Source organism: Porphyromonas crevioricanis (assembly GCF_900476255.1).
Taxonomy (GTDB): Bacteria; Bacteroidota; Bacteroidia; order Bacteroidales; family Porphyromonadaceae; genus Porphyromonas; species Porphyromonas crevioricanis.
Genome location: NZ_LS483447.1, coordinates 488,015 through 718,700 on the forward strand (window position 1 = coordinate 488,015; position 230,686 = coordinate 718,700).

A 230,686-nucleotide genomic window follows, 5' to 3' on the forward strand; every position below is an offset into this window, starting at 1 on the left:
ATGAGCCTACCAGAGAAATCGGTATCGTGAGAATAATGATAAAAGTGGCCCTCCAGCGTCCAAGAAAACACAAGACAACCAACAAGACCACGAAGAACGTGATATAGATTGTCTCCTTGAGACTGTTGATAGTATTGACAATGTTGCTCGAAGTGTCATAAATCACACCGATATGCACATCGGTAGGCAGTTTCTTGGATATTTCGGGTAAACGTCTGGATACTTCTTTGGAAATCTCCACCGAATTGGCACCACTCTGTTTGTTTATTACAATCACAGCACTTCGGCGTCCATTGGCGTAGCTCTCCTGCTGTCTCTCAGCTGTGCCGTCTATCACTTCTGCCAAGTCCCTCAAGTAGATGTTACGCCCTTGTACGCTGGCTACCACCAGGTCTCGTATTTCTTGTGGATCTCTGATTTCTCCCTGCACACGTAGCGCAGTTGTTTCGTGTCCAATATCCAAAAGTCCGGAAGACACAGCTCTGTTTTCTGCCAAGATTACACGGCTGATCTGTTCGATAGACACATGATAGGCTTCGAGTTTGGCTGGGTCGCAGTGGATAAGTATCTCTCTCTTCACGGTACCGGTCTTGGACACAGCCCCTACTCCATCAATACGTGCCAATTCGTTCACGACATTGTCTTCCAAGATCTTATCCAAAGCCTTGACACTCTTATCCGCTTCTACCGATAGGATCACAATGGGTATATCGTCCGCTCCGAAGCGGAAAATGACTGGCTTGCCGACATCCTCGGGCAAACGGTTGCCCATGGCATCAAGTTTGTCTCTCACATCGTTCGTTGCCTCTGTAATATCCACTCCTTCCATAAATTCGAGCGAAATGACAGATATGCCCTCGCGATTTTTGCTCGAGATATGCTTGAGGTTGCTCACCCCATTGAGGACGTTCTCCAGAGGCTTAGTTACATTGGTCTCCACATCCGAAGAGTTGGCTCCGAAATAGGTGGTGAGCACCATTATATTGTTGCTCTCAAACTCCGGATAGAGGTCTATCGGAAGTTTGACAAGGCTGAATACACCCAACACAACCAAAGCCACAAAGACCAGGATTGTGGTAACAGGTTTGCGGACAGCTGTTTCGTATAGATTCATGACCTAACCTCTCAAGAATTACTTATCCCTCTTGCTTATTCTCACTTCTTGACCCTCTTTGAGAGTCCCGGCTCCCTTGCTTACTACAATATCACCTGCGTTGAGGCCCTCGACAATCTCTACAAGTTCACCTTTGCTTCGACCCAATTTGACCTCTCTCGACTCGACTTTATTGTTCTTCAGCACATAGACGAATCGGCCTCCCGTACCGGCTTGCCGATTGATTGCCAACGAATTGACCGCAATCACTTCCTTTTCTCCGAAGTGCACATCAACGCGTGCATACATCCCCGGACGGATCTGCATCTTTGCATTGGGGATCTCCACCTCCACCCCAAAAGTGTGACTCATAGCATCGATAGTCGGGTATACCAGAGAGACGTAACCACGGAAACTCTCTCCAGGAATGGCTTCTAAGCTCACGTCTACCGGCATCTTGGGTTTAACCTGCCCATAGTACATCTCGGAGATATTCAGCTTGAGCCTGACCGGAGCAATCTGTTCCACCACATAGATAGGGAGCTGAGGAGAAGACATATCTCCGCTATCGTAATTGCGAGCAGTCACAATTCCGCTCACAGGACTGCGCAATACCGTATTATCAAGCATATTACGGTACTGGTTACGAGTGATCTCCAGAGAACTCTTGCTCTGCTCCCAACGAGCCTGTGCCAGCCCTCCGGCTTTGAATAGCTCGTCGGTCCGTTTGAAATCCAGCTCTGCATTGTCCAACTGCACCTTAAGCCTATCAAGAGAGCTATTATCCAGACGAGCTAATACCTGCCCTTTGGCAACCCTGTCTCCGACTTCTACCAGCATACGCTCTATGCGGAGTGGGGCCTGCGGACTGATATTATTACGCACCTTAGATTGTATGATCGCAGAAAACTGTTCGGAGGCTTCCACTCGGGTACGAATTGCAATGGTTGTATCGACCAATCGTACCGAATCCTCTTGGGCCAAAGTCTTGGCTTGTTTGCCTCCCCTGCTACAACCGGTGGCCATGCCCAAACCGAGCGACAAGCAAAGTGCAGCAAAAGCTGCGCCATATTTCATACCGAGGGTTATATGTTTTTCCATTGCTATTATAGTTTTATCTGTGTTATTCTGGTTTGTTATTTCTGTTCGGGTTCTTTGCCGGTGAGCTTCTCCAGGGTATAGAGAGCAGTCATAAAATCGAAAACAGCCTGATCTTCATTCAATCTGGCCTGCAAGAGTTGCATATCTGCATCATTGACCTCCAGAAGAGTCCCCACTCCACTTTCGTATCTCTTGCGAGCGATCTCGTAGCCCTTTTCGGCTGCAGTAGCTGCCTTGTGAGCGGCACCGTAGCTCTTCACAGCCTTGTCTATCTGATCACTCTGCTGCTCCACTGCCAAAGAGATTTGCCGGCGGAGGTCTTCTCGCTGCAATCGCAGCATAGTCAGATCCGTATTGGCCTGCTTAACCGCATAGTAACGCTTCCCACTGCTAAAAATAGGGATAGACAGGCGGAAAGACATTGCAGCATTAGGAGACCAAAGTTTGTCTTCGGACAGCTTGAGGACGTTATTCATATAGTTGTAAGTGTAGTTGGATGAAACGACCAGCGAGGGTAAATAATCCCACTGTTTGGTTCGCTTGCTTTTCTTGAGCAAGTCGCCCTGAATATCCATCTGACGAAGAGAAGAGTTGCCCTGCACGGCAGTATCTACCCCAAAATAGGAGCTATAGACTTCGCCGGCATAGTCTGATAGTTTTTCGGAAAGAACAATCGGAGTAGAAGGGTCTATGGCCAGCAACACACAGAGTCGCTTATGTGCCAATAAGCGACCTCGCTCTGCCTGCAATAGCATCGGCTCAAGATTTCCGACTTGCACCTCGGCTCTCAGGCGATCGAAATCGGCAATCAAACCCTGCTCAAACTGATCTTGTATCTGCTTGTAATTTGTTGTTGCATTACGGTAGCTAGCCAGAAAAACCTCATACGAACGCTCTGCCAATAAAGCAGACAGGTAGGCCTTGCGCACCTCGGCTATCATCTCTATCCTTGCCGAGCGTGCCTTTTCCAAACTAAGCTCCATCTGAGTATTGCCGATAGCTATACTTTCCCACAACTTAGGAACGATCAATGGCATAGAGGCAGTAGCTCCCAATTGTAAATTATGTGTCTGCCCCATTTCTATACCTCTGGGTTCAGGCATACCCGGCATTTGTAAATAAACAACCGGCTTCTTAAAGGTATAGCTGTACGATACTGTACCATCTATCTGTGGAAAAAGGGCTGCAATCATTTCCCGTTTCATGTAGCTCTGCTTTTTGACGGACAGATCCGCCACACGCACAGATACATTCTCGCTCAAAGCAATACGCAAGGCCTCAGATAGGCCTATGTGGAGAGTATCTTGAGGTTCGTTGACTGAGGGTGGTGTCGACTGCCCGGAAAGAGTAACAGGGGCAGACAAGACGATCGCTGCTACAATACATGTAAATATTTTATTCATCTTCCCTAATTGTATGTTTACGTACCATATGGATGAGAGAAACCAATATAAGTTTAATCGAACTTACTGAACAAATGTACTTTTTTTGAGCAAACCTCGGTAAGAGGTTCGCGATTGAAATATCGACAGTATTTATACATGAGAGTCATTGGTTTTTTGCACTGTCCTATCGAGGAGAAAAATAAGTACCGAGGGCCTCAAAATGTTTCTCAAAAGCCCTCCTTCCCCCCTCTGTGATGCGACATACCGTGCGTGTACGCTTGCCAGCAAAGCCTTTCTCTACATCGATATATCCGGCTGTCTGCAACTTGTCTATTTGTACACTCAAGTTCCCTGCCGTAGCCCCCGTTTCTTCTTTGATATAAAGGAAATCGGCTTCCTGCACATACATCAAAATGGACATCACGGCAAGGCGTAATTCGGACATCAAAAGCGGATCTAATGGCTCAAGCATGAGTGTTTCTTTTTATTTGGAATGCCATGATATGCCCGGGGATGCAATGCATCAAAAAGAACGTAATAGCAAATATCAGTACTTTCAGAGCTATTGGAAGGGACAATATCATTAACGCATAACCCATGGTCATGCCAAAGATGGAACTATACTTAAGTAACTCCACATCAGCACCAAAGGCCGTAATAGCAGTAGCTGCTCCTATCAGAATTAACACTATTGATAGAATCTCTCCTTGCATAGGTATGAACCCGAGCAGTATAACATTTGTCCCCATTACGCCCCAAACCACATCCAGTAACTTGTCCATCTGTGTTTTGGGTATATGCCGTCGGTTTCCCTTTTTCAGAAAGAACCAAGAAAGTAGTCCTCCCACCACTGGAATGGCCAGCCACAAAAAGTTGGCATCATTGCCCCAATGTGGGTAAAGAAAGAAGACAAGTAATGAAATCGCCGTTGCAGTATATCCCCAGATCAAACAGGGCCTACTCGACCGATGCTCTATATTGCGACGTGTCTGATCCATCATGTTCTGTATTACACGCAGACTTTCTTGCGGTGTGAGATCTCGTTCTTCCATTGTCTCTGTCTGTTTATTGGATGTAACATTAAGGTAAGCAACGACAGAGACTCCTTTCTCCGCCATTGATAGAGCAAAAATAAAACAGTTTGTATTATAAACCAAACTAACAGACAAAATGATTGTAATACAGAAGATTTACTACGTGTGTCTATTCTACAAAGTCTCTCAAGGGTACTTAGCACAGCAGACATACTATCAAAAAAGGGGAGGGATAGAACAAATTGGCCGAAACCTATTGAAAGACCATCTTTTTGTCTTTTTTCGGAACGATAGTAGCCTTCCATTGACATTTGCTCATAAATGAGGTGATTGCATGATCTCGGCTAAAAACTCCGACATAGTGCTCCAGACTGTGATTTCAGATTGTTTTCTTTTGTTTGTTTGTCTCTCTTTTGTGTTATCTTTTGAGTTGGATTTTATGCCCGAATTAGGAGATTTTTGACTGTGTTTTCCCTCTCTTTTTTGATGTCGATAGGAGACGTTTTTTGCTGACACGGGAGAAAACAAAAATTCTCTCCTGTGAAAAAAATAATTCTCTCCTGTGTTAGCAAAATTTTTCTCAGGAGAGAATTTTGACCCCTCCGAAACGCCCTATTCATCGGTGTTTGGGAAACCCCATATGAGGGGTATAAAAGGGAGACTATTCATCCCTGTATACAGTCTGTTTTTTCCTCTCTTTTCCCGGTTTTTATTACGATCTGAATTTTACAAAACGTGTCGACTTTGGAAGCAAGAGACAAGGGCTTCCTGACAGCCATTGAAGAACACGTGAGCCAAAAAACTCTCGCACGAGGCTCTTTTGAGCCATCGTGTCTTAGCGCATCGTATAATCGTAAGAGATATTGTTGTATAACATCGTACTCGTGCATTATTTCCGGCATTCGAGCTTGGTCATAGTGGCTGGCATACTCCCTGTACCCTCTGTCTGAATGTCTTCAAGGTTACCGCGCTCTATAAAGTCAATAAGATGGCAATTAAACTTGCCATTTTGGAACCCATGCAAAGGGCTCATAAATAGGCTCTTTGCAATAAAAAAGGAGGCGACCCAAAGCTTGTCTTCCCAAATATCGGGAGAGATACAAGCTTCGGATCGCCTCTTTCTTTTTTCAAATTTCTTACTTCAATCTCTTGGCTGGAAAGAGGGGAGAAGGATCTACCGCCCTGATCACACCATGCTTGTCTACCAGATAAGTATGAAAACTCTTCGATAAGGCATGGAGCTGTCCGGCATGAATCTTCTCGGCAAAGAGACCAATATGGCTCTGTCTTTCTTTGTCAAGCCCATCTATAGAGGCCGTGCGCCTATAGACGGCCGGGTCGGGATCGAGAGAAACAGCCCTGTAAGCAACAAGATTACGTACCTTTTCAGCGGAGGCAAAGAAGTTTTGCCAGCGGATATTTTCGGCACGACTCTCTCCATCATAGGAAGCCCAGAAATGCACCAGCATATACTCTGCAGGCATATCCGTAGCCCCATCCGATACCGAAGCCAAAGATTTGATTCCCGGCAATACATCTCCTACACCAAAGGCTTCGGAGCTTTCTCTTTCGTCCCGTACAGCTCCCGTCATCAGGAGAAGGGAAAAGAGAAATACGATGCCGAAAATTACGTGCTTTGAATTCATTGTTTTCCTTTTAAGTTTCACATCCCATATCCTCTCAGTTGCAGGCTTCAGCTCGCGTTGTAGGCCGGCTCCTTGTCACAAAAGCTCTTCTGCTCCTGCGACCGGATATGGTCCCTGACTTTCAGGTCATGTGCAGCAAGAGAATGGTCGCTACCATTCTTCGCAACGGAAAGCACACGGAGCAAAGGTATACAAAACAATAAATATGATGAGAAACGGTGATATACGAGCCTAATTGAATATCAAAAGCTTACAATATTCCGAGGTGAGAGCAAAGCCCGGAAACATCACAGTTAAGTAAAATTAAGAGAAGAGGACCTCGCTCAAACAAGGGTGCCACAGAGGTTGATTGCACGGTATCCGTAGATGTTAGGACACATAGATTTGTCAGACATTGGATGTGATAGAGGTTGCTATCCTTCTTTATACAATATCAAACAGCTCAATAGCAGGTGAAATATATCCCTCGTAATAGCAGTCTCATATTCTGTTGCATGTAGAATTGCAATCGGATAGATTTTGTATTGCCGAAAGTTTGTATACATTTGCACTGTACTACTTATGTGGTGATGTAGACCGCTCTAAAGAGCTCAAGGCTCATAGGGTAGGGGAGAGGGAAGGCGACAGAATAGCCAGAAGACTTCCGCAAAGAGCTGTCTAACAATGAGTTTAATTCATTATTTATCAAAAACAAACGAGTATGATAGACATCAAAAATCTCCATTTCCGTTACAGTCGGACTTCTCCTCTTCTTTTCGAGAATATGAGTCTGCAACTCCCCTCCGGTAGCATCTGTGGACTGCTCGGACGCAATGGAGAGGGCAAAACCACTATGTTGAAGCTCATCGCAGGTAGTTTGTTAGCCTCGGACGGAGAGCTTGAAGTTCTCGGGAAAAATCCGCAACAACGCGAACCAAAATTTCTACAACAAGTATTTCTTTTGCCCGAAATTGTGAATACGCCGGCCATCAGAGTGGGTAATTACTTAGACATGATGGCACGGTTCTACCCGGACTATGACAACGATATTGCTGATGAAGCTCTGCGAACTTTCGATATCAATAGAGATATGAAGCTCGGCAAAGTATCTCAAGGACAGAGAAAAAAAGCAGTCATTACATTGGCGATGGCTGTCCGTACTCCTCTGTTGCTCATGGACGAGCCAACCAACAGCCTCGACATCCCCTCGAAAGCTGCTTTCAGACAACTGATGGCCCGATACACGCAGGACGAACAGACGGTATTGATTAGCACTCATCAGGTGAGAGACCTGGAGTCCCTTATCGACCGCATCCTGATGCTGGAGAATAACCGAATTGTTTGTAATGAGACAATAATATCTCTGGGACAGAAATTCCGTTTTGCTCCTTGCAACAAAGAGCAGACACCACCTCTCTATACTGAACCTTCGCCCATGGGAACAATGGGAGTGTTTCCTAAGGGAGAACAAGCCACAGGGGACGAATTTTTCTCCATCGAACTGTTCTTTAATGGAATGATTAGCAACCCCCAAGGCTTTGCCAATATTATGAAGCGGAGCTGACAACAGACTTCTCCTCCGAGAGAGGGACAACTCGTCTATAAATACATATCACAGAAACATACAATGGAAAGAATACAACAAAACAAATTTGCAGACGGATTCTTCAATCGTATTGCCAAAATTCTCCATATGGAGATACAAAGCCATGGCAAAAACCTGCTGACTTTAGGGCTCATTATCATGGGGGCTATTTTTGTCGGAGAACACTTGCTGTTCTATGTAAATGGATCAAAGATGATTGCCTTTGATCATGCACTGTCTTTCACCGCATGCTCGATGGCTCTTTTTGTCTTCTACACCTATAGGATTAACAGGCGGGTAAACGGGGTCAACCCGATTGCCTATACAATTCTTCCGGCCTCCAATCTGGAAAAGTTCATTAGTATGTGGATTATCGGGCTGGTATTGTTTGTCTTCTCCTTTGTGATAAGTCAGCTTGCCTATACCCTTACTTGGATTTCAATCCCCAATGGTGTACTCTCATTGAACAGTCTGGTTATCAGTGGAGCCCCCAAAGTAGAAATGGGCTATACAACATTGGATTTCAAAGAATTGTATAATGGGGCTCTTTCTAATCCCGGCTTTTTCTTCCTATTGACTTCCTCTATTTGTTCGTCGATCTTTTTCCGGCGATACCTTGTGGCTGTATTTTCTTGCATAGCGATGTACATACTCTTGGCTTTTGGTTATTCCCTGCTCATATCCAACATTGGGGATATAATGGCTTATCAAAAAGAATTGCGTTGGTCGTATCTCCTTACGATAGGAGGTCTCGCCTTGTTGTTCTTTTTCCTATCTTACTATTCACTGAAACGGAAACAGATATGAATATAAATGACATACAACGCTTCAGCATCTTCACTCGCATTGCCGAATTGGTCAAGGATCGCATCATGTTGGGGGAGTATCAGGTCAATGAGCGCATTCCCTCTGTGCGGGAGCTGGCTTCGGAAATGCAGGTCAATCCCAATACGGTTGTGAGAGCTTTCGATCGCTTGGTGCTGGCCGGAATTATTTATCCCAAGCGAGGAATGGGGTTCTTTGTTTCCGAACAAGCAGCAGAACGCATTGCTGCCGACCGCAGAAAAGCGTTTGAGGAAGAAGTTTTGCCGGCTATTTTCGGGGAAATGGAGCAGCTGGGCGTATCAATGGAGGAAGTACTTGAGATCTTCCGCATATACAAAAACTCAAAGCACTAAAAAGGTAATAGGAAACTGTTGCATGTGGGGCTGTGGCAAAATTCGATTTTGCCACAGCCCCATTTGAGTGCGTTAGAATGCGCAAAATGCAAAGCACTGAGACTGAAGGGTATGCTCACTATACATACACAGCCCGTAAGGCTATTAAGACACTTAACACCATGCTGAGGCATCGTAAAGGACATTTCTCACTATACATACACAGTCCGTAAGGCTTATCAAGACTTTTGTTTGGTTAGTTTTTTATTTTACCTTTGTGATCGTCATATACATAGTCTGTAGGGCTATTAAGACTGCATGACGAATTCGGGCGATTCCTTATCCTGTAACTGCATGCACTCACCATACAAGAATAGTCTGTAGGGCTATTGAGACCTCAATTGCGCCACCTCCGGGGATCTGCTGGTACTGGCGCATTGGGGTTTTCTTGTCGAAAGTGCCACAATCCGATCAAGGATTGTGGCACTTTCTTTGTTTAGAGGAGGCAGGCCAAAGCCTCCCCTCCTGTGCACAATGTGTGGGCAGATCTAAGAGGCTGTTACAGCTGCTTTCCATGAAATCATCGTGTCCTCATGCAACAACCCTTCCCGTGAATCTCACAAAGAGCAGCTGAGCAATCAGAATGCAGTCAAGAAGCTCCTATTTTATCCTCTCGGAATAGACATGTTTTGTAAATTCTTCTCGAGGCAAAAATCGAGGAAAAAGGAGGAAAAAAGAGTTCCGTATAGGGGTGGATATATCTCCCTCTTATATGCTCCGAATTGCTCTCCCAAAACACCGATGAATAGGGCGTTCTGAGAGGGTCGAAATTCTCTCCTGAGAAAAATTTTGCTAACACAGGAGAGAATTATTTTTCCTCAGGAGAGAATTTTTGTTTTCTCCCGTGTCAGCAAAAAATGTCTCCCGTCAGCATCAAAAAGAGGAGGGAAAATCCTTGGAAAAAGTCCCCAATTCGGGCATAAAAAACACCTCAAAGCCAAAACAAAAAGACACAAAAGAAAACAAAAAGATACAAGGGCTAAGCCCGAGAATACTTTGAGAATTTAACTCGCCCAAGCAAAGGTCTCTATGACTACCTTTGTAGCATGAATCGACCCTCCAAATCTACTGGTTGGCTGATCGGGATCCTCTCTTCGGCCTCTTTCGGTCTTATACCTCTCTTTTCACTCCCTATCCTAAAATTGGGTGTGCCACACGAGACGGTTGTCTTTTACCGTTTTCTTTTCGCTTCGCTTATGCTCGGGGCTATTCACTTAGCTAATGGAGGGAGTTTCCGGATCAATAGGCGAGAGCTGCCTCCTTTGCTGATATTAGGCGGATTATACACCGCTTCGGCTATGCTGCTGTTCTGGGGGTATTCGCAGATGTCCTCGGGTATCGCCACGGTGATTCACTATATGTACCCGTTCTTTGTGAGCATTATACTCTTCTTGTTTTTCAGAGAGCGCATTGGGGTCGTTACCTTGTTGGCTATGTGTTTGGCTGTGCCGGGTGTCTCTTTCCTCATGGGGCTTTGGGAGAATACCGGGCGTATTAGCATGACCTTTTGGGCCTTTCTCGTGGTACTGGCTTCAGGACTGTCGTATGCTCTCTACATCGTTGTGGTGCACCACTCCGCTGTTCGTAGTATGTCCGGCAGGTTGCTCTCTTTTTGGGTTCTGCTGATCGCAGCCGGAGGGAGCCTGATCAACACACTTGTGGCACATGGGCAGGTGGCAGCTTTGCCGGATTATACCTCCTGGATCAATATCCTGCTGTTGGCCCTCGTGCCTACGGTCATTTCCAACATTGCGCTGGTGGTGGCAGTGCAGCAAATCGGGGCTACTCGCACGGCCGTGTTGGGAGCCATGGAGCCACTTACGGCTGTGTTGGTAGGCGTCAGCTTCTTCGATGAGAAAATCCCGGCCTCCGGCTATGTAGGTATTTTGTTTATCCTGGCAGCTGTGTTACTCACGGTCTTGTCCGGAGGGTTGGAGCAAAAAGTCCGTAATTACATCCGTCACCTCAAGCGGAAAATCACCCGACGATCCGTAGAAGGCTCTTAGCCCCAAGACAAGCCCTCTCTCAATCGCTTTTTGAGGGCTGAAATCGGCATCGGGAGTGGCTGTGGCAAAAGAACTTCGGAGTACGCCAAAAGTGACTACCTTTGGAGAGATAATCAGACAAAAGATACAAACCATGAAGTTTTGTCCCTGCATTAGAAGTCTTGCTGCTTTGTCGGCAATCTTTTGTTTTCTGCTATCGCATATCTCTTGTAATAACAGTGGCAGTAGCAGCTATCTGAAGGCTACCGGTATGCCGGGAGAAATTTTGCTGGTGATGGACAACGAGCAGTTGTCGGGGGCTGCCGGCCGGGCTGTCGAAGACCTGCTTGCGCAGTCGGTGCCCGCATTGCCACAAGACGAGCCGCTGTTTAAGGTCTCTCGCAGTACTATAGAGGGGTTTAGCGGTTTCTTGACTTATGTGCGCAACGTGATGTATGTAGAAGTCGATGAGTCGCGCTTTACAACCACCTCGGTCAAGTTCGACTACAACGTTTGGGCCAAGGGACAGATGCTTGTGAAGATGACCAGCCCAAACGCCGATTCGATTGTCTCCTATATAAAGGACAAAGGGGAGGCTTTGGTAAATCTGGTTTTGCGGCATGAGTTCTACCGCTTTGCGGATCTGCTGCACGATGAGTTCAGCCCCACAGCCATGCAAAAAGTAGACAGTATGTTCGGCTATCGGATCAATGTCCCTAAGGATATTCGCAGCTACAAAGTAGGGAAAGACTTCTTGTGGATGTCTAACAATGCAGCGTCCAAGCGACACGATTTGTTGGTCTATACATATCCCTACCGCAGCAAAAGGGATTTGGAAATGGATCGTATGATAGAAGTACGAGATTCCGTGCTAAGGCAGAATATAGAGGGAGGGGACGAAGGGTCGTACCCCTCTACCGAGACCGGCTTCAACCTCTATCATCGCTATGTCTTCGGTCCCGAAAAAGGGCAGATGCGCTCCGAACTTCGAGGGCTGTGGAAAATGACAGGCGGAGGCATGATGGGAGGCCCCTTTGTCTGTCAGGCTACATACGACAAGGAGAGCGGTTTGGTATACGTAGCAGAGGGCTTTGTCTATCACCCCAACGAACCCAAACGCAACCTGATACGAATGATGGAGGCTTCGCTCTATACTTTTAGGAAGAGAGCTCAAAAGGATTTCAATCCCGAAGGTCTCAAAAAGATGACTTATTCTCCGGTGTTCTAAAGGAATTGTTGCTCATGGGAGTCACCTCTTTCCCGAAGCAATACCAAACAGATCACTCTACAATAAAACAATGGAAAAGAACCTTCTACGCATAGCTATCACACACGGAGATATTAATGGCATTGGCTATGAAATTTTGCTCAAAGCCTTTGCGGAGCCGATGTTTGCAGAGCTGTTTTGCCCAATCGTGTATGGCTCAGCCGTGGTAGAGAAGTACTGGCGCGATGCGCTACAGATAGAGAGTGAGCCATGGCAATTGATCTCTCAGGCCTCGGAAGCACGTCCGGGGCAGGTCAATCTGATAGATGTATGTGGCGAACAAATACAGGTACAGCCCGGGGAAGCCAATCGCACGAGTGGTATGGCTGCTTTGGCAGCTCTCGAGAGGGCAATGTCCGACATCAAGAGTCGGCAGTGCGATGCCTTGGTGACAGCTCCGATCAACAAATCGGCTATGCCGGTCGATGTATTTCCATTCAAAGGGCATACCGACTACTTGGCACACAAATGCGGAGCAGAGGCCCGGGGCTTGATGATCCTCTTTAGCGATGAATGCCGGGTGGCTCTGGCCACAACCCACTGTGCATTGCAGGAGGTATCACAGCATCTCTCCGTGGATTTGATCGTAGACAAACTGCAACAGATGGAGCATAGCCTGATACAGGACTTCGGCATAGTCAAGCCTCGCATAGCTCTCCTCTCTGTCAATCCGCATGCTTCGGATCATGGGCTGATGGGGGATGAAGAGGAGCGTATTCTTCTCCCAGCCTTGGAGCAAGCCCAGCGGGAGCATATCCTGTGCTTCGGCCCCTATGCCGCAGATGGTTTTTGGGGTTCGGATTCGTCGATGCGTTTCGATGCCATATTGGCCATCTATCACGATCAGGGGTTGGCTCCATTCAAGGCCTTATATATGAATAGAGGGGTCAATTTCACCGCCAATCTACCTTTTGTACGCACATCTCCCGACCATGGCACCGGGTACGACATTGTGGGCAAAGGGGTTGCCAGTGAGGAATCTCTGCGCTCGGCCGTCTATGCGGCAATTGATATTTACCGGGCTCGCAGTCGCTATCAGGAGGCAACGAAGTCTCCCTTGAGAAAAACTTATTTCGAGAAAGGGAACGATAACGAAAAGCTCGAAACACCACCCGGAGGGGAGGAGTAACCAAAGAGCAGACAAAAGATAAAAATCAGCGATATGTTTAAGGACAAGACCATTGTGTACACTTCGGGAACATTCGATATGTTCCACTACAATCATCTTAGGATGATCAACTACGCCAGAGCATTGGCTGATATCCTTATTGTGGGGGTGAGTACGGACGAACTGGTATCCTCCTACAAAGCTCCTCCGATCATTCCTTTCAACGAGAGAATGCAGATCCTCGAAGCTCTCAAAACTCCGGATATTGTGATTCCCCAGCATACGCTCGACCACACCGAGATCGTAAAAAAGCTCAATATAGACGCTTTTGTGGTGGGAGATGACTGGAACGGCAAATACGACTATCTCAAGGATCTGGGGGTGCAGGTATTCTACTTCCCCTATGGCACAGGTGTTTCTTCCAGCAACATCAAGAAAGCTATCCACGAGAGTTATGAACACCAACTCCGAAACGAACAGCAGCAAAAACCGCATTCGGTGCTGCATTCGCATGGAGCCAGTCTGGAGAAGGTGAGCAAGGAATAAATATAGATCGATAGGGTAGGATGGAGAATCTGACCGACAAAACCGTACTGATAACCGGGGCGAGTAAGGGGATAGGCTTGGCTGTCGCCCGCCGATTGGCCAAAGAGGGCTATCGACTACTGCTCACCTATGGGCATGATCACGAAGCGGCGGAGAAAGCATGTACTCTTTGCTTGCAAGACGGAGCTTCCGATGTACAAATAATACAGGCCGATGGAACCGACCTGCGGACGATAGAGACGGTGAAGCAGGCTGTCCACCAACACACGGAGGGTTTGAGTGGCTTGATTCTCAATACCGGCATCACTTGCCGCTCTCCTTTCGAGGAGATTAGCTACGAGGACTGGTCTCAGGTGTTTGTAGCCAATGTTCACTACCCAACCTTCCTGCTGCAGCGTCTGTTGCCATTGCTGCAAAAGGGTAGTGCGGTGATTTTCACCGGCTCGATGATGGCCGTACAGCCACATGGCATGGCTCTACCTTATGGAGTGAGCAAATCGGCCGTACATGCTTTGGTGCACAATCTGGTCAAGCACCTTGAGCCCTATGGGGTCCGTGTCTGTGGTGTGGCCCCGGGTTTTGTAGACACCGATTGGCAAAAGGGGAAACCGGAAGCGATCCGGAAAAATATAGAACGGAAAGTGGCTGTACACCGCTTTGCCCTGCCCGAAGAAATTGCCGAAGCATATCTCTTTTTGCTCCAGAACAACTATTGCAATGGCGAGATATTACAGCTCAGCGGAGGGTATGCCTACGCCTGAGAGAAGCAGGCTCTGAATACACAAATCGTATATGGAGAATAATACAAAAGACAGCTATCTGTCTTCGCTCAAATCAATTGAAACAGAGAATTGGTTGGACCGCCAATTCTACCGCCCGATAGGTTATCGCCTGGCAATGGCACTCAAAGGCACAGGCATAACCCCCAATATGGTTACCATAGTCTCTATATTCGTAGGTCTGGGGGGCGGGTTGAGCTTCGTTCATTCCGAACCTTTGTGGTGGGCTTTTGTCGGTATCGCCTGTATGGTTGCAGCCAATATCATGGATTGTGTGGATGGTCAGCTTGCTCGGCTTACGGGTATCAAGAGCGAAGTCGGTCGTATTCTGGATGGTCTGGCTGGAGACATTTGGTTTGCCTGCATCTATATCTGCCTTGTGGTAAGGCTTTCGCATGAGCATGCCACTTGGCTCAATGGAAAGGGGTGGATCCTCTTCCTTGCCATGGCAATCCTCTCCGGCTTCAGTCATTTGGTGCAGGCTGCTGTTACGGATTACTACAAGACGATCCATTTGTTTTTTATCTCCCCGGAGAAAGGGCGAGATTTTGAATCCTCGGATGAGATCCGCAATCGTCTGTGTCGGATGAGGCCCGGTATCAATCGAGTACTGACCTCGGCTTACCTTGTTTATACTTCCGTGCAAGAATTCTTTTCCCCTCACCTGCAATCCTATTTGCGCAAACTCTTGGAGCAATATGGGGCAGCAGGCATACCACAGGAGCAGCGCAAAGCATTCCGGAGTGGCAGCCAAAAAGTGATGAAAGTATTGGATCTGCTTACTTTCAATGGTCGCTCGATACCTCTGTTTGTGTTCGTTCTGCTGGGGCAGGTGTGGCTCTATTTCATTTATGAGTTTGTGGTGCTCAATGTCGTGCTGGTGCTGAGTATCTCCAAGCACGAAGCAATGTGCAAGAAGCTGGCCACAGCAGCGTGACGGCAAAATGAAGAAAGATGTCCTTTCCGAACAAGATGTGTATGAGCTTTTCCCGGCTGTGGATAAGCCCGGCATCCGTCGCCTGATACGTACCATACTCAGGCGACTCAAGATTGTAGACATCAACGAAGTACACGCCAGGCATATCCATTTGCGGGGAGCCGAATTTGCTCGTGCGGCCCTCTCCGATCCGGCTATTGATGTGCGCTATGTGCTCCATGGGGCGGAGCGTCTGGAGCAAATGAAGCAAGATGGGGCCTTTGTGACAGTCTCCAACCATCCTTTTGGCTCGGTGGATGGTATTATGCTCATTGATATTGTCGGATCTGTTCGTCCTGACTATGGGGTTTTGGTAAATGGGTTTTTGAGTCAGATCGGCTGTCTCAAAGACAGTTTCATACCAGTTAAGCCTCCCAAGGGAATTAGTGGAGGCAGTAGCAGAGAAGACAATGCCTCGGGACTGAGAGAGCTGATAAATCGTCTTTCGGAAGGACATCCGGTAGGTTTTTTCCCGGCCGGAGGGATCTCGATATACAATGCACGTTTCAACAGTGTGATGGATGTTCCTTGGCAAGACAGTTGCTCCAAGATCATCCTGCATAAGCCGGTTCCCGTCTATCCCATTTATTTCCATGGGCGCAACAGCTTGTATTTCCATTTTCTCGGCTGGCTCAGTTGGGCCATACGCTCTCTACGCATACCGGCAGAGCTATTCAACAAGAGAGGACATACCTTCCATGTTTATATAGGAGAGCCAATCAGTGCCGAAACGATCCGTCAATTCAAGGGAAAGGCCCATGAGTTGTCTCTGTTTCTCTACGATCGAACCTATGCCCTGCGTCCCAAGCGAGACCGTCGCCAAGAATAAGCCACTCCGAGTCTTGTATGTCTGCCCCTACCAAGCCTTCTCTTTCTGTGTACAGTGCTTCTGCCGGATCTGGCAAGACACACACACTTACGGGTGAATTTCTTCGGCTGGCTTTGCAAAACAGCACTTCTTTCCGACAAATACAAGCCATTACTTTTACCAACAAGGCCACAGCGGAGATGAAGGAGCGTATCCTCTCCGAGCTGCACACCTTGCATACCAATCCCGAGGTTTCGCCTTTCCGGGAGGAATTGCTGTCTCTTTTTCATGGCAGCATGGAGCAACTGTCGCATAGGGCAGGGGAGGTCTTGTCGGAGATTTTGTCCGGTTACAGCTATTTGCGCGTTAAGACCATCGACTCGTTTTTTCAGGAAGTAATTAGGGGTTTTGCTCGAGAGTTAGGAATTAGAGGGAGTTTTCGTGTAGAGCTTGATCAGAATGATGTATTGGAGCGATCTGCCGTGCAGCTGATCACCCAACTTGACTTGGGCGAAAACCGAGACCTGAGCATTTGGCTCAGAAGGCTCGGGCGAGATATGATCAACCGAGGCAAGGGCCATAATGTGATAGGTGAAATCAAAAGACTTGGCCGGGAGCTTTTCAAAGAAGGTCTATTGGAGGCGGAGAACAGCAGACTTCCCGAACGGGAGTTGATAGAGGCCTATCGGAAAGACATGAGCGGCATCATCGAAAGTTTTGAATCCGAACTGAACGATCATGCCGAAGTACTGCAGGCGATATTCGACTCTGCCACATTTCACCCGAGTGACTTCAAATGGGGTTCGACCTCCGCTCCGGCCTCTCTGTACAACTCCCTTGTTGTAAAAAAAGAGATAAAGGAGCCGACAAGTAGGATGAAGAAGTTTGTCGATGGAGAGATTTTATCCAAAGACAGCTTGGGCAAAATTTCCGAAGAAGATCCCCTGGTATTGAAGTTGGTGGAGCTTATAGCCTCCTACATAGAGCTGTTCCGCAGCAAATATCCTCTCTATCTGTCGGCCAAAGCTGTACTTGAGAATCTTTTCCGTCTTGGTATCCTCCGAGACTTGCAGCTATCTATACAGCAACTCTCGGATGAGGAAAATACGATGCTAATATCGGATAGTACAAGTCTGATATCTCGCATTATAGACAATTGCGATACCCCTTTTATATACGAGCGACTTGGCAGTACGATCAAGCACCACATGATAGACGAGTTTCAAGATACCAGTCGTAAGCAGTACGACAACCTCAAGCCGTTGTTGGAAGAAGGGGTATCTCACAGCTGGTTCAATCTGATCGTTGGGGACGTAAAGCAAAGTATCTACCGTTTCAGGAATGCAGATCGCAGCATCCTGAGCGAACAACTTCCGAAAGACTTTGCAGACTGCTATCGCTTGTTCAATCTGCAACAAAACTGGCGCAGCTTGCCCCAAATCGTCTCTTTCAATAATGCTCTCTACGGAAAGGCTCCCTCTCTGGTGAGGGATTTTATGAGGGAAAGGCTTCGGACAGAAGAGGAAATTTTGCCGGAGCATAAGTTGGAGTGTATGTTGGAGCCGATAGTTGCTGCTTATGAAGGGCAGAAGCAGGTGGTTGCGCGCCAATCGGATGAAGAAGGGGCTGTCGTACTGCATCTATACGATTCGAGCCATCCCCAGTCCGAAGAGACCGAGCAACAAGAGGCAGAAGAGGCTGCTGATGATGTCCTTTGTTCTCTGCCCGAAACGCTCATAGACATACAAAAACGAGGAGTGCAGGCATCGGATATAGCCATATTGGTGCGAGACCGGAAAGACGCAGGCCGGATAGCGACCTATCTGATGTCCTGGCAGAAAGAGTATCCAGACTATAACCGCTCCTTTCCGCATATTACCCTCAATGTCCTGTCATCGGAGGCTTTATCTGTCAAGTCCTCTCCCAGTGTGCGATTTTTGACAGATGCAATGGCATTCTTGGCAGGCCCCTCGGATGAGAATTTGCGCAAGAGTGCTTACCAAAGTTTTATACGAATCGGAGACAGAGAGCGAGCAGAGGCCGCCCTGCACTATAATGAATACAAGCAGGCCGATTTTTCGCCACAAGAAACAGAGAGATTATTGCAGATAGCACGCACCGATCTGCCCAATATGGTAGAGATGTTGATTGCCATGATCGGAGAAAAAATGGAGAGCAGCGAACAGCCCTATGTGTTGGCTTTTCTCGATCTGGTTTCCGAGTACTTGGAGCATGGCCTTCCTGACCTACGCTCGTTTTTGAGCTGGTGGGAGAGCAAGAGTGCGAGCAGCTGTATCGAATCTCCGGCTAATGCCAATGCCATTCATATCCTCACTATCCACAAGTCCAAAGGGCTTGGATTTCCGGTAGTTCTCTTGCCCTATGCCGATTGGGGCATTGATATTGACTACAAAAAGGCTAATGGTCAAATCATCTGGTGCACGACGCAGCAAATAAAAGACGATCGCTTCCACCGGTTGAGCCACGTCCCCCTTTCGATGAACTCTGGCTTGAGCAGCACGCTCTTTGCCGAATATGATGCTCAGGAGCGAATCAACTGTGCTATCGACAACCTGAACCTCCTCTATGTACTGACGACCAGAGCAAAGGACGAACTTCATATTTGGATAAATACACACAAGGGCAAAGAGAGCAAAAGTGAAAAACCGCCACAACAAACTGTCCAGCAGATCATAATAGACAGCCTTGAGGTGGATGTAAATAGCAATAGCTCTCTATATACTTTGCACAGGCTTGGGGAGGAGTTGATTACAGACCTTGCTCTACCAGTCTATCGACCCGTACAGAAACAACAAGTAGAGCAAATAAATCTCCGTATCACAAATACTCGAGACAGTCTTGACCCCCATCTACTCAGCCGGAAATTGAAAATCAAGCGTGAAGCCGACCATTATACTTCCGGAGAGCAGGTCGATGCCATAGCAAGAGGTAGAGCCTTGCACTATGTACTGGAGCAGACAGAAACAACCAAAGACTTGGATTCGGCTATCGAGAAAGCGATTGTCGAGGGGCTTATCCCATATCAAGAAGTAGAAGAAACAAAGACGAAGCTCCACGAGATAATGGAGCATCCATTGGTGATAAGCTGGTTTGATGGCCATTTGAGGGTACTACGAGAGGTAGCTATTGTAGCGGGGAGAAGAGGGGAAACCTATCGTCCGGACAGAGTTATGCTATATCCCGATGGACATACAGCCATAATTGTGGATTATAAGTTCGGTAAGAAACGACAAGCCTACGCCAGACAGCTCAATCGCTACCGTGGTTTGGTCGAAGCCATGGGTTACCCATCGGTGAGTGCCTATATCCTCTATGTCGATGCCAACGAGATAGAGGAAGTCCGCCCTGCAGTCGAATAATAGTGATCTTAATAATGGATTGTAAACCCGGCTCGGAACAGAGGGTGGAAGCCGGATGCGTGTTTTGAGTGTAAATGTCTCTCCAGAGGTATCGCTTGTATGTCTGTGATTTTCAGGTGGAGAGGTTGGTGGTAGAAGCCTATCATCGCAAATGGCTCAAAAAGAGAGGACAAACGAACAAAAGACCCCAATTCGAGGCTGAAAGAAGGAGCTATCGAATGGCTCATGCGCAATGGGTGAGGCTCGGAAAGGTCTACTTGCCCTGGCATGGATAGCCCCAAAGAGGCGGAAACCCTCATGCCCCATAAAGAGTTGAAGAGATAATCATAGTCCCCCTGCAACACAAATGCTATGCGCTTGATCGGTATCGAAAGATTTTCCTTGGGGCGCAACTCTTCGGGCAAAGCCTGCTCTGTTACATATTCTACAGAGGGCGAAATACCAGTACCCAATCGCCATCGGGAGTTAAAACGATAGTGCAGTGTGGCACTTATCGGATTGCTATGGTGATGCAAACCGGCTACAAATCCCAAAAAGCCATCGACAATGTTGAGGGAAGATATATCCAGCTCCATCCCAGATTTGGGGACTTCGTCTCTTGGTGGAAACCACACGATCCGAGGTTTTTCGGGAGAGAAAATCAGGTCACTTACAATATAGCCCAGCTCGGCCGAAAAGATACCGGCACCGGCACCGAAAAGGACATCACCAGCCCAGTGTCTATTATTTAGCACCCGTCCCACACCTACCGTCAAAGCGGAGAAATATGCCACAGAGCCCAAGAGGGGATACCGAGCTCCATATTCACGCTGAAAAAGGTGGGCGGACATGAAAGCTGTAGCCGTATGTCCTGAGGGAAAACTATTATTGCTCGATCCGTCCGGCCGGGTACGTCCGATTGAGTATTTGAGGGAATTAACGATAATGGCGGTGGAAACGGCGGCTGTGAGGTCTGCTGTAAGAGTTTGCCATATATGCCGGCTATGCCCCTCTATGCCGGCTGTGCGCATACCGAGTTGAGCAACAAGAGGGATCAGTTGCACATAATCATCATAGTGATTGCGAAACTGCCGCAGGTGCAAATTACGAATACTGCGTACTGTGGAATCCGGAGCAATGAGGCTGGTCAGCATCATCGGAGCTGCGGGGATAAACAAGTGATGATAGTCGAGCCCACTCCCTACTAATGCTCCTGCCTGTACATCCTTGAGAAACTGTCTGTGAAGACTATCCGCACGCCCTTGTACAACCCAGCTTGGCTGCTGAGAAGATACAGTAAAGGGCAACAATAGGAGCCACGGTGCTATAAGGCGAAAAAGGAATCTCATTGGGAGAAGCAAGATTTTATACAAAAGCCGTCTACTGTCTACCCTCTTTCTCCGCCTGCCCCCAAAGAGCAAGCAAATGCAGGAGTGTATCGACAGCTCGCTGCATAGAGGTGAATGAGACATACTCATACCTGCCGTGAAAATTCATCCCTCCGGTAAAGAGATTGGGACAGGGTAGGCCCATGAAAGAGAGACGTGCCCCGTCTGTACCCCCCCGTATGGGCTTGAGTCGTGGAGATACACCACAATGTTTCATGGCTTCGAGAGCCTTGTCGATTAGTTGAGGGTAAGGCTCTACTTTTTCACGCATATTGTAGTATTGGTCCTCCAATTCCAGCTTTATGGAAGCTCCGCTATGTAGGGCTGATATCTTTTCCACAAGTTGGGTAAGGAGGGCTTTCTTTTCTTCAAAGGCGGACCTGTCGTGATCTCTCAGTATATAGCTCATTTGTGCCTGCTCCACACTACCCGAAAGTGCATGTAGATGATAGAATCCTTCGTATCCTTCGGTACACTCCGGCCTCATCTTTTCGGGTAGTTGGCTATGCAGATCGATGGCCAGCTGCAGAGCATTGATCATCTTTCCTTTTGCATAGCCGGGGTGGACATTGCGCCCACGAATATCTATTTTGGCTGAGGCGGCATTGAAATTCTCATACTCGATCTCTCCTTCGTAGCCACCATCTATAGTATAGGCGAAGTCGGCCCCGAAAGCCGGGACATCGAAATGATCGACTCCTCGCCCTATTTCTTCGTCCGGGGTAAATCCGATGCGCAAAGGACCGTGTTTTAGTTCAGGCTGAGTCTGCAACAGCTCTACCACAGTCATTATTTCGGCCACTCCGGCTTTGTCGTCTGCCCCGAGCAGGGTGGTCCCATCTGTAGTGATGAGAGTATGACCTTGCAAAGTTGCCAATTCAGGGAAGTCGGCTACACGCATGGTCAATTGGGGATTGAGAGCTATATCCTGCCCATCATAATTCTCGATGATCTGAGGTTTAACCTCACAGCCGATCATGTCGGGTGAAGTATCGACATGGGCAATCAAGCCTATCACGGGGGCATTCTCCATACCCGGAGAAGCCGGGACGCCGGCTGTCACATAGCCGTACTGATCCATTTTTACGTCTTGCAAGCCCAGATCTCTCAGTTCTTCGGCAAGCATATTCAGCAAATTCAGCTGTTTGGCTGTAGAAGGGAAATCGGTACTCCCCTCGTTACTCTGTGTATCTACTGCCACATAGCGAAGAAAACGCTCCAACAAACTCATACTCTTTGCTTCTATTGCCATACAACTACCAAACGATGGGTTCAAACCCATGATCTTGCAAATAGGCATTCGCCTGACTGAAATGTTTGCAACCGAAAAAGCCTCGATGGGCCGACAGAGGCGAAGGGTGAGGGGCCTCGAGTACTAAATGACGACTCCGATCTATCATGGCAGCTTTCCGACGAGCATAGCTCCCCCAAAGCATGAATACCACGTGTTCTCGCTGTTTGGCCAGAGCCTCGATTGCAGCATCGGTGAAAGTCTCCCAACCTTTGCCCTGATGAGATCCGGCACGGTGAGCTTCTACCGTAAGGGTGGCATTGAGCAACAATACACCTTGCTCGGCCCAGGGTCCCAAGTGGGCTGAGGCAAGCTGGGAAGGTTGCCCCAAATCATTTTGTATCTCGGTGAGAATATTTCGCAAACTCGGAGGGGTGCTGATACCGGATGGCACCGAAAAGGCCAAGCCCTCTGCCTGCCCCGGCTCATGATAGGGATCCTGCCCGAGGATTACCACACGAGTTTTCTCGAATGGGCAAACATCAAAAGCCCGGAAGATATGCCGGGCTGGAGGATAAATTGCTTGACCGCTACAGTAAGCCGAGCGAACAAAAGAGGTCAAAATCTCGAAGTACAACTTCCCAAACTCTTCATCGAGGGCTTTTTTCCAACCCTCTTCCATACGTACATCTACTCTCATGGTACTTACTTGTTCTTATTTCGACTTCTGTGATGTAAAGCCCGATAGGTTTGTCTCATCATCGGGGGATGAAAAGCGGCCTCAGTATGATTGAGAGTTAATGTGCCATCGGTATGAGCAATTACATCTACGATATCGTATCTCACTCTCAGTGAGGTTCCACTTGTCCGTATGTAATGATTGGCTGCGACTACGATGTTGTAGATCTTCTGCCGGTCTATGGCCTTATGAGCAGAGAAGGCCGTTCCCTCGGTGCGGGTTTTGACTTCCACAAATACGATATAAGAGTGGTCTTGGCAGATAATATCGATCTCTTTACTACTCCAGACCCAATTACACTCCAGAAGCCTGTAGCCTTTGGCTTGCAACAAATTCCGGGCAGCTTCTTCTCCTCTTTCTCCCAAAAGGTTATGCCTTGCCATTGGCTTTCTCCTTGCGATAGGACTCGATATGTCGCTTCTTCTTCTCGTCGAGTATCCGATCCACAGCGATGAAGATACCGGTCTCTTCGACCTGACCGAAATGTTCGTTGAAGACGGTGCCAAAGACTCTCATTTCCGGAGAGAGATTCATGTAAGAATTTACCAGTGGAGGTATGCTGATCCCCAGTGCACGTATGATCCGGTTGAGGACTTTGTAGTTCTCCGAATAATCATCGGAGGGGAAAAGACTCTCAGCCCTCGCCTCGTCTATCTCTATCTGCAGAGGGACGATAGGGGTGATGAGCTTCTCTGTGTCGGCAAAATGCTTGCGTAGGAAATAGAGCAACAAATTGCGTGCTTCTCTATTGTAATGGGTGTACATCGTCACTTTGCCATAGAAATACCTGATTTGTGGGTACTCCACGGTGAGGGCACCGATGCCGTCCCATAGATTATCCAATGCAAAAATCGCCTTACTACCTTTCTCGGTAGACTGGTAGCCTTTGGCCACAAACGAACGCCCCAGCTCCACTGTATAGGGGAGGTATTCTTCGATAAACTTCGGGCTGAACCGGAACAGCTCCGCTGTTGCCAGCTTGGGTACCCCATCGGTACCTACCTTTACTCGGTCTCCGAGCATAAAACGGTATCCTCCTATAATTGCTCGATCGACCGGATCCCAGACTATCAACTGCAAATAACCGTCCGCATCTAAATCATATTCGTCTATATCACAAGATTTTCCTGTCCCTCCTCCATGGTATCGAAAGGCCTCCTCGCGTAGACGTCCCAGCTCCTGCATTGTATAGGGAGCCTGAGAGGCATGGAAAACGTAAATCTCATTCCCTCCTCGGTTGGTGCGCCTGAGACGAAGCTCTGGATTGAGTTCGGCAATAAGAAAATCCGGCTCTATGGCCGGGATCAGTGGCTGAGGCTGACTGTCTGTGGTACTCATAAATGATGGGAGGAATTGGTAGGGTTTGAAACTTGCTGTGTCGGTCTTGTACGATCCAACATATACACACGACGGCGAATGTCCTGTGCTATCTCTATCGCCGGACGTTTGTCTCGGCTCAACTCTTCGGGAGTAATAGGCTTACCTACAAATATCTCGAAGGATTTGCCCCGAACACCGAACATCTCGTGTGGTAAGAGAGCAGTCCCGAGATTAAATCGAATTCCCAGGGCTTTACGCCAACGTTCTATGCGATAAAAGGATCGAGAATTGCGACCCGAAAAGAAAAGAGGAACAATAGGTCTGTTGTAACGGATACTCTGCTGCACGAAACTTTTGGCCCAGGGTAAATCTTGTATACGCCCGTCAATTAGGCGCGAACAAATGCCGGCAGGAAAAGTGACAACCGGCAAATCCGATTGCATTGCCTCATCCAGCATCTCTACCGACTCTCGTGCCTGTCTGCCAAACTTGTTCACAGGCAGGAAAATCGGTCTCAATGGCTCCAAATGATAGAGCAGATCATTCACGATATAGCGCACATTGCCATATCTATTATGGATAAGGTGGGAGATACAAATACCATCGAATGCCCCCAGCGGATGGTTGCAGACAAAAATGCAACGGCTGGATTGTGGCAAGTCGGCCGGATTATGCCAGGAGACGGAGACAGAGAAATAGTCCACCAAAGCCGCCATAAAGGCTGCTCCGCGCAGATGGCCGTATCGAGAGAGGATTGTATTGATTTCATTCTGGTGGATCAGACGCTCTATTGTCCACACGATGGGGCGGGGCCAAGGCCTACCGGACTTGGACGCTATCACGGTCCCGATATCTACCAATTGTGTATTCTGCATAGTTGTCGTCTGGTATCCGACACACTGGCTCTTCACCCCAAAAGGGAGACAGGGAGGCATCCCTGTAATTGGACTGTTGGGAAGCAAAGAACCACTGCGAGATCTCACACAAAGATAGCATTTTGCCATAGCCACCGAGTTGCTCGAGGCTATAGCTCAGCCTTTTTGCCAGATACCATGGACAACACAAATTCCTTTGGGCTCATAAAACAGGTGATTGAACATTGTTTCAATAACTTAAAATGACCTGATCCAGCCGTGGTAGTTCCGGTTGAGTGACATCTCCCGAAGAATGGTAACTTTGGGGAGAGGCATATCTTGGAGAGTAACTATACCCTGAGATGTAAGGTCTGGCTCTCCTTTCTGGTGTATTCTCGTGAGTTGCTATGCAGAAGAATGAAAAAACGATTGAACGAAAAACGGGCTTAGGCCCTGTTTCTCCGAAAGAGAAGAAAACAAAAAGGCTATTCTTTAGGGATCGGAAGTTTAGAGCTTACATTGGTATGACCCTCTCGACCATGATCGTAGGTCTCTCCTTCGTCTTTGTTAAGCTTGCTCTGCGGAATGCCCAGCCTATCGACCTTTTGGCCCATCGCTTCACTGCAGCTACTCTGGTGCTTGTGTTGCTCTACCTTTTTCGGTTGATAGAGTTGCCGCATTTTCATCGCAAAGATGTATTGCAACTGCTGGGATTATCTCTCTTTTATCCTCTTCTCTTTTTTGGTCTGCAGGCTCAAGGTTTGCTCTATACCACAGCTGCCGAAGCTGGTATATTGTCGGCTACTATACCAGTCGTAACTCTCCTTCTGGCTATGACTATTCTCAAGGAAAAAAGTTCATGGGTCCAGATGGTAGGAGTAGGGGCTTCTGTGGGAGGTGTTATCTATATTTTCCTTCGCAGTGGAGTGACGATACATACCGAGAATGTCAAAGGATATGTGCTGATACTGCTTTGTGTATTGGCTGTGTCTTGCTACTACATATTGGGCCGTAAGATCAATAAAAACTACAAGGCTATGGACATAACCGGCTTTATGATCATTATGGCTTGCCTTGTGTTTAATGTTACAGCAATAGTTTTTCATCTCTATTCCGAGGGGTCGTTGCGCTCATTCGTGTCTCCTCTCAGACACCCTGATTTCATCTATTCTGTGCTCTATCTCGGAGTTCTCTCTTCTCTTTTTACTTCCCTTTTCAGCAACTATGCCCTCTCCGTGGTACCGGCTTCGCGTGTAGCTGTATTCAATAACGTATCACCCGTCATTTCTGTCATGGGAGGGATTGTCTTGCTGGGCGAAGAGCTGCACCTCTACCACTACATCGGTGGGATATTTGTTTTGTTGGGTGTTGTCGCCACTAATCTACCAACTAAGCGTGTTCTTCCTTCAGATTCTTCTGCATAAAATCGGATTGAAGAGGGTTAATGGATTGATATTGAGTATATAATCATGTGTCTACTCGGCTAAGGGGAACGGATAAGAAACGAGCGAGGTGCTTCTTGCTTCTTGATTTTGCAACTTTACAAATATCCCTTACTTCTTACTCGCAAAGGTACTGATTATCCGATGAAAAACGACTGAAATCGAAGAAAATCGTTGCGTATGTTAAATAATTCCCTAAATATTTCATTTATAAGCCTATTTCTGTTGTACCTTTGTAGGTGAACTCCACAATTTTAGAAAGCAAATCAACAGATGAAGGCTATAAATAGGATTAAATCAGTATTAGCAGAAAAGCAAGTATCTGGTAAGTGGCTTGCAGAGAAGACAGGGCGTACAGAAAATACTGTATCTCGCTGGGTCTCTAATAAGGTGCAGCCTTCATTGGAAAGCCTCCTTGAGGTTGCCGATGCTTTGGATGTGGATGTGCGAGAACTCCTTAGACCTTCAAAGTAAATAGTCTGTGTTTATGCTTTGACTATGGTGCTAAACTTCTCATAATACAAACTTATAGGAAGCCTATGGACAACATGCTCAATATGTCAGAAGAAGATATTAAACTTAAATTCATAACCCCTCAGATAATGGCTAAGGGGTGGTCTTTTGATGATATATCAATGGAAGCGAAGGTCAAACTTACCGATGGTAAAATGAACCTTCAAGGTAATCTCGTAGTTCGGAGCAAGCCCAAGTATGCCGACTATATGCTTTACTACAACAAAGCAACACCAATAGCCGTAGTCGAGGCAAAAGATGCCAAGCATACGATTAGTTATGGCTTACAGCAAGCTAAGGCATATGCCGAGATGATGAAGATACCCTTTGCCTATAGTTCTAATGGACAAGGGTTTCAAGAGTATGACTTCCTAACAGGACAAGAGAGAAGCCTTTCAATGGACGAGTTCCCTACCAAAGAAGAATTATATCAACGGTTTATTCAAGAGAGCCACTCGGGGAAGGGACTTTCTGAGGATGAGCTTAAAGTTATTGAGCAACCTTATTGTACAGGGCAAGATATATTCCCTCCTCGCTACTATCAACGCAATGCAGTAAACTTGACTGTTAATGCTGTCGCACAAGGGGAAAAGCGACTTCTACTCGTAATGGCAACGGGTACAGGTAAAACCTATACGGCTTTTCAAATTGTGTATCGCTTGCTAAAAGCTGGGCTTGTAAAGAAGGTGCTTTATCTTGCCGACCGCAATGTTCTTGTGGACCAATCGATACAGCAAGATTTTAAGCCCTTGAATAAAACGATTCATAAGGTAAACTATCAGCAAGACCAAGGCTCTGGCATTACTGCTTATGAAGTTTATTTCGCCTTATACCAGCAACTCATAGGACAGGGTGGAAAGAAACAATACGAAGAACTCTTTAAGCCCGAGTTTTTCGATATGGTCATCGTGGACGAGTGTCATAGAGGTAGTGCCAAAGATGACAGTAACTGGAGAGAGATACTCGACTATTTTTCAGGAGCTGTGCAACTGGGTATGACTGCTACCCCAAAAGAGACGGCTTATCAGTCATCTATATCCTACTTTGGAGAACCGCTTTATACTTATAGTCTTAAAGAAGGCATTGAAGATGGCTTCTTAGCTCCGTTCAAGGTGGTAAATATCACTACGAACATAGGAGACGAATGGCGTCCTACTAAAGGACAGGTAGACATCAACGGCAATGAAATCCCCGATAGGATATATAACAACACCGACTACGACTACAACATCATTCTACAAGACCGTCATCGGGAAGTTGCCGAGCAGATCACCAAGTTTCTCAAGCACACAGACCGTATGGCTAAGACTATTGTGTTTTGTGCAGATGAACAACACGCTGAATATATGCGGACTGCTTTAGTGAATGCTAATGCTGATATGTGCAAGAAGAACCCTGACTATGTAGTACGTATCACAGGAAGCGATAACTACGGGCAGTCTAAGCTTGATTATTTCATCTCTGTGTCGTCTCCGTATCCAGTCATTGCCACTACAAGCAAGTTGCTATCTACAGGAGTTGATTGCAAGATGGTCAAACTTATTGTACTGGACCAACGTCTCAGTTCAATGACAGAGTTTAAGCAAATAGTAGGACGTGGTACTCGTATTAGAGAAAAAGACGGTAAGACGCATTTTACCATTATGGACTTCCGTAATGTTACACGCCTTTTTGCTGACCCAGATTGGGATGGACCAATAGAGGTGGACGATAACTATCCCCCCAAAGACACGCCTACTCCTCCTCAGCCTTGTGGCACTTGTGGACAGTCTCCGTGTGTTTGCCCCTGTGATATCTGCGGTCAGAACCCTTGTATATGCCCTCCTAAGCCTAAGGTCGAGAAATCGATAGTAAATAGGGACGGCTGTCAAGTCCGAGTATTACAAAGCATAGTTTCTGTCTACGACACAAACGGAAAGTTGCTCCGCACGGAAAGCATAACCGACTATACGAAAAGAAACATCAATGAGACCTATGCCAACTTAGATGATTTCATCCAACGATGGAATGAGGCAAAGAAGAAGGAGGAAATAACCAAGCTCTTAGAGGAAAGTGGTATTGACCTAAAAGCCTTAAAACAAGAGCAAGGGCTGAGTGACGTAGATGACTTTGATTTTATCTGTCATATCGCCTATGGGAAAAAGCCTCTGACACGGAGGGAGCGTGCAGAGCAGGTCAAGAAGCGTGATATTTTCAATAAGTACGGCAACGAAGCTCGCAAGGTATTGGAAGCACTTCTTGAGAAATATACTGTTGGTGGCATTAGACAATTAGAAGACCCAGTAATACTCCAGCTTGATCCGTTCCGCCAAATGGGGACACCCGCCCATATTGCGAAGCTCTTTGGTGGCAAGGCGCAGTATTACTCAGCGGTCAGAGAATTAGAAACCTTTATATACAGCATAGCATAAGATATGGCACTCAATAATTTTGTAAAAAGCATTCGCAACATTATGCGTAACGATGCAGGTATCAATGGTGATGCTCAGCGTATCGAACAGATTGCGTGGATGCTTTTCCTCAAGATATACGATGAGAAAGAGAATGACTGGGAATTTAACGAAGACAATTATCAGTCTTTTATCCCAGGGGAATGTCGTTGGCGTTCATGGGCTAAGGACGAAGGGGACGGCAATGCATTAACTGCTGATGCCTTGCTGGGCTTTGTCAATAATACCCTATTCCCTACGCTAAAGTCGCTGGAAGTTACACCAGAGACACCTGTACGAAGTCGTATCGTGCGTACCACCTTTGAGGATGCCAACCAATATATGAAAGATGGTGTTTTGCTTCGGCAAATCATCAATATCATAGACGACCTCAATCTCAGCGATTACAATGAAAGCCACGCATTTGGAGAAATTTACGAGACAATACTCAAAGAGATGCAGTCGGCAGGCTCTGCAGGAGAGTTTTATACACCTCGTGCTTTGACCGACTTTATGGCTGAAATAATAAATCCTCAGATTGGCGAAAAGATGGCAGACTTTGCCTGCGGTACAGGAGGATTTATTACCAGTTGGCTCAAAGCCCTTGACAAGAAAGTGCAGGAGACCAATACCGCAGATGCCCAAAAGGAATATGCCAACTCCATATACGGTATCGAGAAAAAGCAGTTTCCCTATATGCTCTGTGTGACAAACATGCTTCTGCACGGTATAGAGGCACCTCTTGTCTTACACGACAACTCACTGAACAAGGATGTACTTAACTATACTGAAGGAGATAAGTTTGATGTTGTGCTGATGAACCCACCTTACGGGGGCAGTGAGAAGAACGACATCAAGCAACACTTTCCCTCTGATCTCTCGTCCAGCGAAACAGCAGACTTGTTCATGGTACTAATTATGTATCGCCTCAAAAAGTCTGGCAGAGCTGCTGTAATCCTCCCTGATGGCTTCTTGTTTGGGGCAGATAATGCTAAGTTAGCCATTAAGGAGAAGCTCCTGAGAGAGTTTAATCTACACACGATAGTGCGCCTCCCAGGAAGCATCTTTGCTCCCTATACGAGCATTGCAACGAATATCCTCTTTTTTAACAATGAGCAAGCTGAAGGGGCGGAAGAAGGATTCTGTACCCAAAAGACTTGGTTTTATCGTTTAGATATGCCCGAGGGCTACAAACACTTCTCCAAAACCAAACCGATGCGTTCTGAACATTGTGAACCGCTCAGAACATGGTGGCACAATCGTACAGAAATAGTCAGCGAAGATGGAAAAGATGAAAAGGCTCGCGCCTTTTCTGCCCAAGACCTTTTGACCCTTAGTTGTAACTTCGACCAGTGTAAATTCCCCAAGGAAGAGGAAGAGATACTTGCTCCTGCCGAGCTGCTCGAAAGCTATTATAAGCGTCGTCTTGCCCTTGAGCATGAGATAGACAAAACATTAGCAGAGGTGCAGCGTATCTTAGGGATAGACATCAATACGACAGAACAATGAGCGAGCTAAGCAATACAGAACACAAAGGATTTGAAGCACTCGTTCATCGAGTTGTCTCTGTTATAGAAGAGGCTCGGGGGCGTGTACTCACTTCTATCAATCTGGCAGAGGTATATACAAAGTATCAGATAGGTCGGTATATTGTTGAAGAGGAGCAACAAGGAGCAGAGCGTGCTCAATATGGTAAACAGCTCTTACAATCGCTCTCCGAGCAACTTACTGAACGATTTGGGGCAGGTTGGTCGTATGCGAACCTTAAAAACATCCGGCAATTTTATAAAGTCTACTCAGAAAGGCTAACCACTGGTTATCCAATTGAAGGAGAAGAGGCATTTCGCCTTTCATGGTCACACTACCTCATCCTTATGAGAGTAGACGACCCTGCAGCTCGAAACTTCTATGAAATAGAATGTGTGCAACAACAATGGTCAAAGAGACAACTAAATAGACAGGTTGGTAGTAGCCTTTACGAGCGGTTAGCTCTAAGCCGAGACAAAAACGAAGTGATGCGACTCTCTACCGAGGGGCAAACAATAGAGAAACCGTCAGATATAATCAAAAACCCTATCACACTTGAGTTTCTTGGACTTAAGCCCGATGCTGTTTACACTGAGTCGAAACTGGAGCAAGCCATTATCAGTAAAATGCAATCCTTTTTACTGGAGATGGGTAAAGGCTTTTTGTTTGAAGCTCGCCAAAAGCGTTTCACATTCGATGAAAAGCATTTCTATGTAGACCTCGTATTTTATAACCGCCTGCTACAATGTTATGTGTTGGTAGACCTCAAGATAGGAGACCTTACACATCAAGACCTTGGGCAGATGCAGATGTATGTCAATTACTTCGACCGATACATCAAGCAAGACTTTGAGAAGCCTACGGTCGGCATACTGCTTTGTGAATATAAGAGCGATGCACTTGTAGAGCTTACCCTCCCTCAAGATGCAAACATTTACGCATCAGCTTATCAGCTCTACCTTCCAGACAAGAAGATGCTCCAAAGCAAAGTCAAAGAATGGGTAGCCGAATTTGAAGACAATCAATTATGACCGCAGACCAATTACGCAAATCCATACTTCAGCAAGCAATACAAGGAAAGCTTGTACCTCAAGACCCAAACGATGAGCCAGCATCTGTTCTTCTTGAACGTATTCGAGAAGAGAAAGCTCGCCTTGTCAAGGAAAAGAAGATAAAGAAGGAAAAGAACCCTTCTATCATCTTCCGAGGTGAGGACAATTCCCATTATGAGAAGTTCACCCTCACAGGCGAGATCAAGTGCATCGATGACGAGATACCTTTCGACCTGCCCAAGGGCTGGGAGTGGTGTAGAATAAAGGATATATGCCAGATGCAGGCTGGAAAAAACATTTCAGCTTCTGAAATCTTAGAAGAGAAGAATCTGGAATACCAGTATAGATGTATTGGAGGCAATGGATTGAGAGGATATGTAAAGCTTTACAATACGGAGGGGCATTTCTCTATAGTTGGGCGTCAAGGAGCCCTTTGTGGTTGCTTGAACATTGAAGAAGGTCGGTTTTATGCAACAGAACATGCTGTGATAGTTGATACTTGGGGAATCATAACTCCTCTTTTTATGTATTATATTTTAACGGCATTAAATCTGAATCAATACTCTACAGCAACGGCACAACCAGGGCTTTCTGTCGCTAAGATAATCGAAACACCCTTCCCTCTCCCTCCTCTATCCGAACAGCAGCGCATTGTGGCAAAGATTGAAGAGCTAATGCCACTCGTTGAGCATTACGGCAAGGCGCAAAGCGAACTTGAAGCACTCAATAGCAATATACGAGAGCAACTCAAGAAGTCCGTACTGCAATACGCCATAGAGGGGAAACTCGTGCCTCAATGCGAGGAAGATGGCACTGCCGAAGACCTCCTTCTGGAGATACAGGCAAAGAAGCAACGCCTCTATGCCGAGGGCAAGCTGAAAAAGAAAGACCTTGTCCACAGTACCATCTTCCGAGGTGAGGATAACAAGTACTTCGAGAAGAAAGGTGAGGAAATTATATGCATTGATGAAGAAATACCTTTTGATATACCAAACTCTTGGAAATGGGTAAGACTTGCTGATCTTTCCGTCTTTTTATCAAGAGGCAAGTCTCCTAAGTATTCAGACATTAAGCAAATCCCTGTTTTTGCTCAAAAATGCAACCTTAAATCTGGTGGCATATCACTTGATGAGGTTAAATTTTTAGATGCTTCGACATTACCTAAATGGAAAGATGAATACAAATTGAGGCATCAAGATATCCTTGTTAATTCTACGGGGACAGGAACTGTTGGTCGTGTTGGAGTCTTCTCTGAATCCCTATTAGGAGATTACCCTTTCATCGTTCCTGATTCACATATATCCGTTGTTCGACTTTCTTCAGCTTGTAATCCACTGTATATATTTGAAGTTCTCTCTTCGTATGCAGTCCAAAACTATATTGAGGACAATCTTGCAGGGAGCACAAATCAAAAAGAACTCTACATCGGGACACTTGGCAGAGTTCTGCTACCTCTTCCTCCTCTCGCTGAACAGAAAAAAATAGTTCATAAGATAGAGGAAGTAGCAAGTATTATGAGCAGATAGGGAAAAGTATTACCTGTATCGATGATGAAATCCCCTTTGAAATTCCTCTCTCATGGAGATGGGTGAGAGCCAAAGATATTGTAAAAATCAATCCGAAGAATGAATGCGCAGACGATACGATAGCCGCATTTATCCCTATGGAAAAGATAGAAGCTACATTTCTCTCACAGTTCTCATATACAAAGGCATACTGGTATGAGATTAAGTCTGCATTCACTCATTTTGCAGATGGAGACATTGCTTTTGCCAAGATTACTCCATGTTTTCAGAACAGAAAGTCTATGGTCTTGCAAAATCTTCCCAATGGCATCGGGGCAGGAACGACTGAGCTAAAGGTGCTCCGTCCTTATGGGGAAACGGTACAACCTTTTTTCTTGATGTATTTTCTCGAAACTCCATACTTTGTTGAGAATGCAAGCTTCAAAGGAACGGCAAATCAACAGCGTATCCTTGTTGGATACTTAGAAAATAAGTTGCTACCATTACCACCTTTGAGAGAGCAGAGGAAAATAAGCAACACAATAACAGATTTTCTGCGCTTACTTGAATGATAGAGGGCTATTATTCACCCTCTATCAACTCAAATATATTTTCAATTGCTTGTGTAATTCTCTGTTGTTCTCCTAAAGCTGGTATGGGGAGTAAAGCCAGCCCCAAACGTTCTTTCCCGATATTATAAAAAGCTTGCCCGGACTTATTGGAAATTGACCTCAAAAACTTAATGAGCAAAGGAGTGCTTAACAATGATTGTAGATATATGGACAGAACGTCCATATCCTTATATAGGCGGAGCGTGAATACAAAGCCTCCGACAGCCGTATCTTGAATATGAGAAGCGATTCGTACCATCTTGCCGATATTTTCTAAACTTGTAACTGCAGGTGTAACAATATCATTTTTTCTCAATAGGATGCTGTTAGGGATTTTATCCTTGGGAAGGAATATATCATCTGGTTTGTATAGCAACTTTCGAGGAAGTATGTTCCCACCTCGAAGAATTCGGACTCCAGATATTTCACCTATGGTTTCCTCCTTTCTAAATGTCGCTCCAGTAAAAATAAAGCAAATCTCCCTCAACCGACAGAAGCTCCAACTATTAGGTAAATCATAAGGGACTTCTTCCGTTATATCAAAGATTTCTTTCCCTATCTGCTCATAATACTTGTTATCCTCACCTCGGAAGATGGTGCTGTGGGCAAGGTCTTTCTTTTTCAGCTTACCCTCGGCATAGAGGCGTTGCTTCTCTGCCTGTATCTCCAAAAGGAGGTCTTCGGCAGTACCATCTTCCTCGCATTGTGGCACGAGTTTGCCCTCGATAGCGTATTGCAGTACGGATTTCTTGAGCTGTTCTCGGATATTGTTGTTGAGTGCATCGAGTTTGCTCTGTGCCTTGCCGTACTGCTCTACGAGTGGCATTAGCTCTTCAATCTTTGCCACAATGCGCCTTTGTTCTAATCTTGGAGGTATAGGAAGTAGCATACGACCAAGATTTTGCCCATTACAATTCGGCTGAGCTGTAGCTGTAGTACCATCTTTCAAGTGCTCCCAATATAATGAACATCCCATAAAAGACTTCAAGTATACGGGTGAAAGCTCTTTACTATATCTGGTTCGAATCAAATAGCCTGCGTAAATAGCCTGTTCAAGTACTCTCTGTACAAGAAAAGATTTACCAACAGTACCTCCAGTACGCGCGAAAAGAATATCATTAGGCTCAAGCTTGTACCCCTCTATGTCTTTTTCATCAATTTCGCAGTAAGGCACATTCTCCCATGCTATTTTCTCATTTTGAATATCACTAATTCGAACCATTTTAATTCGTCCATTAGGAGATGCTGGAGCATTAAATCCATACTGAATCGAATATGCGATATTTCCCCATCGCTCCCACTCCCAGCCTTTGGGCAGGTCAAAGGGGATCTCATCGTCGATACACTTGACCTCGCCTGTGAGGGTGAACTTCTCATAATGGGAATTAGGCAAAGCCCCCTACCATAATATATAACAGAGAATATTCTCTGAAATCAAAGATTATAATTATGGTAGAATCATTCAAAACCGCTCTCAGAGAGAGCAACATGGCGGAGAATACCATTTCAGCATATCTCTATGCTGTTAATGACTATTTCTCCAAGTACAGAACACTAAACAAGCGAAATTTGCTCTTATACAAGGCGAATGTTATAGAGCAATTCAAACCCAAAACTGTGAACCTTCGCACCCAAGCTCTAAATAAGTTCTTGGAGCATGTTGGCAAGCCCAAGTTTCGCCTAAAATCAGTAAAGGTTCAGCAACGCACCTACTTAGAAAATGTAATTAGCCAAGCTGATTATCTCTTTCTCAAGAGGAAACTCAAACAAGAAGAGAACCTGATGTGGTACTTCGTAGTACGCTTCCTCACGGCTACTGGAGCACGTGTGAGTGAACTCATTCAGATCAAAGTTGAACATGTTCGCATCGGATACTTTGATATCTACTCCAAAGGGGGAAAAGTTAGACGTTTATTTATACCGAAGCGTCTAAGGGAAGATGCTGAAAGATGGTTTGAAACGACTGGGCAAACCACAGGCTATATCTTCCGCAATCGCTTTGGAGAGCGTATTACGACTCGGGGCATAGCCCAGCAGCTCAAGAATTATGCTGAGCGTTATGGACTAAATACGAATGTCGTTTACCCACACTCCTTCCGTCATAGGTACGCCAAGAATTTCTTGGAGGCATTCAATGACATTGCTCTGTTGGCAGACCTAATGGGGCATGAAAGCATCGAGACCACTCGGATTTACTTGCGACGCACCGCCAGCGAACAGCAGGCGATTGTGGATAAGGTTATTACTTGGTAGTCTGTTTAGCTCGATTCTCAAAATCCATTGTCAGCTGTATCGTTTGTACTTGTAATTTGATGATAGCTGCGGAGCAAATTTCGAGCTGGTGTATCATTCTTTGAGCTGTGGCGACCGTGTGATATTTATTGAGTGTCTTGACGGCTTCGTTGTAACTCACACCGATGATTCTCAATTTAGTGATGATGTTGCGCAGCTCTCTTAGATACGGCTCTGCGGACTCGTCTTGTGTGATGACCTTAAAGGATTCATTTAATAGCCGAGCTCTGACGTAGTGGCTCTTGGTTTTCGCCCCTGACTTTCGGTATAGTTCGATGAGCTTCTGTTGGTCTTCGGGCTTGGGTATTTTGATGTGCCATCTGTCCCATCGTGGGCAGGTGGCACATCTGCCGTCTGGCTTGTCTGTCTTCTTTCTTTTCATTGGTTTCATTGTTTCTTAATCACGACTTTGGAGTGATTGATACCCCTTTCGGGGCAAGGGTCTTTGTCGGACAAATTGCCATTTGTCCGACAAAGACACACCTTGCTATGCACAAAAGAGGGGTAGGTTCAATCGCTGATGGCTCAGCATTCAGTTGGTCATATAGTTCTTGAGTTCATAGCTTGTTCTATAATTTCAAGATTGAGTTTAGAGGTTATTTCAGAGGTCATTATACGACTTCAAAGCTAAGTTTAGAGGTTACTTTGGTGGTTGGTCTAAATAGACTAACTGACCAACTGACCTAAGTCTATGCTGACTTGAGTCGGTCTCAACCTACTTTCTGACTCTTAGAATGGGGTTATAATGCCTTTCGAGCATCGCTTGGATGTCGCTCTGTTTGTATAGTATCTTACCTCCTATCTTGTAATAGGCTAATGTGCCGTTGCTACGGTACTCTTGGAGCGTTCGTGTGCTGAGCTTGAGTAGCTCGCAGACCTCCTCGCCAGTGAGGAAAACCTCACCGCCTAACATCGGGCGAGCCGAGGCACAATAACGCTCCAGCTTGGCTAATACGCCCTCCATCATCTGCGTAAATAGCTTCATTTGAGGGTTTTCACTTGTGATGATTTCATTCTCTGCCATAGTGCATTCATTCAGTTTGTGCCTTCAGTGCTTCCGTGATATCGCTCTCTTTGTAGTAGCACTTGTGTCCGACCATAGAGAAGGGGATTTTGCCCGTATCTCTGAGTGTCTGCAAGGTTCGCTTGCTGATGCTCAGCCTACGGCAGACGGCTTCATTGTCGAGCCACGATTCTGTTTCGGGGGGATTGCCGATGAGCTGCTCCGTGCGGTGGATGAAGTCGGTAAAGGAGGAGCGGAGCAGTTCCCACGCTTTGCCCTCTACGATGATAATTTTCATTGCTTCGGTTGGTTTTAATTTGCGTTTTTATATGGTGGCAAGTCGGGGCAGATGCTCTCGCTTGCCTTTTCTTTTGGAGGCAAAATTAGGGCTAAGAGTGCAACGCTCAAGGGATTGGTGAGGGACAAGGAAAACGAGGGAAAAGGCAGGCAAAGGAGCAGTCTAAGAAAGGGCTTACTTGCGGTAATGAGATGAGGAGTCGGCTCGTTCCTACTTGTCGAGAATGAGGTAATTGAGCCTATTAAGGCTCGCCTTATAAAAGAGCAAACAGATTATGCTCTGCTTTAAGCCTTGCTTGCGTCCAAAGAGCCTGAGTATGTCGTATTCGTTCGGGCTTTTCTCCACAAAGGGCGGTCTTGCCAAGCAAGGTGGGAGGGAAGGAATACGACCGCCAGAATACAAGAAGTCCTGCGGTGGAGATTCTTCCCTCCCTCTGCAGGACTTGACCTTGATGGGCAAACAGACCGCCCTTGTACCTTTGCCCGAAATGAAGACGACCTTAGGCGGTGGACGGCTCGGCTTCGCTGGCTGTGGCTCGCTTGCGTGGTGGGCAAACTCGCAGAGCCTTGCGAAGCGTTTGTGTCTGCTCGCTACCCATCAGTGGTAACATCTCCTTGGCTATTTTCTGCTTGCTGACCTTGGCATATAGCTCTGTGGTACTGATAAAGCGATGCCCTAACATCTTACTCACCGTTTCAATCGGCAAGCCGTTCTCCAAACAGATGATTGTGGCAAAGGTATGCCGTGCTGTGTGCGAACTCGCCTCTGTATGGGGCGAGCATCCAGCCTTGATGAGTAGCTCACGGATTTTGCGATTGAAGTGGCTGTTTACAGGGAACTCTCGGAAGTATAGCCCTTCTGAGCGTCCTTGCCCCACAAAGGCAAGAATCTCCTCGGCAATGGGTAGCAGTGGCACGATACAACAATTCTGTGTCTTGGTGCGGTAGAGCGAGATATATCTGCGTCCATCACTGAGGGTATAGATGTCCTCCATCCGCAATTTCTTGAGGTCAGAGAAAGCCAAGCCAGTGAAACAGCCCAAGAGGAATATCAGTCTGATATGATTATCCACAGAGCGATGCGGACGATAAGCCAACAGTTTTTGCAGTTCATCACCGCTGATCGAGTTGCGTTCGTAAGCAGGGGTATCTATGTCGATGAGGTCAAAAGGGTCTTCTCTCACGACGCCCTCCATCAAAGCTCTGCGAATAACTTGGTGCAGGTGTCTGAGGCGGTTGGCAACAGAGCTTACCTTATTGCCTAAGTCTCGGAGCATATAGAGCCGATAATCCTCAATCAACCCTTTGGTCACCTCGGGGGGCATACATCCGCTTTGCCCCCTCGAATCCAAAAAGCGAGCAAAGCTCTTGTAACTATCCCGAAAGGCTCTTATGGTGGCTTTACTGAGAGATTTATCCTCATAAGCCCTCTTTGCCTCGCAGACCGTTTGATATAGCTCTAAGATGGACAGCTGAGGCTTTTCCTTGCGAAGAAATTGCTCCTTGAGATACTCGGCTGTGATGTATTGCTCTTCTCGGAGAATGCGTTCATAGAGTGCATTCAGTCCTTGCTCTACGGCATTCAGTGCGTTGTTGATGCCTTGAGCCGTGGGGGAGCTTGCTTTTACTCTTGCTCTCTGAGCGTTCCAATCTTCGGGAGCTGTTTGTTGCTTGGTAGAGAACGAAGCAGTCTTGCCATTACAGGAAATGCGACAACGGATAAGACATAGCCCCTGCTCATTCGCCTTGCTACGGTCGATAAAGAATAAAACTGAGAATGTACTTTTCATTGTCTTGCTTTTAGTTGATTAAACGATAGTGAGCAATCTCGGGTAGGATACGCTCTACATCCCGAAACACACGTTCGGGCGAGGTCTCGGCATAGACTTGCGTAGTCTTGATTTGACTATGCCCCAGCATCTTCGACACGCTCTCGATAGATACCCCTTCGGAGAGGGTCATCTGAGAGGCAAAGGTGTGGCGAGCCATATGGAAAATATCATCCATTTGAGGATTTGGAAGAACATAGAGAATAAATCGGTAACATATTGTGAATTAGGCGTTTTTCTATATTTTGCAGCTACAGTGGAAAAGTAATTCGGCACGGAATACTGAATCCTTTCGGTTACCAAACCGTTATCCGTTGGTTTCCCTAGTGTGGTGAGGTAACGGAAAAAGGAAAGGTTTTTCTGACATGGGTTCTATCTCGCTGTTCCACAACGTTTTGCTTATCAAAGAACGCTTTAACAACGGGTAATTTTGCCCATAAAATTAAAGCGTATGAAAATAGAAAAATTCAAGGTGTTGCTCTACCTCAAAAAGAGCAGACCCGACAAGTCGGGCAAAGCGCCCATTATGGGACGTATCACCGTCAATCGTTCGATGGTGCAATTCAGTTGCAAAATCTCCTGCACATCCGACCTGTGGAATCCTCGTGAAAGCCGTCTGAAAGGTAAGAGCCATGAAGCCGTGGAGACCAATGCGAAGCTGGACAAGCTGATGCTCTCCATCCATACGGCATTCGACACGCTTGTGGAAAGAAAAGCAGACTTCGATGCGGAAGCCGTCAAGAACCTGCTTCAAGGAAGCCTTGAAACGCAGATGACCCTGTTGGGAATGACGGACATCGTCTGTGAAGATTTGAGGAAACGCATCGGGATAGACCGTGCAAAGGGAACTTACCCTGCCTATATCTATACCCGGAGAATCTTGGCGGAGTTCATCGACAAGACGTTTCGCACCAAAGACATCGCTTTCGGTCAGATAACGGAACAGTTCATTCATGACTATCAGAGCTTCATCTTGGACGAGAAAGGGCTTGCCATAGATACCTGCCGGCACTATTTGGCTATCGTCAAGAAAATATGCCGTAAAGCCTACAAGGACGGTTATGCCGACAGATGTTTTTTCGCTCATTTCAGTCTCCCCAAACAAAAGGAGAAGACACCAAAAGCCCTAAGCCGGGAATCCTTCGAGAAAATCCGTGACTTGGTAATCCCCGAACATCGCGCCTCCCACATTTTAGCAAGAGATCTCTTTCTCTTTGCCTGCTATACGGGAACAGCCTACGCCGATGCAGTTTCCGTTACGCGTGACAATCTGTTCACGGATGACAATGGCGAGCTGTGGCTTAAATACTGCCGCAAGAAAAACGAGCTTCGTGCCTGTGTCAAGCTGCTGCCCGAAGCCCTTGACCTGATAGAGAAATACAGGGATGACGACCGTCAGACTCTCTTCCCGATGTTGCACTATCCCAATATGCGCCGCCTCATGAAATGTCTGGCTATCCTTGCCGACATCAAGGAAGACCTGACCTACCATGCCGGCAGGCACTCGTTTGCATCGCTGATTACCTTGGAAGCCGGCGTTCCTATCGAGACCATCTGCAAGATGCTGGGGCATTCCAACCTGCAAACTACTCAGGTCTATGCGAAGGTTACGCCCAAGAAGCTTTTCGAGGATATGGACAAATACATCGAAGCGACAAAGGATTTGAAACTTGTATTATAACACCCCATAGATAATAAATGAATTTATGCGTAGCACATTTTCTTTACTACTCTATATCAATCGCAACAAGGTACGTGTGGATGGTACAACTTCCGTACTTTGCCGAATCTCCATCGACGGGAAAAGCACGACGATAACCACGGGTATTACTTGCAATCCCAAACAATGGAATGCAAAAAAAGCAGAGACTGCGGACGTGCGGACGAACAACCGCCTGAAAGAGTTTCGAAAGTATGCGGAGCGGCTCTATGATGAAATGCTCAAAGAGCAGGGTGTGGTCAGTGCCGAACTATTGAAAAACAGGATAGCAGGTCAGGCGGTCATTCCTACCCATCTGCTCCAAATGGGAGAAAGGGAACGGGAACGCCTTGCCGTCCGTTCCAAGGAAATCGACTCCACTTCGACCTACAGGAGTTCTCGGTATTACCAGAGCTATATCCGTGAGTTCTTGGACTCGAAAGGCAAGGCGGACATTGCCTTTTCGGACATCACCGAGGAATTCGGACGGGAATATAAGGTCTACCTGAAGCGGTACAAGAACTTCGGGGCATCGCAGAGCAACCATTGCCTTTGTTGGCTGAACAGACTGATATATCTTGCCGTAGACCATGGGATTATCCGTGCCAATCCTTTGGAAGAGTTGGAGTATGTGAAGAAACCGCCCTCCAAGCGGATGCATATCAGCAGGACTGAACTGAAACAACTGCTGGAACTGAAACTGCCCGCCAATGACCCTTTGAAGGAATTGGCTCGCAGGGCTTTTATCTTCTCCTGCTTTACGGGACTTGCCTATGTCGATACCCGGCTGCTTTATCCGCACCATATCGGGCGGACTGCCGACAACAGGAGATACATTCGCATCAATCGCAAGAAGACGAAAGTAGAGTCCTTCATTCCCCTGCATCCGATAGCGGAGCAGATACTTGATTTGTACAATACGACCGATGACACACAGCCGGTATTTCCGTTGCCGAGCAGGGACTCTATGTGGTTCGAAATACACGAGCTCGGTGTCATCATCGGGCGGAAGGAGAACCTCTCCTACCATCAAGCCCGGCACAGCTTCGGATCGTTTTTGATTTCCGAGGGAATTTGTACGGAGAGCATTGCCAAGATGATGGGACATGCCTCCATCACCAGCACGCAGACCTATGCGAAGATTTCCGAGAGGAAGATTGCAGAGGATATGGACAGGTCAATCGAAAGAAGAAAAAACAATGAATATTGAATTACTATGAAAAGAGAAAGGGAGAGGATGAAAAGCACCTAAGCTTTCCGACAATTACACCTAAGCTTTTGTTCAAAAGCTTAGGTGCTTCGGAGAGTAAATTAAAGACAATTCATTTGAACAAGAAAAAGCAGGCAGTAAAGAGTATTTTTCTTACTGCCTGTTCTTGTTATGAGCTTACTGCACCGACAGCAACTTGCAATACATTCCGCCTTTTGCTTCGAGTTCGGCGTGCGTACCCTTCTCCATAAGTTGTCCCTTGTCCATCACGATAATCTGGTGGGCATTGCGGATAGTTTGCAGGTGGTGGGCAATGACCAAGACTGTGCGGTTTCGGATAAGGGCGGACATCGCCTGCTGTATCTTGTACTCATTGACGGGATCGACATTGCTCGTTATCTCGTCCAACAGGAGGATGGGAGCGTCTTTGAGGAAGGCGCGAGCGATGGAGAGGCGTTGCTTCTGTCCGCCCGAAAGTCCCAAACCGTTCTCCCCAATTTTCGTTTCGTAACCATCAGGCAGACTGACAATGAAGTCGTGTATCATCGCCCGACGTGCGGCTTCCTCGATTTTCCCCTGTGTGGCATTGCGGTTGCCAACCTTGATATTGTTGGCAATGGTGTCGGAAAAGAGAATGACATTCTGCATCACCACACTGATTTTGCCGAGCAGATAATCGTAGTCTATTTCCCGTATGTCCACTCCACCGATACGGATACAGCCTGCCTGCGGTTCCCAAAAGCGGAGCAACAGATTGGTAATGGTGGTTTTCCCCGACCCTGACGAGCCGACAAGAGCCGTTACCGTCCGTTCGGGTACGTTGAACGTGAGGTCTTTCATCTCGAACCCCTCTTTTTCATAGTGGAAACCGACACCATCAAACGAGAGGTCGAAGCGTTCCGCCGTTTTCGGTTGGTCGGGATCGACGATCACGGGAGCATCCAACAGACGGGAAATGCGTTCGTAGCTGTCCTTTACCTTGATGTAGTTCAGCCAATGACTCTCCATATTGACAAAAGGTTTGTAGAACTCCTTCGAGACGATGACGAACATCAGGTAAGCGAAAAGGGAAAGTTCTCCACGCCAAGTCCACCAAAGACCAAGCGTTGCCATCAGAGCGAAAGCCAGTTCAATGAGAAAGGCATACCTGCCTACGCTTGCAGCTGCCTGCCGTGAGGTCTTCTTGCTGCTCTCTCCGAACTCGCTGACAGAACGGTCGAGCCTGTTACGGAACATTCCTTTTCCTCCGAAGACTTTCAGCACAGGTATGCCCTTGACGTATTCAACGAAGAGACTGACCATATCCGCCAGACCGTCCTGCGCCTCCTGCTGCGCTTTCGTTCCCGAACGGATGCCCCGATACAAGGAGAAGAGGGCAATAGGAAGGATGGCAATCATCGCCAACCCCATGTGCCAGTCCACCCAGAACAGCCCGATGCCGAGTATCAGCGCCACGATGAAATCAGCGGACATCCGTGTCCAAAGGTGCCCCACCACCATTTCCATATTGTCCACGTCTTTGTGAATGACAGTACTTATCTCGCCCAGCCGTTCATTGGTGTAGAAGCCAAGCGAGAACATTTTCAGTTTCAAGATGATCTTCTCACGGATGCGCTCCACGAGATCGAAGCCGGCAAAGTGCTTGCTCATATCGGCTACGGCATTGGATATGGTTTTCAAAATCAGCAGACCAACGAGTATCCACGCTGCCGAAATGAGCGAAACGCTTTCGCCCGATATATGGCGGTCGATAAGGAACAGGACAGTAAGCATTATTGCCGTTCCGCAAAGGGCATAAACCACGAAAAACAGTGCGGAGATTATCAGATGCCGCACTCCGCGAACGGTCAATTCATTCAATATATTGCGTATCATTGTTTATACCTCCTCCTCTTTCAGTTGCCATTTGCTTACTCGTTCCTGTGTTTCCGTCATATTGCGATATAGTGGGCAGTTGTCCATCAATTCTCCGTGCGTTCCCGTCGCCACGATCTGTCCCTTGTCCATCACGACAATACGTTTCATCTCCTGAATAGTGTTGAGACGGTGGGCGATGGTGATGACGGTCTTGTTACGCTGCAATTCATCCAAAGCCTCTTGAATAAGTTTTTCATTTTCTCCGTCCAAAGCAGCGGTGGCTTCGTCGAGAATGACAATCGGCGAGTCTTTGAGCAACATCCGGGCAATAGAAATACGCTGTTTTTCTCCGCCGGAGAATTTTACGCCCGCTTCGCCTGCCAAGGTATCGTAACCATTGGGGAGTTCCACGATAAAGTCGTGTATGCGCGCCCTTCGCGCCACCGTTTCCACCTCCTCTTGCGTGGCGGAGGGCTTGCCGATACGGATATTGTCCCGAATGCTCGTGTTGAAAAGGAATACCTCCTGTTGCACCATCGAGAAGAAATCGGCAATGTTTCGTTCGGAGAGTTCCGCAAGGTTCTCTCCGCCCAGACGGACGGTTCCTGACTGCGGTTGCCAGAAACCCATCATCAGACTTGCCAATGTGCTTTTGCCTGACCCCGATTCTCCCACAATAGCCGTATGGCTGCCCTTGGGGAATTGCAGACAGACATCACACAAAGCACTGTCCTGCTTGTTCGGATAGGCAAATGTCACGTGCTCGAAACTGACATCGGTCTGCATGGTATCCGTATCCCTGTCTGCCGTATCCTTTGCAGGTACTTCGGTAATAGACTGCACCTTTGCCAGCGATTGCCCATAGACGATTCGAAAATGTTGGAACGTAGCCAGTTTGGCAAAGGAAGACGAGAACAGTCCTCCCAATATCAAGGCAAGAATGAAACGTGCCACGGTCAGTTCGCCCGAACTCATCAGCCATAGGCCGACAAGAGTCATTACCACGATACCGCCCTCCAAGAACATCGTGATGAGCGTCATCGGTACGGTAACGCTGAACATACTCCGCTTCACCCAGCGGATATAATCGCGCATATTGCCAAGTACTCGTTCCGTGCGTGTTTCCTCGTGGCTGAATGCCTTGATAACCGGTATTGTAGCCACATATTCCAGGAGGTCTTCCGACATCTTCTGCGTACTTTCCATAAAGTGTTGGAAGCTCTTGCCCCAAAGCGTTTTGACTGCCATCTGCAAAAGAAACGCCAACGGTAGCAGCGATACGAGTGCCAGCCCCAGCCGCCAATCCAATACCATAACAATTCCCCATAGCAAGGTGGGGAAAAGCGTTGCCGATAGGATTTCGGGCAGTCCGTGTGCCAGATAAATCTCGATTTGCTCCACGTCGTGGTTGATGATATTCACCAAATCGCCCACCTTACGCTCCTGAAAGAAACCGAGTGGCAACCGTTGCAAGTGGTTTACGATGCGCAACCTCAACCGTGTGAGGGCATTGTAAGCCGAGCGGTGCGCCCGCCAAATCGAAGTTCCGTAAAACACACTGCGAAGCAGGGCAAGCAGCACCATCGCCACTCCAGCAATCCAAATCATAGCAGAAGTGAGCGTACCATCCATCAGCCTGTCTACCGCCCATACCACAAGCAGCAGAGGCAGTGTGCCGAAAACAAGATGCAGTATGACCACCGCATTGGAGAGCAGGCTACGACTCTCCCGTTCCTCATCGAGAGGCTTGATTTTTTGTTTATCCATATATGTATCGTTTTGATTTTCTAAGGTGCAAAAGTACGGAGACGCACAGGGGCAAAATAACCCGAATGAGCATTACACTACCCGAAAACGATAACCTGACACATATAAAACTCAATAGGGGTATAGGTCTGGATAGTAGGGATATTTCTTTATTCGATAGTCGGGTAATTTTGCACGAGTTTTCATAAACAGATAAGATATGTCAATCGACTCAATAGTTGATTTATACAAAAGAGTGCTCATCGTCAGCTCCCTATTGCTGTGGGCCTATCCGATGTTTGCACAACTGCATTCCATCGAAATAAAAGTTATTGATGCAGAGAATGGAAACAGTATAGAATTTGCCACGGTGCAATGGAAAGGTCTGAACGAACCTTCGTACAAGAACGGTACAACCACCAACAGAAAAGGGGTGGCGAAACTAAATATACCGAGACCTCTACAATACCAAGACGGGCGAATGCTCCCAAACACCCATCATCACTGCCGTGGGAGTACCTTCAAGTTTAGTCGCGTTTGAGTAACCAAATACGATATACGGAAGAACTCATAAGAAACTCATCAAAAGCACCTAAGCTTTCATCTGATTACACCTAAGCTTTTACTCAAAAGCTTAGGAGCTTTTTACAATAAATCAAGTACATTTGCGTTATCGAACAAGAAGCCTTTGTCGAAAGTCAATACCTCCGACTTCGGCAGGGGGAAGTAAAAGGAGGAAAAACTATTGAACTATGGCTAACAAACCATTACAGTTCGTTCTTGTAGAACGCAAATTGAACGTCGGCGCAAATGCCGGTAAAGTCGTGCAAATCGCCCAACCAACGGGTAGACATCGAGTGAGTTTCCGCAATTTTTGTGAGCGTGTGGCGAAATCGACCACATTCAACCGTCAGGAAGTGGAAGCCGTATTGAACTACGCCACCGAGATTGCCAGAGACATCGTAGCAAATGGCGACATCGTAGAGTTTGGAGATTTGGGTACGCTCAAACCTTCATTCAAGAGTAAATCCGTTCCTAAAGGCGAGGTTTTTAATGTGCAGAAGCATATCGAAAAACCGGTTGTACGTCTCAGCCCATCGAAGAAATACTTTACACTTACCGATGTGAGCTACGAACAAACGACGGCCAAACCCAAGAAAGGCACGAAGCCCTCTGTACCAAAACCTAATGAGGACGAGGACTCAGGTCTGGGAATTTAATCAATCCTGCGGAGCGATTGCCTCTATCGGCAGTCGCTCCGCATTAAATAACATCATTACAATATGAAGAAAATAATTGCACTTTACAGACGTGGCAATACTGGCAAGACACACACACTTAACCATCTAATAACTCTATTAGATAAGAGCAAAGAAGTATATAGTGTTGATTTTGCCAAAGACAGAAGAGTTTCCATCTCTTATGGTAATACGAAAATTGCTGTAACAACTTGGGGAGATAATCGCTCTGAGATTGAGAAAAATATCAATTTCTCAGAAGAAAAGGGATGCGACATTCTTGTTACAGCAACAAGAACTCGGGGAGGTTCATCAAGGACATTAAATGATTATGCCCAAAAGAATGGTATAGAAATAATCTGGATAGAGAAAAATCTTTCGGTATCATTGGTGGATTTGATAAATCAGACTCAAGCAAAAGATATTCAAGCAGTCATTGATTCTATAATCAATAATAACCATTAATGAAAATTCTTGCTAAGCAGGTAGAAGAATTAATAGACTTCATTGTTCTTCTACCTGCTGTCTAAATACAAATTTTCAGAGTATAGAAGAGTATAGAAAAACAAATGACCATAGAATTTTGTGCAATCAGTAATCCTGAAGATTGGATGGAGATGGTTGCCGAACAATTCGGCACATCGGTAACGGATAACGCTTTTACCGTTCCGCCCTCAGTGGGCAGTGGCTTTTTCAAGCAATACTACCCATTGTCATGGCTCACATTGACCTACATCAGTTTCATGTCATACGAACCGATGACAATGGTGCGTCGCTCGGTGGAAAACTCGAAATGGATTCCTGTGATGTTCTATATCAACGAGCATAAGCACGAGCAGATTATCGGCACAAGCACGAAAACGGTCGGGGTGGACACGCTTGACGGTATCTTTATGCCTTCGAGCAATATCCCTACAGAATGGACTTTCGCTCCCAAACGACAGTATGAAAATATCACATTGACTTTCAACAAGGATTGGATAGAGCAAATGGATACGGCTTGCGAAACCTATATTGCTCGGTTGCTCCAGTCGGACAAGTCTTTTTATCTCTTCGAGACTATCACACCTGCGATGCAACAAGTATTGGATGGCATCAAGGCGATAGCCAAAAGCGATGCGCCTTTCTCTCCCCTCCATCTGCACGGAAAGGCAATAGAACTGCTGACGATATTCCTTGAAAAACTCGAAAAGCGTTCGGAGGTAAAATCTCTTTCCAACTTGAATTTGAACGATGTGGAGGCTGTCTTCCGTGTCCGTCGTCAGATTTTACAAAGTTTGAACAACGTACCGAGCATTCCCGAACTGGCACGTGAAGCAGCAATGAGCAGTTCCAAACTACAAAAATGCTTCAAACAGGTTATCGGCAAGGCGATTGCCGATTATGCCCTATCCGAAAAGATGGAATGGGCAAAACGTTTGCTTTCCACTCGTCTTTACTCTGTATCCGAAGTAGGCTATAAAATCGGATATGCCAATCTCAGCCACTTCACAGAGGCTTTCCGCAAATATCACAGAATAAAACCCAAGCAATATCTCGACTCTTTGTAGAATTGAGAAAGTACACGGCTTTATCTGTGTTGCCATTTCTCTTGAAATTCACGAGTCAGTTGCACGATTTCACCTCCGATTATTGCTAATTCAAGTGTCAGTTTCTCCAACTTTGCGAGCATAGCAAAGGCTTTCTTTTCCGTGAAATTGCTCTTCATTGCGACTACAGTCTGGTTGTAATTCACCCCGACACTGCGAAATTGCCCGTACAAAGTCGTCAGTTTCTGGTAGTAATCAAGCAACGAACGGTCGACTTTTATCACTCGAAAGGTCTCATTAAATACCCTTGCTTTGATAAACAGGGACAGACTTCGTACACCACTTTCCTCTTTCATCGTGAGGAAATGAGCGTATTCCGTCGGCGTGAAATTGACCGAAACACGCTTTTCAGTCTTCTCTTTAGAGCGTGCGCTGCTAATTTTCTTCATTTTCATTTCTTACTTTGGATTTTAGTGTTTCACGGCATACCCGGCATTCGAAACATGAAATTTTCTCTTCCAAGAAAAAACGACTTCGGAGTTTTTCAGCTCTCTGCAAGAGCAAGGGTTTTATGCAGCAAAAACGGATTCGTGCTGCATAAAACATACCTTGCTATTTGCTCCGACGCAAATAAATCCGTCCGTGAAGGACGGAAAACGATTCACTCAAAAAAGAACGCTTTATGCCTCGAAGGCTTCGGTTTACCGCTTGGGGGCAAAGTTACTAAGCGTTGTGCCTAAACCACTTACCTTTCACAGAGCCACAAATACGCAAATCGAAGCCACAAGTACGCACTAAAGGAAATCACACTGATTACAGCATCACCGAGCCATATATTTGCACTGTCGAATATGTCGGTGAGGGTGTGCGTCTTCGATAACATCACGTTTCGATGAACGATATAGGCGAGGGGGAATAGCAAAGAACATATCCTTGATTCTTTCACTCGAACGTGGGAATGTGCGAAAGCAGATACAATCGTTCGATTGTATTGATAGATACTTATTAAACATCTCCACAGAAAGGGTATGCACGAAAGGATATAACCCTGCTGATACAAGCCGATTATCGGGCATATCTTCGATAGCGGAGTATTCATCTTTATCAATAAATATATCGATAACAAAACGGACAGTGAATTGTATAACAATAGAAATCAAGAAAGTATGACAGAGAATCAAAACGGCAAGGTAGATCCCGTTGCCATCCGAGAACTTATCTCACAGGGTATTCCCATGAAAAGAAAAGAGAGTGAGATAAAACGCTCTCAATCAGAAGAGCAGTTTGTTGAATCGGAACGTCCCAATGACGAACCAATATCAAAGGATTTTTCAAGAGTCTCAAGAAGAGAAAGGCGAAAGTCCGACAAGGGGGATTATGAGTCGCTTTTCATCTGTCGCAACACCTTGAAAAATCGCAAGACCATCTATATCGCCAAAGAGTTGCAAGACACGCTGGCGGAGATAGTCATGTCTATGAGAAACAGAGATATGACCATCGGTATCTATGTGGAGAACATCATCCTACATCATCTTGAGACCTACAAAGATGAAATCAACAGATTGGCTGAAATGAAATTCAAGAAACTATTGTGAGGCATTTAGGAATGGCTTTTTGTTACTTTTGAGCCGTATCAACTCACAGTCAAAAGTAACGAGATTTTTTCATTTTTTTTGGGGCTTTGTCCCCCCAAAGCTCACGAAAGAAAGGAGCAGTCGGCAGGTTTGCCGACTGCTTTACTCCATTTGTTCTTCTTGGATGGTTATCCGTCCCGTCCTTACATTGGAATAATCATCTTGTCTGTTTTTTTTGATTTTATGCGGATTTCAGAGGTGAGGGAGTTTGAGTTTCAACTTTTTTCCCTGCTTCTCGCATATCCGACATTTTTTTATGCGTCTTTCCGTCGGGTCGGTCATTTTCGTTTCAGTGGCGTAAAAAGGTAGGGCTTAGGACAAACAAGGTTTTACGGCGAAAATACTACCTGCAATGAAATGGAAGTGTGGAGATTGTCGTCTAAACGGCTTGTCGCAACGACCTTTTTTGTCCGTGAAAGCCCGGAACTACCTTTGCCGCTGATAACGAACAACCGATCCCGATATGATACACGGGCATAAGTGAAGGATGTGCAGGGAGAGAAGCGGGGCGAAAACAAAAAACGCAGTCTTCGGAGACTGCATTTATCATAAGAATAGAATACACAAAAACAAAAAGCTGCCCCAATGACGGCTTAAGGAAAAAATCAAGAGAGAAAATTCTTTTTTCTTACGATATACCCTTACCTTTGTAATAGGTTATATCGTAATGACATGTATTAAAACAATGAATAAAATAAACTTAAACTTAGAACACTGCTTTGGCATTACAAAACTTTCACAAGAATTGACTTTCGAAGGGGAGAGTGTGGTGCTTATTTATTCACCTAACGGTTTAATGAAGACTTCTTTTGCTAAAACACTACAATTATATGGGCAAGGGAAAGCTGACAAAGTCAAGGATGTAGTAGCAGATGTTGCTGGGAGTATAGAAATAAAGGATGAACATGATAATGCCATATTACCAGCCTCAATATATGTATCAAATTGCGAAGAGCCTGATTCAGAAACGCCAAAGAACATCACATCGTTTCTCGCTGACAGTTCGTTGAAGCAACAATATGATGATATCCTAAAAACCTTATCTGAAAAGCAAAAAGCATTGTTCAAGGACATTAGTGATCATGCAAGAAGCACTGACATTATATTAGAGTTTGTTCGAACATTCTGTGAAAGCAAGCTGAGCCTTTTCTATAACAAGTTTGAAGAAGTGATGGCAGAAGTTTCAGGTGACGAAATATGCTATGATTTTAAATACAACAGCATCTTTGATAAAAGTGGTAAAGTCAAAGCATTCATTGACGCCAATCATGATGCCCTAAAAGATTATTCCGATAAGTACCAAGCCATATTACAATCTTCGAAACTATTTAAGCAGCATAATGGTAAGACATTTGGCACTTACCAGGCCTCCGAATTATCTAAATCTGTTGCAGACAATGCATTTTTTGAAGTCAGCCATAAAATCATATTGGGTGATGGTAAAACCACTATTGATTCTGCAACATCCCTTGCAAATTTAATTAGCAACGAACTTTCTGGCATACTTAACGATGTCGCTGTCAAAAAATCATTTGAAAAGATTGACAAAAAGGCCAGCGCAAACGATTCTTTACGACTATTCAAAGAGATAATCGAAAACCATCCCGACTTGGTAGACAAACTACTTGACTACGACAACTTTCATAAAGAGGTATGGAAGGGCTATTTTACCAAATTTAAGGATAAGGCCGACGACTTGTTTGAAGCTTATCAAGAAGCCAAGCCGACACTAGACTCCGTACTTCGACAAGCAGCGAATCAAAGAGCTGTTTGGGAAAAAACGATACGCATTTTCAATCGAAGGTTTTCAGTCCCCTTTGAAGTAAGAATCAAAAATCAGACCGACCTTTTACTTAATGCTGAAGCTGCGGCATTATCTTTTGAATACAAAACGCAAACAGACCAAAAAGAAGTTGAGTCAAAAGTCCTGGAAGAAGTCGTTCTAAGTAAAGGAGAGCTTCGTGCGTTCTATACACTACAGTTGCTCTTTGCTATCGAAAAGATGAAACTTGATGGGGAGCAAGAGCACATTCTTGTATTCGATGACGTCTCAGATTCTTTTGACTACAAGAACAAATACGCGATAGTTGAATGCCTTTACGATTTGAAAGATGACCCTAAATTCAAGATGATAATCCTTACACACAATTTCGATTTCTATCGAACTGTATCCTCACGTCTACGGGTCAAAAGAAATAGCACATACATGGCCTATAAAGATGCTAATGATGAAATTAAATTTCATCAGGCTGAATATTTGAGAGAGCCATTCAAACTCATAAAGAGCAATGCGGATAAACCAGAATTCTTCATTGCCTTAATCCCTTTGGTGCGTAATCTTATTGAATATTCCAAAGACATCTCCACCGAGCCTTCGAAACTGGAATATATTAAATTAACCTCATGTCTTCATGTTAAAACTGAAACGGCAAGTTTGACAGTAAACGACATTGCTCAAATTGTGAGTAACAATATAGATGCACATAGGTTGCCAACAGCAAATACTGATTGCAATATAAAAAATTATATTTACAACACGGCAGAAGCTCTTTGTGGCCGGCCGACTCTTGATGAAATTCACATTGAGAACAAGATAGTTTTTGCTGCTGCCATAAGATTAAAAGCGGAAGATTATATGATATCCAAGCTAAAACAAGTAATGCTTATCGAGAATTTTAATATTTTTTATAACCGTATTACATCAAATCAAACATCTGCACTCACAAAGAAATTTGAAGAGCTATGTTCTCCTAATAACGACATACAGTTACTTATTAAAGAAGTCAATCTGATAACTCCCGAAAATATACACCTTAACAGTTTTATGTTTGAACCGCTTATCGACATGTCTGTATGGAGATTGAAAAAACTATATCAAGAGGCCAATACACAATTAGTGTAATAGGCTTGCAATCCCTATTACACTGAAGTGCTCGTAGAAAAGTCATCGTGTGTATTCATAGAAACTTTGTGGTATCAATTAGCGATTAATTCTGCTCTTTAATCTGTAATTATGTTTATTGTCGGTTCAAAGCGAAAATTGTCGCCGTAACGGCTTGTCGCCTCGACCTTTTTTGTCCGTAGAAGCCAGGAAGGACTTTTGCCGCTGACAACGAACAACTGATTCTGACATAATACACGGGCATAAGTGGTGGATGTGCAGGGTAAGGAGTAAGGTGAAAAACGCAGCCTTCGGAGATTACATTTCATCATAAGAATAGAATACACAGAAAACAAAAGGCTGCCCAACAGACAACTTTACGAAAATTTCAAGAGAGAAAATTCTTTTTTCTCACGATATACTCTTATCTTTGCAGCAGACAAAGTGGTTCTTTGAAATGGCAAAATGAGGTAAAGTGTAGAAGTTCACTGGTTTCCTTATCGTTACCATCCCTTATTGGCAATCAAACTAATCTATTGGTTAGTTGATATTTACGAAATTTTCTATGTTTTGCCATATGGAAGGTGAGGCATTTATTGATTTTGCACAGCTTCGCAATCTTCTTCAGATGGATATTGACCGTATCACAGCCAGGAATGGGCAGAAGATAGCCCTTGGGCGGTTCGTGGCGAAAGGCTCGGGTGTGGATACCTCGGTACTGCTCGATGATGGCAGCAGCCTCGGGCAAGAGGGGGATGTGGCACACATTGCCTGTCTTGATGCGAGGCTTGCGTATCCAAGTCATACCGCCCTCCTCGACAAGATGTTCAGCCGTAAGGTGGTAAATATCCGTGTACGATAAGCCTGTATAGCAAGCAAAGACAAACATATCCCTTGACACTAGCTCATAATCTCCTAATTGCGTTTCATCTAAGGCGATAATACGCAAGAGCTCCTCCTTGGTAATGTAGCGTGGCGAGCCGACATCCCAGCGGATAGAATAGCCCAAGAAGGGATAAGTGTCGATGATATGCCGTTTGTATAGGTCTTTCAGTAGCGAAGCCAACATAGAGAGATAGCCAGCCGTGGTATTGAGTTTGAAAGCTTTCTCTCTGGAGAGATAAACCTCAAAGTCTTCAACCAAGGCTCTACCAACTTTCTGAACAGGCAGGTCGCCTACTCGATAGCGGTGTTTGATGAAAGCCTCGAAATGCTTGCGAAATAGCAAGATGCACTTATACCTGCGTTCACTGCGGTCTATGCCCACACGCTCTCGAAAGCGTGCCAAATAGCCTTCCAAATGATAGAGCAAGCCTTGGCTATCGCTGTTTAAGCCGAAAAGCGTGTTTTTAACCTCCTCAGCTGTTACTATTTCCCCTTTTCTGCTCTGCAAGTGTTCAAAGACTCGATGTACAGCGAGTTGTAAGCGGTCGAGTTCTGCGTTTACAGATACAGCTTCGGCACTTTTGCCCACGAGTCTGCTCTTACGGCTATCCCATAGCTGGGGAGAGCAAGCAATTTTGCAACTGAATTGCACCATTGTTCGCCCCACACTGAGGCGAGCCATAATCGGACTTTTACCTTCCTTACTCTGTGTGCCTCGCTTGAGGTAAAAGAGTAGCTTCAATGTCTTTTCTTTCATTGTCGTTTTTGTTTACAAAGTTAGACCTCTAAGAGATAGTTTCCACTACGCAAAACATTGAAAACAAGAGAGAAAACACCGTTTTAGTTACCACTTTTTGCTTACCTCTTCCGAAGCCCCTAAAAGGGAACGATTTGGTAATTGAACTCGCTCTTTCAACTGCTCTTTTTTGCCTTTTTTCGTGGTGCAAGCCAATGCACCAAACCGAAAGAAATGCTGTTAATCAAGCAGATAACCTTTTCTCGCTTCCCCTTACTCCTAACTCCCATATTTCCGCATAGAATCTATACAATGTCCTCGTCTTTAGAATTCTCTTTGAAATTCTCACTCCAACACAAGTTCTGCTAACGACAACGTGTGAATACACACCTTTTATTAACGGTAAAGATGTAGGTCGATAAATATATATATCTTTGTCGGAGGGCCGTTCGGTATGTAATCATCCATAATTGAGTTACTTGTGTCCAAGTTACAAGCCGAAGGGGGGCTTGTCTATTGAATATGTCTTATTGGGAGTGAAAATATTATTAACAAATAAAATGAGAAGCTATGAAAAAGTTTTTGTCCGTGGCTATGGCTCTTTTCGTGATGTATTGGGGACTGCTGTTTGTCGGATGCAGTAAAGTAGAAAAGGGTAATATCGATCCCCAATCAACAACTCTTACCATCACTATCCCTGCCAAAGAAGTTCCTTTTACCATTGATCCTGCATCTTTTGCAGGGGCGAATGAATTGCGAGGAGGCTCGGAAAAAGTTCTTTACGAGGATATCATAGAGTGGGATTATGAGGAGGCTCTTGAGTCTCATGGTATAAATCCTCAAGCCCTGCAAAGAGTACGAATCAAAGGATTGGATATTCTTTTCATCGAACCTCAAGATTTGGATGTCGTTCCTTTCAGAACATTCAAAGCTTACATGGGGACTCCATATGATTTAGTTGCAGAGGGAGATTCTCAAACAGAGGGAACAGAGAAAAAAGTGGATTTTATCATACATAAACCGGACTTCTTGAAATTGTTGCAGAGCAAGAATATTCCCATTAAGCTCACTTGTGAAGGTCAGATACCTCCTGTACCAAACAAAATAGAGGCTGTCCTGACAATAAAAGTAGAAGTCACAGGGTTTCTTTCTGATATGTAATGGTACAAACTTTTTTGTCTACTGTCATGTACAACAGATATAAAACCTTATTTCTTTTTCTTCTTCTGTACTCTTTATGTAGTTTGTCCTTATCTGCGAATAGTAGAGACTTGTATTTGTCTTCTCCGGTGGGAGAATCGGATGAGATCCAAGGTGCGGACTTGTCTATGGATGGAACAGATAGAATGGACAAGATTCGTTATGCACTTGGAACCCACATTGCTGTTTGGGGAGGAGTCGGCATAGAGGGAGCTGTAGGGTTCACTCCCAAGTTGACGGCTCGTTTGGGTTATAATTTTTTCTCGTGGAGTGTTTCTAGAGACAAATCTCTCTCATCTTTTGGGCTGCCCAAAGATGTATCCAATTCCGTCCAAGAATCTTTGGGGTATGATCCCCAAGCTGCCTTGAAGGGATCTGTACTCTCTTCTATGGGATATGCTTTGGTGGACTATCACCCCTTTTCTTCCTTTCGGATGTTCCACGTTTCGGCCGGGGCATACTTTGGGAAAATATCTGTTTCTGCAAAGGCTTTGCTGAATAACCCAACAAGCGGAAAATCAATAGTATATGATTGGGATAGCCCGGATGACCTTCCGCAAAGTTCGTTCAAGGATACGGATGGAAATCAGTGTACTATCCGTCCGACTGACGAGGGAGAGCTACATTTGACATCCATATTTGGAAATGCCATAAAGCCTTATGTGGGAGTGGGATTGGGCTATTCTGCTCCCGACTCCGGCAGGGTTTCTTTCCGTTTGGGAGTAGGAGTACTTTATTCCGGGATGCTTCGTTTTGAAAGCCCCAATGTTGTAGAAGGGGATGTCAATAAATTGGTGCTGGTGGAGCAGGATTACGTCCCAACTGTTGTTCAGTGGACACAGTGGTTGCCTTCATTGAGTCTGGGGCTCTCTGTTCGTATTCTGTAGAAGTATTTTCCTCTGTTTTTCCGATGCAGGCACTCTCAATGATTGGGAAGCCTGCATTTTTTATGAGACTATTGCATAACACATATTCACTGTGTTATTTTCGACATTTAAGTTCGGTCATAACTATAGGTATACACCTTGCGCCTCAGACCTCAATACCTTCAAGATTACCGCATTCCGCAGAGTCGACAAAAAGTGCAAGTTCAATTGCCTTTTTGGGGTTTATACAAGGGTTTATCTATCTAATCCGAAGCAATCCAAGACCGTGGCAACGGGCTCCTTTTGCTAACTTTGCCACGAATAATAATTTATGTATCAATGATCACAATGGACCAACTGAACTCTCTGTTGGAGCGCCGGGATGCGCTGAGGGGGTATCTTTGACGTCGACAGGCGTCGTATACAATTAGAGGAGGAAGAGCTCAGAACACAAGATCCGGAATTTTGGCAAGACCAGCAGAGGGCCGAACAGCAAATGCGTAAAGTCAAAGACTTGAAGCGCTGGATCGGCTACTACGATGATATTGTTTCGGCCGTAGAGGAGGTGCAGCTGGCGTATGACTTCTGCAAAGAAGGCATAAGCGAAGAGAGCGAACTGGATGAGGCCTATCATCATGCTCTTTCGTTGATAGAGGATGTGGAGCTGAAAAATATGCTTCGTGCTGAAGAGGATAAACTCGGGGCCGTCCTGAAGGTTAATGCCGGAGCCGGTGGTACGGAAAGTCAGGACTGGGCGTCCATGCTCGTCCGTCTCTATCAACGCTGGGCCGACAAGCATGACTATAAAGTCACCATAACTAACTGGCAAGACGGAGATGAAGCCGGTATCAAGACCGTCACCTTGCAGATAGAGGGCGATTTGGCGTATGGTTTCCTCAAGTCTGAGAATGGCGTACATCGATTGGTGCGTGTCTCTCCCTACAATGCACAGGGCAAGCGAATGACCTCTTTTGCTTCTGTTTTCGTTGTGCCACTGGTAGACGATAGCATAGAGATAGAGATCAATCAGGGAAATTTGTCTTGGGATACCTTTCGCTCCAGTGGGGCCGGTGGGCAGAATGTCAATAAGGTAGAGACAGGTGTGCGTCTGCATTACCTCTACAAAGACCCCGATACAGGAGAGGAAGAAGAGATCGTAATCGAGAATACGGAAAGCCGCTCTCAGCTCAACAACAGAGAGAATGCTTTGCGTTTGCTGCGCTCTCAACTCTACGATAAGGCTCTGGAAAAGAAGCGTGCCGCCCAAGCTGAGGTGGAAGCCGGCAAAAAGAAAATCGAATGGGGCTCTCAAATACGCTCTTATGTCTTCGATGATCGTCGGGTAAAGGACCACCGTACAGGCTGGCAAACTTCCAATGTCAATGCCGTAATGGATGGCGATATAGACGACTTTATCAAGGCTTTCTTGATGGATATGGGAGGCAAGTCCGTAGGCGAAATCTGAGCCGGACATATATCTCACGCAACAGTAATAATTTACTGCTATGATAGCCCAAAGTCTCAGGTTGCACTGTTTCAAAAATATCTCGGCCACAGATTGTTTTTTCTCTCCCAAGCTCAATTGTTTTTTCGGGCTTAATGGGATGGGTAAGACCAACTTGCTCGATGCTCTGCATTACCTGAGCTTTACTCGCTCTCACTTGTCTATACCGGACAGCTTGGCCGTACAGGAAGGGGCGGATATGGCTATTCTGGAGGGTAAATACCTCAGCGACGAAGGGGCTGTAGAGGAGATAGTACTCTCTATAGCCCCTCCGAAGCGTAAAATTCTCAAGCGAAATGGGAAAGATTACCGACGCATAGCCGAGCATATAGGGCGTTTGCCTCTGGTGATCGTTTCTCCGCAGGATTACCTGCTTATACAGGGGACAAGTAGTGAGCGCAGACGTTTTATAGACCAATTCCTCTGCCAACAGTCGGCTGTGTACATGGACGGTCTGATGCGTTACAACAAAGCCTTGGCAGACCGTAATGCTCTCCTAAAGGCAGAGCGGCCAGACCCTTCCCTTTTGGATGTCTATGAATGGCAAATGGCCATGGAAGGCGCGAAGATCGTGGCAGCTCGGCAATCTTTTATCTCTTATTTCGTTCCGCTTTTTTCCCGTCACTACCGTCTTATCTCGGCTGATAGCGAACAAGTCTCTTTGGCCTATCGCCCTTCTTTGTCCGAGACCTCTGCAGAAAGCTTTGCCATGGCTCTTAGAGACAACCGCAGTAGAGATCTCTTGTTGGGCTATACCTCTGCGGGCATCCACCGAGATGAGCTTGAGATGAATCTCGGGTCCAGATTGATAGGCAAGGTCGGTTCGCAAGGTCAAGCCAAATCTTTCTTGATAAGCCTCAAGTTGGCGCAGTACGACCACATGCAATCGGTACTTACCGAGCGACCGATACTTTTGCTGGATGATATTTTCGACAAGCTTGATTCCGAGCGAGTAGAGCGTATCATGTCTGTTGTCAATCAAGACAGCTTTGGGCAGATATTCATCACCGATACCAATCGCAAACACTTAGACGAGATGATCGCCAAGCAATATGACGACTATCGTCTCTTTGTTATTCATAAGGGACAGGTCCGTACAGAGTAAGGGCTATGAAAAAGAAGCAGGCGAAAAGGATCGGAGAAGTAATTCGCGATTGGATGAGTCAGGAGCCGGAAGTGCATGAGAGACTCTTGTCAACCGAGGTCGAACGCATATTCCCCGAGCTTTTAGGCCCTTTGGCCAGACATATACGTAGCTGTGAGGTGTATAACCGAGTTCTTTTTGTCCGGCTTTCTTCTGCCAGTGTGCGCCATGCCCTCTCCTTGCAGAAAAGCGATTTGATCCGCCGAATCAACCAGCAGATCAACGCCAATCTGATTATGGATATATCTCTCAGATAGAGGAAAACCTCCCCTCTTAGTGGCAGCCCGGACAACCGCCTTTCTTGCAAAAAGAGTAGGCGATCGCAAGCCCTCCTTCGGAAGTTTCTTTGTACAGGCTCGGTAGGTCTTTGCCTGTCTGACGCATTACCTCTACAACCTGATCGAAACTTACACGGTGTCTGCCGTCACTGAAATTTGCATATACATTAGCGTCGAGGGCTCTGGCTGCGGCAAAAGCATTGCGCTCGATACAGGGAATTTGCACCAAGCCACCCATCGGGTCGCAGGTCAGCCCCAAGTGATGCTCAAGCCCTATCTCTGCTGCATACTCTATTTGAGCCAGTGTGCCTCCAAAAAGTTGTGCAGCTGCAGCCGCAGCCATGGAGCAGGCAACTCCTACTTCTCCTTGGCAACCCACTTCGGCTCCGGAGATGGAGGCGTTGGTACGAACCACATTGGCAAAAAGACCGGCTGTGGCCAGGGCGTGTAGTATGCGCTTGTCGGAAAACTCTCGTTGTTCTTGCAAAAAATAGAGTACACCGGGCACTACTCCGCAGCTGCCGCAGGTAGGGGCCGTAACGACCACTCCTCCGCTGGCATTTTGCTCTGCCACAGCCAAGGCATAAGCGAAGAGGTTGCCACGGCTACGCATCGTGGGGAGATAGCCGGCTGCTCTTGTGTGGTAGTTGGCTGCTTTTCTTCGCAGCCCCAATCCTCCGGGCAATACGCCCTCGGCTTCGAGCCCCTCTTTCACGGCACGACGCATTACAGCCCATATCTCCGAGAGGAAATCCCATATCTGAGGGCCTTCGTTTTCCTCCACATATTCCCAAAAACTCATTCCTCTGGCATCCAAATCATTGAGGATGTCGTATATCGTACTAAGCGGATAGACCTCGGCCGACTGCTGCTCGTTGAACTGCTCATTAGCCAATACCCCTCCTCCGATACTGAATATCGTAAGGCTGTCCAGTATGTTCCCTTTGCTGTCCAATCCTTCAAAGAGCATCCCGTTGGGGTGGAATGGAAGAACGATTTTAGGCTCCCAGATAATCTCCGTAGGGGCCGATTGCTGCAATATGTCAAGTATGGCCACATCGGTAAGGTGACCACGACCTGTGGCTGCCAAACTGCCATAGAGTGTTACTCTGTATGAAGCGGCTCCGGGGCATTGATCCAAAAAACGCATGGCTGCCCTGCTGGGGCCCATTGTATGGCTGCTACTTGGTCCGTGACCGATACGAAAAACCTGAGTGATACTATCCATGGGCATGGCTGCAGTGATTTAGAAGTCTGAATATGTTTTGTTTGTTAGGGAAGATCTGGTTCATTCGGCTTGACTGCTGTCGGTCTTTTCGTTCGGTACGGACAGCTGGCAACCATAGAGAGAGCTCAAACGGCTTTTCAGTTGCGAGCTATCATTGGCTCGAATACGGATCCTCAATCGGCAGGATTCTCTGCAATCTTGCTCTATGACTTCTGCCGATGAGTCTTTCACCAATCGCATAATCTCGCCCATCAGCTCATAGCCGAACTGAATATCCATCTCTTCCTTGCGGATGACAGGCAAACGATCCGCCTCTTCAATGGCCATAGCCATAGCTGTTCGATAGGCTTCGATGAGACCGGAGGTTCCGAGTTTGATACCTCCGAAGTAACGCACCACGATACCTACCACATCGCTAAGGTCAGCAGAGACGAGACGCCCCAGTATGGGTTTGCCGGCTGTGCCGGAGGGCTCGCCATCGTCGTTGCTACGCTCGATACCGTCCGCCCCTAAACGATAAGCCCAACACACGTGCCGAGCATCATAGTACTTCTTGCGGTAAGTCGCCACGATCTCCAAAGCCTGCTCGGCTGTACAGACCGGCTCCAGAAAGGCCAGAAAGCGACTACGCTTTTCTGTGAGAGAAGACTCGGATTTTGCAGCTATGGTATAGTAAGTATCGCCTGTCATCAGTACAAAAATAGCAAAAGAGCAGGGTCGATGCCTTTGGAGGCTTATCGACCTTGCTCTTTTCTGTATACAATAGCCTCGGGAGATCTCGCACGGAGAGAGCGAAGACTCTCGGGGCGTTTGATTTGTCAGAAGCGCATGGTTGCTCCTATTGTGGCATAGGATATTCCCGACCCAGCTTCAAAGAACGCCCCCCACGCAGGAGTAAAGAAGTATCGAATACCAAAGAATCCGCTGTTGGCAAAGTTCCATTCGGATTCGGTCTTGACATTGTATATGTTGGAAGATACTGTGGATAGTCCGTACCCGATCATCAAGCCCAGATAGGTATCCAGTCGCTCTATAAATTCGTAGTGCAACGTACCACGTACGCCGAATACAATATGGCTTTCATCGGCTTTGGCATTGCCATATTTTAGTCTGGAGGAAGTAAAGCCGGTGTATCCGCCCAGCCCCACAGAGCCATTCTGATTGAGAAACCCGCTCAATACACAATGGTCGTAAGCCAGAGAAACCGGGGGAATGAGCATGTTGTAACCTTTTGAGTAGAGAGAGCTACCCATGCCGATACCCAGATTGAGTGTACCGGTACCTTGATCGAAAGTGGTACTCTGTGCGTTTACCATGCCCACGGAGAGGGCAAAAAAAGAGATGATAGAGAGCAAAATCTTCTTCATTGTAGAGGTATTGTTTGCTGTTTTGATAATTATTGTCTGATTAAATGATCACTCTTCAGGCACATATTTGTATGGCCTTTCGGGGCAAATATAGCAAATGAATGGGATCGGGTAGTTCAGAGCCACACTAAAGCCATCGGGCTGTCTGCTGTCGCCGTGGTACAACAAACTTTATATCCAAAAAGGTGGACACTCAATCTATCAAAGCTCTGCGGAGGCAAACCACAGAAGGCGACAGCCGGGTAGGTTCAACAAGTCATCCACTCCATAGGTCTTATGTCCTTGCCAAGATGCACTGCGAGCTATCGTGTCGATAGAAGAGTTCAGCAGACAACGAGCCACAAATTCCGTGCAGTAGAGTGTTTCGTCGCTATCCGAATCGAAATTGTAGTCGAAAGGCTTTTTACAAGCCAAGTAATCTTTGGCTTGAGCCAAGATTCTTTCTCGATCCTTAGTACTGAGACTATCCAGCCGATAAATGCCGACATTGGCCGAAGCCATCATGAAGCTATCCAATGGCTCTCGGCATGCGCCATAGTGTCCGGCAGAGGCATAATCTTCGCAGTGATAAACAAAAGACCGCCCCGAAGAGTCAATACCGATCACTCCAACATGGCTGTACAGATGACTCTCGGAAGCCCAGTCCCGAAAGAGCTTGGAGTACCAGGCTCGCCCTAATCTAAACACCAAATCTCCGGTCCGAAGCTCCAACGAGTCGGGAATGGCTATTTCCATTCCTCCGGATTTGTCTTTGCAAGCTGGTAGCAGGCTACAAAGCAGCAATGTGCACAGGATGAATATATAGGAGGGGCGGGGGAGAGATATATTTGTATGATGAGAATTCTTGTCTTTTGTGTCTGTCATTATCCTCTCTTTTTTGAGGGAGTATCCCAAAGAGAAACAGTCCCATAAATCGATAGGATACGATCTATGGGACTGCTTATAATTACGATAAGGGCTTCTTCTTACCGATTACTTCTTGTTATCCACAAGCCATTTGCCGTCTTTCAGGATCACTTGAGAAACTGTAGTGTCTCCTTCGGCATTGATATACTTCACCCAGCCGGCTTCCTTGCCCACGCTGTCTTCCAAAGCCTGAAAGGTGTACTCCTCTTTATTTTCGTTCTTCATCAGGGAATCGATACCCGGCACTGAATTGAAAGACTGTGCAAGGTCTACCAATTTCTTGGCATCTTCGGAGCAATACTCTTTGGCCTTGTCGTACTCTCTCTTGTACATGCACTCTTCAAAATTCTTTACTGCCTCTCTGGCCTTGTCGGAATTGCTCTCCGAACTACAGCCGGCAAACAACAAGCTTACACACGCAACGGCTGTAAAAACAAATTTCTTCATCTTTCTACTGAGATAAATTTTAGTATCACTTCCCCGTCACGTTATAGCCAAGGAGAGGGAAGCATGTCTCCACTGGCACATCTCGGACTTTCGACAAAGGTATATATTCTTTATTAACAGCAAAACCGCAACTCTATAGCTCTCTTTACACAGATGTCGTACTCCTTTTTTCCGACCTTTTGAGCCCTTTGTACGAGCTTCAAATGGCAATTACAACTTGTCACTTGGTTGACTTTGCAGAATGCGACAATTTCAAGGCACCGTTCCTCATACTCTTAGAGCCTCATTTGCATATTTATTCGATTAGGTATACTTTCGCTGAAGTACAAACCGCAAAAACATTTCTGCCTATAGGATAGACATTACCTTCTGAGTAAAAACAACAAAGCAGAAAAGCTATGACTGAATATGCTAAGCTGACCGACGATCAGCTTGTACGTATGTACACAGAAGGAGATGCCAAGGCGTTCGATGCTTTGCTCGATCGCTACGATGCGGTAGTCCACACCTACATCCGATTCTCCATAAGCGATACCGATATAGCAGAGGATATCTTCCAGGATACCTTTGTGAAAGTGATCATGACGCTCAAACGTGGGTTATACACAGCTGAGGGCAAGTTCAAAGCCTGGTTGCTGCGTATCGCGCACAACCTGATCATGGATCATTACAGACGGGAAAAGACTGACCTCAAGTGGCAAGCCCCACGAGAGGAAAGCCGAGACCCGCTGGAGCTTATCGGCTGCGAAGAGCCCAATGCCGAGGAAAAAATAAGTCACCGGGAGCAACTCAGCGAACTGTATATGCTGCTCACCCAGCTGCCTATGGAGCAGCGAGAAGTGCTCATGCTGCGTTATTGGCAGGATATGAGTTTCAAAGAGATTGCCGATCATACCGGTGTAAGTATCAATACCGCTCTGGGGCGTATGCGCTATGCCCTGATCAATCTCAGACGAATGGCAGTGGGATGAGGAAAATCTGCGGCCGGTAGCAATAAATAGGCGTCACTTGTCGTTGTTGTGGCGAGAGGGAGGTTGTGCTGCCTGTCTCTTTGTGGATGTAGCTCCTTGCCTCCCTCTTGTCAAAGACATTCAAAGAAACGAGCCTATGAAAAAAAGTTACTCTTTTGCGGATGAGTCTCCACTCACCATCTTATTGAAATCCGAGAGCGAGCGATGCTCGGCGAGACACTTGGCTACACTCTCGACCTTGCGGCATCTGGCCAGGATATTGTAAATTTGCAGCAATAGATCACCAGCTCCACAAAGACAACTCCCTCGGGGTACAGTGGACTTTTGTGGGGTGGTCTTCTCTCTAAAATTATTGTTGCAACAATGAATACTATTGTATCTCCCTCTCTTCTCTCAGCTGATTTTCTGCATCTGGCGCAAGATGTGGAGATGGTCAATCGCAGTCGGGCGCAGTGGCTGCACATAGATGTGATGGATGGAGTCTTTGTCCCTAACCTTTCTTTTGGCTTCCCCATACTGGAGGCTATTGCGCCTATCGTAAAGAAGCCCTTGGATGTGCATCTGATGATTGTAGAGCCGATGAAATTTGTCGATCGATTGGCTGAATTGGGAGTACACATCATGAATGTCCACTACGAAGTCAGCCCCCATTTACATCGCTCTCTTACTGCTATTCGGAAGGCCGGGATGAAATCGGCCGTAACACTCAACCCTCATACTCCCGTGTCGGTGGTAGAGGATGTGTTGGAAGAATTGGATATGGTATTGCTGATGAGTGTAAATCCCGGTTATGGTGGACAGAAATTTATCGAACATAGTGTTGAGAAAGTACAACGCCTCCGAGAAATGATAGACAAACGCCAACTGTCTACACTTATCGAAGTGGATGGCGGAGTCAATCAACAGACAGGAGCCAGACTGGTGGCTGCTGGGGCCGATGCGCTTGTGGCTGGTAGCTATGTGTTTGGTCATGCCGACCCTTTGACAGCTATTTCCGGTCTTTGTGATCTGAAACGATAAAACATGAAGCCGACAGATCGGCAAATCGGGCTCTTGCCTTATGAACTTAGCCGGCGTCCAGCGGTGGGGATTGCCCTCCCTCTGGTCGCCGGCATTTTTATGTCCGGTCGGCTACAATCTTCGATACCACTTATCGCCCTCTTCCTCATCAGCCTATTGCTCATGGGGCTGGCATACAGCCCACTGCTCCGAGGTGGTAATCCCTTGGCCAGGCAGTTGGCACGGAGTTTCTCCGCTTTTTTCTTTTGTCTTTTCATTGGAGCTTTTCCGGCTTACACAAGACTGAGATCGGTAGATCCTTACACGCAAGAGCAGTCAATCAAGGCTCTTGTCCGGATAGAATCGCCAGCTTCCGACAGAGGGAGCAATTATCGCTATCGAGCACGGATCTATACTGTTGGATCTACCAAAAGAGATAGCCTTTGGCAGGGAGCCGATATTTTGCTCTACCAATCCAAATCCGTAGAGGATGCACAGGAATGGATCCCTGGTAGTCTGGTAAAGACAACATTGCAGCTTGTGCCGGTGTCGCAACTCCTTCTACAAGACGAAAGAAAAGGATTTGCACATTACCTCCTCTCTCACTCTTGTGTTGCTACCGGCTATAGCGGAAATGCGGCTGAGCTGGTTGGCCTCGATTCTTCTGCCCTCTCTCAAAAAATCTTTCATGTAAACAGAAAAATGCGTGCCACTCTGGCTACGCTCGGCTTGCCGACACAAGAAGAGGCAGCCCTATCGGCTATGCTACTTGGTCGGAATTTGAGTAGGGGAAAAGAATCGCAGAGACTGTACCAACAGTATGCAGAGGCCGGAGCTGCTCACCTATTGGCCGTGAGTGGATTTCATTTGGGGGTTGTGGTTGGATTGGTATTGCTGCTTACCTATCCGCTGAGGCGTATCTCTTATGGCCGTGTTTTCTCCGATCTGTTGCTTTTGGTCGTTGCCTGGGCCTTTGCCCTTGTAACCGGAGCTGCCTCTTCTACCTTGCGAGCAGCTCTGATGCTCTCTTTTGTCTTATTGGGACGATGGATGTACAGAGAGACAGACAGCATGAATATGCTTGCAGCTTCAGCTTTGGTATTACTCCTATACAATCCCTTCTATGTGTATGATGTGGGATTTTGTTTGAGCTATGTATCCGTATTTTCGATTTTGCTCTTTTTCCCTCTTTTGCAGAGACTTCTACCCGATCTGCGCAATCCTCTTCTGCGCTATCTGTGGTCATTCTTTGCGATCGCAGTAGCTGTGCAGCCACTGAGTTTGCCTCTCTGTCTTTACTACTTTGGTCATGGAGCAGCCATTTCAGTTTTGACCAATATCCCTCTGGGTATTTTGGCAAGTTTGCTTATTCCGTTAGCCTTGATTTATGTTCTTTGGAATTTGACAGGAATAGGGGGAGCTTCTCTTCTGACAGAACCGATACGCCTGCTATCTTCGGCCAATAGCTATCTGTTGGAAAGGATAGAATTGGCTACTCTCCCGAGCATTGACTATCGCCCACAGCTGTGGCTCCTTTTCCTGCTGTGGGGGCTTTTTATTGTTGCGGCTCTTTATTGGCGTAGATTCTTAGCTCTGCGGCAATCTGTGTGGCAAGACGGCGTTCATCGCTATCAGTCATAAGTGTATCGGCCGGAGCTACAAGTTTGGCTGTATCGTAGATAGGGGCGCGCACGGCCATTGCTTCGACCACGTGATGTAGCAAAACCTCTCCCTTCTTGCCTTTGACCGATGGGCGAGTCCCTCCGCATAATTCCAGCCGTTTAGCCAAGATCTCATTGGTCACTTTGAGGTAGACAGTAATACCGGTATCGTTCATCAGCTGCATATTGTTGTGAAAACAAGGCAGTCCTCCTCCGGTGGCAATCACAGCATTGGTCATCCCCGATAGCTCCTCGATCACGACCTTTTCTCTTCGCCTGAATACTTCTTCCCCTACCGAAGCAAACATATCCTGTACCCTTTGCCGAAAACGGTTCTCTATAAAAAAGTCTGTATCGATAAAGCGGAAGCCGAGTATATCGGCCAGATAGCGTCCGACGGTACTTTTGCCGGAGCCCATATACCCCACGAGATAGATCGGTTCGTTGCCCAACATGGAAACAGAGTTGTGATAATCGGTTTGTGCAGACTAAGCCCTTTTCTCCGGGTAGGCGATCCGGGTATGATAGATTGTTTTGAGCTTTTCGTAGAATACTTCTTTCGCTTTCTTGATGTCTCGGAATGTGATCGGAGCATCGCTCAAGAGTCCTTCCTCTACAATGCTGTCCACAATACGATCTATCAGGTTGCGTATGTTTTCTTCTGTGTACTCTTTGAGACTTCTGCTGGAGGCTTCTACCGCATCGGCCATCATCACAATGGCTGTTTCCTTGCTAAACGGATTTGGGCCAGGGTAGGTAAAAGGAGCCGGGTCTACCTCTATGCCGGGATGCTCATTGCAATAGCTGTTGTAGAAATACTTGGTCTTACCTTCTCCGTGGTGAGTCCGGATAAAATCGATAACCTGATCGGGCAATTTATATTTCTGGGCCATTGCTATACCATCCGTGACATGGCGGATAATGATACGGGCACTTTCGTCGTACGAAAGGCTTTCATGTGGATTGCTGCCCCCTTGGTTTTCGGTGAAGTATTGCGGATTGCGCATTTTACCAATGTCGTGGTAGAGAGCTCCGGTGCGGGTCAGAGCTGCATCGGCATCGATCTTGATAGCAGCTTCGGTAGCCAGGATAGATACCTGGAAGGAGTGTTGAAATGTGCCCGGAGCTCGCTCGGACAGCTCTTTGAGCAAGGGCGAATTCATATCGCCCAGCTCCACAAGGCTGATGATTGAGACATAGCCGAATAGACGTTCTATGATGTAGATGAGCAGATAGGAGAAGGTCAGGAAAATCAGGTTGATACCGAAGTAGATGATATGCGTCCAGTTGTCAGCTGTTAGACCTCCATGCTGCCAGAAAGCCAATGCAAAATAGGTGAGCAGATAGGTGACGAAGATCAGGAATGTGGCGCGGATGAGGTCTACACGAGAACGAAGCGAGCGTAGGGAGAAAATTCCCGTCATACCGGCTAACATCTGCAAGACAATAAATTCATATTGGAAGGGTACAAAGAGAGCTGCCGACAGCACGCAGACAATATGAGCAAAGAGGGCTGTGCGTGAGTCGAAGAAAGTACGCACCACTAAGGGCAGGATAGCGAAAGGAATGATGTAGAGGTTGAATAGATCCAGCCGGATATTGATCACAGTCACGACAACGAGGAAGAGCAGCAGAGAGACAAACAGTATCACGTTGCGCCTGTGTGCGAGGAAGTGGACCCGGAAGATCCACAGATAGAGCCAAAAAGCGATGAAGAACATCGCAATTAAGGCGAAAGTAGCCAGAGAAATGACAATCCGATCGCTTACCGCAGCTCTGGACTGGTACTCTATCTTGAACGAATTAAGCACATTGTATATCCTGGCATCTACAATCTCCCCCTTGTCCACAATACGTTCTCCGGTCTGAACAATTCCGGTCGATACGGAGATCTTCCGCAACTCCTCATCCATCACATTGCTGCTCATATCGGAGTTGAAGGCCACATTCACTCTCAACAAAGAAGACAGGTCGAAACTATTGATCACTTCTTTGCTCAATTGCTCGGGAGTCCCATCTATGATTTTGTAGTAAGCTTCCTTCAGGGTGTAGAAATAAGAAATGGGTGTACGCTCTGCCTCTTTTGTTTCCGAGTTGCTGAGCATGACTTCCAGCTTTCCGTTGGCTCTCAGATTTTCTTTTTCGGCCTCATCCATCATACCATTGTGGTACAACTCGTTCAGCTGTTTTTCCACATAAGAGTAGTAAGCCGGGGGCAACTGTTTGGCATACCGTTCCTTAAACTCATTCTTCCAATGCTCCAGGGCTGTATCAAGCAAATCCATACGCAGGTTGTAGTAGGGCAGTTGACGCTCACACAAGCTGTCTTGCTCTTCTTTGATTGCCTCTTTTGTTTTCAAAATAGGAATGTCGTATGGGGCTGTCAGCAAGTCGTATGCCCAAGGTTTTCCTTCAAAGAAAGTATACTTGAATTTCTGTTCGCTTGGAGCCAGCAGAGTAATCAGCAGGGCAGCCCCGAGAAGGATTAGCAGGGATTGTATATGCTTGTCCGGTCTTATGTTGAAGGGGTTCATTGCTTCTATATCGTGTATGGAGTGTGTATACCTGAGACCGACGTGTACTGAAAAAAGTAGACAGTCGGGGATTGATAATTCAACACAGGGTTTACACTGTTTTGGGTTGTTGCTAATTAGGATTGACACACATCTCCTTTGAGGAGACACGGGCTGTCATCTCCCAAAATTAGCTCTTTGTTTCGATGTGACCCATTGGTATAGCTCGGAGGAGGTTTCGGAGCGTCCTCCTTTAGGGGCCTTTCTATCACAGAGGACCAGGCTCGAATGTCGAAAATAATGCAGTTGTTTGCGTTATGCAGCAGTTCTCTTTGGGCAAAAGAAGAGGGGGAGAGGCTGCATCCTATATGTAGGTCTGCATCTCTCCCCCCCCCTCTCTTGTTTGTTTTAATCTCGTATTTGAGAGACTAAAAAGCTATAAATCGGTTTTCTTTCTGTTTGATTGCGCCCGATGAATCACAGTAGTTTGATGCTGTGTGTCCCTACTTGTAAGATTAGGACTGTTTCCTGTACATCGAATACCAGATCTCCCGAGGTAGGAGTAGCCCCTTTTTGGAGTAGGCTCCCCGAGAGGTTATACAGATAGTAGGGTATCCCTGCATTGAGGCCTGTGATCCTATATTGTGATCCTGTCTTTGTTATGGCAATCTGACTGCGATCCAGACTATCAATTCCGAGATAATCCGATGCTTTGACAATAGTCAGTTGGTTCCATTTCTCATCGGCCGTAAATGAGTCGAAAGCTGCATCAGGCACGACCAAGCTAATACCCTTCATCACCTTTGGGTCATCAATAAGACCTCTGAAAGTCTTGGGGTTGAACTTTGGAGCTGTTGTCCCTTTATATTCGGTCCAGTCGATTGTCTTGAGGGCAGTACAATCGCCAAACATGGACTCTCCCAAGAGAGGGATGGCTGGCAATTCAATCTTCTCAAGAGCTGTACACATATAGAAGGCATCATTCGTATTGGTGACGGAGACGCAGTCTTTCAGGTTATTCACCTGCTTGAGGGCAGTGGCGTTGGAGAAAGTATTCTCCAATGATGTGACGTTGCTACACCCAGCTAAGTCGATCGTCTCTAACGAGGTACAGAGCCAGAAGGCATCCTTCAGGTTCGAGAATTTCGCACACTCCTCCCGAGAGGGCATCTTGATTACTTTGAGAGCTTTGCAGCCCTTAAAGACTCCTGCATTAGAGATACCGACAGAGACATAGAGAGAGGTATTCTCTTTCAGAGTTATGGCACTCATATCAACCTCTTCGAGGGTATTGTTTCCCACAGGTGGGATACCGACATTATTACCCAAAGTGGTACTCAACTTGGAGAAGTCTGCTGTGCCCCAAGTGCCCGTAAGGATGATCTTTTTTGCTTTAGGCAGAGTTGACGGGATATTGTTTGCGTCGAAAGTCAGTTGCTCCTCTATATCATCATTCTTGACTCCTACGAGTATTGGTTTACTCTCGAAAGTCATGAATTCTTCCTCAACACAATTACCCAGCTCTCCTCCTCTATTTCTACCCCACGCATAGAGCTCGCCATTGTCAGCAAGAGCCATTGTGTAGGCCTGGCCAGACCCTATCATGGTGAAATTTAACCCTTGCTTGGGGAACAGTACTTCTACAGGCGTGTATTCCACAGGGATATCACTGGAGCTATTTGCTACGCCTTTGCCATCACCGAGTGCTCCATCTATATTCTTGCCCCAAGCGAAGATTTTGCTGGCCTTGTCTGCTTCTCCTACACCAACGATTTTGGCTTCGGCGCATCCTGAGATGAAGAGTACACGACCTTCTATAGCAGTAACTTGTCGAGGCGTTTTCACTGTATTGCCTTCTTGATCTAAGTTGAGGTTTAGCCCGAGGCTGTTGTTCTCGTTTTGTCCCCAAGTCCAGAGAGTGCCATCTTTTTTGACTGCATAAGAAGAGTTCTCTATGGCAAAGACTTTCTCCCAATTTGTCTCCATACCATACCTTGTGGGTACTTTGACATGCGTAGCCATATCGGCAAGAGAGTTGTGTTGATTCCATCCCCACATCCAAAGAGAACCATCATTTTTGATAGCCATGACATGCGATGCTCCGCAAGAGATCTGCGCCCAATCAGTGTCGTTCCCTATTTTCACAGGTTTGGATACATTCTTATACGCTCCGGTACCTAAGGCTCCGGTTTCTCCTTCACCCCAAGCCCAAAGAGTACCATTGGTCTTGATAGCAAAGGCGAAATAGCCGAAGAAATGAGAGGTAGCGACGACCTTCCAGTCGTTGTCGGTACCTATCTGTGTAGGCTTCTGGTGCGACTGTCCGTCTCCTACTCCCTGTGCTCCTTTGGAGTTGTCTCCCGTAGCCCAGAGAGTGCCATCGCTCTTAATGAAATAGGCTCGTGCCTGCCCGGCAGCAGCATAGACCCAGGTGCTACCGGGTTCTATTTGTGTGGGAGTGCTTACTTTTTCTTTTTCCTTGATGTTGATACCTAATTCACCACTCGAGTTCCAGCCCCAAGACCAGAGGGAACCCTCCTTGTCGATAGCATAGGTGCTACTTGCACCTGTTGTGACAAACTTCCACTGTCTTTCATCGGCATAGCTATTGATAGCAAGTAGTGTACCAGCTACAATCAGCGATAGTAGTTGAAATATTCTTCTCATAACATTATGAATTTGGTGTACTGATTATTGTTTGATGATTTTGATGCCAACGCCATTAGGACCCTTGACAAGGTATATTCCCATAGGCAAGGACAATAGGTCTATGAGAGTTTGCCCAGCCTCTATCTGCTGTGTAGCCACGATGGCTCCTCGGAGGTCGAAAATGCTCAGACTCCCTGCTTGTGCAGAGAACACTTGCAGCGCACCGCCTTCTTGCACATGTGCATCAAAAGAGTCGGCCGGTCTTACCTTTTCGACACCGTCGTCTATCGTCTCGGCGATACGCACAATGGGGCAAATAGCAAAGCTGCCGAACCCTCCCCCATAGTGGCTAATGGGGCGTAAGTAGTCTTCTTCACCCTTGAGCTTCCCAAAGGAATTGTGTGCCAATCTGTTGCTGGCTTGTACATCATCTAATTGCCTCCCTTTGACATCCATTAACAGGCAGAAATCCTCTGTCTTAGGATCATTGCTAAAGCCCTCGATAGAGATGAAGATAATTGGCTTGCCATTGAGGTCGAGCGGAGTCTCGAACTTGAATGAAGCCACAGCTCCTTCTGTAGTCAATGCCCATGCTCCATCCTCGCCATCAGCCTTGATATCCTCCATTTTCATAAAGGCGGCTTCTATGGGCAGGTAAGTGAAGGTAACATCATCGCTCGTGACTTTCGATAGCCATACGCGCATCAGGATTTTGGCTCCCTCTTTGAACTTCGTTGGCTTGTGATGTAGGTATACATTTACCCCATCCATATAGGCATCATCGGTACCGAACATAAAAAGGTTGCCAAAGCCTTCAATGTTCATGTTATTGGTGCCGCCTACATAGCCTCCCACATCGGCTCCGCCCTCGTAATGGAGTGTCCCAAGTAGGTAGGTATCCTCCCACTTCCTCATATCTATCGTTGTCACTTCCGAGGTACCACCTACCTTCAGTTTCAGATCAGCCTTGTAAGACTCCGTCCCCTGCGCTGTGCTCACTTCCAGAGTAGGATAGTCGTAAATTCCCGGGGTGCTGTATTCAAAGTTCGCTTTTGCTCCCTCCTGAGGGCTGTTCTTGGCTCCGGGTGCAGTCCAGTGCCATGCTGTCGGAGTCCCGGTGGAAGATCCGATGAAAATGACCGGTTTGTCCGAAGAGGCCAATATATGTGCCCCTTGGTTGATCTCTTTGTGTTTTGTCAGTAGATTGCACACGGCTCTATTCTCCATACTATTCGTGCCAAGATTGCTCAGCACAGCCGGGTGCGCATAGGTCACACCGGTAGTGTTCCCCTTAGCTTCTCGGAGGTAAGAGATACTATCGGACTGGGGCACAGCATTGTTGCTATAACCCGAAACAAAAGAGGCGGGAGAAGCCTCGACAAAAAATGGCAGCGATACTCCTATGACCATGTGCATAGCGATGCTGCTCCACCTACTCGGTAAAATGTGTAGCATACTGGATTTGTGATAATGATTATGTACGACAAAGCCACCACCGGTGATAGATGATGGCGGAGAGAACATCGGCATACGTCCGACTATGAGCTTGGCGAGCTCATCGGCATAGTAGGAGAGTAGAGAGTATATACCAGATAATAGGGATAATAGATTAAAAATCAGAGTAATGAGGCTGTATTCCCCTCTTCCTGAAGAGAGATGGTAAAAGAGCCCATCAGCCTTGGAACCCGGCTTGGCAAGCCGGTTCCCGGTAGTGTCGCGGTGCAGTGTAGTTTCTCTGTGTTGCATAGTCTGCAATAAGAATTACCCTATCTATACAAACTCTGATCGTCCGTGAAGATGGGGAAAATAAGTTGATTCGACAAGTAGTTGAGGTGGCCACTTTGCCGATAGTCTGTGGGGTATGGAGTTATTCTCTTATTAGTCACGAGGATAGCTCCTCGGGTACACTCTATTGGAGTTTTTCCGACGCAAAATCATAGAGAGCCGTATGTCAGGATTTGGTTTTGCCTCAGTCCTTTTTTGTTTGCCCATTGTGTTGCTTTTATGACCCAATAAGACAGCCAGCATTGATTAAGGTACGGGTCTTGCAAAATATAGAAATATGCTTACCTTTGCACGCACGCCGATCAAAAAGACTCATCGCCCGGATGGCGGAATTGGTAGACGCGTTGGTCTCAAACACCAATGATAGCAATATCGTGCCGGTTCGATCCCGGCTCCGGGCACGCTTGAAAAGGCTTCCTTTCCAACATAGGAAAGGGAGCCTTTTTGTTACCTTCTATCACATTCTTCGGCATACTCTGAAAGAATTCTTTTTTAGACCTCTTTGCACAGTCTCTTTTTTCAGTTCATCAGCCTCTCGCTTGAGTGGCTACTCTTTTGTTAATTCCTCAATTTTATTCTGGAGTTTTTGATCCCAAATAAATTCTACATTGAATTTCCCTTCCGGAGTAACTGTAAATATGGCTTTGTTCCATTTATTTTTGTCGTTCTCCGCTGTCATTATAGCATTTAGCTCCTTTATATCCCTCATATTCTTGAAGCTATCCTGCAAAACTGTATTTTCGACCTCTCCATTGTCTGTCTGGTATTCCAAAAAGGTCTTAACCCCTCCGATGTATTCAATGTGCAAAGTAGCAGTAAGCCATTTGCATCCAATTGAATCGACAATTCTTTGGCCAATCCTGCTATAAATTTCCGATACTGTACTCATAATCTTTTCTTTATTGTCCTGCTGTACTGACTGAATAATTTCGAGAATTAGTCAGGCTTGTATTACAGCATACTCAAACTCTTTTGCTCCCCTTAAGCATATCTATGTCCATAGTGATAGTATGATTTATCTGGATGGAAGAAGTCTGTTTTTTGCAGGGACTTAGCTATGCGACTCCTGATCTTCAACAGAGAATTTGCTCCAGTCGATTGTTGCAGGATAGATCTGGCTCTTGATAGCTGTAATGAACAGGTTTTCTTTTTTTCTCAGTACAAAGGCTTTAACAACGTGAAAAGGGGAAAATAAAACGTTGTTTGGAGCATGCCCTTGTATTACGGGGAATCCGTAATACAAGGAGTTGTCTTCCTTATCAAGATTACAAATCCATTTCCCTTGAAATTCTTTTCTGACCACTTCCCCCAGATATGCGGCACAATCGTTATACTCATCACTATCTACGGAAACATCATTTTGGACGATATATTTCTCGAGCTCGCATAGATTATCCAAACTCACATCCAAATAAATCCCTTTTCGTTTGGCTCTCAGTTGTAAGTTTTCCACATAATCGTCTACACAAGAAAGAAAGGTCTCAAATTTTTCCTCCAATATCTCCGAATTTAGATTTTGCATACCTATGACGCTTAATTAGTTCTCAAAACTAAGATATTTTGCCTCCAATAGTGCAGAGCCTGTACCATTTGCTTTTGGTGTATCCAAAAGATTGTTTCGGTAATCCCTTTGTTGGGTTTTGCAGAATGTGGTAATCTTGAGATATATCCAAGTCGATTGTTTTGTTTGTTTATGTGTTGTTTTGTTGCTTTTCCAAGGTACTTTTTTGTTCGGATTGGAGGGTTTTTAGCCAGATTTTTCCCTCCCTTTTTGATGTTGAGAGGAACTGTTTTTTGCTAACACGGGAGAGAACGAAAATTCTCTCCTGAGGAAAAAATTGCTCTCTCCTGTGTTAGCAAAAAATCTCTCAGGAGAGAATTTTGACCCTCCCAGAATGCCCTATTCATCGGCATTCTGGGAGGTCAGTAAAAGCCCATAAAAGAGAAGTACATCCACTTGTTTCTATGGCCTATTTTTCTTCCGTTTTTTCTGGTTTTTGTTGAGAATAGAATTTACAAAGTTTGTCAATCTAAGTCGCGGAAAATGACAGCTCTTTTCGAGATTGCTGCGGAATAAAATCCCTCATTATACAAAACCTTCATACCGATTCTGTTGGGGCTCTATGCAGTGAGGCATATTTTGAGGCTTATTTCAAACCTGTTGTCTCAATAGAGGATAAACCCTCCTCCAATCCAAGTAAATAGAAACGTTTACCTTTGCAGAACCGAATAAACTAAGCCATGAGAATAGTTGTGCAAAGAGTGTCCCATGCCCAAGTCTGTGTGGAGGGTAATGAGGTGGGGCGTATAGGTCACGGGTTGCTGGTACTGATAGGCATAGAAGATGCCGACAGACAGACCGATGCTGATGCTTTGGCCGAAAAATTGGTCAAGCTAAGGATATTCGATGACGAGCGAGGTGTTATGAATCTTTCCCTGCTTGATACGCACGGAGAAATGCTTGTCGTGAGCCAGTTTACGCTTATGGCCTCCACAAGGAAGGGAAATCGACCATCTTACATTCGAGCTTCCCGTCCGGAGTTTGCGATCCCTCTTTACGAATACTTTTGCCAACGCTGTACAGAACTTCTCGCCCGACCAGTGGCCACGGGGCAATTCGGAGCTGATATGCAGGTTAGCCTCTGCAATGATGGCCCGGTAACAATCCTTTTAGACACTCATACAGACTTATGAACAACCCCGATACACAGTCTTTGCCCCAAGGGCAAGAGCCGGAGATAGGCATCCGAGAGATGCAAGCTCTGGTGGATCAGTGGATCAAGACCTATGGGCAACGCTATTTTCATCAGCTGACAAACATGGCAATCCTGACTGAGGAGGTGGGTGAGGTGGCCAGGCTCATGGCTCGGATATATGGTGAACAGTCTCTGAAAGAAGGTGAAGATCCTCGGGCTTTGGCAGACGAGATGGCCGATGTGATGTGGGTCTTGCTTTGTCTGGCCAACCAGTGTGGTATAGATATGAGTGATGCCCTGCGAGCTAATATGCAGAAAAAGACCTCTCGAGACATTGAGCGGCACAAGAATAACCCGAAACTTAGATAACGAATAAATATTTCAAACTGAATTATGAGTAAATACGACGAGGCTTTTGCCAAATTTGAGTCAATGACAGACGAGGCTGTAAAGACCGCTGTAGACAAAATCGTATCCGAGAACTACGATAAGTACAATACGAAAGAAGTGATGAAATTCCTCATCGGAACGATAGACTTGACAAGTCTGAATGGAGCTGATACGGAGGAGCACATTGCACGTTTTGTACAACCGGTAAACGACAAAGATGGACAAGACCCCACGATCCCCTCTGTGGCAGCTATTTGTGTCTATCCCAACTTTGTCAAGACCGTGCGCGAGACCCTCACGGCTGGAGGTGTGCGTGTGGCTTGTGTGAGTGGATGTTTCCCGGCTTCGCAAAGTTTTATCGAAGTCAAGTTGGCTGAGACATCGCTGGCCGTACGTGACGGAGCCGATGAAGTGGATATTGTGCTCAATATGGGAGCATTCTTGTCTGACGACTACGAAACGGCCGCTAATGAGATAGAAGAGCAAAAGACAGCTTGCCGGAATGCACATCTCAAAGTGATTTTGGAGACAGGGGCACTCAAGACTGCCGAACTCATTCGCAAGGCTTCGATCCTTTCGCTCTTCTCCGGCGCGGACTTTATCAAGACTTCTACTGGCAAAGAATATCCCGGAGCCAGCCTTGAGGCTGCCTATGTGATGTGTTCGGTACTTAAGCAATATTACCAGCTGTATGGCAAACGCTGTGGGGTGAAATTCTCCGGTGGTATCCGTTCGGCTGAAGAGGCTGTGAAGTATTATGCTATTGTTCGTGAGGTGTTGGGCGAAGAATGGCTCACTCCGGAATTGATGCGTATCGGAGCCAGCAGCCTGCTTGGTAATCTGGAAAAAGCCATTGCCGGCTGAGACTCCTGATAACCCGGATCAAAGGTTCCCACAATAAAAAAGCGAGGCGGACATTTTCTTGTCCGCCTCGCTTTTTTTGTACGAAAAGAAAAGATTCTGCTTTTCTCCTCCTTTTTATTTGGCGTAGCTCACTGAGCGAGTTTCGCGTATAACGGTAATCTTGACCTGTCCCGGGTAGGTCATTTCCTCTTGTATGCGCCTTGCAATTTCGTTGGATAGGGTCGCAATCGAGTTGTCATCGGTATGTTCGGCCCCTACTATCACACGCAACTCACGACCGGCCTGAATAGCGTACGTTTTTATTACACCGGGGTAGGAGAGAGCTAACTGCTCCAAGTCGTTGAGACGTTTGATATAAGCCTCGACAATCTCACGACGTGCACCGGGGCGAGCACCACTGATGGCATCGCACACCTGCACGATAGGTGCCAATAGAGAGGTCATCTCGGTTTCATCGTGATGTGCACCTACAGCATTGCATATATCCGGTTTTTCCTTGTATTTCTGGCAGAGCTTCATCCCCAGCAGAGCATGTGGCAATTCGGGTTCGTCATCTGGCACTTTACCTATGTCGTGCAACAGGCCGGCTCGCTTGGCTTTCTTTGGGTTGAGCCCCAATTCTGAAGCCATCACTGCACATAGATTGGCTGTTTCTCGGGAGTGTTGGAGAAGGTTTTGTCCATAGGAAGAGCGATACTTCATTTTACCGACAAGACGTATCAGCTCGGGGTGCAGACCGTGGATACCGAGGTCGATCATTGTGCGCTTACCTGTCTCTATGATCTCTTCCTCTATCTGCTTTCTCACTTTGGCTACTACCTCTTCGATGCGTGCCGGGTGGATGCGTCCATCCTGTACCAGTTGGTGTAAGGCCAGACGAGCCACTTCTCTGCGTACCGGATCGAAGCCGGAGAGCACAATCGCCTCAGGTGTATCGTCCACAATGATCTCTATACCGGTAGCAGCTTCCAAGGCCCGGATATTGCGTCCCTCACGTCCGATGATCCGACCCTTGATCTCGTCATTTTCTATATGGAAGACTGTTACAGAGTTTTCGATGGCAGTTTCAGTAGCCACTCGCTGTATGCTTTGTATCACGATGCGCTTGGCTTCCTTGTTTGCCGTCATTTTGGCTTCTTCGATGATATCATTGATATAGCCGGAGGCCTCATTCTTGGCTTCATCTTTCAGATTTTCTACCAAGTAGTTCTTTGCTTCCTCGGCAGACATTCCGGAGAGAGACTCCAGCTGCTCTCTTTGTCTACGTGACAGATCGTCAAGCTCCTTCTGCTTATTGTCGAGAATACCCATTTGGGCTGTCAGATTTTCCCGAATGGTATCTAACTCTTGGTTTTTCTTTGCAAGTTCTTCTTGCTTTTGCACGAGGTTGCGCTCTCTATTGCGTATTTTGCTCTCGGACTGTTGCAACTTGGCTGTACGCTGATTGACTTGCTTCTCCAGATCGGACTTGAGCTGAATAAACCGTTCCTTTACTTCGAGGAGTTTTTTCTGTTTGATAACTTCCGATTCTCTTTCTGCTTCGGCCAATCTTTTAGCGGCCTTTTGCTTCAAAAGAGATCGCTGCACGGCCCAGGCTACGACCAGGCCCAGCAAAAAAGTCATGATCGCTATGATCAAGGTTGTGCTTTCTACTGCCATTATTCTTAGCTATTCGTTTAAAAATCATACAACAAAGACACACCCCCCATCGGTGGTATGTCTCAAGCTATCAAGGACAAGAAGAAAGAGTAGGAGAGAGTATAGACAGTCGAACAAGCGCGGGATGAACAGACTTTTGTTAGCGGTATTGGCGTAAAAACTCCTCTACTGAGCTATTAAGACGTCTGACTTCTTCCATAAGAGGGGCTGTATCCACCTCCTTACGAGTGCGATGCAAGTAATAAGACCTATCCAGAGCCGCCATGGCAAGATAGTCTTCGGGAGAAATGCGATCACTTTGCCCATATTGCACCTTGTAAGATTCTATGCGAGCGTTGAGCTCAGCAGCAGCCATACGATAGCATGGCTCCAGCCTGCTATCCACGACCAATGGCAGACGTATGCCTTGCACAATGAGGGTAATGCTCTGTTGTCTGCCTTCTGTCGAATCCATTATTCTGTTTCAAGTAGTGCTATGCACTTATCTATATCTTCTATCAGGCAGTCCAAACGCTGTTTGGTCTGCTTTATTTCTTCTTGGCTTGTGGCTATGGCTCGGGCGGTAAGCAAGGTCTCGGATTTCCCCTTGGCTACTGCACATTGCAGTTCTGCTACCTTTATGCGCTCTTCCTGCTCCCGAATGGTTGCTTCGAGCTGCTCTATCCGTGCTGTTTGAGTACGTACAAGATCCATGAGACGGGCAACATTGTCGCCAAGCCTCTTTACATCGTACTGCTCCTCTTGCGTCATAGCACCAGCTTTGATGGAGCAAAGTTAAGCTAAACTTGCGAAAGAACCGACCCTTAGCCCATGGATACTCAATCCTTTAGAGACTGTTGTACAACATGGCTCTCGCTATGTTACTGTCGATATCCAGGGCAGTCTGTCAGTGAAGGCGAAAAGTAAGTCGATGAATAGGTGTCGTTCCCAGCCGTGCGATCGCTTCTCTATGGGTCTTAGTCGGGTAGCCCATGTTGTGCTCCCAATCGTAGCCGGGAAAACGCAAGGCGGCTTCTTGCATATAGCTGTCTCTATGTGTCTTCGCTAAAATGGAGGCGGCTGCGATGCTCTGATAGAGAGCATCACCATGTACTATGCAATAGTGAGGAAGGTTTCCGAATGGCTCAAAACGATTCCCGTCTATCAAAAGGAGTTCAGGAGAAATGCTAAGAGAGGCAATTGCCCTGTGCATAGCCAGAAAAGAGGCTCGCAGGATATTGATTTGGTCTATCTCCTCAGCCGAGACGCTGGCCACAGACCAAGCGAGGGCTTCGCGTTCAATCAAAACTCTTAGAGCTTCCCGTTTTCTGACCGAAAGTTTTTTCGAGTCATTGAGCAGGTCGCAAGAAAAGTCCGGAGGCAGGATAACCGCTGCGGCAAAGACCGGTCCAGCCAAACAGCCACGGCCGGCCTCGTCACATCCACACTCGGAACCTGTACCCGGTTGATAGCGAGATCGGAGCATTTTGGATCTCTGATTCAAAACATCGTGACGGTCCGCTTTATGGCTTTCAAGAAAGCCTGCACATCTTCCTCCGTATTGTAGAGGCCGACAGAGACGCGCACAGTGCCGCTCAGACCAAAATAGTCCATCAGGGGCTGGGCGCAGTGATGCCCCGTGCGAACGGCAACACCTTGCTGATCAAGCAGCATCCCCATGTCGTAGTGATGAATATCCCCGATTAGAAAAGAAATAACACCGGCTCGTTCCCGGCTTGTCCCCAGAAAGCGAATTCCCTTTATCTGCTCAAGCCCCTCTATGATTTGATGGGATAGCTCAGCTTCATGCCGGGCTATGGACTCGATCCCCAACTCCTCCACAAAGTCCAGTGCTGCGGACAATGCTACAGACCCTACATAGTCGGGCGTTCCTGCTTCAAATTTGTAGGGGAGCTCATTGTAAGTTGTTTTGTCGAAACTTACCTTGGCAATCATTTCTCCCCCTCCTTGGTAGGGAGGCATCGTTTCGAGCAGCTCTTTTTTTCCATAGAGGACTCCTAATCCGTTAGGACCGTAAATTTTGTGTGCAGAAAAGGCCAAAAAGTCACAGTCAAGGTCTTGTACATCCACTCTACTGTGGGCAATCATTTGGGCTGCATCCACCAACACCGGTACCTTGTGTCGGTGAGCGATCTCTATCATTTGTTTTACTGGATTGACAATGCCGAGCACATTGCTGATACCGGCAATGGCGACCATTGCGGTTTGAGGAGAGATGAGTTTTTCGTAGGTGGCCAAGTCCAACGAACCATCTTCTAAGAGGGGAATGACTCGCAGTTTGAGCCCCACTTGTTCTCCTGCTAATTGCCATGGAACGATATTGGAGTGGTGCTCGGCTGTGCTCAGGATTAGCTCCGAACCGGGGCTAAAGTGCTCTTTCCCATAAGAGGAGGCCACCAGATTGATTGCTTCGGTCGTTCCTCGAACAAACAAAATAGAGGAGGAATCGGCTGCATTCAGATAGGTCGCAATCCGCTGTCTGGCCTGCTCATGTCTCTCGGTAGCCATTCGGCTGAGGTAATGCACTCCCCTGTGGATGTTGGCATTGTAGCAGCTGTATGACTCTGTAATTGCATCCAACACAGATTGTGGTTTCTGCGTTGTGGCTGCATTGTCCATATATATATAGGGCTTACCGCTGACAAGTCGGTTCAGCAGAGGGAATTGTTGGCGTATTTCTTTCACATTGTACATGGTGCCGGCAAAGTTACAAAATGCGACCTATGGAGTACATCTCCAACTTGCTTTCCTATTTCTCTCTGATCGATTTTGTTAGGAGCCTCAATCGAGAAGTTGGGAGGTCTCTGCTCTTTTGTACCTTTGAGCGGAGTAGATAAAACGAATTTCCTATGAGAAGATACAGCATATTGTGGGCGGATGATGAGATAGATTTGCTGCGTCCACACATCCTTTTTCTCGAAGCTAAAGGCTATGATGTTACAGCTGTAAATAGCGGTCTTGATGCTTTGGAAGCCCTGCGTGAGCAGGACTATGATATTATATTTCTGGATGAGATGATGCCCGGACTTACCGGATTGGAAACTCTGCTTCGGATCAAAGCCTTGAAAGCTCATATCCCAGTCGTTATGGTGACCAAGAGCGAAGAGGAGCAACTCATGAATGAAGCCATAGGTCGTAGCATTTCGGATTACCTGATCAAACCGATCAACCCTAACCAGCTTTTGCTTTCTCTCAAAAAACATGTGCATGAGCATACTCTCAAAAATGAGTCGGCCATACAGAGCTACCGTCAGGATTTTTCCGATTTGTCTGTACAGATATCCGACTGCAACAGTATGGAGCAGTGGAAAGAATTGTATCGGAAACTTGTCTACTGGGATCTTGAGTTGGAGCAATCGGCTCCCGATATGGCTGAAATGCTTGAGATGCAAAAACGAGAGGCCAATTTGCAGTTTGTTAAGTTTGTTAAAGAATATTACGCGAACTGGATGGCAGGACAGGGGCGGCCTCTGATGAGCTCCGAGCTTATCAAAACTAAAGTGTTACCTCTGTTAGATGCAGGCGAGAAAGTTTTCTTCATATTGATCGACAACTTTCGTCTGGATCAATGGGAAGCAGTCAAGACTTTGCTCACTCCTTACTATAGCTTCGATGAGGATCTCTATTGCTCAATACTCCCCTCGGTAACGCATTATGCACGCAATGCAATCTTTGCAGGGCTTATGCCGGCCGACATTGCCCGAATGTATCCTGATATGTGGATAGACGAGGAGAGTGAAGAGGGTAAGAATCAATACGAAGAACAGTTGCTTTCGGCTCTTCTGCAGCGATATCGTAAAAACTATTCTTTCTCTTACCACAAAGTCTATGATACGGCTTTTGGAGAGAAACTTCTCGGACGAATCAATAGCCTGAAACAGTATGACCTGAATGTGATCGTACTCAATTTTGTGGATATGATGTCGCATGCTCGTACAGAAAGCAAGATGATGCGGGAGCTGGCCGGCTCGGAAGCTGCTTATCGCTCTATTACCAAGAGCTGGTTTGAGCACTCTACTGCCATGGAGATGTTCAAACGCATTGCTCAGCAAGGGGCACGAGTCATCCTTACCACTGATCACGGCACCATACGTGTACACGAAGCGTTAAAAGTGATAGGAGATCGAAGTCTCAACACCAATCTGCGATACAAGGCGGCCAAGAACCTGACATACAAGGAAAAAGAAGTATATGAAATCCTCAAACCGGAGCAGTATGGGTTACCTAGACCCGGCCTGTCGGGCAAGTACATATTTGCCACGGGCAGTGACTTCTTTGCCTACCCCAATAATTTCAATCACTATGTGCAGTATTACCAGGGTACCTTTCAGCATGGCGGTATATCGCTCGAAGAATTGCTTATCCCGGTAGTTGATATGCAAGCCAAGTAGAAATCTAAAATGAAAACCAGCTATACAATCCATACCCTCGAGGATCTCTCCCTGGTGGCGAATCAGTTTGCTTCCGAAATAGGCTCTCGGAGAGTCTTTGCTTTCTATGCTCCTATGGGGACAGGCAAGACGACCTTTATTAAGGCCGTATGTGAAGCCCTCGGTGTGAAAGATGTGATCAATAGTCCGACATTCTCCATTATTAATGAGTACCGAAGTGAACCAACAGGAGAGACAATTTATCACTTCGACTGCTATCGTCTGGAGCAAGTACAGGATGCTCTCAACCTCGGGGCGGAAGACTATTTTGCTTCCGGTGCAATATGTTTTATCGAATGGCCGGAGGTTCTGGAGCCAATCTTGCCGGATGATACTGTGAGGATACATATCAGTGAGCAGGCAGATGGAAGTCGGGTGCTGGAGTTGAGGTAGGGGTATCTTTGCGGAGTGTAGTATAGAGTAGCTTTGTATAGCTCTTGGGTTCGTTTATCTTTGTAGAAGCGTAAACAAAACATTTAACAATGAACACTCTCAACCAGCCTTATCACCGTGTGTTACTCAAATTAAGCGGAGAGTCCTTGGCAGCCTCCGGCAAGCATGGTATAGATGCCCATAGATTGAGTGCCTATGTGCAAGACATTAAGGAAGCCCATGAGAGGGGCATAGAGATTGCTATTGTAATAGGGGGTGGTAATATATTTCGTGGAGTGACCGGTACCTATACCGGTATTGATAGGTACAGTGGAGATCAAATGGGTATGCTGGCGACCGTGATCAATAGCTTGGCTCTTTGCTCGGCTCTGAGGCATGCAGGTGTGCATGCAGATGTGCTGACTGCTGTGCGTATGGAGCCGGTGGGTGAGTTCTACAGCAAATGGAAAGCAGACAGTTTGTTGCGTCAGGGGCATGTAGTGATACTTTCCTGCGGAACTGGAAATCCCTACTTTACCACGGATACAGGTGCGGCCCTCAGAGGAATAGAGATCGAAGCCGATGCTATGCTCAAGGGGACCAGAGTGGATGGGATTTATACCGCTGACCCGGAGAAAGACCCTACTGCCACGAAATTCGATACCATCAGCTATGATGAAATATACGAGCGAAAGCTCAAGGTAATGGACCTTACGGCTTCTACTTTGTGCAGGGAAAATGCTCTACCTATCGTTGTCTTCGATATGGACAAACCCGGCAATTTGCAGGCTGTACTTAGAGGAGAAGCTATAGGGACTATCGTTCGCTAACAACAAGGAATAAACACACCAAACTAAATACGTATATGGATATTCAAGAATACATCTCCGAAGCCCGGATGGGTATGCAAGATGCAGTAGAATACCTCGAAGAAACCCTTGCTCGTATTAGGGCAGGTAAGGCAAACCCTAAAATTTTGGATGGGATTATGGTAGAGTACTACGGTGCTCCAACTCCTCTGACTCAGGTTGCTACGGTGACTGTTCCCGATGCACGCAGCATTGTGATTACTCCTTGGGAAAAGAAAATCATTCGGGATATAGAGAAAGCTATCATCGATTCTCCATTGGGTATTACACCCGAAAACAACGGAGAGTTGATTCGCTTGGGAATCCCTCCTCTTACCGAGGAAAGACGCAAGCAGCTTGTCAAACAGATAAAGACAGAAGCCGAAGATGCTAAGATAAGTGTACGTAATGCCAGACGTGATGCTATAGACAAGATCAAGAAATCAGTCAAGGCAGATTCTACTCCGGAAGATGTGGCCAAAGATGCCGAATCCGAAGCTCAGAAAGTGCATGATGCCTATATCAAGAAGATCGATGAAATCTTCGCTGACAAAGAAAAAGAAATAATGACTGTCTGACACGAGATCGAAGCAGGGCAAGAGAGGTGAAAGGCCTTGGCCTCCCTGCTTCTTTTTCTTCAGCTATGCTCCAAGGTTTGGTGATTTGCAATACCGGCAGCCACTACACTGTGCTGACGGATGACGGGCTTCAATTAGATTGCCGGGCCAAGGGTAGTTTGCGCCTAAAAGGAATACGTTCTACCAATCCCATCGCTGTGGGAGATAGGGTTGAGGTTGATCCTCGCTCTACTACGGAGGATGATGCGGTCTGCTATATCAGACGAATATTGCCACGGCGCAACTATATCATTCGGCGAGCTTCCAACCTTTCCAAAGAGGTTCATATACTGGGAGCTAATCTGGATGCTGCCCTTTTGGTCTGTACTGTGGCACGACCGGAAACGTCTACAACTTTCATTGATCGATTTTTGGCTACGGCCGAGGCCTATTCTGTACCGGTGGAGCTGGTTTTCAACAAAATAGACGACTACGCAGAGCCGGAGCAGGAGGCTCTTGAGTATCTGCTTGATTTATACCGCAATATCGGTTATCGCTGTTTTGCCACCTCTGCTGTCACCGGAGAAGGAATAGAAGATTTAGGGCAGCACATGACAGGGCGTATAACTCTTGTCAGTGGACATTCTGGGGTGGGTAAGAGTACGCTTATCAATGCCCTTGTTCCGGGACTTCATTTGCGGACTGCTGCCATATCGGATATTCACCAGACCGGAATGCATACCACTACTTATTCCGAAATGATCCCTCTTTCGCAGGGTGGATATTTGATAGACTCTCCTGGTATCAAAGGTTTTGGTACGATAGAGATGGATGAGGCAGATGCCTCTCATTACTTTCCCGAGATATTTGCAATGTCTGCCCATTGCAGATTTGCCAATTGTACGCATTTGCATGAGCCGGATTGTGCTGTACTAAAGGCTGTTGAGGAGGGTAAAATTGCCCCTACTCGTTACAATAGTTATCTGAGTATATTGGGCGATAGCAAAGCCGGCAAATACAGACCGGAGTATTGAAAAGACTCCCCTGGTCGGCAGTATCGACAGTATGTGATACTTTGTGATTTTGAATATATAATCTTGCTAATCTAAAAGGAATTAGAAATGAAAAAAATCTCTCTCCGTTCTTTAGGGGTGATTTTTATCGCCCTGTTTGCTGCACTGAGTTTTTCCCAAGTGCATGCTGAAAACTATATCTCCTTCAAGACAAAAAAACAACCTGGAGAAGGAGTTTTTGTTCGCCTCTACATCATTGCCACTGGAAAAGTGGAATTTGAGGGTATTGATGGGAGTAGCTTCGTAAACAAAAAATTCTGCAATTACACTTTAAATTCCCAAGAGGTAAAAATCAAGGGAGACATCTCATGGTTCTACTGTTATGAAAACGACATTACAGAGCTAGATGTGTCCAACTGTCCTAATCTCTCTGTGTTGCTGTGTTACAAAAACGAAATAGAAAAATTAGATGTGACTGCCAATGAAAACTTGGAGAGCTTGCGTTGTCATAAGAACAAGATCAAAGAACTTGATTTGAGCAAATCCTCTTCTTTGAAGAATTTGGAATGTAGCAATAATCCAATCGAAAAAGTTGATGTTTCCCAATGCCTGAATCTAAGAGAGATTGATTGTCATGCAACCAAAGTCAGAACCATAGATTTTTCCAATAACACCCATGTCCGTGATGTGCGCGTTTTTCTCAACGAGATCCCCGAATACGAAATGTTGCATTTGGTCAGAACTCTCCCGATGAGGAAGTATGATCAGTTGAAAGGTAAAGAAGGAAAGTTTTATGTGGTAGAAAGCAGGGATAAGTTGAATCGAGAAGAGAAAAATGTGTGTAACACGGATGCTGTGAAAATAGCAGGGGATAAAAACTGGTTAGTGCTCGACTATAGCAATGGCAAAAATCAAGGTAAGGGAGTAATTTATCCGGGAGTGAAACCATCTGATATCGAGCTTGCTGAAGACGCCAATTATGCTGTTTATCCCAACCCTGCTCAAGATTATGTTATTGTTGCAACATATCCGTTCGCAGAGGTTAGACTCTTAGCTATGAATGCTGAATGCTTGCTTACGACAGTTGCTGATAGCGATGGTTTGGCTCGCCTGAATCTTGCAAAAGTCTCTGACGGTCACTACGTAATAATATCTGGTGATAAGGTTTTCAAACTGACTGTTGCTCACTGATAAATTTGATATGAGAGTAGTTTTCTTATCTCCTGTCTGGGTTTTGAAACTATTCAGTCCATAATAACTTCAAAAGTTTATATAAAGTAAAAGGGGCTGTGTTGAATACCATATTTCGACACAGCCTCTTCTTTTTTATTTGTATCAGTTTTTGCTCTTTCGATCTTGAGCTACTTAGTCATTCCTTAAAAACTTCTTTAAGGAATGACTAATATACTATTACGAAACTAAGCTCTAGTCATCTCTCTCTTTCTCTTCCTCTTCAGTTTCAAACCTTTCTATCCCCCCCCTAAAGCTGCCAAAAACTATTAAGATGCTAAAAAAGAGACTTTTCATCTGCAAAGAACAGATTGTATGATTTCACAACAAGAGGCTGTGCCAAATATCAGCACAGCCTCTTGTGTGTATCATCTCTTTGTTAAGAGAACAGGTTCCTATGTCTTCTCTATTGTTGGTTAATTACCAGTTGTATTCACGAGCATTGTTATACCTCTGAAATCACTCATATACAGAATAGAGAAATATTTATCACCGAATTTGAAACCATAGGCATTGTGTTTTTCCGAGTAATCCCATTCTTGAGGTTCAATTCCATTTATTTTGAGCCATTCTATAAAATCGGGTTTCTTTACATCGTGAATATCCTCTATGCAGTTGAGCACTATTGCAATATTCCCTTGTCTGTAAATAACTCGTCTGATATTACTTTGCTCAAATTTCTCTCCTTCAAGTGTGTAATCTAATTCTCCTCCAGGAGTTTCTTTTCTTAGACCCAATTTTTTCTCATGTTCTTGGAGTTTTTTCTTGTCTTCGTTTGAAGGGGAAAGTTTCACATAAGAGAGATCAGGAAAGTCTTTTGCATTCTTTACTACAGGGTGTATGGAGTATCTCCAAATAGTAAGAGTAGATTTGCCCTTGTAGTCAGGTGCTTCGTTCTTTTCTAATTGAGCAAAAACAGGCCCTCCATTGTCCCAAATAAGTGAACTGCCATCACTGGAGACACTTGATTCCGGATAATTCTGTTCGACCATCATTTCATTGATTTTTGGTGCTTGAGAAGCTAAAGTCTCGGTTGTATGACAGAGAATCAAGTCTCGGCCTGCAGCGCGAATTCCGTAAACAACAGCCGTGATTGTCAGGTCTTTGTTGACGTAGCCAGGGAATTTTTGTCCCCAAATATCTACATTAGACATGTGTTCTCTTCCAACTCCTTCTTCATGCTCGACGATATTGGGATCCTGGTCATTTGTAGAGAAGTTGAAAAGAGGAAGTTCAGTATTTACTGTTCCCTGAGGCTTTACAATCACTTTGAGTTGCACATCTTTTGCATTCTTTGCAGAAATGATAATCGTAGTTTCGCCAATCTCAACTCCCTCAATTTTGCCATCAGAAACTTTCGCTATCTTTTCGTCCAAAGACTTCCAACTTACCGGAGTGCGAGGAGTGGTTGTGACTGTAACAGTCTTGGTACGTCCTTTTGTTACTGAGACTTCCTTCTGATCTAACTTGATCTTCACTTCTGTTTTCTCTTTATCACAAGAGAAGAGGGAAAGAAGCAAAACAGAAGCAATTGCCATCAAGGCTATACTAAATGATTTTCTCATTGTCTTTTTAGTTGATTATTAAATACGGATGTCAATATTCGGTACCCCTACTTGTATATCTACAGAGTGAGTTGTTTAGATGTTCCATTCAAAACCGCAGGGTCAAAAATTTGCATCAAAATGTACTCTCCGGAAAGGTATACCACAAGCAAATGGGTTTTGGTCAGTAGTTGTGCTTTTGTTTTATTCGCATTAAGCTTCCATTCTCCTCCTTCTCCACAGTTGAGGCGGATCCACTTATTGAAGCTCTCATTTTTCACATCTTCAACCTTTGCCAAACAGTTGAGTCTGGTATTTAGGTATGGCCTTTCCTTCTGCTGTTGAGGTTTACGAATGTATATTACGGCATCAAAATTACTCAACATTGTTTTTTCCTCAAGGGGATAGTAGGCTGGATTTTCAGGGTTCGAAGCTTTCCCTCTTTCTCTGAAGCCCAATCCTTTCTCGAAAGATTCTATATCTTCCAAAGAACCAGTTAGAGCTTGCATGGATGGAAAATCTTTGACATCTTCCACTACGGGATGCAGGACTTCTACTATCTTCTCTTCCTTGGAGTATTGACCCTCCTCCATAAATTGAAGAACGGTTCTAGTTCCATACTCTTTATGAATAAATGAGAAAAGAATAGCCTCGATATTTCCCTTTTGCCATTTGATTGCAGGATCACCGTCCGGTTCCAAAGTAACTCGCTCTGGTTTCCCAAACCCTGCATCAAGCATCAATTTCTCAGTGCGCTCAAATCTATCCAAAGTTTCTTTGGAATAACACATGATTATCTTGTGTGTTTTGTTTGCAATACCATATATCACCACGGGGATCGTTGGTAGATCTACATTCAAATACCCAGGGAATCTTGATCTATTTAAGAAATTTATTTCTCGGTTGAAAACACGACCAACATTCTTTTCATAAGAGACAATGTCTTCGTCTAAGTCGTTTTTTACGAATTTTAGTAGAGGTAATTCCGATTTTTTTACCTCTACATCTATCACTACATCTTTGGCCTTTTCTGCTGAAATAACAACTTGAGTAACACCTTCCTGCATAGCCCAAAGCTCGCCGGATTGGTTTACTTTGACAACAGTTGGGTTTTTGCTGCTCCAATTTAGAATGGTCTCAGGCTCTGTAGTAACTTTCAATTTTACATACTGACCCATTGCTATAGTCATTGACAGAGGGCTATTTAACTTAATCTCAACTTTTTGTTGTGGTTTATCTTCTTTTGTGCAAGAAGACAGTAAAAGCATACTCACAGTCAACAATGACAAGAGCACCGAAGATAAAATTTGTTTCATTGTACTTGGAACTAAGATAGAGTTTGGATACAAACACTCACCAGAATAGATTTCCTTTCCCTTTAAAAGGGATTATCGAGAGTGTACCTTCTTAAAATTCAAATGGGAGAGCTGAGATTGCTTCTCCCATTTGATGCTGCTTATTGGTGTCTACTACTTTTTCTTGTAAAAGATAAGCAGAGAGTTGCTGTTTAACTCTTCTCTGTATTTGTCATCAACAATCTCAGCTTTTATACCATCCATGCGAGACCATTGGTAGCAAGGTTCATCCAGGAAGCCTTTTACAGGATCTTTGGAAGTGGCTACAAATCCCATTTTCTCCAAGTCGGTGGCCACTTCGGGATGATCATCCCAATTCTTGCGTAGGAATGCAAATGTTAGAGCCATAGTACCCTTTTCTCTTCTTTGATCGTAAATGGTGGCTGTTACTACTTTGTTTTCTTTATTTAGAAAACCACTGAGAGGCAGGACAACGGTAATTAAGGCCGGTTGGCGACCGAGGGCTAATTCGTGAGGACCAACAGCTCCTATTAATTCCTCTTTATCTTTAAAAAAAAGTTTTACTATGGGTAGCTCGGATCCCTTGGGAGGGGTACTTTCCCATTCTTTTACTGTTATTTTTACTCTCTCTGGTTGGGCTTTTGAAGCTTTTACCTGGATAAAGGTTTCGCCTTTTCCCTGAGCTTTCACTATGCCATTTTTGTCGACACTGGCAATAGACTCATCAAGAGAGAGGAAAGAAAGTGGACCTGTGGGAGTTACTGAGACTTCGAGTTTGGCGGTTTGACCAATTGAAAGTTCTAGATTCTTGGTTATCAAGTTGATTTTACTACTCTCTACCTTCTTGTCGCAAGAAAAAAGAGACAAGACCATAAGACCTGCTGCAAGCAGAACGGAACTGATTTTGTTTTTCATTTTGTTGTTTAACTTATGCATTATTCGCTATTTAAATACGTTTTTCTAAGCAGAGTTTATGCCCATCATTTTTTTCTACACTCGTCTCTGTTGTTTGTTTGTGCTTTGTTCTCTACACAAGAAAGAAGATATGAGATCTAAGATCTACTGCGGATATTATTCCGCACAAAAACTTTCCTCACAATCTAATTTCACACTAAAAACTTCTGAGTGTAAACACCAAAGAAAGACCGCAACCCCTTGCTCGGCAAACTTAATAAAAATCTGGTTTGACGAGAAAAAGACAATACGCGTTAGTATAGATAGTTCTTATCGTGATGTATTCAAGTTGATCAGAAGTTTTTTGAAATGGTATTAAAATGATATGCATATTTCTCTCCTTTGATTGAATTGGCTTTTTTTTGTCTGTTTTTTTTACTTGAATTATTGCAAGAAAAGAGGAATTCGGTGTCTTATTTTTTTTGAAAAGGATTTCCCATGAGAGATTCTGAAGAGCAGGACTAATTTAGGAAGTGGATACAGCTAAAAAATTGCTAAACTTGCAACTGTACAAAGTCTGCCAATTGCGGATAACAAATATCGAAAGAAATAAAAAGAGAATTGCCATGACCAAAAGACTAACTATTATTTATTTACTGAGCATTTTCTTCTCTCTCTTTGTCTTTTCTTGTTCGAAAGACAAGGACGAAGAGGAAAAAGTGTATTTCACTGTGACATTCGATGCAGATGGAGGTATGCCTATTCCCCTGGCTCAGCGAGTGGCAAAAGGAGAGACAATTGTAGCTCCTTCGATAGTTCCCCAAAAGACCGGCTTTGTTTTTGTCTGTTGGTCTGAGGATGGAACGAGTTCATACGATTTTCACACACCCGTAACACGAGATTTTACACTGCGAGCTAAGTGGCAGTCAGAGGCTGTTGCCGAATATTGGAATGTTACATGGGAACTTAATGGCGGTTCGTGGCCAACGGGTGATAATCATGTTGATAGGGTGCTCAAGGGAGGAACTTTGACAGAGCCTTTGGCTCCTGTTAAAACAGGAAACACTTTCGATGGATGGTATCAGGATGCCGGATTGAGTAAAAAAATCTCTTTCCCCTACGATGTGAGTACTCAGACATCAGATATCACTCTTTATGCTAAATGGATGAAAGAAGACATCCCTGGCGATTTTGTAGTGTTTTCCAGTATAGAAGACCTTTATAGCTGGCTCCAAAAGCAACCTTTTGACAAGGAATACAAAGTCGGTCTCAAGGGCATCAATCTCGACAGTGGTGACAATTGGAGAGAATTAAGGCGCACTATTAAAGCTGCTTCTATCAAAAATCAGACCATTTTTTTGAATCTGAAAAGTTGTACAGGAAGAATGATCCCCAATGGAGAATGGGAGGACAGTAAACTGTATGCCACATTTAACGAGCTTCGCAATTTGGAGAAAGTCATTCTGCCGGAGACCTTGGAAATAATCGGAGAATACGCCTTTTATAAATGCGGGATTTCAGAGATTGAATTTCCCGATCAGTTGCAAGTCATAGGCAGAAAGGCCTTTCTTGGATGTCATTTTTCAGCTATTGAATTTCCCGCAGCTTTGCAGAAGATCGGCGAAGCTGCTTTTGTCAGTTGTGGCGTTTTGGCGTCTATCAAATTGCCCCAAGGTCTGAAGGAGATCGGAGAGGGAGCTTTCAAATCTTCCGGTTTGGAGACTGTCACTATTCCGAATCCTGCGACCAAGATTGGAAGTGGGGCATTCTCTTATTGTTCTAAGCTGACTCGGGTAATGTTGCCTGAAGGAATAACTTCTTTAGGGTATTGGTTTGTAGAGAATGAAGCTTTGCAATCAATTAATATCCCTTCGACGGTGAAGGTAATAGAAAAGCTCGCATTATCTGGTTGTAAAACATTGCCCACCATCGCAATCCCCAATGGAGTGATCAAAATCGAGGAAGGTGCTTTTCTGGGTTGTGCAGCTCTGCCTTCCATCAAGCTCCCCGAAAGCCTAAAGGAAATAGGTGGGAAAGGAGTCTTTTCCGATTGTACATTCAGTACCATTGAATTTCCCAAAGGAGTCCAAACTATCGGAAATGGTGTCCTTGGAAAGAGCGCAATCATCCAAATCAGGATGTTAGGAGAGATACCTCCTATATTGGAAGGAGAGCTGTACACCAATTCTCCGTTCGTCTTTCAGATACGCGTGCCGGCCTCAGCCGTCGATACTTATAAGAAAGCGAAAGGCTGGAAGCAGTATGCCGATAAGATCTCAGCGGAGTAAAATCTGCAGAATTTCATTGAGAGAACATTATACGCCTCCGAAAAGTCACTAATCTTTTTACAGAAAGATTAGTGACTTTTCTAGAAGAAATTAGCCGCTTTTGAAGAGGAGCTTATTCTACATATGGAGAGCCTTTTCGAAAGTCTTGTAAGTAAGATACGGTTACTTAATTTACATGAGACTTTTGAAAAATAAGGAGATGTAGGAAAGAGGTATTCTTCGGATAAAAGGAGGGAAGAATTTGGGGGGAAGCAAGGGACAAGGAATAAAATGGCTTGTAAATTACCCTTGCGGAGCTACATGAACGATCTCCGCAAGGGTAATTATGTCTTATCCTACACATGAGGACATAATTATCCCCGGTGTTCTGTATAGGTTAAAGGCGATGCTCTCAAGAATGTTTTGGGTATGGGTCTTTGCAAGCCCCCGGTAGCGACATCGTCCGCCATGAAACCACCGACGAATACAGCCAAAGGGGCGTTCGATGGTAGTCCGTATCGGACTGATTGCTTTGTTTCGCTGTTTCTCTTGCTCGGTCAATGCCCTGTTGCGTTGTGCCTTGTGCATAATGCCATCTTGAAGGTGATGTGTTTGCAGGTACGAACGATTTTCTCGAGAAGCATATCCTTTGTCCGCCAGGATGGCTGTGCCTTGTGGAATGTTTATACTCTCCAATAGCGGAATAAGCTCCTTCGTATCACTGCGGTTCGCTGCAGTCGTTATCACCCTTTGAACAATGCCTTGAATATTGGTCAAACAATGCTTTTTGTATCCATAGTGATAACACTTTTGTTTGTACACCCAACGTGCTTATTCATCCGTCCCTTTACGCTGACGGACAAGCTGTTTTTGATAATCCTCCTCCGCCTCTTTTTCCTGCTCGCTCCGATTGTCTTCCCTATCGTCTGCGACTTCAATCGTAATGCTTCCATTGGGTTTATATGGCGTCTGCACAAGGCTTGCATCGACAAGTACCCCTTCCCTTATCGAAGTGTGATGGAGGGAAAGTTGCTTATTAAACTGCACCAAAAGTTTGTCCATCAGGCCCAGTTCGGTCAGTGCCGAACGAAATCGACTGATGGTGCTGTGGTCGGGAGAAACCTCTTCCATTTTCAAGCCCAAGAATCGGGAAAAAGTGATTGAATCATTGATACGCTCCTCCAGAGCACAATCACTGAGGTTATACCATATCTCCAGGAGCAACATCTTGAATAAGAGAATCTCATCATAAGCAGGAGCACCGATGGCATTTTGTCGCTTCGTGTATTTCTTGTTGATTGGCGTCCGAATCGGACGCCAATCAATAAGCCTGTCAATCTGATTGAGGAAGTCTTTGAGATAACGCTTTGAAAGGAGTGCGTCTGCAAATGTTACATGCTCATCGGTGTTCTTGGATTGGTATGCCATGGGAAGAATATTATTCTGTTTTCAGTACTCACTTATAGGAAATAATTCCCTATTATACAGTGAATTAACAGATGAATACAGGCAAATTGCTGTGCAAAGGTCTCTACAGGAGAAAATTACATTCACATTGCTCAGCTCCTCTGTCTTAGGTAGGAGAGCGAAGAGACTCTATGAAGAAGCTATTCCTGCATCTTCATGAGATTTCTCTCTGTATTATTTGATAGCAATGGACGTAATGTTTGGGGGATATGTTGTTACATTGTGTTGCGAAGGGTTGTTTCACACATCGAAAGTTATACATTACTTACGTTTGGTTGGTTCTTTTGTTCAGGTTTATTTTGGATCAGGAGTACCCGTTCAATCTCATCCACAATGCGATCGGCAGCTTTCCGGTGTGCCAGAGATAAAGCTGATTCGGAAAGGCGAGACAATTGTTCTGCGTCAGCAAGTAAATCCAGAGCAGTCTTGCCTAATAGCTCTGGAGCTTCTTTGTCTGTAATTAACACAGCCGCATTGCGCGAAGACAGAGCCTTTGCATTTTTCGTCTGATGATCCTCTGCTACATTTGGTGAGGGAACCAGTATGGAAGCCTTACCCAAGAGACACAATTCTGACACCGAGCTGGCCCCAGCGCGAGATACAACCAAATCAGCCAATGTATAGGCATGATCCATTCTATCGATAAAATCGGATATATACACTTTGAGTCCTGATACGGCTGCTACTTCTTTCCGCATTTGCTGTATATACTCTTTGCCTGTTTGCCAAATGAGAGTAACTCCAGCTTGAGTGATGCTTGGCAAAGCTCGTGCGATAGCAAGATTGATTGTGCGAGCACCCAAACTCCCCCCTATCACCAATAAGATTTTGGAAGAATCTTGTGACAATCCGAAGTATTGTAGAGCCTCTTGTCGATTTCCTTGGAGTATCTCGATCTCTGGACGAATGGGATTGCCGGTGAGTATTATCTTGTCGGCAGGGAAGAAGCGCTCCATCTCGGGATAGGCCACACAGATGCGCTTTACCTTTTTGCTCAAAAACTTGTTTGTCACCCCGGCATAGCTATTTTGCTCTTGGATCAAAGTTGGGATGCCTAACATTTGGGCAGCTTTCAGAGTCGGAGCACTGGCGTATCCTCCTACACCCACTACCACTTCTGGCTTGAATCGTCTGATTGTGTTGCTGGCAAGGCTCAAGCTACGAAGCATATCAATACCTACTTTGAAGTTCTTGAGAAGATGTTTGCGATCCAGCCCTTTGATCGGAAGGCCGACAATCTCATAGCCAGCTCTCGGAACTCTTTCCATCTCCATTCGCCCTTCGGCTCCTACGAAAAGGATCTGCGCTTCGGGGTATCTCTTAGTGATCGTATCGGCAATAGCTATGGCAGGAAAGATATGTCCTCCGGTGCCTCCTCCGCTAATGATTATTCGTTTCATTATTTTCTTTCTTCTGCAAATTCTTATTCCTCGATTTCCTCCCTCGAACTATCAAGCAGTGTCATACAAGAGCCTGTTCCCTCCTTATTCTTTTCCCTTCTCCTTCGCTCTTCTTCCATGGCAGAGATAAGGATAGCCAAGCCGAAAGCTATACTGGTAATGATGTATGAGGTCCCTCCTCGGCTTACCAAAGGCAGGGTCTGTCCCGTCACCGGACCAATTCCCACAGCCACCATGAAGTGAAGTATTGCTTGTAGCACATAGAGCAGTCCAATACCTTGGAGTACCATCCGGTTGTATTTACTCCGGCAAGATATACCTATCTCCCCGAGACGGAAGAAGAAAATCAGGTACAAGAAAGGCACTACAAAAGCTCCTATCAGGCCCCACTCCTCTATGATGATTGTGTATATGTAGTCCGAAAAAGCCTGAGGGAGGATATCTCTTTCTATACTGTTGCCCGGGCCACGCCCCAGAAGTCCTCCGATAGGTCCCTTGCCCATGGCAATAGCAATCCTAGCATGCTGCTCTTGAAAATTATCGTCGTTGATCACATACCTCATGGAGTCTCGTTGAGCTTCGGTCAGGTGTACAGATGTAGAGTCAGAAGAGGACAAATGAATGCTGATACGTGACTTCCATGTAGTAGCACGTGGTACAATCTTGGCGATAGTCTGTTCTGGAAGGCTTACTACTGCAAGAAAGGCCAGAATGATGAGAGCTGTTGCTGCACCACAAGCCTTGAGTAAAACCCGGTTAGGCATACGGCCTACCCAGGCATAGAGGAATGTGAAGAGCAATAGCATGAGGAAAGTGGACATGTTGGATTTGACGATCAGCAAAAGAGGGAAAATCATGAAAATCCAAAAAGCTATCTGCTTTCTCCTATCTTCCCTACAATTCACCAGAAAATGAGCACCCATGCAGATCAGCCCTAGACGTATAATTTCTGATGGTTGGAAGACAATCGGGCCCAATTTGACCCAGCGCACAGCCCCATTTATTTCTACTCCAAATCCAATGAAGAGTAACAGCTGAGAGAAAATACCCAAAAGGTATATGAGAATAAGCCCTCCCTTGAAGAGCCTTGGGTGGTCTAAGAAGTAAGCACTGTAATGTTTGGTCCCAAAAAAGACAATAGCAGCAGAGACAAGCTGGAAAAAGAAGTGAACTATAATAGGAGGCAGTGAAGAATCCCCCTTATAGGTCAATGTACTAGTAGCACTGTACACTTCTACCAAAGAGATAAGCATCAATCCTATATAAATCCACCATAAACGCCAATCCCCGGGGAGCTTCTTTAGCTTGAGGTGCGACTCTTTTCTGTCCTGAGAAAAGTCGGTCAGACTCGTTGTGGCTTTACTGCGGAAAGGAGGGAATGCTCTCATGATTCTCTTGCTTTGTCTATAGGTGTTTAGCTCATTGCCAGGGCACAAGCTCTGAATTGGTCTCCTCGGTCTTCGTAATTGCTAAACAAGTCAAAACTGGCGCAACAAGGAGAGAGTAGAACTGTTGAACCGGGGCGAGCCATTTCGGTTGCCTTTCGGACGGCCTCGGGCATGGAACGAGCATCTGCTATCTGTGCCACCTTTCCATCAAAGGCTTTGTGCAGCTTGTCGTTATCTACACCGAGAAAGACTAATCCGATGGCCTTTTCTTTCACGGCCTCCTCTATTACACTATAGTCATTTCCTTTGTCCGTCCCTCCAAGAATGAGGACGATGGGGGGTGTCATACTTTCCAGAGCTGCCACTGTAGATTGTATGTTGGTTGCTTTGGAATCATTGACATAGCGAACATCTTTGAGTGAACGTACAAACTCTAGTCTGTGAGGAACATTTCTAAAGACATGTAGGGCTTGGTAGAGGGATTCGTTGGAGATGCCCACTACAGAGGCTGCCAAAGCCACAGCCATGGCATTCTGTAGGTTATGTGCCCCTGGTAGAGCTAATTCGGATCGTTTGATGCAGAATATTGCTTCCCCATTCTTCTTGACCTCCAATTCATCTTTGTCATTGAGAAAAGCCGATACCTCACCCTCGTTCCTGCTGATAGAGAATGGCAGGAGTTGAATATCGGGAGCCAATTCTTTCACTCTGCGATTTACATAAGGATCATCTGCCCAGTAGATGAAGCTCTCTTTTGGTCCCATGTTCTGAATAATACGCATTTTGGCTTCGGCATAGAGGTCGAATCTATGGTTATACCGATCCAAGTGGTCGGGAGTGATGTTGAGCAGGATGGCGATATTGGCTTTGAACTTATACATATCATCCAATTGGAAGCTACTAAGTTCTATCACATAATATTGGTGTGGTTCATAGGCAACTTGCCGAGCCAGACTGAAACCGATATTCCCAGCCAGACCGACATCCAATCCAGCCGATCTCAAAGCATGATGAAGCCACATTGTCGTTGTTGTCTTGCCATTACTGCCAGAGATCCCAATCATATAGGCATCTGTATAACGTGCTGCTAGCTCTATCTCTGAAATCACAGATATGCCAGCTTTACGAACGGCTTTCATCACTGGGGTCGTCTCTGCCACTCCTGGACTTTTGACTACTTCCAAGCTGTGGCAAATAAGCTCCAGCGAGTGTCTCCCTTGTTCATAAGGGATCCCATACATAGCTAGCTCCTCCTGATGTCTAGGAGCTATCTGACCGTAATCCGAAACAAAGACCGAAAGTCCGTGTTTATTGGCCAGGATAGCAGCTCCTACACCACTCTCTCCAGCACCGAGAACTACTATATCAAAAGGTTTTTCTGGTTTGCTATTCATAATTCTTTATCCTATCTCATTTTGAGTGTTGCTATTGTAACAGCTGCTAATATCAGTCCAATCAACCAAAAACGGACCGTAATTTTCGATTCAGGCAGAGGCGAAAGAGGTTGCTGTATACGAGCTTCTATGCCGGCTCGTCCTGGTTTTTGAAAGTGGTGGTGTAGAGGAGTCATCTTGAATATGCGTCTACCATTGCCGTATCTGTGTTTGGTATACTTGAAGTAGGCTACTTGTAGTATCACTGATAGTCCTTCGGCAATGAAAACACCACAAAGAATTGGGAGCAGCATCTCTTTGCGTATTATGATTGCAAATACAGCAATAATCCCTCCAATGGTAAGACTACCGGTATCTCCCATGAAAACTTGTGCCGGATAAGCGTTGTACCACAAAAAACCAATTGTAGCTCCCACGAAGGCCATGGCAAACACAGTAAGTTCTTCTGCCCCGGGAATAAACATAATATTGAGGTAGGAAGCCATCCCTATATGCGAGGATACATAGGCAAAAATACCCAATACGACTCCGACAATAGCAGAAGAGCCAGAGGCTAATCCATCTAGTCCGTCCGTAAGATTGACACAATTGGAAATGAGAGTCACAATAAATATTGTCACCAGGACAAAAAGCAGCCAAGACCCAACACGCTTAGCCTCCCCCTTAAAAGGGATCAAATCCGCATAATCGAAGTTGTTGTTCTTTACAAAAGGGATGGTTGTCTTGGTCGATTTGGTCTCGGAGGAAGCAAAAGAGACATGCTCGATATTGCCATCCCGCATCAGTTCCGAATTTTCTTTTATCACCACAGCCGGACTAAGGTAAAGTACTAGCCCGACAATCATTCCCAACCCGACTTGTGCGTAGATTTTGTACCGCCCATGAAGACCTTCTTTGTTTTTCTTAAATACCTTGATGTAGTCATCCATAAAGCCGAGAATGCCGAGTAACAGGGTTGATATGATCATCAACAGAATGTAGACATTGTCGAGACGAGAGAGTAGAAGCACTGGTAGCAGGATGGAAATGATAATAATAATCCCTCCCATTGTAGGTGTTCCTTTTTTGCTAAGCTGTCCTTCTAATCCCAGGTCTCTTATGGTTTCCCCAATTTGCAACCGTTGTAGGCGACGAATAATTTTGTTCCCTATGATGGTGGAGATGAGTAATGCTACAATCAGAGCAAGAGAAGCCCTAAAGGAGACATACAGCCCTAATCGAGCTCCAGGAAAAGAAAATTGTTCGAGCCAGTCGAAGAGGTGGTATAGCATATCATTATCTTGTTTTGAGAGGGATTACTGATTATCCATAAACTCCCGCAGTACTTCTCTATCATCAAAGTGATTTCGCTTTCCGTCTATCTCCTGATAGGTCTCGTGCCCTTTACCTGCCACAAGGACAAAGTCTGAAGGTTGGGCTAGCATACAAGCTGTGCGGATGGCCTCGGCTCTATCCAAAATAGAAAGTGTGCGAGCCAGAGAGTCCGAATCGAGTCCTTGTTTCATTTCCTCGATTATGTCTTCTGGTTTTTCGCTTCGTGGGTTATCAGAGGTCAGGATCAGTCGGTCAGAGAGTGATGCTGCTTCTCTGGCCATGACCGGTCTTTTGCCTCGATCTCTGTCGCCTCCGGCACCCACCACACAGATCAGTTGCCCTTTCCCCTGCATTAGTGTTCGCAGGGTACTCAGTACATTGACCAGAGCATCTGGGGTATGGGCATAATCGACTACAGCAGTATATCCTCGGTGAGAGGATATTGTCTGAAAACGTCCAGAAACAGGTTCTAATGCAGAAAGACTAGTGGCAGCCTCTTCTCTACTCATACCCAGAAGACGACTTGCTGCGTATACGGCAAGCGCGTTATAGACGTTAAAATCGCCTACCAGCCTGAGAGTAATCTCTTGGCCATCAATCACAACATCGGTAGCATCAGGATACAGGGCTATTACTTTGGCTCTGTAGTCGGCATCCTGCTTTAGGGCGTAGCAATAGTGCCGAGCTGCACAATTCTGTAGCATTACTGCCCCTCTTTTGTCATCCACATTGACAAGAGCGAAAGCCTCGGGTTTTAGGTTGTCAAAAAATCCCTTTTTTGCCTCAATATACTTTTGCATGGTTTCGTGGTAATCGAGGTGATCCCGGGTGAGATTAGTAAATATGGCTCCATCGAAATCTATCCCAGCGATACGTTGCTGATCAACGGCATGTGAGCTAACTTCCATGAACACATGTGAGCAACCCACAGTCTTCATACGAGCCAAAAGGGCTTGCAGGGCAACAGCATTGGGAGTTGTATGAGTTGATGGGATGATTTCCTCATCTATGTAGTTGCATACAGTGCTGAGCAGACCCACTTTGTATCCTCTTTGTTTGAAACAACGATAGAGGAGGGTTGCAATTGTCGTTTTTCCGTTGGTTCCGGTTACACCTACTATCCGCATCTTGGTGGAGGGATTGCCCTGTAGACGTGAGGACATCAGCCCTGCAGCCGAAGAAGTGTTTGTCAACTGTACATAACATACCCCAGCAACAAATTTGTCGGGCATAGACTCCACAACTACAGCTGAAGCTCCTGCTGCAATCGCCTTGTCTACATACAAATGTCCATCAGCTTGTGTGCCGCGGAGAGCAATAAAGACATCTCCTTTTTTCACTTGGCGGGAGTCGATACACACAGCATTGACATTGCAGTCTGAATTTCCCTCCATGTGCAAGGGGGAGAGATCTTGTATGAGTTCTCTAAGAGTCATAGACAGGGAGAGGTGTTATTCTTTTTTTGTTTTGTTTTTCTGTTCGGATTGGAGCTTTGACTCCTCTTTACTTCCTGACATTGTGGATCTATGAGTCAGGTACAAATGCACTTTTTGACCAATTGCAGCCCGGCTACCCGCAGGAATTGATTGCGAGAACACTGGGCCGAAGCCGTGAAGTACAGATCGGAAACCACATCCGGCTAAAGCATAAACGGCATCCGATGGAGACATCCCGACCAGATCGGGGACCACACCGCGGCTGTATGGCCTAGTCGAATGAAGTTCAATCTGCTTGCCGGATTGTTTCACCTGCACAAAGCGAGTCTTAGGTGGTTTTTTTGTCATTCGTTCAGATAGGCCGGCTGTTGACAAAGAGGCTAGCACGACGTCCCGCTTGCCTGATTGAATGTGGGGGATTTTCATCCCAGATGCAATATGCATCGAGTCTATTGGCAGACGGCTCTCTATAGACATGATTGTCTCGGCTACTCGTTTCATAACTCCTCCACAAGAGATACCGGCAGAGCGATATTCCGGCACATGAGGTTTGCGTACAACCACAATCATTGAATATTTAGGAGCTTCGTAGGGGAAAAAACCGGCAAAAGAGATTTGATAATTGCGTTCACTGTAACCCGAGCGAGCATTCCCCAGTACTGCTGTACCTGTTTTTCCACAGAGGGCAACCTTATCACTCAAAGCCCCTCGCTTTGCTGTGCCCGATGTCACGACTCCTCGTAAAATGTCTTTGATCTGCATAATTGCCTGCTCAGAAGCAATGGATTCGTGCAAAACAGTTGGGGAGTTCTCGATCAAAATCTCTCCATTGGGGGAGACCACTTTGTTCACAAAGTAGGGTTTCATGAATCGCCCTCCATTGGCTATAGCATTGTAGAAGGCTAGGGTAGATATAGGAGGGATTTGTGTCTCGTATCCGTGAGCCATCCAAGGTAGGGTCGTGGCACTCCAATAGGCTCCTTCTTCGGGGAAACGCACAATTGCATGTTTGGCAGCTCCTGGAATGTCCAAATCGAAGTTGTCGCAGAGACCCATTTTGCGAACACTCTGCACATAGGCTTTGGGACGATCCTTGAAATTTTTCTGTATCAGTTTGGCTATGCCCACATTACTTGATTGGTGCATTGCCTCAGCATAGGAGATGCGCCCCAATCCGGCACGTTTACCCACCGTCCAGTCCATGAGTCTTCTGTTACCCACTTGCCAAATTCCATTTCCCACATCCACAGTATCTTCCGGAGTACAAAGTCCTTGGTCTAAGGCAATCAGCATCGAAACTGTTTTGAACGTAGAGCCTGGTTCGGAAAGGTCAGACACAGCAAAATTCTGTGTCTCGGCGTAGGCTCCTGATTTCAACCTCCCCAGATTGGATATGGCGAGTATCTTCCCTGTCGCAACTTCCATCAAAACGGCTGTGCCGCTTTCCGCCTCTGCTAACTCCAGAGAGGAACGAAGCTCATGTTCTACGATAGCCTGTTTACGCATGTCTAATGTGCTGTGGACATTGGCTCCAGGCTTGGGCTCTCTGATAGTGTTGAGAGTTACACGACCTGCATTGTACAATCGTAGAACTTTCCCCAGTTCTCCCCGGAGCAAACTGTCGAATGCTAATTCCAGGCCCCCTTTTCCCCGTGTTAGTCCGCCTGTTACTTCGGCATAAACAGATCCTATGGTACGCCTACCCAAGGACCCGTAGGGGTTGATGCGTTTGGCTCGGTCTACCTTCACTATACTGTGTGTCAAAGCCCGATTCGAATGATTTTCCTTGTCACGAAAAGGAGGAGCTGCATACATCTCCTTGACGTCGAGGTAAGAAATATCTTTGTTTACGAGTAGGCAACTGCGACTCTTTTTCTTATATCCTTTGATCCACTGTGCTTTCAGGTAGCTGGCTTTGATCAGTTCTTCTGGGGTCGACAGTTTTTCGGAAAGGACAAGTGACAGTGAATCAAGCAGCAGCATAGCGGATTTGTGATCCAGTTGCTTGAAGGCTTCAGCCTGGAAATCCATATACAGCCGATAATGAGGAGCTGTGATGGCCAATTCTTCTCCATCGGCAGAATAGATCGTACCTCGATAGGGGTAGATATTCTCTTCTTGAGGACGGTGTAGAGATTCCCCAATATGTCTCCATTCCTCTCCGTCTTGATACATCGTAACCAAGACACGCCAGAGGACGACTAACACGGCAATAACCATCACCCCTCCCCAGAGGCGGTATCTGGCGGAAGAGTTCAATTCAGGGCGACTATTCAGCTTCCTTGCCATATCTATTTCTTCTTTTTCTCCTCGGGTTCAAGCTCTCGATACAGTACAATAGGAGGAGTCTGTGCGGGAGTCAAATTAAGCCCTTCCTGTTCTATCGCCTTAAGGATATATTGCTGGCGATCGGATTCACGTACAGCAGCTCGCTTAAAAAGAGCCATATTGTGAACATCCTTGAGACGCTTCTCCAAATCTCCTATTTCTTTTATCTGATTGATACTGTGGTAGCGGTTCGCTACGCCGATGAGAGCGAAGAGAATGATTTCAAGCAGTAAAAAACTCGGTCTTCTGATTTGTTCTGGGTTCAACCCTCCAGCACTTAACAACCGCCAAAAGGAGATCCTATCTTTTTTGAGAGGAGTGTCACCTTTTTCATTCTGTATTGGTGTATCTTTTTTTTCTTCAGAGGAAGAAAGATCCCTTTCTCTTTCTTGAGTAGAGGCAGAGGAGATCTCTATAGCCTGAGATCCTTCTCCGGAGGTAGTCTCTGACTCTTCCCGTGAGAGGCTAATCTCGGTCTCATCTTCTTGGCAAGACCAATAAGCATCTATGTCGGAAGGATCACTATCCCCCCGCTCCTTGAGAGAACGAAGTAGCTCCACAGCATCCCTTTCTGTCCCCTGTACTATGTCCTTGTCTTGATCTTGCATGCCGTATTATCTCTTTGCTGCTACCCTCAACCCGGCCGACCGAGATCGTGGATTGCTCTCCTGTTCTGCCATTCCGGGTACGATAGGTTTGCGAGTGATTGGTTCCCAGATAGCATTGGTATGTCCGTATATCATCTCGGAGAGTTTGTCCGTTTGGTTGCTGGAGCGGAAAAAGTTTTTCACAATCCTATCCTCCAATGAATGATAGGTGATGACAGCAAGCCTACCTCCAGGTTTCAAAACCCGTACCGCAGCCCGGAGCATTTCTTCCAGTGCTGACAGCTCATCATTTACCTCTATCCGCAGAGCTTGAAAGATGCAAGCCCATTGCTTTTTTTCTTTGCGCGGATCAATCTCTTGCTCTATAACGTGCTTCAGACTTGCTATGGAACCGAAAGTCTCTCCCGATTGTCGAGCTGTGACAATCCGTCGGGCTATTTGCCGAGCATTACGCAATTCCCCATATCGGTAGAATATATTGGCCAAGTGTTCTTCGTCATAAGACTGCAAGAGAGTTGAGGCAGACATCCCGGATCGGCTGTTCATACGCATATCTGGCGTAGACTCCTCTGTGCGAAAGCTGAACCCTCGCTCGGCCGTGTCAAATTGGTGGGAGGATACTCCCAAGTCGGCCAAAATTCCATCTATCTGTCCTACTAACCCATAGTAATCAACAAAATGATAGAGATAGCGAAAATTAGAAGCTACAAATGTAAACCGAGGGTCTTCACTTGCATTGGCACGAGCATCCGGATCTTGGTCGAACCCCAATACTCGGCCTGCATTCGATAGACGAGAGAGAATCCCCTTGGAGTGTCCTCCTCCTCCATAAGTGACATCCACATAAATGCCTTCTGGATTGAGCACAAGCGCATCCAGGCTCTCTCTAAGAAGCACCGGACTATGATAGTCTGTATCGTACATCTGCCAAACTTATAAATCCGAGGATGAACTCGGCTGTAAAGGTAGCCATTTTGTCACAGCCCTCATTACTGTTTATCAGATTTTATTTTCAAATAGAAATCTCATTTCGTTCAGAAGTGCGAACTGAAAACAAGATGGGATGAGTCGCTCTCTTAATTAAGAACAAAACCACCCCGAAACCCAATGTCCGAGATGGTTTTACTTTCTTCTTCGTAGCGAGACCCGGGATTGAACCGGGGACCTCATGATTATGAATCATGCGCTCTAACCAGCTGAGCTATCTCGCCGTACCTCTAACTGCGCTGCAAAGATAGTAGCTTTTTGCAATTGAGCAATATTTTGTGCCAAACTTGGACATCGCACATTCTGCTTATCAAAGAACGAAAGACCATAGTGACAAAGGATGTTGCCACAGTCTTTCGTTCTTTATTCCACAGTTTTGTATGTAACCAGCGGTATTAGGGATTCTCAGTAGATATGCCCACCTTGCGTCATCTCATCCCGGTCTATCTTGTGCAGGTCTATCGCTCTCCATGTGTATACGATGTAGGCCAGAACAAAAGGTATCAGAATAGAAACGTAGCTCATTACCTTGAGTGTGAATGGGCTGGAAGAGCTGTTCGCTATGGTTAGAGAACTTTGCATATTAAACAGAGAGGGGTAGTAGGCTGTATTATTCCATCCTGCTATCAGTAACAGGGCCAAGATGGTCAGAACGACTCCCACACCTTCAAACCAGATCCCTTTCTTGTAGGCTTTTCGTAGGAGTGTTGCAAAAATGCCGAAAAGGACAAGTAAAACTCCAGTCAAAAAGAGTATGAATACCGGCCAGAGGGTAATTAGGTTGTTCCTATATTTATTTACTTCTGGTGAGATCAAGCCACTTGCATCATAAGTGTAACCCGGAGCAGTGAGTAGGTATCCCACATAGGCAAGGAAGAGGATCAGGAAAGCCCCGGCATTGAACCACAATCTGCGTTTGGCTGCATGGAAAAGGTCGTTATCATCAATGTTGTTGATGAAGTAGAGCAAAGCCGATACTCGGCTCAGGAAAAAGACTGTAAGGCCGAGAACTAAATTCCATGGGTTAAGGATAGCCTCCAAACCGTGCAATTGGACCCCATGGTATGGTTGCCATTGAGAGATGGTAGGCCCGGCAGCTCCAAGAGAGAAAATATTGCTCTTTTCTACCAGAAAGTTCCCTCCGGTGAAAAGAGTTGAGACAGCTGCTCCCAACAAAATAGGGGCTAATACCCCATTGATAAAGAGGAATATTTGGTAAGTACGGCTACCCCATACATTGCCATGTTTGTGTTGGTATTCATATGATACGGCTTGCAAGACAAAGCAAAGAAGAATGAGCATCCAGACCCAATAGGCCCCACCAAAGCTGGTCGAGTAGAAAAGAGGAAAAGAGGCAAAAAATGCGCCACCAAAAGTAACCAGTGTAGTGAATGTAAACTCCCATTTGCGTCCTGTTGAGTTTACCATCATCCGTTGAGTGATTTTGTCCTTTCCCAAGCTGAAAAGGAAAGACTGTCCACCCTGTACGAAAAGGAGGAATACCAGAAGGGCACCGAGCAGAGAGATCAGGAACCACCAGTAGTGTTGCAGTAGAGAATACGTATTTGCGTCCATAATTATTTTCGTTTTGAGAGCTAAAACAGCTTGTTATTCTTTCTCGGGAGAGCGATCCGACTCATCTACTCCTTGTTTGATTGCTTTGAACATGATGTTCAGCTCAGCAACCAATAGAGTAGAGAAGAGTACTAAGAATACAAAGAAAGTGAGCATCACGGACGATCCGTCCAGCTTTGAAATGGCGGCTCGTAGAGGCATTAAGTTCTGAATAGCCCAAGGCTGACGCCCTACTTCTGCTACAATCCACCCGCATTGGCTGGCTATGTAAGCCAATGGAACCGAACAAATGAATGCGATATGCATCCAGCGTGATTTTTGCAGACGTGCAGATTTTCGACTCAGGAATATGGCAGTGATGAAGAGAATGATGAAGAGGGTTCCTAACCCTACCATTACACGGAAAGAGTAATAAGTGAGTGGAACATTGGGCACCAACTCTTCTTTGTTATTCAGATATCCATAACCGAAGTATTCAAAGTTTTTGTCAAGCTCTTCTCGATAAGTGGCTGCAGCTGTTTCGTCGCCTCTCTGTTTGGCATCCCTAAACATAGCCAGAGACTGTATTGCTTCTTTCCCTTTGGCTATCATGCTGTCAGCAGGAAGAGCTACAGAGCCGTCTCGCTTGGTGTATCCTCCATTGAGGATATTATTGATACCCGGTACATAGCCATTGGACGAACGAGTACCCATGAGAGAAAGCATACGTGGTACTTCTATATTGAAGAGGAAAGGGGGCTCTTCATCCTGCGGAGCCTCTTTCTTGGGATTGAGTAGACCAAAGGCACTCAGGGCTACTCCCTCTCCATTTTGGCAATTCCCCTCTGCATCGCTTGCTCCAGTATCGTAGAGAGCCTCCATGGCCGCCAATTTCATTGGCTGTTTATCTGCTACCTGAAAAGCAGATTCGTCTCCGGTATAAGCTGTGAGCAAAGCTGCTATAAGTCCGAAAGGGGCGATCATCTTGATATTGGCAACAGCAAAACGCTCGTGATGCTTGCGAAGCAAGAACCAACCGCAAACCCCCATGGCAAATATCGAGCCTAAGAGCCAGCAGGAAGTGATCGTGTGGAAAAACTTGTTGATTGCCACCGGAGACAAGGCCACAGCCCAGAAGTCATTCATTTCCGAGCGCACTGTGTCAGGGTTAAACTCCATACCCACGGGGTGTTGCATCCAAGCATTGGCTACCAGAATCCACACAGCCGAGATAGAAGCTCCTATGATAGTAAGCCAGGTTGAGGTTAGGTGAAAACCTTTGCTTACTTTGCCCCAGCCGAAAAACATCACGGCAATGAATGTCGCTTCCATGAAAAAGGCCAATATTCCTTCGATTGCCAGAGGAGCCCCGAAGATATCTCCCACAAACCAGCTGTAGTTAGACCAGTTTGTTCCAAATTCGAACTCCAAGATCAGGCCCGTAGCTACACCAATCGCAAAGTTGATCCCGAATAGTTTTTGCCAAAATTTGGCTGCTCTTTTCCAAGACTCCTCTCCGGAGCGGTAGTACTTGGTCTCTGCCATTGCCATGATGATTCCTAACCCCAGAGTGAGAGGTACGAACAGCCAATGATACATGGCTGTCATGGCAAATTGTGCCCTGGACCAGTAGAGTAATGAATCTAAATCCATAATTAGTTTCGTTGTTTATAATGATACTTTTTTAGATCAATCGGCTGCGCTTCTATCGATCAATTCTTGTTGCACATATCTGGCTCGGTCGTCTTTGTCACCTTTCCCTTTGAGGTAATTAGGAAAAAAGAACAGTTTGAGGATGGCAAACATGATAAAGAGCTTAATCAGGATGATCAGCCACAGTGTCTTGCCAAGGGTCATGGAGCGAAATCCATTGACGTAAAAGCGGAATACGCGTACCAAAAAGTTTGCCTTCGTTGCTTCGGCAGTCATTTTTATGAATTAAAGTGGTGAGTTATGGTATCGATTTGTCGCAAAGATAAAAGTTCGATACTAATCCACAAGCAATTGGCATCCGAAAAGGGTAGTTTGATGGCAAATTGTTAATCGTCATGAAGTGCTGTTTCTATGCGGAAGGAGAGGCGGTTTTCCGCCTCTCCCGTCTATAACCCATTCTGCGAAGTGTCGGTTCAGTTTTTCCTCTTGCAAATATCAATAGAAAACGGCGAATGCTCTGTTGTACAATGCTTTCTATACAATGAAGATTTGACAGCCTTATTTGACAACTTGTCTCCATTCCCTCTGTTCATAGGCATTGGCACACTAATTGTCTTGCCCCAATAACGAGGAGCACGACGAATGGTAAATCCGATAGAGGTTGTCTGTTTGCAGTGCCACTTTTTAGGAGTATAGTAACTAATCAATAAAAACAACAAAACAATGAACATCAAACCATTGGCAGACCGGGTACTTGTACGTCCCGCACAGGCAGAAGAAAAGACAGTAGGGGGTATTATCATTCCCGATTCAGCTAAAGAAAAGCCTCTGAAAGGTGAAATTATGGCAGTAGGCAATGGTACCAAAGATGAAGACATGGTACTCAAAGCAGGTGATATGGTCCTCTATGGTAAATATGCCGGTACGGAGATTGAAGTAGGAGGAGAAAAGCTCCTGATCATGAAACAGAGTGATGTATTGGCAACAATATAAATAATGAGCAAAACAGGGCAATCTGGACAAGAGGTGCATCCAAAGTTACCTTCAAAACACAAGAATACCCTGTGGTGTGGGGGAAAGCAATAATCCCCCTCTAAAAGCAAGAAGAACAAAATAAAAATCAAAATACAATGGCTAAGGAAATCAAATTCGACATGGAAGCACGTCAACTCCTCAAGAAGGGGGTGGACGAATTGGCAAATGCAGTGAAGGTAACACTCGGCCCTAAAGGTCGCAACGTGATTATCGCCAAGAGTTATGGAGCCCCTCATATCACCAAAGACGGTGTATCTGTAGCCAAGGAAATAGAGCTTGAATGTCCCTATGAAAACATGGGTGCTCAACTGTTGCGCGAAGTAGCCTCCAAGACCAATGATGATGCCGGAGACGGTACGACAACAGCTACCATTTTGGCACAAAGTATCGTGAATGTCGGGCTAAAAAACGTGACTGCTGGAGCTAACCCCATGGACCTCAAGCGTGGTATCGACAAAGCTGTGGCAGCCGTAGTAGCAGATATTAAGGGACAGGCACAAGCCATTGGCGATGACTTCGAAAAGATTGAAAACGTGGCTAAAATCTCCGCCAATGGAGATGAAACAATTGGCAAACTGATTGCCGAAGCCATGCGCAAGGTGAAGAAAGAAGGTGTGATCACTGTAGAAGAAGCCAAGGGAATGGACACCACAGTAGATGTGGTGGAGGGGATGCAGTTCGACCGTGGATATATCTCTCCCTATTTCGTAACTAACGCAGATAAGATGTTGGTGGAGATGGAAAACCCTTATATCCTCATCTTCGACAAGAAGATCTCTGTATTGAAAGATATGCTGGGCATCTTGGAGAAAGTTGTACAGACAGGTCGTCCCTTACTTATCGTGGCCGAGGACATCGAGAGTGAAGCTCTGGCAACTCTGGTTGTAAACCGTCTGCGTGGTAGCCTGAAGATTTGTGCGGTAAAGGCTCCGGGCTTTGGCGATAGGCGCAAGGCCATGCTTGAAGACATTGCTACTCTGACCGGTGGTACAGTGATAAGTGAGGAGACTGGCTTGAAACTGGAGAATGCAAGTCTTGAAATGCTTGGAACTGCAGAGAAGGTAACCGTAGACAAAGACAACACTACGATCGTGAATGGTGCCGGCGAAAAGGATAAAATCGAAGCCCGGATCGCCCAGATCAAGTCTCAGATCGAAAATACAACCAGCGACTATGATCGTGAAAAGCTCCAGGAACGTTTGGCTAAGCTCTCTGGAGGTGTGGCTGTCCTTTATGTAGGAGCTGCCAGCGAAGTAGAAATGAAAGAGAAGAAAGATCGTGTAGACGATGCCCTCTCCGCTACTCGCGCTGCTGTGGAGGAAGGTACAGTGCCTGGTGGCGGTACAGCTTATATCCGTGCTATCAAGGCTCTGGAAAAGCTCAAAGGAGCCAATGCCGATGAAAACACCGGTATTGCTATCATTCGCAGAGCTATCGAAGAACCTCTTCGTCAGATCGTTGCCAATGCAGGACAGGAAGGAGCCGTAGTGGTACAAGCTGTGAAGGAAGGCAAGGCCGATTTTGGCTACAATGCCCGTACCGAAGCTTTTGAAAATCTATATAAGAGTGGAGTAATAGACCCGGCCAAGGTCGCTCGTGTGGCTTTGGAAAATGCTGCTTCTATCGCAGGGATGTTCCTGACTACCGAATGCGTGATTGTGGAGAAGAAGGAAGAAAATCCTGCGCCTGCCATGCCGGCAGGAGGGATGGGAGGGATGGGTGGAATGATGTAATTCCCTTATCTCTCGAGTAAAAATCGACTGTCGGACAACTGCTCCGGCAGTCGATTTTTTTTTGTGCCGGACAATGGGTCGGCAGTCATGTCTTGTTGAGATGAGACAAAAGACAAAGCAGAGACGAAATGTCCACCGACAATGGGTCTGCAGCCAGTCTTGCTGGGACTGTTGAGAATAGTCTTTGCCTGAGCCAATTATTTGCTTTAGCTTTGCCGGCAAATTAGGACACGTGGAAGGATTTGTGACGATTGCAACCACGCAAAAAAAATGCTAAATCTTTGTCATTCCCTCAACGCAAGTTTTTGACAAAGCAAGCACGCCGCTATTCGAGTTCGGCTGTTCGTTGCGTATTCGTTCTTCCCATTTTTCCTTCCTGTGTTTCTATTGCAGGGCAAAATCTTTTGTGATTTTGTCCCCTGCTCTTGTTGTGAGTAATCCGATAGAGCAGGAGAAGTGTTTTTTATTCGAATGACAGAAAGACGAACATAAAAAAACGAACCAAACTATGTCTTATTTATTTACATCCGAATCTGTATCCGAAGGGCATCCTGATAAGGTGGCCGACCAAATATCGGATGCTATCGTAGATCAGTTTATGGGGCTGGATCCATCTTCTAAGGTGGCTATAGAAACCCTTGTAACGACCGGGCAAGTTGTGCTGGCCGGAGAAGTCAAAAGCGAGTCTTATGTAGATGTGGCACTGACAGCCCGTCGTGTCATCGAGCGTATAGGCTATACACGTAGCGAGTACCGTTTTGAGGCCAACAGCTGCGGAATCCTCAGTTCTATACATGAGCAAAGCTGCGACATCAACCGAGGAGTAGAGCGAGCCGACCCCATGCAGCAGGGAGCCGGAGACCAAGGGATGATGTTCGGCTATGCGACCAAGGAGACTGACAACTATATGCCTCTGCCTTTGGATCTTTCTCATGCCTTGCTGTTCGAGCTGGCTAAGATACGCAGAGAAGTCTCCTCTCCCATGCCTTACCTTCGACCCGATGCCAAGAGTCAGGTGACAGTGGAATATACGGATGACGGTAATCCGGCACGTATCGATACGATTGTGATCAGCACACAGCACGACGAGTTTATAGATCCTTCCGAACCGGATGCTGATGCCCGGATGCAGCGACGCATCTACGACGATGTAAGAGATATTCTCATCCCCAGGGTGCGACAAGCCTACTATAGCCGAAGTCAGGTAGCCGGTCTTTTCGATGCCAATTTCAAGCTATATGTCAATCCAACCGGTAAATTCGTGATCGGAGGCCCTCATGGTGACACAGGGGTTACCGGTCGCAAAATCATTGTGGATACCTATGGAGGCAAGGCTTCGCATGGAGGAGGGGCTTTCTCCGGAAAAGACCCTTCCAAAGTAGACCGCTCTGCAGCCTATGCTGCACGACATATCGCCAAAAACATGGTCGCTGCAGGTGTTGCCGATGAAATGCTGGTACAGGTGAGCTATGCCATAGGCATCGCAGAGCCGATCAGTATATATGTACGCACTTTCGGCAAGAGTCGTGTACCGTACAGTGATGGAGAAATAGCCAAGAAAGTGGGTGAATTGTTCGACATGCGTCCCTATGCCATTGAGCAGCGTCTGAAGTTGCGTAATCCTATCTACGAAGAGACGGCCGCCTACGGGCACTTCGGCCGAGACTGTCGCAAAGTGACTAAGACCTTCGAGAGCTATCACCGGCCACCTCAAACGATGGAGGTCGAGCTCTTTACGTGGGAGAAACTCGACTATGTAGAGCGTATCAAAGAAGCCTTTGGCTTGAATGGGTAATCTTTAGACTTATTCCAATAAAAAGGCGTGTTATCGACTGATAACACGCCTTTTTATTGTTCTGTTTACGCCAGAATAGGAGGAAGCAATATTACTTGATCACGCCAAGTTCTTTGCCCACCTTGATGAAAGCCTCGATAGCCTTATCCAAGTGCTCACGCTTGTGTCCGGCAGAGAGCTGTACACGAATGCGTGCCTCGCCTTTCGGCACTACGGGGTAGTAGAACCCTGTTACGTATATACCCTCTTCTAACATTCGGGCAGCATATTTCTGAGACAGAGGAGCATCGTAGAGCATTACTGCGCAAATAGCACTCTGCGTTGGTTTGATATCGAAGCCGGCAGCGAGCATTTTGTCGCGGAAATACTTGACATTTTCCATCAATTTGTCGTGCAATTCGTCTGTTTCTTCGAGCATCTTGAAGACCTCAAGACCGGCTCCTACCACAGCAGGTGGGATAGAGTTGCTAAAGAGATAGGGGCGAGAACGCTGACGCAGCATATCTATGATTTCCTTGGGTCCGGTGGTGAATCCTCCGATAGCTCCACCGAAGGCCTTGCCCAGCGTACCAGTATGGATATCAATACGTCCATAGCAATCAAACTGTTCGGCTACTCCTCTACCCGTTTTGCCTACGACTCCGGCGGAATGGCATTCATCTACCATCACCAATGCATCGTATTTCTCTGCCAGATCGCAAATCTTATCCATAGGAGCCACATTGCCATCCATAGAGAAGACCCCGTCGGTCACGATGATGCGGTGACGCTGCCCTTGGGCCTCTTGCAGGCATTTCTCCAGCTCCTGCATGTTGCCATTGGCATAGCGATACCTCTTGGCTTTGCAGAGACGTACGCCATCGATGATAGAAGCGTGGTTCAGAGCATCGCTGATGATTGCATCTTCCTCGGTAAAGAGAGGTTCGAAAACACCTCCATTGGCATCGAAACAGGCAGCATAGAGGATCGTGTCTTCCGTATGGAAGTACTTGGCAATAGCTTGCTCCAGCTGTTTGTGAATGTCTTGTGTACCGCAGATGAAACGTACGGAGCTCATACCGTAGCCATGGCTATCCATCATATCCTTGGCAGCCTTGATCAGTCGTGGATGATCGGACAAGCCCAAGTAGTTATTGGCACAGAAGTTTAGTACTTCCTGACCTTGGTTGACCTTGATGTCAGCCTTCTGTGGCGTAATGATGATACGCTCTTCCTTGTACAGACCGGCTTCTTTGATTTTCTGAAGCTCACCGGTCAGGTACGTTTTCATTCCCTTAAACATTACGATAGTTATTTGTTAGGTTTGATCGGTAAATCCTTGTTTCCTGAGGGTTGTAGAGATGTCAGGCCTTCTCTGCTACTTCTTTTTCGTTCTGATCGGTGGCAGTTGCAGAAGCTTGCTCTTCGCTGTTCTCGTCTTCGGCAAATTTGGTAAAGCCATCGGCAATGAGCATGTTGTACCACTTCATGATTTTCTTGATGTCTGTGGGGTACACACGCTCGCGGTCGTAGCTGGGCAGTACTCTCTCGAAGAAAGTGTACAATTCCTCCGGTTTAGATTGGATATCTTTTTCCTCTACGGCTTTCAATCCCATCAGTTTGGCCAGATCTTCCAACACTTCGGGCAGAGGCTTGTCGCCCTCTTCTGTGTAGATGGAAATATCGGCCAGCGAAATTATTCGATCCGATGCATAAGAAGCAGAGCGTCGGCCATCGAGCAGAGACTCCACGATGATGCTATTTTTACCTTGAGAGAGTAGTCTGAAAAGTCCGGGCTTACCGGAAATAGATAAAATCTTCTTGAGCATTTTGCTTTACTATTGGGTTACAACAACTCTTGCAAAAGTAAGGATTATAGCCCGATTGTTCTCCATATTTCGTCCAGCTGAGGAAGGAGCAAATCTCCGGGATTATTTCGGATGATATAATCGGCTTTTCTCTCGATAATCTCTTGCGACAACTGGCGATTCATGCGCTCCAATATCTGCTCCCGGCAAGCCCTATCTCTTTTCATAGCTCGGGCAATGCGTACTTCTCTGTCAGCAGTTACTGCTATAACCTTGTTGGTCAGATTGTCAAATCCGGAACTGAAGAGCAGGGCCGATTCGATTGCTACAACCCGGTGTCCGGCATGCTTCCAATCCGAAAGACAGGAGAGTAGATGTCGCCGGACAGCTGGATGTACAATTGCATTCAACTCTTCTGTTCGTTTTTCGGAGGAAAAAGCCAGTTCGGCAAGCCTCCGACGATCCAATCTCCCTTGTAAAGCTGAAGGATAGAGGCTATCGCCAAAATGTGCAACCAAGGCTTGTTTGAGCTCAGGGTCTGTGTCATTCAGTTCTTTGGCTTGGGTGTCGGTGTCATAGACCGGTACAGACCGGCACAGCAGAATGCGGCTCAACAGAGACTTGCCACTACCTATCCCCCCCGTGATGCCCAAAACAATCATTCGCTTTTACTTTTTTTTGAGGATAAATTCTACCTTGGACGGGTGGCAGCGGTAGCTTACGATCCAGTCAGGGGCATTCCGAAGTTCTACCGGCAGTTGGGTATCTGAAATTTTTGCTCCTCCCTTGGGATAAACGATAGCCAATTCAAGCTGCTCAGGATCCAATTGGTTGTAACGTGCTTGTGGGATGGTGAGTGTGACCTTGGCTGTCCCCGGCAGAGGAATGAGTGTATAGCCCGAAGGAATGTTGTGGGCTTGTATGGGAAGGTCGTAGCTGCGCTCGGTGAGTGCTTCGATATCAAAAGTGATATGCACCATTTGAGGGTTCTTGTCGTATTCGACACCTCCTCCCGGCTCTTTGAGTGGTACATCCAATTCTGTGAGAGATGTGTATTGACTCAAGTCGACACTGTCGGTTAGGACCTCTTTTATATGTCTGAGCTTTTGATCACTGCCATAGATATGTACAGCCGAAGGGGTAATGATTGTTGCTCCCAGACGATGCCCCTGTGTGAGAGCCGGTTTGAAGCCCAGTTTTACGGGAACTAATTTGTCTCGGAGAGTGAAGAGTGGTAGAGAGATCTCTGATGGGGTGGCCGATATGATGCGAGTGCCGGGCGATAGCTGTCTTTGCAGTTCTTCGACAAGAGCTTTCTTGCCCAGCTCCAAACGAAGATGCTGCCTGTTTTGTGCACTTAGCTTGACTCGAATGGGGGCAAACTTTTTTAGGCTATACTTCAGAAGTTCAACTCCCTTGTCTTCTATTTCAAAAACGACTTCTTCCGGAGCCGTATCCGCATGTCGCACATTGGCGGGCAGCTCGTCATAGACAACCGGCAGAGTGACGCGCATACGATAGTCGAGCCGCAAACTCATCAGCAGCCAGAAAACGAAGGAGAGGAGTACGAAAAACAGGAAAGTGAGGATACGTTTGCTTCGTGCCTCTTTTACCTCATTTCCGTTGGAGCGATTCTTTCGCTTGTTCTTCGGATTGACGTTTTGCAACTTCAGTTTCATCGTTTTACCATGGAGCGAATGTGTGAAGTGGAGGGATTCACGCTCATAGACCGGAGAAGCCAGATGCCCGCCCCACTCGCATCTAGAGGCAGCAGCAACTCCAAGCTCGAAGGGAGCTTACCGCGACAGCAGCTCCGTCATCCGGATAAGAAAAAGCCGGCAGAGCGATGGCTTATGCCCTTCCTCAGCCGGCTTATATAGCTAAGATTGATGTTTATTTTTTCTCCGTATCAGCTGCAACATCACCGGCATTGGCATAGACAGAAGACTTATCCACTAGTATGCGTACTCCATCGGAAATTTCCAGCAAAAACTCTTTTTCTCTCACTTCTCGGATGCGACCATGTATGCCTCCGGCTGTGATCACTTTGTCGCCACTCTTCATTGCCGAACGTGATTTTTGCAACTCTTTTTGCCGCTTCTGTTGTGGACGAATCATAAAGAAGTAGAACACCACTACGATAAGTAGCAACATCAGGAGCATTGTCCAGTTGCTACCTCCGTTTTGAGTAGCAGGAGATGCTGCTTGCAAAAGAGGAAATAGGTTCATTGTATTAACGCTTTATAGATTGAATATTTACAAAGCAAAGATAAGCATTCGGAGTCAAGGCACAACCTCCCTCAGGTTGCTCTTGGATAATGAGACTGAGCTTTGCGATTAGTACATTCTGAAAAGTCAATAAAAAAGCGAGTTTTGACTGCCATTTCGTAGCCTATGTGAAGAGTTCCGGTCTGTTCGGCTAAAAACTACGAAAAAGATAAGACCGAAGACAAAAACTGTCTTCGGTCTTATCTTTTTGCATCACATCCTTCCTACTTTCTGGCAGGGAGGATAGCAGCCGAACTAAAGGTCTTATTTTTTCTTCTTGCTGTCGAATTTGTTCTTTGTAATGTAGGCGATAGGTGCAGCAACAAACAATGTCGAGTAGGTACCTATCACAATACCTAACAGAATAGCAAAGGTGAAACTACGCATCGTAGCTCCGCCGAGGATGAATATCACCAACATCACCACAAAGGTTGTGAGTGAGGTGTTGAGTGTACGAGACAAAGTTGAATTCATCGCATCGTTCATCAGCTGGTACCAATCGCGAGACGGATAGAGCTGATGTACCTCACGGATACGGTCGAATACAACCACGGTATCGTTGATAGAATAGCCAATGATTGCCAACAAGGCTGCAATAAGGTTGGTATCCAACTCCATCGTGAAAGGCATCACACGCCACAGCAGCACGTAGAGAGCAATGATCGATAGGGTCGTTGCCGTTACGGATACGAATACACCTATGGAGAATGCGATGTTGCGGAAGCGGATCAAAATATATGTAGCCATGAAGATCAAGGCCAATAGCACTGCTACAAGAGCCTCCTGCTTGATGTCATTGGACATAGAGGGGCTCACCTTTTGTTGGCTAATGATCTGCTCTTGGAACTTCTCTGCGGAGATTTGGTTATCCGCATACAAAGACTTAAGGCTATTGTAGAGCTTCTGTTGTATCTGTGTATCGACAGCTTCGCCCTCTTCATCGATCTTATAGTTGGTGGCAATACGTACTTGATCTCCATCTGTACCAATAGAGGTTACTGATACCTTTCCTTCAAACTCTTTATCCAAGGCTACACGAGCGGTTTCGGTAGACACTTTTTGGTCGAACTGCACCACGAAGTTACGTCCTCCGGAGAAGTCGATACCACGGTTCAGATCAATGGTGAAGACTCCTACCAAACCCAGAATAATGATAACAGCTGGGATTGTCAGACCAATTTTTCGCTTACCCAAAATGTTGAATTTGGGCTCTACGAGCAGGTTGCGAGTAAGGGCTGTGGTAAAGGTCACCTTGTCCATCTTGCCCTTCTTGGCTAGGGCTTCAAATACGATACGAGTGAGGAATACGGCAGTGATGAAAGAGGCCACCAAGCCGATAATCAGAGTCGTGGCAAAACCTTTGATTGGGCCGGTACCGAAGAAGAAGAGGACAATCCCAGTGATGATGGTTGTAAGGTTGGAGTCGAAAATAGCACTGAAAGCATTGCCGTAACCGTCTTTAATGGCACGTATCATAGACTTGCCGCTGCGCAATTCTTCCTTGATACGCTCGAAGATCAACACGTTGGCGTCCACTGCCATACCGAGAGTCAACACCAAACCGGCAATACCGGAGAGGGTCAGCACTGCCTGGAATGAAGCTAAAGCACCAAGGGTGAAGAAGCTGTTGACAATGAGAGCCCCGTCGGCGATCAAGCCCGGTATAAACCCGTAGGCCAGACACATATAGATCATCAGCAAGATGATGGCAATAATAAAGGAGATCACACCAGCCTGAATAGCTTCGTGGCCGAGCGTAGGCCCGATTACATTCTCTTGCTCGATCATTACGGTAGTTTCCATCTTACCGGAGTTCAACACATTGGCCAAGTCTCCGGCTTCTTCTATCGTAAAACGACCGCTGATTTCGCTTTGTCCGTTCGGAATTTCCACTTTGATGTTAGGAGCCGAATAAACAACGCCATCCAATACGATAGCAACAGCTCTGTTGATATTATCTTTTGTGATACGGGCCCATTTGCGAGAACCTTCTTCGTTCATACGCATGGATACCACAGGCTCGGACTTGCCGAACTCACTGCGGATATCGCTCTTGGCCGAGGTCACTACCGAGCCAGAAAGGTCAGGATCTCCACTACGACTCCAGCGAATAGCGTACAGCTCATAGAGGTCGGATTCTTTGCCTTTTTGCCCACTCATAGCTTTGGCAGACCACATAAGTTTGAGGTCGTCACGCAGCAATCTCATCTGTTGAGCACGCTCTATGATAGAGTCTACACGTGCCATGTCGCGTCTGTGAGCAACCCCCACTACAGCTCCGTATCCTCCGGGTTGAAGCAAGTCAAAGAGTTTCTTGCCTGTGGGTTGTTGTTCCTTGGTAGCAGTCGTTGCCTGCTCCACTTTAGAGCTATCGGCTTCTTGCATGTTCGCCCCAGCCTCAGTATCGGTTGTGTCCGCTACGATAGTTTCCTTCATTTGAGGTATCTGTGCAGAAAGATCAACTCGATCATTGGCGGCAATGAGGTCTTCTTTGATTTCCTCGAAAGTATAAGTACGCCAGAACTGCAAGTTGGCAGATCTTTGGAGCAGGTCGCGCACACGGGCAGGATCCTTTACACCCGGCAATTCCACCAAGATACGTCCCTGACCTTCCAATCTTTGCAAGTTGGGAGAAGCTACACCAAATCCGTCAATACGGGCACGGATAACATTGTACGATGCATCCACTGCACTTCGGTACTTCTCTTTGACCATATTACGAACCTCCTCGTCAGTGGTGTTGGCTGTGATTTGATCTCGCAGATCTCCTTGTGCAAAGAGAGCTGTTAGGCGGGCATTGGGGTCTTGCTCTTTGTACCGGTCGCAGAAGAGGTCGATGAAGTTTTTCTGGTCGTTGCTGCTTACGGCATAATCCATCGCTTTGAGGAAGTTCGGGTCCTGACTTTTGTTGGCCAAGTTGCGCAACAAATCAGCAGCGTTCAGTTTGAGTACCACGCTCATCCCTCCTCTAAGATCCAGGCCTAGGCCGATCTGCTGTTTCTGAGCTTCTTTCAGGGTGTATCCCATCCACACTTTCTCTCCGGCCATCGAGTCGAGATACGCCTGTCCATTCACCTCTCCCATTTTTTCGGCCTTATTTTCATAGTGCCGGGTGACAAAAGAGAAAGAGAGATAAAAAGCGCAAATCAAAGCCAGAAGTGCTGTGATTACAATCACAAATCCTTTGTTCTGCATTTTTAGTATGTATTTATTGTCGTTACTTCTACGGCATATGCCAATCCAAAGATATGGCAGAGCGCAAAGTTAGTGGAATTTCTCAATTGCAAATATGAAATTGTTGCACAAGACAATAGTTTCTAATCTATAGAGTGTGGAAGAGAGAGGAGGAATTTTTTTATAGGAAGAATTGGTTTTATTGATAATTCAAAAATTATACCGTTCTTTGCAACCACAGTCTCGGAGACAAGGTACCCTAATTAAAGGAGAATAGGTATCCCTCTTCTGAGGCTATTTTCAACTTTCATCAATACAGAATGAACATCTATTTAGGGAACCTTAACTATAAGGTTCGTGAGAATGACCTCATTGGTCTTCTTGAGCAATTTGGCTCTGTAGTAGGCGCAAGAGTAATTTTAGACAGAGAAACCCGTCGCTCGCGTGGTTTTGGCTTTGTGGAAATGGAAAACGAGGATGAGGCTCGGACGGCCATAGAGCAGTTGCAAGAGCAGGAATTTATGGGGCGAGTGCTGGTTGTAAAAGAGGCCAATGATCGCCCTGAAAGACAGCCCAGAATGTAATTCGGATTAGGATTTGAATTCTCTTTCGTAAAGCTCTCTAACTTCTACTATACACATACAAGGGCAACTGCATCGAAGAGATGCAGTTGCCCTTTTTGTTTTTACTTTTTTTCTTTGATCTAAAACTGTATATCGGTGCTCTGTTGTATTTATTTCTATGTTTTATTGTTATCTCTTTGATGTGTTTTTTCTTCTTGATTTAGGGCCTTTTGAGTGTCCTTTTCTCTCTCTTTTTTGATCCCGACGGGAGCCGTTTTTTGCTAACACGGGAGAGAACGAAATTTCTCTCCTGAGAAAAAAATTGCTCTCTCCTGTGTTAGCAAAAATTCTCTCAGGAGAGAATTTTGACCCTCTCAGAATGCCCTATTCATCGATGTTTTGAGAGGGTAGTAAAAGGGCTGCAAAAGGGGAGGGGAGTCACTTCTTTATATGCTCTCTTTTTCTCTGTTTTCCTGCTTTTTTTGCAAGCAGAGAGTTTACAAAATATATGTACTTTGGAAAGTGCGAGATAGGCGTTTCTGGGCTTGACTCCATGGCTTTTTTCCTCCCTTTTCTCTTCGAGATATCTATGTTTACATGTTTAAGCAAAAAACGGGGCTATGGGCAAAAATCGATTTTTGCCCATAGCCCCGTTTAGGTGCGTTAGAGTGTGCAAAATGCAAGGCTCTAAGACAGAGGATGTGGAGTTATATAACCGAAGCCGAATGTCATGAGTAACACAGCAACTTGCGTACTATGACACACCGCTTTCGAGGAATTTACAAAGTAGTCTCGTTAAGACACTATTTTATAGCATGGCTCTTGCTGCATTACTCTCGATATTGAGGCTTGTTCGAATAAGTACGATAGCTGCACTCTCTCAGACTTCCTTCTCAATCTCTTTATGATGCTCGGGTTTAAATTGTCATTTTGGAGTCCTTGCAAAGGTCTCATTAGTGCATTCACAGCATGGATAACTGTCCCTTGCGGTAATCGGAAGGTGTAATACCATAGACATTCTTGAATGCTCGTATAAAATTGGAGTAGTCATTGAAGCCACATTGCTCAGCTGCTTCCCTCAGGCTAATTTCCGGATCATTATCCAGTAGTCGACAGACCTTTTTTATCTTGATCCGCTGGATATAAGCCATGGGGGTATAACCGGTGAGCGAGGTCATTTTGCGGTAGAATTGGCTATTACTCATGCATAGTTTGGAGGCAATAAGGCTTACATCTACCTCTTGTCGGCTGCTAAGCATCAGATAGACAGTTTCCGAAACTTTTGCCAAAAAACGGAAGTCAATATTCGTTTGTAGTCCATTGCTCTCTTTGTTCTGATCCTTACTCTCTATAATTGTCCTCGCAAATTTTTCTCGCAGCAATTTCTGTCTTTCGAGTAGTTTTTCCACTAAAGTGCGCAGTTCTTCGCTGTTGAATGGTTTGGCAAGGTAGGCATTGGCTCCGGCTTCGAGTCCTTTGATGCGATCTTCTTCGCTGACTTTTGCCGTGACCACAATGATGGGGATATGATTTACTATTTCATTGTCCCTTATCTGTTTGCATAGCTCCAAACCATCCATGCCGGGCATCATCAGATCGGAGATAATCAGGTCGGGCACAAGGCTCAATGCTTTTTCCAAGCCTTCGTTGCCATTGTGTGCATAAGAAATGGCATACCGGTCGGAGAGTTGAGAGCCGATGTAGGCGGCCACATCTCTGTTGTCTTCTACAATGAGCAAACGGCACTCATTGTCTTTCTCTCTATCGTCATCGAGAGCAGTCTTTTCCTGAGGCAATAGGGGGATATTTCTCTCTGTCTCATTGGCGATCTGCTGTTTGCTGTTGAGGTGAATAGGCAAGTCGAGATGAAATGTCGTTCCTCTGCCAATGCAGCTTTCTACGCTGATGCTTCCTCCTATGGCATCTACAATCTGCTTGACCAAGGCCAGCCCTATCCCTGAGCCGATATTCGGAGTATTGCTCTCTGCTTGATAGAAAGGTTTGAAGATATGAGCGATAGCATCTGGTGCTATGCCTGCTCCGGTATCGGATACATCGATCAACAGTCGTTTGCCTTCACAACGCATTGCCACATTCACTTTGCCGTATTTGGGGGTAAACTTGAAAGCATTGGAAAGCAGGTTGTTCATCACCTTATTTATGTAGTCCGGCACGAAGTCCATCTCTACGGCTTCTTCCGAGAAAAACTGGAGAACGATGTTGTGACTGCGTGCATATTCTCGATAGGTCTCCACGATCATAGCCAAATGTGCGCTGATATTTCCCCTGCGCCATTCGGCGCTCCCTACCGTGCTTTTCACCTTTGCTATGTCTAAGAGTTGGTTGATGAGCACAAGCAGGCTGTTGCCATGTCGCTCTATGATCCGGGCCTTCTCTCTCGTTTTGTCCGAAAGAGTTCTGTCTACTTGTAGGTTATGGCTCAACCCAAGGATAACGGTGAGTGGCGTACGCAATTCGTGTGTGATATTGGTGAAGAAACTTTCTCTCAAACGGTTCATTTCCTTCAATGCTCTATGGTTGCGGGCACGGATGCGTTGGATGTAATACATCATAGCAATGATTATAACGAGGAAGGAAAGTATCAGAACGAAGATAATGTAGCCGATGCGCCGAGTCTCACGCTCTGCTACCAACTTCATCTGTGCAGCATCTATCTGCTGCTTCTGGTACTTACGCTCGATATTTAGGCTTACATTCTGGATGCGATTCATCTTTTCTATATTTACCACACTGTCTTGCAAAGTCACAGCTCTATTGCGACACTTCAGAGCCTGTTGATAGTCTTGCTGCCGTTCGTAGTATCCGTAGTAGAGATTGTATATCTCGGCCAAATGCTCTTTCGAATTGATACGCTCGGCCACAGCCTTTGCCTGGGAGAGATACTTTAGTGTCTCTGTATTGTTGCCCTTCGTACTATGGATACCGGCCAACGCTATTAGGGGGTTGAGGGCATGCCATTCGTCTTTGGATCCCTGCATCAGCTCATAGGCCGTCTCGTATTCTTGCAAAGCTTCGTTGTGTTGGTGAGCTTTCTCGTAGAGAGAGCCGAAGTATGTATGACAGAGCGAAACACCGAGTCTGTTGCCAACCTGTTTGTTCAGATCCATCGAACGCCGGTAGTAGATCCAGGCCGAATCTGTCTGTCCTTGCTGCTCGAATATAGCCCCGAGATTGGCACAATTGATAGCCTGCCCCACTACGCTGCCTAATTGTTGCTCCCCTGCCAAAGCAAGTCGTAATACACTGTCAGCTTGCTGATAGTTACCTAAAGTCATGTAGATATTGGCCAAGCCATTGAGCGATACCACTTGATTTTTCTTGGTTGCAAAAGATTTGTCCATGCTCTCTCTGCTCAGGATCCAGGCTTGGTAATGATATTCTTGGGCTGCATCGATAACTCCCATCCTCCTATAGTCTGTCCCTATATTGTTTAGTCCTCGCACCCATTCTATAGTGTCACCGAGGGCTTCTGCCTGTTTCACTCCTTCGCTGTGGACTCGCAAGGCTTCATCGAAGCGATTCTCGTTTCGCAGAGCTTTGCCCCATTTTCGGAGAGCTATGATGCTCCCAAGGCGATTGCCTTCGTTTTCCAAACGTTTTTGCAGAGATGCGAGAGAGTCGGTTTCGTGAATGTTTGCAACACGATTTTCAATAGCTATTCGCTCTTCCGAACTCAAGGCGGAAGAATTCTTTTTTTCGCAAGATACAATGGAGAGTATATAGAAGATTAAGAATATGCTGAGTGTGCTACGAAGAATACAAAAACTCCTCTCTTCCCGAGCTATAAACTGTAGAGGAGAGCTGAAAATACCAGAGAATACAATATGCTGCGCAATTCTGTGTTGCATCTTGGATAAAGGACTTTGTAGTTTTCTTGTACACTAAATGATTGTTGTGGGCTATTCAGTAGGACCTCTCATAGCCACATTCCTTTTCTGGAGAATAAGCATGACAGATGCCGGAAACTCGATCTCAATGTTAGGAATGATACACAATCTCGTGCACAAAGGTGCAAAAGTCTTAGAAAACAACCGAATGTTACCAATTTTAGTCCAATGAGAGCAATGTAATCCGGATAGAAAACCGAATAAAAGAGTGTTGTTTCTCTGAATTCTGCTTTTGTAATAAATATTAGATCTGTCAGTTATAAGTTCCTTTATAATAGCATGATATTGTGCTTTTTATGCATGATTTTCCAAGATGTTGCCAGTCTAAGAATGAATGATTTTACTAATTCTGTGCATGATTCTCCTGATTCTTGAAGCTCTTTTGTACATAACTTCGCTTTTGGATGAAGAGGCTTCACTCCGATATCTGTTTTGGAAAATCAAGCCTTTCTGCTTTGTTATGAAAGAGTGGTATAATATTGAGCAGCAGAATCATAATGAGAGTCGCCATCATCTTGATGATAGGGAACAGCTCCTCGATACCATTCGTGAGAAAGGTGAATGTGGAGCTTGATCTCCGGATGCAGCAAAAGGAACGAGAGAAGAAGCATACCGGATACTCTCCTCAGAAGAGGTGTTGTCTGCGAGCTTGTCTGCTCAATCTTCTTTCCGTCTTCTCCGATCGATCAAAAAGACAAGCAAGAGGGGTTGGGACAATGGAGAAAAAGCTCGCACGCTCGGTTCAAAAGTAACAATCTAAGGATGAATTAAACAACTATCAAATCAACGAAATGAAACTTCAAACACTGAAGAAGATGTCCGTGGCGATAGCTACGCTCTTCGTTATGATGTTGGTCATGCCTACCATGGCAAAAGCGCAGACCGAATACCCCCTCAATATAGCAGGGGTTCGAGTAACGTCGAACAATTGTAATGACCTCTCTGTGATAGATGGTGTCAGCGGAACGGTAAAGTATGACCCGAATAGTAATACGCTCACGCTTGAGGATGCAACAATTGATGTAGGAGATGGTAAAAACTGCATTTGGGGGGGGAAAGAAGGTACATCTCTTGCAATTGTAGTCAAAGGAACATGCAAACTCTCGTCCACCACTTGGTCTGCGGTTAATCTTTGGAGGAATACAACTATTTCGGGAGATGGAGAGCTTTATGCAGAATCAATGGCGGGTTATTCGTTCAACTTGGATGAAGGGGCCACTCTTACCATCGATCGTTGTCGCGTGGATGCTAAGGGGGTGAAAGGCTTTTCGGTATTCGATCAGTCTAGCGAAGCTAAACTTGTTATTAAGAATGCAACTGTAACCGCAGAAGGTACGGAGGGTTCGATCTGTGACTTGTCATCGCTTACGCTCGAAGGTTGTAAGATCGACAAGCCGGCCGGAGCTGTATGGAATACCTCTAAGCATGCAGTCTGCGATGCTTCCGGCAATATTATCACATCGCAAGTTGTCATAAAGCCCATAGAAGAAGTTATCGAATACCCCCTCAATATAGCAGGGGTTCGAGTAACGTCGAACAATTGTAATGACCTCTCTGTGATAGATGGTGTCAGCGGAACAGTCAAGTATGACCCGAATAGTAATACGCTCACGCTTGAGGATGCAACAATTGATGTAGGAGATGGTCAAAACTGCATTTGGGGGGGGAAAGAAGGTACATCTCTTGCAATTGTAGTCAAAGGAACATGCAAACTCTCGTCCACCACTTGGTCTGCGGTTAATCTTTGGAGGAATACAACTATTTCGGGAGATGGAGAGCTTTATCTTGAATCGAATCAGACCCGTTCGATTAACTTGGATGAAGGTGCCACTCTCACCATTGATCGTTGTCGCGTGGATGCTAAGGGGGTGAAAGGCTTTTCGGGATTCAATCAGTCGAGCAATGCTAAACTCGTTATTAAAAACGCATTCGTAACTGCAGAAGGTGCGGAGGGTTCAATCTGTGAATTGGCATCACTCACGCTCGAGGACTGTGAAATCACCGAACCAGCAGGGGCAGCGTTTAACGAAAGTAAGCATGCAGTCTGCGATGCTTCCGGCAATATCATCACAAGTAAGATTGTCATCAAGCCCATAGCTAAATACCCCCTCAACGTAGCAGGGGTTCGAGTAACGTCGAAGAATTGCAATGACCTCTCTGTCATAGATGGTGTCAGCGGAACAGTCAAGTATGACCCGAATAGTAATACGCTCACGCTTGAGGATGCAACAATTGATGTAGGAGATGGTCAAAACTGCATTTGGGGGGGGAAAGAAGGTACACCTCTTGCAATTGTAGTCAAAGGAACATGCAAACTCTCGTCCACCACTTGGTCTGCGGTTAATCTTTGGAGGAATACAACTATTTCGGGAGATGGAGAGCTTTATGCAGAATCAATGGCGGGTTATTCGTTCAACTTGGATAATGGGGCCACTCTTACCATCGATCGTTGTCGCGTGGATGCTAAGGGGGTGAAAGGCTTTTCGGGATTCAATCAGTCGAGCGAAGCTAAACTTGTTATTAAGAATGCAACTGTAACCGCAGAAGGTACGGAGGGTTCGATCTGTGACTTGTCATCGCTTACGCTCGAAGGTTGTAAGATCGACAAGCCGGCCGGAGCTGTATGGAATACCTCTAAGCATGCAGTCTGCGATGCTTCCGGCAATATTATCACATCGCAAGTTGTCATCAAACCTAACACAATCGGCATTGAGCGCATCAGTCCGAACGAACCGGGTTATCGTAGCATATACAGCATCGAGGGCGTGAAGATCGATATCCCATTTGAGCAATTGCCTTCCGGTGTGTACATCGTAGATGGCAAGAAAGTACTCAAGATGTAATATTGCAATCGAGGATGGCGGTGCATTAGAATACGCAAACTGCTGTGTTACTTGCGACATTCGGCTTTGGGTTGCATACTCCGGCATGATCTCTTCAGCCTCCATCTTAGCACCTTGCATTTTGCGCATTCTAACTAACGCATCTGAATGGGGCTGTGGCAAAATTCGATTTTGCTACAGCCCCTTCCTCTCTTTGTAGCCCTTGTGTGTCTTCCATCGAGGCTGCTAACTCCTGTAACAGAAGGCCCAATTGCGACAATCTCTCTGCTTTTAGAGAGGGGTAGCGGAATTGTCTGAAACGATCCAATCTGGAAGATCGAGAGGAAAGAGGCCTTTCTGTTTTTTGCTAAGAATTTACTAACTTGCTCGCAAGGATCTCCCTTATAGGAAGAGACAAGGAAAGGCCTCTAACCGGAGAGGTAGCTCCTGACGCTATCTCCCACAGGGAGAGATTAGGAGTTCTTGCAATAGCTTCAAGAGGAAAAGGAATGAGCAAGTTCAATTGGAAACCAAGAAAAAGGAGAACGAAAAGATGAAAAGAACGATTACACTGGGATTATTTTTTGTGTTGTCTGTGTTGTTCTATGCAGTGCAGGCACAGGAGCCGAAGAATTACGGATTTGAAATCAACGGAGAAGTGATAGGCCCCGGGAATTATCAAAATATTACCACTATACCGGGAGTGAGCGGAATGATAAGCTATACCCCCGAAACCAAGGTCTTGAAGATGCAGAATGCCGAGCTTCTCAGCATTCGGAACATGGAAAATGAGGGTATGACAATACAGCTCACGGGAAACAATTCTGTCAGGACTACTCGTGAACTCGCTTTGGCTATGAATGTCTCAACCCGTATCACCGGCCATGGTACGCTGATGGCTGCTTCCAGAAACAATCCGGCCATACTTATTGCTGGTAGCAAGATGGGATCTTCTTCGGAATCGAAAACAGTCCTTACCGTAGATGGGGGCTGTACACTGACGGCTATTGGAACTCAAGGAATCTGTGGTAGAGCCGAGGACAAAGGGGGAGGTTTGATAATAGATGGAGCCACAGTAAAAGCCACAGGAGCCATGGGAGGCTCTGTCGTGGAGTTGCTGTCTTTTGAGCTGAGAGGAGGATGTGCGATTCGTCAGCCCAAAGGAGCTGTATTCGATGCAGAGGAAACTCATTCTATTGTCGATGCTCTGGGGCAAGTTGTGAAGACAGAGGTGATAATAGAGCCAATTGTAGAGGAAGAAGATTATGGTTTCTCGATTGTCGGTATCCCAATCACTTCTCTGAACTACCAGCGTATAGGAGAGATCGAAGGAGTAACGGGAAGTGTCGTGTATAATCCCCAAACTAAGGTCTTGACCTTAGATGGAGCCTCTATTCAGGCAAGTGGACAGGCCGGCATTTGGAATAGAGAGAATTATGATATGGTGGTAAGCCTCATGGGGAAGAATAAAATCGTAACCGAATCCAGAAGTTTCGGAGGGATCACTTTTTCCACAAGCGGGCGTATTACTGGCCACGGAGAGCTCGATTTGTCTGCGACTTATTCCGGGATCCTATTGGGAAAACCGACAGGACTTAGGATTGACGGAACTTGCAAGCTCGTAATATCCGGTGGTACTTTTGGTATGAGGGGCTGCAACAAAGAATTTCGAGAGAGTATAAGGATAGATGGGGCTCCATTGCTCAAAGTCATAGGCCTCGGTGGAGGCTCGATAGCAGAGCTGGGGTATCTTGGCTTGGAGAATGGATCTCAAATTTGGTTACCTCGGAATGCTCGATTTAGTGGAGAGAAGTGCGCTGTGGTAGATGCCAATGGAGAAATAGTGAAAACAGAGATTCTTATCTCCAATGTGGCTCCGGAGTCGGCAGAAAAGGTAGAGACAGAGCCGAGTATAGAGGCTTATACACACGAGGGATATTTGTATCTCACGTTGCCATGCAGAGAGACTCTCTATATATATGATTTGAGTGGTGTGTTGCTTAGTTCGGTCAATCTGTCCGCTGGAGAGCATCGTGTCGCCCTGCCGGAAAGAGCTTTTCTGTTGAGAGTGGGTGACCACATCATGAAAACTCTCGATTGATTTGCTTTTGCAGAAGAAGTCCATAAAGTTAAAAAAACGCTTTGAGGGGATGTGCAGAGCTCTCGTGTCGAGGCCTGCTCCAGAAATAAACTTAAGGTTGTTCTCCGAGGAGGGGTGTATTGGAGACTGTTGCCCTATGCAGCAGTCTCTATCTATATGTTGTGGTATTTTGCGGACAACCTTTGTGACTGGAGACTGTTGCATAATGAGACTGTTGCGTAATACGGCTTTCGCAGCCTTATTATCGACATTCGGGCTTGATTATACATGACGAGTATTTCTCTCCGCTCCTTCTTAGAGCCTTGTGTTATGCCCGTTTTGTCCAGTCTTAGGCAGGTTTGCGAGCAAATCTGCGAAACTGTTGTATGAGGCAACAGTCTCTACTGATGATTGTTTAACTTTGTGCCGGGTGTGTCCGTTTATCAAAACTTGCTCATTCGGACAATAAGACCCATTGCCACAGAGTGTGTATCTCGTGTGGCATCTGTTTAGAATAAAGCGTTGTTTATCTAATCAAGGAGTATATGAAAAGGAAAAAACTCACCGCTCGTCTTTCTATCTTGTCGGCAATAGCTCTGCTTTCCATTCAACCTGCTTCGGCTATGCACATTATGGAGGGATATATGCCTCTGGATTGGTGTGCCATCTGGTATGCACTCTCTCTTCCGTTTGTTGTGCTGAGTTTTATGTATCTGCGCAGACAGGTCAAGCGTTCTCCCCGTATTCGTATTAGCTTGGGTTTGGCCGGAGCTTTCGTGTTTGTGCTGTCTGCTCTCAAATTGCCCTCGGTGACAGGGAGTAGTTCGCATTTGACAGGTACAACTCTGGGTACTGTGACTGTAGGTCCCATGGCTATGCCTCTACTTGGTCTCATTGTTTTGCTTTTTCAGGCTCTTTTGTTGGCTCATGGCGGGATCTCCACCCTTGGAGCGAACGTCTTTTCAATGGCTGTAGCCGGCCCGTTTGTTGCTTATGCTGTCTATGTATTGTTGGGTAAGATTGGTTTTAATAAGCATGAGATGCTCAGGCACATCAATCTTTTTATTGCCACTTTTCTCGGCACTATGGCTACCTATACTACCACTTCTTTCCAATTGGCAATTGTCTATCCTGACGCTCAGAGTGGCATCTGGGGGGCGGCCATGAAGTTCCTCTCTATTTTCGCTGTTACGCAGGTGCCATTGGCTATTCTCGAGGGGATTATTACGGCACTTGTCTTCTCTATCCTGCTCAAACAGGGAGTTAAGCCTGTGCATATGATGATTGCTGACAATAATAAATAACAAGGAGAGAGCTATGAAGAATTTGTCTAATCGTATTATACTGTCTTTGCTTGCGCTGTTGGCGTTGGCTGTCCCCATTGTCGGGATTTTTGTGGATTTCGGAGGAGGTACGGATGATGCTGCCGGAGAGATGATCGGGCAGATCACGCCCGGTTTCGAGCCTTCCGATCGTAGCTTTGGTATCTCTCCAAGTGAGGAGGCCGAGCCTTGGCTTTTTGTGTTGCAAATACTAATCGGGCTTATTCTCTTTGCTATAGCTCTCTATGCATTGAATAAGAATCACAAGAGAGAGCAGCGGTAGGTGAGTAGCGAATTTCTTTCTCCCTCCAATACCGGAACGTGGGTTTCTTAAACCTAAGATAATGGGTAGCGAAGCATCCTTACTCTCTCCGTTGAAGTATCGGTTTGTACTTCTTTTTGCTCTTTGCTTTTGCGCACTGGTCGTTGTACTCATCTTGCCATCGGCCAGTTTGCTTCTGGCCATGGCTGCAGTTGTGTACTCCTTGCTACTTATTTTTAAGCGAGAGGAGTTGTCCCGTTTGAAGCATATGACCGCCGTGGCTTTTGCCTTTATCCTGCTGGGGGTATTGCCTTTGCTTTTCGGGCGCACTGCAGGTGATGACAATGCCTGGCTTTCCTGGTATGGATGGGGTGTGACGGCAGATACTTTTCACATGGCTTTGTTGGTTGGCAGTCGTTGTCTGGCTGCCTTTGGGGTCTTACTGACTTTGATGGCATTCTTCCCTATTTATATGATGGCATCGGAAATGCGGCGCATGGGTATTCCCTCCTTGTTTGTCGATCTTTTTGAACTCATATACAGGTATATCTATGTTCTTTCCGAGACTGCCGAGCATATACGCACGGCCCAGATAGCTCGCCTGGGGTATGCTTCGTGGAAGACAAGACTGCATCACTCGGCTCAACTCGTCGGGCAGACTTTGGTATTGGCCTATGACGAAGCTGATAAGATGTACAACGGACTGCTTTCTCGTGGTTATGACGAAGATGCCAGCAAAGACAAAGAAAAGAGAGATACGAGGGGCACGTCTTTGCTCCCTCAGACTGATCAACCGATCTTGCAACTCAAGGATATTTGCTACGGATACGACAAGTCGAAAGAGGTCCTTAAGAACTTCAACCTCTCTATCCCTGCCGGTCAGCGTTTGGCTATATTGGGGAAAAATGGAGCAGGAAAATCCACTCTGTTTCTTTTGCTTAATGGTATCTTCCGCCCATCTGCGGGTAGCATCCGACTTTCCGGATTAGAAGTAAGTAGTAGCGCGAAGGATTTGTCCCGACTGCGCAAAGAGGTTGCTTTGGTCTTTCAGAACTCCAACTATCAGTTGTTTACTCCTTCAGTGCAGGATGAGATTGCTTTTGGGTTGAGGAATATAGGTCTCACAGGGCAGGCTTTGCAGGCTCGTGTGGAGAAGCAGTTGAGAGATTTCGGCCTTGTGGAGATGCGGCACACCCCACCGCATAAGCTCAGTGATGGGCAGAAAAAATGGGTCGCTATAGCTGCTGTACTTGCCACGGACCCATCAGTTGTCATATTCGATGAGCCGACTTCCAACCTCGATTGTTTGTACAGCCGTAAAGTCTTTCGTTTGATGCGACAGCTAAGTCATGAGGGGAAGACAGTGATTCTCTGCACTCATGATATGGATTTGGCATATGAGTGGGCCGAGAGGATCGTGGTGCTGCGCAAGGGAGAGGTTTTGGGCGATGCTACTCCTTCGGAGATTTTTGCCGACACTGCTTTGTTGCACGAAACGCATCTGGATACACCACGTATGCTCCGCTGTAGCCTGCAGTCGAATACAATTCCTCGGCCGGAAGACTTACCCGGGAGCCCACAGTGTTACTTACCTCTTTTTATACACAGTGGAGCCGTCCGAGCTCTTATTGTTGGCGGAGGCCGTGGGGCTGCAGCTAAGGCTTCTACACTCACAGCTTGCGGATTGCAGACTGATGTTATTGCCACTGAGGTGTGTCCGGATATTCGTCGTTTGAGCGAGGAGAATCGGATAAGCCTATACCTGCGATCTTTTGTACCGGGAGATACACAGCCTTACCGCTTGGTTGTAGCTGCAACGGGAGACAGTCGGCTCGATCATGCAATTTGTCGTGAAGCCGCTGATCACTCCTCCCTGTATGCAATGTTGAGTGACCCGGATCGCAGTCTGTTTCATTTCGCAGCCACAGGGCAGCGTGCAGGGATTGAGATCGCTGTGCACAGTCGGTATAGACTGCCGGAATTATCCGCAGGATTAAGAGACAAAGTGCTAACTTCGTTACCCATTTCTCTCGACGATAGATTGGAAGAGTTGGGTTTGCTTCGAGCCGAATGGATACGAAGCAAATCACAAGATGAAGCATTGGCCCGGTCACTAAGACTGGCTTATGAAAATAAAGTGAAGAGTTTTATAGATAGTATTACGCTATGATAGGTCTCATAGGGATCAACCACAATACAGCCCCAGTGGAGGTTCGTCAGCAATTTGCCCTGTCTCCGGCCGAAGCCTCGGCCTTTGTAGATGGACTGGTGCAGATGGGGCAAATCTTGGGAGCGATTGTTCTTTCCACTTGCAACAGGATAGAGGTCTATTTTGAACATGAAGGATCCGACCCTGCGATTGCAGAAAAGATCAGCGAACGCTTGCGCACATTCAAGAAGATAGACTATCCCACAACCCAGTATGTATACAGCCATAGGGGAGAGGAGGTGACATTGCACCTTTTCCGTTTGGCTGCCGGTCTGGAGTCTATGGTGGTCGGTGAGACACAGATTTTGGGGCAGCTCAAAGATGCTTTTCGGCAGGCTAACGACAACAGCCAAAGTACTTCTATGCTTTCTCGCCTTTTTCATAAGGCTTTTGAAACAGCCAAAATTATTCGCACGGAATTTATCGTATCCTCCACACCTATCTCGGCAGGTTCGGCTGCCGTAGAGATGATGGACGGCTTGCAGGGAGTGGAGCGTGATATGCCGGTTCTTATATTGGGAGCCGGGCAAATGGCCGAAACGATTCTTTCGGCTTTGAGGGCAAAGGGCTATTCTCAGGTGAAGATGTACAACAGGACTCGAGAGCGGGCAGCCAAAATGGCGGCATTGCACGGTATATCCTATTATTGTGAAGGGGAGTTGCACAAAGCTCTCGCAGCCTCTCGGCTTATTTTTGTGACCACCTCTGCCCTTACCCCTATTGTGACCCGAAACGAGATGTCGGCAAGAGACCGGGATGTCTTTCTTTTCGATATGAGTGTGCCACGCAACATCGAGCCAGAGGTGTCCGATCTGCCATTCGCCCATGTCTACACCATAGATGACCTCAAGAGAGAGAATTTAGGACAAGATGTGCAAGCTCTCGATCATATCGCTATAGAGCGATGTATCTCTGAGAAAACCAAAGAGTTTTCTTTCTGGGTAGAGGCTTCGCAGTTGCGAGGGATTATAGGCCGGATCCAGAGCGTGAGCAAGATGTTACTTGAGAAAGAATTGAACAACCTCCCATCGGCTATACCGGCAGAACAAAAGTCGCTGATCGAGGAGCATGACGAACATTTCCGCATCACACTCTCTACTGCTGTCATCGCCGCATTGAAAGAAATTACTTCCGATGGGCGAAATATGAAACATGCCGATGCGATCAATGCCCTCTGTCGGGCAATAGAAAAAAGAGAGGCATGAAAGAACATCTTGTGATAGGTACAAGGGGGAGTCGCTTGGCTCTCAAACAAACGGAGATGGTAGTCAAGGCTCTCTCTCTTGCCTTCCCCGGGCTGAATTGTTCGGTGCGGGTTATTTCTACCCGTGGCGACAGAGATCTGGAGATGTCTCTCAGTGGTCAGCTCACCAAAGGTCTTTTTACGCAGGAGATAGAAGCTGAACTTCTGGATGGGCGTATCGACATGGCTGTACACAGTCTCAAAGATTTGCCAGTAGAATGTTCCCAAGGGATTTGTATCGGGGCTTACCTGAAACGCGCTCCAGTGCAGGAGGCTTGGATCGGCCCTGCTCCTCTTGAGCGAATGCCGGCAGGGAGTATTATCGGTACTTCCAGCCCCAGGCGGATTGCCCAGTTGCAACGCGCATATCCGTCTTTGCACACCAAGCCTATCCGAGGGAATGTGGAAACACGTATTGCCAAGCTGCGTGCCGGTGAGTTTGATGGAATATTGATGGCTTGCGCAGGTATGCTTCGGCTTGGATTGGAGGATCAGATCACCGAGCGGATACCGACCTCTACGATTGTCCCGGCTCCGGGACAGGCTGCAATAGCAGTGCATCGGAGAGAGAATGACCTGGAGACAGATCTGTTGTTGAGCGCAATCAATCATCAAGATACAGAGCGAGAAGTTGTCACCGAGCGGACTATTCTTTCGGCTCTGGGAGGGGGGTGTGCAATCCCTCTCGGCTGTTATTGTCATTATTCAGGTCAGGACAAACGGTATACTGTGCAGGCTTTCCATGCCGGTAGTAATGGAGCCGAAGCTGTCTATCTGGAGGAGTGTTTTTCTGAGGATGACTATGAACAAAGTATACGACAGATCGTACGTAAACTCAAAAGAGAAGCTACCTTATGATACAAAAAGGGAAAGTCTATCTGGCAGGAGCCGGCCCAGGAGATCCGGGTTTGCTTACTCAGCGTACAGCCCGGCTGTTGGCAGAGGCGGATGTTGTCGTCTACGATGCTCTCTCCAATCTCTCTTTGCTGGAGAATTGCAGGCCGGATGCAGAATTGATATCCGTTGGAAAACGTGTCGGCAGGCACTCTCACAGTCAAGGAGAAATCAATGAGATCCTTGTTCAGCAAGCAAAAAAAGGACTGGCGGTTGTCCGGCTCAAGGGGGGTGACCCTTTTGTTTTCGGTCGGGGTGGAGAGGAGATGCAAGCCCTCAAAGCGGCTGCCATCCCTTATGAGGTTATCCCCGGGGTAACTGCCGGAGTGGCTGTGCCGGCTTACTTCGGCATCCCTGTTTCTCACAGAGGTTTGTCTACGACCGTCACTTTTGTTACTGGCACGACCAAGGAAAACAGAGAGCCGGACTTGGATTGGCAGGCGTTGGCTAGTTTGAGAGGTACGATTGTTTTTTATATGGCTACTCGAATGGCTCCTGTGATCAGTAGCAAACTGATAGAGGCTGGAATGCCTGCTGTGACACCCATGTGTATCATCAGTCGAGGAACTTTGCCTCAGCAGCATATTCTCAAAGGAATGATAGCAGACTTCACAGCCGAATACACCGATTATGAGCAGTTGTCTCCCGGTTTGATCGTTATTGGAGAGGTAACCCGATTTGCTGAGGATTATGCTTGGCATTCATCTCTGCCATTGGCCGGGAAGACTGTCCTTGTGACTCGCTCTTTGGCTCAAAGCTCCGTACTGGCCGATAAACTCAGAGAAGCCGGAGCCGAGGTGTTGCTGTTCCCGACAATTTGCATTCGTCCCAAAGATGATTTGACGGAGCTGCAAAGAGCCATTGAGCATATTGAGACTTATCACTGGTTGGTATTCACTTCGGCCAATGGTGTAGAAATCTTTTTCGATAGACTCCATACTTCGGGGTATGACTCTCGCATCTTGCATCATTTGCGATTCGGAGCTGTCGGCAAGGTGACAGCAGAGGCTCTCCGTTCTTTCGGGATACGGGCAGACTTTATCCCACAAACTCATACCGGAGAGGCTTTTGCTCGTGAACTTTCTGCTCGGGAGAGCTTGTCCGGTCTGCGTGTGCTGATTCCCGGTTCGGCTCTTTCTGGAGAGATTCTCCCTTCTTTGTTGGAAGAAAGTGGTGCAGTCTGTGAGCCGATTGCTATTTATGACAATTTGCCTATGGACTACCCAGAGCAACAATTGAGGCTCCTCACAGCTCATCCCTTAGACTATATCACATTCTGCAGCTCTTCGGCAGTGGATAATTTCTACCGCCTGATAGAGCGATACGGCTTGCAAGAATGGATCTCATCTGCCCGCACTGCTGTCATCGGTCCGGTCACGGCAAAGACCCTCGCCAAGTATGACCGGCAAATTGATATAGAAGCCCCAGAGGCACATATGGATGCATTGGTGCAAGCTATTATAGGTAATGACAACTAATTCAAACAGACATAATTAATATGTTCCCTGAAACCAGACTTCGCCGTCTCAGAAGCACGGCACAAATGCGAGCTATGGTACGTGAGACTGCCCTCGCTCCGAGCGATTTTATCGCTCCTCTTTTTGTTGTACACGGACAGAATATAAAGGAAGAGATCTCTGCCATGCCGGGGCAGTATCGTTTCTCTATAGATCGAGTGGTAGACGAATGTCGTGAATTAGATGCCGAAGGTGTTTCTGGTGTGATGCTCTTCGGTATTCCAGAGCACAAGGATGCCACGGGATCTGAGGCATATAGCCCGGATGGGATAGTACAGCAGGGGATTCGGGCGATAAAGAAAGCTCTGCCTCACTTTATCGTGATAGCTGACATTTGTATGTGTGAATATACCGATCATGGGCATTGCGGTATTATACATGATCATGATGTAGATAATGATGCAACACTGGAGTATCTGTGCAAGCAAGCTGTGTCCTTGGCCCAAGCTGGAGTGGATATGGTAGCTCCCTCCGACATGATGGATGGCCGCATCAAAGCTATGCGCAAGGCTTTGGACGAAAATGGCTACACCAATTTGCCTATCATGGCATATTCGGCCAAGTTTAGCAGTGCTTTTTATGGCCCTTTCCGTGAAGCTGCAGACTCGGCTCCTTCCTTTGGAGACAGACGCTCTTATCAAATGGATCCGGCCAATGCTAATGAAGCCATCCGTGAGATCCGAGCCGATATAGAGGAAGGAGCGGACATCGTGATGGTCAAGCCGGCTTTGCCTTATCTGGATATTATCCGACGTGGTACCGAATTATTCGACCTGCCTATGGCAGCCTATCACGTGAGTGGAGAATATGCCATGGTTAAGGCTGCTGCGGCTAATGGTTGGATAGATGAGGATCGTATCATATTGGAATCTTTGATAAGTATCAAGCGTGCCGGAGCCAAGATCATCATTACCTATTTCGCCAAGGATGCCTCTCGCCTGCTTAACAAACGATAAATCGCTATGAATACAAAGCTCTCCGAAGCCCTTTTCGAGCAAGCCAATCGTTATATCCCAGGAGGAGTAAACAGTCCTGTACGCGCTTTCCGCAGTGTAGGGATGAATCCTCTTTTTATCGATCATGGCAAGGGTAGTCATATCTTCGATGTGGATGGCAATGAATACATAGACTTTATATCATCTTGGGGCCCCCTTATTTTAGGGCATGCCAACCCCACCATCCAGACGGCCATCCAGGCAGAGGTTGAGAAGGGAACCAGCTATGGAGCCTGCAATGCATTGGAAGTGGAGATGGCCAAAGCCATATGCTCTTTCTTTCCTTCTACCGAGAAGGTAAGGATGGTCAATTCCGGTACCGAAGCCACAATGAGTGCCATACGGTTGGCTCGTGGTTATACGGGGCGTTCGCGTATCATCAAGTTCGATGGCTGCTATCACGGACATGCAGATAGCTTCTTGATCAATGCCGGTTCGGGTTTGGCGACCTATGGTGCAAGTGGTAGTGCCGGAGTCACAGAGCATACTGCACACGACACGTTAGTGGCAGTGTACAATGACATTAATTCTGTGCGTAATCTGCTTGATCTCTATCCGCAGGAAATTGCGGCTGTGATCATTGAGCCCATTATGGGTAATATGGGGCTGATCCTGCCCAAGAATGGTTTCTTGCAGGAGCTGCGTGAGCTGACAAGAGAGCGTGGTGTACTGCTCATTTTCGATGAAGTCATTAGTGGTTTTCGTGCTGCTAAGGGTGGGGCACAGGAGTTGTATGGAGTTTGTCCGGATTTGACATGCCTTGGCAAAATCATCGGAGGAGGTTTGCCGGTAGGAGCCTTTGGAGGGCGTGCTGAAATAATGGATTTGCTCTCGCCTCTTGGCCCGGTCTACCAAGCCGGGACTCTCTCGGGTAATCCTTTGGCGATGGCAGCCGGTTTGGCGATGTTGAAACAATTGGCAGAAGAAGGTTTCTATGATAAACTGGAAGAAATAGGAGCTGAATTTGAGCGTCTTGTAAGAGAGGCGATTGCCCCCTACAAGAATCTCCTCTCGTTCAATCGGTGTGGTTCGCTTTGTACCCTCTTTTTCAAGTCCGGTGGGGTGAAAATGAACGAAGATGCCAAGCTCTCCGATACGGGACTGTATGCACGCTACTTCCGCATGATGATCGAGCGTGGCATTTATTTGCCTCCAAGCCAGTTTGAGTGCATGTTCCTCGGTGTAGCACACAACACCGAAGATTTGCAGCGGACATCCAAAGCAATGCGGGAGGTGTTGGATATTCTCTTTACTTAATAAAGCCTGTCACTATATCGACAGCCGTATGAGGAGCTCTTTTGAGAAGGGTTTCTCATACGGCTGTTGCCGTTTAGCTCTCTTTACAAAGAACTCAAGCAATAGTCTCATTTTATGTGATTATGACATAAACAAAACCCGAAACTTATTGAGTACCTTTGCACTCTCCAAATTGCGATTTACTAACTACAGATATATGGCAAAGGTTATGAGAATTAAGAAGGGTCTCTCGCTCAACCTGAAAGGGAAAGCCCCAGAAGAGCGTTTGCGCCCACTCTCTCCAAGCTCCACTTATGCAGTGGTTCCGGATGATTATCCCGGTCTGTTGCCTAAGTTGATGGTGCGAGAAGGTGACCGGGTATTAGCCGGAAGCCCTTTGATGTACCACAAAGGAGCGGAGGAATTGGTATTTACCTCTCCTGTTTCCGGAGAAGTGCTGTCTATCAATCGGGGGGCTAAGCGCAAGATACTCAGCATAGAGATCAAACCGGATGCAACAATCGAGTATGCTCCTTTTGATATAAGTCGGGCTGCGAACCTCCCGGCAGATCAGTTGCGTAATTTGCTCCTTTCTTCCGGTATGTGGAGCTTGCTTCGTCAGCGTCCGTTTGATCGGATAGCAGATTTGAGGCAGACTCCCCGGGATATTTTTGTGACAGCTCATTTTACCGCCCCTCTGGCCCCTCGTTGTGCTTATATGTTGGCTGGGCGTGAGGCCGAGTTGCAAGCTGGTCTGTCAGCCCTGGCAAAGCTCACTCAGGGCAAGGTGTATGTGGCAGTAGAGCCGGGTGCTTTCCCGAATTTGAAAGAGGTAGAGCGTGTGGAGGTCTCCGGACCTCATCCGGCTGGTCTTTGTGGAACGCTTATCAATAAAATTGCCCCTGTAAACAAAGGCGAGATGGTATGGACGCTCAAAGCCACTGATGCAGCTGTGATAGGCCGTTTTTTGCTGACAGGTAAGACAGATTTCAGTCGTCCTGTAGCTCTCACCGGAAGCGATGCAGCTCAGCATGGCTATACCGAGTTGTTGCCGGGTTGTCGAGTACGTGAGGTGTTTGCAGATGCGCTCTGTGTCAGAAAAGAGCATGAGCGTGTGATTTGTGGAGATGTGCTCACTGGGCGCAAACTTGACGACAGCAATCCTTTCTTCCCACAAGGTTGTGATCAAATCACTGTGATTCCGGAGGGAGACGATGTAAACGAGTTTTTTGGTTGGGCTACACCTGGCTTCGGCAAGCTTAGTCACAGTCGTAGTTTCTTCTCTTGGATGAGTCCGAAGAGCCGAGAATATGTGGTTGATGCCCGTGTGAAGGGAGGCGAGAGGGCGATGATTATGAGCAACGAATATGACAGAGTATTTGCTCTCAATATTTTGCCCGAGTATTTGCTCAAGGCAATCATTGCCTTCGATATCCCCAAGATGGAAGATTTGGGGATTTATGAGGTAGCCCCGGAAGACTTTGCCCTCTGTGAATTTGTCGATACTTCCAAGATAGAGATACAGCACATTGTACGTCAGGGCTTAGACCTGCTCTACAAAGAAATTAACTGATCACAAACCCGCTAATTTATCAATACAGTGAAAGCGCTAAGAAGAACATTAGACAAGATGAAGCCTACCTTCCAACCCGGAGGTAAGCTCTCTGCTTTTCATTCGGTATTCGAAGGGTTTGAGACCTTCCTCTTTGTACCGAACAAGACTGCCCGTACGGGTGTGCATATCCATGATGCTGTAGACTCCAAGCGTACCATGACAGTTGTGATCATGGCCCTTATGCCGGCTCTACTCTTTGGTATGTACAATATTGGTTACCAACACTATATGGCTGTCGGTCAGCTGTCTCAGGCTGGATTTTGGACACTCTTTGCCTTTGGTCTCTTGGCTGTTTTGCCCAAGATTGTAGTGTCTTATGTTGTCGGTTTGGGTATCGAATTTACCATAGCTCAGAAGAAACACGAAGAGATACAGGAGGGATTCCTTGTTTCCGGTATGCTTATCCCTATGATTGTACCCGTGGACACTCCTCTCTGGATGATAGCAGTAGCAACCGCTATTGCTGTTGTTTTTGCTAAAGAAGTTTTTGGCGGCACCGGTTATAATGTGTTCAATGTGGCCCTTGTGACACGCGCAATCTTGTTTTTTTCTTACCCGAGCAAGATGAGTGGAGATGAGGTCTTTGTGCGTACCGGCACCAGCTTTGGTATGGGTAGTGGCACTGTGGTCGATGGCTTTTCCGGAGCAACTCCTTTGGGGCAGATAGCAGTATCCTCTGACACTGCGACTCCTATAGCTGAGCAACTGCACAATATTATGAATAACCCGTTGGATCTCTGGCACCAATTCTTGGGGCTGATCCCGGGATCTATAGGGGAAACCTCCAAGTTGGCAATTCTATTGGGAGCTATTCTTCTCATCTGGACGGGTATCGCTAGTTGGAAGATTATGCTTTCCGGTCTGGCTGGAGCCTCATTCATGGCATTCATTTTCAATCTTTTTGGCAGCACACCAGCTATGCAGGTTAGCCCTTTGCAGCACATGTTGCTTGGTGGTTTTCTCTTCGGCTTGGTATTTATGGCAACAGACCCTGTTACATCGGCTCGCACCGAGACTGGTAAGTGGGTCTATGGCTTTTTGGTCGGTCTTATGGCTGTCTTCATTCGTGTGCTCAACCCCGGCTATCCGGAGGGTATGATGCTTGCTATTCTTCTGATGAATGTTTTTGCTCCACTGATCGACTACTTTGTGGTGGATGCTAACATCAAGATGCGCAAACGCAGGCTAAGCAAATGCAAACAGGGAGTAAATGCCCAATAATCAACAGACGGTTATGAATAGAGAAAGTAATTCATATACAGTAGTCTATGCCACCATCATGGTGGTACTTGTGGCAGTGGCTCTGGCATTTACAGCTCAGGCCCTGAAGGAGACACAGGACAACAACGTGAAAATAGACAAGATGCAGCAGATCCTCCGTTCGGTAGGTATTGTAGAGAACGCCAAGTCTGCTGTTATTGATAAGTACAGATCAACGATCAAACAAGAACTTCTGGTCCGTGCCGATGGCTCTATTGCCCAAACTTATGAAGGAAACAAAATTGCCGACAATGAGGCATTTTCCCTTAACACGGCAAATGCTTTCAAGGAATTGAGCAAGGGCAAAAAAGATCTGACTATGCCGGTCTATGTGGCCGAAGTAGCCGGTACTACCAAATATATTTTCCCTCTCAACGGAGCCGGTTTATGGGGGCCGATTTGGGGATATATTTCGGTAGATGAGGATTGCAATACGGTATTTGGTTCGGATTTCGGACATCAGGGGGAAACTCCGGGACTCGGAGCTGAAATCGCTACTCCCAAATTTATTGATCAATTCTCTGGCAAAACGCTTTTTGATAAGGATGAGTTTGTTAGTATAGCTGTCGTGAAACCTGGTCAGAAACCTCATCGTGAAGGGCAGGACTATGTAGATGGAATATCCGGAGGAACGCTCACCAGCAATGGAGTAAATGAAATGCTTTTTTCTTCCCTCCGGCATTACACTGCATTTCTTATGCAGCACCGTGCTACAGCAGATACGCCTGCTCTTTCTTCTGCTGATGGCGAGGAAGCAGTGCAAGATGTTTCAATGACAACCGTAATCGAAAACAACTAAGCATATGGCACTCTGGAATAAGAAAAATAAAGAAATCTTACTGTCTCCATTGAGCAAAAACAACCCTGTGATTGTGCAGATGCTCGGTATTTGCTCTGCTCTTGCTGTTACAGCTAAGTTGGAGCCTTCGATCGTGATGGCTATATCGGTGACTATTGTGGTGGCTTTTGCTAATGTGATTATCTCACTGTTGCGCAAGACGATCCCGTCTCGGATACGTATTATTGTGCAGCTTGTTGTGGTGGCAGCTTTGGTAACGGTTGTGAGCGAGCTCTTGCAGGCCTATGCATATGATGTGAATAAACAGCTGTCGGTATTCGTTGGCCTGATCATCACCAACTGTATCCTTATGGGGCGTCTTGAAGCTTTTGCTCTTGGCAATGGGCCATGGGAGAGTTTTCTCGATGGAATTGGTAATGGAGCTGGCTATGGACTGGTATTGATAGTGATCGGATTTTTCCGTGAGCTATTTGGCTCGGGTTCTCTGTTGGGCATGAGAATAATCCCCGAATCTTTCTATGAAATGGGTTATGCCAATAATGGCCTAATGGTTATGCCTCCGATGGCGCTGCTTCTGGCAGCTTGTATCGTTTGGGTACACCGTGCTCGAAACAAAGACTTGCAGGAGGAGAACTAAGCAACAGCAGTGTCACACAGTAATAAAAGCCAAAACAAACAATGGATTATATAAGCTTATTTGTCCGCTCGATCTTTGTGGACAACATGGTTTTCGCTTTCTACCTGGGGATGTGTTCCTATCTGGCCGTTTCCAAAAATGTGAAAACCTCCATAGGTCTGGGTGCAGCTGTGACTTTCGTCTTAGTATGTACGTTGCCTATCAACTATATGCTTGAGAATTACGTCCTGAAAGACGGGGCCCTGGCGAGCTGGCTTGGCGAGACTTTCCGTGGCGTAGATTTGAGCTTTCTTTCGTTGATCATCTTTATTGCGGTAATTGCCTCATTTGTGCAGCTTGTGGAGATGGTGATTGAGCGTTTTAGTCCTGCGCTGTATAACTCTCTTGGGATTTTCCTGCCGTTGATAGCTGTCAATTGTGCTATTCTCGGGGGATCACTCTTTATGCAACAGCGAGAATTTGCCAATGTCGGTATGGCTACGGTCTATGGCTTTGGTTCGGGGATTGGTTGGATGCTTGCCATCGTTGGTATGGCAGCCATACGTGAGAAGTTGCAGTACTCCGATATCCCCAAGCCCTTGCGTGGATTGGGAATTGCCTTTATCATCACCGGATTGATGGGAATTGCTTTCCTGAGCTTCTCCGGGGTCAAGTTTTGAAGCTGACAAGTATATAAGTCCAACTCATAGATCAGTCGAATCGAAATGATGCAGATAATACTTACGAGTGTGGTTGTCTTTGTGGTCATCACACTCATCTTGGTGATAGCTTTGCTATTTGCCAAGAGCAAGCTGGTTCCTTCAGGAACAGTAAAGCTCTCTATTAACAACGACAGCAATTTGGATGTGCCTATTGGAGGAACTTTGCTAAATACACTGCAGTCCAACAATATCTTTCTCTCTTCGGCTTGTGGTGGAGGTGGTAGCTGCGGACAGTGTCGCTGTCGTGTGGAAGAGGGTGGAGGACAGATCCTGCCTACCGAGATTCCCCACTTTACCTATAAGGAGCAGAACAACCACTGGCGGTTGGCTTGCCAAACGAAAGTGAAGGAAGATATGTCTATCCAGATACCGGAGAGTGTTTTTGGGGTGAAAGAATGGGAGTGCGAAGTCGTATCGAATCGCAACGTATCCACCTTTATCAAGGAATTTGTAGTACGTCTGCCCAAGGGTGAGGTGCTGAATTTCCAGAGTGGTAGCTATGCACAGATCTCTATCCCCAAGTATGACATCAAGTACTCCGATATGGAAGTCGAAGAGAAGTTCCGATCGGATTGGGATAAGTTCAAAATGTGGGATCTCTCTGCTCGCAATGATGAGGAGACCGTGAGAGCCTATTCGATGGCCAATTATCCGGCAGAGGGCAATATCATCACACTCAATGTCCGTATTGCTACTCCTCCTATTGACCGCAACACCCATACTTGGGCAGCGGGCATACCGGCCGGTATTTCTTCCTCCTACATCTTCTCTCTCAAAGCGGGAGACAAGGTACGTATGAGTGGGCCCTACGGAGACTTCCATATTCAAGATACCAATGCCGAGATGCTCTATATCGGAGGAGGAGCTGGTATGGCACCATTGCGTGCTCATATACTGCACCTCTTCAAGACTCTCAAGACTGGTCGTAAGGTATCTTACTGGTATGGAGCTCGCTCGAAGAAAGAGATCTTCTATGAAGAAGACTTCCGAGAGATAGAGAGAGAGTTCCCCAATTTCTCTTTCCACATAGCTCTTTCTGATCCGCAGCCGGAAGATAACTGGACCGGATACACAGGTTTCATCCATCAGGTGATTCTTGACAATTATCTCAAGGACCACGAGGCACCGGAGGATATCGAATACTATATGTGTGGTCCTGGCCCAATGGCCAATGCCGTGAAGGTGATGCTCGACAATCTGGGCGTTGCACGAGAGCAGTTATTCTTCGACGACTTCGGTTGATGCACTGTTGGGTAGCTCCGACTTTGCGAGCTATTTAATCTCTTGTTTATCAGAAATTCGAGTTGCCCTATAGCTCTCGAAGATTACAAACGGCTGTCACTCTGTGAGGAAGAGTGGCAGCCGTTTGTTTTTGTACAAAAGCTAATTCGGTCAAGGAACGAAGGATTTTCTCGCCTCTTGGATTATCGGATGCATTTGATCATTACACAATAAGAGGGTAGGGCTATGATAAACATGTTGCTTAGCTCATGTTGCAACATACTTCTACCGGGAGTTCAGCCTTGACACGCCAATTGGCTGCCTATGTTGCACCTCTACCAAAGGAGTGCTGCTATCTTCAGCAGATAATTCGATAGATTCGCGATCCAAGGAAAACATATTCTGATGCAGTTGCCTTGATAGGAGGCTGCTGCGGCACAGAGGTTTGTAGAAAAAAGCCTTTCTTTGTAGCCAAGCTGTCGTAGCCGGGGCTTTGTAGTCGAATTTGTAGGCTGCGACACAGATGTTTTATTATTAAGCTATTTCGATGTATAGTACGAAAGATAGAGATCAAGAGTTGAGTGCCCTTGGTAGCAAAGTTGATTATAAGCAGGATTATGCACCCGAAGTGTTAGAGGCTTTTACCAACAGACATCCTGATAATGACTATTGGGTGCGCTTCCACTGCCCCGAGTTTACCAGTCTTTGTCCCATCACGTCTCAACCCGATTTTGCCACAATTTATATTGACTATATCCCGGGTGAACGAATGGTGGAGAGTAAGAGCTTGAAGCTCTACCTGTTTAGTTTTCGTCAGCATGGAGCTTTCCATGAAGATTGTGTCAACATCATCATGAAAGATCTTATCGCACTTATGGATCCCAAGTATATAGAAGTACTGGGAGACTTTACCCCTCGTGGTGGTATCAGCATATTGCCCTACTGCAACTATGGTCGGCCGGGTACCAAGTATGCCGAATTGGCCGAGCAGAGATTGTTCCTCCATCAGTCACCGAGATGAAAATTCTTGCTATCATCAACCCCATAGCTGGAGTTGGGGAGAAGAGCCAAGTCCCTTCTCGATTGGCCAAGGCTATTCAAGACACGGACCATCAGTTGGCTGTTACCTACACCAAGAGTGCAGGTCACGCCGCTCAGATCGCACATCAGGCGATAGAGATGGGTTTTGAGGCAGTGATAGCGGTAGGAGGAGATGGCACTGTCAATGAGATCGCCTCTGTCCTGAGGCATACTGATGTTACATTGGGCATTATCCCCAAAGGTTCCGGCAATGGTTTGGCCAGAGCTTTGCATATCCCCATGACCATCACAGGAGCTATAGATCGCATTGTCAAAGGCAATGTCCGCACTATTGATTGCTGTATGGCTAATGATCACGCCTTTTTCTGTACCTGTGGTTTGGGGTTTGATGCTAAGGTGAGCGAAGAGTTCTCCAAAGCCTCTCGGCGAGGCCCTCTGCAATATGTTTTCACCACAGTATCGGAGTTTCTCACTTATAAGCCGGAATTTTATCATCTGTGTATAGACGGGCAATGTTTTTCGCAAGAGGCCTTCGTCCTCACGGTAGCCAATGCCCCACAGTATGGCAATAATGCCTATATCGCCCCCGGTGCAAGTCTTGAAGACGGGATCATGGATGTGGTCGTGATTAGTCCTGTGAAGCAAGTACAGGGGCCAGTCTTGGCCTTGCAGCTATTCACTGGGAAAATAGGTAGTAATAAACACCTGGATCGCTATTCCGCCAAAGAGTTGGTGGTGGAGCGTTCTTCTTCGGGCATGGTACATCTGGATGGGGAACCGATTGAGATGGGCAAGGAAATTAAGATTGTCGTACAACCGGCAGCTGTGCGTGTTTTTGTTTAGCTCTCTGCTCACTGTATAATCCAACTGACAACACCTAAAACAACACAATACAAGATGAAAGTAAAACTTCTATTCGCAGCTTTGGCTGTTGCTTTGACTGCGGGTTTGCGCATGCCCGAGGCATCGGCTTGCACTAATCTGATCGTGGGTAAGAAAGCCTCGAAAGACGGCTCTGTAATGGTCTCCTATTCGGCAGACTCTCATGTACTCTATGGAGAGCTTTACCATTATCCGGCTGGCAAACATGCCAAAGGAACGATGCGTAAGATCGTGGAATGGGATACCTACAAGTATCTGGGCGAAATACCCGAGGCCCCCGAGACATACAATGTGATCGGCAACATGAACGAACATCAAGTCCTCATTGGTGAGAGTACTTGGGGAGGACGCAAGGAGTTGCATGAGCCGAATGGCATTATGGACTATGGAAGTCTGATTTATGTTGCTCTGCAACGCTCGAAGACAGCCCGTGAAGCAATTAAGGTAATGACCGACTTGGTAGAGAAGTATGGATACCACAGTAGTGGGGAGAGCTTTAGCATTGCCGATAAGAATGAGGTTTGGGTTTTGGAACTCATTGGTAAGGGCAAGCATGAGAAAGGAGCTGTATGGGTAGCTATTCGTATCCCCGACGATGCTATCAGTGGGCATGCCAACCAAGCTCGTATACAGCAGATCCCATTCAAGGACAAAGCGAACTGCATGTACTCCAAAGATGTGGTTTCTTTTGCTCGCAAGATGGGCTACTTCAGTGGTAAGGACAAAGATTTTAGCTTCCAGGCAGCTTATAATCCTTATGATGCAACCGGCTTGAGGGGCTGCGAAGGCCGTGTGTTTGCCTTCTTCAATAAGTTTAGCAAAGATGCCAAGCAATATGAAAATTTCATCTTGGGCAAGAGCGATACGCCTATGCCTCTCTACATCAAACCCGACCGCAAACTCTCTGTAGGCGATGTCCGTGATATGATGCGTGATCATTACGAAGGGACATGTCTGGATATGACCAAAGATGTTGGAGCAGGCCCCTACCATGTGCCCTACCGCTGGAGACCGATGACTTTTGTTGTTGATGGCAAAGAGTATGTCAATGAACGTGCTATTGCTACACAGCAAACCGGTTGGGTCTTTGTTGGTCAGCTGCGTTCGGAGCTGCCCGACCCCATAGGAGGGGTTTTGTGGTTTGGTACGGATGATGCCGATATGGCTGTCTTTACTCCGATTTACTGTAGCGTGACCGAGGTGCCCGAATGCTATCGACAGGGCAATGGAGATATGCTTACTTTCTCTTGGACTAGCTCTTTCTGGATTCACAACTGGGTGGCCAATATGGCTTATCACAAATACAGCTTCATGATAGAAGATATTCGCAAGGTACAACGTGAGTTGGAAGGAAGCTACGATGCGCAATTGGTGCCCATGGCAGACAAAAAAGCATTGGAGCTTTTCGGACAAGACCCAGCTCAGGCAACGACATTCCTCAATCAGTTCTGTGCGCTCAACTCCAATGCTGCTACAGCACGATGGAAACAGTTGGGCGAGTATCTGTTGGTGAAGTATATAGACGGGAATGTCAAAAAGGAGAAGGATGGCAAGTTCTTGCGTGATGAAAATGGTAATACCCCTATGCCTAATCAACCGGGCTACGATGAAAAGTATTATCGCAACATCGTGGAAGATACCGGAGATCATTTGCTTATCGGACCGGCTAACTGATCCCTACAATAAGGTATTATAAATACGAGCAGGCTGCAGCTGTATTGCTGTGGCCTGCTTTGTTTTTGGGAGAGAAATCCTGGGAACTACTACTTTGAGGAGATCATATAAGCACATATTGGAGCTTTGTCGTATTGAGTAGTGATCTCAAAAAAAGCAGATAAGAGAGAGCTTGTTTTTCTTCTGTTGAAGTTGGTGTGTTTTGTAAATTTTTGGCCATGGCGAAAACCAGAGAAAATAGGATAAAAGGGACTGTACAGACAAGAGGAACCTCACCTCTTTTTTGCATTTTTCTGACACCTCAAAATGTCGATGAATAGGGCATTCTGAAAGGGGGCAAATTCTCTCCTGTGAGAAATTTTGCTAACACAGGAGAGAATAATATTTTCCTCAGGAGAGAATTTTTGCTCTCTCCTGTGTTAATCAAAGAGCCTCCCATGAGCATCAGAAGAAGGAGAGAAAAAGAAGCCTAAAACCTCTCAATTTGGGTGGAAAGTCGAGAGAAAAAGAAATATAAAGATGCAGAAATAGATGAATAATTACACTTTTGAGGGCTCCAACCAAACTTGCTCATTGCTACCTTTTTGTAAACAAAGCAATCCGCCGATAAAAGATGATAATACTTTAAGTTGCGCCCTGTGTTTTTATTGAGAAGAGGGATGATGTGTTACTGCAAAAAAATCGTTTCTTCGCTCGTATAACCGAAGATCATGCAATAGCATGGTCTCATAAAAGTTGTGGTGCATTATGAAATCTATTTCTTTGACAATCCTGTTTTCCCTCTTTGCCCTGACCCTGAATGCGCAAAAGAAAACGTTTCATGATTTTTCCGTAAAGACTATCGATGGAAAAGAGCTGTCGTTAGCCTCCTTCAAGGGAAAGAAAGTATTGGTTGTAAATGTAGCCTCTAAATGCGGACTTACCCCTCAATACTCCAAGCTGGAGGAGCTGTATCGTACATACAAGGATCAAAACTTTGTGGTTGTGGGATTTCCTGCCAATAATTTCATGGGACAAGAGCCTGGCTCTAACGAAGAAATCGCAGCTTTTTGTTCCACGGAATATAATGTCAGTTTCCCGATAATGTCAAAAATCTCCGTGAAGGGAGAGGATATGGCCCCTCTCTATCATTGGCTTACTGAGAAAGAAGAGAATGGGGTGGAAGATGCCCCGGTGAAATGGAATTTTCAGAAGTTTATGATCGATGAGCATGGCTGCTGGATAGGGGTTCTTTCTCCGAAGGAAGATCCTTTTTCCGATAAAATTATTTCTTGGATAACAGGATCACCGAATATGGAGTAACAGACGGATATGTAAGTCCCTGTAGAAACAGAAGAGAGAGCTGCCCATTCTCTATTTATGTTTGTGTTTGTGCAAATTGGGCGCAGTAGAAAATTTAAGAATGTGATTATGAAGAGAACGTATTTATTTAGCATGCTTATCGCTTTTGCAGCGATGCTCACTGCCACCTCGGCTGTGGCTCAAAATCAAATTACTCTCACAACTTCCAAAGCTGTGGGAGAAACAATCGAATTGGAAATCAAGGCCAATGGGGCCTTCTCCGTAGAGGGAGCCACTCTTGTAGAAGGCAAAGAGTACACGATTGCCGATGCTAATGGGAAAATAATTCTCAAAGGTGATATTACCTTCTTGGACTGCGGTTCGAGCATGCTTACTTCGTTGGATGTGACGAAGGCCCCTTCGCTCTCAGAGCTTGATTGCGAGGAAAACCAACTCACTTCATTGGATGTGACGAAGAACCTCCTTCTCTCAGAGCTTCACTGTGAGGAAAACCGAATTTCTTCCTTAGATGTGACGAAGAACGTGAATTTGACAGACCTCAATTGTTCTGCCAACCAAATAACGTTGCTGAATGTGGTGAATAACACGGAGCTGTTGGAGCTACATTGCTCCAGTAATAAACTCACTTCGTTGGATGTGACGAAGAATACCAAACTGGAGGAGCTTTGGTGCTTTGACAATCAACTTTCTCAACTTGATTTGTCAAAGAATAAGCAGCTGACAGAGCTGGCTTGTTCTTTGAACAAGATCCAAGGACAGTCAATGGATAATCTTATAGCATCTCTACCTGTTTCTACCGAAACAGATGGAGAAAAGAGTTTCCTGGGTGTTATTGACAATACGACCGGAAAGGAAGGCAATATCTGTACAAAAAAACAAGTAGCTGCAGCTAAAAGTAAAGGATGGATTCCTCAAGAATGGAAAGGAGATGCAGGGTGGATCGATTATGAAGGATCGAGCGACGTATCCATCAAGGAAGTGTTGCCCGAGGGAGAAGCCTCAGTTGTCGCTATTTACAGTGTGGACGGCCATCGCCTTTCAGAGCTTCAGCCAGGAGTGAATATCGTTCGTCTGAACAATGGTAAGACCCGTAAGATTTTCTTTGCCAAGTGATTTGAACTAAAGAGGGTGGTTTGAGACACCCTACAAGGAGGGGCTGTGCCAAAATGTTTGTTTTGACACAGCCCCATATTTGTATTGCAGAGGTACAGCTCTTCTTCAATACTCTTGAGAAAAGGAGAAATTGGGCAGGCATGTTTATCTTTGCCCCATGTACTCCGGAAGGCTATCTTTGAGACTATCGCTTAATACAGTAGTAGCTGTGCATTATTATCGGCATTCAGCTTTGGTGGTTGCATACCTCAAATATGCTCCCTCTTTTTTGCTTCCGATATTTTGCAATCTCTGTGTCTTACATAGTTGAGCAATAAGGATTTGACGGATATGTATCCGAGGTATGATGTTTACCCGGAGTTGAGTGATGAGATTTTTCTTGGATAGATCCATCCCAACAGGACAGAATATATAATCATATGAAAGTTTGTTCTCCTCTTCCCTCTCTGACAGCTTCTCGCCGTTTTTTGTGGCTGATTGGTGGAGGTCTTGGTCTATTCTTTTTGCTGCTGTGCATAGCTCGGTATATCGATTTGCTACCCTTGACAGAGACAGAGTCGGTGCTTGATAGTCACTTGATGCAAGGCAACAAATTGCTTCGGTATGTTTTTTTCGGCTTACCCCTACTCCTATTGCCTCTGCTGAGGAAGGGGATATTCCCCCATTCCGGCGGAAGGTATCGGCGATGGATCCCCTTTGTTGCAGCCCTCTCTGCCTACTATTGGTTCTATACACCTATGTATTGCTTGTATGGCCTGATTGTCATTGCTGCATTGGCTACTCTCGATGCTTTTGCAGAGAAGCGTAAACCCGAAAGGCCTACTTTGTTGCAGTGGGCTTGGCTTGCTTACGGTGCTCTGCAGCTTATCGGGATGCTTTGGGGGCCGACTGAATATGCCTGGAAAACCGGTCAAACGCGGATCTCTCTTTTTGTCTTTCCTCTCATTGCTTGTCTCTACCGCCCCAAAAAGGCCGAAGTCATGCGCTTCTTTGTCCTTGCAGGGCGCCTGCTGTTTCTTTATCTGGCTTTTTGCTTTTCTGTCTATCTCCTTTACACGGCAATTCTGGGTATGAACCCCATGATAGCTCTGACTTTCGACAAGTATTATTTTTCTCTTTCGGGGGCTCCCTTTCCTTTTGTATCTTATGCTTTGCTGTTGTCGTGGGCACATGCCATACAGCCTACATTCTCTATCTGGCTAATGCTTACAATTTGGCTCTGCAACCTGTGGATGTACCGAACTAAAGGTCCCGGAATGAGGAGTATGGAGTTACTCTTCTACTACTTGCTGATGTTTGCCTATGCTTTTGCCCAACAGACTCGCTATGGATTATTGGCTCTCTGTATATTGGGAGTATTGGTGCTGTTGCATTTTTGTTTGCTTCGATTTCGTCCGTCCGCAAGGCAAATCAGGATTTTCTCCGTTGTTCTTATGAGTTTGTTTGTCTCTGTGCTGTTTGTGTTGTGGTACTTTCGTCCAACCTTCCTTCAGGATGAGGTTCGGATGGAGCTTTTCAGCCGATGGGTAACACATTATCCCGATCGTTGGCTTTTCGGTTGGGGTACAGGAGGAGAGAAAGCCATACTCGACACTCTCCATACGCACAATGACTTTTTGTCAGCTCTTTTCAACCATGGTCTGCCGGGGCTTGCTGTACTGCTTTTTTGGATCGCGATATGGGGCTATGAGGCAATTCATACTCGTAATGCTTTGCTTTCGGCTCTGGGGATCACTACTTTGGGACTGATGTGTATTGATGGTCCTCTTAATGCGATGTACGGAATATCCTTTCTTTCTCTCATGCTGCTTTTTTATCCTCATTCTCCACAGATATATTTGCACCCCGAGAAAGACAAAATGCCAACTCACCACCTCAATTCGATATGACTGCCAATATCCAGCTTAGTATAGTGACCGTATGCTATCAGGCCAAACCCTTGCTATCGAAAACCATAGCAAGTGTGTGGGCCAACAAGCGACCCGATGTGGAATATCTTGTGGTGGATGGAGGTTCGACAGACGGCAGTCTTGAGCTTATCGAGCAGAGCCCCGTGATCGATCGTTATGTGTCGGAGCCGGACGGAGGAATCTACGATGCGATGAATAAGGCTGTCCAGTTGGCTTCGGCCCCATGGATTATCTACATGAATGCGGGGGATGTTTTTGCCGGAGAAGATGTCTTACGTCATTTTATGCCGTTGCTCAATGCGGAAGCCGATGTTGTATATGGTGATATCATGAAACCTCGTGCCGATGGGAGCCTCTATCTCAAGGCTGCACATAAGCCAGGAAATTATCACAAGATGTTTTTCTGCCATCAGGCTGCTTTTACCCGTCGGAGATTGTTGAGCAAATATCCGTTCGACACAAGCCTGAAACTCTCGGCAGACTTTTTGCTATATAAGCAGCTTTATCTGGCCGGCTATCGATTTGTGTATCACCCACATGCTGTGGCTGTATTCGATACGCAAGGGGCAAGCAACAGGCAGCGATCTCGTGGTTTGGCTGAGAATATATCCGTAATTCGTCGCACAGATAGTTTGTTTGAGCAAATTCGTTTGCTCCCTCGTCTCTACTTTACCTATCTGATGACCCTAATTCGTAGAAAATGATACTTGCTTTTGATGCCAAACGTTTTACGCATAATAGAACCGGCTTAGGCAACTACAGCCGCTTCTTGTTGCAGGCTCTTGCCGAAACTTTCCCCGAGCATAGCTATCTGCTTTTCTCTCCGTCGGAAGGTAAACCGGAGTTGTACTCTTCTCTTTTGGAGCGGCACCCTTTGCACCTACATACACCCGATAGTCGATGGGGGTGCATCTTCCCTGCGGTATGGAGGTCGAGTGATATTCTCCGTCAGGTACAAAAAAGTGGAGCCGAGCTGTATCATGGTTTGAGCAATGAGCTTCCGCATGGCAAAACTACCAACCTGCCGATGCTGCTCACTGTTCACGACTTGATATATATGCGTTATCCGGACTTCTATAAGCCAATCGACAGACTGCTCTACAAAAAGAAATACGGAGACTCGGCTCGGAGAGCGGACCGCATTGTTGCCATTAGTGAGACAACAAAAACAGATTTGATAGATTACTTCGATATTTCTCCCGATAAAATCGATGTCGTCTACCAAGGCTGCCATCCTGCTTTTGCCATTGCTGATAAAGTTGCTGCCGAAGCAGCCAAATCTCGCTATGCTTTGCCCGATAGCTACATTCTTTTTGTGGGTAGTATAGAGGAGCGGAAAAACCTTGGCCTCATCGTGGAGGCTCTCTCGCTCTTACCCTTGCCGGATATACATTTGGTAGCTATTGGTCGTCACACGCCCTATACCGATCTGGTGAAAGAAAAGATTGTGAAGTTGGGTTTGCAAGATCGTGTGCATCTGTACCACAATATTCCTTTTCTTGATCTTCCTGCTATTTATCAGGCTGCAACTGTTTTTTGTTACCCTTCTCGTTTTGAGGGCTTCGGTATTCCTGTGATCGAAGCTCTCTCGTCTCGGATACCTGTTGTTGCTGCCACTGGGAGCTGCTTGGAAGAAGCCGGAGGGCCCGACCAACTCTATACAGATCCCGATGATCCTGAGATGTTGGCCTCGATGCTCGAAACGGCTATCTCGGATACAGCCAAGCGAGAGGAGATGATAGTTCGAGGGCAAGAATATATCAAAGCATTCCGGGCTGACCGCATTGCGCAAGACATGATGCGGATATACCGCTCTTTAGTCTGAAAAAGGAGCCTCTTGGCTCATTATTCCACAGATGTCAATGTCTTTCTAAACGTCATTTTTGTGGATGCTTATTTAGCAGGATAACACTTCGGAGCCTGCATGGGAAAACATATGTATTAAGATGCAAAGGGCCTGTTATATTTCTGTATACTTATCCTCCCTATAAGGCTACCCAACAAAGCCCGTTGCATGCCAAATTTATCGTCTTGAACTATTACCTTTGCGCTGCGCGCTCCACAAGAGGAGCCGTGTGCAGGCCTTTCCTCGTGTTCTTTATCGCCGAAAAAGTCTGTGGACAATTATTCGTCTCAACGTTGCGCTCTCTAAAGTGATACAAGATGCAAGACAGTAACACAGCCCCCGAGGCATCCATCCTGTTGATATACACAGGTGGTACCATAGGAATGATAGAAAACCCCGATACGGGAGCTTTGGAAGCCTTCGACTTTGCCTATTTGTCGGAAAACCTACCCGAGCTAAAACGTTTTGGATTTAAGATAGACTCCATACAGTTCGATCCTCCCGTAGATTCTGCCACAATAGATATTTCTCTGTGGTCTCGTTTGGCCGAAACCATAGCACAGCGTTATGAGGAATATGATGGTTTTGTTATCCTGCATGGCACAGATACGATGGCCTATACGGCCTCTGCTCTGAGCTTCATGTTAGATGGGTTGTGCAAGCCGGTGGTTCTGACAGGAAGTCAGTTGCCTATCGGCAAATTGCGAACTGATGGGAAAGAAAATCTCATTACAGCTATCGAGATAGCAGCGGCTCGCAATAGTTGCGGTTCCATGCGTATACCTGAGGTGTGCATCTTCTTTGAGAATTATCTGATGAGGGGTAACCGCTGTGCCAAAATATCGGCTGATCAGTTTAATGCGTTCGACACCTTCAATTACCCTCGTCTGGCTTTTGCCGGAATAGATATCCGTTACGAATCAACCTATATAGCTCCTTTGCCCAAGCCGGGGAAGAAGTTCGAGATACACACTGGTATGAATACGCATGTTACTTTCCTCAAGCTTTTCCCTGGTATTTCTCCCGATGTTGTGCGAGCCACATTTGATATCCCCGGGCTTAAAGGAGTTGTCTTGGAGACTTATGGGAGTGGCAATGCGCCCATGGAGCCGTGGTTCCTCGACTTGATCCGTTTGGCCATAAGCAGAGGTATTGTGATCGTAAATGTGACACAATGCGTCATGGGGTATGTGGATATGGTTAAGTATAAGACTGGCCTCTATCTCAAACAGATGGGCGTGGTGTCCGGCTATGACCTCACTTCGGAGTGCGCAATAGTTAAGCTCATGTACCTCTTTGGGCAGGGCTACGAACGAGACGAAGTGGCTCGACTCATGGAGGTACCCCTGCGTGGAGAGTTGAGCTGTGATCCAATCATTGCCCAGCGACATTTCGGGCACTGCGAACAATCTGTCCCGTCATTCGAAACAAACGGTATTTGATTGTGTAAGCGTTTGTTTGGAGTACCATGATCCGGTTTATGAGCCTTGCCAGCGGAAGTAGTGGCAATTGCTATTATCTGGAGACTCCTATGGGAGCCCTGCTGATTGATACCGGGATCAATGTACGTACTATTGCTGCCAATCTGAAGACTGTCGGAGTCGATCTGCAGCAGAAGCTTCGCGCCATCCTGCTCACTCATGACCATGCCGATCATATTCGTTCCATAGGACGCACTTCGCTCAAGTACGAGCTTCCTATCTATGCTACCGAAGCTGTTTTCGCTGGGATAGACAAGAGCCGTTACGTGGTGGAGAAACCTCACCTTTCACTCAGACATGTTATAGACAAGGAGACTCCTTTTGAGTTGATAGGCTTGCGGGTAACTCCCTTTGATGTGCCACACGATGCTTCGGACAATGTCGGCTACTACATGGAAGGGGACGATGATTTCCGTTTTTGCCTGCTCACCGATGTCGGGCATATTACTCCTACTATTCGCTCCTATGCAGGCCGAAGTAAGCATTTGGTCGTGGAGGCGAATTATGACTCTGAGATGTTGATCGCTGGCCCATATCCTGATTTTCTAAAACAACGTGTTTCCGGGCCACATGGGCATTTAAGCAACCAAACCACAGCAGATTTTCTGTCCGAAGTTTTCACTCCCGAGATGGAGAATATTTGGCTTTGCCATTTGAGTAAGGACAACAATCATCCGGAACTGTGTTGGAAGACGATAGAGAACCGACTTTTCTATGAGGGAATCCGAGTGGGGAAGGATGTCAGTCTCACTGCCTTGGCAAGGACTCGCCCCTCTCCTTTGTATGTTTTGCAGGATTAAGATGTATGACTTGCTAAGCCTCCTCAAAAAAGCCCTCTCAAAACACTTTTCCTAATCAGTGTTTTGAGAGGGCTAAAAAGTTCTCCTTGAGAGGTCGTGCAAGGAGATTTGTGGGGCTACTCATGAGGGACTGTATACCGTTCCTCCCATTGAGACCGCTGCACAGTACGGTACTTGCTATGTTGTTTTCGACATTCGGGTTTAGTCATAACGATGAGTATATCTCCTGCACCCTCAGTCTCATTTTAGATTACCATATTCTGCAAAGTCAACAAAATGGCAAGTAATTGCCTTTCGGGAGCCCATCTAAAGGACTCTTATTCTTTTTCCCACTTGGCGCATTCACCACTTTCTGTCCTGAGTAAATAAAAACCCATTGGTAATTTGCTGACATCTATCCAATCGTTTTTGTCAGTCGTTTGCAGCACATCTACCAATTCTCCTGATGATAGTTGGTAGATACGGATGATGCACCCTTGCCACATCCCGACAATCCTGATGCAGCTCTTTGTTGGATTCGAGTATATGGCTATCGGGTTGTTCGCTTTACTTGTTGGCAATTCGGTGGAGATGTCGGAGTAATACTCATACGCACCGCAGTCTATGGAGTGGTTGTTTACTCTGGCATTTCCTGCGATGTCTTTCCCCTCAAGGACCCAATTGGGGATAAGCGAGCTGCTCCCTATGTTCGGGCCCTGGTCAATGTATTCGGAACCGGCCTTGAGTCGCCAATCGGTTTGCTGTAATTCTTGTTGTTGTGCTTCATTACTCGGATTTCCCTCGAAAGTACTTGGTCGCACAAAGTTCTGGGTTGCCTTTTGAGATTCGGTAATGCAGCCGATAACTGATGATACATTCTCTTGGATGCTGTTGCCATTTGCGTTGTTTACTATGGTGGAGCAGTACATATATCCATTTGCTCCTTGGGTAGAAGTTCCGCTAGTATAGGTACCTCCTCCTTTTGCTATGGGAGCCGAAATCTCGTTGTTATAGATAACGCAATTGACTACAGTGCCACAATAGTTCTCAATCCCTCCTCCATAAGCCATTTTGGGTAGGGAGTTGGGATTGGCTTGCGCTTTGTTGCCACTGACGAAGCAGCCGAAGATAAGTCCAGGGTTGCCATCTCCGCCCAAGTTCTTAATTCCTCCTCCAAAGGCTTTTGCAAAAGCATTTGCCAAATTGTTTCTGATAACGCAGCCATGCACTTTTCCCTTGTTGCAGATCCCTCCTCCTTCGGCATATTGATGCCCGTCCACCTTGTTCCCTTCGATGCGACATTTGTTTACCTCTCCATTTTTCTCGTTTGCCACTCCTCCGCCAATTACAGAAGAACTGCCGTCTGCCATATTGTTGTAGATGTTGCAATCCTCCATTTTCCCGTCGTTGTATACTCCGCCTCCGACGACACCTCCGTTGCTGCCGGAGTGTGTCTTGGCATAATTATCCGAGATCGTGCAGCCTTCCATTTCCCCGTAAGAGTAGGCTCCTCCACCTTGAGCCGATGAGGAGGCGTAGGAGAAATTCTCCGCTATTTGGCATCTACTGACCTTGGCATGATTGAATATGCCTCCACCTTGGCTGAAAGCCATAGAAGAAGAGATATTGTTCCGAATGGAGCAGCCAGATACATGGCCGTTGTCATCATTGTATATCCCTCCCCCACAGGATGTAGAGTTGGGGTAGCCTTGGGTGTTGGCATTAGAGTTTTGTATACTGCTATTTTCTACGAGTCCGAGGTTATAAATGCTACCACCCATTGCTTTGGAAATACTCCTCTCCGAATGGCAAAGGTTATCGCAGAAAAGACTGTTGCTAATTTTACCCTCATTGTATGCTCCTCCTCCGAATGCCGGATTGTATGCCGACTCGAAGCAGGCATTATTTCTTATCACACAATTGTTTATAGATAGGTTCTTTGTGATGTAGATCCCTCCGCCTTTGCCATCATTGGTGTTGTTCCCTCCTTCGATTGTCAGGCCATTGAGTTGAGTCTCTTGTACAAAAGGGCCATTCGAAGTGATCACCCTATAGCAGTTGGCTTCGTTTCCACTTACTTGCCAAGTCCATATTGGCAGATTTTCATTCTTTGCCGGTTTCCGAACCCAGTTGTCTTTGACTCCATCTACATCCCCGCTCAGGATAGTCCGATGTTGGAACTCCCATGCGGAGATGTTGCCATCACCATCATTGTCTGTTTTGGTTCTGCTGTCAATGTCATTTTCATTTCCTGCAAAGCCACCATAGAGATGTACCCCTTCTTTTATCACAAAGGTTTTGCTGCGAGGATCTTTCTCATTTAGTTGTTGAGTTGGATAGTAAGATCCGGCCGCTATCCAGATCTGATCTCCAACCGAGGCTTTGTTTATCATAGCTTGTATATCTCCCGATGCTTTTTCCCAAGAACTACCGTCTCCGGTAGCTCCTTCCTTCACGAATAGGATGCGTTGAGCATTTGCATGGGTAGCCGATAATAGTAGCAGAATGCTAAGGATTGTATTTCTCATCGTATTTCCCTTTTTCAATTATAATGATTCTCTGTTTTGCTGAAACATACGGAAGCCTTTCTTGGCGGACCATTGAAGGAGAGATTCCTTCTCTGGCAAAGGTAAACTTTTATAGAATGGAAGATGCTCTTTTGCAGCTTGTTGCTGATGGTAGATGGAAGCTTGTATTTTTATTTGCTGCTGATTACCTTTGCTTGGACCTCTTTGGAGAATTGGAGAAGAGTGTTCTCCGAGTTTGTTTTTCTGTGGAGGTCTGTTTCCTCCTTCGTTTTGTCTCGATATAAGATTGATTTTCTTATTGTCGGAGGAGGAAAGGTCGGGCGTTTATTGTAGAGAGTAAGTTCCCCGTTCTGTGTGTATTCAATTCCTTGGATTAACTTTGCAGTTCGCAGAAGTATTAAGCTTAGTAACATAGATAGAGATAGGTTATGATCAAGTTAGACAGTCTGGATAGACGTATTCTCAGCATTATTAGTGAGAATGCTCGTACTCCGTTCAAGGATGTGGCCGAGCAGTGCGGTGTATCTCGTGCCGCCATACATCAGCGTGTACTGCGTTTGCAAGAACAGGGTGTGATTATAGGTTCGGGTTATCATGTCAATCCGAAGACATTAGGATATAGTACTTGTACCTATGTGGGAGTGAAGCTGGAGCGAGCCTCGCTTTATAAAGAAGTGGTGCCCAAGCTGTATAGTATTCCGGAGGTAATCGAATGTCATTATACCACCGGACCGTATTCTGTCTTGATCAAGCTGTACGCCAAAGACAATAATCATCTGATGCGTATCCTTAATGCCACTATTCAGGAAATTCCCGGTATCATCGCTACCGAGACTCTTATCTCCCTTGATTTGGCTTTTGTACGCAATATCCCCATCCCGCAGGAGGAGCTTTGAGCCAGTTCTCAAAGGTCCCTTGTACTGTTCCCCGGAGGGAACGTAGCTGCCTATGACCATTGCTCGCTCTTACTCCCTTGTGGAGCTTTGTCGGTCTTTGCGAGCATGTATTGCTCATGGTTTCGACGGTAAATATTGGATACACGCCGAGACCTTGGATGTACGCACTAACGAAAGTAGCGGTCATTGCTATTTAGAACTGGTTCAGAAAGGAGAAGATGACGACCGACTGATAGCCCGTATGCGTGCTTCCATGTGGCGGAACGTAGCTGTGGAGGTTTGCAGCCGGTTCAAGCAGCAGACAGGAATGGACTTTGCTTCTGGTATGGAGGTAATGCTTCTGGTCTCTGTTTCTTTTCATGAGCAATTCGGCCTCTCTCTTGTCATTCACAATATAGATCCTGCCTACACCTTGGGCGACTTGGCTCGCCGCAGGCGGGAGATTGTGGATCGCTTGAAGCATGAGGGTTTGTTGGAGCGCAACAGAGAGCTTCCTCTGCCTCGTCCCGTACGCAGCCTCGCGATCATTTCTTCTGCTTCCGCTGCCGGGTATGGCGATTTCGTACACCATTTGTCCGATACGACCGAAGGTTTTGTTTTCTACACACATCTCTATCCGGCTGTTATGCAGGGTGAGCAGGCCGAGCGTTCTATCCTTGTAGCCTTGGAGCGCATTGTGGCAGATTGCCGGCTATACGATGCTGTTGTTGTGATACGTGGAGGAGGAGCTGTGGCCGAGCTTAGTTGTTTTGATTCTTATGCCATAGCCAGAGCAGTGGCTCTTTTCCCTCTGCCTGTGATATGTGGTATCGGTCATGATAGAGATTGCTCTGTATTGGATATTGTAGCTTCTGTCTCGCTCAAGACACCCACAGCCGTAGCCGATTATCTCATTTCTTCGATGCGTAAGGAAGCCGATATGATAGAGCGTTTGGCAATGAACCTACGCATGGGGGCACAGCAATTGCTCCTCGGCTATGCCGATAGACAAGAGCGGTTGGCTATCGGCCTTTCTCAGCCTTTGAACCGTCTGATGCGTTGCTATGCCGATCGGCTTGGGTCTTTGGAGAAGAGTCTGGCTGTGGAGGGGCATCGCTTCTTGCAAGTCGAACAGAGGCGTCTCTCGGGTATAAGTGATAAACTCCCTCTTCTCAGGCGAGAACAAACGAACCGTCTTCTACAACAACTGACTTTGTGCTGCCGACGGATAGCTCCGGCTGCTCGGCAGTGTCTTGCTCTTCGGGATAGGGAGCTTAGTTTGCATGAGCAGGCTATCCGTCTTTCGGAACCAAAGCGTATCTTAGAGCGAGGTTTTGTCTTTGTTACAGGAGGAAATGGCCTTTTTCATACCAGATCCTCTTCGTTGGAAGCAGGAGAGCGGGTCTGTTTGCACTTTGCTGATGGGCAAAAGATTGCTCATATAGCGCATACTGAAGAGACTGACGAACAGCAGTAAAAGAGCATAGATGCAAGAAACATAATACAAACAATCATTTGTCTTATCACAATGAAACCTATTGCATTGATTACCGGAGCAACATCCGGGATAGGAAGGGCTACAGCTATCCGGCTGGCCGATTTGGGCTACAGACTGATCGTCGCAGGTCGTCGCCAAGAGAGGTTGGAGGAGTTGAAAGCCGAACTGGCAGGCCGTACCGAGCTTTTCCTCATTTGTCTGGATGTGCGATCTCAGGCCGAGGTTGAATCCAAGCTGGGGCAGCTACCGGAGGAGTGGCGAATGGTAGAGGTCTTGATCAATAACGCCGGATTGGCAGCCGGCTTGGATCCCATACAACAGGGCAATCCCCAAGATTGGGATCGTATGATAGACACTAATATAAAGGGATTGCTATATGTAACACGTACGATTGCCCCTGGTATGTGTGAGCGTCGTAAGGGGCACATTTTCAATCTGGGATCTATTGCCGGCAAGCAGGTCTATCCTAATGGAAATGTCTATTGTGCTACCAAGCATGCTGTAGATGCCCTCAGTAAGGGAATGCGTGTGGATATGCTTCCCTATGGAGTGAAAGTGACGCAAATTTGTCCCGGAGCTGTGGAGACGGAGTTTTCTCTAGTGCGTTTTCATGGGGATCAGCAAAGAGCCGACAATGTCTACAAAGGCTTTGAGCCACTCAAAGGCGAGGACATAGCCGATTGCATAGCTGCAGCTCTCACCTTGCCCGACAATATTTGTATCAATGATATGCTGGTGATGCCCAAAGCGCAGGCTGACGGGATCTTTTTTCATAAGCATTGAGTTTCGGATTTTTCGAGACTGAAGGATATTTGGCTGTGGATGGCAATTGCATCCGGAGGAAAATACCGGTTGTGCACGTCTTACAGTTGCTATTTACTAACCCTCAAACACGAACAAACATGGGATTTATCAAGGAGTTTAAGGAATTTGCCATGAAAGGCAATGTCATGGACATGGCTGTTGGTATCATTATCGGTGGAGCTTTGGGCAAGATTGTATCTTCGTTGGTCGAAGATGTGATTATGCCTCCTGTCGGAATGTTGCTTGGTAATGTTAATTTCTCCGACTTGCGAGTTGTCCTCAGAGGAGCAACTGTAGAAGCTGGAGAGACCATTCCGGAAGTAGCTATCAGATATGGAGCTTTCTTGCAAACTGCGATAGACTTTCTGATTATTGCTTTGGCTATATTCCTCATGATCAAGGCTATTAATAAGTTTAAGCGCAAAGAAGAACCAGTGGAAGAAGCTTCAGTAGCTCCGGCTGAGGATATTCGTTTGCTTAGTGAGATACGAGACCTGCTCAAGAAAGACAAATAAGAGAGCTGCGTAGGCTTGTATAGGCCTAAAGAAGAGCCTCTCAAACCTTTTTCTATCAGAGGTTTGAGGGGCTCTTCTTGTCGGAGGATAGCTGATGGCTATCTACTCTTTCGTGCAATATTTCTTTACTCCGATTATTTTGAGTCTGTGCAATGGCTTTATTTTACAAGACTGTCTTCAGTGTCTTGTGGTTCCCTTTCTGCACAATTCGCAATACATAAATGCCTTCTGGCAGAGTAGAGGGAAGTTGCCATTCCGAGCCTGCATTTAGTGAAGTGTGAGCAAGGAGACTGCCTGAGATGTCGAATAGGGATACTTGGGTGTCATCGAAATGAGCTTTGATCATCCGACTGGCTTTGTTGTACGTATATCCTTCCTGCTCCGACTGCAGAAGATTGGGGGAGTCTATTCCGGTAAATATCTCATCCTTGAGTACGATGTATGAGACATTTGTTTTCTGTGAATCATTGGGGTCTAACCTGAAAGAGACCATCACCTTCCCATTTCTTGACAAGAATGGAAATCCCATTACTGGGGTATCCGTTTCGGGTATCTTGTGGAAGTCGGACACGTCTACTCCTGTTTTCTGGTTGATCCATTCACTCAAAGTCATTTCGGTACCATCTTTGCGAGCGACAAAGCAGTCCCAATCTCCTGTTGGTGCATATTTGCCACAGAGCAGCTCGTCATCCGACCAGGCATTTATGGCAATAGCATCTGAAATCTTGTCGAATATGATAGACTTATTCTCCGATAGTTTGTGAATGTAGGGCGATTCTTTTCCGAGGTGTTCTTCTTCTTTGTTGTACGGTCTAATTCCGGCGCAGATATATTCTTCATTGAAACTTGGGAGCATCTTACGTCCGGAGGAAGGAACAATTGCGAATTCAAAACCGCTTGGAAGAGGGATTGTTGTACCGAAGAATGTAGCGTCGTCTAAGCCTTTGGAGTGGTATTGGCCATCTTCACCCATTTCCCAAACCATGAATCGATCCAGCCACCCAGTCCAGTCTTTTTTGAAACCCAAAGATTTTCTTCCCGTCTTGTGAACAGAACATGGCATTGGTGAACTGGGCATCTTTCTGCGGTACTTCTAGGATGGAAAGCTTGTACGAGCCATCTTCTTGCCGTATTCCAACAAAAGGTTTGAGTGTAAAAAGCCGCCTTTTTCTTTGGCTACATTCCCACAGATATATTTGCCATCCGCAGATGCAAACATTGGCCCCACAAAGGGGTACTCCGGATCGGGACTGGTGAAAGCTGTGAATTTGTTGTCGGCTTCGGTTATGACACCTCCATTACCCTTTACGACGAAAATGAGCATATCTCCGTTGTCGAATACAGAGACTATCTGGTGTTGTTCGGGTGGATAATAGCTTTCCTTTGTTTCAAGGTCGTACCGGAAACTATTGTCTGGGTTGAGGCCGAAGATATAACGACCATTCCCGGAAATCCCTCCGGTGAGACAGCCAGTCTCGTGCTCTCCTGTGAGCATGATGGGGCCTTCTACGATACCTTGTGCTTGCGAGGAGTGAGAGAAAAGGAAAGAGAAGAAAAACAGCCCGGGGGCAAGTAAAAGGGAGGAAGAGAAGTAACTTGAAGTTTTGATAACCGCTGCAATTGAAGGACAATCGTGTTTCATAATGTGTTTCATTTTTACTTGATAGTGTTGTGAAATTAAAGGACCAACATTTATGACGTTGGTAAAACTTGTTTCCGCAATATTAGATTTGTGTTTCTTGTGGTTTTCATGGTCTTTTCCATGGTATGCTTTTGCCTCAAAACCTTTGTTTTGGAGAACGGATAGAGGTTATTCTTGTTTGTTAAATGCTATGCTCGAATGGTTGGTATTTTGCCGTTTTTCTTAGAAAATACATGCCATCCGATCACGAGAGTAGATTTTTATGTAAGAATATCTCTTCGAGTTCTATCTTTTGTACATTTGTGGCAAGTGGTATGATGAATGTGATGCGGAAAGAAAAGAGAGGAGATTTCCTCTTTCTTCTTATTTGCGTCTTTGTTGTGACCTTACTCGGAGAAGTTCTATGGTGAATATTTTGTCCCGAATCGTTTTTTCGTTACTCTGTCTTACAGGATTTATTTCTTCAAATCTATATGCCCAAAGTGAGGGATCTATACAGGGCTTTGTCTTTTCTGACAAAAAACCGGTCGAATTTGCCTCAGTGATAATTTACGCCTCGGATAGCACTGTGATTCTGAATGGTACTTATACAGACCGTCGAGGGTTTTATCACTTTAGGTCCCTAGTCTATGGCAAGTATAGGGTGGAGGTTTCCTCCGTCGGCCATGAGAAGAAAGCTCTGACAGCAACGGTCGATAGCCTACATAGTGTGGTTACACTAAACTTCGATCTCCCTCTCCAGAACAAAGAGTTACAAGAAGTCTCTGTCTATGGATTTTCTCGCAATCATGTAGGTCGCCATAGCTATCATTTCGATAAGGCGCAGAAGAGTAGAGCTGCGGTTGCTCGAGATCTGGTTCTCTCACTTCCTCGTTTAAAGGAGAATCCAAGTACAGGGCGAATTGCCTCCGCCAATGGAGAGCCTGCTCCCCTTATCCTTATAAATGGAGTTGTTTCTGATGAAGAAGAGCTCAAAATGATTCCTCCTCAAAAGATTGTTCGTGTAGACTATTACGATTTGCCTCCTATGCGCTACAATACGGCCAATAGCGTGATTGATGTGATTACCCTTTCTCTCGACGATGGGCACACTGGAGGGGGAGAACTGGGAATATTCCCCTTAGCTACAGAAGCTAATGCTCGTATGTCTTATGCCTATAACAAGAGGAGGCATAGAGCGAAGTTTTTCTCGAATGTCTTTTATCGGGATACTCGTCTTGGTCGTAAAGAACAACAAGAAATAAGCTATACAACAGAAACTCCCTATTCATTTCTGTATGATAAGGAGGAGAAGTTCCTTGTCGAGAATCTACTTCTCAAAGGGGTATATACTTACACTGATGCAAACAAACAGACATTCCAGGCTTCTGTATCCGGTGTTTTTGACCATTTCAAAAATCGCAGTCAGTTATTGGCTGAGGCCTTTGTCAATACGAAAAAACAAAACCGCAGGGGAGAGTCTCATAGTAGAGCTTCGACCTTTAGTCCGATACTTGATTTATACTACGATTGTCGTCTGCCCAATGGAGATAAACTTTATGCAAATACTGTTTTTACAACCAATGTTGTGCAGCAGGTAATGGACGCAGAGGAGCGAGATCATGAGAATCTATCTCAAATTTTCTACCAAGATCATTTGTCTGCGAATAATCACAAGAGTTCCTTGATAGCTCAGCTCGATTATGCTCATTATCTAGGGCGAACTCTCCTACATGCTGGAATACAGGGTATGTATTCGCGTTCTCTCTTTAAGATCGACGGAAGTAGTTTGGCGAAGAAAATTGATGATTTGCAGCAACAGTATCGGCAGCGTGTATATGTCTCTTTGGAGGGTGGCTTTGGCCATTTCTCTTATCGTATCACGCCAGCATTGTCTTTGGCCTACGCCTCTTCTCATTATGGACAGCCGGAATCTCGTATTCGTTTTTTCTTTAGTCCCGCAGCACAGCTTCTCTACCGATTCAAGCAGAGACACCGTTTGCGTCTTAGTATGGAGGGGGAGAATTATGTCCCCGAATTGGGGCAAACTACCAGCGCATTACGACAACTTAGAGAAGGACTCTTCTTTCGGAATAATCCTCATTTGAAGAATAGTTATCGCCTGAAGTCTCAAATTCAGCACAGTTGGGCAAACAAATACATCGATATAGAAACATCAGTCAGTTACCGGCATGTTTGGGATGAATTGATTGCCTGTTTTGCAGAAGAAAAAATTAGTGGTGTAACGGCTATTGTGCAGTATCCTGACAATGCGAAATATTTTCGGCAGGTAGAGTTTCGGAGTGAACTTGCCCTGACGCCTTTGGGAAATGAAGTTCTCACTCTTCGTTTCTATGCTCATCCTCGCCAGCAGTACTACAAGTACACGGACGAGAGGATCTCCTCTTTGAGCTCTCTTCCATTAGGAGCTTCGATTGCTTTTCGCAAGAGAAATTTTGGATTGCAGGCGGATTGCTCCTTACCATACAAAAATCTACGTGGTTATTTCACATCTTCCTCTGACTGGTATTCTGCTGTAGCGATTTTTTATGGTGTTGGCAACTGGTCTTTCCGGGCTGGTGTAGAGAATCTTTTTAGAGAAGAAATGTATGTCTCAGACAATCATCCGGATGTGCTTGTTCAAGAGAATGTTCACACTTATATGCGAGATAATTATTGGAAAGTCTTTGCCGGCTTCAGTTATTACTTCTCTATCGGGAAGGAGTATCGTTTTTCAAAAGAACTGGACAATGAGGACTATGACCGTGGAACTCTTTAATCTTTGACTTTTTTATTAACCCCAGACCGGATACACTCCAAATCCAAGAATATATTTAACCCTGTCTTTGGAAGGTTTGCTGCTGTCAAAAAGAAAGTCTTTTGGTTTGAATGTTATTCTAATTGAAAGAAAAAAGGAGGTTGGACTAAATTTATTTGCTGTATCAGCCATCTAAGTTTGCATGGAAGTGTTTGTTTTCATACCTTAGCTGCGCACAGATTGGATCGTAGGTCTTTTGGGGGGTTGGGCTGGCGATCATTTTGGGGTGCAGAAGATATGCCAAGGATCATAGGTACAATGAGCATCAATAGCACGAGCAAATACCAGACGGGTTCTTTTGTAGAGAATTTTCGGGGAGATTTTACCCACTCTCGGCTGACTGCACCTTCTTTCTCCGAGAGCAGAGAAGTCGAGCTGTTTATCACCTCCTTCAAAGGGAGATGCTAGTGAACTAATAGAGGATTTTTCGTAACAGATCAACAAGAAGATTAGTCGTTTTAGTAATTCAAAAATATTTTCAAAAACAATGAACCGAAAGAAAAATCATTACTTACTTGGTTTCGTTATTCCTGCAGTTTGTTCTGCCTTTGTTGTGAACACTCCAGCCAATGCCTCTGCATTGAGACCCTTGTCTTATGCAACACATAGTGTGAGAGCTGAGGAGCCTGCAGAAGCTTTCGCCGAAGAGGCTGTGGAAGTTGTAGAAATGACAGAAGCCGGCAAACTCAAGGAAAAGTTGGGCGAAAAGCTCGCTACTGTCAAATCTCTGAAGGTGAAAGGCCCCATCAATGTAGTGGATCTTCGTGTTATTAAGACTGATATGACTGCTGTTGAAAGCGTTGATTTGGAAGACGCAAATATTCAAGAGCACAAGGAAGGTACCAGTACATATGCTGCCAATGAAATTGGTGGATTTCAATTCAGTCAAGTTGAAAAGATCACTAAATTCGTATTCCCTAAGAGCTTGAAAACGATTGGGAGAAAAGCATTTATGGGATCCAAACTCAAGGAGGTTATTCTCCCGGAAGGGCTTGAGACTTTGACTAAAGAGGCTTTTCAAGGTTCTGTCGATCTCAAGAAAGTTGTATTGCCCGGCTCTTTGAGAGTTGTTACCTATTCTGCTTTCTCCGGTTGTAAGGCTCTCGAGTCATTGACATTGAACGAAGGAATTCAAGAGATTGAAAGCACTGCATTCAAGAATTGCAATGCTTTGACTGCTGTTTCTTTTCCATCTACAATCACTAAGGTTCAGGGTTCTGCTTTCAATAACTGCAAGGCCTTGAAAGAAGTGACCAGTCTGGCAACCACTCCTCCCTCTCTTGAGGCTTCTGCTTTTGCGCAAGAGGTGTTCGATGGAGCCAAGTTGCTGGTAGCAAAGGGTAGCTTGGATAAATACAGAGCTGATGAGAAATGGAATAAGTTCAAAACAATAGAAGAAGTCCAAGGCGAAGTGATTGTTGATCCCAATCAAATCGTTGCTATGGAGACAGCTGGTCAGTTGGCTATCAAGCTGGAAGGCAAGTTAGATAAGGTTGAGGCTCTGAAGGTCACAGGAAAGATCAATGCGGAAGACTTGAAGACCATGAAAGAGATGGTGAAGTTGGCTGAGATTGATCTTTCCGAAGCCCAGATTGAGGGCACGGAAACAGCTGCGGCTAACACAATCGGAGAAGCACAATTCAGTGGAAAAGCTATTTTGACGCGTTTTGTATTCCCAATGAATCTAGTGAAGATTGAGAAAGAAGCATTCAAAGGAACCACTTTGGCAGAGGTAGCCTTGCCAGAAACCCTCACTGATTTGGGAGAGAGCGCATTTATGGATTGTGCTGAACTCTCTGGTCTTACGTTGCCTGCATCTCTCAGCACCCTTGGCTCTGATGTGATCAAGGGTTGTCCCAAGGTGACGATTCTCACCAGCAAGCCAACCACCCCTCCAACTGCTACTGCTGCTGCTTTCGAGGGACTTTACTCTACCCTTGAGTTACGTATTCCAGCAGAAGCCAAAGCTGCTTACAAAGCTCATGAGATGTGGTCAAAGTTCACCAATGTGAAAGATTTGGAAGGTAACCCAATCAGCGAAGATCCTGCTATCTTCACAATCACGATGGATGAAGCCGGTAAGCTCAAAGACTTGCTGACCGAAGATCAGAAGAATACCCTCACCGCAATTAAGGTGAATGGCCCGATCAATGTCAGAGACTTGCGAACTCTGAAGAAAGAACTGATCTTGATTGAAAAGATCGATTTGGCTGATGCTAATATCGAAGCTGTAACTATCGGAGAAAAAGAATATCCGGCCAACTCGTTTGAGGAGTCTCAGTTTGAGGAGAAGAGAACTCTCAAGTACTTCATATTCCCTAAGACGATCAAGAGAATAACTGCCAATGCCTTCAAAGGATCGGGTCTTGTAGAAGCCATCTTGCCCGAAGGCCTGGAAATGATAGATGGGATATACGCTTTTGCTTTCTGTTCAAATTTAACCAAGGCTTCTATACCAGCTTCATTGAAAGTTCTCCCTGCATATACATTCGTAAGTAATGCTAATCTGCAGGAAGTAACCTTTAAAGCAGGGCTAGAGGAGATCCAGAACAGAGCTTTCTCTGGCTGTAAGATGTTGTCATCAGTTAGTTTGCCGGAAACTCTTAAGTCTTTGGAAGGCGGAGCTTTCAAGGGTTGTGTACCTTTGACGGAGTTGACATTGCCAGCTTCTCTCCAGAAATTGGGTAAGGATGTAGTAAAAGAATGTCCCAACTTAACTAAACTTGTTTGTCTGCCGACCACTCCTCCCGAGGCTCCTGTAGATGCATTTGAAGCTGTTTTGTATCAGAACTTGGAGCTTCGTATTCCTAAGGAGGCTTTCGAGGCTTACGATAGCCACGCTGCTTGGTCTCAATTCCGTAACCTGAAAGATTTGGAGGGTAAGCCCTTGGCTATTGACAATGAACTCTCGAAGATCTCTGGTGTGAGAGTAGCTGGAAATGTGATTTCGATAGAAGTATCTGGAATGTCTACACTTGTCATATACGATGTCTTGGGTAGAGAGATTTATCCTCTTAGTCTAGTTGCTTCGAAGGCAGAAGTGAATGTGAAGACTGGGGCTTATATTGTTGTTCTCAACGGTAAAGCAACAAAGGTGATGGTCGATTGATCTGTTTTTGATATAATAAAGATGAAGAAGTTATTTATCTTCTGCATTACAATCGCACTGGCTTCGGCCGTGCGATTGTTTGCACAAGCAAACTCTCAGGACATACCTCTGATGACCTCAGAGGGTCGTTTTTATTGGGGGTATTGTGATCTCGAATCTCCGTTGAGTAGGCCAGGGCGCGGATATCCCAAAGGCTTTATAGGCAATGATACTAAGATTAGTTCCTTTGCTCGTTTCAAGGCAGACAAGACTAAGGCGTACAGTGGAGCTAAGGTTTTGGGTATGCGTGTGGGTGTGTGTGCAGATATTCCCTCTGCGGAGTTATTCGTGAGAAACACTCTTGAGGGAACCTCTCCCTTGCTTAGCAAGGTCACTAATTTGAGGCAGGGTTGGAATGAAGTGTTCTTCAATAATTCTTATTCTTTGGAGGAGAAGGATGTGGTTTTTGGCTACACCTATACTCAGAAAGATGTACTTGCTTCTCCTTTTGTTATAAGCGTGGACGAGGTTATATCTGCTCCCATGGAAGGCAATTACATCTCTTTGAATGGAGGCCCCCCCACGGTTCGTACCCATGAGCAAGGTTGTCTCAGAATCCAGTTGATTTTGGACGGGGATCATCCTGAATTCCATAACAAAACTCAGATTGCGGATTTAAAGCTTTCTCCTGTTATGAACGAAAAGGGAGAGATAACAGCTAAATATAAGCTATATAACATGGGGTCGAATAGGATTGAAAAGGTCGAGATCTCTTACTATGTAGATAATAAGCTGTGCAAACAGTCGGAGCATGTGACCTCTCTGCTTCCTTTGGAGCCTCTCGAGATAGAGGACAAAGAAATCAAAGTGTTGGGAGGCAAAGAGCTGGGTGTCAAAGTTAGCAAGGTGAATGATCAGAAAATCTTCTCCCAGCCGAGTGTTTTCTCTTTGGAAAAAATTTTGGAAAAGGCTTATCCACGAAAGGTTCTTTTGGAAAACTTTTCTACTGAGTTTTGTAGCTCTTGTCCGGGAGGCCATTCTCAGTTGAAAGAATTGATTGGAGAATCTTTCTCAGACAAGGTCACTTGGGTTGTTCATCATGTTGGATTTACCTATGATAAGTTTACATTAGAGGAGAGCAAATCGTTGGAGATGCTCTATGGAGATCCTCACAACCCGCCTTATCCGGAAGGTCCCTTTGCTCCTGCTATATCTCTTGACAGGACTTCTTCGGAGCTTAAAATATTAAGCACCAAAGAAAAATTTCCTGCACATCGTATCTTTTCTAAAGACAAGGAAAAGACTAAGATGTTCTTTGAGGAAGCTGTGGAAAGACCGGCTCTCCTTACAATAGAACTTACTGAAGCCTATCGGGCGGAAGATCATAGTCTGAACATCTCCATATCAGGGGAGACTTTGCCTATGCTTGCAGGTAAGGATATATATGCCAATATCTACATTGTGGAAGATCATATCTATTCTACAGATCAAGTTGGTACTGGGACTGATGAGAATGGAAAGAGAAAGCCCTTTATTCATAATGGAGTGTTGAGAAAGTTTGTAACCCCGATTGCCGGTGAATTGATTAAGGTCAGTGCCGAAAATAAGTACTCATTTGAGACTGCTTGTACTCTTGATCGAAGCTGGAACCCTGCTAATCTGCGTATTGTGGCCTTTGTTGCTAAGGCATTGAAAAGCGATCCGCTTGATTGTCAGGTGTACAATGCAGAAGAGACAATCATTTCGACGTTTAAAAATGTCGATCTCATCCAAGATGATGCTCAAACTCTCTTGTTTGTGAAAAATGGTACTATCTTTTGTTCTGGGGAGGCTTCTATTGATTCTGTCTATAGCCTTGAAGGGAAGCGTTGTCTCAATGAAGGGCTGGAATCGGGTGTTTATGTTATCCGAGTGAGAAAGGGCAACAAGATGTTTGTTCGCAAGATCAACATTAAGTGAGTGTTGTTTTGAGTGCAAAATTTATTTTAATACCATCTTTGATTATTTTAAATCATGAATACTAATTCTAAGCTGCGTTATTTGTTTTTATCCATAGGGCTGGTATCTTGTTTGTTGCAAGGGATTTTTGTCTTGAGTGCGCAAGAAAGTCAGGCTGTTATTAAACTGTGGACAAGAAAAGAAATAGGCACAACTCTTGACCTAACTATAGAGCATGGTGAAGGAACAGAGATAAAGGTTGAAGGGGCCGAAAAAAATCTTTTCAACTCGGGTTACTACACGATAAAGGATAAAGAGATCAGAATTGTAGGTCCTGTGCACCGACTTTTTTGTTTTGAGAATCAACTTGATTCTGTAGATATTAGTGGCAGTTCTGTAATCGAGTATTTGGGCTGTAGTAATAACAGAATGAAGAAGCTTATCATTGGTGAGGCTAATGCCTCGATGAAGACACTACACTGCTACGGCAATGAGCTCCGCTCTTTGGATCTGGAGAAACTCCCCAACTTGGAGTTCCTTAATTGCTATTACAACTACCTGAGTGATTTGGATCTAACTCCTTGTTCGAAGTTGAAATTTGTGGCTGTTTTCGGTTGTTTTATCAAAGGCGATAAGGCCGAAAAGTTTATCAACAGTATGCCAACTTGCGGAATATTGACTCCGGGTTTGTTCTTTGCAGTAAATATTCTAAATGCCACACATAATGAGACTAATGTTTTTTACAAAGATCTCATTGACAAGGCTAAAGCAAAGAATTGGCTTGTGAAGGACTTTGCTATGGGGGCAAATGAGTATAATGGAATAGACTATGAAGGAGAACCAAACCCCATAAGTTTATTTCCTACTGAGAAGAGGCTTTTTGTGGTGAAGTTGGATAAGAGTTCGAATCGTTGCTATATCGAAGGAGCTCGCCCTAATACCGTAGGGGCTATATTGGGGATGGACGGATCCTGTATCAAGGTCTTTTCTATTGACAATGAAGGTAGAGCTGTTATTGAGTTGGATTCTCTTTCTTCAGGAACTTATTTGATACATATAGATAGGAGAGAGGTTAGCAAGTTTGTTCTCTGACATCTTCTGTTATCTATTAATAAGCGATTGGTTAAAAGATTGATATAGCAAATAGACATGATTAAGAATTTGAATAGTTACTTGCTTGCTGTTTGGAGTTTGGGACTCATTGTAGGAGCCATATCTTGCTCATCAGACAACAAAAAACAAGGAGAGGAGATACCGGTCGTTTTGACTGTGAAACAAACCTCTGTGACAGTAGAGGAGGGACAGACTGTGCAATTGGAAGCCAGTGTTTCTCCCGAGGGAACCAAGATCAATTGGACGAGTAAAGATGCCACCATTGCCACAGTAAGTGAAACAGGCTTACTATCTGCAATTAAGCCTGGCAACACTTCAGTAGAGGTTTCCGCAATAGGAGCTGAAACCAAGAACATTGCTGTGATTGTGACCCAGAAAAAGGTTCCAGAGGAGAACAAATATCACTTCGAAGCAGCTGATTTTGCTTCCTATAAACTCCTTTTGGAAGGGAAAGAGGATATGGCTGATAAGATCCGTGCTTATGAAGAGCAACTTGGGCTCCGAAAGCTCAACGAACAAGAGTCTGATGACAAGAAGCTCCTTTTCAATACCTATGGGAGCAAGCTCTCTGTAACGAACATCACTGGTGTCCGCTACAAATTTCCTAATCCGGAAGATGAAGCAGATAGGTTGGGAGTTGTACTGATGGTTCTAGCAAATCCGTTGAATTTGGAGATTGCACTTGGAGACGAGTTCTCCGGTTGGCTAAAGAAGAATGGTTTGAGTGGTAAGATGACTGACTATTCCGATGCTGTCGGCATCATTGGAGGAAATGGAGAATGGGCTGCCGGTATGGAAACAGAGGACAAGAAATGGAATGTAGTTGTGTTGGATATGGCTGGTAAAACCGCTATAACCGTCGAGCCGCTTATTTCTTTTGAGTTTTCTAAAGCCGAACGGATTGCTTCTTTGAAGAAGATTCTTTCCCAAAAAGTCTTGTAGAGTAAGACTTCCATAGACTTAAAAAAGGAGGCTGTGCCGAATATTCTTTTCGGTACAGCTTCCTTTTCTTTTGTCCCTTGGGAAATAAGTATCCAACCCGTAAGGATCGTTGCATGCAACGATAGTCCCTTTTCCTCTCTCAGAACCCCGACTTAAGAGTCTTTCTCTTGATCTCATCAGATCAAGAGAAGCTTTGCATTGCTCTCTGAATTGGATTAAGATCTCATACAATGTCTCTGAATGGTAGTGTCCGAAAAAGAGTGTAGGTTAAGTTTCTCTTCTTTTCATTTGACATCCCTATTTTGCTTGGTCGTTTTCTTACGTCGAACTGACGTTTCCTAAACTGGAAAGTATATTTCTCTTATGTGGAAAGTTTGCTTTCCACACTTGGAAAATAGATGCCCTATATAGGGAGGCTTTTGCCTGATATGCTCATTAAGGCTGGGTGGAGTATCCAGTCTCTTTGTTCATATCAAGCCATATCTGAAAGGAGTTTGTCCACCTCATCTTTCGGTTCGAAGGCGAGACTCTTTGATGCCATTTTGTCAGTGAGAAATTGGGATGGTATCATATTTGATTGATAGAAAGTTAGATATGAACATCAATAGCTATACCATCAAATCGCAGGAGGCTCTACAGCAGGCTGTAGAGCTGTGCCGCGTCGAGGGGCAGCAGCAGATAGTGCCGCTGCACTTGTTAGTCGCCCTGATAGACAAGGGCGAGAGTTTGGTAGATTTCGTTCTTCCCAAATTAGGGTTGCAACGGACTGTATTGCGTGAGCGAGCCATGGCTCTTTTATCTAAGCAGCCTAAAGTCTCCGGTGGAGAGCCTTACCTTGGCAACGAGGCAAATGAAGTCTTTAGACAAGCGGAGGATATTGCCCACCGGATGCAGGATCGCTATGTTGCGCTGGAGCATTTACTCTTGGCTATTATATCAGTTAAGAGTGAGGCTGGGCAGCTGCTTAAAGATATGGGAGTGACACATGAGCAACTCGAAGCAGCTGTTTTGGAGCTTCGCAAGGGAGCGAAAGTGACGAGTCAATCGGCTGAGGACACTTATCAGTCTCTGGAGAAGTATGCGACAGATCTTTGTGCCCGTGCTCGCGACGGGAAGTTGGATCCGGTGATAGGTCGAGACGAAGAGATACGACGAGTGTTGCAGATCCTCTCCCGTCGAACTAAGAATAATCCAATTCTCATTGGTGAACCCGGAGTGGGGAAGACGGCCATAGCCGAAGGCCTGGCACATCGTATCATACGAGGAGATGTGCCTGACAATTTGAAGCAGAAAAAGATTTTCAGTCTTGATATGGGAGCCTTAGTCGCCGGGGCCAAGTATAAAGGAGAATTTGAGGAGCGTCTGAAATCCGTAGTCAGTGAGGTGAGCAAGAGCGAAGGAGAGGTGATCTTGTTTATCGATGAAATCCACACGCTGGTGGGTGCCGGCAAAAGTGAGGGGGCTATGGATGCCGCCAATATCCTCAAGCCGGCTTTGGCCAGAGGAGAATTGCGGGCTATTGGAGCAACAACCTTGGATGAATACCAGAAGTATTTCGAGAAGGATAAGGCTTTGGAGAGACGTTTTCAAATGGTTATGGTAAATGAGCCAGACGAGCTGAGTACTATATCAATTCTACGGGGTCTTAAGGAGAAGTACGAAAATCATCACAAAGTGCGTATTAAGGATGAGGCTATCATTTCGGCTGTCAAGCTCTCCAATCGTTATATTACCGATCGTTTTTTGCCGGACAAGGCAATTGATTTGATGGATGAGGCTGCAGCCCGATTGCGTATGCAGATGGATTCTTTGCCAGAAGATCTCGATGAGGTGGAACGCCGAGTCAAACAGCTGGAGATTGAGCGAGAAGCTATTCGCCGAGAGCAAGACGAACCCAAGTTAGCCAAGCTTGAGAAAGAGATAGCCGATCTGAAGGAAGACGAACAGTTGCGTCGGTCGGCTTGGCAGCGGGAGAAAGATCTGATCAATACCATACAGCAGTGTAAGGTAGCTATAGAAGACCTCAAATATCATGCCGAGCGTGCCGAACGGGAAGGAGACTATGGCAAGGTGGCAGAGATCCGCTATGGATCCATTGTAGCCGAGCAAACAAAAATGGCAGAGTTGCAGCAACAACTCTACGAATTACAACAAGATGGTAAGGCGGCAATCAAGGAAGAGGTAGAATCGGATGATATAGCAGAGATCGTGGCTCGCTGGACTGGAATACCCGTGAGCAAGATGATGCAAAGCGAGCGCGAAAAGTTACTTCATTTGGAGGGTGAATTGCACAAACGAGTCGTAGGTCAAGATGAAGCTATTACGGCTGTAAGTGATGCAGTGCGTCGTTCTCGTGCCGGGTTGCAAGATGCCAAGCGTCCTATTGGTTCTTTTCTTTTCCTCGGATCTACTGGAGTGGGGAAAACAGAGTTGGCCAAGGCCCTGGCAGAATATCTCTTCGATGATGAGGCTATGCTTACTCGTATTGATATGAGCGAGTACCAAGAGAAGTTTGCTGCCTCTCGACTCATCGGAGCCCCTCCGGGATATGTAGGCTACGAAGAAGGAGGACAACTCACGGAAGCCGTGCGTCGTAAGCCTTATTCAGTAATCCTTTTCGATGAGATAGAGAAGGCGCATCCCGATGTATTCAACCTCTTGCTACAGGTCTTGGATGATGGGCGACTGACCGATAATAAGGGCCGAACAGTCAATTTCAAGAATACGATTATTATCATGACTTCTAATGTCGGTTCGAATATCATACAGCAACAGCTGACAGGCCTTTCCGACAATGTAACAGAAGAGACTGTAGAGCAGACGAAGCAGCAGATCCTGAATTTGCTCAAGCAAAGTGTACGACCCGAATTTCTCAATCGTATAGACGAGGTTATTGTATTCCGTCCGCTTTGTAAAGGGGAGATCCGTCGTATTGTGGAGTTACAACTGCAGGCGGTGTCTGCTTTGTTGGCGGAAAATGGTTTGAAAATGACTTATACACCAGCTGTTGTAGACCGAGTTGCGGAGCGAGGGTTCGATCCGGAGTTTGGAGCAAGGCCGGTGAAACGAGTACTGCAGCGTGAGATCCTCAATGAGTTGAGCAAGGCTTTGCTGGCTGCTCAAGTGACCGGAGAGCATCCTATCGTAATTGACTTGGATGAGAAAGGAGAGTCGATCATTTTCCGGAATTGATTTCGAGGTCGGGATTGTCTGTCAATCGATCGATCTTGCAAAACACAAAAAGGGAGTGCCATAACCAATGGCACTCCCTTTTTGTGTTTTAGGGAAGAGAAAACTGCGAAGTGTTGAGATGGGAGAGAGCGTGCGTAGTACTTATGACTTAACTCAGTACCCTGAAAGCAACACCGCAAACTTATTCGACATGAACACAGCTATCACAAATTCCTTGCATGGAGAGCAAGGATAGGTGTCTGTCTGTGGATCCCTTTACTTATCCTTTAATGAGGGTCGAATCTTCTTGTGCTATATTCAAGCTGTCTGTCTCTGCAGCAGCTGTGGCAGCTGCCACAGCATCTACCTGCTGTGCTGCGGTAGAATCGGTTGCTGTGACAACAGCTACCTCTTCTTTCGGACTTGTTGCACGTCTGATGCCTTTGTCCATACCACTAAAGCCCATGAAGCTCATAGCCAAAATACCAGCTACCAACATTGCTGCTGGCATGCCCATCATGGCTTTCGGTAGAGCTGTCTTAGCCAATTGCTCGCGGATACCGGCAAAGGTAACCAAAGCCAGTGTGAAGCCGATAGCAGTACTGATAGCATAGATAAGACTCTGCATGAAGCTATAGTCTTTTTGAATGACGAGGATAGCAACCCCCAGTACGCAGCAGTTTGTAGTAATCAAAGGCAAGAAAACACCGAGAGCTTGATACAGAGAGGGGGATACCTTCTTCAGGATAATCTCCACCATCTGCACCAGTGCAGCGATAATGAGGATGAAGACAATCGTTTGCGCAAATTCCAGACCATAGCGATCCAGAACAAACTTCTGAATCAGAAAGGTTACGATCGTAGCCAGCGTAAGAACGAAAGTCACGGCTGCCCCCATTCCAATAGAGGTCTGTACTTTCTTGGATACTCCCAAGAAAGGGCAGATACCCAAGAATTGAGCTAATACGACATTGTTTACAAATATCGCAGCAATGAATATCAATAAGTATTCCATAGATTCTTCTGTTTAGGGAGGGGGATTAAGCTTTCTTCTGGAGTTTATTCACAACAGCAATCAGGTAGCCCAGAGCGATAAAAGCACCGGGAGCAAGTACGAAGAGAAGCGCACCATAGCTCTCTGGATAGAGATTTAAGCCAAATACGCTACCTGTACCGAGCAGCTCACGTACCGAGCCCAAAAGTGTGAGCCCCAGTGTAAAGCCAAGACCGATACCTATACCATCGAGAGCAGAGTGCAGTACTCCTCGCTTGGCCGCAACAGCCTCAGCACGCCCCAGCACAATACAGTTTACCACAATCAGAGGGATAAACAACCCTAAGCTGGCATACAGAGCCGGCACATAGGCCTGCATAAGCATCTGCAGCATGGATACAAAACCTGCGATCACGACAATAAAAGCTGGGATACGCACCATATCCGGAATCAACTTTTTGATCATGGAGATCACCACATTGGAGCAAATGAGCACAAACATGGTGGCCACACCCATCCCTAAGCCGTTCATGGCGGAGGAGGTTGTACCCAGAGTGGGACACATCCCGAGCATCAGCACAAAGGTGGGGTTTTCCGCTACGATACCGTTTACAATGACGGCTAAATTCTTGTTCATGGCCATATCAGTTGCCTCCTTCCGTTTGATTGGTGGTTACTACTCTTTGGTATGCCTTGTAAGCCCTATTCACCGCATCTGTGAAAGCCCGGCTCGAGATAGTAGCAGCTGTGATAGCATCTACACTCCCTCCGTCTTTGGAGACTTTCAGCTCTTTTACTTCGGGCATGGCGATACCTTTGACACATCCCTTGCCTTTTCCTTTTGCGTCTGTTTCGCCAAACCATTCGGGGATTTTAGTTCCCAAGCCCGGTGTCTCGGCATTTTCCAGTTCCACAAAGTCTATGATTGTTCCTTCTGTATCGAAGCCCACCATTTCGGAGATTTTACCACCGAATCCGTCGGCATAAGACTCCACGGCATAGCCTATGGTCTCCCCTTCTTTCTTTGCTGTATAGACAACCACATCGGCTTTGTCCCCATCAAGCGTAAACTTAGTTTCGCTCAATTCGGTCTTATCGTCCATGCCGGGGATTACCTTGGCGATGGCTGCGTTTTTGGCTGCTTCTTTGGAGACTTTGATAGGCTCTTCGGTCAGCTTGTACATACCGCCGAGCATAGCTGCTACCACCAGGCAGATACCTACCAGAGAGAGCAACATATTGGGTAGAGTAGAAGCGAGTTTTTTCATTTCTTGTTTCCTCCGAAGCGTTTAGGTTTCATATAAGTATTGATCAGTGGCGTAAATCCATTCATGATCAGGATTGCAAAAGACATCCCTTCCGGATAGGCACCGAACAGGCGAATAGCCACTGTGAGGAACCCGATCAGGCAACCATAGAGGATCTGCCCTTTCTTGCTCATGGGTGAGGTCACATAGTCCGTAGCCATGAAGATGGCACCGAGCAGCATACCTCCGGTGAGGACATGGAACCAAGGAGTCGGGTATATGGCCGGATCTACGAGCCACATGATACCTCCGAAGATAAAGGCTGTAGCCAGTATACTCACAGGGATGTGCCAAGTGATGATACGACGCATGAGCATATAGGCACCTCCCAGGATGAGGGCAATGGCTGCCATCTCTCCGAGTGACCCTCCATGCAGACCAATCAAAGTATCCAGCGTAGAGGGGAGCATATCGGCACTCATACCAGGTGCTCCTGCTATCACGCCCTTGGCTATACCCAAAGGAGTCGCACCGGTGGTTGCATCTGCCATTGCAGCTCCGAAAAGAGGCTGTGGTACAGGCCAAGTGGTCATCTGTACCGGGAATGAAATAAGTAGGAATACACGCCCTACCAAAGCCGGGTTGAAGATGTTACCACCTATGCCACCGAAAGACAGCTTGCCGAGTCCCATTGCTACAAGAGCTCCCAGCAGAAGGATCCAGATAGGCAGGTTGCTTGGTACATTGAAAGCGAGCAATACACCTGTGAGAATGGCCGATCCATCGAAAATTGTCGGACGCCGTCCCATCAGGTACTTGGTAATCACGTACTCCACAATACAGCAGGCCACTACGGACACGGCCGTAATGAGCAGCGAGTGCCAGCCAAACAGATATACAGACACTAAGAAGGCAGGAATGAGGGCGATGAGCACCCCATACATATTCTTGCCTATACTGTCGCCTCCATGAATATGAGGCGAGGGGGATATAAACAATTTATTTTCCATACGAGTGCTTCACTTATTTCTTGCTTCTTGAGCGAATGATACCCATTACGGTCTGTTTGCCCAATCGGATATAGTCCAACAAAGGACGATGAGCTGGGCAAGTGTAGCTGCATGAGCCACATTCGATACAGTCGAAGATATAGTTGGCTTCGGCCCCTTCCCAGTCTTTGAATTTTGTATCGCGCATCAAGAACGCAGGGTTGAGCCCCATCGGGCAGGCCGATACACACTTGGCGCAGCGGATACATGGCTCCATAGGCTTACGCTCGCTTTCTTCCCGACTCAGCAGCAATACACCGCTGGTCCCTTTGGTTACGGGAACATCTGGGGTCAAGAGAGCTTTCCCCATCATTGGCCCACCTCCGATGATTTTCCCTGTGTCTTCGGGCAGACCGCCGGCCGCTTCTATGAGGTTGGCTATGGGAGTACCCACACGCACCAGGTAGTTGGATGGTGAGGCGAGTTTCTTACCCGTGATGGTTACTATGCGTTCCACAAGAGGCTTGTTCTTCTGCACAGCCTCATAGACAGCAAATACGGTACCGACGTTTTGTACAACGGCACCCGTGCTGATAGGCAAGGCTCCGCTCTTGACCTGTTTGCGTATCACGGCATCGATAAGCTGTTTTTCGCCACCTTGGGGGTATTGTACCTTCAAGGGCATTACCTCTATGCCGCTATATTTAGCTGCCAAGGAGCTCAAGTGGCGTATCGCATCAGGCTTGTTGTTCTCCACGCCAATCACGGTGCGATTTACTCCAATGGCTTTCATCAAGATTTGGCAGCCAACCATGATTTCTTCTCCTTTGGCCATCATCAAGGCGTGGTCGCTCGTCAGGTACGGCTCACACTCTACTGCATTGATGATGAGGATTTGAGGAGTTGATCCGGGAGGGGGAGACAGTTTGACGTGTGTGGGGAATGTAGCTCCACCAAGCCCCACGATCCCGGCTGCGAGTATCTTGTCTATAATAGCCTTCGGCTCCAGATCGCATTGAGCTTGCAGCTCTGTACTTCTGTCGATGGTATCTACCCATTCGTCACCCTCTACATCGATGATGATAACAGGCTTTTTGTAGCCACTGGCATCGTATTGTGTATCCAGCTTGGCTACTTTACCGGATACCGAGGAGTAGATGTTGGCCGATACAAAGCCCGATGCTTGGGCGATCAGCGTACCTACTTTCACCTCATCGCCTTTGTTTACCACGGCAGTTGCCGGTGCTCCGATATGCTGTCCCAGAGGGATAGCCACTTGTTTGGGCAGAGTAAGCACCTCGATGGGCTTCCCGGCCGACAATTTGTTTTCCGGCGGATGAATACCGCCGAGTCTGAATGTCCTCAACATAGACTTGATATGCTGTATATTGATTATTCTTCTTCGAGATAGGAATTCACAAGAGACTAAGAGAGCTCGAGGATCAGGCCTGAGGTATTGTTGCTTCTTGCGCTACCGGGGCCGTTGTTGCCTCTGGTTTGGCTGCCGGAACCTCAGGTTTCGGCTTGCGTGGCGGGAAGTTAAGCTCATGGATTGCATGGGTAGGACAAACCTCTACGCAAGAGCGACACAGACGGCACTTCTGCCAATCAATATAAGAGAGATTGTTCTCTATTGTGATTGCTTCGAACTTGCACTCTTTCAGGCATTTGGAGCATCCGATACAAGCATTGGTACAAGCCTTCTTGGCTACACCGCCTTTGTCTTTATTTACACAGCTGACGAAGATACGGCGACTCTTGGGCCCTTTCTTACGCAGCTCTATGATGTGCTTGGGACAGGCTTTCACGCAGGCTCCGCAGGCAGTACATTTTTCTTCGTCCACTTCTGGTAGGCCAGTCTCCGGGTTCATGTGTATGGCACCGAAATTACACGCAGCCACACAGTCTCCACAGCCCAGACAACCATAGCTACAGCCGGTCTCTCCACTGTATAGAGCTGCAGCGATAGCGCAACTCATAGCACCATCATAAGTATTGGTGCGAGGGCGAGCTTCACAGTCTCCATTACAGCGCACCACAGCTACCATAGGGTCAGCTGCTCCTGCAGACATCCCCAGAATATCGGCTACTTTGTTCATCACATCGGCTCCACCGACGGGGCAAAATAAACCATCCAAACTATCAGCCTTGGCACAAGCCGAGGCAAAACCCGAACAGCCGGGGAATCCGCAACCCCCACAATTGGCCTGAGGCAGCACTTCTGCTACTTGTCCGATACGTAGGTCTTCCTTGACTTCAAACTTCTTGGCTGCCAGAAATAGCAACAAAGAGCCGATTGCTCCGATCACAACGAGCACGACTACGGTAGTAAGAATTATCATATTTATTTCTGTGTGTAGATTTTTCTCAAACTAAAGACGAATTTCTTTCGCAGGATACTGCCCGATAAGGCAAGCAATGCATAATACACTGCAATGGCTCCGAGACCGACCAGAGCAGCGAACAAGTCGTCCAACCCCAGCATAAGAGAGACAGCTACAGTAGCTACCAATACGATCAGCGGAAAAACAAAAGAAAGCAGCATGGCCCACCAGCCGAGGGATTCCCGTCCTTCCAGCTCAACCTGCTCACCCTCTTGGAGGGTGGGGTAGGAGCCAGGGACTACTATTTCCCGCTCTTTGCAATCGGCAGAGCTGCAAAAGCCTTTGGCATGACAGCCGGCACATGCACTCATTTGCATCATGCGTACAATCACCCTATCGGGATAAACAGCCTTTACTTCTACTATTTGCCTAACAATATCGGCCATCTTGTGTGGTTCGTTCGTACTAAGCAATATAACCTACAATGGCTACACGCGACCGCAAAAATACACATTATTCGGTAAAACCCTATTCAAATCTTACAGCAGTTGTCAGATTGACTCTGTTATACTCTTCTCGAAGCTGTTATGAATGATATTATATTGTGTAATACTCAATTATCGATACCCCTCTTGTCGCATTTGTAAAAGACAATGCGACTCTGCCGAAGTCTTAGCTTCAGCAGAGCCGCATCGCAGGGGATCAAAATCGAGAGAGTTCGATCAGCGTAGGAGTTCCTTTATGGCTGCATTTTGTATGTATTTAGCAAACTCCATGTCGTTGGCTGCATGTTGAGCCATATGGCGGTCTTGCTCGATCGCAGACCGCAAGTTGTTTATTACGCCATTCATGTCGTTCGTCCGGGCTGCTATAACGGCTTTGAGGTATGCAGTTGTAGCGTCGGGGCGGCCAATCTGCTCCAGAGTCTGTGATGCCTTGTTGTATTCGTGGTTGAGGATCTGTGCCACCGCCGCATTGTTAGTCTTGGCTTCTCCGTAGATACTTACGGCTTCGGCATAGTCGCCATGGCTGAGGGCGAGCAGTGCGCGGGCTTCCTGGAGCTCGGGTACGTTACCGGCTCCACCGAAGAGTTGCATGGCTTTGTCTCTTTCTCCATTCATTAGAGCCAGAAGACCCATATTCATACTCGTTTCGGGGTTGCCGGGCTTTTTAGCATTGGCAGAGGCAAACCATTCGGCTGCATCAGCCATTTTGCCATCCCGGTAGTAGAGCATACCGATGTTGTTGTAGGCTCGGTAGTCTGCCGGATAGATCTTAATCGCCTTGCGATAGATTGCCTCTTGCTCGTCCGGGTTGCTTACCAGAGTGGCTGCGTAGAGAAGTTCCTCTATATTGAGCTGTTCGGGTTTGCTGGCTGCCAAAGAGCGGATTTCATCGTCGCTCTTGCCTATGATCTCCACATTGGCTGTAAGTCTGGATCTTCTCAGTTGTGGCAGAATATCATCGGCCAGCTGTTTGAATACCACGGAGATATTTTTGATCTCACGCTCACGTGTTTCGGGGTCGGGGTACATCTGCAAGACACGCAACACAAGCTCTTTGTCCTGAATGTTGCTTTTCTCCACCAACTCTTTGAAGCCTTCCCAGTCTTGGGCTGTGTAGTGAGCTGCGATGTCAACGTTTTTGATCCTGTTGCGAGAGAACTCTCTCTTTAGCGAAGCTGTGGTATTGCTCTCTCGTTTGCCACTGAGACGCTCGTTGAGCTCTATTCCGCCATCGGGAGAGGCGTAGGCCTGTACTTCCACCGATACACGTTTGTTCTGGGCTTCGTTGGCTTCTTTTACGGTATTGCGCCAATCGGCTATTTCTTTCTTGCCTAATTCTTTACTTCTCACTTCTGCCTGCTGTATGAGGAAGTGTATGTTGGCATTGTAGGCTTCTTTGATGATACGCTGAAAAGCATCCGGAGCAATGGCGGCCGAGGAGTTTGCTGCTGAAGCCAAAGCTTCTGTAGCGATTACACCGTCGGCTATTTTTACTTCTGGCAGGGTATATTCTTTGTTCCCCTTTTTGCCCTTGAGGTGAAGGTACAGTTCGCTGCGCTGCATATCGGGCTTGTAGTGAAACGAAAAATCCATTTTCACTGCATCTCCCTGAGCAAAAGAAATGCTACGCTCGTTGCCACGCACTTTCTCTCCCTGATAAACAAAGGAAGGTCCCCAGGTCTCTCCGTTGGCATAGCGCAGTACGGGAGTGATGATTAGTTGGGCTTTTTTCTTGAACCATTTAGGTGCAAATGTGGCTGTGGCAGATACGGGTATTCTACCTCCTTTCAGCTCCATAGGCTGTGGGGCTACTTTTACCATGTCACTGCTGTAAGGGCGGAGTTTGGACGAGCAAGAAGACAAGCCCAAAACAGCCATGGTGATGACAGCAATACGGACAAAAATGTTTGTTTTCATTGATTGTATTGGATTAGTTGTGATAGGATCGATATTTCTGTATGCCAATAAGTTTTTGCCCCTCTCTCCTTTCATCCGGAATGAGGGCTGGCAAAGATACTTCTTTTCCGTCATCGGTCTTGGAGACATTTCTGTTGCCCAATTATGCTCTTGAGAGAGAAATGTGCAGGAGAGTGCGATCTGTGATGTAAAAAAATGTTTTTGTCGATGTGGCGAAAATCGCTGTTTTGAGAGTCGTTTTTACTGGTTTGTTTCTCAAAAAATCCCTTCTCCAGAATGCCCTATTCATCGGCATTCTGAGAGGGTCAAATTTCTCTCCTGTGAGAGCAAAATTTTTCTCCTGTGTTAGCAAAATTTCTCTGAGGAGAGAATTTTTGCTCTCTCCCCAGAGAATAAAAATTAGAACCCCAGAGGGGGCAGAGCCGACAAAAATCGACAGTTTGCGTTTTTACGTTTTGTTGTTGTTAGAGTGTTATTTTTACATGCTTTTGAAAAGTCTTCTTCTGAGGTGTGGTTTTGTTTCTAAGTTTGCTGCAAGGCAGAGATGGTAGAAATGATTGAGTTGAAGATTGGCTTGAAGCCTTAGGTCGATGTTCCGCAGACATTGTACCCGAAAGTTGCAATCCGGGTATATATCCGATGTAACCCGCACCCGAATACTGTAATTCGGATTATATGGGATGCCGGTTGAGTTGTTTGAGAGTAGCAAAATCTTATCTTTACGGGGAGGAGAGCGACAGTATCTGCACGCAGAGAGGGTATCTGCACGTAGAGGGAGGACTGTTTCGCGTAGTGAGAAGAAAATAGGATCAAATACGATTAGCAATGAAAAAGTTATTACTTGCAGTTATTTCTGTCATTGGACTAATGGTGCTGCTGGGTGGATGCTCAAAAAAAGATGAGCCGAATGATTACTCCCTAAATGGGACAGTGTGGGTCAACAATGAAAATGGTGTCAGGATACTGAAATTCGAGAAAGAGACGTTCTCCTTCGATGCTTCCTATGAATCGGAAGATCGAAGACAGGTGAGAGAGCAAGGCTGGGGTACTTATGTGTATAAGCCTCCATTCGTTTTTTTCTCAGCAATTAATCCGAGCACGGGGCGAATCGATACTCAAACCGGCAAGATTGACGGCAACAAACTCTCTTTCCGTAATTTTATATACACCAAACAAGAGTAAGTAGCTGCGAAAAGCTGTTCCAGCGAAGAGAGTATTGCTTGTTTCTTTTAACGGGCAGGCTAATGGGAGACAAGGAGGCACCATCGAAGGGTCTCCTTTGTTTGTTTTAAGCGAAGTGCAAATTTCTACCAATAGGGAGGTATCGCTGTTATTTTGTTGTTTTTGAAGAATACTTTTTATAATTTGCGCACGGTTTGTCGGAGGAATAGCCAATCCTCTACTTGCAGCCAACACATAAAACAACACAACAATCAAACAACACAACAAAATCTTTTTGCCACCATGAAAGTGTACCAAACAAAAGAAATTCGGAACATCGCCTTACTCGGTAGTTCCGGCTCGGGAAAAACCACCCTTGCGGAGGCTATCCTCCTTGAGGGTGGAGTGATAAAACGCAGAGGAAACATTGCTGCTGGCAATACTGTCAGCGACTATTTCCCTGTGGAAAAAGAGTATGGATACTCGGTTTTCTCTACTTTGATCAGCACTGAGTGGATGGATCGCAAGTTGAACTTTATCGACTGTCCCGGGGCAGATGACTTTGCCGGAGCGATCGTTTCTGCTCTCTCCGTAGCCGACATTGCTGTAATGGTTGTGAACGCACAGTATGGCATAGAGGTGGGGATGATCAATCAGTTTCGCCACATAGACCGGCTCAACAAGCCCTCTATCTTCCTGATCAACCAGCTTGATAGCGATAAGGCGGACTATGAAGCTGCTATTGCGCAGCTCAAAGAACGCTACGGCTCGCGCATCGTGCCGGTGCAGTATCCGGTTAATCAGGGAGCTGGCTTCAATACGGTCGTGGATGTGCTGAAGATGAAGATGTACAAGTACGGAGCCGAAGGCAGCCAACCCGAGGTGACTGACATCCCCCAAGAGCAGATGCCCAGAGCAAAAGAGATGCACCAGGCTTTGGTAGAAGCAGCAGCCGAGAACGATGAGGCCTTGATGGAGAAGTTTTTCGACCAGGGAAGTTTATCTGAGGAGGAGATGCGTGAGGGGATCCGTGCCGGCTTGCTTTCTCGGAGCATTAGTCCGGTATTCTGTGTCAGTGCCGAAAAATGTGTAGGCGTGGGTCGCAGTATGGAGTTTCTTGGCAATGTGGTACCTTCCCCCGGCAAGATGGCTCCTGTTTTGAGTCAGGAAGGAGAAGAGGTAGGCCCGGATGCTTCGGCTCCGACCAGTTTATACTTCTTCAAAAGCTCTATCGAACCACATATAGGTGAGGTTTCTTACTTCAAGGTGATGAGTGGGACGCTCAAAGAAGGGGATGACTTGGAGAATATTTCCAGAGGATCGAAAGAGAGAATCAGCCAAATCTTTGTTTGTGCAGGTCAGACCCGCACCAAAGTTGAATCCATGGTGGCTGGAGATATTGGGGCTACAGTCAAGCTTAAAGATGTGCGACGAGGTAATACGCTCAACGCCAAGGGAGTGACACATAGTTTCGATTTGGTGGAATATCCACAACCCAAGTACAGACGTGCCGTGCGTGCAAAGAATGAAGCCGAATCGGAAAAGCTCGGTGAGATACTCAATCGTATGCACGAAGAGGATCCGACTTGGGTAGTAGAGCAAAGCAAAGAGCTGCGCCAGCTGATCGTTGGAGGCCAGGGAGAGTTTCATCTGCGTACCCTCAAGTGGCGAATAGAGAACAACGACAAGGTGGAAATTGAGTTTATGGAGCCTCGTATCCCATATCGGGAAACGATCACCAAACCAGCACGGTCGGATTACAGACACAAGAAACAGTCCGGAGGAGCCGGCCAGTTCGGTGAGGTACACTTGATCGTGGAGCCTTACGAAGATGGTAAACCGATGCCTGAGACATACAAGTTCGGTGGTCAGGAATTCAAGATTACGGCTCGTGATACACAGGAAATACCGTTGGAATGGGGTGGTAAGCTCGTCTTTGTCAATAGCGTTGTAGGGGGAGCTATCGATACCCGTTTCATGCCGGCCATCCTCAAGGGGATTATGGGGCGTATGGAGCGTGGCCCACTCACCGGCTCCTATGCCAGAGATGTGCGAGTGATTGTCTATGACGGCAAGATGCACCCGGTAGATAGTAATGAGATCTCGTTCATGCTGGCCGGGCGCAATGCTTTCAGTCAGGCTTTCCGTGAGGCCGTCCCGAAAGTATTGGAGCCGATATACAATGTAGAAGTATCGGTGCCTGCTGACTATATGGGAGATGTGATGAGCGACTTGCAAGGACGACGTGCTATTATCATGGGCATGGAGAGTCGCAAAGGCTATGAGCTGATCAAAGCAAGAGTTCCTTTGGCAGAATTGTCCTCGTATTCGACAACACTAAGCTCTGTGACAGGAGGGCGAGCTTCGTTTGTGATGTCTTTCGACAACTACGAACTGGTGCCCGGTGATACGCAGGAGAAACTCCTGCAGGCCTACGCTGCAGAGCAGGCCAGTGAGGAGTAAAAAGCTCTTGAGAGAGATTGTGCCAAGTTCTCAATAGTAGTAGATAGATGCAGAGGGGCCAAATCCGAAAGGAGAGGCCCCTTTGTCTTTTTAGAGCTTTGTGCAATGGTTTTCTTTTGAGGCCATAGCTATTCGAGATACGAGCAAGTCAATCGCTGTCCCATGGATTCTCGGAGCCATCTCCTGTATGCTGTAATGGTTCTCAAGAGGCTCTCTCCAAAAGCCCTCCGAATACTTTGTGTGTTAGCAACCAATTGTTACCTTTGCTACAGTTAGTTATGTATAATCGCCAAATGTCAGAACTCATGAAGAAAATTGTGTTGATAGCAGCGACCTTGGCTATGGTCTCTGCCTTTACTTCCTGCAAGCCTAAACAGAGTGCTTATCGGCAAGCTTATGAGGCTGCAAAACAGCGCGAAATCGTATCCAAAGAGGGAAGCTCTACAGCAACAATGACCGAGGTATCCAAGCCTATTGATCGTCAGGTATTGGTACGCCAGGAGAATCTCTCCGTATTGGAGGGGGAGAACGCCAACAGCCTGAAGCGTTATAGCGTGGTGGTAGGGAGTTTTCAGAATCATGCCAACGCTCGTAGTCTGAAAGAGCGTATGCAGGCCGATGGTTATGAGGCTGTGCTGGCTCAGAATGAGCAAGGGATGCTGCGTGTTATCGTCAGCAGTTTCCACTCACGTCAGGATGCTGCTGCCAGCCGCGATGCCATCAAGGCTCGCTATGCACCCAATTTCCAAGATGCTTGGTTGCTGGAGAAGACCAACTAAATGGAAATTTTGCAAAATCAATCGCTACGCCCTCTCAACACCTTTGATATAGATGCCCAGTGTTCCTACTTGCTGCGTTACGACAGCCTTGAGGACCTGAAGCTGCTACAGAGGGACGAGTTCGTAGCCGAGAGTAAGACGTTGATAATTGGCGAGGGGAGCAATATGCTCTTCCTCGCCAATTTCCATGGCATAGTACTCGTTTCGGGTATGAAAGAGATCTCTCCGGCTCGCCCCGGGCAGGGAGTGGATATATATCTGGAGGTCGATGGAGGTGTGAGTTGGGATTCTTTGGTAGCTCACTGTGTACAGCAGGGATTTTATGGAACCGAGAATCTCTCCCTTATCCCCGGTACGGTAGGAGCAGCTGCTCGGCAGAATATAGGAGCCTATGGAGTGGAGCTGTCTTCGCTGGTAGAGTGGGTCGATGCTTTCGATTTGTCTACCGGAGAGCAGAGACGTTTTGCCGTCTCTGAGCTGTGCTACGCTTATCGGTACAGCGTATTCAAAGAGCCGGATATGCAAAAGTGGGTAATCTACCGGGTTTGTCTTCGCCTGAGTACGGACTATAGGCCCAATCTCGCTTATGCCGATCTGGCTGGATATTTTAAGGGAAAGGCTCTTCCTACAGCTGCGCAGCTGCGCGAAGCAGTGATAGAGATCCGGAATAATAAGTTGCCCGAAGTCGGAAAGGTAGGGAGTGCCGGGAGCTTCTTTATGAATCCTATATTGGAGAATACACAACTGATCCGGCTTTTGCAGATAGCCCCCGATGTGACATATTACCCTCTATCTGACGGACGAGCCAAAGTCTCGGCTGCTTGGCTTATCGATCATGCAGGTTTGCGTGGCTACCGCAATGGTGCCGTTGGAGTTTGGGACAGGCAAGCTCTTGTCTTGTGTAACTACGGCGGAGGTACGGGTACTCAGATAGGCGAACTGGCTTCGCATGTACAGCAGGTTGTCAAGGAGAAGTACGGAGTTGATTTGCAGCCCGAAGTAAACTATGTCTGTTGAGTAGGATATGCCACGGATTATCGTATTAGGCTCGGGTACTAGCACTGGAGTTCCTGAGGTGGGGTGCCATTGCGCTGTATGCAGTAGTACCGATCCTGCGGATAAGAGATTGCGGACATCTGTCCTCTATATCACTGATAGCGGCAAGCGGATCCTTATTGATTGTAGTCCCGATTTCAGACAGCAGGCTTTGAGAGTGGGGCTGGATCGCCTGGATGCCATTGTTCTCACACATGAGCATTACGACCATATCGGAGGGCTGGACGATCTGCGTACCATTTCTTGGGATAAACCCCTGCCTATCTATGCTGAAGAACGTGTGCTGGCAGCTATTCGTCATCGTTTGCATTACTATTTCCGAAAGAATCCCTATCCCGGTTCACCACAGTTGGACCTCTATCCGATTCATCCCGGAATCCCTTTTGAAGCTGCCGATATGGAGATTTTGCCTATTCGGGTCATGCATGCCGGTCTGCCGATATTGGCCTATCGGTTGGGCGATTTTGCTTTTGTCACCGATCTCAAAACGATTTCTCCTGTTTCTCTCAAGTCGTTGCAAGGGCTTAGTTTGTTGCTGCTGAATGGTCTTCGTCACAAGCCGCATTTGTCTCACCAGACAATAGACGAAGCGATAGATCTGATAGCCAGAGTTGGGCACCCCAAAGCCTATATCACGCACTTGTCGCACCATGCTCCTCTGATGGTGGAGATGAGCCATTTCTTGCCGGAAGGGGTGGTTGCTTCTTACGATGGATTGGAGGAGAGCTTGCCCAAGTCTCCCTATCGCTACGCCGATTGTGGCGAAATGCCTTATGATGAAGCTCTTGATGTGCAACGTTCTCTTTTCGATGCTTTGCTCAAAGCTAAGGCGATGAATAGGCCTACACATTCGGTGCTGATGTTTTGCGAGCATGAGCCGGTCCTCACGATTGGCCGACATGGCGATAAGGCCAATCTGTTGGCCGACAGTCTGCAACTTAGCAATAGGCATATCCGTGTGCATACAGTAGATCGTGGTGGGGATATCACCTACCATGGGCCGGGGCAGATCACCGGTTATCCGGTCTTTGATTTAGAGATGTTTGGGCTGGGTATCAAGCGTTATATTTCTCTGCTGGAGAGCTGTATCATAGAGCTGCTGCAAGGCTATGGTATCGAGGCAGCTCCAGTGCCCGGAGCCACAGGTGTCTGGATAGATGTGGCAGAGCCATCGAAGATGCGCAAGATATGTGCGATAGGGGTGCGTAGCAGCCGCTATGTGGTGATGCATGGTTTTGCTCTCAATGTGAATACGGACCTCTCTTATTTCTCTCTGATCAACCCTTGTGGGTTTACCGACAAAGGGGTGACATCTATGGCACGTGAGCTGGGTTATTCGCCGGATATAGAAGAAGTCAAGCGCAGGCTGCAGCAGATCTTCCATTGTCGTTTTTCGGCTTTGATGCAGGCTGTCACTCCTCCGATGATATAGTTATCCTTTCTCGTCTTTTCTGTCATTCTCTATATGGTCGCCCTCTTTTTCTTTCCGAAGGAGGGCGTTTGCATTGCGTTTAAGCCCTTCGTAGCCGGCTCGTTTGACTGCTGATCCGGAGAATAGCCGAGTGTAGGTTTCCTGATCAAAGTTCTTCAGATTGTCGTAGCTGAGGTCGAACAGCTCGGGTTTGGGAGCAAAGGCTTCGACAGTGGTGGGGGAAGCAAAGCGGTTGTGTGGGCAGACCTGTTGGCAGGTATCGCAGCCATAGAGCCGGTTGCCCAAGAGAGCTGCTTCCCTCTCGGGTAGAGGGTCGGATTGCTCTATGGTTAGGTAGCTCAGGCAACGCAGAGGGTCGAAGCCTCCATCATACAGAGCCCCCGTGGGGCATGCCTCTATACACCGACGGCAACGGCCACAGCCAAAGGCCAAAGGGCGATCCGCCGGGAGCCAGGTGGAGACAAGCAGTTCTCCCAAGACAAAGAATGTACCCCGCTTCGGTATAACGATCAGCCCACTTCTGCCTCGCCAGCCAAGTCCGGCCTGTACAGCCCAGTATCGCTCCAGTATTGGGGCTGAGTCGGCGAAAGATCGCCCCTGTACTTGCGGATCTATCTCAGTACGGATAAAGCACAACAGCTTGTCAAGCTGCTTTTTGACCACCTTATGATAGTCTTTCCCATAGGCATAGTAGGCCAACTGCGGAGCTTCGGGAGATTGTCTGAGGGCTGGGTAGTAGTTCAGGGCCACACAGATGATAGATTGTGTGCCGGGGAGTAGTTGTGTGGGGTCTTCGCGTAGTGGATGATTGCGGTCGAGATAGGTCATACAGCCACATTTGCCTTCTGCTACCGCTTCTTTGTAGGATCGGGCAACTTCTTCCGGTACGGCTTCGGCACGAGCGATCCCCACACAGGAGAACCCGAGGCGGATGGCTTCTGCTTTGATTTTTTGTACAGATATTGAGGGAGACAGTTCCTCTTTCATTTCCTAATGGATTCTATCGATCTGGATTTGTACCTCTCCGATGTCGAGCATTGCGTTCAGAAGTGTCAGGGAGTGATAGTTGCGGAGCAGATCGTCCACAGAAATGTCCCGGGTTTGCAATTGCCCATTCAGGCGAGTCAGATGTGTGCCCACAAGCAGAGGAAGCCGGGGCGTGTAGCAGAAGTTTGCCGGATCTTTTTTTGTAGAAAGGAGAATATTGGCATAAGAAACATCACTGATCAGCCCGTTGTGGCAGAGTAGTATGTCTTCGTCTTCGGCACATCCGTCTTTCAGGGCCTCAAGGGAGCTGCGGTCTGCCCATTTGTTTCTGTAGTTTAGCCCGGCAGGAGCTTCTACTATTCGCAGGGAGCGTATCGTCTTGGGCGAATAGCTCGAAAATTGGATCTCTTCCACAGCTTGGGCCGTGTAGATAAGGCGGCATTTGGCACGCCCGTGGCGTAGCTGAGGTGGGCATAGTGATTCTATGTTTGGGAGTGGAGGTAGCGGATGTGGAGCGATGCTGCGGAGCATGCGCTCAAGGTGGAAATTGATAGACAAGGCCTGTCCGTTGTCCAGACGGATTGTTTCGAGTAGGAGACGCATCAGAATGGGAGATAAACTTTTTGCTGCGTTTCGGCATACTCTCGCTCCGGCTCGCTGTGGATCGTGATCCCTCCACCAGAACGAAAAAGGTAGGCCGGATTGGTTGGTGAGGAGCTTCTTGCAGCCTCTTCTTCGGGTAAGGTCTTGTCCTGTTGTTCGATGTAGCGAATCATTACAGCGGAAGAGAAAGATTGTCCATCGAAATAGCCGAAAATGCCCGAGTAGAAGCCTCGAGTTGTCTCTTCTGCTCTGGCTATTGCTGTCATGGTGGCATCTTTGGGTGCCCCACAGATTGATCCGGCAGGGAGCAGCTGTCTCAGCACTGAGCCGGGACAGAGCTGCAGCTCTTCGGGGAGCTTTCCGTTGATTTCCGAACTCATCTGCAGGATAGGCCCATGGTTGGTCTCTATCCGCTCTGTGTAGGCAAAACGCTTGACTTCCACTTGCCGGGACACGCGACTCAGATCATTACGTATTAAGTCTACAATAGTGTAATGCTCGGCCAGCTCTTTCGGGTCGGAGCGTAATGTCTGTTCGGCATTCGGCAAGAGAGCATCAATGGTCCCTTTCATGGGGCAGGAGGAGATGATGCCGTCGGAGGAGATATGCACGAAAGGCTCCGGAGAGAAACATACCAGTCTGCCTGGGATATGGAGCTTGTAGGTGGCTGTCACATGGTCGTAGACCTGCCCTAATGAAAGAGACATATTCAGGGGTGTTGCAATGGTGAGGTTGGCCAAAAAACTGTCTCCCCGGTATAGAGCTCGCTGTATTTCCTCGAATCGTTTGCTGTAGCGATCTATGTCTTCGGGGTAGGGCTCAAAAGTATATTTCCCCTGCAAAGAGTAGATTTGGGTGGCATTACCATGCCCTTGGATGGAGAATCGTATCTCGGATTGAGAGAGGGGGTGTGCAACGAAGTAGGCATGTTGCAGCTCATAGTCCAGCACCACAAGAAAAGGGGTTGCTTGACTGGCGGCTTTGTCCATCTCCCGAAAAGCCGAGTCGGCCGATATAGATTGCAATGACATAGGCAATTCGTATGATTTGAGAGCAAAAGTAATACCTTTGGGCTGCAATGCGAGAAGTCCTGTTTATAGACAATCACGACTCTTTTGTCTACAATATAGTGGAGCTTTGGCGACGATATGTTGAGCATTCGCTGCGAGTTTGTTCCATAGATGAAGCTGAGAGACAAGACCTGAGTGCCGTTGCCGGGGTATTGCTATCTCCGGGTCCGGGCCTGCCTTCGGAATTACCGTCTCTGATGCGCTTGATCGATAGGTGTGTTCGCTCTCCCGAGCCTGTCCCTCTTCTGGGGATATGTCTGGGGCACCAAGCTATTGCCGAGTATTGTGGAGGCCGCCTGTTACACTTGTCTTTGCCGAGCCACGGCATGGCTTCTTCGCTTGACATCCTCTGCCACCGGGCGGCTCTGCAGGGAGTGCCTGAGGGGAGTGTGGTGGGGCGTTATCACAGCTGGGTGGTAGATCATGAGCATTTGCCCAACTGCCTTGAACCTTTGGCGATGAGTAGTGAGGATGGCTCTCTCATGGCACTCCGACATAGAGACTTGCCTATGTGGGGGCTGCAGTTCCACCCCGAGAGTATTATCACTCACCGAGGTGAGCGTTATCTGAAAAACTGGGCGGATACACTGATGTACTAAGATTTATCAACCAATAAACGATTGCATACATGGATTATTTCGATAAGGCGGATCTTGCGATTACGATTTGTGACAAGGATGGTATTATTCTAGAGATGAATGAGCAGTCCAGACGTGTCAATCTAAAGCCGGGGCAAGAGCTTGTCGGTAGCAATGTGTTGGATTGCCACCCCGAGCCGGCTCGTTCGATGCTGGAGAAGATGATGCGAGAGCAGACCAAGAATGCCTACACCATAGAAAAAGGCGATGTGAAGAAGCTGATCTACCAAATCCCCTGGTATGACGAAAATGGAGCCTATGCAGGATTTGCCGAGTTGTCTATGGTGATCCCTTTCGAGATGCCTCACAAGATTCGCAAGCCCAAAAACAACTAAGAGATTTTTCTTCCCCCCCCCTTCGCTCCAACTACATACACACATTGATTTTAAGAGAAATCTTGTGGAAACATTTTAATCCGTCTTATTCGCATTTTTGCATGAAACGAGACCACGATACAGCCTCCCAAAGAGGCTGTTTGGTGGCCTCTTTGACCGGACTTTTTAGAATTGTAATAATCTCAAGTTGTTGAAAATGAGGATGAATGGCCTGTGCTTTAAGTGCATGGTCGGATCTGAATGTCGATGATAACACAGAGAATGCTGTATTTATGCAATAGTCTCAAATTGTGTTTCACCGGATTATTATTCTATATTTGCCTTACAATTGTGCACTATGCATAGTGCGAAGTCGTAGGTCGTGCAGTGGGCTGAGATTGGATGCCGACAATGCCGGTGTTTGCGGTTCGAGACATCTCCTCTTTTCTTCATTATGCACGAGTAGAGATTGTAGAGTATCAATTTAATTACTAACGATAGTACAAGCGATGAAAAAGACTTTTATGCTGTTGGCAGCTGCAATGCTGACAATGTCCTTTGCGCTGAATGCGCAGACCGAACGCAAGCTCGGTTTTCGTGCTCAAGTCGGAGCTAATGGTTCCAAGATGACACAGTTCGCAGACGGAGATTTGCTGCTCGGCTTGCGTGCCGGTGTGGCTCTTGATATCCCTATTCAGGATGTGCTCTCTTTCAGACCGACTCTGCTCTTCCAAACCAAGGGCGAAGCAATCCCTGTTACTGTGGGCAAAGTAAATGTTCGCCCTATGTATGCAGAGTTGCCTCTGTTGCTCAACTTGAATATGGGTGGTACTGAGAATCTCAATTTCTATGTGAATGCCGGTCCCTACGTGGCTTATGCTTTTGCGGGTAAAGCCAAGGGCAGAAGCGGAGCTGTCTATTTCGATGGCAAAAAGGGTAATGAGGTAGATTTGGATCTTTTTGAGGAGATGAATGGTGTAGATAAGGATGGCGAAGAACGGTCCGATTTGACTCCAATGAATAGACTCGACGCCGGTATCAACGTGAACTTCGGTATGGACTTTGCCAAGCATTGTTTCCTCGAAGTAGGAGCAGAGTATGGCTTCCTCAATACAACTAACCATGTAGAAATCCCCTATTGGGCGAAACATCGGCCCGAATACCGTGCCAGCCACAATGCCACTGTGCACTTCTCTGTCGGTGTACGTTTCTGAGAGTTTAGAATTAATTAATCGGAGATTGTTCTCCCCAGACTGAGGTTTTTCTTCGGGGAGACTTCTCTTGGAGAGATAATAATAATGAAGGAGGGTGCGTCATATCGGATTTATGGCGCACCCTCTTTGGGCTTGTCGGGATGTATCCGTCGTGTATCTCGATGAAGACTCCATCACACTTGTGATAGTGGTCTCAATAATGGCGTGATGGATAGCGCATTATGCGATAGTCCCCTTTGAGTATATTATTATATAGAGCTGTCTTATATTTTCTTCTTCTCAGTGCTTGTCCGCTCTCTTTTGGTTGTAGCCGGCTGTCTATCTGTTTTGCTCGGTTTGCTTGGTTTATTCTTGCCTGTTTTGCCTACAACCCCTTTTATGCTTTTGGCAGCCTATTGTTTCTGTCGCAGTTCGCGCCGCTTGTATGTCTGGTTAATGTGCCATCCTCACTTTGGTTTCAAACTCTATTCGTTTAGGATTGGGCATTCGATCACTCGTAGGGCCAAGTGGCGTATATGGGTGGTGTTGTGGGCTTCCCTCTCCCTCTCTATTTATTTGGTGCCTTTGCTGTGGGTGCGCTTGTTGCTAGTCCTTGTCGGGCTGGGTGTCACGGCTCATATTGCTCGTCTGGGGACTTTGCAGCTTGCCGATCAGCAAAGACAGAGAGAAGATTACCGATGCTATGTGCAGAAACTGCAACGATCTTCGGCACAATCGGCACATAGACGGATTTGATCGTGATTTTGGCAGAAATGAAGTTTCTCTCATGAAGCCATTGTGCGACCTCTTCCTATTCTTATGCAGGCATACACTGAGAGTGGAACCTCTTGTTTGGCTATTGTATCCGACTCGAAAAGATATTTCCTGCCTTTAGCTCCTCCTTTACGACACTATCTACCTACGCTGCTGTAGCTTCCATGTATATCTTTGCAGTGTCGGAGCAAGACAGAGACTTCTCACAAGAAAGGCCATTATGCCGGCTATGGATGGTCTCAAATGTGGCCGGATTTTACCGGATTCTTCACCTATATCTATATTAAGTATATGTCCCGGGAGGGTGTGAGAGTCCTTTTCAGTAGGGGGTTGTCTGTATTTGTTGTCCCCGATTTCTACCTGCTAAGAGACTGTTGTGGGAGCCACATTATGCAACAGTATCGAGTCAAATGAAAGTCGAGGAGAAGGGTAGGCCTCGAATGTTTTATTTCTTTATTCAATAACACTTTAATCAAGGAGGATTTTATTATGCCTTTGAAGTTTAGACTTGTGACACGAGATGTATTGGTGAAGGGGCAAAAAGAAAAGAGACAAATTGCCCAAACGGTTTACAGTGGTAGCTCTGATCTCGATCGTTTGAGCCGGCTCATCGGACAGATTTCTGCGCTTAGCGAAGGGGATGTGAAGTCTGTGCTGGATACGATGTCCAGACTCGTTGCTCGTGATTTGATCGATGGACGCCTTGTTTCACTTGGTGATTTGGGACGATTGCGCCTGACCGTGAGGGCGCAGGCTCCCAAAGCCGATGGAGAGTTTCTTACTCGTATGATCCGGAAACCGGGCATTGTTTTCAGTCCTGGTCAGCTGATTCGCTCGGAGTTGCGTGATGTCAAGTTTATGCGAGTGGATACTCCGACGAAACCCGCAGCTCCCAACGGGGGCTCTGCTCCTTCCGAGCCGGGAGATAATGGAGGAGGTCTGGGAGCCTGACGTAGGGCTTGAAGATCATACGTAGTTTTTTTGCTTGATTGAAAGAGAGGCTTCTGTGTCAGGATATTCTTTCTCCTCGTCCGGGAGCCTCTTTTCTGTCAAAAAAAGAGAGCTTTTCTCTGATGAATTATGGAGTAAGGCCTTCTTCGCAGATTAAGTCTTTTTTTTGAATACACTACATATTATTTATGAGATGAGTTGTTTATTATGAGCAAACGAAATTTTAGTCTGTCGGAAGTGGAGTATATTGTTATCCACTGTTCGGCTACCAGAGAGAATAGATCTTATTCGGTAGAGGATTTGTTGAGAGATCATGTTGGCCGAGGCTTTGTTGGGATCGGTTATCACTACTATGTGACTCGTGATGGGCATATCCATTTGACTCGTCCGTTAGACAAAATGGGAGCACATGTCTTGGGCTACAATCATTGCAGTATCGGCATTTGCTATGAGGGAGGCTTGGACGAGCATGGGAAGCCGGCCGACACCCGCACCCCGGAGCAGAGAGTTTCCCTGCTGCGATTGATACGGATTGTGCGGCAATACTGTCCTTTGGCGATAGTGCTGGGGCACAGAGATTTGACTGTGGATCGCAATGGAGATGGACGGATTCGTCCGGACGAATGGATGAAGAACTGTCCTTGCTTCGATGCTCGTCAGGCTTATAGTCGTATATGAAACGTTTATCTCCTTCCTCTCAGTTGATTTTGGCCTCTTGTCTTGCAGTGGGAGGGTTGCTGCTTCTCTTTTGGGGAATGCTTTTGCCTCCTTGTGGAGCCATAGATGGGAGTGTATTGCTGGCTTATGGAGAGCTGAGCACTTTTGTGGCTGCTCTTTTGGGGATTGATTATCACTACCGAAGTAAGTCTTGATCTGTTTTTTTAGACCTGTCTTATCCGGAGGGCTTTCCTCTACAAGTGTACGAATAGAGAGATCGTTGCACAGACTCTTGTGCCACAATCTTAATAGAAGAATTTTTTTTGTTGCTTGTATGAGGGGAGGCTCTCCGTATTGGCGGAATGAGTTTTGAAATTTTGTTTTCACAGAAGTGCAAGTTTCTATGCCCTTAGTCTTGTCTGTTTGGCAAAAAGCTATACCTTTGCCGGAGTAAACGGAGATCTTGCATTTGTTTTGGGCTTTTGCTTGTCTTTGTTGTCGGTGGGCGAAGACCCATTGTCTTTTTTGTCCTGTGGTGTAATGGTAACACGTCAGATTCTGGCTCTGTAATTGAGGGTTCGAATCCTTCCAGGACAACTGTTTGAGAGGCTGTCTTGGCTTTTTGCCGAGATGGTCTCTTGCTTTTTTTATTGAAACTATTCAGAAGAGGGCTTTTTCCTGAAAAGCTTGGAGTCGTGGGGAGACTAAGGCATTGCTGGCAGGCTTTTTGAGGCAGATAAATGGCCAGAGGGAAATCCTTTCTCTTTATTTTCTATGCTTTTCTCTTTGTAACTCTGTTATTTGCGTTGTCACTATTTTCTTCCTATTTGTTTGTTTCGGGGAAAAATCGTAAGTTTGCTCTGCATATCTTTATATGCCGGCATATTGTCTTTGTAACCCTTGAGTGGGTGTCGGGGTGCGTAGTCTTCGAGAGATGCTTAGGAGGGGGCTGTGGCTTCCCGGCTTGACCCAAGGGGTCGTGTGGGGGTTGTTTGGGTATTCCCTCTTTTGAAGAGTGCTGGTGGTAGGGGTTTGCATTAGTGAAATATTTGAGATAAAAAACCAATACGTTAATTAATCAACAAAAACAAAATGAAGAAAAGTTTTCTTTCGGTACTGGGTGCGGCTGCACTTATGACCGGTTTGTTGGTCTCAGCTCCCAGCTGTAGCAAAGATTACGATGGAGATATCAACGACCTGAAACAACGGGTTGATGAGAACTCCAAAGCAATCACCTCTCTGCAGGGTGCCGTTAATGAGATCATGAAGAGCGGTAAGATCGTTTCCTCTATTAAGGCTGAGGGCATGAAGCTCGTCATTACCTTTATGGACGGAAGCACTATGGATGTGACATTGACTCAGAAACCCAGTACCTTGGAAATTAAGGACGGTTATTTCTGGATTGATGGAAATAAGACCGATATCAAGGCTCCTGCTGATGGCAAGGATGGCAAGGATGGCTTGCCCGGTTCTAGACCAGCCATTATCAAGGGTAAGGGTACCTACAATAAGGAAACCAAAATGGGTAGTGAAGACACCGAGGTTGATTACTGGTGGATGATCTCTTATACCAGAGGTACCGGTGATGCTTTGGAAGAGACCTATACTTGTCTGGATGTGAAAGCTCGTGGCGACAAGGGTGATAAAGGTGACAAGGGCGATAAAGGCGACAAGGGCGATAAAGGTGACAAGGGCGATAAAGGCGACCAAGGTACCTATGGCAGCTCTGTTGTTCTGATTAAAGGTAAGGGAGCTTACAATGAGGCTGCCAATATGGGCTCTGAGGATACAGAGCACACCTATTGGTGGACTATTATTTATGGAGATGCCGAAGGTAAGGTAATCAAAGAACGCAAGTGTACAGATGTGCGTGCCGATTATGTTACTGTAGAGGTTGGCGAAAATGGCAACTGGTGGATCGATGGTAAGGATTCCGGTAAGCCTGCTACTCCTGGTAAGGTGATGATTGAAGAAAATGAAGCTGGGTTCGTGGTTATTACAATCACTCAACCCGGTGGGGCTCCCAGCCACACCTTCGTGTTGCCCATGGAGTCTTCCGATCTGAAGGGTGTATTCTTCCGCTCTAACTTCAACTACCGTGGATACCAAGCGATGAACTTCGGTTATCAGCTTATTAAGCCAATCAATGTTGGTGGAACTCCTTCTATTGCCGACAATGGTGAGAACTTTGTTGATGAGGGTAAATACATCCGTCAGACACAAGATGAGTATGAACTGATCTACGATCTCAACCCGACAGGCTTCAATGCAGCGAAGTATATCAAGGAAGCTGCCAATCTGTCTTTCGAAGTGAAGGCAAATAAAGAGGTGATTCATACTCGTGCTCTCGTGGATGCAACTGAGAGAATGCTTGAGGTTAAGGGTGTAGACTTCTCTAAAGAAGGACAACTCAAGATTACTGTAAATGGCATTGCTCCCGAAGCTCTCGGAGGGTCTGTCGATGCTGACACGGACTTGGAGCTTACCACTTTGGCTCGCCTGAAGGTGACGACAACCAATGCTGAAAAGTTTGGTAACAAGCAAGTACTCTCAGATTGGGCTACTGTCTACAATGACATTACTGAATGCCAGTTTGCCATTGGCTTGAATAAGGGGGCAGCTGCTGGGGTTCAAGCATTGCCTTTCATTTTCCAAGATAATGAGGTTCTTGATTTGAGTGTAGATTACAAGGGAGAGTTGAATCTTGCCGAACTTCTTTCTCTTCGCATGAAAGAAAAACCTGAGTCTGAATCTGGTTATACAGAATGGAAAGATGCTTCGGAATTCATGGCTAAGCATGGCCTGAAGTTTGAGTATTACTTGATGAGCCAAGGTGACAATAATATGCGTCTCATCAAGATTGATGGAGAGAATGCTGCTCGTTATGATGTGATGTCTGTCAGTGCAGAGGGTGTTGTAACTCCGGGTACTGATAAGGTGCGCCCCAACTTGGCCGTTAATTGCTCTCAGGCTATTCAGGTGCGTGCTGTGGATGACAATGGCGTGATTGTTGCTCTTGGATTTGTTCGCATCGGTGTTACTGCAGAAGAGAAAGTGGCATGCATTGAAGAGACATGGAAAGAGCAGTACAGCTTTGTATTGAACGGACATCACGATGACTCATTCACTATCTCAGCCGAATCTCTGAAGAAAGGTTTGTTGGAAGCCCTTGCTGGTACCTATGGAAGTAATAAGTACAATTATGGCATTGTAGAGGCTATTTTGGCTGCTAACTACGATTTGTCTGCTGAGTTTGTTCAAGGAGATCCTGAAAACTTTGTTATCGAAGAGGGAGAGGATAATCAAGCTAATCCTGTTGTGAGAGTGACGAAGAAAGGTTGTCTCACAGAGGGTGCTAAGACATTCAAAATCGTTTATAAACATAGCCCGGAGACGGTAGATGTTGATGCCTTGCCGACAGATGCTGGCTGGTTCCCCATTGTGCCTGAGTGTGTTTCTTTCGAAGTGACTGTAAATGTGGTGAAGCCCGAGGCTGCTATAAATGCAGGAATCGCTGAAGCTTTGAACCAGAAGGTTGTTACCTATTGGACAAACACCAACCCCTTGACCGGCGAGGTGCATGCAACAGACGATATCCAGATCGCTACCGTGCAAGAGGAGCCTGGAGTAGGAGCTGTTGGTAAAGCCCGTGTAACACAGGGCTTCAAGACCAACTTTATCCTGGCTCTCATGAAGAAATTGCAAGACAAAGGCTTTGAGGCTAATATCGACTTCAAGATCGATATGGATAAAGTGATGCCTTCTGGCAAGAAGTTCGGGGAGCTGTATCCTGGAGCTACTGTCCTTCATACTCCCGGAGAAGCAGACTTCTTTGTAAGCATTCCCGATGTTATCACCGATGAGGGTGTCACAATCCCGATGCAGCTCATCGCCAGAGAAAAGGACTGCCAAAATGAGTTCTTGTTAATGGCGTTTGATGTGGTGATGCGTGCTCCGGCTAAGCTGCAAGATGCTCAGACTTCTTTCTCTCCTGCTTTGAATGCAGCTGAAAATGTGAATGCGGTAATCAACTTCGATGTGCTTGATGTTGAGAATAACAATGCTCCTATCTATGAGAATGGAGAGATTGTAAACGGGGATAGAGCGAAGTATCTCTTTGGAAAGAAGGCCGGATTTGCTTACCTCGCAGCAAATGTTGACATTGCATTTGCTCCAGATGCAACGATGTCTGAAGACCTGATAGCTGCAGCTCAGGATATGATTACCAAGGGGCTTATCAGTTATAAGCTCACTGCTTCCTCGGGCCTAGGAGATTTAGCCAAGCCTGCTAAGCTGACTGTAACTTACAAGCCTGGAACAACTCCAGTGAACTTGATTAAGCCGGTAACTTTTGTTGCTACAGTTAAGGTGAAGTATGGCAAGCTGTTCCAGACCCAAGCTACATTCAAATATGTATTTGAGCCTCGTAAGTAATCCATAAGGATTTCGTAAGACGAATAAAACTTCTTTTTGGGGCTGTCCGCTTTGTCGGGCAGCCCCTTTTTTTTGAACTGTCCTTTCTTTTTTTTGAGAGGTTGGCTGAATACGCAGGGCGGAGGCGATGAGTTGTCTGTATTTTTGTTTTGGAGACGATTGTATAACTCAGTGGTTGCTGTTAGTCATTACCATCATTTACATTCGAATTTGTTTATGTAGTCGAGGTATATTCATTCTGTTAGTCGTCTTGTCTCATGATTATTGCATTTTGAAAGTCCAAAAAATCAGCTGAAATGCTCCTTAGGAGCTCCGTCCAATATTCTCTTTCGGAAAAAACTCCTAATCTCCCATTATCTTTTTCTGCACATTCTTCCCTCTTTCGAGTCTCTTGGTTTTTACTTTACTTTTCCCTCCTAATGGGTAAAGTAGAGATTTTCAAGGTGCCTATGTGCCACAAATCCAATGAGGTAAATTGTTTTTTTTGTTGATCTCTTAGGCTTTTTCTATTTGTTTTTTTATTTGGTATAATCTACCTTTGCCTTGCAATATAGAATGAAAAATGCCTCTGTTAACTTTTTAGAGGGGGAAGATGCCGATTGGCATTAGCGTGTACCATTAGAAAAAACGATAGAGAAGAAAATAATACTCACATGAAGAATTTACTCGTCAAATGTAACAGAGCGGAACGACTCCTATGGGGGGCTTTGTCTCTGTTCTTAATTCTGCTTGCTTCACCTCGGCTTGTTGCGCAGCAAGCAAGTGATTTGAAAATCACGACTACCGTTAAGGATTCCAAGTGTGGAGGGTCTGACGGAGAGGTGAAGATAGAAGTAGCCTTTAAGCCGGGCCATGGAGCTGGCCACACGATCAGAGAGACTTTGTATCAGCTTCGGAACTCCAATGGGAATCCTATGGCTCCATCTGCAGACTATGTTGTAGGCGATACGTTCCTTGTCCCGGTGGATACCTATACTCCGCAAGCAAGAGTGTCGTTTGAAAATGGGACCTCTGTTGATATTTCGGGGAGTGCAGTTCAGGTGAAGACAACCTATGTAGAGATGACAAGTGTTATCTCTGTTGAGAGGAAATCTCTTAATCACTATAAGCCCAATGGGCAGCAGAAGCCTACTGGGATTTTATCTCTGTACGTAAAGGATGGTACTCCTCCCTACACTGCCAAGATGTTGAAGAAGCCCGCTACATGGACTGGCCCTACGGAGTTTTCTCTTGAAGCAAATCAGAGAAAGTTTATTTATGAGGTTCCAGTTGGAGAGTACGAGATACAGATATCTGATGGATGCAAGAGCGGGCAAGCTGTTACAGTAAATATGGAGTATGTAAGATCCGACCTCCCCAAGGGTGGAGAGAGTGACTTCCCATATGGCCCTCCGTATCTTAATTTCGAGATGAAAAAGTCTAATTGTGGTTGGGTTGTCTACTACCACAATAAGAAGGCTTTCCTAAAATATGAGGAAGAAACAAGAGATATTTATCCTTATATCAATGATCAGGATACTCTGGCGAAGTATTATGATTATGCTTTCCAGACTATTCAGGAGTTTAAAAATGGTACTCCGCGTACATATTATGCGGCAGGTACCTACAAGTATTTTTCTGATCAAGGAGTGGGAAATCATGGAGATTCTTTCCTGAACTTGTACTATCGGGTTTCCACAGCGGAAAATTATCAAACCATGTGGTTGAAAGACCAATATTGGCCCCTGGTTTTTCTTAGAGTCAAAGGATCTTCCCAAGAAATGAGTGAGGGGCATCATCCTTACAAGAAAGGGGCTCCCTTCCCCAATTTGATCGAACATTATCCCGAAAAGCTCGATGCTAACGACCCTTGCAACGACAAATATTATCTGAGGATACGCCCTAATAAAGAGACTACTGCTTTGATGTGTTATCCGTTGAAAGTTGTTGTGAGAAAGAAAGGGTCTCCGGATATTTTGGAGACGTACGCTGATTTGACACATGTCCATCATCCTGCCAATGAAGGGGGGGCGTATCAGCGGCTTAAAACGGTGTTCGATCCGACTCAACATTACGAGCTCACGATCACAGATGCGGGACCTAAGGGTGGCTCCAAGCAGATCCTCGATATACCTCCTAAAGAGAACGTGTCTTATCAGTTTAGAGGAGGAGGAAAACTGCCCGTACAGGTGGACTGGTGCAAGGGGAAAAATCTGGTGGACTTAGCCATTCGTCGTGTCCCTGTGCCCGTGCCGATGCGCAAGCACAAAATTACGTTTGTGAAAGCTCCTGCTGGTTTCTCACCTCTTCCTGGGGCTATGCGTGTAGGAGAAACCTATACTATGCCAGATGACTACATTTGGGAGGTAGTACGTGTCTTATCTCCCAAGGGAGAGGGTATGAAAGATTTAGTCTTTTATGATATTCCTGAGGGAGACTATGAGTTTAAGGTCGAAATTTGCGATAAGGTATACAATCTCAAGGTAAGTACAGGCAATCTGGGTCGTAATAAATATTCGGAAGACCCACGAGCATTTACTCCTCGTTTGACAAAAGAGGAGTGTGGTTATGCTCGTTTTTATCCTTTTGCCGGAGAGGGTGGTCGGAAATTCCTCCTCAAGAATGATGTTGGAATAGAGTCCAATCTGTACATATCCCAATTGCCGGAAGGAATAAAGGCTACGGACATCAGAACTAATCTTACCGGTAGGGCTTTGGGAATCTGGAAAACTTACACAACCATAACAGCAGAAGAGAATCCAAAACCGGAGGATATTTATTTGGATATCCCTGCTACCAACGATAAGATGGAGGTACGTTTGGTTTATGTCCCCAATGGAAAAGATGCAGTATTGGAGTGTCTCCCTCCTCACACTATAGATCTCGCTAATGCGGCTCTCTCTTATGACAGAGAGAAGTACATCGGTTATATCTGTTCTACCAAAAAATCTGGTCTTATTCGTGTCAACCCAATTAATTATATAGGGGATGTTACTGTGCAGCTCTTCGATCGAAACGAATCTTCCCTTACGGATGACAAGAAACTCGGTGAAGTGAAGCTGAGCTTGAGTGATTTGAATGCAGGCAAGGGAGCCGAGTTTAAACTGAAAGAGGGAGGCCCTATCCCAATCGATCCCGAAGGCTACAAGATGAAAATAATGGATGATGCCTGCAAGAATACTTCTGAAGAGCGTCTTATTGTGTATTCTCTTCCCCTTCCCACGGTGATTAAAACAGAAGGAGATCGGCGTAAGTATTGCGAAGGAGAGACGATTGATATATCTATTGTAGCTCTTAATACAGAAGGGGATGATGCATACAAGTGGACCTTGCCTGATGGAAATACTCTTAAAGGACGAAGGATCCGTTTGGAAAATGTCAAATCAAATCTTTCGGGTACTTTCAAGGTGGAGGTTTCGGGGATTGTTTGTGATGACGTGGCTACGGTAGAAACGATCACGTTCCCGATTTCTGTGGCACCTCGCCTTCTTTGGTGGCGCAAAGATGCTATTAATGCAGACTGGCATAATGTTAAGAATTGGGCAGACAAAAATGGCAATCCGGTGAATGCCGTGCCCGCAGAGTGTACCACCGTGCATATCCCAGCTACGGTGGACAAAGCTTTCCCTGATTTGGGTGGCAAGACCGATCGTACAACGTATGGACAGCCAGAGTGTGAAGACCTCTATCTTCACTATGGCTCTCAACTGGGTAACCCACACTTCCTCTCCTATCAAAAGGCTTATGTTGATTACAATTTCGGTAAGATCAATGATACGTCACATGCTGTTGAAGCTCATCGAGAACCTCATTTCGAAGAAGCTGACAGCAAGCTAATGGATCGAGATCGGTGGTATATGATCGCTGCTCCTCTCAAAGAGATTTTCTCTGGAGATTTTGGTTTGGCTGGCTATCCCAAGACGCACCAGCGTTATTTGAAGGTAGTGTCCACCGGGACTGCTCCCACTGATGCCTCTTTCAAAAAGCCGATTAATAGTTTAGTTGAGCTGTTGTCCGATCACAATGGGGCAATGGCACTCAAGGTAGGTAAATATCAGGCCGATGTTGTTGGTTATAATGATCATAAGTATCTAAATCAATTAAACGGTATTATTCGTATCCCCTTCTTTGAAGATTTTTCCACTGCTTATCCGTTACATTTGTATGATCCTCTTCATAAGATTAGTACATTCGGCTATTTCAATGAGAATACCCTTCAGCCGGTAAATCGGACAGACCAGCGCATGCGTTCCGACGAGGTCGCCTATCGCTTCACTTTCGAAGAGAATAACAAGCGTATCGGTACAGTAGATATTTCCGGAGAAGTGGAAGAGGGGTACGCTTTGATGCTCAAGGAAGGTTTGGCTCAAAACGAATGGTTTATGGTTGGTAATCCTTTTATGACTCCAATCAACTTCGACAAGCTCTATGAAATCAATAAGGATCGTATCCATCCCTATTACTATATTTTCGATGGAGGAACTAAATCTTGGAAGCATTATTCCAAGAATCATACTGCCATAACTTCTGAACTGAAATCTTCGATTGCTCCTTTGCAATCTGTTGTATTGCATAAGAAGTCTACAGAAGCCAAGCTTCTCTTCCCGGTGGGTAAGAATTCAGTGTTGCTTGATTCTTGGAATGAGGGGGCCGATTTAGTTGAGTTGCGTTCGACCTCAGGTAAGTCTGAAGTACTTCCTCTATCTGTCCGTGTAAGTAATGTGCGAAGAGAAGGGACAATTTCCTATTTGAGTTGGGAGGAGAATGGCTCTGTTCCTGCCTTGAGCAATAGTGAGTACAGCTTTGTGCCGACTGTCTTCTTTGTAGACCCCGAAACAGGAGCTTCCAATGTCGTAGAAAGCCCAACGAAAGCCTATGGAGCATTTGCTCTTGGGGTAGAGGCAACATTGGGAGGAGAAATGGAACTGTCGTTTGATCAGCTTGATCGCTCTGTATACGAGCAACTCACGTTGATAGACAAGATGGAGGGTAAAGAGCAAGACTTATTGTCCAATTCTCTTTATCGCTTTGTACATCAGCCTAGTGATCATCCTGCTGACCGCTTTATCCTCAAAGTAAAACGCTTTGGAATAGAGAATGAGCCAACACAGCTTGACAACTTTATTGCTCCTAACTTGTTTATCTCTCGCCGAGGAGATCATCTTCATGTCAGTAGTACCGTGGGTCTGCGCTCTGCTGTGATCTTCGATATGCAAGGTCGTCGCTGTGGAGAATGGCAATTTACCGGCTCTACCAATGCCTATATCGACATTGACAGTAATATGCAAGGAGTTGTGATGATTGATCTTCGTTTGCAGGACGGTAGTCGTCGAATTTGCAAGTTTGATACAGCCAAATAAAAAGGTGTATTAATAGATAGTTTTTTTCTTAATTAATAATTAAAAACAACGTTAAAATGAAAGTGAAATCGCTTTTACTGGCAGGGCTCGCAACTGTGGGCTTGCTGGCGTCGTGTAACAAGAACGACGAAAATTCGATTGCGAAAGAGAAGAATGATGGCACCACCTATGCCAACATTAGCCTAATGTTCAATGCAGATGCTTTCCGTGCAGGAGATGGTTTTGATGACAAGACAGAGTATAATCCTGCAGGAGAATGGAAAGGTAACGATGCTTTTGAACGCGTGGATGTTTATATCGTTGGAGATGCTGTGAGCAGTGGAGAATATACTCTGGCTGACTTCAATCAGGAAACTGCTGGAGATGAAGTGAAGCTAACTCCTAAAAGAGCTATCAAGACAACTCCAGGGCAGAAACAAGTGTACGTTCTTGTGAATGCCCCTGCTTTGGTTCGTGAGAAACTTGCGACTGTTGATAAGACTGAGTTTATCGCAGCCTGGAAGGATGTTATGACTCTCGACAAGTGGTCTGCAGCTCCTGCTCCAAATGCTGTTACGATGGCTACTTTTGCTAAGTTGGCCGATGATGCAAAGGATCTTATCATGATGAGCAATTCGAAGGATATTTCTTTGGATGTAGAGGACGGAGTCACAGAGCAAAAGGCTCTCGAAGAGAGTTCTAATAATCATGTTGTTGTTCCTGTTAAGCGAGTTGCTGCTCGTGTGGTGACAACATCAAGTGAAGAGCAATTCGAGATTAGACAGAAGGGTACAAATATCAAGTTGGGTAGTATTAAGAACATCACTTATGCTGCAGCGCAGGGTGAAAGAAAGTCTTATATCCAGCAGATGATCGAGAGTGACGTGATTAAAACTCCAGCTTTTGAAATAGGGGCAAATTGGGACAAGACTTGGTCTTGGACGGAGTTTGTGAACAATGGTGTTTACACGGACATGGAGGAAAACTATGACTATACGGATCTGCACAAAGGGATGAGAAATGGTCAACCAACTCCGGAAGCTCGTAAGGTAACAAAGAAGGATGGAAACCTTGATCCTGGAAAAATAGGAGCTATTGCTGATCCTATATTCATCTTTGAAGCCAGCCATAAGAAAAAAGGCCAAGGAGAGACAACTCCAGCAGCTTACACTGGAGGGTTCCGTAGAGGTAATACCCCGTATGTGTTGGTGCGTGCTCTTTTTGTTCCTGAACAGGAGTATTTTGCGGAAGGAAATACCAAAACTAATGAAGGAGAAGACTTCTACCTTGGTACAACAACAAACAAACTGTATTCATCTAAGGAGAATGTTACAGATCCCACAAAGGGCGGTTTGAAAGGTCAGAAGTACCACAAGTATGAAAAGGGTAAGGTTCTCTATTATGCTTTTGTGAACCCTGATGTTGTAGGTAAGACTTTGGATGCCCCTGCTTTCCGTAACAATGTTTACCACATCAACATCACTGGTTTCAAGGAAATTGGTCTGAACTGGAATCCTCTTTATCCGGAAGATCCTAATACAGACGACCCCAAGAATCCTGACCCCAAACCCAAAGATCCGAATGAAGACCCAAATACACCGATTGATCCGAACGATCCTAACAGCCCATCAGACACTTATATGAGTGTGACTGTACAGGTGCTTAAGTGGAACGTACACAGCTACGATATCGATTTGGGTCTCTAATAATTTGAGATTCATGTGACGACCCTATCTCGCAGCAAGGAGACTCCTCTAAGTGAGTCTACCGGCTGCGAGCCGAGGGGCCGGCTTGGAGATGAACTAAAGCAATATCTTTCCGGCCCGAATCTTTTCAGAAAAAGTATATATGGACTTATAAGATCTTTTGTATGAAAATCTTTTCTCTCCGCTACCTTATTATCCTCTTGGCCAGCTTCTTGTTTTTGATGCCGGGATGTGATCTGATCAATGAAGACATGGACGATTGCTCTGTCTTCCTGGTGGTGACGCCTTACTTGCAAACTCCCTGTATGGAGAAGGCGAGCTATCCCACGGATGTGGATCTGCTCCATATCACACTGAGCGATGCCGAGGGCAAGGTCGTGGCGCATCAAGTATTCGCCAATGCCGTATTGTCAGCCGAATCGCAATTTATTCTTGAAGTACCGGCTGATAATTATAAGGGAGGTACTTATCTCTGTACTGTATGGGGTGGAGCTGTAGACAAAGACTATCTATTGAGTAGAGCTCTTGAAAGAGGAGTAAGCGTGAAGGATATCAAGCTTGCCTTGAAAACGGAAAATGCCGAGGTAAGAAGCTATATCTTCCACACTCTTTATCAAGCAGTAAAAGAGGTGAAGCTTCGCAGTAAGGACGAGTTGGATGGCATTGATAAGGTATATGTCGCTCCTAATCTGAGACCTTACACCTATGATTTTAATGTCACAGTCCGTGGCCTTTCGGCGGAATTGCCTGCTGAGGTTGCCATAACGGACAATAATGTTGCTTATGCCTACACCGGAGAGTTGTTTACTCCAACCGAGGCTGTAAGCTATGTGGCAGCTTTGCCTAATACCGAAAATACACGCTCTGTACATCTGCGTACGCTGGACATAACTCCCAAGACGACAGATCCGAGACTCAAATTGATCAACAAGCGCAGTGGGACTACTTTGTTGGATTTTAGCTTGAAAGCTCTTTTGGCTAAACTGCCGGATTACAAACCCTTGTGTAAGTTCGAATATGATATTGATATTGAGTTTCACACTTCCATCTCTGTGGTGATATCTATAGATGGAATGCCAGTGCACTCATATGATATAGAATTGTAATGTTTCTTCGAAATAAGAATATACTCTCATGCGTAAAATATATCAACTCTTAGCCTTCGTCTTTTTTGCTACTTTCCTCTTCTTGGGAGTGACGGCCTGCTCTTCCGAGGAGAGGAAGGATCTAAGAAGGAATGGAGAAGACTTTTTTGTTTCCATGGATGTGACATCTCTTCGTGCTCATGGGGAGGATATGGAAGATCCTGGGACAACAGATCCCAACACAGATACAGAGCTTGACGAAGACAAGGTTCAATCTCTCCGATGGATACTCTTCCCTGCTGGGTCTGATGAGAATACTCCAGCTAAGTTCAATCACCTGTTTACAGCTGCTGATCTTCAGGCGAAGCGTTTTGTTCTCAAATTTAAGTCTGAAGATCTAGGGATCTATGATATGATTTTTATCGCAAACGAACCAAGTGGGAAAGGCGTGGATAGCCCCGCTGTTACCCGCAAACAATTGCGAGAGATCAAGATGGACATGGAGAATATCTCAGCAAGCGAGGTAGGGAGTGGCAAGAGTGCTCTTTTCTTGATGACTGCCAACTATGAGAATGTTTCTTTGAATACCTCTCTGCCTGGCAGCGGTACACAAACGAATCCTCACAGGGTGGATTTTACCCTCCAAAATAAAGCTCAGCGTCCCAACATTAAGGGAGCTGATCGTTCGGCTGTGGAGCTGATGCGGGCTTTGGCTAAGATGGAGATCACACTCAAAGATATCGTGACTATTGAAGAGGATGATACTAGAGCAAAAACTTATTCATGGTCCTTGCCATATGGCTTCGAGCCCAACTCTTCTTTGGAGATTAGGTTTAAGAATATGCCGAACGCTTATTATCTGCTTCCACAGAAGAAGATGACGGATATCCCTGCACAGAACTATTTGTACCAATTCAAATTTACGGGCACCAACCCAGATCCTAAGTATGTTATTGCCCCCCCTGCTCTGGAGGAGCCATCCATTGGAGGAGTGGTTGTTGGAGACTATAAGATATATGTTTATCTCCCTGAGTACTTGTTAGGCAAAAATGTAGAGGAGGAAAAACAGCCGGGTTTGGAGTTTATCTACAAAGCAGAAGGAGAGGCTGATATGAGGTCCGAATTCCGCCCAATCGATAACAGTGGTGGAACTCATTACGATAAAGTCCTTGAAGGATTGGATCTCGGGGCTTATTGTATCTATCGCAATCGTTTGTACAAGGTAAATGTGAAAATAAAGGGAAAGATAGATATTTGGCCTCCATATGTATAATGCCAGATCTATTTGACCTACACCCAAGTAGAGAAGACTCTTACTCCGATTGGGGTGGGAGTCTTCTTTTTGTTCCATTTGTGATCACTTAGTCGTTTTCGAGATGCCTGTCTAGTGTGATGTTTTCTGTATATCTCTGCCTGGAGTAGAATGTGCACTATTTTAGAGGGTTGTTTGAGTACAACTTCTTTTATACCTTTGCTCCCCTGATTGCCGTCGTGCGCCTGTTGTGCATTGTTTTTTCGTGGTCGTGTGTCAAGCAGGCTGTTCTCTTGATGGGAAAGAGCGTAAGCTGAGGCTATGTGTCCGAGGTCTTGGCTATGAAAAGCAGAGTATTCACCCGAATCGACCTGATAGTAGAGCGGGGTGTATGTCGAGCCAGTCAGTAAGTTTAACCAAATAACAGAACAACAGTGGATACACTAAGTTACAAGACCGTCTCCGCAAACAAGGCAACTGTGACCAAGGAATGGGTGGTAGTGGATGCGGCCGGTCAGAATCTTGGGCGTGTTTGCTCCAAAGTGGCTAAGCTGCTTAGAGGGAAGTACAAGCCTAACTTTACACCGCATGTAGATTGTGGTGATAATGTGATTATTATCAATGCCGATCAAGTAGAACTTACCGGCAAGAAGTGGACAGATAGAGTCTATCTGCGTTTTACGGGTTATCCCGGAGGTCAGAGAGAGTTTACTCCTGAAGATCTTCTGAAGAAGGGAGCCGATCGTCTTTTTCAGAAAGTCGTAAAAGGTATGCTCCCGAAGAATCGCTTGGGCCGTTCGCTCATGCGTAACCTCCACGTATACGGAGGCAGTGAACACAAACATGAGGCGCAAAAACCTCGTGTGATAGATCTAAACTCTTTGAAGTAAAGCAGATATGGACCAAATTAATGCAATTGGCAGACGTAAGGCAGCTATAGCTCGCGTCTACATGAAAGAGGGTAGTGGTAAGATTACTATCAACAAGCGTGATATTGCAGTCTATTTCCCTTCTTCTATCTTGCGCTTTATTGTAAAACAGCCGCTTGAGAAATTGGAAGTAGTAGACAAATATGATATCAATATCAACTTGAGAGGTGGCGGCTTTAAAGGACAGAGCGAGGCTGCTCGTCTGGGGATAGCTCGCGCCCTGATCAAGGTAAATCCGGAAGATAAGGCTGTGCTTCGTGCGGCTGGTTTTGTAACTCGTGATCCTCGTGTCGTAGAGCGTAAGAAACCCGGTCAACCCAAGGCACGCAAGAGATTCCAATTCAGTAAGCGTTGACGTATCTATGTCTTCCGCCTTTTACGAATCATTGCTCTTGTGCAAACTTTGTATAGGAGGGCGGTTGGCTGCTATACGTTGTCGTGTTTAGTATCTAAATCATGCGGATTCTTGCTTGTTATTTAAGCTAGCCGAAAGGCTCCAAGTAAGGCTACTGTATGGTTGTATCAGTAATCATCATTACAAGAACGTAAACAAAACAACAATGACAAACGTAACATTTGATCAGTTACTTGAAGCCGGTGCTCACTTCGGACACCTGAAAAGAAAGTGGAACCCGGCTATGGCTCCGTATATCTTTATGGAGCGCAATGATATCCACATCATTGACCTGCACAAAACAGTTGCCAAAATAAATGAGGCTGCAGAGGTGATTCGCAATATGGCTCGTAGTGGCAAGAAGATTCTCTTTGTAGCAACCAAAAAACAAGCTCAGGAAGCTGTGGCTCAGTTTGCCTCTTCTGTGGGCATGCCTTATGTCGTAGAGCGTTGGCCGGGAGGTATGCTCACCAACTTCCCCACTATTCGCAAGGCAGTGAAGAAGATGACTCAGATCGACAAGATGACCAGTGATGGCACATTCGACAACCTTTCTAAGCGCGAGAAATTGCAGATCTCTCGTCAGCGTGAGAAGTTGGAGAAGACTCTCGGCTCTATCGCAGATATGAATCGTTTGCCTTCAGCTCTTTTCGTTATCGACGTGATGAAAGAGCACATTGCCGTACATGAAGCTACTCGCTTGGGGATACCGGTATTTGGTCTTGTCGATACCAATAGCAATCCCAAAGACATTGACTATGTGATCCCTTGCAATGACGATTCGTCTAAGGCTATCGAGTTGGTGATGTCTGCTATGTGTGAGGCGATTAGCGAAGGTTTGATGGAGCGTAAGGCTGAGAAAGGAGACGAAAACGAAGAATCGGAAGAGGGCAGCCGTCGCGGTGCTCGTTCGGCTCGTCGTGAGAGAATTCGTCGTCGTGAAGGCGAAGAGTCAGCAACTGAGAGCGTAGAAGATACTACAGCAGAGGTTGCAGCCCCAGAAGAGACCGAAGCTTCTCAAGCAGAGGTAACAGAGGCGGCTCAAGCCTAACTTTTGGCTCCTTTTACCCCAAGAGTTATCCCTCTTAATACAGGAATACCACGTGCCGGTGGATCGCTCCGGCGATTGCGCTGCACGTGGTATCTTTTTTTCTGTGGTAGACAGGGCAGCTCCAGATGGATGTTTGCCTTATCCGAATATTTTCGAAATAAAATAATACACACAACTTAAGATTATGGCTGTTACTATTCAAGATATTGCCAAGCTGCGTAAGATGAGTGGCGCTGGTATGATGGACTGCAAGAAAGCATTGGAAGAAACCAACTGCGACTTCGAGAAAGCAATGGAGATTATTCGCAAAAAAGGTCAGGCTGTTGCCGCTAAGCGTTCTGATCGTGTTGCTGCTGAGGGTTGCGTGCTGGCTGCTCATAAAGATGGCTTCGCTGCAGTTGTATCCCTACAGTGCGAGACAGACTTTGTGGCAAAAAACCAGGAAACAATTGACCTGACTCAAGCTATTTTGAACATAGCGATGGAGAAAAAGCCGGCTAGCAAAGAAGAGCTTTTGCAACTCCCCTTGGCTGATGGTCGTTCAATAGCCGATCATGTGGTGGAGAGAACAGGTGTGACAGGCGAGAAGACAGAGGTCGGAGCCTACGAATGCCTCTCAGCCGAGGCTGTTACCAGCTACATCCACATGGGTAATAAGTTGGCTACAATTGTTTCTTTCAACGAAGCTATAGACAGCCAGATGGCTCGCGATATAGCTATGCAGGTTGCTGCTATGAACCCCGTGGCTGTGTTGCCGGAGGAAGTTTCTGAACATACGATTGAACAGGAGCGCACCATTGCTAAAGAAAAGGCAGAAGAAGCCGGTAAGCCTGCTAATATCATTGATCGTATTGTTGATGGTGCTTTGCAGAAGTTCTTCAAGGAAAATACTCTTCTGCAGCAGGAGTTCGTAAAGGACAATAAGATGACTATCGAGCAGTATTTGCACACTGCCAGCAAGACTCTTACAGTGAAGGCCTTTAGACGTGTGAGTCTGAACGAAGAATAATTCTTCGCATGTGTTGGCTGGCTCTTCTATTGAGGAAGAGAGTGTTCTGGCCATAATTCATAATTAAAATAGAGGGTGTGTCGAAATGATTTTCGGCACACCCTTCTTTTTTGAGAGAGCATTAAAGAGGCTACTGAAAAGCCTGTTGCACAATGTGCGGTACTTGCTGCGTTATTTTCGACATTCAAGCCTGATCATATATGGCAAGTTATTGCTGTCCGATAAAACTTTTGGATTCACTCGTAGCCCCATTCAAGCTCAGGTAATATACGGATGTAAGCTCTCTTCCTCCCAAATAAATTCCTAAACACCTGTCATTCAGTAAAAATCATCGGCTGTCCGCTAAAATCTGCGTGAAAAGGACGTTATACAGCCCTGTGTTTGCGCCAGAGTTTTTTGAATAGTAGACTGGAGAAGGAAATGTGTGCGATTATGCGGTTTTCATCCTTCCTCAAGGTCGGCTGTCCGACAAAATCAGTGCTGTATAAAGGAGGAGGGGGCTTACTCAAACAAAATCAGACGGAATACAACCTATTCACTAGGATTGAAAGCCCTATTTTGCCCTCTTCTAAAGTTTAGCGGACAGCAATAATGGTAAGTACATTCTCCATGCCCTCCGTCTCAATGCCTTTTTTAGATTGTTGCATTCTGCGAAGTCAACAAAATGAGACTGTCGCGCGTCTTTTAGTCTTGTTCCCATTGTTCCCTGATTGCATCTTTGTACCTTCAGCCAAGACTAAATATTGACTATATGAGCACTAAGCCTACCGATGTCCACCTCAGTTTTCTTGAAGTTTACACTCAAGTCTGTCGTGACCGAATGAAACACTCCTTCCTTCGCCAAATCAATGCCTGTGTGGATTGGAGAAGTATTCGTACACTCTTGAATAAAAAGTACACCAAGACTCAAAATGCTAAGACCGTTGCATAACTCGCTGTGCAACGGTCTTATGCCATAAAAATAGCTGATAAAACACTTGGATAATAGACGATTTTCCCCATATTGCGTTCAATTTAATAGTGCACCTTATTGTATTATCTGGAACTAACAAAAGTTGCTATGAGTGAAATGTTATTATGTAAATGCCAAAGTAGTATTAAAGCACACAAAGTCGTTAGTATTCTCAAAAATAATAATATTGTCTTCCGCCAGCACGATGAAACAAATAATCCACGCACAGGAGCATATGGCCCAACTCCCGGCATCGCAATTTATGTGTTTGAAAAGGACTATGAAAAGGCTCTGACACTAATAGAGCCGATTGTCAACTCCTCGGCAGAAAGCACAAAAACATTCTGCCCGAAATGTGGCAGTGAAGACACCGTCCGTATCGAAAAAAACAAATTCATCACACCACTGCTCATACTCTCAATAGTCTTTTTCATAGCTCCTGTTGTCTATTTTTACTTCACAAAAGACTTGGAAAACAAATCAATAATACTGAATATCCTTGCCATTGTTGTATTCATATCCAGCATAGTGATTCTCTTTCTTTGTGACTATAAAAATGTCAACTACAAATGCAACGACTGTGGCAAAAGATTCAATCGCATATAAAGTAACCTCATCCCCAGAAGTATAACTTCAAATCTGCTATCACATGAAAAGTAAAAGCCTCTTGGTACTGCTTGCGCTGCTTGTTGCCCTCCCCGTATCAGCTCAGAATTTCATTGGATCCTGGAGTGGCCAAATCAGCTTCAGAGGTACCAGCCTTCGCATAGTATTCAACATATCCAAGAATACTGAAGGTAAAACCGTCTGCACGATGGACAGCCCCAATCAAAGCGTCAAAGGTATCCCGGCTTCAATTGAATTTGCATCATCTGATTCTATAAGCATACGGATCCCGAACATCGGAATAGAATATAATGGCAAAATCCAGGGTGATATGATCTACGGAACATACTCGCAGGCTGGTGTAAAGTTGGAACTTAATCTAAAAAACGAAGAACTCGTTTATCTGCGTCCGCAGAATCCGCAACCGCCATATCCATATACGACAGAAGAAATCGAGTTTGTCAATGAAGACGAAAACGCGACACTTTCAGGAACCATCACATATCCCGTGAATTATCAAAAGGGCAAAAAAATCCCTGTGATAGTGATGGTCACAGGCAGCGGGCCACAAAACCGTGACAACGAAATCTACGAACACAAACCTTTTCTTGTTATAGCGGATTATCTTGCAGGAAACGGATATGCGACCCTCAGGTATGATGATCGTTGTGTAGGAAAATCAACAGGCAAATACCAAGCTGAAACCACAAAGGAGGTTGCAAAAGACGCTGCGCTTGCCGTGAAATATCTGCGTGAAACAAAACAATTTTCAAAAATAGGCTTACTCGGACACAGCGAAGGTGGAAGCGTAGTCTTTATGCTTGCTGCAGAAAAATAGATAGACTTCGCTATCTGTATGGCAGGAGTAGGCATTCAGGGAGATGAATGTCTGTATCAGCAAGGTGTAGCCATAGCAAAACAGTTTGGACAGGAATACCAGTTCACAAAGAAGCAGTTAAGGGATTACCTAAAAGGCACAATGTCCCCATGGTATGAGTTCTTCCTTGATTACAATCCAGCTTCCGACATAAGCAAAACCACCTGTCCTATCTTCGTAATGAACGGAGAAAAGGATTTGCAAGTCATAGCCTCATCAAATGTAGAAGTCATTAGAAACAATCTGCCGAAAAACAAGAAATCCAAAGTGAAAATCTATCCTGGACTGAACCACTTGTTCCAAGAGTGCACAACGGGTGTACCGACAGAATACATTAATATCAAGCAGACAATCAGCCCGATTGTCCTTGAAGATATTGTAGATTGGTTAAAACAAATATTCTAGTCAAATAGTATAATGTTGAAACGAAACGATTGGCTATAATTATGCTAGAATATTGAGTCGTTTTTGAAAATGATATGTTAATCAATTTGGTTGCATGTAGCCCAAAATTGTAGCCAGATAAAATAGGACTGTTTTGACGACTATTTTCTCTGTAGCCGTGCTACAGCACTATATAATCTTCTGAACAACAGCAAAATGTGTGTGCTCTATACGTACTCTTGGGTACAATTTTCGTTACATCAGTTTTTCTGTAGCCATATTGCAGCCCAAGTAGAGCATTTTGGGAGTTTCGACCTACTCTGGAGGTGCTCTGAGAAAGGACCTGATACAAAAAAAGTGCCTTAACTCATTGAGAATTAAGACACTTACTGTTTTGTGGCACTTATTGGCTTATCATTTCCAGAGTACGTTCAGCGGAAGCGGGGGGATTCGAACCCCCGGTACGGTTACCCGTACGACAGTTTAGCAAACTGTTGGTTTCAGCCACTCACCCACACTTCCTCGCAATTGAGAACGAGAGCTCGTTCGTCTTGTGCGGCACAAAGGTATAAATATTCTGCGGAAAACCAATATGGCACCATTGGATAATACGATACTTGCATGGCATCGCTTGGGACATTTTCAAAAAGACCGATAATAAGGGAGGCATTGTAAGTATACAGCAACTTGCACTGTCGTTGGTTGAGAACTCCCCCAATAGTCTCAATAGAGACAGCTGTAATACTGCTCTTGTGGTGTTATTGTCAGCATTCGGGTTTGGTTATACATCTAAAGTGTATCCTCTCCACTTTTTCTCAATCATTTTATACTTTCATGATTACTGCATTCTGTAAAATCCAAGAAAATAGTTGCTGAAGCAGTCCTTTGTAACCCATGCGATGGTTTCCATATACATACTCTGTAAGTACTCTTGGCTATAATAGTTGCATCGAGAAGAGGCCAAGGAGATTGATGTTCGTGTGCAATTTTCGATATAAAAAGTTTATGGATTTTATTGTTAGAGGGCTTTGTAGGTTTGATAAACCCCTCACTGTTGGTATGGAGAGAAGACAAACTACCCATATTACATTGTTATTTCACTCTGTTTTTCATTATAAATGGGTATTTGTTGACGTAAAAGTGGCTCATACCTTCGCAGAGGTGTTAAAAGACTACTTGTAGAAGAATTTGATATCTCAGTCTGTAGTTTATATGCCGCTTACATTGGTACCTGTCTGTAGCCACAACATTCAAAAATAAAATGAAATAAAGATGCGTGCATTATTACTGATTGCAGGGCTTGGGGCTTGCCTTTCGTCCTCAATTCTCAAGGCAAACGCTTTGACGGACATGGAAATGGAAGAACCCAAGGCTCAGAAAGTGAAGATTACTTCTGGTCTTTCAGAAGGGGAAGATCTGGTAATTTCTGCCATGGCAGAAGAAGACTCCACTCCATGGATAGATCTCAATGGCAACGGGAAAATGGATGAAGGAGAAGAAATAATCAACGATCCTTGGACGACAACCTCTCTCAAGTGGGGGGATAAATCCGAGGTTGTTATTTATGGTAAGAATTTGCAGGCGCTCAATCTTTGCAATGCAAAGCTAAAAACAGTAGACCTACGAGAAGGAGGATCCTTGGAGACTCTTGAACTGGCGGGAAACGAGTTGGAAGAGCTTGATGTCACCGCATTGAAGGATCTCAAGTCTCTCAATGTTTCTCAAAACAGGATAGGGGCTGAAGCCATGCACAAGATGATAGTTTCTCTTTGCAATGGATATCTCTGTCAGCTGATGGTAATTAATACTTCTTCCGAGGTTGAAGAGTATAACGTTTGCTTGAAATCCGATGTTGAGGCCGCAAAAATGAAAGGTTGGTCAGTGATGGATGCAAAAGATGGCATGGACTATCCTGGCAGTGAACAGAATGTGCCAGCGCAGGGAGGACGCAAAATCTTATTGATCACGGGGCTAAAGAAAGGAGAAGACTTCAAAATCCATCTTGTGGCTGCCGAAGGTACTACCCCATGGATAGATCTCAATGCTAACGAGACACAGGACGAAGGAGAGGGGTTGCCCGCTCAGGAGCCGGGGCAATTTGTTACGGTCAAATGGGGAGAGAAAGCTGAAGCTGTGATTCATGCAGAAGGGCCGAAGGTTTTGATGATAAAAGCAGCCAAACTGCAATCCATTGGGCTGAAAGATGCTATCACGCTGGAAATGATAGACTTGTCGAATAACGAGTTGGAAGCTCTTGACTGCTCCGAATTACCTGGACTCTCTTCTATCAATGTTTCGCAAAATAAGATTACTGCAGAAGAGATGAGCAAGCTCATCAAAAGCCTGAATAGCAGCGAAATATCTGCCAAGAACATCACTGTAATCAACACCGCTCCGGAGCAAGCAGACTGCGAACACAATGTGTGCCTCAAGGCTGATGTAGAGGCTGCTGTGGCTAAGAAATGGCAGGTGCTCGATGCTGCTACTGGTATGGATTATCCCGGAAAGGAGATTACCCCGGAGCCTGAGGTCCCGGATGAAGTGCAGACAATCACCTTTTCTTCCGAACTGATGCATGGAGCTCCTTTTAAGCTAATCCTCAAGTCCGATGCTACGGAGTATTCTCCATGGATTGATCTCAATGGTAATGGAAAAGATGACATGGGCGAGTACTTGTTTGCCGATGGAATGACACCTGTCAGTCTGACTTGGGGTGAGAAATCTCAGGCTGTGATATATGCTAAAGATATTTCTGGGCTTGTGCTCAAAAATGCTCGTGTTAAGACCATTGACTTGAGCAAAGCTCCTCTTTTGGAGGAGTTGGATTTGTCGAGCAACAGGATAACATCAATTGATTTGTCTTCTCAAACGCTTATCAGATCTCTTGATCTCAGCGATAATAAGCTCACCTCTCTCTCAATTGACCCTCTTGAGAAGCTTGTAAGGATTGATTGTTGCAACAATCCGATTGGTAGCCTCGATGTCAGCAAGGCAAGAGATTTGGAGGATTTATTTGCTAACGCTTGTATGTTGAAGGAATTGAATCTCAGCACTCACAGCAAGTTGAAGAGTGTTGTTTTGAAGAAAAACAGACTTGAAAAACTTGATCTATCTGCAGCTGTAGAACTCGTGTCTTTGGATGTCGCTGAGAATGAACTGAAAGAGCAGGATATGCACAATTTGATCTCTTCTCTTAGTGCAGAAGGGACTGGGAAGTATTTGGTAGTGATCAATACCTCGGAGAAGGCCCAAGAGACCGAGCGTAATGTTTGTCTGAAAGCCGATGTGGAGTTGGCTATGCAAAAGGGTTGGATTGTGCTTGATGATAAGGATAGTAAAGCGTTTCCCGGATCCGATGTTATAGGTGTTGTCTATCCGCTCCAGTCCGAATTTGCTATTCATGCTTTGGCCGATGGATGGAAGGTCTTTTTTGGAGATGAGATAAAGCACTCTGTCGCTTTGTACGACTTTGCCGGTCGATGTCTCTATTCGGTCACTGGCCACTATGAGATTTTCTTGCCTCAAGTTGGAGACCTATTGTTGGTTCGCATCGACAACAAGGTGATAAAACTTATTCGCTGAAAGGGTGATGCTTGAAAAGAGATGTCCCCTCCACGACCTATACCGATAGGAGTTGTGGAGGGGACGTTTTGTTATGAAGCTAACGCAGCAGCTTTTTCTTCTGATTGACCATTAAAGTTGGTTTGTTTTGTAAATTTCACTTGTGATAAAGATCCGAGAAATAGAGGGAAAATAGGCTATTTGTAGACAAGTGAATGTAGCTCTTTTGTTCCTCTTGTGTCCGTCTTCTAAAATGTCTATGAATAGGGCGTTCTGACAGGGCGAAAATTCTCTCCGCAAGGAAAAATATTTTCTTGCGCAAGAAAAAATATTTTCTTCCGCAAGAAAATTTATCGGAGTGCGCACAAAAAAATATTTTCTTGCGCACGAATTTTTGCTCTCTCCTATGCTAATAAAAAATGCCTCCCATCAACATCGAAAAGGAGAGCGAAAATACGATCAAAAAGCTCTCAAATAGGGCAGAAAAGATACGGCAAAAAGGAAATATAATAATACAGAAGCAAACAAATAAATAGAATCCTGAGGGGCCTCTAAAGATGAGAATGTACTATACCACAAAAGACGGCTTGTGTTTGTCGAAATAATACTCTTGGCTTATTTTTGTGCAGGTAAGTTACCGAAGAAGAATATCCTTGACCATATGAGCAGACTTGATCTTTCCGGTTTGGGGGTTGCCCTTGTAACTCCATTGAACGAAGATGGCAGTGTAGACTATGTCGCCTTGTCTGCCCTTGTTGAGTATCAGATAGAGGGGGAGGTAGACTTCCTTGTGGCTCTCGGAACTACCGGAGAATCTGCAACTTTGAGTGCCAATGAGCACCGCCGAGTGATAGAGACAGTTGCCGAAAGAGTCAATGGTCGTCTGCCTCTGATTGTCGGTGTGGGAGATAACTGCACTGCTCGGCTTGTGGAGCGTTTGCGTGCCCTCGATACCCATGGGGTAGATGGGATATTGTCTGTCGTTCCTTACTACAACAAGCCTACCAAGAGGGGGATTATCGCTCACTTCGAAGCAGCTTCCGAGGCAAGTCCTTTGCCTATTATTCTCTACAATATCCCTGGACGTACAGGAATCAATATGACTCCGGAAATAACGCTGGAGTTGGCCGATAGATGTCACAATATCGTGGCAGTCAAGGAGGCTTCGGAGGATGTCAATCAAGTACGTGAGTTGGTCAATGGCAGTCCTGAGGGCTTTGTCGTGCTTTCTGGGGACGACCATTTGTCCATCCCTTTCATTCAAGCGGGAGCCAAGGGAGTCATCTCTGTGGTGGGGAATGCTTATCCTCGGCGTTTTGGAGAGCTTATTCGTTTAGCTCTCTCCGGAGACTACGGAAGGGCTACCGAGCTTAGTCGTTCGTTCGATGAACTGTACTTGCAGCTCTTTGCCAATGGTAATCCTGCCGGTATCAAATGTCTACTTCGCAGGATGGGGTTGATCGCATCCGATGTGCTTCGATTGCCCTTGGTTGCCCTCTCCGAACCGGAGGCCGCAAGACTTGTAGACGAATATGCTCGATTGGGGGCGGATCGTTAGATGGGGCGTTTCTTAATCCCGTGAATTATTGCGTACTTTGCCGTAACAAAGTAAATCATCTATTATAGATAGGAATTATGAATGGTATAGTGAAAATACTGGGTATCATTGTGATGCTCGTTGGCGTATTGTTTTTGGCCGTGCCGTATTTCATGAATACGACTTCCAACGTTACGTTGTTTGCCGGTTTAATCCTTGTTGTACTGGGTTTTATCGCTCACATCATTATCAATAGAATCGCCGGCGAATAAGTCTGTGCCGGGATTAGGCTGTCTCTCTTTTCCCTCTTGACGGTTTGTTTTTCCGTAGGAGGTGGATTGGAGGCTTTTGTCCGGTCTCTCCAGGAGAGGAAGGGGGTGTGGTATTGGTGCTACGTTTTGCTATGAAAGACGTGCCGATATCGCACTTTTTGTATGGCCATACTTGTGGCGGGAGAAAACAATGAATGCATGATGCGAGCTTTTTTGATAGGGGCTACTGCTTCTGGTAGTGGCAAGACGACTTTTACACTTGGAGTATTGAGAGCTCTTGAGCGTAGAGGGCAGATTGTGGCACCGTTTAAGTGTGGCCCGGACTATATAGACTCTCAGTTTCACAACAAAGCCGTCGGACGCAACTGCTCGGTCAATCTTGATCCTTTTTTTGAAACTCCGGCAGAACTTCGGCGCACTTTCTCTCATTATTCTTCCTCTGCCGATGTGTCCGTAATAGAAGGTGTGATGGGGCTGTATGATGGCTACCGAGCTGCCTGGGGCTCCTCTGCCGAAGTGGCGACAAGTCTCAATGTGCCGGTGGTACTGCTTGTCAATGCCAAGTCTTCGGCTTATTCGGTCGCACCCGTCTTGTATGGTTTTCGGCATTTCGTTTCTCCTGAGTTGGAGAAGGCTCCTCGCATTGCCGGTGTTGTCTTTAATAGGGTTGCCTCGGAGTCGCATTATCAGTACCTCCTCTCAGCCTGTCAGACGGTCGGTTTGCAGGCATTGGGCTACCTGCCCAAGATGGAGGAAGTTGCAGTCCCCGACAGACATTTAGGATTGGATACGACAGCTATAGACAGCTATGATGCACAGATAGAGCGTATCGCAGATGCTGTGGAAGCTCATGTCGATCTGGAGGCTCTACTGAATTTGTCCACTGTATCTCTACCCACAGAGAAGAGTGATTGGCCGGATTTTTCTGCAACATCATCTCTGCGTATTGGAGTGGCGCAAGATGAGGCCTTCAACTTTGTTTATCGGGCTAATCTTGATCAGTTGAGCCGTTTGGGCAAATTGACTTTCTTTAGCCCAATGAGGGATTCGGCCTTGCCCGATGCCGATTTGCTATATTTCCCCGGAGGATACCCTGAGTTTTACCTTCATGAGCTTTCATCTAACCGGCAAATGTTGGCAGCCGTACGCTCTTATGCCGAAAAAGGAGGACGCATACTGGCCGAGTGCGGAGGGATGATGTATCTCTCCGATTCTGTTAGAGGAATGGACGGGCTGACTTATCCCATGGTTGGATTGTTCAAGCAAGAAGCTACCATGGAGGGGATGAAACTTCAGCTTGGCTACCGACAGTTTGAATATGCCGGTCGCAAATGGCGTGGGCATGAGTTTCATTACAGCCGTGTCTTGTCTCCTTTGCCCAGTCTTGTGCAGATGCAGACGGCAAGAGGAGGCGATGTGGCTACAGCTTTGTGGCGTCGAGACAACGTGATTGCATCTTACGTTCATCTCTATTGGGGAAACAGGTCGGACATCCTAAGCCTATTCGACTAATGGCTAAGATATACACTCGCACGGGCGATAGAGGCCAAACCGGTACACATGGCGGAGGTAGAGTCGGAAAAGACGATATTCGTATTCATGCTGTCGGGGAGTTGGACGAGCTTAATTGCTACATAGGCAAACTCCGAGCTTCCCTTGATGCCAGAGATGACAGACAGCCTCTGCTACATCGTATCCAGCGAGATCTGATGGTCTTTATGAGCCATGCAGCAACTCCGTCTGCTATCCGGGAGAGCAATCCTAATCCTCTACCGACAGACTCGACTCTTTACTGCGAGGCTTACATAGACCAGCGACTTGCCGGTTTGCAAGACAATGGATACTTCTTGCTTCCAGGAGGCTCCCCCATTGCGGCCGACTGTCATATCTGTCGAGCTGTAGCTCGACGTGCTGAGCGCAGTCTGTGGAGCCTGCATAGGCAAGATCCTTTGCCCGAGGAGTTACTGTGTTATATCAATCGGCTTAGTGATTTGTTTTTCGTTATGGCACGAGACGAACTCTCTCGTTTGGACCTGACAGAGGAGCGTTGGCAAGCCTTTAGTTATAAACGAAAGAGCAAACATTGACCCTCGCTATTCCTTGTTTCTCTTTAGTTCTATCCTTATCCATCTTACAATATCTATATACCATGAGATCTATCATGTTGGCCGGTACGGGCAGTGATGTGGGCAAAAGTATTTTGGCCACAGGGCTGTGTCGCATCCTTAGGCAAGACGGCTATCGCCCAGCTCCTTTCAAGGCTCAAAATATGGCACTCAACTCTTATGCCACACCGGAGGGGCTTGAGATTGGTCGGGCACAAGCAGTGCAAGCCGAGGCTTGTGGTATTGATTGCCACGTGGATATGAATCCTCTTTTACTCAAACCCAATTCGGATCATAGTTCTCAGGTTGTGCTATTGGGTAAACCTGTAGGCAATAAGAATGCCTATGAGTATTTCCGTCGCCAGGGGCGAGATGAGCTGCGTGAGGTTGTTCATCAAGCCTACGACCGATTGGCGGCTCGCTATGAGCCGATCGTACTCGAAGGAGCGGGCAGTATCGCCGAATTGAACCTTCGGGATACTGATTTGGTGAATATGTCCATGGCTTGCTATGCCGATGCAGCCGTGCTCTTGGTGGCCGATATAGATCGTGGAGGGGTCTTTGCTTCCGTTTACGGATCGATAGCCCTTTTGCCGGAAGAGGAGAGGCGATTGATCCGAGCAATTATCATCAATAAGTTCCGTGGAGATCGAGCTTTGTTCGACGAAGGAAAGAAGATTTTGGAGGATCTCACCGGAGTGC

The 230,686-nt window shown here is 46.2% G+C and carries 187 protein-coding genes, 4 tRNA genes and 5 pseudogenes (2 of these 196 cut by a window edge); 118 read left to right on the forward strand and 78 right to left on the reverse strand.

The features are described 5' to 3' along the window. The 7 genes from DQN70_RS02250 to DQN70_RS02285 all read right to left on the reverse strand — a co-directional run. Positions 1-1,114 carry the 5' end (the start) of an efflux RND transporter permease subunit gene (locus tag DQN70_RS02250; protein WP_023940593.1) on the reverse strand. The gene continues 2,042 nt to the left of window position 1, outside the view, so only the first 1,114 of its 3,156 coding nucleotides appear in the window; it begins with the start codon at positions 1,112-1,114; the stop codon falls past the left edge of the window. 18 nt (positions 1,115-1,132) lie between these two features. Then, entirely contained in the window at positions 1,133-2,194 is a 1,062-nt protein-coding gene (locus DQN70_RS02255; protein WP_023940592.1) for an efflux RND transporter periplasmic adaptor subunit, read from the reverse strand. Between the two features lie 35 nt (positions 2,195-2,229). Next, on the reverse strand, positions 2,230-3,597 hold the full coding sequence (locus tag DQN70_RS02260) for a TolC family protein (RefSeq protein WP_023938188.1): 1,368 nt from the start codon (positions 3,595-3,597) through the stop codon (positions 2,230-2,232). 166 nt (positions 3,598-3,763) lie between these two features. After that, a complete protein-coding gene (locus DQN70_RS02265) occupies positions 3,764-4,051 on the reverse strand; it encodes a winged helix-turn-helix domain-containing protein (RefSeq protein WP_023938190.1) in 288 nt (95 codons plus the stop codon). Further along, positions 4,044-4,631 carry a hypothetical protein gene (locus tag DQN70_RS02270; protein WP_023938191.1) on the reverse strand — a complete coding sequence of 196 codons (588 nt, stop codon included), beginning with the start codon at positions 4,629-4,631 and terminating at the stop codon, positions 4,044-4,046. Before DQN70_RS02270 ends, DQN70_RS02265 begins: the two co-directional genes overlap by 8 nt. 871 nt (positions 4,632-5,502) lie before the next feature. After that, positions 5,503-5,646: a hypothetical protein gene (locus DQN70_RS09480; protein WP_023938195.1), complete on the reverse strand. Its 144-nt coding sequence runs from the start codon at positions 5,644-5,646 to the stop codon at positions 5,503-5,505. Positions 5,647-5,749: 103 nt separating this feature from the next. After that, positions 5,750-6,259 carry a hypothetical protein gene (locus tag DQN70_RS02285; RefSeq protein ID WP_023940589.1) on the reverse strand — a complete coding sequence of 170 codons (510 nt, stop codon included), beginning with the start codon at positions 6,257-6,259 and terminating at the stop codon, positions 5,750-5,752. Positions 6,260-6,959: 700 nt separating this feature from the next. Between DQN70_RS02285 and DQN70_RS02290 the strand changes: the two genes are divergently transcribed. The 11 genes from DQN70_RS02290 to DQN70_RS02345 all read left to right on the forward strand — a co-directional run bounded on the left by DQN70_RS02290 (position 6,960) and on the right by DQN70_RS02345 (position 19,889). Continuing rightward, entirely contained in the window at positions 6,960-7,802 is an 843-nt protein-coding gene (locus tag DQN70_RS02290; protein ID WP_023940587.1) for an ATP-binding cassette domain-containing protein, read from the forward strand. Between the two features lie 63 nt (positions 7,803-7,865). After that, positions 7,866-8,630 (forward strand): hypothetical protein, encoded by a 765-nt coding sequence (locus DQN70_RS02295; protein WP_023940585.1) that lies wholly within the window; start codon positions 7,866-7,868, stop codon positions 8,628-8,630. Further along, positions 8,627-9,001, forward strand: a complete 375-nt coding sequence (locus DQN70_RS02300) for a GntR family transcriptional regulator (RefSeq protein ID WP_023938208.1) — start codon at positions 8,627-8,629, stop codon at positions 8,999-9,001. The genes DQN70_RS02295 and DQN70_RS02300 overlap by 4 nt, the downstream gene beginning before the upstream one ends. 1,085 nt (positions 9,002-10,086) lie before the next feature. Further along, entirely contained in the window at positions 10,087-11,046 is a 960-nt protein-coding gene (locus tag DQN70_RS02310) for a DMT family transporter (protein WP_023940049.1), read from the forward strand. A gap of 133 nt (positions 11,047-11,179) precedes the next feature. Beyond that, on the forward strand, positions 11,180-12,253 hold the full coding sequence (locus tag DQN70_RS02315; RefSeq protein WP_052115537.1) for a DUF4837 family protein: 1,074 nt from the start codon (positions 11,180-11,182) through the stop codon (positions 12,251-12,253). A 70-nt stretch (positions 12,254-12,323) separates the two neighbouring features. After that, the gene (gene pdxA / locus DQN70_RS02320) at positions 12,324-13,421 is read left to right on the forward strand and encodes a 4-hydroxythreonine-4-phosphate dehydrogenase PdxA (RefSeq protein ID WP_023940047.1); all 1,098 of its coding nucleotides are present in this window, start codon (positions 12,324-12,326) and stop codon (positions 13,419-13,421) included. Between the two features lie 33 nt (positions 13,422-13,454). Beyond that, positions 13,455-13,946: an adenylyltransferase/cytidyltransferase family protein gene (locus DQN70_RS02325; RefSeq protein WP_023940046.1), complete on the forward strand. Its 492-nt coding sequence runs from the start codon at positions 13,455-13,457 to the stop codon at positions 13,944-13,946. 20 nt (positions 13,947-13,966) lie between these two features. Then, positions 13,967-14,707: an SDR family NAD(P)-dependent oxidoreductase gene (locus DQN70_RS02330; RefSeq protein WP_023936665.1), complete on the forward strand. Its 741-nt coding sequence runs from the start codon at positions 13,967-13,969 to the stop codon at positions 14,705-14,707. A gap of 31 nt (positions 14,708-14,738) precedes the next feature. Then, positions 14,739-15,662, forward strand: a complete 924-nt coding sequence (locus DQN70_RS02335) for a CDP-alcohol phosphatidyltransferase family protein (protein WP_023940045.1) — start codon at positions 14,739-14,741, stop codon at positions 15,660-15,662. 7 nt (positions 15,663-15,669) lie between these two features. Further along, positions 15,670-16,530, forward strand: coding sequence for a lysophospholipid acyltransferase family protein (locus DQN70_RS02340; RefSeq protein ID WP_023940044.1), 861 nt, complete (start codon positions 15,670-15,672; stop codon positions 16,528-16,530). 17 nt (positions 16,531-16,547) lie between these two features. Beyond that, the gene (locus DQN70_RS02345; RefSeq protein ID WP_023940043.1) at positions 16,548-19,889 is read left to right on the forward strand and encodes a UvrD-helicase domain-containing protein; all 3,342 of its coding nucleotides are present in this window, start codon (positions 16,548-16,550) and stop codon (positions 19,887-19,889) included. Between the two features lie 8 nt (positions 19,890-19,897). On the opposite strand, the gene DQN70_RS02350 is transcribed toward DQN70_RS02345, so the two are convergent. From DQN70_RS02350 to DQN70_RS02375, 6 genes are read right to left on the reverse strand one after another with little or no spacing between them, the layout of a single operon-like run. Next, a complete protein-coding gene (locus DQN70_RS02350) occupies positions 19,898-21,217 on the reverse strand; it encodes a phosphatase PAP2 family protein (protein WP_052115538.1) in 1,320 nt (439 codons plus the stop codon). Between the two features lie 31 nt (positions 21,218-21,248). Then, entirely contained in the window at positions 21,249-22,487 is a 1,239-nt protein-coding gene (gene pepT, locus DQN70_RS02355; protein WP_042225822.1) for a peptidase T, read from the reverse strand. Positions 22,488-22,512: 25 nt separating this feature from the next. Next, positions 22,513-23,187 (reverse strand): uracil-DNA glycosylase, encoded by a 675-nt coding sequence (gene ung, locus DQN70_RS02360; protein ID WP_023940040.1) that lies wholly within the window; start codon positions 23,185-23,187, stop codon positions 22,513-22,515. A 5-nt stretch (positions 23,188-23,192) separates the two neighbouring features. After that, positions 23,193-23,609 (reverse strand): YraN family protein, encoded by a 417-nt coding sequence (locus tag DQN70_RS02365; RefSeq protein ID WP_023936679.1) that lies wholly within the window; start codon positions 23,607-23,609, stop codon positions 23,193-23,195. Then, complete coding sequence (locus DQN70_RS02370; protein WP_023936680.1) at positions 23,596-24,564, reverse strand: GNAT family N-acetyltransferase; 969 nt, start codon at positions 24,562-24,564, stop codon at positions 23,596-23,598. The genes DQN70_RS02365 and DQN70_RS02370 overlap by 14 nt, the downstream gene beginning before the upstream one ends. After that, positions 24,561-25,421 (reverse strand): 1-acyl-sn-glycerol-3-phosphate acyltransferase, encoded by an 861-nt coding sequence (locus tag DQN70_RS02375; protein ID WP_042225821.1) that lies wholly within the window; start codon positions 25,419-25,421, stop codon positions 24,561-24,563. Before DQN70_RS02375 ends, DQN70_RS02370 begins: the two co-directional genes overlap by 4 nt. 386 nt (positions 25,422-25,807) lie before the next feature. On the opposite strand from DQN70_RS02375, the gene DQN70_RS02380 reads away from it, so the two are divergent. The 7 genes from DQN70_RS02380 to DQN70_RS02410 all read left to right on the forward strand — a co-directional run bounded on the left by DQN70_RS02380 (position 25,808) and on the right by DQN70_RS02410 (position 34,440). Beyond that, positions 25,808-26,824 (forward strand): DMT family transporter, encoded by a 1,017-nt coding sequence (locus tag DQN70_RS02380; RefSeq protein WP_023940037.1) that lies wholly within the window; start codon positions 25,808-25,810, stop codon positions 26,822-26,824. A 291-nt stretch (positions 26,825-27,115) separates the two neighbouring features. Beyond that, positions 27,116-27,316 carry a helix-turn-helix domain-containing protein gene (locus DQN70_RS02385; RefSeq protein ID WP_023936858.1) on the forward strand — a complete coding sequence of 67 codons (201 nt, stop codon included), beginning with the start codon at positions 27,116-27,118 and terminating at the stop codon, positions 27,314-27,316. A 65-nt stretch (positions 27,317-27,381) separates the two neighbouring features. Then, positions 27,382-29,766, forward strand: a complete 2,385-nt coding sequence (hsdR, locus tag DQN70_RS02390; RefSeq protein WP_023940036.1) for an EcoAI/FtnUII family type I restriction enzme subunit R — start codon at positions 27,382-27,384, stop codon at positions 29,764-29,766. Positions 29,767-29,769: 3 nt separating this feature from the next. Then, positions 29,770-31,293 carry a class I SAM-dependent DNA methyltransferase gene (locus DQN70_RS02395; RefSeq protein ID WP_023936855.1) on the forward strand — a complete coding sequence of 508 codons (1,524 nt, stop codon included), beginning with the start codon at positions 29,770-29,772 and terminating at the stop codon, positions 31,291-31,293. Further along, on the forward strand, positions 31,290-32,342 hold the full coding sequence (locus tag DQN70_RS02400) for a PDDEXK nuclease domain-containing protein (protein ID WP_023936853.1): 1,053 nt from the start codon (positions 31,290-31,292) through the stop codon (positions 32,340-32,342). Before DQN70_RS02395 ends, DQN70_RS02400 begins: the two co-directional genes overlap by 4 nt. Next, positions 32,339-33,889: a restriction endonuclease subunit S gene (locus DQN70_RS02405; protein ID WP_023940035.1), complete on the forward strand. Its 1,551-nt coding sequence runs from the start codon at positions 32,339-32,341 to the stop codon at positions 33,887-33,889. Before DQN70_RS02400 ends, DQN70_RS02405 begins: the two co-directional genes overlap by 4 nt. A gap of 137 nt (positions 33,890-34,026) precedes the next feature. Further along, entirely contained in the window at positions 34,027-34,440 is a 414-nt protein-coding gene (locus DQN70_RS02410; protein WP_369491558.1) for a restriction endonuclease subunit S, read from the forward strand. Between the two features lie 10 nt (positions 34,441-34,450). On the opposite strand, the gene DQN70_RS02415 is transcribed toward DQN70_RS02410, so the two are convergent. Beyond that, positions 34,451-35,872, reverse strand: a complete 1,422-nt coding sequence (locus DQN70_RS02415) for a restriction endonuclease subunit S (RefSeq protein ID WP_023940033.1) — start codon at positions 35,870-35,872, stop codon at positions 34,451-34,453. Between the two features lie 56 nt (positions 35,873-35,928). Here DQN70_RS02415 and DQN70_RS02420 point away from each other — a divergent pair, with 56 nt between their 5' ends. After that, entirely contained in the window at positions 35,929-36,732 is an 804-nt protein-coding gene (locus tag DQN70_RS02420; RefSeq protein WP_023940031.1) for a tyrosine-type recombinase/integrase, read from the forward strand. On the opposite strand, the gene DQN70_RS02425 is transcribed toward DQN70_RS02420, so the two are convergent. The 5 genes and pseudogenes from DQN70_RS02425 to DQN70_RS02445 form a co-directional block, all read right to left on the reverse strand. Then, positions 36,722-37,153: a plasmid mobilization protein gene (locus DQN70_RS02425; protein WP_023936846.1), complete on the reverse strand. Its 432-nt coding sequence runs from the start codon at positions 37,151-37,153 to the stop codon at positions 36,722-36,724. The genes DQN70_RS02420 and DQN70_RS02425 overlap by 11 nt on opposite strands. Positions 37,154-37,486: 333 nt before the next feature. Beyond that, complete coding sequence (locus tag DQN70_RS02430; RefSeq protein ID WP_023936844.1) at positions 37,487-37,795, reverse strand: helix-turn-helix domain-containing protein; 309 nt, start codon at positions 37,793-37,795, stop codon at positions 37,487-37,489. A gap of 7 nt (positions 37,796-37,802) precedes the next feature. Beyond that, the gene (locus DQN70_RS02435; RefSeq protein WP_023940028.1) at positions 37,803-38,072 is read right to left on the reverse strand and encodes a helix-turn-helix domain-containing protein; all 270 of its coding nucleotides are present in this window, start codon (positions 38,070-38,072) and stop codon (positions 37,803-37,805) included. Positions 38,073-38,571: 499 nt separating this feature from the next. Beyond that, positions 38,572-39,861: a site-specific integrase gene (locus DQN70_RS02440; RefSeq protein ID WP_023940024.1), complete on the reverse strand. Its 1,290-nt coding sequence runs from the start codon at positions 39,859-39,861 to the stop codon at positions 38,572-38,574. Between the two features lie 10 nt (positions 39,862-39,871). Further along, positions 39,872-40,066: pseudogene (locus tag DQN70_RS02445) on the reverse strand (tyrosine-type recombinase/integrase); the annotation flags it as partial. Between the two features lie 285 nt (positions 40,067-40,351). On the opposite strand from DQN70_RS02445, the gene DQN70_RS02450 reads away from it, so the two are divergent. Next, a complete protein-coding gene (locus DQN70_RS02450) occupies positions 40,352-41,581 on the forward strand; it encodes a site-specific integrase (RefSeq protein WP_042225806.1) in 1,230 nt (409 codons plus the stop codon). 25 nt (positions 41,582-41,606) lie between these two features. Continuing rightward, on the forward strand, positions 41,607-42,809 hold the full coding sequence (locus DQN70_RS02455; RefSeq protein WP_023940016.1) for a site-specific integrase: 1,203 nt from the start codon (positions 41,607-41,609) through the stop codon (positions 42,807-42,809). A 177-nt stretch (positions 42,810-42,986) separates the two neighbouring features. On the opposite strand, the gene DQN70_RS02460 is transcribed toward DQN70_RS02455, so the two are convergent. Further along, positions 42,987-44,684: an ABC transporter ATP-binding protein gene (locus tag DQN70_RS02460; protein WP_042225804.1), complete on the reverse strand. Its 1,698-nt coding sequence runs from the start codon at positions 44,682-44,684 to the stop codon at positions 42,987-42,989. Positions 44,685-44,687: 3 nt separating this feature from the next. After that, a complete protein-coding gene (locus tag DQN70_RS02465) occupies positions 44,688-46,433 on the reverse strand; it encodes an ABC transporter ATP-binding protein (protein WP_023940012.1) in 1,746 nt (581 codons plus the stop codon). Positions 46,434-46,632: 199 nt separating this feature from the next. On the opposite strand from DQN70_RS02465, the pseudogene DQN70_RS02470 reads away from it, so the two are divergent. From DQN70_RS02470 to DQN70_RS02485, 4 genes and pseudogenes are all read left to right on the forward strand, one after another. Next, positions 46,633-46,860: pseudogene (locus DQN70_RS02470) on the forward strand (hypothetical protein); the annotation flags it as partial. 304 nt (positions 46,861-47,164) lie between these two features. Next, positions 47,165-47,632 carry an HU family DNA-binding protein gene (locus tag DQN70_RS02475; protein WP_021645814.1) on the forward strand — a complete coding sequence of 156 codons (468 nt, stop codon included), beginning with the start codon at positions 47,165-47,167 and terminating at the stop codon, positions 47,630-47,632. Between the two features lie 63 nt (positions 47,633-47,695). Beyond that, positions 47,696-48,115, forward strand: a complete 420-nt coding sequence (locus DQN70_RS02480) for a hypothetical protein (RefSeq protein WP_023940008.1) — start codon at positions 47,696-47,698, stop codon at positions 48,113-48,115. Positions 48,116-48,219: 104 nt separating this feature from the next. Further along, positions 48,220-49,200: a helix-turn-helix domain-containing protein gene (locus DQN70_RS02485; protein ID WP_023940006.1), complete on the forward strand. Its 981-nt coding sequence runs from the start codon at positions 48,220-48,222 to the stop codon at positions 49,198-49,200. A gap of 20 nt (positions 49,201-49,220) precedes the next feature. On the opposite strand, the gene mobA is transcribed toward DQN70_RS02485, so the two are convergent. Then, positions 49,221-49,634 (reverse strand): conjugal transfer protein MobA, encoded by a 414-nt coding sequence (mobA, locus tag DQN70_RS02490; protein WP_042225798.1) that lies wholly within the window; start codon positions 49,632-49,634, stop codon positions 49,221-49,223. A gap of 711 nt (positions 49,635-50,345) precedes the next feature. Between mobA and DQN70_RS02505 the strand changes: the two genes are divergently transcribed. Together DQN70_RS02505 and DQN70_RS02515 are read left to right on the forward strand one after the other, a co-directional pair. Further along, complete coding sequence (locus tag DQN70_RS02505; protein ID WP_023940000.1) at positions 50,346-50,774, forward strand: DUF3408 domain-containing protein; 429 nt, start codon at positions 50,346-50,348, stop codon at positions 50,772-50,774. Between the two features lie 724 nt (positions 50,775-51,498). Beyond that, a complete protein-coding gene (locus tag DQN70_RS02515) occupies positions 51,499-53,715 on the forward strand; it encodes a hypothetical protein (protein WP_042225796.1) in 2,217 nt (738 codons plus the stop codon). Between the two features lie 502 nt (positions 53,716-54,217). On the opposite strand, the gene DQN70_RS02525 is transcribed toward DQN70_RS02515, so the two are convergent. After that, positions 54,218-55,336, reverse strand: coding sequence for a site-specific integrase (locus DQN70_RS02525; RefSeq protein ID WP_023939996.1), 1,119 nt, complete (start codon positions 55,334-55,336; stop codon positions 54,218-54,220). A gap of 549 nt (positions 55,337-55,885) precedes the next feature. Here DQN70_RS02525 and DQN70_RS02530 point away from each other — a divergent pair. From DQN70_RS02530 to DQN70_RS02550, 5 genes are all read left to right on the forward strand, one after another. Continuing rightward, entirely contained in the window at positions 55,886-56,476 is a 591-nt protein-coding gene (locus DQN70_RS02530) for a hypothetical protein (protein ID WP_023936688.1), read from the forward strand. A 167-nt stretch (positions 56,477-56,643) separates the two neighbouring features. Then, entirely contained in the window at positions 56,644-57,402 is a 759-nt protein-coding gene (locus DQN70_RS02535) for a hypothetical protein (protein WP_148292746.1), read from the forward strand. Positions 57,403-57,720: 318 nt separating this feature from the next. Further along, positions 57,721-58,846 (forward strand): peptide chain release factor 2 gene (prfB, locus tag DQN70_RS02540; protein WP_111759317.1). Its coding sequence is split into 2 segments (ribosomal slippage): positions 57,721-57,783 and positions 57,785-58,846, totalling 1,125 coding nucleotides; the frame shifts between segments, so codons are not numbered across the junction. 40 nt (positions 58,847-58,886) lie between these two features. Continuing rightward, the gene (gene recF / locus DQN70_RS02545; protein WP_023939991.1) at positions 58,887-59,990 is read left to right on the forward strand and encodes a DNA replication/repair protein RecF; all 1,104 of its coding nucleotides are present in this window, start codon (positions 58,887-58,889) and stop codon (positions 59,988-59,990) included. Between the two features lie 5 nt (positions 59,991-59,995). Further along, a complete protein-coding gene (locus tag DQN70_RS02550; RefSeq protein ID WP_023936694.1) occupies positions 59,996-60,286 on the forward strand; it encodes a DciA family protein in 291 nt (96 codons plus the stop codon). A 16-nt stretch (positions 60,287-60,302) separates the two neighbouring features. Here DQN70_RS02550 and DQN70_RS02555 read toward each other — a convergent pair whose 3' ends face one another. From DQN70_RS02555 to DQN70_RS02575, 5 genes are all read right to left on the reverse strand, one after another. After that, positions 60,303-61,535 (reverse strand): L-serine ammonia-lyase, encoded by a 1,233-nt coding sequence (locus tag DQN70_RS02555; RefSeq protein WP_036888304.1) that lies wholly within the window; start codon positions 61,533-61,535, stop codon positions 60,303-60,305. Positions 61,536-61,595: 60 nt separating this feature from the next. After that, the gene (locus DQN70_RS02560) at positions 61,596-62,225 is read right to left on the reverse strand and encodes an IMPACT family protein (protein WP_023939987.1); all 630 of its coding nucleotides are present in this window, start codon (positions 62,223-62,225) and stop codon (positions 61,596-61,598) included. A 128-nt stretch (positions 62,226-62,353) separates the two neighbouring features. Further along, on the reverse strand, positions 62,354-62,902 hold the full coding sequence (locus tag DQN70_RS02565) for a hypothetical protein (RefSeq protein ID WP_023939984.1): 549 nt from the start codon (positions 62,900-62,902) through the stop codon (positions 62,354-62,356). Between the two features lie 201 nt (positions 62,903-63,103). Continuing rightward, complete coding sequence (locus DQN70_RS02570; protein WP_023936701.1) at positions 63,104-63,766, reverse strand: YiiX/YebB-like N1pC/P60 family cysteine hydrolase; 663 nt, start codon at positions 63,764-63,766, stop codon at positions 63,104-63,106. A 108-nt stretch (positions 63,767-63,874) separates the two neighbouring features. Continuing rightward, a complete protein-coding gene (locus tag DQN70_RS02575; protein WP_023936702.1) occupies positions 63,875-64,255 on the reverse strand; it encodes a hypothetical protein in 381 nt (126 codons plus the stop codon). A gap of 398 nt (positions 64,256-64,653) precedes the next feature. On the opposite strand from DQN70_RS02575, the gene DQN70_RS02580 reads away from it, so the two are divergent. The 3 genes from DQN70_RS02580 to DQN70_RS02595 all read left to right on the forward strand — a co-directional run bounded on the left by DQN70_RS02580 (position 64,654) and on the right by DQN70_RS02595 (position 67,866). After that, positions 64,654-65,226, forward strand: coding sequence for a sigma-70 family RNA polymerase sigma factor (locus DQN70_RS02580; protein ID WP_023939976.1), 573 nt, complete (start codon positions 64,654-64,656; stop codon positions 65,224-65,226). 363 nt (positions 65,227-65,589) lie between these two features. Next, positions 65,590-66,246, forward strand: coding sequence for a ribulose-phosphate 3-epimerase (gene rpe / locus DQN70_RS02590; RefSeq protein WP_023938742.1), 657 nt, complete (start codon positions 65,590-65,592; stop codon positions 66,244-66,246). A 3-nt stretch (positions 66,247-66,249) separates the two neighbouring features. Beyond that, positions 66,250-67,866: a ComEC/Rec2 family competence protein gene (locus DQN70_RS02595; RefSeq protein WP_023938740.1), complete on the forward strand. Its 1,617-nt coding sequence runs from the start codon at positions 66,250-66,252 to the stop codon at positions 67,864-67,866. Here DQN70_RS02595 and DQN70_RS02600 read toward each other — a convergent pair. The 4 genes from DQN70_RS02600 to DQN70_RS02615 form a co-directional block, all read right to left on the reverse strand. Beyond that, positions 67,781-68,341, reverse strand: a complete 561-nt coding sequence (locus DQN70_RS02600) for a shikimate kinase (protein WP_042225792.1) — start codon at positions 68,339-68,341, stop codon at positions 67,781-67,783. The genes DQN70_RS02595 and DQN70_RS02600 overlap by 86 nt on opposite strands. 33 nt (positions 68,342-68,374) lie before the next feature. Then, entirely contained in the window at positions 68,375-70,420 is a 2,046-nt protein-coding gene (locus tag DQN70_RS02605) for an HD family phosphohydrolase (protein WP_023939971.1), read from the reverse strand. Between the two features lie 456 nt (positions 70,421-70,876). After that, entirely contained in the window at positions 70,877-73,066 is a 2,190-nt protein-coding gene (locus tag DQN70_RS02610) for a leucine-rich repeat protein (RefSeq protein WP_023939969.1), read from the reverse strand. A 24-nt stretch (positions 73,067-73,090) separates the two neighbouring features. Beyond that, positions 73,091-74,794, reverse strand: a complete 1,704-nt coding sequence (locus tag DQN70_RS02615; RefSeq protein ID WP_023939967.1) for a T9SS type A sorting domain-containing protein — start codon at positions 74,792-74,794, stop codon at positions 73,091-73,093. A gap of 356 nt (positions 74,795-75,150) precedes the next feature. Between DQN70_RS02615 and DQN70_RS02620 the strand changes: the two genes are divergently transcribed. Next, positions 75,151-75,234, forward strand: a tRNA-Leu gene (locus DQN70_RS02620). 146 nt (positions 75,235-75,380) lie between these two features. Here the strand turns inward: DQN70_RS02620 and DQN70_RS02625 are convergent. Beyond that, positions 75,381-75,722 (reverse strand): hypothetical protein, encoded by a 342-nt coding sequence (locus tag DQN70_RS02625; protein WP_023939961.1) that lies wholly within the window; start codon positions 75,720-75,722, stop codon positions 75,381-75,383. Between the two features lie 162 nt (positions 75,723-75,884). After that, the gene (locus tag DQN70_RS02630; RefSeq protein ID WP_023939959.1) at positions 75,885-76,355 is read right to left on the reverse strand and encodes a hypothetical protein; all 471 of its coding nucleotides are present in this window, start codon (positions 76,353-76,355) and stop codon (positions 75,885-75,887) included. Positions 76,356-77,074: 719 nt separating this feature from the next. Between DQN70_RS02630 and dtd the strand changes: the two genes are divergently transcribed. From dtd to deoC, 3 genes are read left to right on the forward strand one after another with little or no spacing between them, the layout of a single operon-like run. Then, complete coding sequence (gene dtd / locus DQN70_RS02635; protein WP_023938724.1) at positions 77,075-77,527, forward strand: D-aminoacyl-tRNA deacylase; 453 nt, start codon at positions 77,075-77,077, stop codon at positions 77,525-77,527. A 59-nt stretch (positions 77,528-77,586) separates the two neighbouring features. Continuing rightward, complete coding sequence (locus DQN70_RS02640) at positions 77,587-77,898, forward strand: nucleotide pyrophosphohydrolase (protein ID WP_111759377.1); 312 nt, start codon at positions 77,587-77,589, stop codon at positions 77,896-77,898. Between the two features lie 24 nt (positions 77,899-77,922). Further along, positions 77,923-78,783, forward strand: a complete 861-nt coding sequence (gene deoC / locus DQN70_RS02645) for a deoxyribose-phosphate aldolase (protein ID WP_023938720.1) — start codon at positions 77,923-77,925, stop codon at positions 78,781-78,783. A gap of 114 nt (positions 78,784-78,897) precedes the next feature. Here deoC and rny read toward each other — a convergent pair whose 3' ends face one another. The 5 genes from rny to DQN70_RS02670 form a co-directional block, all read right to left on the reverse strand. Then, entirely contained in the window at positions 78,898-80,442 is a 1,545-nt protein-coding gene (gene rny, locus DQN70_RS02650; RefSeq protein ID WP_023941438.1) for a ribonuclease Y, read from the reverse strand. A gap of 139 nt (positions 80,443-80,581) precedes the next feature. Beyond that, positions 80,582-80,896, reverse strand: a complete 315-nt coding sequence (locus tag DQN70_RS02655; RefSeq protein WP_023938083.1) for a cell division protein ZapA — start codon at positions 80,894-80,896, stop codon at positions 80,582-80,584. Beyond that, complete coding sequence (locus DQN70_RS02660) at positions 80,896-81,192, reverse strand: hypothetical protein (protein ID WP_023941439.1); 297 nt, start codon at positions 81,190-81,192, stop codon at positions 80,896-80,898. The genes DQN70_RS02655 and DQN70_RS02660 overlap by 1 nt, the downstream gene beginning before the upstream one ends. Before the next feature lie 136 nt (positions 81,193-81,328). After that, positions 81,329-81,907 (reverse strand): ribonuclease HII, encoded by a 579-nt coding sequence (locus tag DQN70_RS02665; protein WP_023941441.1) that lies wholly within the window; start codon positions 81,905-81,907, stop codon positions 81,329-81,331. A 14-nt stretch (positions 81,908-81,921) separates the two neighbouring features. Continuing rightward, positions 81,922-83,136 carry an aminotransferase class V-fold PLP-dependent enzyme gene (locus DQN70_RS02670; protein WP_023941442.1) on the reverse strand — a complete coding sequence of 405 codons (1,215 nt, stop codon included), beginning with the start codon at positions 83,134-83,136 and terminating at the stop codon, positions 81,922-81,924. A 155-nt stretch (positions 83,137-83,291) separates the two neighbouring features. Here DQN70_RS02670 and porX point away from each other — a divergent pair, with 155 nt between their 5' ends. The 6 genes from porX to DQN70_RS02700 all read left to right on the forward strand — a co-directional run bounded on the left by porX (position 83,292) and on the right by DQN70_RS02700 (position 88,853). Beyond that, the gene (porX, locus tag DQN70_RS02675) at positions 83,292-84,833 is read left to right on the forward strand and encodes a T9SS response regulator signal transducer PorX (RefSeq protein ID WP_023941446.1); all 1,542 of its coding nucleotides are present in this window, start codon (positions 83,292-83,294) and stop codon (positions 84,831-84,833) included. Positions 84,834-84,842: 9 nt separating this feature from the next. Then, on the forward strand, positions 84,843-85,265 hold the full coding sequence (gene tsaE / locus DQN70_RS02680; protein WP_023938077.1) for a tRNA (adenosine(37)-N6)-threonylcarbamoyltransferase complex ATPase subunit type 1 TsaE: 423 nt from the start codon (positions 84,843-84,845) through the stop codon (positions 85,263-85,265). 89 nt (positions 85,266-85,354) lie between these two features. Then, positions 85,355-86,074, forward strand: coding sequence for a UMP kinase (gene pyrH / locus DQN70_RS02685; protein ID WP_023941448.1), 720 nt, complete (start codon positions 85,355-85,357; stop codon positions 86,072-86,074). A gap of 35 nt (positions 86,075-86,109) precedes the next feature. Continuing rightward, a complete protein-coding gene (gene frr / locus DQN70_RS02690) occupies positions 86,110-86,670 on the forward strand; it encodes a ribosome recycling factor (RefSeq protein WP_023938075.1) in 561 nt (186 codons plus the stop codon). Positions 86,671-86,735: 65 nt separating this feature from the next. Further along, positions 86,736-87,683, forward strand: coding sequence for a ribosome small subunit-dependent GTPase A (gene rsgA / locus DQN70_RS02695; protein ID WP_036888315.1), 948 nt, complete (start codon positions 86,736-86,738; stop codon positions 87,681-87,683). A gap of 87 nt (positions 87,684-87,770) precedes the next feature. Beyond that, positions 87,771-88,853, forward strand: a complete 1,083-nt coding sequence (locus DQN70_RS02700; protein ID WP_023938073.1) for a leucine-rich repeat domain-containing protein — start codon at positions 87,771-87,773, stop codon at positions 88,851-88,853. Positions 88,854-89,308: 455 nt separating this feature from the next. Here DQN70_RS02700 and DQN70_RS02705 read toward each other — a convergent pair whose 3' ends face one another. From DQN70_RS02705 to DQN70_RS02715, 3 genes are all read right to left on the reverse strand, one after another. Next, the gene (locus DQN70_RS02705) at positions 89,309-90,457 is read right to left on the reverse strand and encodes an Ig-like domain-containing protein (RefSeq protein ID WP_023941451.1); all 1,149 of its coding nucleotides are present in this window, start codon (positions 90,455-90,457) and stop codon (positions 89,309-89,311) included. A gap of 59 nt (positions 90,458-90,516) precedes the next feature. Continuing rightward, on the reverse strand, positions 90,517-91,626 hold the full coding sequence (locus DQN70_RS02710; protein WP_036888142.1) for an Ig-like domain-containing protein: 1,110 nt from the start codon (positions 91,624-91,626) through the stop codon (positions 90,517-90,519). Between the two features lie 279 nt (positions 91,627-91,905). Next, entirely contained in the window at positions 91,906-92,667 is a 762-nt protein-coding gene (locus tag DQN70_RS02715) for an Ig-like domain-containing protein (protein ID WP_042226393.1), read from the reverse strand. A 605-nt stretch (positions 92,668-93,272) separates the two neighbouring features. Here DQN70_RS02715 and DQN70_RS02720 point away from each other — a divergent pair. Then, positions 93,273-94,934 carry a leucine-rich repeat protein gene (locus DQN70_RS02720; RefSeq protein WP_023938069.1) on the forward strand — a complete coding sequence of 554 codons (1,662 nt, stop codon included), beginning with the start codon at positions 93,273-93,275 and terminating at the stop codon, positions 94,932-94,934. Between the two features lie 330 nt (positions 94,935-95,264). On the opposite strand, the pseudogene DQN70_RS02725 reads toward DQN70_RS02720, so the two are convergent. The 13 genes and pseudogenes from DQN70_RS02725 to DQN70_RS02785 form a co-directional block, all read right to left on the reverse strand. Continuing rightward, a pseudogene (locus tag DQN70_RS02725) lies at positions 95,265-96,341 on the reverse strand (IS5 family transposase). A gap of 293 nt (positions 96,342-96,634) precedes the next feature. Continuing rightward, positions 96,635-97,780 carry an undecaprenyldiphospho-muramoylpentapeptide beta-N-acetylglucosaminyltransferase gene (murG, locus tag DQN70_RS02730; RefSeq protein ID WP_023940721.1) on the reverse strand — a complete coding sequence of 382 codons (1,146 nt, stop codon included), beginning with the start codon at positions 97,778-97,780 and terminating at the stop codon, positions 96,635-96,637. Positions 97,781-97,803: 23 nt separating this feature from the next. Then, a complete protein-coding gene (locus DQN70_RS02735) occupies positions 97,804-99,168 on the reverse strand; it encodes an FtsW/RodA/SpoVE family cell cycle protein (protein ID WP_023936650.1) in 1,365 nt (454 codons plus the stop codon). Between the two features lie 26 nt (positions 99,169-99,194). Next, positions 99,195-100,562: a UDP-N-acetylmuramoyl-L-alanine--D-glutamate ligase gene (gene murD, locus DQN70_RS02740; protein WP_023940724.1), complete on the reverse strand. Its 1,368-nt coding sequence runs from the start codon at positions 100,560-100,562 to the stop codon at positions 99,195-99,197. Between the two features lie 11 nt (positions 100,563-100,573). Beyond that, complete coding sequence (mraY, locus tag DQN70_RS02745; RefSeq protein WP_023936648.1) at positions 100,574-101,833, reverse strand: phospho-N-acetylmuramoyl-pentapeptide-transferase; 1,260 nt, start codon at positions 101,831-101,833, stop codon at positions 100,574-100,576. 24 nt (positions 101,834-101,857) lie between these two features. After that, positions 101,858-103,312 carry a UDP-N-acetylmuramoyl-L-alanyl-D-glutamate--2,6-diaminopimelate ligase gene (locus DQN70_RS02750; RefSeq protein ID WP_023940726.1) on the reverse strand — a complete coding sequence of 485 codons (1,455 nt, stop codon included), beginning with the start codon at positions 103,310-103,312 and terminating at the stop codon, positions 101,858-101,860. Between the two features lie 15 nt (positions 103,313-103,327). Then, positions 103,328-105,601, reverse strand: a complete 2,274-nt coding sequence (locus tag DQN70_RS02755) for a penicillin-binding transpeptidase domain-containing protein (RefSeq protein ID WP_023936645.1) — start codon at positions 105,599-105,601, stop codon at positions 103,328-103,330. 2 nt (positions 105,602-105,603) lie between these two features. Then, positions 105,604-106,248, reverse strand: a complete 645-nt coding sequence (locus DQN70_RS02760) for an FtsL-like putative cell division protein (protein WP_023940728.1) — start codon at positions 106,246-106,248, stop codon at positions 105,604-105,606. Positions 106,249-106,254: 6 nt separating this feature from the next. Next, entirely contained in the window at positions 106,255-107,172 is a 918-nt protein-coding gene (rsmH, locus tag DQN70_RS02765; protein WP_023936641.1) for a 16S rRNA (cytosine(1402)-N(4))-methyltransferase RsmH, read from the reverse strand. A gap of 213 nt (positions 107,173-107,385) precedes the next feature. Next, positions 107,386-107,459, reverse strand: a tRNA-Met gene (locus tag DQN70_RS02770). 181 nt (positions 107,460-107,640) lie between these two features. Further along, positions 107,641-108,810 (reverse strand): cytochrome d ubiquinol oxidase subunit II, encoded by a 1,170-nt coding sequence (locus DQN70_RS02775; protein ID WP_023940730.1) that lies wholly within the window; start codon positions 108,808-108,810, stop codon positions 107,641-107,643. A 33-nt stretch (positions 108,811-108,843) separates the two neighbouring features. After that, positions 108,844-110,442, reverse strand: a complete 1,599-nt coding sequence (locus DQN70_RS02780) for a cytochrome ubiquinol oxidase subunit I (RefSeq protein ID WP_036888151.1) — start codon at positions 110,440-110,442, stop codon at positions 108,844-108,846. A gap of 36 nt (positions 110,443-110,478) precedes the next feature. Then, positions 110,479-110,718 carry a DUF4492 domain-containing protein gene (locus tag DQN70_RS02785; protein WP_023940734.1) on the reverse strand — a complete coding sequence of 80 codons (240 nt, stop codon included), beginning with the start codon at positions 110,716-110,718 and terminating at the stop codon, positions 110,479-110,481. 447 nt (positions 110,719-111,165) lie between these two features. On the opposite strand from DQN70_RS02785, the gene DQN70_RS02795 reads away from it, so the two are divergent. The 3 genes from DQN70_RS02795 to metK all read left to right on the forward strand — a co-directional run bounded on the left by DQN70_RS02795 (position 111,166) and on the right by metK (position 115,005). After that, positions 111,166-111,435, forward strand: a complete 270-nt coding sequence (locus DQN70_RS02795; RefSeq protein ID WP_023936633.1) for a co-chaperone GroES — start codon at positions 111,166-111,168, stop codon at positions 111,433-111,435. A gap of 137 nt (positions 111,436-111,572) precedes the next feature. Continuing rightward, positions 111,573-113,210, forward strand: a complete 1,638-nt coding sequence (gene groL / locus DQN70_RS02800; protein ID WP_023936631.1) for a chaperonin GroEL — start codon at positions 111,573-111,575, stop codon at positions 113,208-113,210. A gap of 508 nt (positions 113,211-113,718) precedes the next feature. Next, on the forward strand, positions 113,719-115,005 hold the full coding sequence (gene metK, locus DQN70_RS02810) for a methionine adenosyltransferase (RefSeq protein ID WP_023940742.1): 1,287 nt from the start codon (positions 113,719-113,721) through the stop codon (positions 115,003-115,005). 91 nt (positions 115,006-115,096) lie between these two features. Here the strand turns inward: metK and kbl are convergent, their stop codons facing one another. The 6 genes from kbl to secDF all read right to left on the reverse strand — a co-directional run bounded on the left by kbl (position 115,097) and on the right by secDF (position 122,255). Next, positions 115,097-116,287, reverse strand: coding sequence for a glycine C-acetyltransferase (gene kbl / locus DQN70_RS02815; protein ID WP_023940744.1), 1,191 nt, complete (start codon positions 116,285-116,287; stop codon positions 115,097-115,099). A 61-nt stretch (positions 116,288-116,348) separates the two neighbouring features. Further along, positions 116,349-116,813 (reverse strand): DUF5606 family protein, encoded by a 465-nt coding sequence (locus DQN70_RS02820; protein WP_023936624.1) that lies wholly within the window; start codon positions 116,811-116,813, stop codon positions 116,349-116,351. Between the two features lie 44 nt (positions 116,814-116,857). Further along, positions 116,858-117,454 carry a dephospho-CoA kinase gene (gene coaE / locus DQN70_RS02825; protein WP_023936622.1) on the reverse strand — a complete coding sequence of 199 codons (597 nt, stop codon included), beginning with the start codon at positions 117,452-117,454 and terminating at the stop codon, positions 116,858-116,860. Positions 117,455-117,460: 6 nt separating this feature from the next. Next, positions 117,461-118,471 (reverse strand): CdaR family protein, encoded by a 1,011-nt coding sequence (locus DQN70_RS02830; RefSeq protein WP_023936620.1) that lies wholly within the window; start codon positions 118,469-118,471, stop codon positions 117,461-117,463. Positions 118,472-118,685: 214 nt separating this feature from the next. Then, positions 118,686-119,021, reverse strand: coding sequence for a preprotein translocase subunit YajC (gene yajC, locus DQN70_RS02835; protein ID WP_023936618.1), 336 nt, complete (start codon positions 119,019-119,021; stop codon positions 118,686-118,688). Between the two features lie 303 nt (positions 119,022-119,324). Next, a complete protein-coding gene (gene secDF, locus DQN70_RS02840) occupies positions 119,325-122,255 on the reverse strand; it encodes a protein translocase subunit SecDF (protein WP_023940749.1) in 2,931 nt (976 codons plus the stop codon). Between the two features lie 299 nt (positions 122,256-122,554). Here secDF and DQN70_RS02845 point away from each other — a divergent pair, with 299 nt between their 5' ends. Further along, positions 122,555-122,818 carry an RNA recognition motif domain-containing protein gene (locus DQN70_RS02845; RefSeq protein ID WP_023936612.1) on the forward strand — a complete coding sequence of 88 codons (264 nt, stop codon included), beginning with the start codon at positions 122,555-122,557 and terminating at the stop codon, positions 122,816-122,818. Positions 122,819-123,759: 941 nt separating this feature from the next. Here the strand turns inward: DQN70_RS02845 and DQN70_RS02850 are convergent. Both DQN70_RS02850 and DQN70_RS09575 read right to left on the reverse strand, forming a co-directional pair. Further along, a complete protein-coding gene (locus tag DQN70_RS02850) occupies positions 123,760-126,495 on the reverse strand; it encodes a hybrid sensor histidine kinase/response regulator transcription factor (RefSeq protein ID WP_023941423.1) in 2,736 nt (911 codons plus the stop codon). Between the two features lie 668 nt (positions 126,496-127,163). Continuing rightward, positions 127,164-127,316, reverse strand: a complete 153-nt coding sequence (locus tag DQN70_RS09575) for a hypothetical protein (RefSeq protein WP_161785798.1) — start codon at positions 127,314-127,316, stop codon at positions 127,164-127,166. A gap of 180 nt (positions 127,317-127,496) precedes the next feature. Between DQN70_RS09575 and DQN70_RS02865 the strand changes: the two genes are divergently transcribed. The 26 genes from DQN70_RS02865 to DQN70_RS02995 all read left to right on the forward strand — a co-directional run bounded on the left by DQN70_RS02865 (position 127,497) and on the right by DQN70_RS02995 (position 159,567). Further along, positions 127,497-129,548, forward strand: a complete 2,052-nt coding sequence (locus DQN70_RS02865; protein ID WP_111759318.1) for a hypothetical protein — start codon at positions 127,497-127,499, stop codon at positions 129,546-129,548. A 532-nt stretch (positions 129,549-130,080) separates the two neighbouring features. Next, positions 130,081-131,628 (forward strand): hypothetical protein, encoded by a 1,548-nt coding sequence (locus DQN70_RS02870; RefSeq protein WP_143742782.1) that lies wholly within the window; start codon positions 130,081-130,083, stop codon positions 131,626-131,628. A gap of 524 nt (positions 131,629-132,152) precedes the next feature. Next, on the forward strand, positions 132,153-132,911 hold the full coding sequence (locus tag DQN70_RS02875; RefSeq protein WP_023937839.1) for an energy-coupling factor ABC transporter permease: 759 nt from the start codon (positions 132,153-132,155) through the stop codon (positions 132,909-132,911). A 13-nt stretch (positions 132,912-132,924) separates the two neighbouring features. Continuing rightward, positions 132,925-133,212, forward strand: a complete 288-nt coding sequence (locus tag DQN70_RS02880; RefSeq protein ID WP_023937840.1) for an energy-coupling factor ABC transporter substrate-binding protein — start codon at positions 132,925-132,927, stop codon at positions 133,210-133,212. 61 nt (positions 133,213-133,273) lie between these two features. Beyond that, complete coding sequence (locus DQN70_RS02885) at positions 133,274-135,361, forward strand: ATP-binding cassette domain-containing protein (RefSeq protein WP_023939256.1); 2,088 nt, start codon at positions 133,274-133,276, stop codon at positions 135,359-135,361. Then, positions 135,358-136,605, forward strand: a complete 1,248-nt coding sequence (gene hemA, locus DQN70_RS02890; RefSeq protein WP_023939257.1) for a glutamyl-tRNA reductase — start codon at positions 135,358-135,360, stop codon at positions 136,603-136,605. Before DQN70_RS02885 ends, hemA begins: the two co-directional genes overlap by 4 nt. After that, the gene (gene hemC, locus DQN70_RS02895; protein ID WP_023939258.1) at positions 136,602-137,501 is read left to right on the forward strand and encodes a hydroxymethylbilane synthase; all 900 of its coding nucleotides are present in this window, start codon (positions 136,602-136,604) and stop codon (positions 137,499-137,501) included. The genes hemA and hemC overlap by 4 nt, the downstream gene beginning before the upstream one ends. Then, the gene (cobA, locus tag DQN70_RS02900) at positions 137,498-139,015 is read left to right on the forward strand and encodes a uroporphyrinogen-III C-methyltransferase (RefSeq protein ID WP_023937846.1); all 1,518 of its coding nucleotides are present in this window, start codon (positions 137,498-137,500) and stop codon (positions 139,013-139,015) included. Before hemC ends, cobA begins: the two co-directional genes overlap by 4 nt. 20 nt (positions 139,016-139,035) lie before the next feature. Beyond that, entirely contained in the window at positions 139,036-140,010 is a 975-nt protein-coding gene (gene hemB, locus DQN70_RS02905) for a porphobilinogen synthase (RefSeq protein ID WP_023937848.1), read from the forward strand. A gap of 6 nt (positions 140,011-140,016) precedes the next feature. Next, a complete protein-coding gene (hemL, locus tag DQN70_RS02910) occupies positions 140,017-141,306 on the forward strand; it encodes a glutamate-1-semialdehyde 2,1-aminomutase (protein WP_023939259.1) in 1,290 nt (429 codons plus the stop codon). A 196-nt stretch (positions 141,307-141,502) separates the two neighbouring features. Then, positions 141,503-142,858: a Na(+)-translocating NADH-quinone reductase subunit A gene (locus tag DQN70_RS02915; protein ID WP_042225593.1), complete on the forward strand. Its 1,356-nt coding sequence runs from the start codon at positions 141,503-141,505 to the stop codon at positions 142,856-142,858. A 27-nt stretch (positions 142,859-142,885) separates the two neighbouring features. Beyond that, positions 142,886-144,121 carry an NADH:ubiquinone reductase (Na(+)-transporting) subunit B gene (locus tag DQN70_RS02920; protein WP_036889635.1) on the forward strand — a complete coding sequence of 412 codons (1,236 nt, stop codon included), beginning with the start codon at positions 142,886-142,888 and terminating at the stop codon, positions 144,119-144,121. A 13-nt stretch (positions 144,122-144,134) separates the two neighbouring features. Then, entirely contained in the window at positions 144,135-144,959 is an 825-nt protein-coding gene (gene nqrC, locus DQN70_RS02925; protein ID WP_023937852.1) for an NADH:ubiquinone reductase (Na(+)-transporting) subunit C, read from the forward strand. A gap of 4 nt (positions 144,960-144,963) precedes the next feature. Then, complete coding sequence (gene nqrD / locus DQN70_RS02930) at positions 144,964-145,596, forward strand: NADH:ubiquinone reductase (Na(+)-transporting) subunit D (RefSeq protein ID WP_023937853.1); 633 nt, start codon at positions 144,964-144,966, stop codon at positions 145,594-145,596. A 41-nt stretch (positions 145,597-145,637) separates the two neighbouring features. Then, positions 145,638-146,255 carry an NADH:ubiquinone reductase (Na(+)-transporting) subunit E gene (gene nqrE, locus DQN70_RS02935; RefSeq protein WP_023937854.1) on the forward strand — a complete coding sequence of 206 codons (618 nt, stop codon included), beginning with the start codon at positions 145,638-145,640 and terminating at the stop codon, positions 146,253-146,255. 45 nt (positions 146,256-146,300) lie between these two features. Continuing rightward, entirely contained in the window at positions 146,301-147,539 is a 1,239-nt protein-coding gene (gene nqrF, locus DQN70_RS02940) for an NADH:ubiquinone reductase (Na(+)-transporting) subunit F (protein ID WP_023937855.1), read from the forward strand. Positions 147,540-148,065: 526 nt separating this feature from the next. Continuing rightward, positions 148,066-148,539 carry a preQ(1) synthase gene (queF, locus tag DQN70_RS02945; protein WP_023937858.1) on the forward strand — a complete coding sequence of 158 codons (474 nt, stop codon included), beginning with the start codon at positions 148,066-148,068 and terminating at the stop codon, positions 148,537-148,539. Then, positions 148,536-149,402, forward strand: a complete 867-nt coding sequence (locus tag DQN70_RS02950) for a diacylglycerol/lipid kinase family protein (RefSeq protein ID WP_023937859.1) — start codon at positions 148,536-148,538, stop codon at positions 149,400-149,402. Before queF ends, DQN70_RS02950 begins: the two co-directional genes overlap by 4 nt. 54 nt (positions 149,403-149,456) lie before the next feature. Continuing rightward, positions 149,457-151,115, forward strand: coding sequence for a dipeptidase (locus DQN70_RS02955; RefSeq protein WP_023937860.1), 1,659 nt, complete (start codon positions 149,457-149,459; stop codon positions 151,113-151,115). Between the two features lie 747 nt (positions 151,116-151,862). Further along, on the forward strand, positions 151,863-152,417 hold the full coding sequence (locus DQN70_RS02965; protein ID WP_023937866.1) for a glutathione peroxidase: 555 nt from the start codon (positions 151,863-151,865) through the stop codon (positions 152,415-152,417). Between the two features lie 108 nt (positions 152,418-152,525). Next, complete coding sequence (locus DQN70_RS02970; protein WP_143742783.1) at positions 152,526-153,530, forward strand: leucine-rich repeat domain-containing protein; 1,005 nt, start codon at positions 152,526-152,528, stop codon at positions 153,528-153,530. 419 nt (positions 153,531-153,949) lie between these two features. Then, on the forward strand, positions 153,950-155,419 hold the full coding sequence (locus tag DQN70_RS02975; RefSeq protein ID WP_023939270.1) for an O-antigen ligase family protein: 1,470 nt from the start codon (positions 153,950-153,952) through the stop codon (positions 155,417-155,419). Continuing rightward, positions 155,416-156,144, forward strand: coding sequence for a glycosyltransferase family 2 protein (locus DQN70_RS02980; protein ID WP_023939271.1), 729 nt, complete (start codon positions 155,416-155,418; stop codon positions 156,142-156,144). The genes DQN70_RS02975 and DQN70_RS02980 overlap by 4 nt, the downstream gene beginning before the upstream one ends. Then, positions 156,141-157,265: a glycosyltransferase family 4 protein gene (locus tag DQN70_RS02985; RefSeq protein WP_023937873.1), complete on the forward strand. Its 1,125-nt coding sequence runs from the start codon at positions 156,141-156,143 to the stop codon at positions 157,263-157,265. The genes DQN70_RS02980 and DQN70_RS02985 overlap by 4 nt, the downstream gene beginning before the upstream one ends. A gap of 338 nt (positions 157,266-157,603) precedes the next feature. After that, on the forward strand, positions 157,604-158,728 hold the full coding sequence (locus tag DQN70_RS02990; RefSeq protein ID WP_023937874.1) for an asparaginase: 1,125 nt from the start codon (positions 157,604-157,606) through the stop codon (positions 158,726-158,728). A 26-nt stretch (positions 158,729-158,754) separates the two neighbouring features. Further along, complete coding sequence (locus tag DQN70_RS02995) at positions 158,755-159,567, forward strand: MBL fold metallo-hydrolase (RefSeq protein ID WP_023939272.1); 813 nt, start codon at positions 158,755-158,757, stop codon at positions 159,565-159,567. 317 nt (positions 159,568-159,884) lie between these two features. Here DQN70_RS02995 and DQN70_RS03000 read toward each other — a convergent pair whose 3' ends face one another. After that, entirely contained in the window at positions 159,885-162,074 is a 2,190-nt protein-coding gene (locus DQN70_RS03000) for a hypothetical protein (protein ID WP_023939273.1), read from the reverse strand. 428 nt (positions 162,075-162,502) lie between these two features. Here DQN70_RS03000 and DQN70_RS03010 point away from each other — a divergent pair, with 428 nt between their 5' ends. The 4 genes from DQN70_RS03010 to mscL all read left to right on the forward strand — a co-directional run bounded on the left by DQN70_RS03010 (position 162,503) and on the right by mscL (position 165,766). After that, complete coding sequence (locus DQN70_RS03010; protein ID WP_023937879.1) at positions 162,503-162,970, forward strand: Lrp/AsnC family transcriptional regulator; 468 nt, start codon at positions 162,503-162,505, stop codon at positions 162,968-162,970. Between the two features lie 52 nt (positions 162,971-163,022). Then, positions 163,023-164,426 carry an exodeoxyribonuclease VII large subunit gene (gene xseA, locus DQN70_RS03015; protein WP_023937880.1) on the forward strand — a complete coding sequence of 468 codons (1,404 nt, stop codon included), beginning with the start codon at positions 163,023-163,025 and terminating at the stop codon, positions 164,424-164,426. Positions 164,427-164,477: 51 nt separating this feature from the next. Next, a complete protein-coding gene (locus DQN70_RS03020) occupies positions 164,478-165,230 on the forward strand; it encodes an SDR family oxidoreductase (protein ID WP_023939274.1) in 753 nt (250 codons plus the stop codon). A gap of 119 nt (positions 165,231-165,349) precedes the next feature. Then, on the forward strand, positions 165,350-165,766 hold the full coding sequence (mscL, locus tag DQN70_RS03025; RefSeq protein ID WP_023939275.1) for a large-conductance mechanosensitive channel protein MscL: 417 nt from the start codon (positions 165,350-165,352) through the stop codon (positions 165,764-165,766). Between the two features lie 163 nt (positions 165,767-165,929). Here the strand turns inward: mscL and DQN70_RS03030 are convergent, their stop codons facing one another. Together DQN70_RS03030 and DQN70_RS03035 are read right to left on the reverse strand one after the other, a co-directional pair. Then, the gene (locus DQN70_RS03030; protein ID WP_023939277.1) at positions 165,930-166,793 is read right to left on the reverse strand and encodes a T9SS type A sorting domain-containing protein; all 864 of its coding nucleotides are present in this window, start codon (positions 166,791-166,793) and stop codon (positions 165,930-165,932) included. Positions 166,794-166,859: 66 nt separating this feature from the next. After that, entirely contained in the window at positions 166,860-167,408 is a 549-nt protein-coding gene (locus tag DQN70_RS03035; protein ID WP_042225588.1) for a hypothetical protein, read from the reverse strand. A 403-nt stretch (positions 167,409-167,811) separates the two neighbouring features. Between DQN70_RS03035 and DQN70_RS03040 the strand changes: the two genes are divergently transcribed. The 6 genes from DQN70_RS03040 (at position 167,812) to clpB (ending at position 180,478) form a co-directional block, all read left to right on the forward strand. Continuing rightward, positions 167,812-170,166: a TonB-dependent receptor gene (locus DQN70_RS03040; RefSeq protein WP_023937889.1), complete on the forward strand. Its 2,355-nt coding sequence runs from the start codon at positions 167,812-167,814 to the stop codon at positions 170,164-170,166. Positions 170,167-170,692: 526 nt separating this feature from the next. Further along, on the forward strand, positions 170,693-173,314 hold the full coding sequence (locus tag DQN70_RS03045; RefSeq protein WP_023937891.1) for a leucine-rich repeat domain-containing protein: 2,622 nt from the start codon (positions 170,693-170,695) through the stop codon (positions 173,312-173,314). A 21-nt stretch (positions 173,315-173,335) separates the two neighbouring features. Continuing rightward, complete coding sequence (locus DQN70_RS03050; protein WP_023939280.1) at positions 173,336-175,252, forward strand: Omp28-related outer membrane protein; 1,917 nt, start codon at positions 173,336-173,338, stop codon at positions 175,250-175,252. Positions 175,253-175,306: 54 nt separating this feature from the next. Next, positions 175,307-176,323 (forward strand): leucine-rich repeat domain-containing protein, encoded by a 1,017-nt coding sequence (locus tag DQN70_RS03055; RefSeq protein ID WP_023937894.1) that lies wholly within the window; start codon positions 175,307-175,309, stop codon positions 176,321-176,323. A gap of 57 nt (positions 176,324-176,380) precedes the next feature. Then, the gene (locus DQN70_RS03060; RefSeq protein WP_023937895.1) at positions 176,381-177,286 is read left to right on the forward strand and encodes an Ig-like domain-containing protein; all 906 of its coding nucleotides are present in this window, start codon (positions 176,381-176,383) and stop codon (positions 177,284-177,286) included. Positions 177,287-177,880: 594 nt separating this feature from the next. Further along, on the forward strand, positions 177,881-180,478 hold the full coding sequence (gene clpB, locus DQN70_RS03065; RefSeq protein WP_023939282.1) for an ATP-dependent chaperone ClpB: 2,598 nt from the start codon (positions 177,881-177,883) through the stop codon (positions 180,476-180,478). Positions 180,479-180,905: 427 nt separating this feature from the next. Here the strand turns inward: clpB and DQN70_RS03070 are convergent. The 8 genes and pseudogenes from DQN70_RS03070 to DQN70_RS03105 form a co-directional block, all read right to left on the reverse strand. Further along, positions 180,906-181,472, reverse strand: a pseudogene (locus DQN70_RS03070) (electron transport complex protein RnfA); the annotation flags it as partial. Between the two features lie 25 nt (positions 181,473-181,497). Beyond that, positions 181,498-182,088, reverse strand: a complete 591-nt coding sequence (locus DQN70_RS03075; protein WP_036888336.1) for an RnfABCDGE type electron transport complex subunit E — start codon at positions 182,086-182,088, stop codon at positions 181,498-181,500. A gap of 7 nt (positions 182,089-182,095) precedes the next feature. Continuing rightward, a complete protein-coding gene (locus tag DQN70_RS03080) occupies positions 182,096-182,719 on the reverse strand; it encodes an RnfABCDGE type electron transport complex subunit G (protein WP_023937901.1) in 624 nt (207 codons plus the stop codon). Next, a complete protein-coding gene (locus DQN70_RS03085; protein ID WP_023937902.1) occupies positions 182,716-183,708 on the reverse strand; it encodes an RnfABCDGE type electron transport complex subunit D in 993 nt (330 codons plus the stop codon). The genes DQN70_RS03080 and DQN70_RS03085 overlap by 4 nt, the downstream gene beginning before the upstream one ends. A 13-nt stretch (positions 183,709-183,721) precedes the next feature. Then, positions 183,722-185,056, reverse strand: coding sequence for an electron transport complex subunit RsxC (gene rsxC, locus DQN70_RS03090; RefSeq protein ID WP_023937903.1), 1,335 nt, complete (start codon positions 185,054-185,056; stop codon positions 183,722-183,724). Positions 185,057-185,129: 73 nt separating this feature from the next. Then, entirely contained in the window at positions 185,130-186,029 is a 900-nt protein-coding gene (locus DQN70_RS03095) for a Fe-S cluster domain-containing protein (protein ID WP_023939285.1), read from the reverse strand. A gap of 2 nt (positions 186,030-186,031) precedes the next feature. Next, a complete protein-coding gene (locus DQN70_RS03100; RefSeq protein WP_023937905.1) occupies positions 186,032-186,457 on the reverse strand; it encodes a SoxR reducing system RseC family protein in 426 nt (141 codons plus the stop codon). A gap of 276 nt (positions 186,458-186,733) precedes the next feature. Then, a complete protein-coding gene (locus DQN70_RS03105) occupies positions 186,734-188,434 on the reverse strand; it encodes a tetratricopeptide repeat protein (RefSeq protein ID WP_023937906.1) in 1,701 nt (566 codons plus the stop codon). An 825-nt stretch (positions 188,435-189,259) separates the two neighbouring features. On the opposite strand from DQN70_RS03105, the gene DQN70_RS03115 reads away from it, so the two are divergent. From DQN70_RS03115 to lipB, 6 genes and pseudogenes are all read left to right on the forward strand, one after another. Next, a complete protein-coding gene (locus tag DQN70_RS03115) occupies positions 189,260-189,616 on the forward strand; it encodes a hypothetical protein (RefSeq protein WP_036888180.1) in 357 nt (118 codons plus the stop codon). Between the two features lie 282 nt (positions 189,617-189,898). Further along, complete coding sequence (locus DQN70_RS03120) at positions 189,899-192,058, forward strand: elongation factor G (protein ID WP_023937912.1); 2,160 nt, start codon at positions 189,899-189,901, stop codon at positions 192,056-192,058. A 305-nt stretch (positions 192,059-192,363) separates the two neighbouring features. Continuing rightward, positions 192,364-192,837 carry an SPOR domain-containing protein gene (locus tag DQN70_RS03125; protein ID WP_036888181.1) on the forward strand — a complete coding sequence of 158 codons (474 nt, stop codon included), beginning with the start codon at positions 192,364-192,366 and terminating at the stop codon, positions 192,835-192,837. Continuing rightward, positions 192,838-193,854, forward strand: coding sequence for a UDP-N-acetylmuramate dehydrogenase (gene murB, locus DQN70_RS03130; RefSeq protein WP_023937914.1), 1,017 nt, complete (start codon positions 192,838-192,840; stop codon positions 193,852-193,854). Between the two features lie 7 nt (positions 193,855-193,861). Next, positions 193,862-194,521 (forward strand): annotated as a pseudogene (locus tag DQN70_RS09690) (MBL fold metallo-hydrolase); the annotation flags it as partial. Positions 194,522-194,620: 99 nt separating this feature from the next. Then, positions 194,621-195,325: a lipoyl(octanoyl) transferase LipB gene (gene lipB / locus DQN70_RS09695; RefSeq protein ID WP_394341830.1), complete on the forward strand. Its 705-nt coding sequence runs from the start codon at positions 194,621-194,623 to the stop codon at positions 195,323-195,325. On the opposite strand, the gene queG is transcribed toward lipB, so the two are convergent. From queG to DQN70_RS03150, 3 genes are read right to left on the reverse strand one after another with little or no spacing between them, the layout of a single operon-like run. Continuing rightward, entirely contained in the window at positions 195,326-196,312 is a 987-nt protein-coding gene (gene queG / locus DQN70_RS03140) for a tRNA epoxyqueuosine(34) reductase QueG (RefSeq protein ID WP_023939291.1), read from the reverse strand. Between the two features lie 3 nt (positions 196,313-196,315). Beyond that, positions 196,316-196,915 carry an aminotransferase class IV gene (locus DQN70_RS03145; protein ID WP_023937918.1) on the reverse strand — a complete coding sequence of 200 codons (600 nt, stop codon included), beginning with the start codon at positions 196,913-196,915 and terminating at the stop codon, positions 196,316-196,318. Then, complete coding sequence (locus DQN70_RS03150; RefSeq protein ID WP_081711876.1) at positions 196,915-197,946, reverse strand: aminodeoxychorismate synthase component I; 1,032 nt, start codon at positions 197,944-197,946, stop codon at positions 196,915-196,917. The genes DQN70_RS03145 and DQN70_RS03150 overlap by 1 nt, the downstream gene beginning before the upstream one ends. 47 nt (positions 197,947-197,993) lie before the next feature. Here DQN70_RS03150 and DQN70_RS03155 point away from each other — a divergent pair, with 47 nt between their 5' ends. The 20 genes from DQN70_RS03155 (at position 197,994) to DQN70_RS03250 (ending at position 222,530) form a co-directional block, all read left to right on the forward strand. After that, a complete protein-coding gene (locus DQN70_RS03155; protein ID WP_023939293.1) occupies positions 197,994-198,584 on the forward strand; it encodes an anthranilate synthase component II in 591 nt (196 codons plus the stop codon). 29 nt (positions 198,585-198,613) lie between these two features. Beyond that, positions 198,614-198,958 (forward strand): PAS domain-containing protein, encoded by a 345-nt coding sequence (locus DQN70_RS03160; protein WP_023937921.1) that lies wholly within the window; start codon positions 198,614-198,616, stop codon positions 198,956-198,958. Positions 198,959-199,446: 488 nt separating this feature from the next. Further along, entirely contained in the window at positions 199,447-200,151 is a 705-nt protein-coding gene (locus DQN70_RS03165) for a porin family protein (protein ID WP_023937923.1), read from the forward strand. A 282-nt stretch (positions 200,152-200,433) separates the two neighbouring features. After that, on the forward strand, positions 200,434-200,886 hold the full coding sequence (locus DQN70_RS03170) for a YbaN family protein (protein WP_023937925.1): 453 nt from the start codon (positions 200,434-200,436) through the stop codon (positions 200,884-200,886). A gap of 507 nt (positions 200,887-201,393) precedes the next feature. Beyond that, entirely contained in the window at positions 201,394-201,855 is a 462-nt protein-coding gene (locus tag DQN70_RS03175; protein WP_023937928.1) for an HU family DNA-binding protein, read from the forward strand. Between the two features lie 207 nt (positions 201,856-202,062). Further along, a complete protein-coding gene (locus DQN70_RS03180; RefSeq protein ID WP_023939298.1) occupies positions 202,063-202,533 on the forward strand; it encodes an N-acetylmuramoyl-L-alanine amidase in 471 nt (156 codons plus the stop codon). Continuing rightward, on the forward strand, positions 202,530-202,727 hold the full coding sequence (locus DQN70_RS03185) for a hypothetical protein (protein WP_023937931.1): 198 nt from the start codon (positions 202,530-202,532) through the stop codon (positions 202,725-202,727). The genes DQN70_RS03180 and DQN70_RS03185 overlap by 4 nt, the downstream gene beginning before the upstream one ends. A 311-nt stretch (positions 202,728-203,038) precedes the next feature. Then, positions 203,039-203,109: transfer RNA gene (locus tag DQN70_RS03190), tRNA-Gln, on the forward strand. 495 nt (positions 203,110-203,604) lie between these two features. After that, positions 203,605-206,946: a hypothetical protein gene (locus DQN70_RS03195; protein ID WP_023939301.1), complete on the forward strand. Its 3,342-nt coding sequence runs from the start codon at positions 203,605-203,607 to the stop codon at positions 206,944-206,946. 653 nt (positions 206,947-207,599) lie between these two features. Further along, positions 207,600-212,285, forward strand: coding sequence for a PKD domain-containing protein (locus DQN70_RS03200; protein ID WP_023939303.1), 4,686 nt, complete (start codon positions 207,600-207,602; stop codon positions 212,283-212,285). A 56-nt stretch (positions 212,286-212,341) separates the two neighbouring features. Further along, a complete protein-coding gene (locus tag DQN70_RS03205) occupies positions 212,342-213,970 on the forward strand; it encodes an Mfa1 family fimbria major subunit (RefSeq protein WP_023939304.1) in 1,629 nt (542 codons plus the stop codon). Positions 213,971-214,134: 164 nt separating this feature from the next. After that, a complete protein-coding gene (locus DQN70_RS03210) occupies positions 214,135-215,076 on the forward strand; it encodes a FimB/Mfa2 family fimbrial subunit (protein ID WP_023937939.1) in 942 nt (313 codons plus the stop codon). 28 nt (positions 215,077-215,104) lie between these two features. Then, positions 215,105-216,328 (forward strand): hypothetical protein, encoded by a 1,224-nt coding sequence (locus tag DQN70_RS03215; RefSeq protein WP_023939305.1) that lies wholly within the window; start codon positions 215,105-215,107, stop codon positions 216,326-216,328. Between the two features lie 413 nt (positions 216,329-216,741). Further along, positions 216,742-217,197 carry a 50S ribosomal protein L13 gene (rplM, locus tag DQN70_RS03220; protein WP_036888194.1) on the forward strand — a complete coding sequence of 152 codons (456 nt, stop codon included), beginning with the start codon at positions 216,742-216,744 and terminating at the stop codon, positions 217,195-217,197. Between the two features lie 7 nt (positions 217,198-217,204). Then, positions 217,205-217,591 (forward strand): 30S ribosomal protein S9, encoded by a 387-nt coding sequence (rpsI, locus tag DQN70_RS03225; RefSeq protein WP_023937944.1) that lies wholly within the window; start codon positions 217,205-217,207, stop codon positions 217,589-217,591. Between the two features lie 205 nt (positions 217,592-217,796). Next, a complete protein-coding gene (gene rpsB / locus DQN70_RS03230) occupies positions 217,797-218,681 on the forward strand; it encodes a 30S ribosomal protein S2 (protein WP_023937945.1) in 885 nt (294 codons plus the stop codon). 184 nt (positions 218,682-218,865) lie between these two features. Then, on the forward strand, positions 218,866-219,690 hold the full coding sequence (tsf, locus tag DQN70_RS03235) for a translation elongation factor Ts (protein ID WP_023937947.1): 825 nt from the start codon (positions 218,866-218,868) through the stop codon (positions 219,688-219,690). Between the two features lie 1,060 nt (positions 219,691-220,750). Next, positions 220,751-221,248, forward strand: coding sequence for a putative signal transducing protein (locus DQN70_RS03240; RefSeq protein WP_036890159.1), 498 nt, complete (start codon positions 220,751-220,753; stop codon positions 221,246-221,248). Between the two features lie 43 nt (positions 221,249-221,291). Further along, positions 221,292-222,086, forward strand: coding sequence for an alpha/beta hydrolase family protein (locus DQN70_RS03245; RefSeq protein ID WP_023939308.1), 795 nt, complete (start codon positions 221,292-221,294; stop codon positions 222,084-222,086). An 18-nt stretch (positions 222,087-222,104) separates the two neighbouring features. Next, complete coding sequence (locus DQN70_RS03250) at positions 222,105-222,530, forward strand: alpha/beta hydrolase family protein (RefSeq protein WP_023939309.1); 426 nt, start codon at positions 222,105-222,107, stop codon at positions 222,528-222,530. 414 nt (positions 222,531-222,944) lie between these two features. Here the strand turns inward: DQN70_RS03250 and DQN70_RS03255 are convergent. Continuing rightward, positions 222,945-223,031, reverse strand: a tRNA-Ser gene (locus tag DQN70_RS03255). A 750-nt stretch (positions 223,032-223,781) separates the two neighbouring features. Between DQN70_RS03255 and DQN70_RS03265 the strand changes: the two genes are divergently transcribed. The 6 genes from DQN70_RS03265 to DQN70_RS03285 all read left to right on the forward strand — a co-directional run. Continuing rightward, positions 223,782-226,091 carry a leucine-rich repeat domain-containing protein gene (locus DQN70_RS03265; RefSeq protein WP_023939310.1) on the forward strand — a complete coding sequence of 770 codons (2,310 nt, stop codon included), beginning with the start codon at positions 223,782-223,784 and terminating at the stop codon, positions 226,089-226,091. Between the two features lie 640 nt (positions 226,092-226,731). After that, entirely contained in the window at positions 226,732-227,628 is an 897-nt protein-coding gene (gene dapA / locus DQN70_RS03270; protein WP_042225602.1) for a 4-hydroxy-tetrahydrodipicolinate synthase, read from the forward strand. A 77-nt stretch (positions 227,629-227,705) separates the two neighbouring features. Continuing rightward, positions 227,706-227,879 carry a hypothetical protein gene (locus DQN70_RS09485; RefSeq protein WP_023937959.1) on the forward strand — a complete coding sequence of 58 codons (174 nt, stop codon included), beginning with the start codon at positions 227,706-227,708 and terminating at the stop codon, positions 227,877-227,879. 198 nt (positions 227,880-228,077) lie between these two features. Beyond that, complete coding sequence (locus DQN70_RS03275) at positions 228,078-229,391, forward strand: cobyrinate a,c-diamide synthase (protein WP_023939313.1); 1,314 nt, start codon at positions 228,078-228,080, stop codon at positions 229,389-229,391. Further along, on the forward strand, positions 229,391-229,966 hold the full coding sequence (locus DQN70_RS03280; protein WP_023937962.1) for a cob(I)yrinic acid a,c-diamide adenosyltransferase: 576 nt from the start codon (positions 229,391-229,393) through the stop codon (positions 229,964-229,966). The genes DQN70_RS03275 and DQN70_RS03280 overlap by 1 nt, the downstream gene beginning before the upstream one ends. Before the next feature lie 62 nt (positions 229,967-230,028). Then, on the forward strand, positions 230,029-230,686 hold the 5' end (the start) of the coding sequence (locus DQN70_RS03285) for a cobyric acid synthase (protein ID WP_036887340.1). 824 nt of this gene lie beyond the right edge of the window; only the first 658 of its 1,482 coding nucleotides appear in the window; the start codon lies at positions 230,029-230,031; its stop codon lies off the right edge, out of view.

Excerpts from the sequence above, each read along its gene's own strand:
- DQN70_RS02255 (WP_023940592.1), bottom strand. The coding sequence starts at position 2,194 with ATGGAAAAACATATAACCCTCGGTATGAAATATGGCGCAGCTTTTGCT.
- DQN70_RS02260 (WP_023938188.1), bottom strand. The coding sequence starts at position 3,597 with ATGAATAAAATATTTACATGTATTGTAGCAGCGATCGTCTTGTCTGCC.
- DQN70_RS02265 (WP_023938190.1), bottom strand. The coding sequence starts at position 4,051 with ATGCTTGAGCCATTAGATCCGCTTTTGATGTCCGAATTACGCCTTGCC.
- DQN70_RS02270 (WP_023938191.1), bottom strand. The coding sequence starts at position 4,631 with ATGGAAGAACGAGATCTCACACCGCAAGAAAGTCTGCGTGTAATACAG.
- DQN70_RS09480 (WP_023938195.1), bottom strand. The coding sequence starts at position 5,646 with ATGAGCCCTTTGCATGGGTTCCAAAATGGCAAGTTTAATTGCCATCTT.
- DQN70_RS02285 (WP_023940589.1), bottom strand. The coding sequence starts at position 6,259 with ATGAATTCAAAGCACGTAATTTTCGGCATCGTATTTCTCTTTTCCCTT.
- DQN70_RS02290 (WP_023940587.1), top strand. The coding sequence starts at position 6,960 with ATGATAGACATCAAAAATCTCCATTTCCGTTACAGTCGGACTTCTCCT.
- DQN70_RS02295 (WP_023940585.1), top strand. The coding sequence starts at position 7,866 with ATGGAAAGAATACAACAAAACAAATTTGCAGACGGATTCTTCAATCGT.
- DQN70_RS02300 (WP_023938208.1), top strand. The coding sequence starts at position 8,627 with ATGAATATAAATGACATACAACGCTTCAGCATCTTCACTCGCATTGCC.
- DQN70_RS02310 (WP_023940049.1), top strand. The coding sequence starts at position 10,087 with ATGAATCGACCCTCCAAATCTACTGGTTGGCTGATCGGGATCCTCTCT.
- DQN70_RS02315 (WP_052115537.1), top strand. The coding sequence starts at position 11,180 with ATGAAGTTTTGTCCCTGCATTAGAAGTCTTGCTGCTTTGTCGGCAATC.
- pdxA (WP_023940047.1), top strand. The coding sequence starts at position 12,324 with ATGGAAAAGAACCTTCTACGCATAGCTATCACACACGGAGATATTAAT.
- DQN70_RS02325 (WP_023940046.1), top strand. The coding sequence starts at position 13,455 with ATGTTTAAGGACAAGACCATTGTGTACACTTCGGGAACATTCGATATG.
- DQN70_RS02330 (WP_023936665.1), top strand. The coding sequence starts at position 13,967 with ATGGAGAATCTGACCGACAAAACCGTACTGATAACCGGGGCGAGTAAG.
- DQN70_RS02335 (WP_023940045.1), top strand. The coding sequence starts at position 14,739 with ATGGAGAATAATACAAAAGACAGCTATCTGTCTTCGCTCAAATCAATT.
- DQN70_RS02340 (WP_023940044.1), top strand. The coding sequence starts at position 15,670 with ATGAAGAAAGATGTCCTTTCCGAACAAGATGTGTATGAGCTTTTCCCG.
- DQN70_RS02345 (WP_023940043.1), top strand. The coding sequence starts at position 16,548 with ATGTCTGCCCCTACCAAGCCTTCTCTTTCTGTGTACAGTGCTTCTGCC.
- DQN70_RS02350 (WP_052115538.1), bottom strand. The coding sequence starts at position 21,217 with ATGAGATTCCTTTTTCGCCTTATAGCACCGTGGCTCCTATTGTTGCCC.
- pepT (WP_042225822.1), bottom strand. The coding sequence starts at position 22,487 with ATGAGTTTGTTGGAGCGTTTTCTTCGCTATGTGGCAGTAGATACACAG.
- ung (WP_023940040.1), bottom strand. The coding sequence starts at position 23,187 with ATGAGAGTAGATGTACGTATGGAAGAGGGTTGGAAAAAAGCCCTCGAT.
- DQN70_RS02365 (WP_023936679.1), bottom strand. The coding sequence starts at position 23,609 with ATGGCAAGGCATAACCTTTTGGGAGAAAGAGGAGAAGAAGCTGCCCGG.
- DQN70_RS02370 (WP_023936680.1), bottom strand. The coding sequence starts at position 24,564 with ATGAGTACCACAGACAGTCAGCCTCAGCCACTGATCCCGGCCATAGAG.
- DQN70_RS02375 (WP_042225821.1), bottom strand. The coding sequence starts at position 25,421 with ATGCAGAATACACAATTGGTAGATATCGGGACCGTGATAGCGTCCAAG.
- DQN70_RS02380 (WP_023940037.1), top strand. The coding sequence starts at position 25,808 with ATGCAGAAGAATGAAAAAACGATTGAACGAAAAACGGGCTTAGGCCCT.
- DQN70_RS02385 (WP_023936858.1), top strand. The coding sequence starts at position 27,116 with ATGAAGGCTATAAATAGGATTAAATCAGTATTAGCAGAAAAGCAAGTA.
- hsdR (WP_023940036.1), top strand. The coding sequence starts at position 27,382 with ATGGACAACATGCTCAATATGTCAGAAGAAGATATTAAACTTAAATTC.
- DQN70_RS02395 (WP_023936855.1), top strand. The coding sequence starts at position 29,770 with ATGGCACTCAATAATTTTGTAAAAAGCATTCGCAACATTATGCGTAAC.
- DQN70_RS02400 (WP_023936853.1), top strand. The coding sequence starts at position 31,290 with ATGAGCGAGCTAAGCAATACAGAACACAAAGGATTTGAAGCACTCGTT.
- DQN70_RS02405 (WP_023940035.1), top strand. The coding sequence starts at position 32,339 with ATGACCGCAGACCAATTACGCAAATCCATACTTCAGCAAGCAATACAA.
- DQN70_RS02410 (WP_369491558.1), top strand. The coding sequence starts at position 34,027 with ATGGAAAAGATAGAAGCTACATTTCTCTCACAGTTCTCATATACAAAG.
- DQN70_RS02420 (WP_023940031.1), top strand. The coding sequence starts at position 35,929 with ATGGTAGAATCATTCAAAACCGCTCTCAGAGAGAGCAACATGGCGGAG.
- DQN70_RS02425 (WP_023936846.1), bottom strand. The coding sequence starts at position 37,153 with ATGAAAAGAAAGAAGACAGACAAGCCAGACGGCAGATGTGCCACCTGC.
- DQN70_RS02430 (WP_023936844.1), bottom strand. The coding sequence starts at position 37,795 with ATGGCAGAGAATGAAATCATCACAAGTGAAAACCCTCAAATGAAGCTA.
- DQN70_RS02435 (WP_023940028.1), bottom strand. The coding sequence starts at position 38,072 with ATGAAAATTATCATCGTAGAGGGCAAAGCGTGGGAACTGCTCCGCTCC.
- DQN70_RS02440 (WP_023940024.1), bottom strand. The coding sequence starts at position 39,861 with ATGAAAAGTACATTCTCAGTTTTATTCTTTATCGACCGTAGCAAGGCG.
- DQN70_RS02450 (WP_042225806.1), top strand. The coding sequence starts at position 40,352 with ATGAAAATAGAAAAATTCAAGGTGTTGCTCTACCTCAAAAAGAGCAGA.
- DQN70_RS02455 (WP_023940016.1), top strand. The coding sequence starts at position 41,607 with ATGCGTAGCACATTTTCTTTACTACTCTATATCAATCGCAACAAGGTA.
- DQN70_RS02460 (WP_042225804.1), bottom strand. The coding sequence starts at position 44,684 with ATGATACGCAATATATTGAATGAATTGACCGTTCGCGGAGTGCGGCAT.
- DQN70_RS02465 (WP_023940012.1), bottom strand. The coding sequence starts at position 46,433 with ATGGATAAACAAAAAATCAAGCCTCTCGATGAGGAACGGGAGAGTCGT.
- DQN70_RS02475 (WP_021645814.1), top strand. The coding sequence starts at position 47,165 with ATGGCTAACAAACCATTACAGTTCGTTCTTGTAGAACGCAAATTGAAC.
- DQN70_RS02480 (WP_023940008.1), top strand. The coding sequence starts at position 47,696 with ATGAAGAAAATAATTGCACTTTACAGACGTGGCAATACTGGCAAGACA.
- DQN70_RS02485 (WP_023940006.1), top strand. The coding sequence starts at position 48,220 with ATGACCATAGAATTTTGTGCAATCAGTAATCCTGAAGATTGGATGGAG.
- mobA (WP_042225798.1), bottom strand. The coding sequence starts at position 49,634 with ATGAAAATGAAGAAAATTAGCAGCGCACGCTCTAAAGAGAAGACTGAA.
- DQN70_RS02505 (WP_023940000.1), top strand. The coding sequence starts at position 50,346 with ATGACAGAGAATCAAAACGGCAAGGTAGATCCCGTTGCCATCCGAGAA.
- DQN70_RS02515 (WP_042225796.1), top strand. The coding sequence starts at position 51,499 with ATGAATAAAATAAACTTAAACTTAGAACACTGCTTTGGCATTACAAAA.
- DQN70_RS02525 (WP_023939996.1), bottom strand. The coding sequence starts at position 55,336 with ATGAAAGAAAAGACATTGAAGCTACTCTTTTACCTCAAGCGAGGCACA.
- DQN70_RS02530 (WP_023936688.1), top strand. The coding sequence starts at position 55,886 with ATGAAAAAGTTTTTGTCCGTGGCTATGGCTCTTTTCGTGATGTATTGG.
- DQN70_RS02535 (WP_148292746.1), top strand. The coding sequence starts at position 56,644 with ATGGATGGAACAGATAGAATGGACAAGATTCGTTATGCACTTGGAACC.
- recF (WP_023939991.1), top strand. The coding sequence starts at position 58,887 with ATGATAGCCCAAAGTCTCAGGTTGCACTGTTTCAAAAATATCTCGGCC.
- DQN70_RS02550 (WP_023936694.1), top strand. The coding sequence starts at position 59,996 with ATGAAAAAGAAGCAGGCGAAAAGGATCGGAGAAGTAATTCGCGATTGG.
- DQN70_RS02555 (WP_036888304.1), bottom strand. The coding sequence starts at position 61,535 with ATGGATAGTATCACTCAGGTTTTTCGTATCGGTCACGGACCAAGTAGC.
- DQN70_RS02560 (WP_023939987.1), bottom strand. The coding sequence starts at position 62,225 with ATGACAGGCGATACTTACTATACCATAGCTGCAAAATCCGAGTCTTCT.
- DQN70_RS02565 (WP_023939984.1), bottom strand. The coding sequence starts at position 62,902 with ATGAAGAAGATTTTGCTCTCTATCATCTCTTTTTTTGCCCTCTCCGTG.
- DQN70_RS02570 (WP_023936701.1), bottom strand. The coding sequence starts at position 63,766 with ATGACAGACACAAAAGACAAGAATTCTCATCATACAAATATATCTCTC.
- DQN70_RS02575 (WP_023936702.1), bottom strand. The coding sequence starts at position 64,255 with ATGAAGAAATTTGTTTTTACAGCCGTTGCGTGTGTAAGCTTGTTGTTT.
- DQN70_RS02580 (WP_023939976.1), top strand. The coding sequence starts at position 64,654 with ATGACTGAATATGCTAAGCTGACCGACGATCAGCTTGTACGTATGTAC.
- rpe (WP_023938742.1), top strand. The coding sequence starts at position 65,590 with ATGAATACTATTGTATCTCCCTCTCTTCTCTCAGCTGATTTTCTGCAT.
- DQN70_RS02595 (WP_023938740.1), top strand. The coding sequence starts at position 66,250 with ATGAAGCCGACAGATCGGCAAATCGGGCTCTTGCCTTATGAACTTAGC.
- DQN70_RS02600 (WP_042225792.1), bottom strand. The coding sequence starts at position 68,341 with ATGTTGGGCAACGAACCGATCTATCTCGTGGGGTATATGGGCTCCGGC.
- DQN70_RS02605 (WP_023939971.1), bottom strand. The coding sequence starts at position 70,420 with ATGAACCCCTTCAACATAAGACCGGACAAGCATATACAATCCCTGCTA.
- DQN70_RS02610 (WP_023939969.1), bottom strand. The coding sequence starts at position 73,066 with ATGAGAAGAATATTTCAACTACTATCGCTGATTGTAGCTGGTACACTA.
- DQN70_RS02615 (WP_023939967.1), bottom strand. The coding sequence starts at position 74,794 with ATGCAACACAGAGAAACTACACTGCACCGCGACACTACCGGGAACCGG.
- DQN70_RS02625 (WP_023939961.1), bottom strand. The coding sequence starts at position 75,722 with ATGAGTACAGTATCGGAAATTTATAGCAGGATTGGCCAAAGAATTGTC.
- DQN70_RS02630 (WP_023939959.1), bottom strand. The coding sequence starts at position 76,355 with ATGCAAAATCTAAATTCGGAGATATTGGAGGAAAAATTTGAGACCTTT.
- dtd (WP_023938724.1), top strand. The coding sequence starts at position 77,075 with ATGAGAATAGTTGTGCAAAGAGTGTCCCATGCCCAAGTCTGTGTGGAG.
- DQN70_RS02640 (WP_111759377.1), top strand. The coding sequence starts at position 77,587 with ATGCAAGCTCTGGTGGATCAGTGGATCAAGACCTATGGGCAACGCTAT.
- deoC (WP_023938720.1), top strand. The coding sequence starts at position 77,923 with ATGAGTAAATACGACGAGGCTTTTGCCAAATTTGAGTCAATGACAGAC.
- rny (WP_023941438.1), bottom strand. The coding sequence starts at position 80,442 with ATGGCAGTAGAAAGCACAACCTTGATCATAGCGATCATGACTTTTTTG.
- DQN70_RS02655 (WP_023938083.1), bottom strand. The coding sequence starts at position 80,896 with ATGGATTCGACAGAAGGCAGACAACAGAGCATTACCCTCATTGTGCAA.
- DQN70_RS02660 (WP_023941439.1), bottom strand. The coding sequence starts at position 81,192 with ATGACGCAAGAGGAGCAGTACGATGTAAAGAGGCTTGGCGACAATGTT.
- DQN70_RS02665 (WP_023941441.1), bottom strand. The coding sequence starts at position 81,907 with ATGCTCCGATCTCGCTATCAACCGGGTACAGGTTCCGAGTGTGGATGT.
- DQN70_RS02670 (WP_023941442.1), bottom strand. The coding sequence starts at position 83,136 with ATGTACAATGTGAAAGAAATACGCCAACAATTCCCTCTGCTGAACCGA.
- porX (WP_023941446.1), top strand. The coding sequence starts at position 83,292 with ATGAGAAGATACAGCATATTGTGGGCGGATGATGAGATAGATTTGCTG.
- tsaE (WP_023938077.1), top strand. The coding sequence starts at position 84,843 with ATGAAAACCAGCTATACAATCCATACCCTCGAGGATCTCTCCCTGGTG.
- pyrH (WP_023941448.1), top strand. The coding sequence starts at position 85,355 with ATGAACACTCTCAACCAGCCTTATCACCGTGTGTTACTCAAATTAAGC.
- frr (WP_023938075.1), top strand. The coding sequence starts at position 86,110 with ATGGATATTCAAGAATACATCTCCGAAGCCCGGATGGGTATGCAAGAT.
- rsgA (WP_036888315.1), top strand. The coding sequence starts at position 86,736 with ATGCTCCAAGGTTTGGTGATTTGCAATACCGGCAGCCACTACACTGTG.
- DQN70_RS02700 (WP_023938073.1), top strand. The coding sequence starts at position 87,771 with ATGAAAAAAATCTCTCTCCGTTCTTTAGGGGTGATTTTTATCGCCCTG.
- DQN70_RS02705 (WP_023941451.1), bottom strand. The coding sequence starts at position 90,457 with ATGAGAAAATCATTTAGTATAGCCTTGATGGCAATTGCTTCTGTTTTG.
- DQN70_RS02710 (WP_036888142.1), bottom strand. The coding sequence starts at position 91,626 with ATGACTATAGCAATGGGTCAGTATGTAAAATTGAAAGTTACTACAGAG.
- DQN70_RS02715 (WP_042226393.1), bottom strand. The coding sequence starts at position 92,667 with ATGAAAAACAAAATCAGTTCCGTTCTGCTTGCAGCAGGTCTTATGGTC.
- DQN70_RS02720 (WP_023938069.1), top strand. The coding sequence starts at position 93,273 with ATGACCAAAAGACTAACTATTATTTATTTACTGAGCATTTTCTTCTCT.
- murG (WP_023940721.1), bottom strand. The coding sequence starts at position 97,780 with ATGAAACGAATAATCATTAGCGGAGGAGGCACCGGAGGACATATCTTT.
- DQN70_RS02735 (WP_023936650.1), bottom strand. The coding sequence starts at position 99,168 with ATGAGAGCATTCCCTCCTTTCCGCAGTAAAGCCACAACGAGTCTGACC.
- murD (WP_023940724.1), bottom strand. The coding sequence starts at position 100,562 with ATGAATAGCAAACCAGAAAAACCTTTTGATATAGTAGTTCTCGGTGCT.
- mraY (WP_023936648.1), bottom strand. The coding sequence starts at position 101,833 with ATGCTATACCACCTCTTCGACTGGCTCGAACAATTTTCTTTTCCTGGA.
- DQN70_RS02750 (WP_023940726.1), bottom strand. The coding sequence starts at position 103,312 with ATGACTCTTAGAGAACTCATACAAGATCTCTCCCCCTTGCACATGGAG.
- DQN70_RS02755 (WP_023936645.1), bottom strand. The coding sequence starts at position 105,601 with ATGGCAAGGAAGCTGAATAGTCGCCCTGAATTGAACTCTTCCGCCAGA.
- DQN70_RS02760 (WP_023940728.1), bottom strand. The coding sequence starts at position 106,248 with ATGCAAGATCAAGACAAGGACATAGTACAGGGGACAGAAAGGGATGCT.
- rsmH (WP_023936641.1), bottom strand. The coding sequence starts at position 107,172 with ATGTACGATACAGACTATCATAGTCCGGTGCTTCTTAGAGAGAGCCTG.
- DQN70_RS02775 (WP_023940730.1), bottom strand. The coding sequence starts at position 108,810 with ATGGACGCAAATACGTATTCTCTACTGCAACACTACTGGTGGTTCCTG.
- DQN70_RS02780 (WP_036888151.1), bottom strand. The coding sequence starts at position 110,442 with ATGGATTTAGATTCATTACTCTACTGGTCCAGGGCACAATTTGCCATG.
- DQN70_RS02785 (WP_023940734.1), bottom strand. The coding sequence starts at position 110,718 with ATGACTGCCGAAGCAACGAAGGCAAACTTTTTGGTACGCGTATTCCGC.
- DQN70_RS02795 (WP_023936633.1), top strand. The coding sequence starts at position 111,166 with ATGAACATCAAACCATTGGCAGACCGGGTACTTGTACGTCCCGCACAG.
- groL (WP_023936631.1), top strand. The coding sequence starts at position 111,573 with ATGGCTAAGGAAATCAAATTCGACATGGAAGCACGTCAACTCCTCAAG.
- metK (WP_023940742.1), top strand. The coding sequence starts at position 113,719 with ATGTCTTATTTATTTACATCCGAATCTGTATCCGAAGGGCATCCTGAT.
- kbl (WP_023940744.1), bottom strand. The coding sequence starts at position 116,287 with ATGTTTAAGGGAATGAAAACGTACCTGACCGGTGAGCTTCAGAAAATC.
- DQN70_RS02820 (WP_023936624.1), bottom strand. The coding sequence starts at position 116,813 with ATGCTCAAGAAGATTTTATCTATTTCCGGTAAGCCCGGACTTTTCAGA.
- coaE (WP_023936622.1), bottom strand. The coding sequence starts at position 117,454 with ATGATTGTTTTGGGCATCACGGGGGGGATAGGTAGTGGCAAGTCTCTG.
- DQN70_RS02830 (WP_023936620.1), bottom strand. The coding sequence starts at position 118,471 with ATGAAACTGAAGTTGCAAAACGTCAATCCGAAGAACAAGCGAAAGAAT.
- yajC (WP_023936618.1), bottom strand. The coding sequence starts at position 119,021 with ATGAACCTATTTCCTCTTTTGCAAGCAGCATCTCCTGCTACTCAAAAC.
- secDF (WP_023940749.1), bottom strand. The coding sequence starts at position 122,255 with ATGCAGAACAAAGGATTTGTGATTGTAATCACAGCACTTCTGGCTTTG.
- DQN70_RS02845 (WP_023936612.1), top strand. The coding sequence starts at position 122,555 with ATGAACATCTATTTAGGGAACCTTAACTATAAGGTTCGTGAGAATGAC.
- DQN70_RS09575 (WP_161785798.1), bottom strand. The coding sequence starts at position 127,316 with ATGCTTCTTCTCTCGTTCCTTTTGCTGCATCCGGAGATCAAGCTCCAC.
- DQN70_RS02865 (WP_111759318.1), top strand. The coding sequence starts at position 127,497 with ATGAAACTTCAAACACTGAAGAAGATGTCCGTGGCGATAGCTACGCTC.
- DQN70_RS02870 (WP_143742782.1), top strand. The coding sequence starts at position 130,081 with ATGAAAAGAACGATTACACTGGGATTATTTTTTGTGTTGTCTGTGTTG.
- DQN70_RS02875 (WP_023937839.1), top strand. The coding sequence starts at position 132,153 with ATGAAAAGGAAAAAACTCACCGCTCGTCTTTCTATCTTGTCGGCAATA.
- DQN70_RS02880 (WP_023937840.1), top strand. The coding sequence starts at position 132,925 with ATGAAGAATTTGTCTAATCGTATTATACTGTCTTTGCTTGCGCTGTTG.
- DQN70_RS02885 (WP_023939256.1), top strand. The coding sequence starts at position 133,274 with ATGGGTAGCGAAGCATCCTTACTCTCTCCGTTGAAGTATCGGTTTGTA.
- hemA (WP_023939257.1), top strand. The coding sequence starts at position 135,358 with ATGATAGGTCTCATAGGGATCAACCACAATACAGCCCCAGTGGAGGTT.
- hemC (WP_023939258.1), top strand. The coding sequence starts at position 136,602 with ATGAAAGAACATCTTGTGATAGGTACAAGGGGGAGTCGCTTGGCTCTC.
- cobA (WP_023937846.1), top strand. The coding sequence starts at position 137,498 with ATGATACAAAAAGGGAAAGTCTATCTGGCAGGAGCCGGCCCAGGAGAT.
- hemB (WP_023937848.1), top strand. The coding sequence starts at position 139,036 with ATGTTCCCTGAAACCAGACTTCGCCGTCTCAGAAGCACGGCACAAATG.
- hemL (WP_023939259.1), top strand. The coding sequence starts at position 140,017 with ATGAATACAAAGCTCTCCGAAGCCCTTTTCGAGCAAGCCAATCGTTAT.
- DQN70_RS02915 (WP_042225593.1), top strand. The coding sequence starts at position 141,503 with ATGGCAAAGGTTATGAGAATTAAGAAGGGTCTCTCGCTCAACCTGAAA.
- nqrC (WP_023937852.1), top strand. The coding sequence starts at position 144,135 with ATGAATAGAGAAAGTAATTCATATACAGTAGTCTATGCCACCATCATG.
- nqrD (WP_023937853.1), top strand. The coding sequence starts at position 144,964 with ATGGCACTCTGGAATAAGAAAAATAAAGAAATCTTACTGTCTCCATTG.
- nqrE (WP_023937854.1), top strand. The coding sequence starts at position 145,638 with ATGGATTATATAAGCTTATTTGTCCGCTCGATCTTTGTGGACAACATG.
- nqrF (WP_023937855.1), top strand. The coding sequence starts at position 146,301 with ATGATGCAGATAATACTTACGAGTGTGGTTGTCTTTGTGGTCATCACA.
- queF (WP_023937858.1), top strand. The coding sequence starts at position 148,066 with ATGTATAGTACGAAAGATAGAGATCAAGAGTTGAGTGCCCTTGGTAGC.
- DQN70_RS02950 (WP_023937859.1), top strand. The coding sequence starts at position 148,536 with ATGAAAATTCTTGCTATCATCAACCCCATAGCTGGAGTTGGGGAGAAG.
- DQN70_RS02955 (WP_023937860.1), top strand. The coding sequence starts at position 149,457 with ATGAAAGTAAAACTTCTATTCGCAGCTTTGGCTGTTGCTTTGACTGCG.
- DQN70_RS02965 (WP_023937866.1), top strand. The coding sequence starts at position 151,863 with ATGAAATCTATTTCTTTGACAATCCTGTTTTCCCTCTTTGCCCTGACC.
- DQN70_RS02970 (WP_143742783.1), top strand. The coding sequence starts at position 152,526 with ATGAAGAGAACGTATTTATTTAGCATGCTTATCGCTTTTGCAGCGATG.
- DQN70_RS02975 (WP_023939270.1), top strand. The coding sequence starts at position 153,950 with ATGAAAGTTTGTTCTCCTCTTCCCTCTCTGACAGCTTCTCGCCGTTTT.
- DQN70_RS02980 (WP_023939271.1), top strand. The coding sequence starts at position 155,416 with ATGACTGCCAATATCCAGCTTAGTATAGTGACCGTATGCTATCAGGCC.
- DQN70_RS02985 (WP_023937873.1), top strand. The coding sequence starts at position 156,141 with ATGATACTTGCTTTTGATGCCAAACGTTTTACGCATAATAGAACCGGC.
- DQN70_RS02990 (WP_023937874.1), top strand. The coding sequence starts at position 157,604 with ATGCAAGACAGTAACACAGCCCCCGAGGCATCCATCCTGTTGATATAC.
- DQN70_RS02995 (WP_023939272.1), top strand. The coding sequence starts at position 158,755 with ATGATCCGGTTTATGAGCCTTGCCAGCGGAAGTAGTGGCAATTGCTAT.
- DQN70_RS03000 (WP_023939273.1), bottom strand. The coding sequence starts at position 162,074 with ATGAGAAATACAATCCTTAGCATTCTGCTACTATTATCGGCTACCCAT.
- DQN70_RS03010 (WP_023937879.1), top strand. The coding sequence starts at position 162,503 with ATGATCAAGTTAGACAGTCTGGATAGACGTATTCTCAGCATTATTAGT.
- xseA (WP_023937880.1), top strand. The coding sequence starts at position 163,023 with ATGACCATTGCTCGCTCTTACTCCCTTGTGGAGCTTTGTCGGTCTTTG.
- DQN70_RS03020 (WP_023939274.1), top strand. The coding sequence starts at position 164,478 with ATGAAACCTATTGCATTGATTACCGGAGCAACATCCGGGATAGGAAGG.
- mscL (WP_023939275.1), top strand. The coding sequence starts at position 165,350 with ATGGGATTTATCAAGGAGTTTAAGGAATTTGCCATGAAAGGCAATGTC.
- DQN70_RS03035 (WP_042225588.1), bottom strand. The coding sequence starts at position 167,408 with ATGAAACACGATTGTCCTTCAATTGCAGCGGTTATCAAAACTTCAAGT.
- DQN70_RS03040 (WP_023937889.1), top strand. The coding sequence starts at position 167,812 with ATGGTGAATATTTTGTCCCGAATCGTTTTTTCGTTACTCTGTCTTACA.
- DQN70_RS03045 (WP_023937891.1), top strand. The coding sequence starts at position 170,693 with ATGAACCGAAAGAAAAATCATTACTTACTTGGTTTCGTTATTCCTGCA.
- DQN70_RS03050 (WP_023939280.1), top strand. The coding sequence starts at position 173,336 with ATGAAGAAGTTATTTATCTTCTGCATTACAATCGCACTGGCTTCGGCC.
- DQN70_RS03055 (WP_023937894.1), top strand. The coding sequence starts at position 175,307 with ATGAATACTAATTCTAAGCTGCGTTATTTGTTTTTATCCATAGGGCTG.
- DQN70_RS03060 (WP_023937895.1), top strand. The coding sequence starts at position 176,381 with ATGATTAAGAATTTGAATAGTTACTTGCTTGCTGTTTGGAGTTTGGGA.
- clpB (WP_023939282.1), top strand. The coding sequence starts at position 177,881 with ATGAACATCAATAGCTATACCATCAAATCGCAGGAGGCTCTACAGCAG.
- DQN70_RS03075 (WP_036888336.1), bottom strand. The coding sequence starts at position 182,088 with ATGAACAAGAATTTAGCCGTCATTGTAAACGGTATCGTAGCGGAAAAC.
- DQN70_RS03080 (WP_023937901.1), bottom strand. The coding sequence starts at position 182,719 with ATGAAAAAACTCGCTTCTACTCTACCCAATATGTTGCTCTCTCTGGTA.
- DQN70_RS03085 (WP_023937902.1), bottom strand. The coding sequence starts at position 183,708 with ATGGAAAATAAATTGTTTATATCCCCCTCGCCTCATATTCATGGAGGC.
- rsxC (WP_023937903.1), bottom strand. The coding sequence starts at position 185,056 with ATGTTGAGGACATTCAGACTCGGCGGTATTCATCCGCCGGAAAACAAA.
- DQN70_RS03095 (WP_023939285.1), bottom strand. The coding sequence starts at position 186,029 with ATGATAATTCTTACTACCGTAGTCGTGCTCGTTGTGATCGGAGCAATC.
- DQN70_RS03100 (WP_023937905.1), bottom strand. The coding sequence starts at position 186,457 with ATGGCCGATATTGTTAGGCAAATAGTAGAAGTAAAGGCTGTTTATCCC.
- DQN70_RS03105 (WP_023937906.1), bottom strand. The coding sequence starts at position 188,434 with ATGAAAACAAACATTTTTGTCCGTATTGCTGTCATCACCATGGCTGTT.
- DQN70_RS03115 (WP_036888180.1), top strand. The coding sequence starts at position 189,260 with ATGAAAAAGTTATTACTTGCAGTTATTTCTGTCATTGGACTAATGGTG.
- DQN70_RS03120 (WP_023937912.1), top strand. The coding sequence starts at position 189,899 with ATGAAAGTGTACCAAACAAAAGAAATTCGGAACATCGCCTTACTCGGT.
- DQN70_RS03125 (WP_036888181.1), top strand. The coding sequence starts at position 192,364 with ATGAAGAAAATTGTGTTGATAGCAGCGACCTTGGCTATGGTCTCTGCC.
- murB (WP_023937914.1), top strand. The coding sequence starts at position 192,838 with ATGGAAATTTTGCAAAATCAATCGCTACGCCCTCTCAACACCTTTGAT.
- queG (WP_023939291.1), bottom strand. The coding sequence starts at position 196,312 with ATGAAAGAGGAACTGTCTCCCTCAATATCTGTACAAAAAATCAAAGCA.
- DQN70_RS03145 (WP_023937918.1), bottom strand. The coding sequence starts at position 196,915 with ATGCGTCTCCTACTCGAAACAATCCGTCTGGACAACGGACAGGCCTTG.
- DQN70_RS03150 (WP_081711876.1), bottom strand. The coding sequence starts at position 197,946 with ATGTCATTGCAATCTATATCGGCCGACTCGGCTTTTCGGGAGATGGAC.
- DQN70_RS03155 (WP_023939293.1), top strand. The coding sequence starts at position 197,994 with ATGCGAGAAGTCCTGTTTATAGACAATCACGACTCTTTTGTCTACAAT.
- DQN70_RS03160 (WP_023937921.1), top strand. The coding sequence starts at position 198,614 with ATGGATTATTTCGATAAGGCGGATCTTGCGATTACGATTTGTGACAAG.
- DQN70_RS03165 (WP_023937923.1), top strand. The coding sequence starts at position 199,447 with ATGAAAAAGACTTTTATGCTGTTGGCAGCTGCAATGCTGACAATGTCC.
- DQN70_RS03175 (WP_023937928.1), top strand. The coding sequence starts at position 201,394 with ATGCCTTTGAAGTTTAGACTTGTGACACGAGATGTATTGGTGAAGGGG.
- DQN70_RS03180 (WP_023939298.1), top strand. The coding sequence starts at position 202,063 with ATGAGCAAACGAAATTTTAGTCTGTCGGAAGTGGAGTATATTGTTATC.
- DQN70_RS03185 (WP_023937931.1), top strand. The coding sequence starts at position 202,530 with ATGAAACGTTTATCTCCTTCCTCTCAGTTGATTTTGGCCTCTTGTCTT.
- DQN70_RS03195 (WP_023939301.1), top strand. The coding sequence starts at position 203,605 with ATGAAGAAAAGTTTTCTTTCGGTACTGGGTGCGGCTGCACTTATGACC.
- DQN70_RS03200 (WP_023939303.1), top strand. The coding sequence starts at position 207,600 with ATGAAGAATTTACTCGTCAAATGTAACAGAGCGGAACGACTCCTATGG.
- DQN70_RS03205 (WP_023939304.1), top strand. The coding sequence starts at position 212,342 with ATGAAAGTGAAATCGCTTTTACTGGCAGGGCTCGCAACTGTGGGCTTG.
- DQN70_RS03210 (WP_023937939.1), top strand. The coding sequence starts at position 214,135 with ATGAAAATCTTTTCTCTCCGCTACCTTATTATCCTCTTGGCCAGCTTC.
- DQN70_RS03215 (WP_023939305.1), top strand. The coding sequence starts at position 215,105 with ATGCGTAAAATATATCAACTCTTAGCCTTCGTCTTTTTTGCTACTTTC.
- rpsI (WP_023937944.1), top strand. The coding sequence starts at position 217,205 with ATGGACCAAATTAATGCAATTGGCAGACGTAAGGCAGCTATAGCTCGC.
- rpsB (WP_023937945.1), top strand. The coding sequence starts at position 217,797 with ATGACAAACGTAACATTTGATCAGTTACTTGAAGCCGGTGCTCACTTC.
- tsf (WP_023937947.1), top strand. The coding sequence starts at position 218,866 with ATGGCTGTTACTATTCAAGATATTGCCAAGCTGCGTAAGATGAGTGGC.
- DQN70_RS03240 (WP_036890159.1), top strand. The coding sequence starts at position 220,751 with ATGAGTGAAATGTTATTATGTAAATGCCAAAGTAGTATTAAAGCACAC.
- DQN70_RS03245 (WP_023939308.1), top strand. The coding sequence starts at position 221,292 with ATGAAAAGTAAAAGCCTCTTGGTACTGCTTGCGCTGCTTGTTGCCCTC.
- DQN70_RS03250 (WP_023939309.1), top strand. The coding sequence starts at position 222,105 with ATGGCAGGAGTAGGCATTCAGGGAGATGAATGTCTGTATCAGCAAGGT.
- DQN70_RS03265 (WP_023939310.1), top strand. The coding sequence starts at position 223,782 with ATGCGTGCATTATTACTGATTGCAGGGCTTGGGGCTTGCCTTTCGTCC.
- dapA (WP_042225602.1), top strand. The coding sequence starts at position 226,732 with ATGAGCAGACTTGATCTTTCCGGTTTGGGGGTTGCCCTTGTAACTCCA.
- DQN70_RS09485 (WP_023937959.1), top strand. The coding sequence starts at position 227,706 with ATGAATGGTATAGTGAAAATACTGGGTATCATTGTGATGCTCGTTGGC.
- DQN70_RS03275 (WP_023939313.1), top strand. The coding sequence starts at position 228,078 with ATGATGCGAGCTTTTTTGATAGGGGCTACTGCTTCTGGTAGTGGCAAG.
- DQN70_RS03280 (WP_023937962.1), top strand. The coding sequence starts at position 229,391 with ATGGCTAAGATATACACTCGCACGGGCGATAGAGGCCAAACCGGTACA.